The organism is Paraburkholderia phytofirmans OLGA172 (assembly GCF_001634365.1).
GTDB lineage: Bacteria > Pseudomonadota > Gammaproteobacteria > Burkholderiales > Burkholderiaceae > Paraburkholderia.
In genome coordinates this window covers 3,343,090-3,573,775 of the sequence record NZ_CP014578.1, presented here as the reverse complement: position 1 = coordinate 3,573,775, position 230,686 = coordinate 3,343,090, and the positions used below count along the sequence as shown (strand labels likewise).

The following is a 230,686-nucleotide window of genomic DNA, read 5'->3' as shown; positions in this document are numbered from 1 at the left end:
CCTTCACGATGGTGCGGCCGATTTCCTGTGTCCGCTTGGTCTGCGATGGCAGCACCACATTCTTGTTGAAGAGCGGAACAAGCCGGGTGTCCCTCGCCGATAAATCGTCGATAACCAAGCAAATGTCTTCTGGGAGCATCTGCCCGGCCACGCTGTAGCGGCCCTGGGCAATCTGGATGGTGTCCACGTCGAGAGGAAGGGGCACACCTTTGGCATCAAATATCTTGAAAGTGAAAAGGTTGTATGCACCTTCGCGCAGGGGCAAGTCTTCGAGCACACGCGTGCCCAGTGTCTTCAAGCCGCTATCGAACGAGCCATCGTCGGACACGATGCGATAGTGCATCCCTGCGATGTCGCCTTCGACCTTGGCGGTAAAGGGTTCTTCGGGCTCCTGCGACGTCTTGTTGTAGGCAACTCGAACCTTCACTGGGGAGTTCGATGACCGGTTCCGCTCTTCGTCCGCCTGGGCTACTTCCTTAGTGCCCGCGAAGTAGGCAGCTCCGACAGCAATGGCGTTGGTCGGGTCGATACTCGTGTTCACGTTAATGCCCAGCACCTCCTGGACTCGTTTGCGTACGTAGGGGATGTAAGTTGAGCCGCCCACCATTAGGATGAACTTCAAATCGCTCGGTTGCAGTGAATTGCGCGTGAGGATTCTCCTCACCATCTCGATGGTGCCCTCAACCATGTCCTTGACAACGGCTTCGAAGTCGCTCCGCGTGATGGTGATGATAGTATCGACTGTATTGCCCTCGTCATCTTCGACGTGGATGGTGCCGAGGTCGATTTCCGTGGACGTTTTCGCTGAGAGGTCCACTTTGGCTTCCTCCGCCTTGGTGAGCAGGACATACCAGAGTTGGTTGTAGCGTCCGCTATGGCTTTTCAGTTCCGCGACCAGGTTGTTGAACTTGCCCCGACGATTGAGCTCAGGGACCACCAGCTTTTCGACCAGAAGGGCATCGAAGTCCGACCCACCCAGGTAGTTATCACCCTCGTGGTCCAACACCGTCAGCTCGCCTTCGACGATGCGCACAAGCGCCGCGTCAAACGTGCCGCCCCCGAGGTCGTAGACGAGCCATTGGCTGTTCTTGAGGTCGATATTCCTTTCCTTGTTCGCGTAAGCGAGGCTCGCTGCGATAGGCTCCTGCAACAACACGACATGCCTGAAGCCGGCCTGCACGCCAGCTTCCTTGGTCGCGTTGCTTTGCAGCGTATCGAAAGAGGCTGGGATGGTGATGACAGCCGAGCCCAGTTCCTCCCCCGTCTGCACGAAGGTCTTCAGCTCCTTGAGGACGTGGGCCGAGAGCTCCACGGGGGTTTTTGAAGTGTCGAGCGACTTGATTTGAAAGCTCTCCGCCGTACCCATCTTGCGCTTGAAGCGGCTGACGACGCTTTTGGAATCGCGCTGCAGGTACGCCTTGGCTTGTTCACCAATGAGGATGCGGTCGTTGCGGAACCCGACGACAGAGGGCAGGGTTTCTTTGAATCCGCTCGGATTCTTGAACACCTCGACGTGCCCTTTCTCAAATTTGGCTATGAGAGAGTTTGACGTCCCGAGGTCGATGCCAAAGTTGATTGTGTTGCTCATTGCGCGTCCCCCTGTGTCTTGGTCTTGACGACGACGATGCCTTTTTGAGCGACGCGTGAAAAATTCCGGTCGCCGATGCGAATGATGGGCTTGATGACCTCGGTCACCACGAGGTTCTCCGTGCTCTCGCCCGAAATAGACGCTTCCAGGTCCGCACGGGTCTCGTTAAACGGCTGCCCCATCGGGTCTTCGTAGAAAACTTGGGCATCGGCGAACGTCTCCTTGATTCGCTCAACGTTGCGCTGGATGCTGGCCGGGTCGCCGTGCAGCGCGAGCTTGCGTTCTATCTCATAGAGATGGTTGAGTGTGTTCAAGACAAACTTCGGTACTTCGGCATTTATCGGATGAGCCATAGTCTAGTTGACTCTCTTTTCGGCGAGCAGGTGAAGGAGGAAGGCGTTATCGGTCGAATCAAGATTCAAGGTCGCGGTGGCCTTGCTGTTGGTGATATCGCGCAGCACGAGGTCACCGTTTGTGATTATGGAGGCCAGGTTGGTCCAGGCGCAGAGCACTTTTTTGCTCGAGAACCAACCGGTGGTTTCGAAGACGACGCCAGCATCCTGGATTTCGAGGGTGCCGACCCGAGTGGGTGTCGCGCTTTTCAGGCGTTTCTTGAAGTTGGCAACGATGGCGTCCATCAGGTAGTGCAATGTCGCATCCACCAGTTGCCCCCAAAACTTTTGCTGCGCTTCGACGTCTTTAGTCGACCACGTCACATCGATATCGGTGCCGGCTGCGTCCTTGAATGCGATGCGAAAGCGCACCGTTCGAGGCGAGTTGCTGGTCAGGACCATGCCCCAGCGGACGGCGGAAATGTCGGCTACAGCTATCTCCTTGTTGCCATAGATGACGCCGGTCTTCGTGATGTCCAGGTTGGCATTACCAAAAGTCAGGTGCGCCTCGTTTTCCTTCTCGCTGGCAATCCTTTCGTTGAGGGCTTTGTCGTCTTCCGCAAACTGGTGTGCCAGTGCCGGTGATTTAGCGGCCGAAACGCGGCTTAGGTCGAGGATGGCCTTGGCCACTTCGGCCCCACCTCCATTGTTGTAGATGTCGACCGAAAGGCTGCGGAGCAAGCCGCAGATGGTGGCGTGAGTCTCGTAAAACTCGCTGGGCAGATGCATCGCCATCCGGTCGAGGCTTCCTTTTTTGAAGGCGCTCTCGACTTCGGAAAGGGTGACTTTACGTTGCTCGGCGTCTTTGGTGAGCCTGCGCAGCGGTTCACAGAGGCGCTCAACGGCGCGGCGCGCACCTTCAAAGCAGCGCTCCTCGTCTTCCGGCAACACCCATCGACGACCATCGAACAGACATTCGACACCTTGCAGGTCGCCCTGCTCAATCGATTTGGTTAGCACCATGGCATACTGCTGAGCAAAGCGCTGGCTAATGGTTTCAAGCATCGGCCTCCCGGCCTCGTGCGGCATCCTCGCACTGTCGGCCGGGTCCTCCTCTACGAGAAAATGCATCAGGTGCCCCCGCATGAGGAAGTCGCATAAGGGCTTGTTCTCGAATATAGCCTGATGCACGTCCCACTGAACCGCATCGCTGAGCGGTTCAAGGAGCGTCATAGCCGTAGACTTGTCGATGCTGAGCCCAGGCATCCATTCGACTTTTCCGTTTTCCAGCTCAATTTCGCGAAAAACGGCTTGCTTGGCCTTTTGCAGGGCCTTGGGTTCATGGAGCTCAGATGCATCATTGACGTTCAGCAAGACGAAAGGATTGATGTAGTGCCTGTACCAGTCCTCTTGCTTGGGGCTAGGGGACGCCTTGCCAAGCACTTGCTTGCGCAGAGTTAGCAAACGTGGCAGCAACTTCTGGACATGGTCCTCCGCGCTCGTGTCGGCGCCATCCATCATGGCCGCTCGACGGTAGGCGTCAATGGCATCTGCGTCTCGGCCGAGATTTTCGTACACCAACCCAAGATTATAGTGTGCAGCCCCACCTCCAAACTCACGGGTGTAGTCTTCATAGACCCTGGCGGCTTCCAGAAACTCACGTTGCTCGGTGAGGAGGTAGGCTAAAGCGAAAAGCTCATTGCCGTCGAGGGGACTGAGGCGCTGCAGCGTGCGAAGCACTTCGAGCCGTCGCTTGGCATCAGTCTTTCCTTCCCGCTCTGCAAGTGCGGTATTGAGCAGGCTGAGGCTAGGAATATGCTCCGCATTAACGGTAAGAGCTTGCTCGTAGTAAGAGATAGCCTTATCGAGACGGGCGACTTTCTTGTGAGCGAGGCCAAGCTGACACCAGCCTTCGGCAAAATGCGGCGCGAGCTCCGTAACCTTTTCGAGAGCACTGATGGTCTGAGCGAGGGCGTTTTTTGCACTCTGCGCCAGTGCAAGTTGCCACCAAGAATTGGCATCGTCGGTGGCTAGCTCGGTGGCTTTTCGGGCCACGAGAACCGCTTCATCCAGACGCCCCTCAACTCGAAGTTCAATCGCCTTCTGGATATAATCCTTGGCGTCGGTCATCGTAGACATTGCGCACACTCGCTTGTTTGTTTGCAGGCCCAGCTCTTTGCTCGTGACGTTGCTTCTGACGGCAGATTTGTTTATTTAACCAGTTGTCTTAAACTATGCGGTATTGGCGGCAAATACCAAGGCGCGGTCCATGTCGAGATGAGTCGAGGCGTACGTTGCGCGCTTCACGGACATGGGAAGAGCCCAGTCCCATTTTTCGCGGTCTAGATTCTCTATCTCTGCGACCGTTTCCATGGCAGTTGCCGGGTCCAACTGTCCAATCTCACGTAACACTTCGCTCACGCGGTTAACACTTCCGTTCGACACACCGATAACCGGCCCATTGTTAAACGCGTCGAGTTTGTTGGCACGCAGCAGCAGGACCAGAGCGTCGTTGAGGTAATCACCTTTCCAGGTGGCGATGAAGGTAGCTGCGCCCTCCTGGAAGATAATGGCTTGGTCCAGCGACGCGTCTGAATAATATCGACGCGCCTCTCGCAGCATTCCTTGGCCCGCGGCGTCCAGAAACAATACGGGTTCCGCGCCCGCCAGAAGACGCCGCATTTCGCGCCGCACCTCGTCATGAACCATCGCGCCGTTGCCATCAAATTGCGGCGGAGCGCCACCTTTGTCGGGTGTTACGTAAATGGTCTTTCCTTCTTGGTCGACTTCTTCGACACGCCAACGCCGTCCGCCAAATATCAAGCCCTGACCCTTGGTCAGCGGGTGCGCCACTGGGACGCTTCCAAGCTGGCGTCCACCAGCAATCACCCGAAATTCTTCATCGCTGGCGAAAGCCGAATAGAACTCGTAGTGGTTGACCAGTTTTTCACCGACCCCGCCGTGAAGGAGCAGCCCGTTTGACGATTGGACAAGAAGGTCCAGCTTGCCCAGATTCTGTAAGACCTCCGTGAATGAGGACTTATCTATTGCCTCGAACGTACCACTGGCTATCAGGCTGGCCCAAAGCTCTGCGGCCGTACACCCACCACGCTCGGCGATGATGGACAGAATTTGCTGGATTAGAGTCGACGCATGCATTCCGCCAGCCCTAGGCGGCTCGAACCATCCTCGCATCAACAGACTTACCATCGCGACTGACTGGACCAGACTTTCCCGTATCCGGTCGGAAAAATCGGAATCCGCCTTCAGCTCCGATTCGACGCAGTACCCGCGCAAGATTGCTGGCTCGCCCTTGCGCCGGCCTGAGCGCCCGAGACGCTGACGGAGGCTCGCTACCGATGGCGGTGCGCCAATCTGCGCGATGCTCTTTACTGCACCGATGTCGATACCGAGTTCCAGCGTTGTAGTGCAGATGGCGCTCGCCGGCCTGGTACCGTCCTTGAGTGCTTGCTCCGTGTCCTCGCGGAGCTCCTTCGACAGGCTTCCATGGTGAGGCCAGAATTCGTTCGGATATCCGTCTCTTTCGCAAGCGCGGCGCAAAAGGTCGGCATAGGTTTCGACGAGCCGCCGGCTGTTGGGGAATATGAGATTGTTTGAGCCACGCAGCGACTTGTACAGCTGGTTCGCGACGTCGACGGTACTTCCGGGGACCGCATCCTCCAGCACCGGATTTTCTAAATCGGGTTCCAGTTCGATTCTGGGCGGTCGGAGGACAAAGCCCTTTATCAGGACCTTCAGTTCCTGACCGCCGCTCTTCGATTCGATGACCTCGACGGCGGCGTCGTGGCCAGGCCGAAGGAATTGCGCTGCAAGTTGCATGTCGCCGAGAGTGGCCGAAAGCCCTACGCGCGGCACTCGCCGCCCACACACGCGTTCGACGCGATGCATCAACGACTGGAGTTGCTTCCCGCGCTCAGAGCCAATAAACGCATGTAATTCGTCGACAACGATGTAGCGCAGCGCACCGAATGTTGCCTGCAAGGACGAACCACGATTGACAAACATCGCTTCGAGAGACTCCGGCGTTATCAGCAGAACGCCCTTTGGATTCTTAAAGAATCGCTGCTTGCGGCTAGCTGACACGTCTCCGTGCCAACCAATCACCGGAATCTCAAGTTCCTCGCAAAGGTCATTCAATCGCGACCATTGGTCGTTGATGAGGGCTTTCAACGGGCTGATATAGAGGACTGACCCAGTACACGGCTCGTCGCGCAGCAGATTCGACAGAATGGGAAGGAACGCTGCTTCCGTTTTCCCGGCCGCTGTCGCTGCTGCGATGATGATGTCACGGTCTGCATTGATGAGCGCGGGTACGGCGCGCTCCTGCGCGTCGCGTAGCTCGGTCCACCCCTCCCTCCAGACCCAACGTCGAATCTTTTCGTGGAGCAGGTCGAAGCTTCGGGAGTCAGCCGAGGCGGAAGCTGGCGAATTCATCGTCACCCTCGGTCGCAACGTCCGCCACGCCTCCCGTATCCTTCTCGACTTCGAGCTTCCCAATCAACTGCCGCCAGTCAGCCGACGGATTTTGTTCCAGAACCGCTAACAGGTTAATGAACGCCGTTATCGTCGTGCGCGGTGTTCTGAAATAGGTGTCACCGAGCCGCATGGCGCAATGCGCCATGAAGGCCGGAATCGCCTCCTGCGGCAAAATCGCCTTGGTCGCGTCGCCGAACGCGTGGACGATGCGAATCTTATCCAGGAGGACATAAAAGTCCTCAGGCGTAAGGCTGGCCAGCCGTATCACCGGACCGGTGTAGTCGACAAAACCATTCGTGGCAAACGTGTTTTCGGCAAGCCGCGACTGAAGGGCGGTGTAGCTATAGAGCCCCCGCTTCGTATCGAGCAGAAACTCGGGGGTACCCCCAAGAACGAACCCCAATCCTTCTGCAGACCCTTGGAGCGAATCGTTGAGAATCCGCAGAATCTGTTCGTAGTTCGAGTTTCGCGCCTGGACGTTCGCGAGTTTGTATAGGTTCACCAGCTCGTCGAGGCACACCATCATCCCGCCGTACCCGGCGAGTTTGACAAACCGAGCCATGAGCTTGAGTTGGTCGTACACCGATGCGTCATCGATGATGGTGCGAACCCCGAGTGCCGACCGGGCATCGGTCTTGGTGGAGAACTCGCCGCGCAACCAGCGAATCGCGTCGCCCTTGAGCTGCTCGTTTCCTTCGTCGAATCCGCGGCAGTATGCTGCGATAACGTCCGCGAAGTCGTATCCATTGACCATCTCGGTCAACTGATTGAGCTGCAGGCGAATCACCTCCTCGCTCGTTCGCCCCGAGGCCTTAGCCTCTGTTTTGGCCTGCCCAATGAACTTCTCTACAATACCCGCGAGCGCACCGCCGTCAGGCTTCGTTCGAGTCGACATGTTCTTCGCCAGTTCGGCGTACAGTGAACGCGCCTGACCACCGGAGGCATGCAATCTTCTATCAGGGTTCAGGTCAGCATGGACCGTGACCAACTTCTTTTCGAGTGCGATGGCTCTGACGAGATTCAGAAAGAAGGTCTTCCCAGCGCCATATTCGCCCACCACCACCCGGAAACTCGAGCCGCCGTCCGCGACACGACCGATATCCTGAATCAATGCTTCCAGCTCTTTTGCGCGGCCAACCTGGATTAGATGTTGCCCGATTCGGGGGACAACGCCAGCGCGAAGGGACTGAAGAACCGCATCGCGGTCCTTCGGGCGAATTGTTGTCATTAGGCTAACCTTTGTGCAAATTCCTGATTGATTTCGACTGGGTCGTCGCCGTCAGTCAGCGGTTCGTCCCAGTGGTCGAGCGCGGCTTCGTTTACCTGTTCCATCGCGCCGTCGACCATCAGTTCCAGGTCCGATGCCGCGTCAGAGAGCTCCGAGCGAGTCCATGATGGACGTGACAGCAAAAGGCGCAAGAACGTCGAGTGCGCCTCGTCCAGTCCTAGCAGGCTTGCGGAGCCCGGTTGCGACTCCACGGTTTCCTGGACCGGTTCCGCAACCGGGACCTCTTCCGCAAAAACATCAGCCAGTAAGGCGGAGACTTTCGCCGTCTCCTTCTGAAGCGCCTCGATTCTCGAGGTATCCAGCGCAAAAACCGGTTGCGCCAAGCTGTTCGGCGCCTTGTCAGTCGCGGTCAAAGTCCGCGGCGCGTTAGAAGAGCCGACAACAGTGTTGCCATGCAGGTCGCCATAGAGCCGCTGAGGGTCGAGACCTAGCATTTGATAGAGTTTTTCCAGCATTTTTACTTCGGCCGGTGACACAAAGCCATCTGCGTTTGCTGTCTGCACGAGCAGCGTCGCGATGGACACCTTCACCTCCTTCGAAAGCGGTTCAAGGCGCTTCTTCAGGCTCGCGGGGGTGGGCGGCTGGGTAATCTGCACCGCTACGCGAGCTTTGAGCCTGTCCTGCTGTCGCGGGGTTAATTGCGGCCACGACTCAATCTGGTGATGAATCAACGCAACTTCCTGCTCGGACGCGCTGCCGTCAGCCATCGCAATCGATGCCGCCATGTCCACCATTAGCGCGAACGTCAAGTAACTGTCGTCAACGAAATTAGTTGAGTTGCTTGGCGGCGTCGCATACAACCCGACATATTCGGCGTTCTTCGGCGTCCGCCCCGAAATTCGCGCATCTGGTTCAATAGCTACGCCGGCCTCTCCCAGAACGCGGGCGAGAACGGTCAGCTTGTCGCGCGTAATGTTCCCAGACGCCTTGAATTTTTCGAGCAAGCTTCCAAAAGTCATCACGACTGTCCCGCTGGCGACAGTTGAAGCAAGTGAGACAAGCTCCTGACGAGCACTCTCCGGCCACAACTCGACCGGCAACGTGAGCGCACTTTCCAGCGAGCCTTTCGCATCCGGATTCCGGCCCAGAAATCTGCTGTATGCATCGAGCGAGTCGGAGCACTCGTTGACCAGTTGCTGGAGCTTGTTCCTCGGTCCCGTCACGGCGGCAATATCAGGCAGCGACGTAATGTAATCGGGGTACTCGATGCCCTGCAGTGCAGGGAAAGCGGTTTGCGCGGACACCTTCAGCTTTGTCTTGTTCGCTGTCAGCTTCATGCCATCGCGGAATTGGTCCCGATATTTCCACTGGAACAGTTGGCGAAATTCGTCCTCGCAGCGAGTCACGGGGGTTCGCTTATATACGCCACCGTCGCCAAGCGCCCAGGCAAGCGCCCAATCTGAAGGCACCGGCTTCTTATCGACCGCAGCCTGACCAAACGCCACGCGTATGCTCAGTGGTACCTCGAACGCGCTGCTGATTGTCCCCGGCACCTGGTCGTACTGGCGTTGAGGGTGGGTTAGATGGACGAAAACGAACTCAAGCAGGCCATCGATGTGAACGGTCCGCAAAACGTTCGAATAAATCGCCTTCAGACGCTTCAGTTCACTTGCGATGGCTTCAAATTCGCCTTTTTGCACCTTTCCCTGAATTCCGTCGAAAAGGACACGCCTCTCAAGACCGTACAAGTAAAAAAGGGCAAAGCTTCGATGCAATCTCGGGTCAGAGCGGTCGGAAGCCAGCCACTGAAGGTATGCGCCACGTTGCTCGGCCGAAAAGGACTGATAGCTTAGCCAGTAGTCTTCCGACCCGGCAGAGAGGTCGCTGGCTGTCTTGGCGACATTTGCCTTCGGATTCAGGACGCACGCGTCCAAGCTGGCAGTGTCGACGCGCTTGGGTACACCGAGATAGAACATACCCCCTGTAATCGCTACGCCGCTAATCTCCACCTTTTCGCCAGGGCCGACCCATCGAACGCCGGCGGCGGTTTCAAGCGCGGGCCGCGCAATTCGATAGGACGAAGAGGGTGAATCTGCTGACAGGGTGACTGTCAGGAATTCGTCGTCGGACTGGGCGCGACGGCCGATATTGGTGGGCGGCATCGAGGAGCTTGAGGTAGGGCCGTGTGGTGCGGCAGAAGGCGGATGGTTGCTGCTGGTAGCAGGTCCTTGTTCCTTCTTCTTGCCGAAGATAGCGACAAGCACACAGCCGAGCACAAAGACGAGGAACACGGTCCACCCGCCCTTCGGGGCAAATATGATGGCCATGACGATGGCCACAACCAGCGTGCCCGCGCCGGAACCCGATTTTTTCGCCTTCCGGCCCATGGTCTCAATCTCTCGCGTCTTTTGATTATGCGGGTTGACTCATTCGGTCATTGCCGCCATTTTCGGGAAGTATATTACGACCGAAAGAACGTGACCTCGGAACGGAGCCTGTTCAGATTACCGCTTTCCTCGCTCTTCCGTGACTAAGCCGATGCCGCGCAGATACCCAAAATCGCTTCCGAACGCCCAAACTGCAGTTGCTCCCATGAACACAAGTCTGCGCGTAGGGGACGACGTCTGATTTGGTGAAGCGAGGGGCATTCGGCAGGCAGTTCGTTGGATTGGGAAACCGGACGCAGACTCGCCCATTGGTACTTCCCCACAAATGGCGTCGCGATAGTGTCAACAAAAACACCAACCGCCGCCAACAATGGATTCCGCTGCAAGTTTGCGCTCACTCACATCACACAACTACGCACCAACCTACCCAACTTCATCCTTGTCGACGTGGCAGAGTTATTCGGCCGTCTCGTCGCGCGGCCCATCCACCTCGTCCCAGCGACGAAGTATCGTCGGGTCTACCCAGTCCGCTGCACGACGAATCCATTCCGCGTCAATCACTCCGTCATTTGACGACAGCTTTTCGGTTTCGAACTTGTCAGCAAGAATTCTGAGGCGGTTAGCCCGCTCAAGTTTGATTGCCCACTCTTCAACTTGTTTGAGACGGTCGAGTGCCTTCATCCGTATTTCGGCCCGGCGCCGCCCCTCCGCTGCCTTGGCTTCTGCGATGACTTGGCGCTTGGCGTCAAATTCGGCTTTCACGCGCCGGCGTATCGAAAGCTCGCGAAGTCGGCCGATGAATGCCACGATTTTGGTTTCAACGGACGCGCTCCGACTGTCGCCAATTTTTGCCAGCTCATAGCTGCTATCGGGCTCGGTCACCGCGATATCAAACTCGCCCGTTGGATGATATTCGTACTGCTCGGTGTAGAAGTTGAATCCGACCTGTTCATTCTTCTGTCGCTGTTCGCGCGTCAGCGGGATAGGTTCACGCCGGTTTCTTTCGCGAATTTTGAACGACAATTTGAGGTCTAGCACGAAAACGAATGCTCGAGTGGCGCCTTTAGCATCGGAAGAAGTAGCGTAGCCTGCGGCCATCACCGATTCAAGCACAAGATTGAGGAGCAGCACCGCGCGCAGGCAGTTGGCGTTTGATGCGTCGACCCACATCAGACCCGCGCCGTCACACCGGCGCCAGTCCTGAGCATCGTGCCCCTTGCCATCAAGCTTCTTCGCGATTCGTTTCGTGAGCGGCAAACAGTCCTCCAGGGATGTCCGCAAGGGAAGGTTTGGTATTGCGGGGCGATGCGGTAAGTCCTCTTCAAGCCTTTCACGATATCTGGCATCGAACTCGTCGTCTAACGGCGCAACGTACCTAGAACGGCGATAAGTCTTCGGTCCCTTCGTCGTGCCAAGCGGCGGCCTTTTCACCGCCCGGCCCGCAGCCAATTTAGCCCAGTAGCCGACTGGTGGAAGCGGCACTTCGAGGTCCAGGCATATTTTCCGAAGCCCTACGTCGGAAATCGCATACCGCTTCGCGACCTTGGTAACCGGTTCGTTCCACACTTGCTCGTAAAGCTCCTCTCGCTGAAAGTCGGTGTATTCCCAACCCATCTTCATACCCCCGCAGAGAAAACAATGGTCTGCGCGAGCGATGAAATGCTGCGCAGACCCGACACACCTGTTACATCACCTATCTCGACGCGAGAGGATATCCCTCAAGTCTCTAAAGCGACGCGAAAGTCTAAAGATATACGAGCGTCCGCCGATATTACGATTGAGACAAAATGTAACGTTGGAATAGTCCTTGCGAGAATGATATGTTTTTGCTGCTTGAAGATAGAAAAGATAAGGAACGAGCGCAGCGCAAATTGGAGGCTGCTTTTAAAGGTATCTACCAGACCGAGAAGCAACTCAACCTTGGTTGGATGGGAAACAACCGCGCAAGCGATGTTCACACAAACGGCCAAATGTGGTACCGACACGAGCTTTTTCTGGATGGCAAGGTCGACCGGTGGCTAAACTGGTTTGGATATTTGAACTCGACAAACGGCGCGCACATCACTGTCGAAGTCAATGTTCCGACAGACAACAACTCTCAAACGGTGTCAGGATTCTTCGCGCGCGACCCCGCGAGCGGCCGGGTGCTGCTCATGCACGATGGCGGACTTCGGGGCGGCCGAAAAGGTGTTGGAAAAAGTGCGTATCTCGCATGGTCCACGCACGAACTGATGGAAGTGGCCGACTCAGGCGGGAATATCCGTGCCGGCATCATTGTGGCAAGTTTAGACAGTAGAAGTTTTCAAACTGAAATCGAGCGATTTGTTGGAAGCGTTCGGGCTTTCAAGGATGCAGTCCAAGACGGCCTCTTGAATACCGAAGCATTCAGAAAAAGAGAGAGGGAATTCCGCAAATACAAGCGTGAGTTCTCAGGTAGAAAGCGTGGCTCGCGAGCCGCGGAGATAGACTATATTTCGCGACACGGCGACATTGTTGACGCGCTTAAGGCGTGGCGTGAACTGACTCTCGAGCATGGAGAGGAGGTCACCAACACAGGATATATTGACCTTGTTGTGATTGGACCCCGGAGCGATGTTAGAGAGATATTTGAGGTAAAGACGGGGTGCACTCGCGGTCACATCTATACTGCGATTGGTCAATTGATGGTGCATAAGATTACCACTCCTTGCGCTCAATCAATCGTGATACCCGCCGGGGACGACCTTCCCGATGGCTTGGAAGGCGCGTTAAAGAGGCTAGGAATACGTACCGTTCGTTTTCAGCTTAAGAAGAAGTCTGTAGAGATTCTCGGCTATTCACATCAAAAGGCCTGACGTGAAGGTGGATTTCGGGCCGTGTGCGAGCCACCCTTACCTTGAGACCAATCCTATCGCTGCTCGATTTCATTCGAAGGACGATTGAACATCGAACATCGGTTATGTTTCGTCATGGCCATGCCGATATACAGTTTCGGCTACTCAGAACGTCACCATGCTCAAACGGTCGAAAGTCGGGCACTATCTCGCGGATGCTTGGCTGAATGTTATCAGGTCGGAATATTGTGCTGGCCACATAAACTCCGAGCGCAGCCTACAAGGCCACCTGTTTGCAGAGTTGCGGCAGCAGATGCGGGATGACGGTCGCCAAATCTTTATCGAGCCTCGAGTCGATTTGGTTGCTGAGGCGCGTATCGTGCGTCCTGACATCGTGATTTGTAACGCGAAGAAAGTCATCTGCGTTGTGGAATTGAAATATGCGCCACGAGGGCAAGCCGCGACTGAAAAGGATATGCGGAGTATCGGCGCGATTGCTGTGGACCAGACAATCGAGATTTCGGTCGAACGCTACCTCGGACCCCGCATCCCTTCCAAGCCGTACAGGATATCAAGCACGACTTTGTTCGCATGGGCCGGCGTGCACAAGGGTGGCGCCCAGCAATCAGAAGTCTGGACGGCAGACGACAGATTTGCGAACCACTACTTCCTCGAATTGCATGCGCTCACAAAATCGGATGCAGAACCGAGGCTGGTCTGCAATACCAATGCTTTCCGCCGCCCCAAAGGGTACGAAGCGCCGTAGCCAGGCGGAGCTGGCAAGCCAGCGCTTTCTACCGTCTAGGTCGCGCCACGGACAGCGAACGCGAGGCGTCTCACGATTGCAGTCGCTCGATGAGGCGGGACCAGTAATATTCAGCGGCCCCTTGTTCCGAAAGTTGGTCTTGCGCGGAGCCGCTCACCATGTTCATCATCGGTTTAAAGAACAATTTTTGGGTGTCTTCTTTGACCGTCAGCGCTTCGTTGAATCCGTTGGCATTGGAGCTGACCGAGTCAGCATACCGAATCTCGCTCGAGCCGCGGCCGTAACTACCTATGGAAACTGTGCATTGCGTGACGGCCTTGCCCGATTTATAGATGCTAGCAGTGAACGTACGCGAATCGATTCGTTCAAACCGCGTCTTGAAATCCTCATTTCGCTCTTCAAGAGCCTGAAGCGTCCCCTGGAAGAACCGAGCAATAAAATCAAATCCGTTAGTCAGAAACGCATCTCTGTCGAAGTCCGAAAACTCCTTCTTTAGCCGCAAATTGCTGGAGCGAGGAAGCGGTTCGTGTGCCGGTACTGCTGCCTGCGCGCTGCCCCCCGGCGTAACCATTGAAGGATTCGCGCCGGTCGCGGCGCGCGGAACGGCCGTGACCGCTTTGCGGATAGACTTCGCGACGTCTGTGAAGGCTTCGTCCTGATTCGGCCATGACGTCACAGGTTTGCCGTCTGCGGGCGTTGCGAGCAGCTTGCCAAACGGTGCACCATGCCAGTCGCACGCGCGCAAAATCACAGGAATAACTTGGGCGTCGCCGCTGGCGTGACGTTCAAGCGCGCGTTCCATTTCGGTCGAATAGCAATAATCTGAGGCGATGAAACTAGCGCTGACCAGCAGAAGGATGACGTCCGCGCGCTCAAGTTCGCCGCTGATAACATTGTCAATGTGCGAGCCCGCGACGATACGTCGGTCATGCCACGCTTCTATAAGACCTTGCCGCTTTAGAAGCGACAGGTGAATCTCCAGCTCGTTTCGAAGCGCCTCATCTGCGTGCGTATAAGAGAAAAATACTGTTGCCATCTTGATGTCCCCGCATTCCATGCATTACGACGACCGTTGAACGGCCTCAATATTTCGATGCAAACGCTCGCTTCATGGCCGGCGACAGAAGATGAGCGTTGTAGACTTGGGCATCAGCTAAGCCTGCCGCGCGACAGCACTCGCGAACGGGCGTCAGACTTCGCTTGATGCCGCGGTTGCCGCCATGGCGGCAGTTGTATGCTAGCCAAACTAAACGTAGATAATGCCATATCACAGCGGCCGCGGAGCCGCGGACATTCGGCGCTAGGGGTAATGATGATTGACGAGAACGATGAGGTCCGAGTTTTTATCAGCTACTCGCACAAGGACGAGTCCCATCGTGGGCAGTTGGAAGACCATCTGGCCATACTGCAGCGAACCGGAAAAATATCGAGCTGGACAGACCGCAAGATTGTCGCGGGCACAGACTGGGCGGCCAGCATCGATGCCAACGTTCAGTCCGCAGATATCATTTTGCTCCTCGTCAGTCCAAGTTTCGTCTCGTCGCCCTACTGCATGGACAAGGAGTTAGCGATTGCCCTCGACCGTCACCAAGCCGAGGCCGCCACGGTAATTCCCATCTTCGTCAGACCAGCAGACCTAGAAAGTGCGCCGTTCATGAGCATTCAAGGCCTACCTAGCGGCGGCGTACCCGTCACAAAGTGGGATGACTCAGACACAGCGTGGCTTGACGTGGCAAAGGGAATTCGTGCAGCCGCCGAGAGAATTGCGGAGCGAAAACGCAGGCGAACAAACGCAGCGGCACCGACAACGCTCGGCGATGCTCTGTCGGCGTATGTCGAGAGGCTAGATACCCGTCTGCAAAACGGGGCTTCCGTTTCAGGCTTCCTGACCGGACTGGCCGATTTTGACCGCGCGATTGACGGACTCCAACGCGGTGACCTCGTCACGGTTGCGTCGCGGCCCGGCATGGGCAAAACAAATTTCTGTCTCGGGATTGCGGCGGCAATCGCCGGCGCCGGTCTACCAACCGTGTATTTCAGCACGAAGACGTCAACTAACGATGTCGTGGAGCGACTCCTCGCAAATTCCGCTAGATTGCATTTTTCTCGGCTTCGGAGCGCACGTATGCCCGACGACGACTGGTCGGCGTTCGTGGCCGCAGTTCATAAGCTCGGCGACAGCAACTTGCTGTTAGACGACACCACGCACCTAACTTTTGAGGCAATCAGAGAAACGTGCAGCCGTTTCAGAGAGCAACAAGGCGCTATCGGTCTGCTGGTCCTCGATTCCGTTCACTATCTTGATGTTGGCGCCACGGGAACACACGACGTGCCGGCAATCGGTAGAGCATTGAAACGTCTCGCTCGAGAGTTCGATTGTCCAGTCGTTGTCACCGCCGGCGTCAATCGAGAGCCGGAAAAGCGCCCGAACAAGCGCCCCGTCATGAGGGACCTCGGCGCATGGCACGAACTGGGCGAAGAGTCCGACGTCGTTGCGTTTTTACACATAGAAAGCCACTACAACCCAGATACGCCCGACAGGGGAACTGCAGAGATATTAATCGCGCGGAACCAGCACGGCCCCGTCGGAGAGGTCCGAGTCTTGTACGACGAAAAAACCGGAACGTTCGAGCATTGGTCGGTCCCGTCATTTTCACAATAGCGTGCAGCCCGGCTACGCAAACGGGAACACCCTCCTAAGCCAATCGGTAAATAACGGGATAAGGTTCTGTTTGAACGTCGTCCGAACGCGTTGAGCTGTTCGCCCCGGCCCTGACCGAGGTTGACCGAGACGCCATCTAACGAGCAATTGCATCACACATGCAAACATACAGCACCGGTGTGCCCCAGCCGAAAACGCCTCAAGACTTTGAGGACACGTGCCATTTGATTTACAGCGTCGTCTTCGACGACCCAACAGCCGCCAAATACGGGCGTTCGGGTCAGCAACAGCACGGAGTAGACGTTTTCGCCATGCACAAGGGGCGGAGATACGGAATCCAATGCAAGCAAAAGACGTTTGGGAAGCTGACTGCGAAAATCATCGATGACGAGGTTAAGGCCGCAGACGAGGGACCTGTCAAAATCTACGAGCTCATCGTTGCCACCACCGCTCCTAACGATGCGAAGCTGGTTTCGTATGTGTCGGAGTTATCCGACAGTCGCGAGGCAGCCGGAAAGTTTCGCGTTAGCATTGCTTTCTGGGACACACTTGAGGGGCTGGTCCGTAGATACCCGGAGTTGCAGGCGAATCTGGCGCCACACATGCCCGGGGGACTTCTCTGGGAGCAAGGCCAACGGCACGCTCGACAAGAGGAACTCCTCGAACTGATTGCAGGCAAATTCTCAGCCCAAGTTTCTCCGACCGATTTCTCGGCCTCATCCATTCCAGACGCAAGAGTTGACTCGCTCAACAAGCTTGTCGACACGCAGCTAGATGCCGTCAAGAAGCTTCTGACTGAAGGTAGGTTCTCCGATGCCTTGACGTCCATCACAACCCTCGGTCAAAGCCTTGACGCACTTGATGTGCATCAGCGGAGCCGGTGGTACACGCAGCGTGCTCACTGTTATTGGCATCAGGCCGCCTTTGAAATGGCGGCATCTGACTTCGATGCCGCGTACGAGCTGACGCCTGACGATGATAAAACGGCCGGGAATGCCGTACGCGGATTTCTATTGAGAAGCCAGTTCGGGCAAGCCCTTGAGCTGGCCGATGCCGCGCGCAAACAGTTTCCATCATCGGCCGGTGTCTTCGCGGCTTGGCTGCAGGCATCCGACCGCATGGGCAAGCGCCTCAAATGGCGGCGTGACGTACCGCCCGAGTTCCGCGACACGCAAGACATACTCTATGTGTTTGGCTGGATTGAACTCCTTGCTGGCCGACACGCTGAAGCAGCGCAGTACGCCAAGAGGGCTTGCGAGAAGCAAGACGTTGGCTTTGACCATCGTGCGCTGCTCATTCTGGCGCTTGTGAACCGGGTCTCGGCCGACGGAGCGTTAGCCAGTGTTGGGATAGTGCCGACTGAACTGCGTACTGCCCTGTTGGACGCAATTCAGCTGTTCCAGCCGCTTGACATCAAGTTGTGGAATCGGCAAGACCCTTTGCAAGCTGGACAAACCGCAGCGTGCCTTGGATTTGCACACATGATGACCGGAAACGCCAATGTGGCGAAGGAGTTTCTGGTCGCAAGCCTGCTGCGCATCCCTGATGACCCGCAACTGCATCGTGCTTGCATGGAAAGCATCATGCGAGCAGAAGACCAGAACGCCGCCTTTGAATTCGGCATCGCGAATCTCGATAAACTCGATGACGAAGGAAAGCTCATAGTTGCAGAGATTGGCGCTCAGCGCGGAGACCTCTCATCGGTCGACCGTGCCCGGGACACTCTTACTGCCCCCAATGGCGAGTGTGCCTACGCAGACGAGTTCCGCTCTTTTCGCTGGCTGGCTCTCGCGAACAGCGATAAAGCCGACGACCTCCGTAGCGAACTGACATTCGAGCTGTTTAGCGCGGAGACGTCCATCCCGGCGCGCGTTATTGCGACAATCGTTGCCCACCGTCTCGGCCTGGAATGGGCAGTCCGAGCAGGTCAGACGCTTGCCGCGGAAATTACGAAAGAAAGTTCGACTCGCGACGTCTTTCTCGTCGCCCGAGCATGCTCTTGGCTTGACCAACACGCGACCGTCGTCCAACTTCTAGATTCGAGGTTGCCCTCAGGTTTCATCAGCGAGCCACACAAGCTGCTGTTCGAAGCACTTATTCGAACCGGCTCCCGTCGGAAAGCTCTGAGGATGCTACGCGAATTTCCGGACACGGCGATGACGGATGCAGATATCCGGTCGCTCGCCGTGGAACTCGCGCAAGATGCCAACGACTGGAATGAAATGTCGCGCCTCGCAGAGCTTCAGCTATCGGCCTATTCCAACAAGGCAGAGGCATGGGTATTCCGGGCGATAGTCCTGCTGCGGCAAAGACAAGTCGCGAAAGCACAGGAGCTTCTCAGGGCAGAAATCCCGCTCGAGCTCAACGGTGCGTTGCGAGTCAGAGGTCAACTTGCTCGCCTTGAAATCGACTTCGGCACCCGTGAGCGCGGGTTCAGACGCCTGTATCTGCTTTTCAGAACCGCTCTTGCTGATGCCGATGCCGCATCGGCCTATCTGCTGCACCTGCTCGTCCTGCCACCCGAGTCGCTGCCGCCGATTCCAGTCGAAGTAGGACCGGGTACGGCCGTCACATTGACAACGCCCGAGGGTGAGGTGAGAACTGTCATCTTTGACCCTGATGGCATTTCCAACTTGCCGAAAGCCGCACAATTCGAATCGCTTGCGAACGAACCGTTTAGCGATATGGCCGGCAAGCGGGCCGGAGATGTCGTACAAATTCCAGATTTTCTGGGGATTCGACACGACTTCCAAATTACGGACATCGATTCCGCGCTTCGCTATCTTGCCAGCAAAGCCCAAATGATGACCAGCCAGTCGGTGGTCCCAAATGGTCCTTTGATGTCCGTCGAGATACCCAAGCGGGAAGATGGACAGATGGACCTGACCAACCTCCTGAACATGCTAAAGGCCCGTAGCGACCGGGTTCGGCAATCGTTCGAGGCATACGCGAAGGGGCCAGTTACCCTAGGCATACTGGGGCAGTTGCTTGGCGCACCCGCTGTCGCTGTGGCTAGTGACTGGCCACAAGACGTCGACGTAAAGCTCTACGTTTGCGCAGGCTCTCCTCAGGAGCGAATCGACGCGGACGACCTGATGAAGACGTGGGCAAAGCCGCTAGTTGTTGACCTGACGGCAATAAATGAGCTCACGGCGAACAATCTCGAAAAGACGTTGGCCCTATTCAAGCCGGTCTATATTTCGACCTCCGCCGTCGACACTCTTGAGCAGCTCATCACAACGGCCACCTCGGAACGCGCGAAGGGGCATATGCGCGAGGTGAACGGCCAGATTAGCATGGTCGAATACGACGACAGCTATCACGATGCCCACAGAGCTTATCTTCACCGCGTCCGAGCTTGCATTGAGGAACACTGCGAAATCGTTCCAGCGTGGGGCATTGACAATCCGCCAGAGCACTTCGTCGAGATAGGCAAGCTACTTGAGGCCGAGTCATTTGATGCACTTCAGCTTTGCCTTGAAAAAGAAGCAATGCTGTTGACCGTAGATGGCCGTCTGCGAGAAATCGCCAAAGCCATTGCCAACATCCCGGGGGTCTGGCCGCAAGTTTATTGCGTTACGGCTGTCCCGAGACAGCTCTGCACTCTCGACGAGTATTGGAAATTTGTTCTCACGAGCGTTGCCAAGCGGCGAACGCATACTGCGGTCGCCATGGCAGAAATCGCTTGGACGCTGCTCCAGCCGGAGAAGTTGCAACGGGAAGCGGTTGCAACGCTGCAGCGATATTTTGGTGATGCCGGTATCGAAATATCAAGTGCAGTGGGCGTCATCACCGAAGGGCTGCAATATGTGATGGTCAACGGAGCTACCCTCCAGGCCGCTAGTCGCGTAATGGTTGCCATGTTGGCACCACTGTTTGCAAGGCCGGATGTTCACCCTGACGGGATGCAAGCGCTCGTGCAACTGCGACTATCAGAGTTTCTTCGAACAGTACATTCAGGAGTCACACATCCGTACGAGGCCGGTCCAGCAGAGGCCCGACACGACCTCTGGCTGCGGGTCGTGAAAGGTTCGATTTTGAAGGCAAGAGCGTTGGGCACAAGCGAATCCCTTGTGGACATCACAAAGCGAACGCTTGATGTCGCACCGGTGTACGCGATGAAGACGCCAATCTTCGTCGCGACGAAACCACGCGCTCCGACTGAGCAAAGGGGAAACTTGTTGGCGACAACAGAAGATGCTAGCCAGACATTGGACAATGAAGAGTCGATTGAAGCGGGGCCGGGGCGATGAGAGACTGCCAACTTGATGAGGCAAAAAATTGAGCACGGACATCTCAGACCTGCACCAAACCGCGCGACGGTCCGCGATTGAGCGAGCGGAGAAGGAATACAAAGTCCAATGCGACGTGTTTGACACGGCCGACCGAAAGGCTCAGGCGACAACGACAATCGCTGGCGCGCTATTGGCAGCGGACTTAGGCTTTGTTTCCAAGCTCAGTGAGACGCCTAGTCTCGTCGCTCAGGTCATCTTGGTTGTAATCACGCTCGCCCTAGGCTGCAGCGTTCTTATGGCGCTATGCGCCATGTATGCGCGCGATTCGGAACTGCCAGCCAGCGGTGCCGAAACAGAATCCAAGTACAAAAGCTTGATAGCGCAGACTACGTCCGATAACTTTAGCAAAGCAGAAATTGAATTGCTCGATTTCCTATTGGAGAAGCTGCAACAAGCGAACGCATCAGTTGGCGTAGTCAGCAGTAAAAAAGCGGACTGGGTTCATCGTGCTCAAAAAGCACTCATTGCCGCAGCTTTCGCGACCATTGTGCTCACCCTCGCGTTGACCTTTTACCCAAACCTCCTAGCCTTGAAGTCGGGTTCCGAACCGGCAGTCGCTTTGGCTCCTGCCGAGGCGAGCAACGTCGACCAGTTGAAACGCCCACGACTTGACCCTAGTTCTTCAGCTTCGATTGCGTACTCTGCGGAGACTCCTGCCGAGGTCAAGTCCGCTTCTAGTTCATTGGCGACGGCTCCACACTAGAAGCCGGAAGCCTCTAACCGGGTAGGCGGGCGCCATTATCCCGGGGCGCGGACCGAATCCCCTTTGCTGCCGCCATCTCCACTGCCCATCGAGAATGGACATCGGCAAGCAGTTCTGGTGACAGATGGGGACCATGGGCAGGAGTTGCGTTCCGCGATGCCTCGTACCACGCCTGGTAAACGGGGCTTTGACTCAAGCCGCATATGCCGGTGCTCGATGAACGGCGCCGAGCATCTGCTTCATTCAAGGCTTTCTCGATAACCGGGGGCCACCTCGCATAGGCAAAACCAGTCGAGGGATGGTGCACCCTTGCCAAGGGCACCTCGTCACACAGCGGTATCAGAATCCGACCGAGGCGCTTACTGAAAGCAATGACAACATCCGGCTGCAAGGCCTCGAGCACATCGAGGAAGGCTGCTTGACCCATATCCCATGATGTACTTGGAGGAGCGACGCGCGGAGCAGACATGAATTCCTGAAGGAAGTTGTAGTAGCAGACTCGCACGCGGAGCATCGCTCTTCTTCAATCAGGTCGCCGCCGGTCGTTTTCACCTTTACGGCCTTGTCCTGGACAAGTTTATCTAGGAGCGGAGAGGACGCTCCCTTCACCGTGAACAGCGCGGCGCCCCGGCGGGCGCGGGTCAGCGCGACATCGAACAGCCGCCGTTCTTCGCTCAGCGGATACGCTTCTTCAGTCGGCATCGCCATTTCCAGAGCGGGGTCGTCCCCTCTTGTGCTCGAGAATGCGCGGGGGGCAACGCCTACTGCTCGCCCCTCGATGAAGCGAACGTCGCGGCCGCATACCAGCACATCGTTTCCCGAACATCTTCGGTTTCCGACCATTTCCATGGTGTCTGAGAACAGACCGATGGCTTTTCGACTCGTAGCGAGAGATTGCACGTGGTATAGAACGGACACGGACACCCGGGTAGAGCGCTGGTCGGGAGAAAGCTGTGTTCACGGATGTGGATTTGCATGAAGTTGAACGCTGCATGCATTTTTCTCCACCCAAACTCAAGGCGCTCATCTCGCTCGTCACTTCTGACGAAGTCGAACATAAGGTCGCGGCAAACGTCGTCCGGGTCTCCCGACCGCTGTTGTATGACGCAGCATGCACCATACTCCCTGATTGAGTCATCCATCACTTGAAGATTGCGGCTGACCGCGTCCACGATGGCAAGTTCGAAGAACGGGTCCTGGAGCCGCCGCTTGAGGTTTCGACTCATGGTGTTCACCACGCTCTTTACCGCTTTCGCCATGGGCTCATCGACCGGAAATCGCGCCTCGATACGACGCAGAACCTCGGTAGCGAAAGGCTCATTTCCCGACAGGGTCTTCACAGCCCGAGCCCTCAACTCGTCGATGAGCGAAGCGCCTTTGCTGTGAAGGGACTCAATCAACTCGAAAATCATGAGCAGCGTCGCCGGAGGGTCGGAGTCTTGCAGCGAGCAGAGCATGCAGACAATAATTTCTTCGTCCGTGAGGAATGGGTACTTCAGTCGGAAGATGTTGCGCACGAGCTGATACGGCGACACGCGCGGCGCCGGCGAAATCTTGCCAAGCGCCGTGTTCAGTCTGTCCTCAAGCATCCATGCGACGCCCTCGATGATTTCATGGCTACCAATTAGAACGCTGGCGACTTCGTCGATTTGCTCGGAAGGAGCGACGTCGCAACGCAGCTTGGTCACATCATATTCACTGCCAAGAAGGCGCCGCAGCTCTCCTTCCACGGAAATCAATTTGAGTTCACTCAAAGCCCAGTTCGGAAATTTAGACTTCGATGACAGCCGCGATGCCCGCCAAAAAGCGAGCCTCTGCGCGATGTCTTGTGTCAGGTCTGATGACAGGTTGGCGAGCCCCGTCGAGTACGTTCCAACACTGCACGAATGGCGGAAATCGGACCAAATCGCTACAGCGTTTTCGAACGCCGTTATTCCGTGAAGGGTAGAGACATTGTGCAGGTAGTGGACCCACTCGTGGAAGAAGTACCCAATCGTCTGCGTTGTGAACCCTTCAATATCGTCGGGGTTCGCGAACGCAGTGAGGTTGTTGGTAAGACGAATAACCAGGTAGTCTGGCAGGAATGAGGCCGCTGTGATGTAGCTCATAGCACGTAAATAGTATCGGTCGAGGCCTAGGTGCGGGGGTTATAAGTGAGGCTCGCGTAACCACGGCCCATTCTGCGAGGGCCACTGCCGGGCCGTCACCTCAGTTAGCAAGCTGCCACGTATGAAAAAGACGATGGCTACCTGAAGAGCAGTCTGCTCCATGTGCCGTCGAGATATGGCAACTAGCCGCGCGAGGTAGCGTCCTGAACATTCTCAATCGTGGAAGGCCCCGCAGACGTTCCCAGGAGGACAAGACCCGCTGAAGTAAAAAGCGTTTCAGGGCCTTCCGCAACCGTAATCTTCACGCGCTCGGTATCACCGACTTCGACGAACTTCAACAGCCTCTCGAATCGAAGGACCCGAGCACACTCCGAAAGAAAAAGGCCTTCGAATCTATGGCGTGGCAGTCTCTTGAGCTTGCGGTTCAGCCAAGCGGGCGGAACAACGAGCGCATCTTCGCCATTCGAACTCGCTCTTAGTTTCAAGCGAACGGACCGGCGCAAACGCTCCGAGAATGTCTCGCGCTTGCTGGCGGGGCGCTCCCTTTCCAAAAACTCACGCGCGGCCAAGAACACTGCTACTGCACGGAGAAGTGACCCTTCTGCTCGCAGATACCGATTGGGAATTCCAATTTTCACATCCATCGAAACCGAAGTCGGGGCGACGGTCCAGCCTTCCTGTTCCGGCATTTGGACGCCCGCATCAGCTCTCAGCGCTTTGAATTGCTCGATGGCTTCGATGATTTGAAGAACACGAGCAGCGCTTTTAATGAGGACAAAGCCCTCGTCTCCTGCCTGAACGTCAGACGGAGGGTCGACGGCCATAAACGCCAACGGCTTGCCGGTGTCGACGCTGGTGTGCACGCAAACCGCCGTTTTGGCAGGCATTGTCGGGGAGCCGGCCCAACCGATAGCCGGAAGACCTTCCAGCTGTTTCAGACCTTCGCATATCCTCGCCCACCTTTCCGGCGCAACACCTCCTTTGCTCTCGAAGACGTGCCAGTCGCCCGAATCCGCCTCGACAAGGAAATCCGGAGACTTCTTTGAGGTAGATGCAAACGACACCAGACGCTCCGGCTTGAGGCTGACCTTCGCGTAGATGCCGACATGCAAAAACGACTTCATTGGGTCATCGCCCGCCTTGAGCCATTTGCGTGCGGCGAGGTATGCACCCATGCTGCCCAATATGAACGACAAGGCTACCTTTTCTGATTGTTCGACTCGTTTGTAAAACGGTCGAGGAAGTCGGCACTTTCCGTCCATGTGGAAACATGCAAGCACCAGAGCCAAACGCGCTTTCAAATAGGACCTCAAGTCGGCACGTTCGCGCGGATTAAGTGCAAGGTGCGTCTTCCAATCCGCTCGCCGGCCGTAGCCACATTCAAGAATGGCCGCCGCGAACTCGGTGTCGGTGATAGAAACTGTGCCGGGAAGCATGCCTTTGCTGCCAAAGGGCACTGCAGCGGCCGCCTTGAAATTGCTCCCAACGAAGGCCAAGGGCTTGACTCCGGCCGGCTTTGAGAATTTCTTTGCAGCAGGTTTGCAGGGAACATAGAAATCGAACTGATTACCGGGTGGGAGCTTCGTTGTTGCCATGAATCAAGTGGGTTGAGGGATGGAGGTGGGCTATAACCCGAAGCGTATCTGAGTCAGCCTTCGACGGGAACAGGTTCAATTGAGTTTGCTATAGCTGCAGGGGTTTGGAGGCCTTGGCAGTTCCGGCGTATGGGCCCAGCGGAAACACGGCGGATTGCGCCGAGCGATGGACCGAGTTGCTTGCGCGCAATCGGTTTTGGAAACAATGAGGGTGGAAAGCGTGGGGGCGAACGGCGGAGAGCCGGAGATGCGGGTGCGGATGCGTGTGCGGGAAGCCGTGGAGTTGCTGGCATGGGGGTGGCCGGAGGATTATCCGGCCGGGGCGGTGGAGTGGTTGATTGCTGGTGAGGCCCGGGGGCGGGGTGGGAACTAAATCGGGGTGCGCAGCGAACGCTAGCTCATGCGCGAGGTGAAGGTCAATGTCGCCTACCGCTGGTTCGCGTGGTTTCAGCTGACCGACAGGGGTGTCGGATGCCTCGACGTTCTCGCAGAATTGCCGACAGCGCCTGACCATCTCGAGTTCGTGCTGCATGGGGGGCGGCTTCTTGAGCACGACGTTCATTAAACGACAAAGCCTGACGCGTGGCCAGGCTTTGGAGGGTGCTTTGTCAGCAGTCTGGCGGGACCGAATGGCGGTGCCACAGTCATAGGTGAATGCGCCATGGCCGCATGCTGATGCCAACACGCCTCGAGCGACCTTGCAACAGAAAACCGGAGGCTCGAGTTGTTCGACTATTTCAGGTCGAGCCGTTTCTCAATCCAATACTTTGCAGTCGTGGCGCGTTGGAGTAATGGGCTGGTCGGATTTTTTTCCTGAAACCCATCCCGGATTTCGAGTGCCCACTTGATTTGTCTTGGTGAGCCTGACAGCGACGGTAGGCTCTTTGCCGAAGCTGCGGCTAGCAGTCGCCGCAGGGTCTCTTCCGCAGTTCGTGCTTGCGCAGTGTGTGCTTCACAGTACCTGCACGGGTCCGATGGTTTGGATAGTTCGGCGACGAAGTCGTCTATTGACCGGACTGTCCTTTCGGCGAAGTGTCCGCAGGCTTTTTGTCTGTTAACGCTAAGTCCGCTCAATTGCAGCTGGTCGTCGACGTGAATTGTCGTCACGCTTAGCCGTTCTCCGTCTGCAGCAAGTTCGTCGATTTCCGCCTGGACCTGCGGGAGCAGCTCTTTCCGGCGCGCGATTTTGCGCTGTGCATGTTCCGCCTTCGCAAAAGCATGAGGGCTCATTACCCGAAGTCGTTCGGACAATTGTTGGCGACTCAGCTCGCCAAGAGAATGACCTGCCAGCTCAAAGAATACTTCTGGACCCTCGCTGCGGTTCGAGTCCGCGTAACCGTATGCGCGATACACGCCATCGCCAGCGAGTTGGTAGCCTACCGAGCCGCTTCGCTTCGTTCCGCTACGGTTGTCATTCATTGGGAGCCGCTTTACCAACAAATCACCGCGCTCTGAGATGCCTTCGACCTTTTCTGAGATGCCTGGGCCGTGGGCACCGCCGCCGGCGACGGCGCCGTGAAAATGCTCTTCATCAACGCTGGATTTCCCGAAGGAGATTCTATTCATACGATTGCTCCCTTCAATCAATAATGTGATGTTGCGTTCGCCGACGAGGCGGCCGGACCTTCTGCGCGCGGTCGGTGAAGCCTGTGGTTCGACCTTGGTTGGATGTCCTGCGTCCTCGTCAATCTCCCGACATGGGTCCGACTTGGATGCGGCCGGCGACAGTCGGCTCGACTCCAAATACGGTGCATATCTGTGACATATAGATAGCGGCGGTTTATATCGGCCTGATAGAACTTTTCAGATTTTTTGGCTCGGAACGTATCACGGTGTTAGGCAGCGCCTGAACGCCGGCCGCGCGTATCGCATCGCGAGCGGTTGGTGGCGGGCGGCAACGAGAAAAGTAATCCTCGCATCGATGTGGGAGCGGCTAGAAGACCCAACAAGTAAGGCTGTGCTGCTGTCGTTGGTTGCGCGACTGTCATGGGCCCAGATAGCGTGTCCACGTGCTGATGCGCAGGGCACATCAAACGCTTGCCTGTTGTCTCCTCGGGAACTTCTTCTTATTTCTTTTTAGGAAAGAGGCTCTTTTAGAAACGAAGAAACTTTTTTTAGAGTTTTAGCGAGCCGCGTTTATATAGGTGTTCAGGCGCGGACTGCCGGATGGGCGAAGTGTCTGGCTGACTTGCGTCTGCTCGAAGCATCCCTGAGTCGTTGGCGCAGCGACGCTCTGTGCATTTGGGTGGACGAACGGGTAGGAAGCTAACCGTGGCACGCCCCGATGCAGCGTCCGGTAATCCGTCAGGCGCGATGGAATGGAGTCGCTTTGGCCGCGTTATGTGTGACGCTGTTTGTCTAGAGTTGGCATCTTGAGCCTCCGGCTGGGTGCCGATATCAATATCCCCGCAATCGCGACGAGGGTGAATCCACTGCCAGTCCGGATACTGCGGCACTCGGTCGCGTCGGTTGAATCAGATTTCCTGGTGATGCGGACGCTGCTGGGCACGCCCAAATTCAAGCCGAAGCCTGTCCCGGAAGGCATGACATTTTGCGCCAGCGTGGCTCAACAGGAAGGTGCATGAGTTGACGGATTGATTCGGAAGGTCCGCGAACATCTGAGCGAGATAACAGGGGAAATACGGGTTTCCGGGTCAGGGCATAACCGGATGCGACAGCACGTTACTTGCCTGCGCGCGCAAGCCACTGGCTGTATGGAACAGGCAGCACCACGTCGTCGAAGGTAATCTGTCCGACGTAGCCCAGAAGATGCTGCGGTTTGAAGCCCTCGCCATAGTCGATGGCGCTGCTTTGCTCCCGGAAGATTTGCTGGTCTGCCTTGCGGGGCAACTTGCGACCGGTGTAGAACTCGGCCAGTCCGGCAGGCCACACGCCGTTGTTTACCTGCGCGGCGCGGATGCGGTCTTCAACCTGATGCCGGAAGCTGTGGTTGCCAAATCCGTTGCCGAAGCCCAGACGGTCGCGCACGTGCCGCAGGAGCGCCTGTTCATATGGCCGGCCCCAGACGGGTGCGCGTCCGCCCGCCAGTGGGACTGCGGAGGCAAACAGGGGGGTGGTAGGCGCGTGAGCCTCCTGAAACGAATCGATGAATTCACGGAAGCCCAGCGCGCACAGCGTCGGATGAACGGGGACCGTGCGATAGGTCGAAGCATTCTTGAGCGAGCGCTCTGGCAACGCCTCCAGTTCGCTTTCGCCGTCATCCAGCAGCGACGTCTGAATCGTCATCAACAGCACGCCATGAACGACTTTGAAGTCGTGGCTGACCAGTTGCACGACCTCCCGTACGCGGGACCCGTGGCACGTCGCGATAAGCGGCCCCCAGTAACGGGCGGCGAGGTCGCCACGCATTTTTCCCGTCCACACCGTGGCGCCCGGGTCGTACCATTCAGACGCAAAGAGCTCGGTCAACTGCTGGGCGCTGAACGGGTAACGCGGGCGCTTGCGGGCTTCCTGCTCCTTCCTGGAAAGAGTCGGTGTTGTCTCCACGCCATTGACCGGATTTGGCGCGCTCATCCGGCCCTGCGTGCGGGCCAGCGCGAACATGTCGCGGAGCGCCCGTTTGGCGTGTCCGTCGACGTAGCCCTGCGACCACCCGTCATCCGGGTCCTTGAGGCGCGCGCTCAGAAAGTTGTAGATATCAGCGTGCGTGATGCTGTCGAGCGCGACGTCACCGCTGAACGCGACAAAACGCCGCCAAATCGACACGTTTTTTGAAATCGTCTTGGGGGTAACGGCGCCGGCGCGGTGCTCCTCGTAGGCGGCAACCATCTCGGAGAGCACACTGCCCCGTGGCTCGGTCACGGGAAAGGCCAGGTCATCGCCCCTGTTGCGCAGCGCAATGATTTCCTGCGCGGTCTTTTCGGCTTTGGCAAAGCTTCGTACCAGGTCAGGAAAAAGCGGGTCCGTGGGATGAACCAGGTAGCCCATGTCACCTGCGAATTCGGTTACGGTTTCGACCACGTCCGGCCACGATTTTCCCGCCTTGCCTTGCGCGAGGACACTGCGCATCGCAGCATCGGAATACCGGCAAAACTCCTCTACTGCGGCGAGTTCCTCGTCATCCAGGCCCCACTCGGTGCGTTCAAACCGGTCGGTAAATTCCCATGACGCCAGCCACGCGCCGCAGATTTGCTGGATGAGGGCAGGGCTCAGAATCGTGTCATGGGCGTCGGTGTTCGCGTAGCGTGCGTCATCGAGCAAAGGCTGCCACTGTGCGCGCAATTCCGCTTCGATGCGTGCGGCTTCCGCCCGCGCGCGCGTACGGTCTGCTGTCCCCGTGGTACGGCGGACTTCTTTCTTACCGATGAGGGATTGGATGGCGACGGGTACCGTGATACGCACGTACCAGTTCTTGCTCCGTCCGCTGGGGTGGGGAATGATTCTGACGGACACGTCGTTTTCCTGCACTGGTCTGGCACACATAACCGGCACACCAAGCCTTCCTAACCCGTTGAAAGGGCAGGATTATACGGAAAATCAACGCCTTAGGGACAGGTGGCGGAGGCGGTGAGATTCGAACTCACGGAAGGATCACTCCTTCGCCGGTTTTCAAGACCGGTGCCTTAAACCGCTCGGCCACACCTCCAAGCCCTAAATTGTAACCTGAAAAATCCTCGTTGCGGCGCTCGGCGGATCGGCAATTACTGCGGATCTTTCAGAAACAGCCCCTGCAGATCGTTCAGGAAGGCCTGGCCAAGCGGTGTCGGCGCGATCTTTTCGTGGTCGCGTGTAATCAGCTTGCGCCGTTCTGCCTCCTGCAAAGCGGGTTCGATCGAGGTCATCGACATCCCCGTGCGCTCGATGAAACGATGCACTGGAAACCCTTCCACCAGCCGCAGCACGTTCAGCATGAATTCGAATGGCAGATCGCGTGGCCCGACCTCATGCTCTTCCTGCACGGCCGTGCCGGCCTTTGCCTGCTCGATGAAGGTAGCCGGGTGCTTATAGCGCGCCTGACGCAGGACGCGATTCGGAAATGACAGCTTGGTATGCGCGCCCGCGCCGATGCCGAGATAGTCGCCGAAGCGCCAGTAGTTCAGATTGTGCTTGCTCTGCCGATGCGGCTGCGCATACGCGGACACCTCGTAGCGTTCATAACCGGCGGCCGTCGTGCGCTCGTGAATCCAGTCCTGCATGTCGGCGGATGCATCGTCGTCGGGCAGGGCTGGCGGGAATTTCGCAAACAGCGTGTTCGGTTCGAGCGTGAGGTGATACAGGGACAAATGCGGCGGCGCGAACGACAACGCCGTCTCCACGTCAGCCTGACATTCCGCGAGCGTCTGCTGCGGCAGCGCGAACATCAGATCGAGGTTGAAGTTGTCGAAGGTATTCGCGGCCACTTCGACCGCATGGCGTGCTTGCGCCGAGTCGTGAATCCGGCCGAGCGCCTTCAGATGCGCTTCATTGAAACTCTGGATGCCCACCGACAGACGATTCACGCCGCTCGCGCGAAACTGCGCGAACTTGGCGGCTTCGAACGTACCGGGGTTGGCTTCGAGCGTGATTTCCGCATCGGCGTCGAGCGGCAGCAGCGCGCGCACGTCGGACAGCATGCGGTCGAGCCCGGCCGCCGACAGCAAGCTGGGTGTGCCGCCGCCGATGAACACCGTATGCACCTGGCGCCCCCACACGAGCGGCAGCGCCATCTCGAGATCGGCGCGCAGCGCATCGAGATACTCGGTCTCAGGGAACGTGTCGCCTTTCCACTCATGCGAGTTGAAATCGCAGTACGGGCACTTGCGCACGCACCACGGAAAGTGCACATACAGCGCCAATGGCGGCAGCGAGGTCAGCCGAATGCTGCCCGGCGACGTGAATGCCTTGATGACGCCGTTGCCGATATCGGCAGGCGCCGGTTTGATCGGAATCACGCTTCCTCCGTCAAACGTGCGAGCAGTTGGCGCAATGCCATCGCGCGATGGCTGCTGGCGTTCTTCACCGCCGGCTCGAGTTCCGCAGCGCTCGCATTCAGCGACGGCAGGAAGAAGTACGGGTCGTAGCCGAACCCATGCCTGCCGCGCGGCGCATCCAGCATTTCGCCATGCCAGCGGCCTTCGGCGATCAGCGGTTCGGGATCGTCCGCATGACGCACGAGCGCCAGCACGCAGTAGTAATACGCGCGACGATCAGTCTCACCTTGCAAGGCTGAAACGAGCTGCGCATTGTTCGCCGCGTCGCTCTTTTCGCCGCCGGCGAGCTGCGCGTAGCGGGCCGAATAAACACCGGGCGCACCGCGCAGTGCACGCACGCACAAGCCGGAATCGTCGGCGAGCGCGGGCAGGCCGGTGAGCTTTGCCGCGTGACGTGCCTTGGTCAGCGCGTTTTCGACGAAAGTCGGATGCGGTTCTTCCGCTTCCGGCACGTTCAGCGCGCCTTGTGGAATCAGGTCGATGCCGGCCGCGCCGAGCAGCGCCGCGAACTCGCGCAGCTTGCCCGCGTTGTTCGACGCCAGCACGACTTTCTTTAACGGCGAGTCAGACGCAACAGCGCCGTTATCTTGATGAACCTCACTCACTCTTTTGCTCCAACGCTGCTTTCTGCTTCGCGATCAGCGTGTTGATGCCGTCGCTCGCCAGATCGAGCAGCGAATTCATTTCGTCGCGCGAGAAAGGCACGCCTTCGGCCGTGCCCTGAATTTCGACGAAGCCGCCCGCGCCCGTCATCACCACGTTCATGTCGGTGTCGCATTGCGAATCTTCGTCGTAGTCGAGATCCAGTACCGGCAAACCGTCGTACACGCCGACCGAAATCGCCGCGACGTAATTGGTGATCGGCGAGCTTTCGATGCGGCCCGTAGCCAGCAGCTTCGCCACGGCATCATGCGCCGCCACGAACGCGCCGGTGATGCTGGCCGTGCGCGTGCCGCCGTCGGCCTGGATCACGTCGCAATCGATATGCAGCGTGCGCGCGCCGAGCTTCTCGAGATCGAATACCGAGCGCAGTGCGCGGCCGATCAGCCGCTGGATTTCCTGCGTGCGGCCGGTTTGCTTGCCGCGCGCGGCTTCACGGTCGCTGCGGGTATGCGTGGCGCGCGGCAGCATGCCGTATTCGGCGGTCAGCCAACCCTGGCCACGGTCGCGCAGGAACGACGGCACGCTTTCGGCGATGCTCGCCGTGCAGATCACCTTGGTGTCGCCGAATTCGACCAGCACTGAGCCCTCCGCATGCTTCGTGTAGTGGCGCGTGATGCGCACGTCGCGCAGCTGATTGGCCTGGCGGCCGCTGGGGCGTTGGGTGTTGTTGGTCATGTTGGGTTCGGTCTGGAAGAAAAGCAGGAGGGAAAGCGCAATTTTACCGCCGATCGCGTTGGGCGCGGGGCGGCCTGTCCGTCGGACGGCTACCCGCATGTGCCGGGGCTCTGCGCGAGGTAGCGCCGCGTGCGCGGCGGCCCTCGTGTGAAGGGCCTCGCCGGTAAAAATGGGATAATGCGGATTCTCCGCCCTGCGTCTCGTACACGCCGGGCGATTCGACTCTCCGGCCATCGTCAAACACATGGCCACAATCGCGAGAAATACGATGATCTACAGCATGACTGGCTATGCGAGCGCCACGCGCGAACTCGTCCCGGCCTCGAGCACAGGCGGCGTGAGCGTATCGGTCGAACTGCGCACGGTGAACTCGCGCTTTCTCGATCTGAACTTTCGCATGCCGGAAGACGTGCGCGCCTGCGAACCGACGCTGCGCGAAATGCTGATGAACAAGCTCTCGCGCGGCAAGGTCGATATTCGTATCAACCTGCAACGCAGCGAACAGTCGGCCAATGCAGGTTCGGTCAATCGCGATGCGCTGACGCAACTGGCGCTGCTCGAGCGCACCGTGCTGTCGACGTTCCCGGAAGCAGGGCGCCTGCGCACCGGAGAAATCCTGCGCTGGCCGGGCGTGCTGGCCGAAACCGGCGTGGCGCCGGAAGTGTTGCGCGATGCGGTGCTCGCATGCGGCAAGCAGGCAATTATCGATCTGATCGACGTGCGTGCCCGCGAAGGCGCGCAACTGGCGACGATGCTGCTCGCCAACGTTACAGAGATGGAAGCGATCGTCACGAAGATCACGCCGCTCGTGCCGGAACTGATCGCCAAACATCAGCAGAAGATCGTCGAGCGTCTGCAGGAAGCGCTCGGCGTTGCCGCGCCCGATACGGCGACGACGACGGTCTCGCGTGAAGAAATCAACGAACGGATTCGCCAGGAAGTGACGATGTACGGCATCCGCATCGACATCGCCGAGGAACTGTCGCGCCTCACGGCTCACCTGAACGAAACGCGTCATGTGATCGAGAAGGGCGGCAAGGTCGGCAAGCGCCTCGACTTCATGATGCAGGAGCTGAATCGCGAAGCGAACACGCTCGGCTCGAAGGCGGCCGCGAAGGAACTGGCGGATTCGTCGATGACCCTGAAGCTGCTCATCGAACAGATGCGCGAGCAAGTACAGAATCTGGAGTAAGGCAGGAGCCCCGAGAACATGACCGACCACACACGCGAAACCAGCGCACCGCGCAACCCTTACGCCGGTGCTTATCCCGGCAACCTGTTCATGGTGGTCGCGCCTTCGGGCGCGGGCAAGTCGACGCTCGTGAACGCGCTGCTCGCCGGCGACGACGCGATTCGTCTATCGATTTCATACACGACGCGCCCTCCGCGTCCGAAAGAGCAGGACGGCGAGCACTATCACTTCACGACGGTCGACGACTTCCTGGCGCGTCACGCGACTGGCGAGTTTCTGGAAAGCGCGGAAGTGCACGGCAACTACTACGCGACCTCGCGCGTGTGGATCGAAGAGCAGATGAAAAGCGGGCACGACGTGCTGCTGGAAATCGACTGGCAAGGCGCGCAACAGGTGAAGAAACAGTTTCACAACGCCGTCGAAATCTTCATCTTGCCGCCGTCCCTGGATGCGCTCGAAGAGCGTTTGAAAAAGCGCGGCCAGGACGAACCGAACGTGATTACGCGCCGTCTGCTCGCAGCCGGCAGCGAGATGGCGCACGCGGCCGAAGCAGAGTATGTCGTGATCAACGACAGCTTCGATCGCGCGCTCGGTGAACTGCGGTGCCTCGTGGCCGCGACGCGTTCGCGCTTTGCCTCGCAATACGCGCGCCACACGCAGCTTTTCGTGCAGCTCGGTATCCACCTGCCACACGCGTGAGCGCGGCGGTGTGTCGAGCACATAAGGTAGAATAAGCAACATCAATTAACGCCCCCAGACCTGTCGCTTCGCGCCAGGCCCCCCGAGGGGGACAAGAAAACTTGGGGCGGCCCAGCGTTTTCTTGCAAGAAGGAACCCAACATGGCCCGCATTACCGTCGAAGACTGCCTTAAACAGATCCCGAACCGTTTCGAACTCGCGCTTGCCGCAACCTATCGTGCGCGTCAGCTCGCTCAAGGCCACACGCCGAAGATCGAAAGCCGCGACAAGCCCACCGTCGTCGCACTGCGCGAAATCGCAGCTGGCCAGGTTGGCGTCGAAATGCTGAAGAAGGTGCCGGTTTAAGGCGCACTGTTCCGTTTTCGATTGCGCGTTTGCCAAACCTGTTTGCCACACGCGTTTGCCACACCTGGTTGCCACACGTAATTGCATCAACGTACAGGCCGGCGTCCAACCCTAACCGCTGCGGAGGCGAAAATGAGTGCTACCCCGCCCACCGCTACGGAAGTGGAACACGACGCCGACTCGCCCTCGTCTGCACGGAAGTACATCGACGCGGTCCTCGAACAGTCGTTTCGCCATCTGTTCGGGCCGACCGCCACGCCGGAGCAACCGCGCCGGCATGACGTCGTTTCGATCGCCAAGCTGACAGCCGTTCTGTCCGGCTATTTGCAGCCGGAAGAGATCAAGGACGTCAAGGCGGCATTCCACTTCAGCGACGAAGCCCATCTCGGCCAGTATCGCCAGAGCGGCGAGCCCTACATCACCCATCCTGTCGCCGTCGCGGAAATCTGCGCCGGCTGGAATCTCGACGCCCAGTCGATCATGGCGGCACTGCTGCATGACGTGATGGAAGACCAGGGCGTGACCAAGGCCGAACTCGCCGAGCGATTCGGCGCAAAGGTCGCGGAACTGGTCGATGGGTTGTCGAAACTGGACAAGATGGAGTTTCGCAATCGCGAAGAGGCGCAGGCGGAAAACTTCCGCAAGATGCTGCTCGCGATGGCGCGCGACGTCCGCGTGATTCTGGTGAAGCTCGCCGACCGGCTGCACAACATGCGCACACTGGGTGCGGTGCCGCATGAAAAGCGCCGCCGCGTGGCGCGCGAGACGCTGGATATCTACGCGCCGATCGCGCACCGGCTTGGCCTGAACAATACCTATCGCGAGCTGCAGGACCTGAGCTTCGCGAACTTCAACCCGCATCGTTACGCCACGCTCGAAAAAGCCGTCAAGGCCGCGCGCGGCAACCGGCGCGAAGTGGTCGGCAAGATTCTGGAGTCGGTGCAGCGCGCGATTGCCGACGCGAAGCTCGACGCCGAAGTTACTGGCCGCGAGAAAACCATCTTCAGCATCTATAAGAAGATGCGCGACAAGCAGTTGTCGTTCTCGCAGGTGCTCGACGTGTATGGCTTCCGTGTGGTGGTCGAAAGTGCGCTTGAGTGCTACACCTGCATCGGCGCGCTGCATGCGCTCTACAAGCCGGTGCCGGGCAAGTTCAAGGATTACATCGCGATCCCGAAGGTGAACGGCTATCAGTCGCTGCACACCACGCTGGTTGGCCCGTTCGGCGCGCCGATCGAGTTTCAGGTGCGCACGCGCAAGATGCACGAGATCGCCGAAGCGGGCGTTGCTGCGCACTGGCTGTACAAGAACGGCGGCGCGGATCTGAACGACGTGCAGAAGCGCGCGCACCAGTGGCTCAAGTCGCTGCTCGACATTCAGAGCGAAGCGGGCGATTCGAGCGAATTCCTGGAGCACGTCAAGATCGATCTGTTCCCGGATGCGGTCTACGTGTTCACGCCGAAGTCGAAGATCATGGCGCTGCCGCGCGGCGCCACCGCGCTCGACTTCGCGTATTCGATCCACAGCGACCTGGGCAACCAGTGCGTCGCAGTCAAGATCAATAACGAACTGCTGCCGTTGCGCACCGAGCTGAAGAGCGGCGACATTGTCGAAGTGATCACGGCGCCGTATTCGAAGCCGAATCCGGCCTGGCTCGGTTTCGTGCGCACCGGCAAGGCGCGTTCGGCGATCCGCCATTATTTGAAGACGATGCGTTTGAACGAGTCTGTCCAGCTCGGCGAGCGTCTCGTCGACCAGGCGCTGAAGGGCTACGGGCTGGCACTCTCGGACGTGACGCCGGAAGCGTGGGAAAAGCTCGTGCAGTGGACGGGCAACAAGAACCGTCAGGAGATCTTCGCGGATATCGGTCTTGGCCGGCGTGTCGCCGCGGTCATGGCCAAGCGTATCGAAGTGTTGATGAGCGGCCGCGACGCCGACGACGATGGCTCGCGTTCCGACGGCACGGCGCCACACGCGCCGCCAGTCGTCATTACCGGCACCGAGGGTATGTCGGTGCAGTTGTCCGCCTGCTGCCGTCCGATCCCGGGCGACGACATCATGGGCTACATCGGCATTGGCCTCGGCATGGCCATCCACACTACGGACTGCCGCGTCGCACAGCGTATCCACCGGCGCGATCCGGGCCGCTGGATCGATGTTGCGTGGGCGCCGCAGCCGGGGCGTCTGTTCGACGTCGCGGTGAAGGTGTTGGTCAAGAACACCAAGGGCGTATTCGCCCGCGTGGCTGCCGACATCACGTCGGCGGATGCGAACATCGTCCACATCGCGATGGACGAAGACCTGTCGCAGGAATCCACGGTACTGCGCTTCGTGATCCAGGTGAGCGATCGCGTCCATCTCGCCAACGTCATGCGCCGCGTGCGTACGAATCCGGACGTGATGCGCATTGCGCGCGAGCGGCCGAGCGAAGAAGGGCATCACCGGCACGACGGCGGGATGCGGATCGACCGCGAGCGGGCGGATTACTGATCGGATGTCTGGCTGAGTCTGCTCGACGTAAGCGTGTGGCGACGTCGGCGCGCCTCGAGCGGCAGGCAGCCCTCGTTCGAAACTGAGCGCTCCCGCCGCCTGCGAGTCTCACCGGAACTTCAGGGAGAGCGCTTATGAACGTCACTGACCTCACCGGCATGGCGCTCGACTATTGGGTCGCCCGCAGCCTGCACGACTTCGTGCGCGAAATCCACTTTACCGATGGCGGTGAAACCGTCTCGATCCGCGGCATTGATCGTGGCCGTCCATGGGATGGGCGTTTCACGCCTTCCACGTCATGGGAAGCGGCAGCCGCGGTGCTGGAGCGCGCGCAGCGGCTGGAGGTGCGTGAGCGGGCCGATCATGGCGCGGCACATTGCATCGCGGAATTTGACGGCGGTCATCGAACCGTGGAAGGGCGGGGGGACTCGTTGCGGGTCGCGCTGCTGCGGGCGTTCGTCCAAAGTCGCTTCGGCGATAGCGTGGGCGATGTGTTGCGCGAGCCGCAGGCTGTCACTGGCGAGCTTGCGGAGCCGATCGGCGAGGAATCGGCGGACGTTCCGTTCGAGGGTATGCCGAGTCCAGACGGGGAGATCGGTGATATTCAGTCGGAGCCGCGATAGGTGTGATGGCGCAGCACCGGCATTCGAGCCTGGCGGGGGCGGACACGCTGAAGCACAGCAAAACGGCTGCGCAAAAACAAAGGGCCTTCCGATCGGAAGGCCCTTCATAGGTGGTGCGGCTGGCAGGATTCGAACCCACGACCCCTTGGTTCGTAGCCAAGTACTCTATCCAACTGAGCTACAGCCGCACGCTAAACAGGTGACGCTTGCAGTGATACTGCGATGAAACCGGGGTAAAACATAGGGCCTCCCCGGAGGGAGGCCCTCGAATAACTGGTGCGGCTGGCAGGATTCGAACCCACGACCCCTTGGTTCGTAGCCAAGTACTCTATCCAACTGAGCTACAGCCGCACGCAGAAACGAGATTATAGCAAAGGTTTTGAAAAAAGGAAGCGTGTAACTGCGATTTGTCTCATTGCCCTGATCGTGTACCCTTGATAGGAAGTCGCTTGCTGCAGTTAACGGACCATCATGAACAAGGCCTTTGTCAAAGAGTCGAGTGAAGAGAATGACGACGACCTCGACGTCGCCCAGCCCGAAATCCCGCCGGGTACGAAAAACTACATTACGCCCGCCGGTTACCGGCGAATGCGCGATGAACTGCTGCATCTGATCGATATCGAGCGGCCGGAGGTGGTCAGGCTGGTGTCGTGGGCGGCCTCGAACGGCGATCGCTCGGAAAACGGCGATTACATCTATGGCAAACGCCGTCTGCGAGAAATCGACCGGCGGATCCGCTTTCTGACCAAGCGCCTCGACATCGCCGAAGTGGTCGACAGCAGCAAACAGGAAAACGTCGATCAGGTTTTCTTCGGCGCGACCGTCGAATATGCAACGGAAGACGGCGAGGCGCATACCCTGACGATTGTCGGCGTCGATGAGGTCGATCTGGATGTCGGCCACGTGAGCTGGATCTCGCCGATCGCGCGGGCGCTGCTCAAGGCGAAAATCGGCGATACGGTGACTTTGTACACGCCGGCTGGCCCGCAGCCGATCGACATACTGGACGTCAAGTATCCGCCGCCCGATACCGACGGCTAGGCCAATGCGCCAGCGAGACGGACGAGACGGACGAGACGGACGAGACGGACGAGACGGACGAGACGAGACGAGACGAGACGGACGGACGGACGGACGGACGGACGGACGGACGGACGGACGGACGGACGGACGGACGGACGGACGGACGAAGTTGACCGGTCGGCCGGTGATCTTTTTGGCGCTTGTGTTCGGAAATAGGTGTTCGATTCGCTCCCATTCGGCGTCTGACAGTCGGTCCGTCTCGTTCCCCTCTGCAAGGTGTATTTACTGAGCGGAATAAAAAAGGCGCCGCGAACGGCGCCTTGGATGCTGCGGATGTTGCGAGCTGCTGCTTTAGAAGCGGTGACGCAGACCTGCGGTCACAGCGACCTGGCTGTTCGTCGACGACGCCGCGCCCAGGCCATTGATGTTCGCAACCAGGCCCGAACCTTCGTTTACGCGTTGATACACACCCTGCAGGTACACGTCCGTGCGCTTCGACAGCGAGTAGTCCGTTTGCAGGTTGAACTGGTTGTAGTTCGGACGCACGCCATCGAGGCTTGCGCGCGTGTAGGTGTACGAACCCGCCAGGCTCAGTGCCGGCGTGAAGGCATAGCGGCCGTTCACTTCGAAGTTCTGGAAGTGAGCGCTGTTGCTCGGCAGGGAGACGGCAGCCGGAGTACCCGCCGCAGCTGTGCTGATGCTGGTCAGGCCGGTCAGGTTGGTTTGCGTGTACAGGAGGCCAGCCGTTGCCGGGCCGAACGAGTAGTTTGCGCCCACCCCCCAGGTTTGCTGACGCTTTGCTCCGAACGTGAAGTCGTCCGACACTGCGCCGTTGATGTTCGCCGTGCCGCTGCCGTTCAGCTGCATAAACGCTGCTCCGACGTTCAGGCCGCCCCAGTTATACGATCCACCAACGCTGTATGCGCGGTTGTTCGCAAAGCTGCCAGCGTCGTTCGAGAAACCGTACATCGCGCCGCCCTTGAAGCCGCCGTAGTTCGCGCTGGTGTACTTGATCGAGTTGTTGACGCGGAACGAGTTGTTCAGGTTGTCGTTATCGAACGGGTGGGCGAACTGCGTGCCGCCATATTGCGTGCCCGTCAGGGACAACGGGCCAACGAAGTCCACCATGCTGTCATATTGACGGCCGAGGGTCACAGCGCCGAACTGGTCGCTTGCCAGACCCACGAATGCCTGACGGCCGAACTCACGGCCCTTTTGGCCCAGCGTGCCGTTGGCGATGCTGAAGCCATTTTCCAACGTGAAGATGGCCTTGAGACCGCCGCCCAGATCTTCAGCGCCGCGCAGGCCCCAACGGCTGCCGTTCACCGAGCCGCTCGTTTCTTGCCAGTTGCTGTGGCCGTGCTGGTTATTGGTATAGGTGATGCCGGCGTCGATCAAGCCATACAGCGTGACGCTGCTCTGGGCATGTGCTGCCGTTGCAAAAACGCCCGTGAGGGCCGCGACCATGAGAGTCTTTTTCATTTTGTAACTCCGAGAGCGAGAGTGGGTTTTCAACCCAGGCTTAAGGAGACCTTCACGCGGGCGCTGCGAGAGGCGAAATCCGCGTGAGAAGCGCGCTGTACGCCAAGCGCGCCGGTTTCCGGTTAGGCAGAGTGTAGATAGACGCTGCGCCAGGCAGACGTTCCGATTTTCGCAATAAAGTATTACTGAATTAGAAACGATGGGGAAATGCCGCTTAAGCCTTGCTGATAAAGGCTCACAGGGTTATTGAGGGCGAGTGGTACGCGAGTCAATCGAATCACGTTGCTCATTTGCTACAGTAACCTATGCAAAAAAACAACGCGATAAATCGTATAAAAAGATTGTTGTCACATCAGCAACGGATGGTTGTCGATTATGTGCACAATCGATATCGTCTAAGCCGCTATACTGAAATCTCTGCTTTCCGAAGCAGACTTTTTCGTTGACGAAAAAGATCTCCAAACCTTTGTCGGCGCGACTTCCCAGTCGCGCTTTTTTTTGCCTTCCGGTTGCGGATTCGCGGCCGTCAGTCAGTGCGCTGGCGCAGCGTTGTCAACTTCGCTCCAGTCGTTTGGCGCCGGGATGCTCCAGTCTTCCATGACATAGCGGCGCGCGTCCATCGGGGACGACAGCAGGTTTTGCCAGTGGTCCCCATGCCACACAGGATCAAATTCGAAGGCCGAAGGTGCCACGGCGGTCGGACCGGATCGAGCGGGAACCGTCTTTGTATGCGATTGGCTAAGCCAGTTGACGAGGCGGCGGAATTCATTGAACAGCATGGCGATCTCCTGACGCGCATTACTTCTCGCTACTGATTTCCATCATGCTGCCATGAGTGCGGCGCAACAACTCGGACAAACACTTACCAAAAACATGTCTTGTTACATATTCTCGCCCACGTGCTGAAGTTCTTCTCGATATCGGATGTATGTGGCATTGAGCGAGTAATGTTGATGTGAAGAATTGCCCGGTTTCGCTGAATGTGATGTTGTGATTTTCGATTCATCAGGCATTGAGTTATCGTGCTGTGTGCTAAACGCATATGAAATATTCGCTTGACGTTGATTATTCGTTCCCCGTATAACGGCAAAGCTGATTTTCAATCGCCAGCTTGATAGTGCTGGGACTTTGGTAAAGCCCGATCGCAGATGAATTGGCCATGAAGTGCTGCTTGAGGGTAATACCCCGGTCTTGATAAATCATCGAGAAAACTGGAATATGGAAATGGGTATCGTCAGATGGTTCGACGATGCCAAGGGCTTTGGCTTCATCACATCGGATTCGGGTGGAGAAGACCTGTTCGCGTACTTTTCGGAGATCCGCTCCGAGGGTTTCAAGTCGCTGAAGGAAAACCAGCGTGTTTCCTTCGAGATCAAGACTGGCCCGAAGGGCAAGCAAGCGGCGAACATCCAGCCGCTGTAAGTCGCACTGCGCTGCCCCGCATGTGCAGCCGGGCGACCTGATTGGCCAAAAGCCTTCGCTAGATGAAAAAGGCTTTTTTATGCTCGCTCATTATTCCCGGTGTGACGGAAATTATTGATTATCTGGTTTTGGTTAAATATGGGAGGGACGTGTAAATTAGAATGGCGCTTCTTAAATTTCAAGCCGGCGTCATGAGAATATACTGATTCCCAGCTTTATGGGCGGCAAGCAGATCGTGCAGAAATGCAGTGTTTGCACCGCACGGCGCCAACGGCAAAGCAATGCCGGCTGGGTGCGAGGCGGCTAACTAGTGCATACTTGCCGCAAAGCCACGCGTCCAAAGTATCCCCTTCCATGTCTGAACAGTTTCTACCAGAGCCGGCCCTGGATGTGCCGATTGTCTTCGTCGACCTTGAAACCACCGGTGGCTCGACTAGCGAGCATCGCATCACCGAAGTCGGGGTGGTTGAAATAGGACCGGCCGGCGTGTCGCGTTGGAGCAGCCTGGTCGACCCTCAGCAACCGATTCCTTCATTCATTCAACAGCTCACCGGCATTACAAACGCGATGGTGCGGGGCGCGCCGACGTTCGATGCTATCGCGCCAGAATTGTTCGAGCGCCTGAACGGCAAACTGTTCGTGGCGCACAACGCCAGTTTCGATCGCGGCTTTCTGCGCGGGGAGTTTCGCCGGGCCGGGCTTGCGTTCGATCCGGATGTGCTGTGCACCGTGCGCCTCTCACGCGCCTTGTTTCCGGCGGAAAAGCGCCATGGACTCGACGCGTTGGTGGAGCGTCATGGTCTCGTCCCGTCCGATCGTCACCGCGCGCTAGCCGATGCCGATCTGATCTGGCAGTTCTGGCAGCGCCTGCATAGCGGTCTTGTGCCGCTGGACGTTTTGCAGGCGCAGATCGAACGCACCACCCGACGCTACCGGCTTGCCGGCGACATCACTGAAGACCTGCTCGATACTGCGCCGGCCGGATGCGGTGTGTATGCGTTCTATGGAGAAGGTGATCTGCCGCTGTATGTCGGGCGAAGCGTACGTGTACGTCAGCGGCTGCGTTCGCATTTGACCGGTGAGCGGCGTTCGTCGAAGGATATGCGGCTCGCGCAGCAAGTACGGCGTGTCGAGTGGCGCGCGACTGGCGGCGAGCTGGGTGCCATGCTCGCGGAGGCGCAGTTGATCGCGACGCTGCGCCCTGGCCATAACCGGGTGCCGCGTGTCACGAAGAGCGATCCGGTGGATGCGCCCTGGCCGTTCGAAGGTCCGGTCGTATTCGAGGAGCGGGAAGAAACGTCGCACGCCCGCGCATTTCATGTTGTCGACCGGTGGCGTTACCTCGGACATGCGCCCTCGCTCGCGCAGGCGGCGGCGCTGCATGCGTCGAGCGCAGCCGGCCCGTTCGAGCTGTCGACCTATCGTCTTCTGCAGAGCCATCTTTCGCGCGGCCTGCGTGTGATGCCGTTGAGCATCTCGAGCGGCACGGCGGTCCCGAGTCTGGCTTAACCCGGGTTTCGCGCAGCACCTCGTTGCTCAGGGCGGGTTTAATCCACGCCTGACAGCGCCGGGCCAATGGCGATTCCAAGCCCCGGCTCGACCGCGTAGACCGCACGGACCGATTAGCCCGTCGCACCGACTCCACCCGCTTCGCACACGTGGCCGAGAGCGCGTGTCAACGCGCTTGAGCGCGTCGAGTCGTAGCGCGTTAGCGATTTCCAGTTAGCAAGCGATTGCGCCACGCGCGACGGACAGTCCTGCGCCGCGCGTAGCGGTTGCACGCGCGCGAGCCCGGCCACGAGTGACTGCGTCAGCCGGTCCAACTGCGGCCTCGTGCTGGTGGCCAGGTCGGGCGCGGGACCTTCAGGCGGGCGCGTGCTGCGCCAGTTGGCAAACAGCGCGTTTTGCACGTCCTTGCTGGCGTCTATCTGATCCCGGAAGAAGGTGCGCGCAAACGCCGGATCGACGTTCGCGGCGACGGCGCGCTTTTCGACATCGGCGAGCAACGCGTTCTCGCGAGGTGTATCCGTAATTGCCTGGTGGTTCGCCCACTTCCAGCGCGCAACGGGTTCCGCGAGCGCAAGGCGCTGCGAAACCAGCGCGATCAGATTGGTCAGCGCGGTGTCGTCCCCGTCCGCAAGGGCGGGAGCGGGTGCGAGCGCAAGCGCGGTGAGCAACGCGAGCGCGCATGACGCTCCAAAGCGATACGAGCGATTCATGGAGGGCGGGGGTGGCCGATCGGCCGCAGAAGAAAAACCAGAAGAATAGACGATGCGCGGATCAAGCGGACACGCCGATCGATCTAAAAACAAACGACCGGGGCATTTAAAGACGCCCATCAGGGGCGTGCGCTAGCTATCTGTGCGCCGGGCCGCAAGAGCCAGGCGCCGCAATCAGGCAGGCGTAACCCGCGCCGCGAGAGCGGCAAAAGACAATCGTAGGGGCGCGTGCAAATCTTCGCCGCGCGCCGGCCGCGCGGACGCTAATGCTGCATCGCACCACTGCCCAATTACTTCGAGTCGCACGACTTGCGTTGTTCGTCGAAAAATGCGCGAACGTGCTCAGGCAGTTCGGCACCCAGAAACTCGACGCCAGCGGGTTCCGGATCCGGGCTAAAAACTTTATCCGGGGTCGGAATCTTCGGTGGTTTGGCATCCATGATCTTTCTCCTTTACAAACCGATTATCTGCCTCGGTCCCCATTTTGCACCAGTGTCTGATGCGGATCACATGTTGTGTGTTGCTTTAACGGTACAGGTCAACATGGAAGCGGAATGTTTGAATAGAATTTATCGGTTCAGTGCGCATAGCTGAATTTGCCATTGCCAATCAAAACAGTCCGATATCTCCGTCGTTCCCTTCCCGCCTTGCCCCGCACGCCTGCCGCGCATTATCTCTGCTGCGTCACAGCACTGCCTGTTCAAATGTGTTGATATGAACAAATCACCGCGATTTTTGTGCACTGCCGCATTGGAAGGAGTTTCTCTGCGTTAAGCCGAACGTTCGTTAATTAACAATTGGTTCAGTGCGTTCATTCAGCCCCCCATTCGCTTGTAAACGAACGATTGCGCGACTTCGTTGACGAGCGGGAATACTTTTCAGGTTATTTTTCGCAAATAAAAAGGCGCCGCGTTCTGGGCGAAGCGCGGCGCGTGCGGCGGATGTTTTTTAGGCGTTCCGCGCCGGAATTTTCCCGGGTGCGGATTAGGCCGCGGATTTTTCGGCGACTTTGACCTGTCCGTGAATCCCCGCCAGATTCGCAACGGCCTCCAGTTCCGACGGCCGGTTGGCGCGCGTGCTGGACGCGTGGTGTCCGACTTTTCCGGGCTTTTATCTGTGCACGGCGAGCCGCGCGCAGATGCCGTTCAAGTTGCACGAGCTGATCGATTTCCGGAGGGAGAAGCGCGGGCTGCGGTAGAACTCGCGCGCTGTTTTTGCTTCGGCTATAGCGCGAGGCCGGGGGCCGTTGCTTCAGATCGGTTGCCGTGCGGTTCTGGCTCGTGCGCGCAATTTCAGCCGGCGTACCACTCGCCACGATAGTGCCGTCGCCTATCATTGAAGCAACTATCCGCGGCGCAGAGTGCGGTGGCTAACGGACGCACCAGGTCCGGCGCGGAAGATGGCTGTCTTCGCCCTTCGGAGAGTTCACCATGGAAAACGCTGTTTACTGGAAAGGACGCCAGGTCGGAATCGAGTGTGCCGGCCGGATCTTGTGGTTTCCGTCAGCGCCGCAGGAAGCGGTGTTGGCGTATGGCACGAAGCCGGCTGAGAACGTGATCGTTGAAGATGCGGTGGTCGCTCGCAATCTCGGTTTGACCGCGCGATGCGATCGATTGGATTTTGGCGGGTGAACTGGAGCCACCGTGGTCAATGCGGGCGGTCAATGTTGAAGCGACCGTTGCGTTGGCCGAGGTGAAGGCTAACCAGAACCGCCAAGGATTTCGGAAAGCAGGCGCAGGGGGGGGCGGAAGCTGGAGAAGAAAGCAGGCAGTGGAAAACAGGCAATAGAAAGCAAAAAGCCCAGTCGCAATGACTGGGCTAAGTGCTTGAATCTTGTGGTGCCGGAAAGAGGAATCGAACCCCCGACCTTCGCATTACGAATGCGCTGCTCTACCGTCTGAGCTATTCCGGCATCAGGAGAAACGAGATTATAGGGACTTCTTCAGGAGCTTGGCAAGCCCCTGCGGTCACTTTTTTGTTTCGAGATGGTAGCGGGTGACGCGGTCGACTTCATTCTTCGAGCCGAGGAACACCGCCACACGCTCGTGCAGGCTTTTCGGCTGGATGTCCAGGATACGCTTCTCGCCGTTGGTCGCGGCGCCGCCAGCCTGCTCGACGATGAACGCCATCGGGTTCGCTTCGTACATCAGGCGCAGCTTGCCCGGCTTGTCCGGCGTGCGCTTGTCGGCCGGATACATGAAGACGCCGCCGCGGTTGAGGATACGATGTACATCGGCCACCATCGACGCGATCCAGCGCATGTTGAAGTCGCTCTGGCGCGGCCCCTCCTTGCCTGCCTTCAACTCGCCGATGTATTTCTCGACGGGCTCATACCAGTGGCGCTCGTTCGAAGCGTTGATCGCGTATTCGCGCGTTTCAACCGGAACGCGCATGTCGCTTTGCGTGAGCACCCACGAACCCAGCTCGCGGTCGAGCGTGAAGCAGTTCACGCCGTTGCCGGTGGTCAGCACCAGCACGGTTTGCGGGCCGTACACCGCATAGCCGGCCGCGACCTGCTGCGTGCCGGGTTGCAGGAACGACTGTTCGGTGGGCTGCTGGCCGTCCGGGCAGCGCAGCACCGAGAAGATCGTGCCGATCGACACGTTGACGTCGATGTTCGACGAGCCGTCGAGCGGATCGAACACCAGCAGGTATTCGCCCTTTGGGTAGTTGGCCGGGATCGGGAAGAACTGCTCCATTTCCTCGGATGCCATGCCCGCCAGGTTGCCGCCCCATTCATTCGCTTCGAGCAGGATTTCGTTCGACAGAATGTCGAGCTTTTTCTGCACTTCGCCCTGAACATTCTCGCTGCCCGCCGTGCCGAGCGCATCGCCCAGCGCGCCCTTGCTGACGTGGTAGCTGATCGCCTTGCATGCGCGCGCGACGACTTCGATCAAAAGGCGCAGGTCGGCCGGGAGATTGTTGGTCTCGCGCTGCTGCTCGATCAGGTACTTCGTGAGAGTGGTACGACGTTGCAAAGCCATTGCTGTACTCCGGGAAGGCTTGGGGAATGTCTCGATTTTAACCGCTCGCTGTGTCGGTTCCGTGCTTTTGAGATGCAAGGACGTGTGTCTGTGCCACTGAGCGCTGTAAAGGCACGTGAAATTCAGGCTTTGCGGCGAGCTTTGATGGCCGTGACATGGCCGGTGAGGCGGGCGGCAAGCGCTGTGGCACGGGCGTGTTCGGCTGAGACTTTCGGCATTTTCGGCCGGTTCGCCTTGGGCATCGGCTCGATCTCGCGTTCGATCTGCTCGCCGGCTGCCGCGGTGGCGACGCGCAGGTCGTAGGCGATCTGCAGATTCAGCCAGAACTGCGCGCTCGCACCGAAGTAGCGCTCGAGCCGCAACGCGGTGTCAGCCGAGATGGCGCGCTTGCCACGCACGATGTCGTTGATGCGCGGCGCCGGTACGCGCAGCGCAAGTGCGAGCGCATTGACGGACATGCCAAGCGGTTCGAGGAACTCGCTGCGCAGAATCTCGCCGGGGTGGATTTCCGGGATGCTTTCGCCGGTGTCGATGCCGGCGAAATCGATGCTGCCCAGATCGGAGCGTTTGATGACCATGGCGGTCTCCCAATAATCAGTGATAGTCGACAATTTCGACATTCAGCGCCTCCCCGTCGACAAAATGAAAACAGATGCGCCACTGCGCGTTGATTCGAATACTCCACTGTCCGCTACGCTGACCTTGCAAGGCTTCGAGCCGGTTGCCCGGCGGCGCATGCAGGTTACGGCTGGATTCAGCGGCATCGATCATCAACAGCTTGCGGCGTGCGAGCGCCTGCATGTAGAGCGGCAATGAATGCACGAACTTGCCCTGAAAGATTGCCGCCGTAGCTTTGTCGCCGAATGTCGTGATCATGGGATGATATAACGCATCGCGTTAAACGTAAACCGTTAAATGGATGCGTTTACTTTCACCCTGTCGAGCCGATACGAACAGTCGTCCAGACGGCTAACGTCGAGGTCCGCACGCCGCCGCTTCATCACCAAATTCAGGACGAAAAAAAACCGGCACCACGTGCCGGTTTTAGGTGCGAAAAGCGCTTTCAGACGACCGTCACGCCAACGCTTTCTCGACGATCTCGCGCACGTCGCGCGATTTCACCTGCGATGCCACTTTCTCCAGTGCCGTGCGCATGCCCTCACGCAGCGCTGGCGTAAAGCGGCGCCACAGCTCCAGCGAGCGGGCGAGGCGCGCGGCCACTTGCGGATTGATGGCGTCGAGCGCGATCACCTGGTCGGCCCAGTACGCATAGCCCGAGCCATCTTCGGCGTGGAACTGGGCGGGGTTCGCCGCACAGAAGCTGAAAATCAGCGAGCGTGCGCGGTTCGGGTTCTTCAGGTTGAACGCCGGGTGAGCCATCAGCTTGCGCACGGTCTCGATCACCGGACGCTGCGCGTTGCCGCGTTGCGTGGCCTGCAAGGCGAACCACTTGTCGATCACGAGCGGTTCCTTTTCGAAGCGCCGGTAGAAGTCGTCCAGTGCCTGCTGCGCCTCAACGCTGCCGCCATTCGCCGCTGCTGCATTGAGCAATGCCGAGAGCGCCGCCGCGCGGTCGGTCATGTTGTTGGCGGTGTCGTATTGCGCGGAGGCGAGACGCACGGCTTCAGCCGGATCGTCCAGTTCCGCGAGATACGACAAGGCAAGATTCTTCAACGCACGATGACCGGATGCCTCCGGTGTGGCTTCATAGGCGCCCGGTGTACGGTGCTTGTCGTACACGGCGAGCCAGTCCTTCCCGAGCGCATTCGCGAGGCGCTTGCGTACGAATTGCCGCGCAGCGTGCACGGCAGCCGGATTCGATTCGGCCATCTGTTCAGCCAGATACGCTTCCGACGGCAGCATCAACGCCAGTTCGCGGAAAGAGGGCGAGAGCGTTTCGTCGGTCAGCACGCGGGCGAACGCGGCGACGACCGAGTCGTCGAGCTGCAGCGGCACGCCGGTGGCGGCGCGCCCGGCGAGCGTTAGCAACTCGCGTGTGGCGAGCCGTTGGCCGGCTTCCCAGCGGTTGAACGGATCGCTGTCATGCGCGAGAAGGAACGCGAGCTGGTCGGCTGAATAGTCGTATTCGACGATCACCGGCGCCGAGAAATTGCGCAGCAACGAGGGCAGCGGTTCCTGCGCGACGTTGACGAACGTGAAGGTCTGTTCGGTCTGCGCGAATTCCAGCACGCGCGTGGTGGAGTCCGAAGCCCTGGTTTCACCCTCCAGTTGCAACGGCAGGTCGCGGCCGTCGTTGCCGATCAAACCGATTGCGAACGGAATCAGCAACGGGCCCTTTTGCGTTTCGCGCGCGGCCGGTGCGGCCTCGCCGTAGCCTTGCGTGAGCCTCACGCTGTAGCGCTGTTGCGCTGCGTCGTACTTCGTGCGTACCGAGACGCGCGGCGTGCCGGCCTGGCTATACCACCGCTCGAATTGCGCGAGATCGCGGCCGTTCGCATCGGCGAGCGCGTGACGGAAATCGTCGCAAGTCACCGCCTGGCCGTCATGACGCTTGAAGTACAGGTCCATGCCCTTGCGGAAGCCGTCGCGGCCGAACAGCGTCTGATACATCCGCACGACTTCGGAGCCCTTTTCGTAGACCGTCATCGTGTAAAAGTTGTTGATCTCCACGTAGCTTTCCGGGCGCACCGGGTGCGCCATCGGGCCGGCGTCTTCGGCGAACTGCATCTGGCGCAGCACGCGCACGTCTTCAATGCGTTTGGTGGCGCGCGCGGCTTCGTCTGTCGCGCCCCCCGCCATGTCGGCGGAGAATTCCTGATCGCGGAACACCGTCAGGCCTTCTTTCAGGCTTAGCTGGAACCAGTCGCGGCAGGTCACGCGGTTGCCGGTCCAGTTGTGGAAGTACTCATGGCCGACCACCGCCTCGATGTTCGCGAAGTCGGTGTCCGTTGCCGTTTCGGGGTTCGCCAGCACGTACTTCGTGTTGAAGATGTTGAGCCCCTTGTTCTCCATCGCGCCCATGTTGAAGTCGCTCACCGCGACGATCATGAAGCGGTCCAGATCGAGTTCCAGCCCGAAACGCCCCTCGTCCCAGCGGATCGAATTGATCAGCGAATCCATTGCGTGACGGGTCTTGTCCAGATCGTGCGGTTCGACCCATACCTGCAGCAGCTTTTCCTTGCCCGAGCCGCTCTTCACGCGCTCTTCGAGCGCGACCAGCTTGCCCGCGACCAGAGCGAACAGATAGCTCGGCTTCCTGAACGGATCTTCCCAGCGGGCGAAATGGCGGCCGTCCGGCAGATCGCCTGCTTCGAGCAGATTGCCGTTCGACAGCAGCACCGGATAGTCGGTCTTGCTGGCGCGCAGTGTGACCGTGTAGGTCGCCATCACGTCGGGGCGGTCGAGGAAATAAGTGATGCGGCGAAAGCCCTCGGCCTCGCACTGCGTGAAGAAGTTGCCGCCCGACACATACAGGCCGGACAGCGTGGTGTTCTCCGCTGGATTGCAGTTGCTGGTGAGCGTGAGTTCGAAGTTATCCGGCACGTTGTCGAGCGTGAGGCCGTGTTCGTGCGCATGCGCGTTGGCGAACGGGGCGCCGTCGACTGTGGCGCCGACGAACTCGAGTTGTTCGCCCATCAGCTCAAGATTTGCGGCGTGGGACGCGTCCGGGTTGCGGCGCACGCGCATCGTGTTCCTGACGACGGTGCGATCGGGGACCAGATCGAACTCCAGAGCGACGGTGTCGATCAGGAAGGCGGGCTGCGCGTAGTCGGCGCGGCGGATCACATTGGGCGTTGCGGTATCGGCCATGGCGTTCTGTGGTGATGGGACTCGAGCCGTCACGCGTGCTTATGGCGCGCGAGCCGGGCTTGTCGAGCCATTGTACAAAGGCTCGGCGGTTCGTGCGGGCCGAACTTTTTACCGAATCGCCTGGTCAGCGTATTATCGGGGCCGCTTTGCGCGGCGAAGCGTGCGCACGAACCAACCCGCTCAAGAATGGCGACAACAGGCATCACGAGGTAGACCATGAAATTCGATCGTTGGGTACGCCGTGCCGCGCTCCTGTTGGGCGCGCTGACGGTGCTGCTGTCCGGTTGCACGAGCTACGTGACCACTCAGGTCACGGCGTTCTCCGACTGGAGCGGCAATGATGCCACCCGTACGTATGCCTTTACGCGGGCGGCGGATCAGCAAAACAATCTCGAACTCAGCACCTACGAGCGTGTCGTCGCCAACGAACTTGCCACGCACGCATTCCGTCAGGTCGACGCTTCAGCGGCGCGCTATCTGGTCGGGCTGTCGTACGGCGTGCGCTCGGATATGGTGACGGTCGCGCAGCCGGTGTATTACAACCCCTGGCCGTCGCCGTACTGGGGCCGGCCGTTCGATCCGTGGGGCCCGTGGGGTCCATATCCGACAGCGTATGTGAACCAGAGCTACCCGATCTTCACGCACCTGCTCGGCGTGCGGATCACCGAGCGCGCCAGTGGCAAAGAGGTCTATAACGTGACGGCGCGCAACTCGGACGAAGAATCGTCGCTGGTGAGGGCCATGCCTTATCTGGCGCGCAGCGCGCTGGCTGACTTCCCGCTCGGCAACGGCGTGGTCCATACCGTGAAGATTCCGCTCGACAAGAACGGCGGGATCTCGAACGAAGTCGCTACGACGGGTGCCGCGCCTTCGGCTGCGCCGGCCACAGCATCGGGCGCGAAGGTCGTGCAGTAAGCGGCACGGGCGACGGCGTGCCCGGTTTGGGTCGGAAGCCGGTGGTGTAAGTCGCGCGTGAGATTCAGGCGTGGCGCATGATCGGCTGATAGGGTCAGAAGCAGTAAAGTGTTCCGAAACGAAACACTCGTCTGGGAAGTTAATTGAAAGTATTTGTGTGTGTTGGTGGATGCCGTTAGCGTCCAGCCGGCCCGCGAAGCTCGCTGGCAGTGGCTTTGCGGGCCGGTCACAGGCTGTGCAAGGGCCGCCAGGTCTGCATTTTGACGCTTTCCAGTCAGCCGCCGCACCAGCGATACGGATACAGATAGATACGTCTTTTGTGGCTGATTTAATCCAGAATATTCAGTATTATTCCGGCGGCCACAGGGAGTCTGGGTCAATCCATCAGACTAATTGGCAAGGGCGCCTGAATAAACGGGGCCAGTGCCTGTAAATCGCTGAACCCTAATAAGAACATTGGATTGACCCCGGCTGGAGATTGTCGTTCCGCGCGGCGAGCATACGCTGTGACGGCTGCGTATTCCGTCAGGCGCCCTCAGCCTCTCCTCGCTTCTACGCGCGAACACCGATATGCCCGATCTGCACTGGACCATTCCGGTCGCTCGCTGGTCTAGCTGGCCTGCTGCCGCATCTGCCGCACCCGATATTGGCTTTATCGAGCCGATCGTGCGGCGTCGCCTGAGCACGCTGTCCAAAGTCGCCCTGAAGGTCGCGCACGATTGCGTGGCGCAAGACGAGGTTCGAGTCGTGTTCGCTTCACGCCACGGTGAGTTGCGGCGCACTACGGACATCCTGCGCACCATCAGCACGGGCGAACCGGTCTCGCCGACCGCCTTCAGCCTGTCGGTGTTGAACGCAATGACTGGCGTGTTCGGCATCGCGCGCGGCGATCGTTCTGCTGCCAGCGCGATCTCGGCCGGCGCTGAGACGCTTGGTTACGCGCTGCTGGAAGCGTACGCGCAATACGCAACTGAGCCGGGTTCGCCAGTGCTGCTGGTGTATGCAGACGAGCCGGCCGATCCGGCGTACGGCACGATTGAAGACGAAGTGCAGGGCGGCGCGATCGCGATCCTGCTGAACGGCGAAGCGGCAGCGGGGCAGTTGGTCTGCACCTTGTTCGGCGCGGGTGAGCGGGAGGCAGCGGAGGCCGCGCAACAGGCAAGCCACGCAGGTGAAGCAAGTGAGGCAAACGCGGCAAACGTGGCAAACGCGGCCAGCGAGTCAAGCGCGGACGAACCTTTCGCGACCCAGAGCCAGGCGCTGCTGCACTGTCTGGAAACGGGCAGGCCTGCTGTCTGGCAAGGCGCCGGCGCCGCCTGGCATTGGAGGTGGCATGAGCGCGCGGCTTGATTACCTTTGGCGGTTCTGCGCGACGGGCATGGCCTTCGTGGTGTTCGGCATCTGCGGTGTGCTGTTTTCGGTACTGGTGTTCCCACTCGCGTGGCTATGGCCGCATCGGGCGTCGCGCCAGCGCGTGGTGACGACCGTGATCCACTGGTTCTTCCGGGTGCTGGTCGCGATATTGCGGCGCATCGGCGTGATGGAGCTCGAGGTGTCGGGCGCACAGGCATTGCGCACCGGCGGCCCGGCGATCGTGGTCGCCAATCACCCCACGTACCTGGACGTGATGGTACTGTTGTCGCTCACGCCGCGTGCCTGTTGCGTGGTGAAGAACGCGCACTGGGGCAATCCTTGTTTCTGGGGAATCGTGCGCTCGGCGGAATATGTGAGCAATGCCGATCCCGCCGAACTCGTCGAAGCCGGTGCGCGGCGGCTCGCGGCGGGCTACACGATGATTATTTTTCCCGAAGGCACGCGCAGCCCCGCCCCGAACCGCCTGCACGCGTTTTCACGCGGTTTCGCGCACATGGCATTGAAGGCCGGTGCGCCGATCGTGCCGGTGCTGATGGATTGCGACCCGCCGGCTTTCACCAGGCAGATGCGCTGGTACGACGTGCCGGCGCGCGCTTTCCGGATGCGCGTGAACGTGCTCGAGCCGCTTGGCGTCGAGCAACTCGCGGACCACGACACTTCACCGTCCCTCGCGGCGCGCAGCGTGACCAGCGCCGTCGAAGCACACATTACTCGGCACCTGTTCGATTATGGATTCTTTAAAACTGGAAATTAAACAGCTTCTGATCGAGGCCCTCGACCTGGAAGACCTGAGCCCGGCCGATATCGACGACGACGCACCGTTGTTCGATACCGACGGCATCGGTCTCGACTCGATCGACGCGCTCGAGATCGGCATCGTGCTGCGCAAACAATACCAACTGACCATCGCAGCGAACGACGAACGCACCCGCGAACACTTCCGCTCGATCAGCACGTTGGCCGCGCTGGTCGCGAGTCAACGTGAAACGGCGCGTGCTGCGACCGAAACCACAGAAAAAGGGGACTAATCGTGTCCGAGGCAGAGATTCTTGAACGCATCCGCGCCATCTTCAAAGAGAACTTCGCGATCGAGCCGGAGCGCGTGACACCCGGCGCGCACCTCTTCGAAGACCTCGATCTCGACAGCATCGACGCCGTCGACCTTGCGATCAAACTGCAGGAAATGACCGGCAGCCGCATCAAGCCGGCCGAATTCAAGTCGGTGCGCACGGTCGGCGATGTGATCGGTGCGGTCGAATCCCTGCTGGCGGCACAAGGCTGATGCCAGCTGTGCGCTCGCGAATGCAAGCGGTGGCGAGCCAGCCCGCTGAGGCATCGCTCGGCACTCAGCGCCACTGGGGCAAAACGGTGGTGCAGGTCCTGCTGAAACTCGCGTATCCCGCGTTGATTCTGTGTGCCTGGCGTTGGGACACGCCGCGCTATGTCGGCTGCATGCTGTTTGCGATTTTGTGGCTGCAACGCTGGGCCGGTAGCGGTCCGGTCGCGACCTCGCTGCGCCGGCTCTCCGCGATCGACCGGACCGTGGTCGGCTTGCTGAGCTGCGCCTCGGCGGCGATCGTGTTCACCAACAGCGAACTGCTGTTGCGCCTCTATCCGTCGCTCGTGAATCTGGGGCTGTTGATTGCGTTCGGCGCGACGCTCGTGCGCGGGCCGTCGATGATCGAAAAATTCGCGCGGCTGGGCAATCCGAATCTGCCGCCGGGCGCGGTGCGCCATACGCGGCGCGTGACCCAGGTGTGGTGCGGTTTCTTCGCGCTGAACGGCGCGTTCTCCGCTTATACGGCGCTGTACTGGAGCCGCGCAAGCTGGTCGCTCTATAACGGCGCGATCGCTTATGGGCTGATCGGCGTGCTGCTGGTGGCCGAGGTCATCTGGCGTTATCTGGTAGTGCTGCCGCGAGCCGCGCGTTCGGAGGCCGCATGATTGCGTTGCATGATCTGTTGTCGGCAGGCCATGGGGCCGCGGTCGCGAATGCACCGGTATGCCGCGACGGCGCGACGGTGCTCGACCGCGCTGCGTTTCGCGCGCGCGTCTCGGCGCTGGTCGCACTGATGCAAACGCAAGACGCGCAACGTTTCGCGTTGTGCATCGACGATCCGTTCGATTTCGCCTGCGCATTGTTTGCGTTGTTCGCGTGCGGCAAGGAGCCGGTGATTCCGGCCAACGCGACGCCGGGCTATCTCGCCGATCTCGCAGACGCGTACGACGCCGTGCTGACCGACGCCGACCTGACGCAGGGTGCGCGAAACGCCGATGCCGCCGCCACACACGCGCCAGGCGCCGCGCATACGATCGATCCGCAAGCCCGGTTGACGCTCTACACCTCCGGCAGCAGCGGCACCCCCAAGCCGATCCGCAAGACGCTCGCGCAATTCAATGCCGAAGTGCACACGCTCGAACAGCAGTGGGGCGCTCTGGTCGGCGATGCGACGATGCTCGCGAGCGTGCCGCATCATCACATCTACGGTTTGCTGTTTCGCGTGTTGTGGCCGCTTGCCGCGGGCCGCGCGTTCAACCGCGCGATCAGTATCGAGCCTGTGCATTTGCAAACGCAGATCGAGCAATGCGGCGCGACGGTGGTCGTCTCGACGCCCGCGCAATTGTCGCGTTGGCCCGCCTTGCCTGGCTTCGCCGCGTTGACGCCGGCGCCGCGTGCATTCTTTTCTTCAGGCGGCCCGCTCGCCCTGGAAGCCGCGCAGGAATACGCGGCGGCCCACGGCGCGGCGCCGTTCGAAGTTTACGGCAGCACGGAAACTGGCGGCATCGCCTGGCGTCGTCAGGACCAGACCGATGCCTGGCAACCGATGACCGGCGTCGAAGTGCGCCGCGACGAAGACGGTGCGCTAAACGTTCGCTCGTCGCATCTCGATCACGCCGGCTGGCATCGCACGGACGACAAAATCGCGTTCGACGCCGATGGCCGCTTCCGTCTGCAAGGCCGGCTCGATCGCGTGCTCAAGCTGGACGGCAAGCGCGTGTCGCTGCCGGAACTCGAAGCGCGTCTCGCGCTGCATCCGTATGTTGCGCAAGCGGCGATCGTGCCGCTGGAAGGCGCCTCGCGCGAGCGTGTCGGCGCCGTGGTGGCGCTGACCGAGGCCGGCAGCGAGGCATTGCGCGCCGAAGGCCGCGTGCTGCTTGCGCAAACCCTGCGCCGGCATCTCGCTGCCTATTTCGATGTGGTGGTGCTGCCGCGTCATTGGCGTTTTCGCCTCACGTTGCCGTTCGACGCGCGCGGCAAACTGCCGGTGGCCGCGGTCGCGGCGGCTTTCGAGCCGCGCGCGGACGGTGTGGAAGTGCTTGCCGAAGCCCGCAGTGCCGACACCTTGCACTACGAACTGCGCGTGCCGCCGACGCTCGTGCATTTCGCCGGCCACTTCCCCGGTCTGCCGATTCTGCCGGGCGTCGTCCAGGTGCACTGGGCCATGCATCTGGCCGCCGAGCACGTGCCCGCTGTGCGCACGCTGGCATCGATCGACCGGCTCAAGTTCATGGCGCCGGTGTCACCGGGCGCGGTGCTGAATCTTACGCTCGCACACGACGCAGCGCGTGGACGCGTGCGGTTCACGTACCGGCTGAGCGGGCGCGAATGCGCATCCGGCGTGATCGTGTATCGGGAGCCTGCCTGATGAAATTCGCTCCGTGCATTGTGATTCCGATTTACAACCACAAGGACGCGATCGGCGCGACCGTTGCCCGCCTCGCGGTGCACGGCTTGCCGATCTGTGTTGTCGACGACGGCAGCGATGAGGCCACCCAGCAGGTCCTCACCGCGCTCGCGCAACAGTATGCGGGGCAGCTCACGCTGCTACGCTTGCCGGTCAATGGCGGCAAGGGCGCAGCCGTGATGACGGGGCTGCGCGCCGCGCGCGCTGCGGGTTACACGCACGCTTTGCAGATCGACGCCGACGGCCAGCACGACGCGGCCGATGTGCCGCGTTTCATCGAAGCGGCGCGAGCCGAACCGGGCGCGGTGATCCTGGGCCGCCCGGTCTACGACGAGAGCGTGCCGAAATCGCGCCTGTACGGCCGTTATCTGACGCACGTATGGGTGTGGATCGAAACGCTCTCGCTGACGATTCGCGATTCGATGTGCGGCTTTCGCCTCTATCCGCTAGCGCTGGCCTGCGAGCTGATCGACAGCGTGCAACTGCCGACGCGCATGGACTTCGACATTGAAATTCTGGTGCGCCTCTACTGGCGGCGCGCGGCGTTCCACTCGATTCCGACGCGCGTCACGTACGCAACCGATGGCGTCTCGCATTTCGACGTGCTGTGGGACAACGTGCGCATCAGCCGCAGCCACACGCGGCTCGTGTTCGGCATGTTGTGGCGTCTGCCGATGCTGCTCGCGCACAAAGTGATGCCACGCCGCCCGGCCATTGCAAACGAACCGGGCAAGCAGGACGAACCGGGCAAGCAAGCCGAACCGGGCAAGCAAGCCGAACAGGGCGAACAAGCCGAACCCGGCAAGCAGGACGAGCCGGGCGAACAGAGCCCGCAGGACTGGTGGCGGATCGCCGAACGCGGCAGCCATTTGGGCATGTCGTTGCTCGCGCTCAGTTGCAAGCTGTTCGGCCGGCGGTTTACCGCGCTCTGGCTGCATCCGATCGTCGCGTATTTTCTGCTGACGGGCCGCGCCGCCCGCGAGGCGTCGAGCAACTACTTCACGCGTCTCGGGCAAGCCGCGCCGCATGGCGATACGCCGCGTCCGGGTTGGCTGTCCGCGTATCGACACATGCTGGCGTTTGCGCAATCGGGCTTCGACAAGCTCGCGGCATGGTCCGGCCGGGTCAACAACACTGAGGTCAAATTCGAAGATCCAGCCGCATTCGAAGCCTTGGTGGCGAGCGGCAAGGGTGCGCTCGTGATCGGCGCGCATCTGGGCAATCTGGAAATGACCCGTGCGCTCGCCACGCAAGGCGCCTACGCGAAAGTCACCGCCGTGGTCTACACCGAACACGCGCGGCGCTTCAATAGCGTGCTGGCGTCGGCGAATAGCCAGTTCGCGCGGCATCTGCTCGAAGTCAGCGACTTCGGTCCCGAGACCGCCATGTTGATGCAGGAGCGCGTCGACGCGGGCGAACTGCTGGTGATCGTCGGCGACCGCGTGCCGGCGCGCGAAGCGGGCCGCACGACCGAAGCGCAATTTCTCGGCTCGGCCGCCCCGTTTGCGCAAGGCCCCTACGTGCTCGCGCATGCGTTGGGCTGCCCCGTCTATCTGTTCTTCTGCCTGAAAGAGCACGACGGCTACCGTCTGTATTTCGAACCGTTCGCCGAACGCATCGAGTTGCCGCGCCGCGAACGCGCGCAGCATCTTGCCGCGTGGGCGCAGCGTTACGCGGCGCGCCTCGAACACTATTGCCGCAAGGCACCTTATCAATGGTTCAATTTCTTCGATTTCTGGGCCAGCCCCAAGCGAGGCACACATGGCCGAACATGATCTGATCGAGACGCTGAACGTCAGCGCAAGTGAGAACACCCGCGCGAACGCCGCGGCGGTGACGATCGGCGGGCGCAAGCTGACGATCGAAGAGGTCGTTGGGATCGCCCACCATCGCGCGCCGGTTGCGTTGAGCGCCGATCCGGCGTGGCGCGCGCGCATCCAGCGCGGCGCGGATTTTCTGCGCCGGCATCTGGCGGCGGGCGCGACCGTGTACGGCGTCAACACCGGTTATGGCGATGCGTGCGTGGTCGACGTGCCGATGGAGCTCGTCGAAGCCTTGCCGTTGCAACTGACGCGCTACCACGGCTGCGGGATGGGCCAGTATCTCGACGACGCGCAAACGCTCGCGGTGATCGCCGCGCGGCTGAACTCGCTGGCCTACGGTTTTTCCGGCGTGCGCCCCGTGTTGCTCGAGCGTCTCGCCGATCTGATCAATCATCGCGTGTTGCCGCGCATTCCGTCGGAAGGTTCGGTCGGTGCAAGCGGCGATCTGACGCCGCTTTCGTATGTGGCCGCCGCGCTTGCCGGCGAACGCGATGTGATGTTCGAAGGCACCCTGCGCAATGTGCGCGAGGTATGGACCGAACTCGGTCACACGCCATTGACGCTCGCGCCGAAAGAAGGCCTCGCGTTGATGAACGGCACCGCGGTGATGACGGGCCTCGCCTGTCTCGCGTTTGCGCGTGCCGATCATCTGACGCGCCTCACCGCACGTCTCACGGCGCTCTCCACCATCGCACTCGACGGCCGCGCCGCGCATTTTGACGCAACCCTGTTCGAAGTGAAGCCGCACGCAGGGCAGGCCGAAGCCGCGGCATGGATTCGCGACGATCTGACCGGGCGCGACGATACGCCGGGGCATCGTCTGCAAGACCGCTATTCGATTCGCTGTGCGCCACATGTGATCGGCGTCGCGCGCGATGCCTTGTCGTGGGTGCGCCGCGATGTCGAGAACGAACTGAACAGCGCGAACGACAACCCGTTGATCGATCCCGACAACGAGCGCGTACTGCACGGCGGCAACTTCTACGGCGGCCATATCGCGTTCGCGATGGACTCGCTGAAGGTCGCGGTCGCCAATCTCGCCGATCTGATGGACCGGCAGCTTGCACTCCTGGTCGACGTGAATTTCAACAACGGCTTGCCGCGCAATCTGTCCGGTGCGGCCCCCGCGCGTGCCGCGATCAATCATGGGTTCAAGGCGGTGCAGATTTCGTCGTCCGCATGGACGGCCGAAGCGTTGAAAAACACGATGCCCGCAAGCGTCTTCTCACGTTCGACCGAGGCGCACAATCAGGACAAGGTCAGCATGGGCACGATCGCCGCGCGCGACTGTTTGCGTGTGCTGGAATTGACGGAGCAGGTCGCCGCCGCGCATACGCTCGCGACGGTGCAAGCCGCCCGGTTGCGTTTGAAGATCGACAGCGCCACGCCGGTTCCCGCGCCGCTGCAAGCCTTCATCGACAGCGTGACGGCGCAGTCGCCCTTCGTCGACGAAGACCGCGCGCTGGAAAGCGACCTGCGCGCACTGACCGCGCGCATCGCCGCGTGCGATTTGCTGAAGGACTATCGCGGAGGCTCGCACGCATGACCGCCTCCCCTAAAGTGCTGACAGCCAGCGCGATGGTCGAAGTGCCGTTTCACGACGTCGACGCGATGAACGTGTGTTGGCACGGCCACTATCTGAAGTACTTCGAGATCGGCCGCGCGGCGCTCTTACGCACCTTCGACTACGACTACCGCGAGATGCAGGCCTCGGGCTACCTGTGGCCGATCGTCGAGGCGCATCTGAAGTATGTGCGCCCGGCCACCTATGGCCAGGCGATCGAAGTGCGCACGCAACTGCTCGAACACGAGAACCGCCTGAAAATAGGCTATGAAATTGTCGATTGCGCGTCCGGTACGCGGCTGACGAAGGGCTACACGATCCAGGTCGCGGTGGATGCCGCGACGCAGGAATTGCAGTTCGTGTCGCCGCCGGTCGTATTCGAAAAGCTGGAGCGCGTATGGGGACGATGAGCCTGCGCGCTGTGGCCGCGGGCGCGTGGCTCGCGCTAGGCACCCTGAGCGCATTGGGCTTGGCAGCATGGCCGACGCTGGCGTCCGCGGCAGAAGAAGCGCAGGCCGCGGGCAACCCGGCCCTGGTCTCGCAAATCGCCTCCCATCTCGCACAAGCCAAGGGAGTGCGCGCGCAATTCACGCAGACGCAGACGCTCGCCGCGATGAAGCAGCCGCTCGTCAGCACCGGTTCGCTGCTGTTCTTCCGCGATCGTGGCGTGATCTGGCAGATCGACACGCCGTACAAAGCCACCTACGTGATCACCGACGCGGGCGTCGCCGAAGTCGACGCCAACGGCCAGCGCATCGCGGCGCACAGTGCCCAAGGTACGCGCGGCGTCGCACAGGTCTCGAAGATGATGCGTGCGATGCTCGGCGGCGATCTGTCGGCGCTGTATTCGCAATTCGACGTGCAGGCCGAAGGCAGCGCCGCGCAGTGGCGCATGCAACTTACGCCGAACCAGCCGCAGATCGCGCAGTCGATCAAAGGCTTGCAGATGAATGGCGGCGACTATCTGCGAAGCCTGCGCATCACGCTCGCGAACGGCGACGTCACGACGCTCGACTTTGCAAAAAGCGTGGCGGTGACCGAACCGACGCCCGCTGAGCGCAGCTTGCTCGGAGCGCCGTGATGCGGGTGCTGCAACAGCCGTCCGCGAAACAGCCATGGGGCATGCGCGCCGCGTGGCTGCTGCTCGCGCTCGCCGCGGCGCTGTATTGCGGCTGGCGTTTCGCGGGACCTTCGCCGTTGCAGACCAATCTGCTGGCGTTGCTGCCTGCCACCGAAGCGGATCCGGTTGCTGAAAAGGCGGTCGATACGCTGGCGGGCGCGCTGGGCGACCGCACCGTTTTTCTGGTCACCAGCAACGATGACGCGCACGCGAAAGCGGCCGCGAAACAGCTCGGCGCGGCATTGCAGAAGAGCGGGGCGTTTGGCTCGGTGACGGCGGAATTGCCGCCGTTCGATCTGTCGCAGATCGCAGCGTTGTACATGCCCTATCGCTTCGGTTTGCTGGCGCCTGCTGACCGCATGGCTCTCGCGCAGAACAGCGCTTCAAGCGCGACATTGCACGACACCCCGCAGGAAGTCCCCCGCCCCGAAGGAAGTCCCCTTGGGGGACTGGGGGACGCGCTCGCGCAGCGCATCTACAGCCCATTACGCGGCGGTTTGACCACGCCGCTCGCCGACGATCCGTTCGGCTGGCTCGAACACTGGCTCGGCGGTTTGCCGCTCGCCACGTCGAATCTCGAACTCGAAGACAACATGCTGGTGTCGCATCGCGGCGCCACAACCAGCGTACTGATCGTCGCCACGCTGCCGGGCTCGGCCTACGAATCGAAGACGCAGCACACCGTGCTCGCCGCGCTCGCACAAGGCGAAAGCGCCTTGAAGCAGGCGTTTCCCGACGTGTCGGTGGCGAGAACCGGCGCGGTGTTTTACGCGGAATCGGCACGCAGCGCCTCGGAACACGAAGTGCACCTGATCGGCGTTGCGTCCCTGTGCGGGATTGCGCTGTTGATGATGTGGGTGTTCCGCTCGCCGAGGTTGTTGCTACTCGGCTTCGTTTCGACGGCGCTCGGCATCGTTTGCGCGCTCGCGGTGACGATGCTGATGTTCGGCCAATTGCATCTGTTGACGCTGGTGTTCGGCGCGAGCCTGATCGGCGAAGCGGTCGATTATTCGATCCAGTATTTTGTGGTCTATCTTGGCGCGGGGCGCGATTGGGATTCGCGCCGCGGTGCGCATGCGGTACGTCCGGCCTTGACGGTTGCGCTTGCCACCAGCCTGCTCGGCTACGCGATCCTCACGTGGGTGCCGTTTCCCGCGCTCAAACAGATCGCATGCTTTGCGATGGCGGGCATCGTCACGGCGTTTGCGTCCGTACTGTGGTTGTTGCCCGCGCTGCTCACGCGCCCGCCGAGGCGCAGTCCGCAGCGGGTGTTCGCCGGGGCGGCGCGTGTCCTGACGGTCTGGCATCGCACGATTGGCGGCAAGCGCGCGTGGTTCGTCGCGGCGCTGTTGCTGATCGTGGCGATTCCCGGCTGGCTGCGTCTGACCAGCGACGACGATATCCATCTGCTGATCCAGCGTGATCCTTCGCTGGTCGCACAGGAAGACAAGGTGCGCGCGGCGGTCGGCGTCGATAACAGTGCGCAGTTTTTTGTGGTGCGCGGGGAGACGCCGGAGATCGTGCTGGAACGCGCCGAAGCGCTGGGCGCGAAGCTCGACGGCTTGAACGGCACGGCGAACAAGGTTGGCGACTATCAGTCAGTGGCGCAGTTCGTGCCGTCCGCGAAACAGCAAGACGAAGACCGCGCATTGCTCGCGCAGCATGTTTTCAACGACCCCGCAGCATTGCGCGCCACGCTGCTGCAAGCAGGTTTTAAAGACGAAGTTGCCGATGCCTGGCTCGCCGCGTATGCGAAACCGCAGCCGCCGCTCACGGTCGACACGTGGCTCGCCACGCCGTGGTCGCAGCCCTACAAACATCTGTGGCTGGGTGCTGTCGATTCGACCGCCAAAGCGTACGCAGCGGTCGTGATTCCACAAGGCGTGACGCCGCAGAACGAACCCGCGCTGATCGCTACTGCGCAAGCGCTGCCGGGCGTCGTCTTCGTCGATAAAGCGGCGAGCGTATCGAAGTTATTCGGTGCGTACCGCGTGGATAGCGGCTGGTGGCTCGGCGGTGCGCTTGCACTCGTGCTCGTCCTGCTGATGCTGCGCTACGCCCCGAAGGAAGTCCTGCGCCTCGAAGGAAGTCCCCTTGGGGAATTGGGGGATGCCTCGCAGAAAGTCTCCGGCCCCGAAGGAAGTCCCCTGCCCCGAAGGAAGTCCCCGCGGGGGATTGGGGGATCGGGAGACGCCCGGCAGAAAGATTCCTTGGCGGACCACGTGCACGGCGGCATCGCCGTCACGCTGCCAGTGTTGCTCGCGGTCGGCGTCACGCTCGCGGTGTTCGGCTACGCCCACGTGCCACTCAATCTTTTCAACTGGCTTGCGCTGATGCTCGTGCTTGGCGTTGGCGCAAACTATGCGGTGTTTCTGCGCGAAGGCTGCTTGCGCGCAGACGCTGATCTAGGCGCGGTGTGGACCGGCGTGCTGCTCTCCGCGGCCACCACGCTGCTGTCGTTCGGCATGCTCGGCATGAGTGCGATGCCCGCGCTGAAGAGCTTCGGCGCCACGCTCGCGCTCGGCATTGCGGTATCGGTGCTGCTCGCGCCGATCGGCATGCCATCGGAATCAAGGAGGGCCGCATGAAGGCGCCATCAGTTTATTTGCACGCGCTCGGCATGATCAATGCGCTCGGCGGCGACCTCGATGCAATCGTCCCGGCGCTTGCCGCCGCGCGCGCACCCGGTATGGCGAATGCCCATACAGGCATTGGCGAAGCGTTTGTCGGCAGCGTGCTCGCGCCTCTCGATCTGGCGCCGCCGGCCGCACTCACGCGTTACGACTGCCGTAATAACCGCTTGTTGCTGGCCGCGCTGGCGCAAATCGCACCCGCGATCGAGGCGGCACGCGAGCGTTACGGCGCGCATCGGCTTGGCGTGGTGCTTGGCACCAGCACGTCGGGTGTCGAAGCGGCCGAAGCCGCATTCGTCTATCAGGCGCAAGCGGGCAACCTGCCAATCAACTTTAATTACCGGCAGATGGAGATTGGCACCGCCGCGCCGTTTGCCGCTGCCGCGCTCGGCGTGCAGGGCCCGGCGTTTACGATCTCGACCGCTTGCACCTCGAGCGCGAAGGCTTTTGCGTCGGCGCGCCGGCTGCTGCAATTACGGCTTTGCGATGCGGTCGTGGTGGGGGGCGTCGATTCGCTATGCGAGCTGACGGTGCAGGGTTTCGCCTCGCTCGAATCGACCAGCGGCGTACGCGCCAATCCGATGAGCCGCAATCGTTGCGGGATCAACGTCGGCGAAGGCGCCGCCGTGTTCCTGATGAGCCGCGACGAAGCGGAAGTGCGGCTCGCGGGCGTCGGCGAATCGAGCGACGCGCATCACATTTCCTCGCCCGACCCGCTAGGTGTGGGCGGTGAACTCGCATTGCACGCAGCGCTGGCCGATGCGGGCGTTGCCTCGTCGGCGATCGGCTATGTGAATCTGCATGCCACCGCCACGCGCAAGAACGACGAGATGGAAGCGAAGCTGATGGCGCGTGTCTTTCCCGACGGTGTGGCGACGAGCGGCACCAAACCGCTAACGGGTCACCAGCTCGGCGCAGCGGGCGCAACCGAACTCGCCTTCGCGTGGCTGACGCTGGCACGCGACAAGGTGCCGCTGCCGCGTCATCTGTGGGACGGCGCTGCCGATCCCGCTTTGCCGGCGCTGGATCTGGTCGAAACCGAACGCTTTCTGCCGCGCGGCGCTGGGCCGCACTATGTGATGAGCAATTCGTTTGCGTTCGGCGGCAGCAATGTCAGCCTGATCCTTGGACGGTGACACGCGCGATGACCCAGACGCCCTCCACTCAGGATCTCGTCCTGCAACCTATCGAAGCGATCATCCCGCATCGCGGCACGATGCTGCTGATCGATGCCGTGAACACCTTCAGCGAAGACGCACTCAGCGCGCGCGCAACCGTACACGCCGACGCGTGGTATGCCGACGCCGACGGCGCGATGCCTGCCTGGGTCGGCGTCGAGTTGATGGCGCAGACCATCGCGGCGCACATCGCGTTGCTCGCCATGCGCGGTGGCGGCAGAGCGCGTCCCGGTGTGCTGCTTGGCTCGCGCAGCTATAAAGCTTTGCAACCGTCGTTCGCTGGCGGCGCCAGGTTGCTGATCCATGCAACCGCATTGCTGCGTAGCGAAGAAGGCCACGCCGCCTACGAATGCACGATCCACCATGGCGACGTGTGTTGCGCCACGGCGGTCATCAAGGTCTTTCAGCCGCCCGATTTTCAGTCATTCATCGAAGGGAGTTTCAGTTCATGAGCCGGCGTGTTCTCGTTACCGGCGCAAGCCGCGGCATCGGCCGTGCGATTGCGTATCAGTTGGCCGCCGACGGCTTCGCGGTGTCCGTGAATTGCCGCACGGGCCGCACCGAAGCCGAAGCAGTCGCAACGGGCATCGCCGCGCAAGGCGGCACGGCGCGCGTGCTGCAATTCGACGTGCGCGCGCGCGCCGTGTGCCGCGAAGTGCTCGAAGCGGATGTCGCGGCGCATGGCCCGTACTACGGCATCGTGTGCAGCGCGGGCGTGACCCGCGACGCCGCGTTCCCCGCGCTCACCGAGGAAGACTGGGACATCGTGATCGAAACCGGTCTCGACTCGTTCTACAACGTTGTCCACCCGTTGACCATGCCGATGGTGCGGGCGAAGAAGGGCGGGCGCATTGTCACGATCGCGTCGGTCTCCGGCGTGATGGGCAATCGCGGCCAGGTGAACTACAGCGCGGCGAAGGCCGGTCTGATCGGCGCGACCAAGGCGCTCGCCGTCGAACTGGCGACGCGCAACATCACAGTCAATTGCGTGGCGCCGGGTTTGATCGAAACCGGCATGCTCGACCAGATGCCGCTCGAGCACGCGTTGAAGACGGTACCGATGAACCGCGTCGGCCGGCCTGCCGAAGTGGCGTCCGTGGTCGGCTTCCTGATGTCGGATGCGGCCTCATACGTCACGCGTCAGGTGATCGGCGTCAATGGTGGGATGGTGTGATGAAGCGCGTCGTCATTACCGGCATGGGGGGCGTCACGGCGTTCGGCGATAGCTGGGATGTCATCGAAGCCCGCCTGAAGAGCGGCGTGAACGCGGTGCGCCGCATGCCCGAGTGGGATTACTTCGAGTCGCTGCATACGCGGCTCGCGTGTCCGTTGCCAGGCTTCACGGCGCCGGCGCATTATCCGCGCAAGAAAATCCGCTCGATGGGGCCGGTGTCGATGTATTCGGTGCGCGCGAGCGAACTGGCGCTCGCCGACGCGGGCCTGTCCGAAGACGTCAGCATCAAGGACGGCCGCATGGGCGTCGCCTACGGCTCGTCGTCCGGCTCGGTGCAGCCGATTCGCGCGTTCGGCACGATGCTCGAAACCGGTTCGATGAGCGACGTCACGTCGAACAGCTACGTGCAGATGATGCCGCACACCACGGCGGTCAACGTCAGCCTGTTCTGGGATCTGAAAGGGCGGATCATTCCGACTTCGTGCGCATGCGCGTCGGGCAGTCAGGCGATCGGCTACGCGTATGAAGCCATCCAGACCGGCAAGCAGACGCTGATGCTGGCGGGCGGTGCGGAAGAGCTGTCGGGCCCGGCGGTCGCCGTGTTCGATACGCTGTACGCGACCAGCACGCGCAACGAGGAGCCGCATCTCACGCCGCGTCCATTCGATGCCGCGCGCGACGGCCTCGTGGTCGGCGAAGGCGCGGCGACGCTGGTGCTCGAAGAATACGAACACGCGGTGGCGCGCGGCGCGCGGATTCACGCGGAGATCGTCGGCTTCGGCTGCAATTCGGATGGCGCGCACATGACGCAGCCGACCGCCGAAACCATGGCGCTCGCCATGCAGCTCGCGTTGAAAGATGCTCAACTGCCGCCCGAAGCGATCGCCTATGTGAACGCGCACGGCACGTCGACGGACCGTGGCGACATCGCCGAAAGCCATGCGACCGCGCAGACCTTCGGCGCACGCATGCCGATCAGTTCGCTCAAGAGCTATGTCGGCCATACGCTCGGCGCGTGCGGCGCGCTGGAAGCGTGGTGGAGCATCGAGATGATGAAGCGCAACTGGTATGCGCCCACCTTGAATCTGGAGAACGTCGATCCGGCCTGCGCGACGCTCGATTACATCGTCGGTACGGGCCGTAAGATCGACGCTGAACATGTGATGAGCAACAACTTTGCATTCGGCGGCATCAACACGTCGCTGATTTTCAGGCGCGTTCGATGAGCACGGCGCTGCAACGCGTGGTCGTCACCGGCATGGGGATCGTGTCGTGCCTCGGCAATACGCTCGACGAAGTGTCCGCCGCGTTGCGCGCGGGCCGCTCGCGCATCGAGCGGCTCGACGCCTGGCGCGAGCGCGGTTTCGGATCGCAGGTGGCGGGCGTTGCATCGGTCGCGCAGGAACCGCCGTTCGGGCGCAAGCTCGAGCGCTTCATGGGCGACACCGCGCGCTTTGCGTGTCACGCCGCGAAGAAAGCGATCGACGATGCCGGGCTCGACCCCGCCGTGCTGCGTTCGCCGCGCGCCGGTGTAGTGATCGGCTCGGGCGTCGGCACGCTGTCGAGTTACGACGCGGCGGTGTCGATTGCGAATGCCCGCGGCGTCGACAAAGTGCCGCCGTACACGGTTCCGCAGGCGATGAGCAGCACCGCGTCAGCCAATGTGGCGCAGGTGTTCGGACTCGAGGGCGTGAGCTATTCGCCGTCGTCGGCGTGCACGACGTCGGCGCTCGCGATCGGCCAGGCGATGCAGCTGATCCAGACTGGCCGCCAGGAGATTGTGCTGGCCGGCGGCAGCGAAGCGCTGCACGACAACACGACGCTGTTGTTCGACTCGATGGGGGCGTTGTCGCGCGGCTTTAACGATGCGCCCGAGCACGCCTCACGTCCCTACGATACGGCGCGCGACGGCTTCGTGATCGCTTCGGGCGGCGGCGTGCTGGTGCTCGAATCGCTCGATCACGCGTTGGCGCGCGGCGCCCGTATTTACGCCGAGTTGACTGGCTTCGGCGATTGCACGGACGCCGCCGGCATGGTCACGCCGCATGCGGCCGGCATTGCGCGAGCGATGCGCGGCGCGCTGGGCGAAGCGGGCAAGCGTCCGGATTACATCAACACGCATGCACCTTCGACGCCGCTTGGCGATGTCGAGGAGTTGCGTGCATTGAGCGACGTATTCGGCGGCGAAGTCCCCGCGTTCTCGTCGACCAAGGGGATGACCGGGCATCCGCTCGGCGCATGCGGCGCGCACGAAGCGATCTACACCTTGCTGATGATGCGCGACGGTTTCATCGCGGGGACGGCGGCCATCGAGACGCCGGCGCCGGGCGTCGACGGCATGCCGCTCGTGCGCACGACGCGTGACGCGCGCATCGGCACGGCAATGTCGATTTCATTCGGGTTCGGCGGCAGTTGCGCAAGCCTGATGTTTGACCTGTGGCGTGGGCTGCATGGGCGGCAAGCGTCAGCGACGGTTCGTGAAAAGTAAGGGTGCAGCGTAATGCAGTTCCGAGCAAGCAAACGATTGAGGCAACTATGAATTCGTCAAAGCGCATGACTGTCGACGTAGCGGTCATCGGCGCAGGTCCGGCAGGCGCCGTCGCGGCGGCGCTATTGCGCCGGGCGGGCCGCTCGGTGCTGGTGCTGGAGCGCCAGCATTTCCCGCGCTTCTCGATCGGCGAAAGTCTGCTGCCGCAAAGCATGGCCTACCTCGAAGAGGCGGGCATGCTGCAGGCGGTCGTCGAAGCCGGTTTCCAGTACAAGAACGGCGCGCATTTCATTTATCGCGGCCAGTCTTCGGCGTTCGACTTTCGCGACAAGCATTCGCCGGGGTGGGGCACCACGTACCAGGTCGAGCGCGCGGTGTTCGACGATATTCTGATTCGCTGCGCGGCGGAGCAGGGGGCCGACGTGCGCTTCGGCCATACGGTTCGCGCGATGCCGCCGGGCGAGAGGGGCAGCAAGCCGGTGCTCGACGTGATCGACGAAGCGGACAACGCGTATGAAGTCGAAGCGCATTTCGTGTTCGACGCGAGCGGCTTTGGCCGCGTGCTGCCGCGCTTGCTGAATCTCGAAGCGCCCACGCGCATGCCGACGCGCGCTGCGATCTTCACGCACGTGCGGGACGGCATTCCGGCTGGCGCGACCGACCGCAACAAGATCTGCGTGGCGACGCACCCGGAGCGCCGCGACGTGTGGTTCTGGATGATTCCGCTGGCGGGCGGTCGCTCCTCGGTGGGTTGCGTGGCCGAGGCCAGTTTCCTCGATGTGCCGGAAGCCGACCGTGACGCGAAGCTACGCGCGCTGATCCAGCAGGAGCCGACACTTGGACCGTTGATCGGTCATGCGCCGTTCCTGATGCCGGTGCGTCACATCGGCGGTTACGCGGCGAACGTCGAGCGCTTGCATGGGCCGGGTTATGCGTTGCTCGGCAACGCGGGCGAATTTCTCGATCCGGTGTTCTCGTCCGGCGTGACGATCGCACTGCGGTCCGCGCATCTCGCGGTGCAGACGTTGAACCGGCAACTGGATGGCGAGCAGGTCGATTGGTCGGCCGCTTACGACGTGCCGCTGCGCAAGGGGATCGACACGTTCCGCGCCTTCGTCGAGCGCTGGTATACGGGCGAATTGCAGGACATCATTTTCTATCCGAAGCAGACGCCCTCGATCCGTCGCATGATCAGCGCAGTGCTGGCCGGTTACGCGTGGGATGAATCGAATCCGTATGTCGCCGATCCGGTGCGCCGGCTGAATGCGTTGCACGATGTGTGCACGCCCCATTGATTGGGCTACACGGCACGAACAAACAAAAACGGCGCTTCCCTCAAGAAGCGCCGTTTTTTATACAACCGCCCGAATCGGTTCAGGCGTCAGCCCGCAAATCCAATCAAGCCGCGATCTTTGCCACGCGCGGTGCATGCTGACGCACGTCGTCGCGACGATGCACGCGTTTGCCCGCGGCATACGTTTCGTAGATCGCGCGGTCGTCGCCGAGCAGCGCGAACGCGAACAGCAGTTCTTCGAGCGATTCGGTGCGTGCGGTACGGCGCGCGAGCAGCGGTGTGGCTTGCGGATCGAGCACGACGAAGTCGGCTTCCGACTTCGGCTTCAACGTGCCGACCTTGTCGGCCAGATCGAGTGCTTCCGCCGCACCCGCAGTGGCCAGATAGAACATCCGCGTGGCCGTCAGATGATGCCCGCTCAGTCGCGCGACCTTGTGCGCTTCGTTCATGGTTTGCAGCATCGAGAAGGAGGTGCCGCCGCCGACGTCCGTCGCCAGTGCGATCGGCATGCCGGCTGCGTCGGCCTTGTCGAAGTCGAACAGGCCGCTGCCGAGGAACAGATTCGAGGTCGGACAATGCGAGGCGACCGTGCCGGTTTGCGCCATGCGCTTGCGGTCTTCCTCATCGAGGTAGATGCAATGGCCGTACACGGCGCGGCGGCGCAGCAGGCCGTAGTGATCGTAGATGTCCAGGTAGCTGCGGTGGCCCGGGAACAGATCGGCGACCCACTTCACCTCGTCGGTATTCTCGGCGACGTGGCTCTGGATGAAGATGTCCCGATGCTTGCCCGCCAGCACGCCGCAGGCTTCGAGTTGCGCTTCGGTCGAGGTCGGCGCGAAACGCGGCGTGAGCGCGTACATCTGGCGGCCACGGTTGTGCCAGCGGCCGATCAATTCGGCGCTGTCGTCATAGCCCGATTGCGCGGTGTCGCGCAGGAACTCGGGGCAGTTGCGGTCCATCAGCACCTTGCCGGCCACCATGCGCAGATTGCGCGCTTCGCTTTCGGTGAAGAGGGCGTCGGCCGATTCCTTGTGGACAGTGCAATACACGAGCGCGGTGGTCGTGCCGCAAGCCAGCAGTTCTTCGACGAAGAAACTCGCCGTATCGCGTGCATAGGCCGGGTCGGTGAAGCGGCGCTCGGTCGGGAACGTGTACGTGTCGAGCCAGGGCAGGAGCCCCGGCGCCGGCGACGCGATCATGTCGGTCTGCGGATAGTGGATGTGCGTATCGATGAAACCCGGCACGATCAGCTTGTCGCGCATCTCCTGCACCACGGTGCCCGGCGCGAGTTGCGGCGCGAGAGCTGCATACGCGCCTGCGGCGACGACATGCCCGTTTTCGACAATCAGCAAGCCGTCCTCGTTGAAGACCGCCGCGCTGGGCGATTGCGCGGGATCGCCGTTGAAGGTCAACAGTTGCGCGCGGAATGCTGATTGGGTGGGTTTGGCTGATTGTGCCGATTGAGTCATGAAAAACCGTCTCCGTATTTGTGAGGAGCTAAGCCGCGCGGACGACGGTTTGATTCGGGCGCTGAAACGAACCCGTGCCGCCGCCGGCTGCTATTCATTGGCCCGTCAGTGCGGGCCGCCTGGGTGCCAGTGCGCGTCGAGCTTCGCGATCAGTTCGCCGCGTTGCTCGGGCGTGACGAACGACGCTTCGAAGCTGTTGCGGATGATCGTGTAGACCTCGGCATCGTTGAGCTTCAACGCGTCGATGGTGGCGAAATAGTTGGCGTTCACGTAGCCGCCGAAATAAGCCGGATCGTCGGAATTCACCGTGACGGCGACGCCGCGATCGAGCAGGTCCTTCAGCGTGTGCCTGGTCATGTCGTCGAACACGCAGAGCTTGAGGTTCGACAGCGGACACACGGTCAGCGCGACGCGCGTATCGGCGAGGCGCGTGACGAGTGCTGGATCTTCGATGCTGCGCACGCCGTGGTCGACGCGGTCCACTTTCAGCAGATCGAGCGCTTCGTAGATGTACGACGGCGGGCCTTCTTCGCCCGCATGCGCGACCAGCTTCAGACCGAGCGCGCGTGCCTTGGCGAATACGCGTTCGAACTTCGACGGCGGATGACCACGTTCGGACGAATCGAGACCTACGCCGATCAGGCGATGCTTGTATTGCTCGAACAACGGTAGTGCTTCTTCGAAGGTGGCGAGCGCGTCTTCTTCGGATAGATGGCGCAGGAAACACAGAATCAACTTGCTCGACATGCCGCGCTTTTCCGCATCGGCGAGCGCGCGTTCAATGCCGGCCACGACAGTGGCGATCGGCACGCCACGCTCCGTATGCGTCTGCGGATCGAAGAAGATTTCGCTATGAATCACGTTGTCGGCGAGACAGCGTTCGACATACGCCGTCGTCATGTCGTAGAAGTCCTGCTCGTGCAGCAGCACGCTCGCGCCGGCGTAATAGATGTCGAGGAACGATTGCAGATCGGTGAACGCGTACGCGGCGCGCAAGGCTTCGATCGAGTCGTACGCAAGCTTCACGCCGTTGCGTTCGGCAAGCGCGAAGATCAGCTCGGGTTCGAGCGAGCCTTCGATATGGATGTGCAGCTCGGCCTTCGGTGCGCGAGCGGTTTTCTCGATGAGTGGCGTAGGGGCAGCGGTTGTTGTATTCATGGTCGGTCAGGAGTTCGTTGGAGTCGGTTCACGCCGGATGCGGGATGCAGGGCTGGATGCAATCGCGTTGGGGCGGCGGGTCGATTGTGCGGCAAATCAGACCGTCTGCGCCGCATGCGCGCCCGCATTCGCCTCTACGGCCTGCAACACCTGTGCGGCCGCCGAGATCGCGATGATCTCCGGCGACTTGTCGACGATGCCGTCGACGCCGAGCGGGCACTTCATCCGCGCAATCCGCGACGGATCGATGCCGCGCGCGGCCAGCCGATGTTCGAACTGCTTGCGCTTGGTGTGCGAGCCGATCATGCCGAAGAACGCGAAATCGCCGCGCCGCAGAATGCGCTCGGCCAACTCGAGATCGCGCGCATGGTTGTGCGTCATCACGATGAAGTACGTGTGCGGCGCGGCCTGGTCGATGGCTTCGTCGGGCGCGTCGTTCGGATCGATCTTCACGTTCGGCGCATGCAGCGTTTCCACGGGCGGAAACTGCGCGTCGCGCTCGTCGACCCAGCGCACGGTGCAAGGCAGCGTGGCCAGCACGCGAACCAGCGCCGCGCCCACGTGACCGGCGCCGAACAGCACGACCTGGAAGTCGCCTGGCGCGATGGTTTCGGTGAGCAGCGCGCCGCTGTCGTCGAAACCGGCGCCGTCCCACAGCAGACAGTCGGCGGCATCGACACCCGGCTCGGGGTCGGACAGCATCACCGCATCCGGTGCGGGGCCGAATGATACGCTACGCACCGTCGATTGGCCCGCGGCCACGCGTTTCGCGAGCGACGTGATCCAGCCGAGGTCGCCGATGTCGAGGCGCTCAAAGGCGAGAATCACCGCGCCGCCGCAGCATTGGCCGAGACTGGGTCCGAGCGCGAAGCGTTCGAGGCGGCGCATGTGCGGCGAGCGCATGCCGTCGCGCAGCACCTGGCGCGCGGTCTCGATGGCCTTCCATTCGAGGTGTCCGCCGCCGATCGTGTGCTTCGCCGATTCGCGCGTGACGATCATCTTGGTGCCGGCTTCGCGGGGCGCCGAACCTTCGACGCGTGCGACCGTCACCAGCACGGCGGCGTCGCCGTGCGCGAGCAGGTGTTGCAGGTCAGGTAGCCAGGCTTGCATCCGGCGGTTCTCCATACGTGGCCGCGTGGGGTGTCCGTGCGGCCGGTTGAGCGTGGCGGGACGCGTTCGTGTCGCGTCGGGCCTTGGCTTTGAGTTGCTTAACGTCGTTCAACGTTTCGTCAAGTTGCTAATCCGGCGTGATTACGATCGTAGCCGTGGCTGCCGCTTCCGTTGCTTGTTCCGCCGGTTGTCCTGTCGCGGGTTCCGTCGTCGTCACGGGCGATTGCAACGCGTCCAGCGCATCGAGAATCGCTTCGGGTGTCGCCGGCGCGCGAAGCTGCGGCGCGTTTTCCGCACCCGGCACCGCGGCCGCAACCGCGTCACGAATCGCGAGGAATACCGAGAACGGCAACAGCAGCGGCGGCTCGCCGACTGCCTTCGAATGGAACACGGTCGGCTCGACGTTCTGATTCTGATAAAGCCGCACATTGAACGCCGTGGGCGTATCGCTGACGGCAGGAATCTTGTACGTCGACGGCGCGTGCGTCATCAGGCGGCCATCCCGGTTCCACCACAATTCTTCCGTAGTGAGCCAGCCCATGCCTTGAATGAAGCCGCCTTCCACCTGGCCGATATCGATTGCCGGATTGATCGATTGTCCGGCGTCGTGCAACACGTCCGCACGCACCAGTTTCCATTCGCCGGTTAGCGTGTCGATCACCACTTCCGACACCGCCGCGCCGTACGCAAAGTAATAAAACGGGTGACCGGTCAGCGTTTGGGCGTCCCAATGCACTTTCGGCGTCGTATAGAAACCGTCCGACCACAACTGCACGCGCGCCAGATACGCTGCGCCGACCAGTTGCTCGAACGGCATCGCGCCGCCGTTCACCGACACTTCACCGTTGGCGAATTCCACCGTTTCGGCGGCGCCGCCGAGTTGCTTCGCCGCGAGTTTGGCGAGCCGGTCGCGAATGGTGCGCGCCGCGGCTTCGGCGGCTTTGCCGTTCAGGTCGCTGCCGGTGGAGGCGGCGGTCGCCGAGGTATTGGCGATCTTCGACGTATCGGTTGCCGTCACGCGCACGCGCGAAAGCGGCAAACCGAGTTGATTCGCGACGACCTGCGCGACCTTCGTGTTGAGCCCCTGGCCCATTTCGGTACCGCCGTGATTGACGAGCACCGAACCGTCTTTGTACACGTGGACCAGTGCGCCGGCCTGATTCAGAAACGGCACATTGAACGAGATGCCGAACTTCACCGGCGAGAACGCGAGGCCGCGTTTGAGCACCGGACTTTTTGCATTGAACGCGGCGATCGCTTCGCGGCGCGCGAGGTAGTCGCTGGTCTCCAGCAACTTATCGGTCAGCGGCGCGATGATGTTGTCTTCGACGCGTTGCCCGTATGGCGTCGTGTCGCGTTCGCCGATGCCGTAGTAGTTGGCGAGCCGCACGTCGAGCGGGTCGCAGTGCAATTGACGCGCGATGCTGTCGAGCATCACTTCCATCACCAGTGCCCCTTGCGGGCCGCCGAAGCCGCGGAACGCGGTGTTCGATTGCGTATTCGTCTTGCAGCACAGCGCGACGATGTCGACGTCGGACAGGTAGTACGCGTTGTCGACGTGGCAGACGGCACGGGTTGCGACCGCACCCGACAGGTCGGCGGAATAGCCGGCTCTCAAGGCTATTTCCACGCGCGCGCCGAGTATGCGGCCGCTATCGTCGAAGCCCGCTTCGTACTCGTAGACCGCGTCGTGGCGCTTGCCGGTGATCATGAAATCGTCGTCACGATCGGCGCGCAGTTTGACCGGGCGGCGCAGCAGTTTCGCCGCCAGCGATGCCACGCACGCGAACAGCGCCGATTGCGATTCCTTGCCGCCGAAGCCGCCACCCATCCGCCGGCATTCGCACACGACGTTATGTGCCGGCCAGCCGAGCATATGCGCGACGACCTGCTGCATTTCGCTCGGATGCTGCGTCGAACTGTAGACGAGCATGCCGTCCATTTCCTTCGGCACGGCGTAGGCGATCTGGCCTTCGAGATAAAACTGTTCCTGGCCGCCGACTTCGAACGTGCCGCGGATCTTATGCGGCGCGGCGGCGATTTTCGCCTCGGGTTCGCCGCGCTTCAGATGCATCGGCGGCAGGACGAACTGCTTTTTGGCTTTCGCCTCGGCGGGCGTGAGGACGACTTCGAGCGGTTCATATCGCACGACGTCATCGCTTTTGGCCAGCGCTGCGGCGCGCCGCGCGAGCTCATGAGTCTCGGCGATCACCGCGAACACCGGTTGGCCGAGATACAGCACTTCGTCGACGGCGAGAATCGGATCGTCGTGCAGTACCGGGCCGCAATTGTTCTCGCCGGGGATGTCTTCGGCGGTCAGCACCGCGATCACGCCAGGCGCTTTTCTGACGGGATCCAGATCGAGCGACACGATCCGCGCGTGCGCGTGCCGCGAGAGTCCAAGCGCTGCGTGCAGCGTGCCTTGCAATTCGGGGACGTCGTCGGTGTAGGTGGCTTCACCGCTCACATGCAGCGTGGCGGATTCGTGCGGCAGCGACACGCCGATCGCCGTCTCGCTTTCCTGAGCGATGGCGTGCCTCGCAGCGTGTTCGACGAAAGCATCGGTCCGGTTCATCACGACGACTCCTTCGCAACAACCGCGTCCGGCACGCCGGCTTCGTACGCGAACGCATTCACGTCGAAGAGGGCGAGTGGCGCGTCATCGCGCGTTTCGAGGTGGAAGCGCCACAACAGGTTGCGCGCCACCTTCAGTCGATAGGCGCTCGAGGCGCGCATGTCGGTGAGCGGCTGGTAATCGGCGACGAGTGCGTTCATCGCTTGCCGCGCAGTGCTTTCGTTCCATGTTGCGCCGTTCAGCGCGGCTTCGGTTTGCGCGGCGCGTTTAGGCGTCGCAGCCATGCCGCCGAATGCAATACGTGCCTCCGTGATCACGCCGCTTTCGCCGATGTGCAGCGCGAACGCGGCGCATACCGCGGAGATGTCCTGATCGTAGCGCTTCGATACCTTGTAGGTGCGGAAGCGCAGGTCGCGCGCCGGACGCGGCACACGCAGCGCCGCGACGAATTCGCCGGCCGCGAGCGCGGTTTTCTGATAGCCGAGGTAGAACGCGTCGAGCGTCAGCGTGCGGGTTTTGGCGCCGTGACGCAGCACGACTTCGGCGCCGAGCGCGAGCAGCGCGGGCATCGAATCGCCGATTGGCGAGCCATTCGCGACATTGCCGCCGAGCGTGCCGGCATTGCGGATCGGCAGCGACGCGAAGCGCGTCCACATCTCGGCCAGCTCGGGGTAATCGACAGCGAGCGCGGCGTAGGCGTCTTCGAGTGTGACGGCGGCGCCGATTGTCAGCGTTTGCGCGTCGTGTTCGATCGTCTTCAATTCGGCGACGTTGCCGATATACAGAATGTCGCCGAGATCGCGGAACTGCTTGGTGACCCACAGGCCGACGTCGGTGCTGCCGGCGAGGAGGCGCGCATGGGAATGCTCCGCGCGTAGTTTGGCGAACGCGTCGAGCTTGACCGGTGCGTAGAAGGTGGGCGAGCCGAACGCGGCGCCGCGCGTGTCGGGCGCGCTGTACTCGAACGTGTCACGGCGTTGGATCTCGCGCAGCTGGTCCGCGATCGCCTTGCGGTCCAGCGTCACGCGCGGGTATTGCGGGTAATCGAACATCTTCTGCGATGCGTCGACAATCGGCCGGTAGCCGGTGCAGCGGCACAGATTGCCGGACAGCGCAGCGTTGATCTCATCGCGAGTGGGCAGGCCGGCGGTGGCCGGCTGGTTTTCGTACAGCGCCCACATCGACATCACAAAGCCGGGGGTGCAAAAGCCGCATTGCGAGCCGTGGCAATCGACCATGGCCTGTTGCACGGGATGCAGGGCGCCGTCGGCGGCGCGCAGGTCTTCGACGGTGAAGAGGGCTTTGCCGTCCAGCGTCGGCAGGAACTGAATACAGGCATTGACCGCTTTCAGCGCGAGCCCGCCGCGCGCATCCAGTTCGCCGATCACAACCGTGCAGGCGCCGCAGTCGCCTTCCGCGCAGCCTTCCTTGGTGCCCGTGCAATGCAAATCCTCGCGCAGATGCTGAAGCACGGTGCGCGACGCCGGGACGCCCGCGACCTCACGGACGGACCCCTGGTGATAAAAGCGGATGGTTTGCGTTGTCATGGCGAATCCGAAAGACAGTGCGGACCGGGCGCGCGTTACGCGTGGGGTCGCGCCAAAGCCGGCCTCGCGCACGTAGATCGCCATCCAGGTTCGAAGATAGCACTACCCCGTCCCGAAAATATTTCCCAACTCGCATGAAGCTTATTCGGAAGCGGTCATGTGATAAGTACGATTCGCGCTGAGGCGGGAAGTTGCGTGGCCAGGGGCGGATTGGGGAAAACCAAGCGGGGCGGGGGAGTGCGCAGCGCTTGCTGGCGGGCCATCTCCGGCTTTGGCATGGCCGAATTTATGGGCGCGAGCCTATGTGAAAACGCCGGCCTTCGAGCCGCCTCTCAACAGGCGATGCAAAGGCCGGCGCGAAGCCAGTTACTTCAATCGGAACAGCCGGCTCAGGCGATCCGGCGGCGATTCTTAATCAGGCTCAGCGCCAGCGGCACGAAGGCCACGACGAAAGCAACCAGCGACCAGGTGGGCAGTGACAGGCCCAGAATCGGCGGATAGGGCGTTTCGCAGAGCCCGGCGACCTTGAAGACGCCCGGCAGCCAGTGCGCGGGTGGGAAGCTGTCGACTACCGGCTGCAGCGCGTCGAAACCGCAGCTGAAGCCCGGATTCGCCTGAACATACACGTGCCGCGCGGCGGTCGCGATGCCGCCGAGGGCCGACAGGGCCGCCAGCACTTCCAGCAGCCGCACGCCGCGCCAACTGTTGAAGCGCGCGCCGAGGAACGCAAAAATCGCGATCAGCAGGAAGAAATAGCGCTGGATGATGCACAGCGGGCAGGGGTCTTCATGCAACCCGTATTGCAGATACAGCGCGCCGGCGACGAGGCCGACGCAGATCAGGCCAAGCAGAACCAGCAGGGAGCGCTCGCGGCGCAGCATTGCATTGTCGTTATTCATGGATCGTGTGGCTGTCTGGAAACGGAAAGGGCGGGTGCCCGCGATTCTAGCGCGAACCCCCGCCCTGGCGCTTATCGCGCTTTCAAGTCGCAATCCTGCTCGGTGTCCGCGCAGTGTCCGCTCGGGTTCCGATCAGCGAATTGGGGCGAGCACCCGTTCGGCGCCGCGGCCGATGGCCAGCAAGGCGTCGTCGGCGTGCGGCGCGCCTGCCAGCATCAGGCCGACTGGCGCGTCGCCACGCAGATGGCATGGGAGTGACAGCGCGCAGGCGTCGAGGAAGTTGAACGCGCTCGGATTGCGCAGGATCAGCGCGTTGGTGCGGCCAAAGGCGTCGTCGTCGTGGATCAGATCGGCCACGCGCGGCGGCACCACCGGCACGGTGGGCGCGACGACCGCGTCGAAACGCTGCCACAGCGTGCGCGCGGCTTCGTCGAGCATGGCCTGGCGTTCGGCGAGCAGGTCCAGATAGTCGACGGCGCTGGCCGGCTGGCCCTTCAGGATGCGCACGAGCACGCGCGGATCGTACTGCTCGCGGTGCTTCTCCAGCAGCGGACGGTGCCATGCATACGCTTCGATCGGCGAAAAACCGAAGCGGTTGATCTCGGGCAGCCGGTCGAGCGGCGCGAAACGCACTTCCGTGACGATCGCGCCGGCCGCTTCCAGATGCTTGAGCGCCGTGTCGATCGCGGCGGCGACCGCCGGTTCGACGCCGTCGGTCACGAAATTGGTCAATACGCCAAGACGCACCCCTTCTAGCGGCCGGGCCGCCGGGATGCGCGGCTCGAGCCCGGCCAGCATCCGGTCCACCAGCGCGCAGCACGCGACCGAGACGCCGATCGGCCCGAACGAGTCGAGCGTTGGAGAGAGCGGCACGCCCCCTTGTTTCGGGATGCGGTCGGCGGTTGGCTTGAAGCCCGTCAGGCCGCACAGCGCCGCCGGGATGCGGATCGAGCCACCGGTGTCGGTGCCGAGCGCGATGGCCGCCATGCCGTCCGCGACCGACGCCGCCGCACCCGACGACGAACCGCCCGAAATCCGCTCGTCGCCCTTCACGCCGCGCTGATACGGTGACAGCGGATGTCCGTAGTGCGGGTTCAAGCCGAGTCCGGAAAACGCAAACTCGCTCATATTGGTGCGCCCGACGATCACCGCGCCCGCTCGCTTCAGGCGCGCGACGGCGACTGCGTCTGCCTTGGCGGCCGGCGCGTCGGCCAGCGCCACGGAACCGGCGCGAGTCGGCTGGCCTTCGATATCGAACAGGTCTTTGACCGACACCGGAATTCCGGCGAGCGGCGAGAGGACGGTGCCGGCGGCGCGCAGGCGGTCGTGCGCATCGGCGGCGGCGCGAGCGTTGTCGGCGTCGACGTGCATGAAGGCGACCGCGCCCTGGCCGGCCGGATCGGCGATCCGTTCGAGTGCGGTTTCAACGAGCGCGCGGCTGGTGGTGACGCCGGCGGCGAGGTCGGCGGCAAGCTGGGCTAGCGGCGGGAAGGGCGTGAATTCAGTGGCCATGGTGTCGGGAGAATCCGGTTAGATGCGCGGTTAGCTTGAGATCGCTTTGTGGCGGGTCCCCACTGACTTCGCAGTCGGGTCCGCGATCGGGGTCAGTCAAATCCGGTTGAATAAGGTCGCGCGGAACGCTTCGATATGCTTTTGCACCGATTGCCGGGCGCCTTCGGCATCGCGTTCGCGCAGCAGGCGAAACAGTTCCAGATGTTCTTCGTGGACGTCTTCGAGATGATGCGGCTCGGACAGCGAAATGAACCAGAAACGCAGCGAGCGTTCATGCAGCCCACGCAGGATGTCGGCCAACACAGGGTTGCGCGACGCCGCAGAGATCGCCAGATGGAACTCGCGGTCGATATCCATCATGCCTTCAATATCGTGCGCGGCGACGCAAATCTTCGAGCGGTCGAGCAAGGCCTGCATTGCATCGAAATCGTGTTGCTGCGCGTGGCGCGCGGCCAGTTCGACGCAATAGCTTTCGTTGACGAGCCGCACGTCGATGATCGCTAGCACGTCGTCGAGCGAAACCGGGCGGACCATGATGCCCTTTCTCGGCATGATGGTGAGCATGCCTTCATGCACCAGCCGGTGTAGCGCCTGATGAACCGGCGTTCGGCCGATGCCGGTCAGCGCCATCAATTCCGCTTCGTTGAGCACCTCGCTTGGCCGCAGGCGCATCGTGATGATTTCGCGCTTGACGAAGGCATAGGCCTGTTCGGCGAGACTCGCCGTGGCGGTCTCGCGGGGGGCACTGGAACGGCGGGCAGTCTGCAAAAGCGTCATGTAAAGAGGGAGCGGGCGGTGTCGCCCGCATTGTAGAGCAAGGTTTTGCGCGGACGGCGCCAGGCGGGAGCTTACTCGCCGGTGCTGTCAGAGCGTGACGTCGTGGGCCTCACGTCATGGAAATCACAGCAATCACAGCAATCACAGCAATACCGTGCGTCAGGCGCTCCTCGGCGTGACCGCCGCGGCGTGCTGGACCTTGACGCGCGGCATCATCAACGTGACCAACCCGCCGACGATCAGCGCCCCCGCGATCAGCACCAGCCCGAAGGTCACGCTATGCGTCGCGTCCTTGACGATGCCGAGCACATAGGGGCTTACGTAGCCGGCCAGATTCGCAATCGAGTTGATCACGGCGATGCCTGCAACGGCTGCGGTGCCTTGCAGGAACGTGGTGGACATCGACCAGAAAATGCCGAAGCCCGCCAGAATGCCGATATACGCGATCGACAAACCGGTGACGGCGAGTGGAATCGAATTGGTCACCGAGGCGCTGCCGAGCAGCCCCGCCGCGCCGATGAAGCAGCACACGGCGTAGTGCCAGCGCCTCTCGCCCGTGATATCCGACGAGCGGCCGATCAGGATCATGCCGATGCCCGCCGCAAGGTAGGGAATCGCGGTGACGAAGCCGTTCGTGACGAGGTTGGTGACGCCGAGATCCTTGACGATCTGCGGCAGCCAGAACGAAAAGCCCGCATTGCCGGTGACGAGGCAAAAGTAAATCAGCGTCAGCAGCCAGAAGCGGCCCGAGCGCAATGCAACCGCCAAACTCTGCTCCGCGCCGGCCGCGGCAGCCGCCGTGTTTTCGCGCGAGAGGCGGCTGAGAATCACGCGCTTTTCGTCGTCGGTGAGCCACGCGGCTTCGGCGGGCGTGTTGCGCAATACGGCGAGCGCCCAGAAGCCGGCGAGGATCGACGGAATGCCTTCGATCAGGAACATCCATTGCCAGCCGCGCAAGCCGTGCGCTTCATGCAGCGCCGACATCAGAAAGCCCGACAAGGGCGCGCCGATAATGCCCGCGACCGGAATCGCCGCCATGAACACGGCGACCATCCGCGCGCGCCGGTCGGACGGAAACCAGAAAGTCAGATACAGCACCACGCCCGGCACCAGACCGGCCTCGGCGACGCCGAGGAAAAAGCGCAGCACGTAGAACATCGTTTCCGAGCGCACGAACATCATCAGACACGACAGCAGGCCCCACAGCATCGTGATGCGGGCGATGGTCGCGCGGGCGCCGAACTTCTTCAGCAGCAGATTGCTCGGCACTTCGAACACAAAATAGCCGAAGAAAAAGATCCCCGCGCCGAGTCCGTACGCCGCGTTCGAAAGGCCGAGGTCGCCGGTGAACTGCAGCTTCGCGTAACCGATGTTGACGCGGTCCAGATACGACAACACGTAGACGAGAAACAGGAACGGCATGATGCGCCAGGTGATCTTGCGCAGGGCGGCGGCCTCGAGCCACGCGTCGGAAGACGCGTCGGTGCTGGCGGATAGCGAAGGGGAACTCATGAATGCCTCATTCAACGATAGGTAGCGCGTGCACGCGGTAGGCGTGGCGCAGCGTGCGGTTCAGGATGGGGTCGTGCAGTTCGAGTTCGAGTGCCTCGCCGTCGGCCATGCCGACGATGCCGCCTTGTACGGCCAGCGTGCCGCAGAACATTGCGGCACCCTCTGCGACGGGCGCGCGTTCCAGCAGATCGGCGGCCGGCAGCAGCGACGCGACGCTGCCTTGCTGATAGACGCGCCGCTCGCCAGCGTTTGTCACAGCGAAAGCGCGCAGTTCAAGCTGGTCCCAGTGGCCGGCCACATCGTCGAAACGCCAGGCGTCGCGTGCGACCGGTTTCGGGCAGACCTGTTTGGAGACGGTGACGCCGTAGGCCTCGACTTCGCGGTCGGTATGGTCGGAGCCGACGGTGACGAGCAGTCCTGTCTTCGAGCGGACCAGCACGCACTCCGCTTCGCCGCTGGACTTCACGCCGACCACGTCGATCTGCCCGGCCTGCGTCAGCAACTCTGCGCCGAGGCGGTAGAAGCAGGGCGTGGTTGACGGCCGCTTCACGCCGAGCTCGGCCAGTTCGGCGATGTGATGCTCGATCGCCGCCTGATCGCGCCCGGCCCAGCCGGCGATCGTCAGACGATTCACTTCGACGATATCGGCGCGACTGCCGCCTGAACGATCTACGACGTTGAAGGACACCTGCTGCATCACTCGACTCCCAAGAAGATATGCGGCAAATATTATTGTGATATTTCACAGATGTCCACCGTGTCAAAAAAGTTTCGGGCCGGCGGTCCCGTCGAGCGCTTCGTGCTCCAGCCAATCCCATGTCCTTTCGGCGTTTGCACGATTCGGCGCGCCACATGGGTGCGTTACACTGCGTTTTTGAGACATTACTTTTTGTAAGGAATGCATTCATGCATCATGGCATCGGCTTTATTCAGGATCTGGCGGTCGTGATGGCGCTCGCCGGCGTCGTCACCGTGCTGTTCCATCGCCTGAAACAGCCGGTGGTGCTGGGCTATATCGCCGCGGGCGTGATCATCGGGCCGTACACGCCGCCGTTCCAGCTGATTCACGACGAGCAGACCATCCAGACGCTCGGCGAACTCGGCGTGGTGTTCCTGATGTTTTCGCTCGGGCTCGAATTCAGCCTGCGCAAGCTGTTCAAGGTCGGCGCGACGGCGATCGTCGCGGCGCTTTCAGAAATCGTGCTGATGCTGTGGATCGGCTACGAGATCGGCAGCGCGTTTGGCTGGAGTTCGATGGACTCGCTGTTTCTCGGCGCGATTCTGGCGATCTCGTCGACGACCATCATCGTCAAGGCGCTCTCCGAGTTGGGTCTCAAGCGCGAGAGCTTTGCGCAACTGGTGTTCGGGATTCTGATCGTCGAGGACATTCTCGCCATCGCGATGCTGGTGCTGCTCTCCGGCATTGCGCAGACAGGGCAGTTGAGCGCGGGTGTCGCCGTGGTGACGCTTGGCAAGCTGCTGCTCTTCATGACGGTATCGTTAGTGGTGGGCATTCTGGTCGTGCCGCGCGCGTTGAACTACGTCGCACGCGCCAAAAGCGACGAAATGCTGCTGGTGTCAGTGCTCGGGTTTTGTTTCGGCTTCTGTCTGCTGGTGGTGAAGCTCAATTACAGCATTGCGCTTGGCGCGTTCCTGATCGGCGCGATCATGGCCGAGTCGCGCCATCTGCATCGGATCGAGCATCTGATCGCGCCGCTGCGCGACGCCTTCTCCGCGATCTTCTTCGTGACGATCGGCTTGATGCTGAACCCGGCCGTGCTGGTCGACTACGCATGGCCGATTGCGGTGATTACGGTGGCGGTGATCGTCGGCAAGATCGTTTCGTGCGGACTCGGCACTTTTCTCGCCGGCAAGGACGGGCGCACGGCGATGCGGGTCGGTATGACCGTCTCCCAGATCGGCGAGTTTTCATTCATCATCGCGTCGCTCGGCTTGACCTTGAAGGTGACGAGTGCGTTTCTGTATCCGATCGCGGTGGCTGTCTCCGCCCTGACCACGCTTTTCACGCCGTACCTGATTCGCGCCGCCGATCCATTGACGCAACGCCTCGGGCAGGCGATGCCGCGCACGTTCGCCAACGTGTTCGGCATGTACGGTCAGTGGCTGCGCAGTTTGAGCACCGGAACCGGCGAGCCGACGCTGTTCGGCATGACGCGGCGGATCATTTTGCAGGTTGCCGTCAATCTCGCGCTGGTCGCGGCGATCTTCCTGGCCGTGTCGTATAGCGCGCCTTACACCAGTACCTTGCTCGCGCACTGGCTGGCTTCGGAGCCGATGCAGCGTGTGGTGCTGTGGAGCATTGCGCTGGTGCTGTCGATGCCGTTCCTCGTGGCGGTCTATCGCAAGACCAAGTCGCTCGCGCTGTTGCTCGCCGAGGTGAGCGTGCAGCCGGCGACAGCGGGGCGCTTCACCAGTGCGATTCGTTACGCGATCTCCGACCTGGTGCCGGTGGTCTCGATGGTCGGCGTGTTTTTGCTGGTTGCGGCGCTCTCCAGCAGCATTTTGCCGCCGACGGGCCTCCTGATCGCGGTACTGGTTTGCGCCGCGCTGTTGCTGGGGCTGGTCTGGCGCTGGTGTGTGAAAATCCACGCGGCGATGCAGATCGCCCTGCGCGAAACGTTCGAAGAACAGCCGGATCCCTAAGTTAGGCATCCCTGCGGCTAGATCCGCAACAATGTGAGTAATTGTGTGCGCGTTTGCCGGGCTTGCCGCGCTAGCGGATAATCAGGGCATATTCATTCGTTCGCGTGGAAGGCGCCTGTCTGACTGTCATGAGCGAAAACAAACCTGAAAACGCCGGCGAGCCCGGCAGCCAATCGTCGCCTTCGGGCACGCCATCGCACTCAACGCCGCCAACGCCGCCAACGCCGTCCGGCGCAACGTCTGGCGCAACGTCTGGCGTGTCGAAACCGGCTATCTTGCCGCCTGAGCCGGCGGCCTCGCTGCCGCTCTCCCATGAAGATTCCATCCAGTCTCCGATCAAGGACGTGGTGACGCCGGCCGCCGAGGAGGCCGCGGTGAGGTCGTCGACCGACGACCCCGACAGCGCCTCCACTGTCACCCCCGCCGTTCCGCAAACGGCGCAGCAACGCGACGCGGCCGAAGCGCGCAGTTCGGCGGCTGCGTCGACCGCACGGCAGGAAGCCGCGGTTCATGAGCGCGAGGCAGCCAGGACCGGATATGCCGCCAAGGTTCAAACCTCGCGTCCGACTACGCCTGAAGGCCGCGAGCCGCTCGCCGGCGAATTGAGCGTGCCGGCTGACGAGGCTGCGCTCACCGAAAAGGCGGAAAAAGCGGATCAAGCAGCCGCTGCGGCTCGCCCCCCCGGCTCGCCGCCGCCAGGTTTCGGCGCCGCGCCAGACTTCACTGCAACAAACCCGCCACCGCCGAACGCGTTGCCGCCGTCGCCGCCGCGCTATCTGAAGCAAAGCGATTCGGCGTGGACCGTGTTCGGCCGCATCATCGCCGCGCGCGCGCGTCAGCTGTTCGATCGCGCCGGCCAACGGATCACGCAGCGCACGCTGCGCATCGGCGTGTCGGCACGCATCTTCCACCCGGAGCCGGGCGCGAAGGGGCTGCGGGGCAAGACGCTGCAATACCTCGAGGAATCGATTGCGCACTGGGTGATGTCGCGCGACGTGCTGGTGTTCATGATTCCGACAGTCGGTCATCAGGGCATGCTGCACCCGAGCAATATCCGTTTGCGCGACTACGCGAAGCATCTCGACGGTCTGCTGCTGCAAGGCGGCGCGGACGTCTCGCCGCAGTCATACGCGGAACAGGCGACCAGCCACGAGTGGCCGGGTGACCGCGTACGCGACATGTACGAGCTTGAACTGCTGCATGAGTTCGTCGAGTCGGGCAAGCCGGTACTCGGCGTCTGCCGCGGTTGCCAACTGATTAACGTGGCGTTCGGCGGCACCCTGTACCAGGACATCGCCACCGACGTGCCGACCGCCGGCGCGCACGTCAACGAGAACTACGATCAGCATCGGCACGGCATTCATTTTCCGGACGGCTCGACGCTGGCCAATATGTTTCCGGGCCGGCGCGATGCGATCGTCAACTCGATTCACCATCAGGCGGTCAAGACGCTCGGCCGCGATCTGAATATCGAGGCGGTGTCGGCGTCGGACGGCATCATCGAGGCGGTGCGCTATCGGCGTGCGCCGTTCGTGATGGGCGTGCAGTGGCATCCGGAGTTTCATCGCGCGGGCGGCCCGGAGCTGCTCGATTGCACGCCGTTGCTCGATACCTTCCTGCGGGTGGCGCGCGAAACGCGGTTTTAAGGACGCGTGTCTAGAAACGTGGTATCGGAGACGTGGTCTTGGGGCCACGTCTTTGAGCCGCAACTTCAAGTCCGGTCTGTCAAGACCGATTCTTGCGGGACGCAGCCGCCGTGCTTGGCGGCAAGCGATCTAGCTATCTAGCTATCTAGCTACTTATCTCCATATTGTCGCTCTGTTTGATGTTGGATTCGCGCTAACGCCATGCAGATTGGGAAATGTCCGCATGAGTCAGATTGTTGCGTTTTTGTCTTATCTGAAATCTTTTATTTCGCGACTGGTGTGTCCATCCGGCCGAATCATTCGTTACCGATTTATCTCGATTTAAAGTCGGTCAGTGCGACACCTGAATGCTTCGCTTAACGGCTAATCCGCGCGATAATCCAAGGCTGTTTTGGATTTGCATGGAGCATGCACGTATGAAGTACCCCTTAATTGTACGGCGCGCCATGCTGCTCGCGACCTCGTGTGCGCTGTTGCAGCAGGGTGGTTTCGTGCTGGCCGCGCAAACCGACGAGGCCGCGCCTCTGGTCGGCACACGGCCGGCCATGAACACGCTAACGCCGCAACCGGTCGCCGCTGCGCTGCGCAGCGCGGCATCAAGCGCGCCGGCTACCGCCAGCGATGCGCAAGGCAATGTTGCCGAACTGATGCAGATGATTCACGACGCGAAGCTGAGCGAATTGCGCACCACGTATAACGGCAGTTACGGCGCGAGTCTGTTTTTCTATCCGCAGGAAATGACGTATTACGTCGCGCTCTTTCAGGACAAGCATTTCTGGCGCGTGATCAAGTCGGAAGACGTAGGCCGTGCTGAAGCGGTCTACGCCGGTTTCGTCCAGCAGACGGTGCAACTCGCTGACGTCGAGATTCGCCGCACGCAGTTGCAGGCGCAGAAGGCGTATATCGAAGACATCATCGCGTTGTCGGAAAATCGCGCCAAGCGGTTGCAGGCCGATCTTGACGTCGCGCGCACGCAGCAGGCCAAGGTCAACGACTATCAACGGCAAACGCAAGGCGAGGCGGCTGCGCTGCGCGCGGCAAAGGAAAAGGCGCAGGCGCAGTTGCGTCAGGTGCAGGGCGAAGTGATGCAGTTGCAGCGGCAGGCTGAGTTCGGATTGCCAACACAGAAGTAAGCGCGTGAGCGCAAAAAAAGGCCCGGCAAAATGAACTGCACCCCAAAGGTTGGATCGGTGTCCAACTTTGCGGGGTCAGTTCAAAAAGCCGGGCTTTTTTTGTGCCGCGATTTTGCAATAACGGCACGCTTACTTTGCGAACTGATCGGGAACCTCGGTCACGCGACGTTGCGACATATGATTGATCCATTCCGTCCCACCGGTTTCAGACGGATTGATCGACGAAGCGGGGCGCGATGCCGGCGCGATACTGCGCAGGTGTGTGCCGGCTGACAGGGTCGTCGACGCGTATTCGTCGGTGCCGAGTTGCGATGGCGCGAGTGGCGAGTAAGGACCCGCCGACGAGGGTTTCGGTGACGTTCGTTGTGCATTTTCCGACACCGCAATCTGTGGCACTTCGGAGTTCATCTGCGAGATGAGTGGCAACTGCGGTGACAACTGCGGTGGTAACTGCGGTGGTAACTGCGATGACAAGCGCGATGACAACTGTGTCGCGATGGTGGCCTGCGAACCGCGGCCGCTTCTTTCGTGCTGGTTCGCGGCGCCTTTGCGTTGCTTCTCCTGGCGGCGCGATACGTTTTTGCCGGCTATCGCGCGCGCCGCCGTCGCCGTGACTGGCGCGGTGATTTCCGTTGTGGCGCTTGCGGTGAAATCGCGTAACGGAGCCGCGGTAAATGCGGTCTGCAAGTTTTCAGGCGATGCGGGTACAGATCCCGATGCGTCCGGCACGTGCAGCGGCGACGACACGGTGCCCGGCGCATGTGCCGCTGGACGACTATTAGCCGCTGAGTAGGGCGTGACGGCGGCATCAGGCGAGTGACGATTCGCCGGGCGACGATTCGCCGGGCGACGATTCGCCGACTGGGCTTCCTCGCGGACTGGGGCCTTTACCGCTGGTTTGACGTCGCCAATCGTGTGACGCTGCGCCAGATGACCGAACGCAATCCAGGCAAGCATCGCGGCGCCGCCGAGTGCACAGGCGCCGCCCGCCAGCGCACCCCAATGCATCGACCCGCCGCGCGGCGAGACCGGAACCGCCGGAGCGCTAACCGGCGAGACAGGTGTGGCTTCGGCGGACGTTAGCAATGATTCGTCGACCGGTGCATCGAACACGGTTGTCGAGGCAGCAGGCGAGGTCAAACTCGAGGATGCAACTGGCGGCAAGCGCCGCGATTCCCACTGGCAGAGCGCGCGGATGGCTTCCGCATTCAGACAAAAGGTACGTAACACGGCCGCATAGAGCGCCTTGAGTTCCGCGCGCAAACTGTGCGCTGGCGGCAGCAGCGCCCAATCGCGGCCGAATGGCGGGGGCAGCACGCGGCACAGCGGAGACAGGCTCGGCAGCGCCATGGAGCCTTCGATCAGGGTGAGGGGGATTGTGGTCGACATCGGTTTCTTCGCAGCGCCTCGTAAAAGGTCCGCGGGCAGGCGGCTCAGGGGGCTTTGGCTTCGGAGCGATGCGTATGAAAACGCTGTACACAACGCCATATGGAAACGCCGTACTCAGGTCGAGTACGCCGCCGCACGAGCGGTCACAGTGAAGCCATCGGGGTGTGGAAGATGATGCCTGGAAGTGGCTGAACTAACGATCGGATTGTTCCGAAAAAAATGCGCCGGTTCGTCCCGAGTCGGACCGGTTTTGGGAGACGATCAAGCGAGGCGCGCCTGTTTCATCGATCGAGCCAGTACACATAGCGCAATGCAGTAATATCCACGCCGCCCATATGATCCGGTTCGGCGCCGGCGAACTGCCAGCCTTGTCGCTCATAAAAGCCGATCGCCGCTGTGTTGCCTTCGAGCACGTACAGGTACAGCTGCGTCTCGCCTTGCGCGCGAGCCCAGTCTTCGGCTGCACGCATCAACAGCTTGCCTGCGCCGATGCCCTGGTGCGCGGGCAACGCATGCAGGTTGTCGAGCAGGACACCCCACGCGGACTCCGGTTGCCGTTCGACGCAGACGAAACCGATCGGCTCGCCCGCGAGTTCGGCGATCAGGACGATACGGCGCTCGCCGCCCGGTGCGCGCAGGCGCGCTTCCCAATAGGCGGCGCGTTCCGGCGTCACTTCGCCGTCGAGGAATGCGTCCGGCAGGAGGCCGCGATAGGTAGCCTGCCAGCTGGCGCTATGAATCGAGGCGATCAGCGCTGCATCCGCGAGAGTCGCAGGGCGCAGCGAAAGTACGCTGGAGGTTTGCATCGGGATGGTGGTCAACGGGAATGGCCTGTCTGCAAAAAGTTTAGCGCAAGGGCGAGCCGGCGTTGTCCGTAATGAAACCGTATGAAATGCACGACATTGCCATGAACGGTAACATTACGTGTTGCGGGCTCCGGGTATTTCACAACGTTTACCCTGATACCGCGCGAAAGTATTCGGCATGAGAATGCAGCGCCCCCGGCGCGTTCTAATAAGTTGCCCGTGGCATCCGCTTGCCAAACGCAGTGGATCGTTTCAACTGCCCGAGCGCCGCCAGTCTGTGTGGCGACGGGCTAATCAGAGAATGTCATGTCTACTGCGTCACACGCCGCTTCCTCATCCAAAGAATCCAAGGTCAAGACAGTTTTCCGCGTGGTCAGCGGCAACTTTCTTGAGATGTACGACTTTATGGTCTACGGCTACTACGCTTCCGCGATTGCCAAGACCTATTTCCCCAGCGGCAACGAATTCGCCTCGCTGATGCTGTCGCTGTCGGTGTTCGGCGCGGGCTTCCTGATGCGCCCGCTTGGCGCAATCGTGCTGGGCGCCTACATCGACCATCACGGCCGTCGCAAAGGCCTGATCCTCACCCTCGGCCTGATGGCGCTCGGCACCCTGACGGTCGCCGCGATTCCAGGTTATGCGACCATCGGCGTGCTTGCCCCGGTGCTCGTGCTGCTCGGCCGGTTGCTGCAGGGGTTCTCCGCCGGGGTCGAACTGGGTGGTGTGTCGGTCTATCTGTCCGAGATCGCCACCAAGGGCAACAAGGGCTTCTATTGCGCATGGCAGTCGGGCAGCCAGCAGGTCGCCGTGGTGTTCGCCGCGCTGATTGGCGTGTTCCTGAACAAGTGGTTGCCGGCTGACCAGATGACGGCCTGGGGCTGGCGCGTGCCGTTCCTGATCGGCTGCCTGATCGTGCCGTTCCTGTTCCTGATCCGCCGTTCGTTGCAGGAAACCGAGGAATTCAAGGCGCGCAAACATCATCCGAGCATGGGCGAGATCATGAAGACGATGGCCGCGAACTGGGGCATCGTGCTGGGCGGTATGGGCATGGTCATCATGACCACCGTGTCGTTCTACATGATCACGGCCTACACGCCGACTTTCGGTAAAGAAGTGCTGAAGCTGTCGTCGATCGATACGCTCGTCGTTACCGTCTGTATCGGTTTGTCGAACCTGGTCTGGCTGCCGCTCGCGGGCGCGTTGTCGGACCGTATCGGCCGCCGGCCGGTGCTGCTGGCCTTCACGGTCCTGACGATCGTCACCGCGTACCCGGCGCTGCAATGGCTGGTTGCCGAGCCGTCGTTCGCTCGCCTTCTGGCGGTCGAGCTGTGGTTGTCGTTCCTGTACGGCAGCTACAACGGAGCAATGGTGGTGGCGCTGACCGAAGTGATGCCGGTCGAAGTGCGGACCGCCGGTTTTTCGCTGGCCTACAGCCTTGCTACGACGATCGGCGGCTTTACCCCGGCCATCTCCACTTTGCTGATTCACACCACGGGCAACAAGGCAGCGCCGGGCCTGTTCCTGGGCGTGGCGGCGATCTGCGGACTGATCGCGACGCTGGCGCTGTATCGCACGCCGGAGTCGCGCGATCAGTATCGGACGGCTTAACGGTAAGCTCAAGGCTCACCTCCGTTCACCGTTTATCGTTCATCCGGACAAACAAAAACCCCGCGTTCTCACGAGCATGAGCGCGGGGTTTTTTCTTGAGTGTCGCATCCGCAACGGGTTGCGATGAGCCCGGGTGTCGCTAACCGCGGCGCAATTCTTCTGCCACCGCCTTGACCACCTCGCCCCACGCGCCGGGTTGCGGCTGGCGCAGCAGCGTTGCACCCGGATACCACGGACTGCGCGTCTCGCCGACGAACCAGCGCCAATCCGCGGCAAACGGCAGCATCAGCCACAGCGGTTTTTTCAGCGCGCCGGCGAGGTGAGCAATCGACGTATCGATCGACACGACCGCGTCGAGCCGTTCGATGATCGCCGCCGTATCCGCAAAATCGCCGATCCGTTTGTCCAGGCGATGAATCGACGCCGCGCGCGGATGCGTGTCGAGCGCCGCGCGTTCTTCGGCGCTCAGGCCAGGTTGCAGCACGATCCAGTCGATCCCTTCGAGCGCGAACAGCGGCGCGAGCGCGGCGAGCGGCATCGAACGGGTTTCGTTCTGCTGGATGCGTCCTGACCACGCAATGCCGATCTTGCGCTTCGCGTGACCACCGAGCGAACCGCGCCATTTGCGGGCATAAGCCGGCGGTGCGCTGAGATAGGGCGTGCGGGCGGGAATCGTGTCGTAGGTTGTGCCGAGCGCGAGCGGCAGGCTCAGCAGGGGACAGTGCAGATCCGCCGCGGGACGCGGTGTGCCCTGGGCGATCAGCGTGACGCGCCAGGCTTGCGCGGCCGGTGCAAGCAGCGACAGCAGCTGGGGCTGTACTTCGAGTACAACGCGCGCAGCACGCTGCGCGGCCAGCGGCACGAAGCGGACGAATTGCAACGTATCGCCGAAACCCTGCTCGGCATGGACGAGGAGCGTGCGTTGTTCGATCGGCTCGCCGTGCCAGCGCGGCAAGGTCTGGATGACCGGCTGCGCGGTGGTTTGCAGCCGCCATTCGTATTCCGGCAGCCCGCGCGCGAAGTCGCGCAACGCGAGCCAGGCAAGCGCGCGGTTCATATGCGCGGACGCGAGATCGGGGCGAAAGCGCAGCGTCTGATCGAAGGCGCGCACTGCTGCGGCGTGCGCGCCGAGCGCTTGATGCGCGGTGCCAAGACTCAGCCATGCGAGCGCGAATTGCGGATCGAGACCGACTGCGCGCTCGAGATACGGCAGCGCCTGCGCAGGGCGTCCCAGCGCCGCGAGCGCGTTGCCGAGCCCGAAGATGGTGGGCGGCAGGTTCGGCTGCAAGGCGAGCGCCGCCTGGAAAGAGGCGACCGCTTCTTCGTGGCGGCCGGTGGCGTCGAGCGTATTGGCGAGATTGAAGTGCGCCGCGACGAAACGCGGTTCGGCTGCCAGCGCCGCCTGAAAGCACGGGATCGCTTCGTCAGCGCGGTCGAGCGCGTTCAGCGACATGCCCTTATTGTTGAGCGCGCCGGCATGCCCCGGGCGCAGTTCGAGCGCGCGCTGGAACGATGCGATTGCTTCCGTATGCCGGCCGAGCGCATGCAATGCGTTGCCGAGATTGTTATGCGACGAGGCGTCGTTCGGTTGCAGGCGCAGCGACTTCTCGAAGGCGTCGGCGGCGTCTTCGTGGCGGCCCACCGACGCGTACGCATTGCCCAGGTTGTAGTGCGCCATCGGGAAAGACGGCGCCAGCGTGAGCGCATTGCGGAACTGTTCGATGGCGTCCTCGATCTGGCCCAGTGCCTTCAGCGCGTTGCCGAGATTTAGTTGCAGCGCGGCGTCTTCCGGACGCAGGTTCACCGCGCGCCGCACGAGTTCGGCGGCTTCGGCGTGCTGGCCCTGCTGATGGCGCAGGACGCCCAGCAGGTGCAACGCATCGACGTGCACCGGGTTGCTGTCGAGCGTCGCGCGGTAGCCGCGTTCGGCGTCGTCGAGACGGCCGTCACGATGCGCCGCGAAAGCGCGGTCAAATACTTGTTGCATGACGGAGGGATGACACTCGGGTGAGGCAGAGGCCGCATTTTCCCACACTCGCCGGACCGCCCTCCAATTTGACCTGTTGTCTTGATATCTATAACATATGAATACATGTTCATATGTGTGTCGATGATGACGCTTGCCATGGCTTCCGCTATATCGCCTGTCAGTGTTGAAGACCGCCCGGTGGAGACGATCGTGCCGCTGGCCGACCTGTTTCGCCTGCTCGGCGACCCGACGCGCTTGCGCATCGTGCTCGCGTGCGTCGACGAGCGGCGCGCGGTCGGCGCGATTGCAGAGGGGTTGGGCTTGTCGCCGTCGCTGGTGAGCCACCATCTGCGGCTGTTGCGCGCGGCGCGGATCGTACGCGCTGAACGGCAGGGCAAGCAGGTGTTCTATCTTGCCGCCGACCGTCATATCAGCACGATGCTGGCCGGCATGCTCGAGCATGTGGCCGAGCCGGCCGGCGAATTTCCTCTGGACCCGTCATGAAGAAAACCACCACCCCGAAGCGGGCCGCCGAAGAACGCGAGGACGACCACGCGCCGGTGTGGTTCGATGGAGAATTCGACGGGGTCGACGGCGACGATGCGCAGGCCGAGGGAAAAGAGCACGGTGCTTACGATCACGCCGGCCACGCCCACAGCCACGCCGGCCATCACCACGTCCACGCACCTGTCGCCGGCCACGGCCGCGCCTTCGCACTGGCCGTCGCACTGAACGTAGCGATCGTGGTGATTCAAGCCGTCTACGGCGTGATCGCGCATTCCACCGCGCTGCTCGCCGATGCCGGTCACAATCTCTCCGACGTGCTCGGCCTGTTGCTCGCCTGGGGCGCAGCCTGGCTCGCCATGCGCCGTCCGTCGGCACGCTATACATTCGGCTACGGCAGTTCGTCGATCCTGGCGTCGCTTGCCAACGCGGGACTCTTGCTGTTCGCGTGCGGCGTGATCGTCGCCGAGGCGATCGGGCGCCTGATGAACCCCGCCCCGGTCGCAGGGCGGGTGGTCTTCGTCGTCGCGACGGTCGGCGTGATCGTGAACGGCTTCTCGGCGTGGCTCTTCATGCGCGGCCAGAAAAAAGACCTGAACATTCGCGGCGCTTTCCTGCATATGGCCGCGGATGCCGGCATCTCCGCCGCGGTCGCGATCAGCGGCCTTGTGATTCTCTATACCCGCTGGACGTGGCTCGACCCGGTGATGAGCCTGCTCGTGGTCGCGGTGGTGGTGGTTGGTACGTGGGGTCTGCTGCGCGATTCGGTGCGCATGGCGCTCGACGCCGTGCCCCCCGGCGTCGACCTGCAGCCGATCCGCGACTATCTCGCCGAGCAGCCTGGCGTCACCGACGTGCACGACCTGCACGTATGGGCGTTGTCGACCACCGGCAATGCGCTCAGTGCACATCTGGTGATGCCGGCAGGCCATCCCGGCGACGAGTCGCTCGACGGCATCGTCATCACACTGCGCGAACGTTTTTCGATGCAGCACGCCACGCTGCAAGTCGACCTCGGCACCACCGAACATCAATGCGCGATGGGTCATCCCCGCGATTGATGCAGCGCACCGTTGAGCGGATTATCGGCGGCGTACACTAGAACGTCCTGTTGTCTCCGGAGTTCCGCATGGACGCTGCCGCACACGATGCGTCGCCGGTGCTGATCGTCGGGGCGGGTCCGACCGGGCTCGCCGCGGCGATGAGTCTGGCGCGTGCCCACATCCCCGTGCGTCTGGTCGACAAGGCGCTGCAACCGAACCCGTACTCGCGGGCCATCGGCATTCAGGCGCGCACACTCGAACTGTTTGAACAGCACCGGCTGATCGAGCCGTTTCTCGAACTCGGCCACCGTGCGCGCATCGCCAATCTTTTTTCCAATGGCATGCGTCTCGCGCGCCTCGATTTCGATCCGCTGCACACCCGCTATCCGTATCTGCTGTTTCTCGACCAATCCGTGACCGAACGTTTGCTGACAGAGCATCTTGCGACGCTCGGCGTGACGGTCGAGCGCGGCGTCGAGCTGACGATGTTCTCGCAGGGTTCCGCCAGCATTCAGGCGACGCTGCGTCGCGCGGACGGTCATACGGAGACGATGCACCCGTCGTACATCATCGCCGCTGACGGTGCGCACAGCATGATCCGTCACCGGCTCGGGTTGAGCTTCGAGGGTAATACCTTCGAGCAGACGTTCCTGCTTGCCGATGTGCATGCCGAAACCGATTGGCCCGAGGACGAATTCCATATCTTTGCTTCAGGCGAGGGTCTCGTCGCGCTGTTTCCGATGGGCCATGGCCGCCATCGTCTGATTGCGGATCATCCGGTCGCACCGGCCACGGTCCCGGCGTCGGCGACGCCCGCTGTGCTCGGCGAGCCGCCGCTCAACCAGGTTTTGCCGCCGTCGCTGGCCGAATGCAAGGCGCTGATTGCCCGGCGCGTGCGGGAACGCGTCGACGTGTCGGAGCTGGCATGGTCGTCGCATTTTCATCTGAACAGCAGGATGGTGGAGAGGCTGCGCGTCGGGCGCATTTTCCTCGCGGGGGATGCGGCTCACGTACACAGCCCGGCCGGCGCGCAAGGGATGAACACGGGTATTCAGGAAGCGTTCAATCTCGGCTGGAAGCTCGCGCGCGTTTTGAAAGGCGCGGCGTCCGACCGCCTGCTCGATACGTACCACCGCGAACGGCATCCGATCGAGCGCGACGTGCTGCGGCAAACCGGTTTCATCACGCATATGGCCGAGGCCGATCACGGACCGCTCAAACTGCTGCGCGAACGCGTGATGCCGGTGCTGGCCGCGCTCGGTCCGCTGCGCGATGCGGCGCGGATGACCATCAGCGAGTTGTCGATCCAGTATCGGCGCAGTCCGCTGACGCTCGAGCGCGTGCTCGACGGCGGTCCGCGTGCCGGCGAGCGTGCGCCGGATGCGCTGGTGCATGTGGTGGATGGGCCGCTTGGCCGCGCGCCGGGTGTCGGTTGCATTTTCGATCTGCACGATCCGGCGTTCTTCTCGTTGTTCCTGCTGGTCCCGCCGTTGCCCGTCGACGGCACGCCGCTCGATCCCGCCGCGAAGCACGCGCCAACGCCGGATGCGGAACTCGAACGGCTGGCTGCCGAAATCGAAAAATTATTGCCGGGCGCAGTACGCATCTGGCGCGTGACCGATACGAGCGGCGAGGGCGCCCCGGCGCTCTCCGAATCGTATGGACGCACGCGGCCGTCGTTCTATCTGGTGCGGCCGGACGGCTACATCAGCGCGCGCGGGCGCACGGGCTCCGATCTGCACGGCTTGCTGCGGCACTGTGAAGCGTGGTTCGCAGTGGGTGGGGTGATACCGGAGCAGGCGGCGTCAGCCCGTCGCGATGCTTGACGAGCGCTTCCCTGACGATGCCCGACATCTCGATGCCGCTCGGATCCGGCTCATCGAGCGCCGCCAGCAAAGCGCGCCGCATGCGCGGCTCCCAGAAGCGGCGGATGTGATCGGCGATGCCGGCGAGCGCTTCTTCGCGATCCGGCATCGAATCGAAAAAATCGCCGATCCGGTTCGCCATGTCGATCAGATTCTGATTGTCCATGGCTTGCCTCACTTGCCCGACGTTGCGTTGGCCAGCTCGCGCTGCTTCAGCAGATCGAGCTGCTCCGTGTTGAAGCGCGAATAGTCCTGCTGCCATTGCGACGGCTGTTCGACCGGCATTACCTGCACCGCGGTCACCTTGTACTCGGGACAGTTGGTGGCCCAGTCCGAGCTATCGGTGGTGATCACGTTCGCGCCCGATTCGGGGAAATGGAACGTCGTGTAGACGACGCCCGGCTGCATCCGCTCGGTCACTTTCGCGCGCAACACGGTTTGACCCGCGCGCGATTCGATACCAACCCAATCGTCGGTCTTGATGCCGCGTTCTTCCGCATCGTGCGGATGCAACTCCAGCCGGTCTTCATCATGCCAGCGCGAATTCTCTGTGCGGCGCGTTTGCGCGCCGACGTTGTACTGCGACAGGATGCGGCCGGTAGTGAGCAGCAGCGGGAACTTGCGCGTGACCTTTTCCGGCGTTGCGATGAACTTCGTAATCACGAACTTGCCTTTGCCGCGCACGAAGGTGTCGATGTGCATGGTCGGCGTACCGTCGGGCGCGTTCTCGTTGCATGGCCACTGGATGCTGCCGAGCTCGTCGAGCTTCCTGTACGACACGCCGTGGAAAGTCGGCGTGAGACGCGCGATCTCGTCCATGATCTGAGACGGGTGCGAGTAGTCCATTTCATATCCGAGCGCGCGAGAGAGCATCACCGTGACTTCCCAGTCGGCGTAACCCGGCACTGGCGGCATCACCTTGCGTACGCGCGAGATGCGGCGCTCCGCGTTGGTGAAGGTGCCGTCCTTTTCGAGGAACGACGAACCGGGCAGCAGCACGTGTGCGTACTTCGCGGTCTCATTGAGGAAAATGTCCTGCACGACGATGCATTCCATCGACGACAGTGCCGCCGACACGTGATGCGTGTTCGGATCGGACTGCACGATATCTTCGCCCTGGCAATACAGGCCCTTGAAGGTGCCGTGCACGGCGGCGTCGAACATGTTCGGGATGCGCAGGCCCGGTTCCGGCTGCAGCGTGACGTTCCATGCTTCTTCGAACAGCGCGCGCGTAATCGAATCGCCGATATGACGATAGCCCGGCAGCTCGTGCGGGAACGAACCCATGTCGCACGAACCCTGCACGTTGTTCTGACCGCGCAACGGGTTCACGCCGACCCCTTCGCGGCCGATGTTGCCGGTCGCCATCGCCAGATTCGCGATGCCCATCACCATCGTCGAGCCTTGCGCGTGTTCGGTGACGCCGAGGCCGTAATAGATCGCGGCGTTGCCGCCGGTGGCATAAATACGGGCGGCTTCGCGGATGGATGCGGCGGGCACGCCGGTGAGTTCCTCGGTCGCTTCGGGCGCGTTCTCGGGCAGGGCGACGAACGCACGCCATTGCTCGAACGCGCGCGTTTCGCAGCGCTCGGCGATGAACGCTTCGTTCAGCAGCCCTTCGGTCACGATCACATGCGCGAGGGCATTGACCACCGCGACGTTGGTGCCCGGACGCAATTGCAAATGATGCAACGCCTTCACGTGCGGCGTATCGACGATATCGATGCGGCGCGGATCGACGACGATCAGCTTCGCGCCCTCGCGGATGCGGCGCTTCATCCGCGAGCCGAACACCGGGTGGCCGTCGGTCGGATTCGCGCCGATCACCATGATGACGTCGGCCTTGTCGACCGAGGCGAACGTCTGCGTGCCGGCGGATTCGCCGAGCGTGGCCTTCAGGCCGTAGCCGGTCGGCGAGTGGCACACGCGCGCGCAGGTGTCGACGTTATTGTTGCCGAACGCGGCGCGTACGAGCTTCTGCACCAGATACGTTTCTTCGTTCGTGCAACGCGACGACGTAATGCCGCCGATCGAATCGCGGCCGTGCTTCTCCTGAATACGGCGGAATTCCGACGCCGCGTAACCGAGCGCTTCTTCCCAGCTGACTTCGCGCCACGGATCGGTGATCTTCGCGCGGATCATCGGCTTGGTAATGCGGTCCTTGTGCGTCGCATAGCCCCATGCGAAGCGGCCCTTTACGCACGCGTGGCCTTCGTTGGCGTGGCCGTTCTTGTGCGGCACCATCCGCACGACCTCGTTGCCCTTCATCTCGGCCTTGAACGAGCAGCCCACGCCGCAGTACGCGCATGTGGTGACGACCGAATGCCCGGCCTGGCCGAGCATGATGACGGTCTTTTCCTGCAAGGTCGCGGTCGGGCACGCGGCGACGCACGCGCCGCACGACACGCATTCCGATTCCATGAACGGCTGGTCTTCACTCGCCGCCACGCGCGATTCGAACCCGCGTCCGGCGATGGTCAGCGCAAACGTGCCTTGCGTTTCTTCGCACGCGCGCACGCAGCGATTGCAGACGATGCACTTCGACGGGTCATACGTGAAGTACGGATTCGATTCGTCTTTCTTATCCTTCAGGTGGTTTGCACCGTCGAATCCGTAGCGCACTTCGCGCAAGCCGGTAACGCCTGCCATGTCCTGCAATTCGCAGTCGCCGTTGGCGGGGCAGGTCAGGCAGTCGAGCGGGTGATCGGAAATGTACAGCTCCATCACGTTACGGCGCAGCGACTGCAGACGATCGGTTTGCGTGCGGACCTTCATGCCGGCTTCGACGGGCGTCGTGCAGGAAGCGGGGTAGCCGCGCTTGCCTTCGATCTCGACGAGGCACAAACGGCATGAGCCGAACGGTTCGAGCGAATCGGTCGCGCAGAGCTTCGGCACATTGACGCCGGCTTCGACGGCGGCGCGCATCACTGACGTGCCGGCCGGAACCGTCACCGCCTGGCCGTCGATTTCCAACGTGACGTCGACGTCGGCATGGCGTAGCGGCGTGCCGTAGTCGGTGTCGTCAAAGGGTGAGCGCGTTGCGCGTTGTTGCGCTTGCGATTTGCACGCGCAGCTACCGGAGCCGCAGCCGCCCCCCAATCCCCCAAGGGGACTTCCTTCGGGGCGGGGGGCTTCCCGCGGGGCGCCAGCAGGGGAGTTGAGCACGTCGGACATGTGAGGCTCCTGAATCAGGCCGCAGCCGCTTTGGGCGCGTGGTCGTGCACGTTGTCGAGACCGAAGTCTTCGGGGAAATGGTCGAGCGCGGACAACACCGGGAACGGTGTCATGCCGCCCATCGCGCAGAGCGAACCGGACACCATCGTGTCGCACAGATCGCGCAACAACTGCACTTGCCGCGTGGACGTATCGCCGTTGCGGATCCGTCCGATCACTTCGACGCCGCGCGTCGAGCCGATCCGGCACGGCGTGCATTTGCCGCACGATTCGAGCGCGCAGAAGTGCATCGCGTACTGCGCGAGTTCGGCGAGATTCGACGTGTCGTCGTGTACGACGATGCCGCCGTGGCCGACGACCGCGCCGACTGCCGCGTACGTTTCGTAGTCGATGGGGATGTCCCACTGGCTTTCCGGCAGATACGTGCCGAGCGGGCCGCCGACCTGCACTGCGCGCGCCGGGCGCCCGCTTGCGGTGCCGCCGCCGTAGTCGTACAGCAGTTCACGCAGCGTGATGCCGAACGCCAGCTCGACCAAACCGCCTTGCTTCACATTGCCGGCAAGCTGGAACGGCAGCGTGCCGCGCGAGCGGCCCATGCCGAAGTCTTTATAGAACGCGGCACCGCGCGCGAAGATGATCGGCACCGTCGCGAGCGTGATGACGTTGTTGATCACGGTCGGCTGGCCGTAAAGGCCGACGAGCGCCGGCACGGGCGGCTTCGCGCGCACGATGCCGCGTTTGCCTTCGAGCGATTCGAGCAGCGCGGTTTCCTCGCCGCAGACATAAGCGCCCGCGCCTTTCGCCACGAAAAGTTCGAAGCGATGCGCCGCCGAGCCGAGCACGCTGTCGCCGAGCCAGCCGGCGGCGCGCGCTTTGGCGAGCGCGGTTTCGAGCATCGCGATCGAGTGCGGATATTCGCTGCGCACGTAGATATAGCCGACCGTCGCGCCCGTCACGACGCCCGCGATGATCATCCCTTCGATCAGCATGTACGGGTCGCTCTCCATCACGAGGCGATCGGAGAAGGTGCCGGAGTCGCCTTCGTCCGCATTGCAGACGATGTATTTCTGCGCCGCTTTGGCGCCGCGCACCGTGCGCCATTTGATGCCGGCGGGGAAGGCTGCGCCGCCGCGGCCGCGCAGGCCGGATTCGATCAGCGCTTCACAGGCGGCGTCGCCGTCGGTTTTCAGGGCTTGCTTGAGACCCTCGAGGCCGCCGTGGGCAACGTAATCGTCGACGGAAAGCGGATCGGTAAGGCCGATCCGTGCAAAGGTCAGGCGCTGCTGCTTCTTCAGATACGGTATGTCATCGACCACACCGACACGGCGGGCGTGCTCGCCGCCTTCGATAAAGCCGGCGTCGAATAGCGCTGGAACGTCGCTCTCTTCGACGTTCGCATAGCCGACGCGGCCTTCAGCGGTCGCAACTTCTACGAGCGGTTCGAGCCACAGCAAACCGCGCGAACCGTTGCGAACCAGTTCGATTTCAACGCCGCGGCGTGCGGCTTCGGATTCGATCGCTTGCGCGAGAGCATCGGCGCCGAGCGCGAGCGCCGACGAATCGCAGGGAACGTAAATGCGCGTCATGCCGTTACCCCCACACATTTGTTGGCGGCGGCGAAGAGCGCATCGAACTTTTGCGGCGTGACTTTCGCGTGCAGCGTGCCGTTGAGCATTAGCGCCGGTGACAGCGCGCATTGGCCGAGGCAGTAGACCGATTCCAGTTCGACCGCCGCACCATGCCGATGCTCCGCATCAAAACGGCAGCCGGTGTGCGCCTCGATATGCTGCGCGAGCGCCTCGGTGCCCATGCTGCGGCACGCTTCGGCGCGGCACAGTTGCACCGTGACGGGCGTCGCGGGCTGCGTGCGGAAGTGGTGGTAGTAGGTGATGACACCGTGGACTTCCGCACGCGACAGGTTCATGGCGCGCGCGAGCGGCGCAACCGTGTCGGGCGGCACGTAGCCGAGTTCGTCCTGAATCGCGTGCAGTACCGCTAGCAGCGACATGCCCGGCTGCGCGTGACGCTGCACGAGATGCTCCGGCGCGATGGCGATGGAATCGTCCAAGTGGGGGCTCCTCCAAAGTCATATATGCACTTGTCATTCATAATGCGTGCACCTATGCTTCGTATATTCGATATGGGATAGCGGAACAATAGGCGGCTGATACGCGTCGTGCAATAGGAAATAGTCAAGCATATATGATCAGGATCGAGTGCCAGGCACAACTGGTTGTGAAGGGCCCGGATGGCCGCGAGGCAAGCCTGTCGGATGTGGTGCCGCTGCTCGCGCTGGTGGACGAATCCGGCAGCATCGCGCAGGCAGCGACGCTTAAGGGTTTGTCCTACCGTCACGCGTGGGGGGTGTTGCGCAGCATTGAGGAGCGCTTGGGTGGTCCGCTGATCGCGAAGGAGCGTGGGCGCGGATCAGTGCTGTCCGAGCTCGGGCAGGCCGTGTTGCGCGCGCAGCGTCTATGCGCCGAGCGGCTCGATGGCAACATGCAGGCACTCGCGAGCGAAGTCGCCAGCGATCTGAACCGCTGGCTCGCGCCAGCCGCCGACGACGTGCGGATCTACGCGTCTCACGGTTATGCCGTCGCGGCGCTGGTGACGGCGCTGGTCGCGAATGATGTGCCGGTCGATATCAAATACCGCGACAGCGCGGACTCGGTTAGCGCGCTCGCCCGTGGCGAATGTGATCTGGCTGGGTTTCACTTGCCGCTAGGCGAATTTCGCGCGGCATGTGCCGATACCTATCGACGCTGGCTCGATCCGCAGCGTCACGTGCTCGTGCATCTGACCAGGCGCAAGCAGGGCCTCTTTCTCGGCAAGGGCAATCCAAAGGGAATCGGCGGCCTGAGCGACCTCGCGCGCGACGACATTCGCTTCGTCAATCGTCAGCCCGGTTCCGGCACACGCATGCTGCTCGACCTCGCGCTACGAAAAGTCGGGGTCGATCCGGACCGGGTCAACGGTTACGCGTCGGCAGAACTCTCGCATTCGGCGATTGCGGCATTCGTGGCAAGCGGCATGGCGGATGTGGGTTTTGGCGTCGAGCCGGCGGCGCATCACTTCGGGCTCGATTTCATTCCGATCGTCGACGAAGACTATTACTTCGCCTGCGATCGCGCCCGGCTGGAGCGCACGCCGCTTGCAACGGTGATCGGCTTGCTGCGCGGCGCCGCGTTTCGGCATAGCGTCGAACAGCTCGAAGGTTACGATCCGCACGACTGCGGCAACCTGCTCGATCTCGATGTTGGGCTTGGCCCAACTGAGCTGTAAGCGACTGTAAACAAAATGGTGCTGGCGCCGCTGCGCGGGGCGTTTGTTTGGGATAATCTCTAACCTTCCGCTTACGCCTTAACCGCGCGCTATGCCGCGCTGAATCGATATGAAAGCTCTTCTTCACGCATGTGCTGCAGCAGCGACGGCCGGGGTGCTCCTCGCCTCCGTTTCGATTGCCTTCGCACAGAATTCGCCGGGTGTGCCGGGCGGTATCCTGCAAGATCAGTTCCGTCTTGCTGAACATCCGCAGATGCCGTTTGCGGCGTCGGCGCCCTCGGACAAATACCAGTCCGGTAAAAAGTCAGCCATGCGCAAACGCGGCGACAACGGCGATCCGAACGGGTGTAATTTGCAGTGTCCTAAAGACGAATAAGCGAGCGAGTCAGCGCTTTCGAGTTCTGCTTTTGTGTTTCATCGAGACGCCGGCATGCTGCCGGCGTTGTCGTTTAAGGCGTTTTATCAAGGCTCGCGGCTCTAGTCCGTCGTTCAGCGACTATCGGCTATCGGCTATGGCTTCGCTGTGTGCCACATGTCCTTAAAACCGTCCCCCTTCATTTCTCCCGCCTGCTTGTCTGCCGCGTAGCGGTACAGGGGATGGCCTTTGTATGCCCATTGCTGCTTGCCGTCCGCGGAAGGGATCAGCGTCCAGTCGCCTGACGGCTTGTCCGACGGGCTCGCCATGGCCGCGGGCCAGTTGCTCGTGCAGCCGCCGGTGCAGGCGCTCACGCCGGGTGTGGTGTCTTTGTCGAAGGTATAGAGCGTCATGCCGTCCGCGGTGACGAAGCGGCCGTCGACGATCTTCGGGGCTTCGGCAAGCGCGGTCTGTTGCAGTGCGAGGAGAGTCAGCGTGGAGAGGCAGAAGAGAGTCTTGCGCATGGTGTCGGCTCCTGATTTTAATGTTGGTCTTGCGCGGAACGCGGCGTGCGGGCGCGCGTGGCGAATAAACGATTGAACGGATTCGCTTATTCCCTTGGCTTTGCGCGGCTTCGTGACGCAGAGCCTGGTAATCGCATGGCTGTTGTGCAATAACAACAAAATATTTTTTAAAATCGGATTTAGAGGCACTTAAATCATAAGCCCCTGATATCACCCTGAGGTTGATACCCTCCGAGGTGATCGGTGGCGATCATAGATCGGAAAGAGTCGGCGGCGGTGATAGTGGCGCCCGCAACATTGATCTGGCTGGATGAGACACCGAAATGCGCCGGCAAGGAACAGATGGACTTCTACCTTCGGCACGCCTTAAAGGCCCAAAGTCAGTGCGTCTCGACCATACGCGCCATTGGTGAATTGAAGAACCCGCGCCAGGTGGCCTTCGTAAAACAAACCGATGTCGCGAACGGTTGGAGTTTGGAACGACGGCAAAAGCAGGCAGAGGCAGTCCGGCGCTGGAAGCCGTGGGAGCGGTCCACCGGACCGACAACACGTACTAGCCGGCGAGGAGATGGGCGAGACAGATGGTATAGATCTCGACGACCGCTGGAGACCGGAAGTCCAGGCGCAGGCCGTCGAAGAACATGCCTGCTACGGCTTTCGTGTCAAACGTTGTTTCCGAGAACTGTTCCGCATGTGTTGCCAGATCTTGCGCCCGGCGACACAGCGCCATGCGCTTTAGCGAATTGACCTCGCCATCGTTGAATCGCAGCCAGATCTGTGCACATTCGACCAAATCCTCGACCTTGAGCCATTCACCGGTCCCATGACGTGCGGTCAATTGAGACACAACGAGATAGGTTAGCATCTCTGCCGGTGCTAGTAGGCTGAAGTCAATTGGCTGAGTCATCTGACGGAGTTCTATCGTCGTGTGCACAGGGCATTGTGTTGCCCGGTATAGCACGTCGAGAAAGGCGGCCACCCTGGTCGCAAAGGCGGCACGTAACGCATTACCACCAACACCTGACTTAAGAGCGTGAACTCTCAGGATAAGAGGGTTCCACGTCTGGCGTGATTGAACCCGCCAAAACATTGACGAATTCCGTCGAGCCGAGGTGGTGACGCGCGACACCCGATTGGGCAATCTCAATCATGAAGGGTCATCGGGTCGCATCGAGAATCCCCATCGTGGCGCTTGAATCGCGAGTGCTCGACGTCTTCCCCGTTACTGACGGGACTTCCTTCGTTCTGAACGTTTGATCCTCCCCGTCGCCTCAGGGTTAGAGATCTGCGCTCGCAGACCTCTGTGTCACACGCGTAGTCGTAAAAGGCCGCTGACGACCCGCCGACGATCGGTCAGCATCTCTCACGAAGGCCTGTCTGGTCGCTGCAAGAATCCCCACTGCAGCTGCTCGCCGAGCATCGATGTAAGCAGCCAGATCGGCAACGTGCACGCCCTTGGCACCCTTCTGCGACGTCTCCATGCGAACGAGCGGAAGCGCAATCTCACCAGCGGATATCTTTCTAACCAGCGTCGGCACCGTGAGTGGTGCGAAATAGTCCCGGCACACGACATCGATGGGAACGATCGCCTTGGCGCCGTATTGGGCCAACAGGATGAATGCAGTGTTCATGCCGCGGCCTCGCCCGAACTGCCCGTGGTTACTTTAATCAGTTGCACACTTCTTACCGCGGCTAGGGTTGGGCGGCGGGAGTAGATCGGAGACTGGACTGGGAATCTGATTCGCAACCTTTAGGGGCGGTCAACACGGCCCTTGTGCGCGGCGAACAGCACATCGCCGCTCCTACCGTTTAGTCAAAGTGTTGGCGTGTTCGGCCATATTCACGAGCAATGCTTCCCTTAGGCCTACTATTTTTGCTGGCCCTTCGAGGGGGGATGAATCGGCTTCTAGGGGGGCGATTCGGTCCTTGTACCCCTCGGAGTTTTAGCCTGCCGCACACCCGCTGGCAGGCTATTTTTTTGGGTGCGCCTTCGGCGGACGTAACACTAGCATCTCGGGCCGGTTCTATCGTTGCTTAAGCTGGAGGTAATCACGACGGCACCGGTGCGCAGCAAAGCCGCCGGCCTGCCGGGCAATTGACGGTCGGATAGGAGCACTGCCGGGCAGCGCCGATTCGATACAGGAAACCGGCAACCCTATCTTCTTCCCTGGATCGTTTCCGGGCAGCACGAATAGCGACTCCCGACACAAGTGAAACCTCGGGATAAGTGCCGAGCGCCAGACTCTTTTCCTTGCTCTCAAATCGGTACTTGAGTGAGCACCCAGCGCTTGCCGCCGGCCGGCGTGATGAGTACGAACAGGCCGCCGCCATCGAATCGCTTCTGCTGCTTCTCAACTGGCTTGGCGTTGCGGATCGCACAATATCGGTCAGGGCCATGTGCGCTCTCGTGCTGGGGTTCCTGCCGTGGGGGTTCTTGGTTTTGGGGTTTGCAAAGAACCCCCGGAAAAACCCCCGACGACATGTTGCTGTCACTGGAGGTTGTTTGCGGTGGTTTACAACAAAATACCCCGCTGAGCGGGGTTTTGTTGTGAAACGTTGTGAACGTTTGGACGGTAATTGGTGGAGGCGGCGGGAATCGAACCCGCGTCCAGAAGCACTCTACGACTAGTTCTACATACTTAGTTCTGTCATTTGATTTAACCACCACGACGCGGACGAACACGCTGCGTGACGGCGATTCACTAGATTTTCGACCCGGGCGTCGTGACGCCGCCAAGGCTTAACTGACGTATATGACCTCTGTCGGTATTGCTACCGGTCTTGCGACTCTAGCCCGTCAGTGAACTAGGCAGAGGACGGCGGCCCTTAGGCTGCCAGTGCGAACGTTTCGTCGTTTGCAGTTACGTTTTTCCCATTGATTAACGAGGTGACGGGTCCTCGGTATGCCCTAGCCGCTTCGCAACCCCTGTCGAAACCAGGTCGCCCCCGCGGTTCGTTGCCCCAAACGTCTGGGCCAGCGTAGATTTTACAATAGTTTGACGGCCACGTCCTGGCTGATTGCCTCGTTGTCTTACCGGCGCGGCGCACTGCCGCACTGCCGCACTGCCGTACTGCCGTACTGCCGTACTGCCGCAGTGTCGTAGCGTCGTAGTGTCGTAGTGTCGCGGCGAAGCGGCAATGCAGTGGTGCAGCATTGTGTTGCGTGCGCCATGTCTGCCGTGTTCGCTTATGCGCTTAGCCGATGTCGCGAAGCAGCTTCTGCAATTCAGCAGGCGATTGCACGACATGTTGCGCGTGCCATTGCGTCGGCGGAATGTCGTTGCCGCAGTAGCCGTAGGCGGCCGCGATGGTTTTCATGCCGGCCGCGAAACCCGCCTGCACATCGCGCAGGTCGTCGCCGACATAGACGATGTGTTCCGGCACCACATCCAGTTCGCGCGCGGCGTGCAACAGGGGCGCGGGGTGCGGCTTCGAATGCGGCGTCGTGTCGCCGCTCACCACGCAGCCCGCGCGCTCTTCGAGGCCGAGTAGCGCGATCAGCGGCTCGGTGAGCCGTGCCGCCTTGTTCGTCACGATACCCCAGCGCACGCCCCGTGCGTCGAGATCGTCGAGCAATTCGGGGATGCCGGGAAACAGCGTGGTCTCGATGCACAAGTCTGCTTCGTAGTTGGCGAGAAACTCCTCACGCATCGACGTGAACTCGCGATGCTCGGGGCCGATGCCGAAGGCCCCGCCGATCAGCCCGCGCGCGCCCGCCGACGCGAGCGGTCGCAGGTCTTCGAGCGGCACCATCTCGAGCCTGCGATCATGGCGCATTTTGTTGACGGCGGCCGCGAGATCGGGCGCGGTGTCGGCCAGCGTGCCGTCGAGGTCGAACAGGACAGCATGGCAAAGACCGAGCGCGTCGTCGTTGTCTTCGCGTTGGGGCAGGGGCGTGGGATCGCTCATTGATTAGATTGAGTCCGGCAGGTCGGGGCGGATCAGACGTCGCGGCGGCAGGCGAGCATGTAGTTCACGCTCGAGTCGGCGGACAGCGTGAAATGCTTGCTGAGCGGGTTATAAACGATGCCTTTGATATCGACTGTGCGCAGGCTGGCGGCGCGCACAAAGCTCGCCAATTCCGACGGACGGATGAAGCGCGCATAGTCGTGCGTGCCCTTGGGCAGCATCCGCGCGATATATTCGGCGCCGATCACCGCGAACAGATACGACTTCACATTGCGGTTCAGCGTGGAGAAGAACACCCAGCCGCCCGGTTTTACCAGCGTCTTGCAGGCCTCGACAATGGCGGCTGGTTCGGGCACGTGCTCAAGCATTTCCATGCAGGTGACGGCGTCGTAAGTGCCCGGTTCACGGGCAGCCAGTGCCTCAGCGGCGATTTCTTCGTAACTAACGGTTACGCCGCTTTCAAGGCTGTGAAGATCCGCCACGCCGAGCGCCTGGCTCGACAGGTCGATTCCCTTCACGTGTGCCCCCAATCCCGCCATCGACTCCGACAGAATGCCTCCGCCGCAACCGATGTCCAACACGGTTTTACCGGCGAGATGCGCGTGCGCGTCGATCCAGCCTAGGCGAATCGGATTGAGTTCATGCAGCGGTTTGAATTCGGCATTCGGGTCCCACCAACGATGCGCGAGGTCGCTAAATTTCTGCAGTTCGTGGGGATCGGCGTTGGTCATAGCGGAAGCTGCCTCGATGAGAGCGTTGAGCGGGCGCTCGAGGATAAACCCTGAGTATATAGGCCGAGCGACAGGGCGGCAAAATGCCGCGCGGTGGCTGGCGCGTCCTGTTCCGGCAGTTCGGGCGCGGACTCGGAGGAGAAAGCGAGTGGCGCCCGCAGCCGTGGCATAAAAAAAGCCCCGCCGAAGCGGGGCTTTGATACTGCGGTAATCTGGAGCTTACTGCTTCGAAGTGCCGACAACTTCGACTTCCACGCGACGATCCGGTGCGAGGCAAGCGACGAGTTGCTTGTGGTTCTTCTGGTTGCAGCCGGTCGTGACCGGGTTGCGCTTGCCCTTGCCTTCCGTATAGATACGGTTGGATTCGATGCCCTTGCTGACAAGGTACGACTTCACAGCTTGAGCGCGGCGCAGCGACAGACGGTCGTTGTACTTGTCCGAACCGATACGGTCCGTGTAACCCGTTGCGACGATGACTTCCAGGTTCAGCGCGCCGACCTTCGATGCCAGGTCGTCCAGCTTTTCCTTGCCAGCCGGCTTCAGGATAGCCTTGTCGAAGTCAAACAGAGCGTCAGCTTGATACGTAATCTTTTGGCTCGTAATAGCCGGTGCAGGTGCGACCGGAGCCGGCGGGGTCGGAGCCTGGGCAACCAGGGCGCCATCGCACTTTGCGTTGGCCGTTGCCGGCGTCCAGAATGCATCGCGCCAGCAAAGCTCGTTCGTGCCGTTCATCCACACGTATTCGCCGGTACCATTCACCCAGTTGTCGTTCGTGGCTTGTCGCGACGCCGGCACCGATTGTGCCATGGCGGATGCAGCCATAACTGCGGTAGCTGCAATGAACGCGAGCTTTGAAAGTTTATTCATATTTCTCCTCTCGAAATTGAGATTACCGCAGGTTTACTGCGAGCCTGTTGACGAAGACAAGTCATACATTGCTCGAAGTATAACATCGGTGTAGAACAAAAAACGCGCTGTGTAGACTTCGAGCAGTGTCTGACTCTTTGTGCGTTGGCATTTTGCCATATCGTTCCCTTCCAACGATAAAAAAATCTGCCCCCGATCAAATCGCCCTCCAAATGTGGTGCATGCGCAACAAAAGCAATCCGCTGCAGGCACCGCCAGTCATGGCTGAGCGGCGAATTGCCCCATGCACGAATCGAGCCTGCCCTGGGTCGATAGCGGGGGTCCAGGGCGCCGTTCCCGCTCGCCTGCTAATAGGTATACGTACCCCCGCCGGGGGCGGATGCGCGACATGTTAGAATCGCGTGATGCGTTGCGCCTGCAATGCTTACGCAAAGGCGCGGTTAAATTAACGCCGTCGCCTTGGCACGTAAAAGATACGGATAATGGATCAATTCGCCAAAGAGACTCTGCCAATCTCCCTAGAGGAGGAAATGCGCCGTTCGTATCTCGATTACGCGATGAGCGTGATCGTGGGGCGTGCGCTTCCCGATGTTCGCGATGGCCTGAAGCCGGTGCACCGGCGTGTGCTGTACGCGATGCACGAACTGAACAACGACTGGAACCGGGCTTACAAGAAGTCGGCGCGTATTGTCGGCGACGTCATCGGTAAATATCACCCCCACGGCGACACGGCTGTCTACGACACGATTGTCCGCATGGCGCAGGATTTCTCGTTGCGCTACATGCTGGTGGACGGTCAGGGCAACTTCGGTTCGGTCGACGGCGACAACGCCGCGGCGATGCGGTACACCGAAATCCGCATGGCAAAGATCGGCCACGAACTGTTGGCCGACATCGACAAGGAAACGGTCGACTTCACGCCGAACTACGACGGCAGCGAAAACGAACCGGCCATCTTGCCGGCGCGTATTCCCAATCTGCTGATCAATGGCTCGTCCGGTATTGCGGTCGGCATGGCGACCAATATCCCGCCGCACAACCTCAACGAGGTTGTTGATGCATGTCAGCATCTGCTGAAAAATCCGGAAGCCACGATCGACGAACTGATCGAGATCATTCCGGCGCCGGACTTCCCGACCGCCGGCATCATCTACGGCGTGGCTGGCGTGCGCGATGGTTACCGCACCGGCCGCGGCCGGGTGGTGATGCGCGCGCTAACGCACTTCGAAGAAATCGACCGCGGTCAGCGCATGTCGATCATCGTCGACGAGTTGCCGTACCAGGTGAACAAGCGCTCACTTCTGGAGCGCATCGCCGAGCTGGTCAACGAGAAGAAGCTCGAAGGCATCTCGGACATCCGTGACGAATCCGACAAGAGCGGCATGCGCGTCGTGATCGAACTGAAGCGCGGCGAAGTGCCGGAAGTCGTTCTCAATAATCTATATAAGGCGACCCAGCTTCAGGACACCTTCGGCATGAACATGGTCGCGCTGGTCGACGGCCAGCCGAAGCTGCTGAACCTGAAGGAAATGCTGTCGTGCTTCCTGTCGCATCGCCGGGAAGTGCTGACGCGGCGCACTGTATACGAACTGCGCAAGGCGCGCGAACGCGGTCACGTGCTCGAAGGTCTGGCAGTCGCCCTCGCGAACATCGACGAGTTCATCGCGATCATCAAGGCCGCGCCTACGCCGCCGATCGCCAAGCAGGAATTGATGGCGCGTCCGTGGGATTCGTCGCTGGTGCGCGAAATGTTGGCGCGCGCCGAGACGGAAAACGCGTCGGCTGGCGGCCGTGAGGCCTATCGTCCGGAGGGGTTGAACCCGTCCTTCGGCATGCAGTCCGACGGCCTCTACCGCTTGTCCGACACCCAGGCTCAGGAAATCTTGCAGATGCGTCTGCAACGCCTGACGGGTCTGGAGCAGGACAAGATCATCGGCGAGTACCGCGAAGTGATGGCGCAAATCGCCGACCTGCTGGACATTCTGGCTCGCCCGGAACGCATTACGGCGATCATCGTCGACGAACTCACGTCGATCAAAGCCGAATTCGGCGACGCGCGCCGCTCGAAGATCGAGCTGAACGCAACCGAACTGAACACCGAAGACCTGATCACGCCGCAAGAGATGGTCGTGACCATGTCGCACGCCGGTTATGTGAAATCGCAGCCGTTGTCCGAATATCGCGCCCAGAAGCGCGGCGGTCGCGGCAAACAGGCGACTTCCATGAAGGAAGACGACTGGATCGACACGCTCTTCATCGCCAACACGCACGATCACATCCTGTGCTTCTCGAATCGCGGCCGCGTCTACTGGGTCAAGGTTTATGAAGTGCCGCAGGGGTCGCGGAACTCGCGCGGCCGTCCGATCGTCAATATGTTCCCGTTGCAGGACGGCGAAAAGATCACGGTCGTGCTGCCGGTCAAGGAATTCACGGCAGACAAATTCGTGTTCATGGCCACCGCGTTAGGAACGGTAAAGAAGACGCCGCTGGAAGCCTTCAGCCGGCCGTTGCGCAAGGGTATTATTGCGGTCGGTCTGGATGACGGGGACTACCTGATTGGCGCTGCCATTACGGACGGCCAGCATGACGTGATGCTGTTCTCGGATTCCGGCAAGGCAGTGCGTTTCGACGAGAACGACGTTCGTCCGATGGGCCGTGAGGCACGTGGTGTGCGCGGCATGCAACTCGAAGACGGCCAAAGCGTGATCGCGTTGCTGGTGGCCGGCGACGAGCAACAGTCGGTGCTCACCGCAACCGAAAACGGCTATGGCAAACGCACGCCGATCACCGAGTACACGCGGCACGGGCGCGGTACGAAGGGGATGATTGCGATCCAGACGTCGGAGCGTAACGGCAAGGTCGTCGCCGCCACGCTGGTGGATCAGGAAGCGCAGATCATGCTGATCACGGATACGGGCGTGCTGATTCGTACACGCGTATCGGAAATCCGCGAAATGGGGCGCGCAACCCAAGGTGTTACACTCATCAGCCTTGACGAAGGGACCAAGCTTTCAGGTCTGCAACAGGTTGCGGAAGCGGAAGCGGATGTGGATGTGGATGTGGAAGGCGACACCGAAGGTCCTGCCGAAGGCGACAACGGCGGTGAGGATGGTGGTGCGGCCTGATCCGCGTCGGCGGCTTTCAGTCCCAGCTATTGGTTGAAAGCTGCGCAGGGAACAATGGCGTGTCGGGCCGATACGCGTCCCGCGCAGCTTGCAGTTCAAGTTAATTTCTCTTAGGGAGTAATGATGCAAAAACGATTCAAACAACTGATGTTGCTGGCTGCTCTCGTGCCGACCTTCGCTATGGCTCAAGCTCTGCAGAGCTCGGCACCGGCGGCTCCGGCTGCTGCCGCGGCACCGGTTGATCCGGCCAAGCAGGCTGCAATCAAGGATCTGCTGGACGCAATCGACGCGCAAAAGCTCGTCGGCGCAATCGGCAACAGCGCCCAGATGCAAGCCAAGCAGCTGGTTCCGGCTATCCTGTCGGACGCCCTGAGCGAAAACAAGACGATGACGGACAAGCAGAAGCAGGCTTCCGTCCCGACGCTGCAAAAGAATGCAGTGCCGAAGCTGGTTGATGGCGCAGGCCAGGTGTTCGCAACTGACTCCTTCCGTCAAGACGCAATGCAAGCTCAGTACGACGCTTACGCGAAGTACTACAGCACGTCGGAAATTAAGGATCTGACCGCGTTCTACAAGAGCCCGACCGGCCGCAAGTTCATCCAGGTGCAAGACCAGGTTGGCCGCGACGTCGTGAATGGCTTGATGCAAAAGTACATGCCGCAATCGATCAAGGCAACGCGCGACCAGGCTGACAAGGAAGTCGCTTCGGTCAAGCCGGCTAAGTAAGCCAGCTAGTTAGCCAAAAGTCAAAAGGCTGCGCTGACATCGCGCTAGCCGCCGCTTGGCAAGCTATACGGCGTGCTGGGCGGCAGGCCGGGTTTGGCGGGTTGGCAGTGACAATGCGATAATGGCCGTTTGCGCACACGCGCAGACGGCCATTTTCTTTTTGGGCGTGAAAGTGTTGCTAAATACGTGCTGTCAAACGCGCGTCGTCAAACTCGCATTGCCGAGTTCGCGGCGCTAACTTTGCAGAGGCTGCCTTTGCAGCGGCTGCCGTTGCAGCGGCAGCCTTTACGGCTGCCAACTTCGCCGATTTTTGCGCGATCTGTTCGTTTTTCGCGCCAGCTTCCAGGATCTCACGATGCGCGTTTTTAATTTCTCTGCTGGCCCGGCTGCCATGCCCGAAGAAGTGCTGCGTCAGGCAGCCGACGAGATGCTCAATTGGCAGGGCAGTGGCATGAGCGTGATGGAAATGAGCCATCGCGGCAAAGAATTCATGTCGATCCATGAGAAAGCACTCGTCGATCTGCGTGACTTGCTCGACGTGCCCGCTAGCCATCGCATCCTGTTTCTGCAGGGCGGTGGCTTGGGCGAAAACGCGATCGTGCCGATGAATCTGATGGGTGCCAAGGCGCGTGCGGATTTCGTCGTGACGGGTTCGTGGTCGCAGAAGTCGTTCAAGGAGGCGCAAAAGTACGGCACGGTGCATCTAGCGGCGAGCGGTCAGACGGCCGAAGGCTTCACGCGCGCGCCGGCACGCTCGGAATGGCAACTGTCGGACGATCCCGCGTACGTGCATCTGTGCACGAACGAGACTATTCACGGCGTCGAGACGTTCGAGATTCCGGACCTCGGCGATATTCCGCTGGTGGCGGACGCCTCGTCGCACATCCTGTCGCGTCCGATGGACATCGCCAAATACGGCGTGCTGTTCGGTGGCGCGCAGAAGAACATCGGCATGGCGGGTGTGACGGTCGTGATCGTGCGCGAAGACATGCTGGGCCGCGCGCAAGCGATCTGCCCGTCGGCGTTCGAATGGAAAACCGTCGCCGAGAACAATTCGATGTACAACACGCCGCCCACGTACGCGATTTACATCGCAGGGCTGGTGTTCAAGTGGTTGAAGAAGCAGGGTGGCCTTGCCATGATGGAAGCGCGTAATCTCGAAAAAGCGAAGCTGTTGTACGACGCGATCGATTCGAGCAGCTTCTATCTGAACAAGGTCGAGCGTGGCTCGCGCTCGCGGATGAACGTACCGTTTTTCCTCGCCGACGAGTCGCGCAACGAAGATTTCCTGGCCGGCGCGAAAGCGCGGGGAATGGTGCAGCTAAAGGGCCACAAGTCCGTCGGCGGCATGCGGGCGTCGATTTATAACGCCGTCCCGCTCGAAGGCGTCAAAGCGCTTGTCGAATACATGAAGGAATTCGAACAGCGCAGTGCCTGATCGTCTTCGATATTCAGGCACGCGCATCCTTTCCAGCACGCATTTGTGCAGCAGCTACCGGCAGGGCCGTTTTCACGCATGGACGACGAACTCAATACCCGACTCAAACCCCTTCGCGAACGCATCGACGCGCTCGACGCGCAGCTGATCGCGCTCCTCAATCAGCGCGCCGCAGTGGCGCTCGAAGTGGGCGAGGTGAAGAAGCATTTCAATGCGCCGGTGTTCCGCCCCGAGCGCGAGCAGCAGGTGATCGCGCGCTTGCAGGATATGAGCGACGGCCCGCTGGCCAGCGAGCATATCAGCGCGATCTGGCGCGAGATCATGGCCGCGAGCCGCGCGCTCGAAAAGACCATCAAGGCCGCGTATCTCGGCCCGGTCGGCACGTATAGCGAACAGGCGATGCACGAGTACTTCGGTCAGTCGATCGAGGGTCTGCCGTGCCCTTCGATCGACGAAGTATTTCGCTCGGTCGAAGCCGGCGCCGCCGAATTCGGCGTTGTGCCGGTCGAGAATTCGACTGAAGGCGCGGTGTCGCGCACGCTCGATCTGCTGCTGCAAACCCAGCTCACGATCGGCGGCGAACTGGCCTTGCCGATTCACCACAACCTCCTGACGCTGAATGGTGCCCTCGCCGGCGTGAAGCGGGTGTGTGCGCACGCGCAGGCGCTCGCGCAGTGCCAGCGCTGGCTCGCGACCAACGCGCCGCATCTCGAGCGCCAGGCGGTGTCGAGCAATGCCGAAGCCGCGCGCATGGCGGCGGAAGATCCGACCGTCGCCGCCATCGCCGGCGATCGCGCCGCGACGCATTACGGTCTGCAGGTCGCTTACGCCCTGATCCAGGACGATCCGCACAACCGCACGCGTTTCGTGATGATCGGCAAGGAACGCACCGGCGTCAGCGGACACGACCAGACCTCGTTGATCGTTTCGGTCGCGAACGAGCCGGGCGCGGTGTTCAAGTTGCTGGAGCCTTTGGCGCGTCATAGCGTATCCATGACCCGTTTCGAGTCGCGTCCGGCGCGCGTCGGCACGTGGGAGTATTACTTCTATATCGACGTCGAAGGCCATCGCGATGAGCCGGCGGTCGCTGCCGCGTTAGCCGAACTCGGCCAGAAGGCCGCGTTCCTGAAGATACTCGGCTCGTATCCGCGCGCCCGCTAATGGCTGTCGAGGCGCGCTCACGCCGCTCTGGCGCGCCTGCCGCATATTTATCTACTACTAATTAGTCGTTCGGAGATTTTCATGACAACGTCCTTCGGTCCTTCCTATGTGCGCGCGATTGCGCCTTACATCGCCGGCAAGCCGATTTCGGAAGTGGCCCGCGAGTTTGGCCTCGACGAAGCGACCATCGTGAAGCTCGCGTCGAACGAAAATCCGCTCGGCATGCCGGAATCGGCGCAACGCGCCATGGCGCAAGCGGCCAGCGAACTCGGCCGCTATCCGGACGCGAATGCATTCGAGCTGAAGGCGGCGCTGAGCGAGCGCTACGGCGTGCTGGCCGACTGGGTCACGCTCGGCAACGGCAGCAACGACATTCTCGAAATCGCCGCGCATGCGTTCGTCGAGAAGGGCCAATCGATCGTCTACGCCCAATACTCGTTCGCGGTCTACGCGCTCGCCACGCAAGGTGTGGGTGCGCGGGCGATCGTCGTGCCGGCCGTCAAGTACGGCCACGATCTTGACGCGATGCTCGCTGCGATCACGGACGACACCCGCCTGATCTTCGTTGCAAACCCGAACAACCCGACCGGCACGTTCATCGAAGGCGCGAAGCTCGAAGCGTTTCTCGACAAGGTGCCGCCTCACGTGGTCGTCGTGCTCGACGAGGCGTACACGGAATATCTGCCGGAAGAAAAGCGCTACGATTCGATCGCGTGGGTGCGCCGTTACCCGAATCTGCTGGTGTCGCGCACGTTCTCGAAGGCGTTCGGCCTCGCGGGCTTGCGTGTCGGCTTCGCCATCGCGCAGCCCGGGTTGACCGACCTGCTGAACCGTCTGCGTCAGCCGTTCAACGTGAACACGCTGGCGCAAGCCGCGGCGGTCGCGGCGCTGAGCGACAAGGCGTTTCTGGAAAAGAGCGCGGCCCTGAATGCGCAAGGCTATCGTCTTTTGACCGAAGCGTTCGACAAACTCGGCCTCGAATATGTGCCGTCGGACGGTAACTTCGTGCTGGTGCGTGTCGGCAACGACGATGCAGCGGGCAACCGCGTCAATGTGGAGTTGCTGAAGCAGGGCGTGATCGTTCGCCCGGTCGGCAACTACGGTTTGCCGCAATGGCTGCGCATCACGATCGGCCTGCCGGCAGAAAACGAAGCGTTCCTCGTGGCGCTCGAAAAGACGCTCGCTACCGCATAAGCGATTGACCTTGACCCGCGCGCCTCACTTTACGGAAGGCGCGCTTTTTCTGTGACCGACGTGGCCGCGTTCTCTTTTAACAAGCTGGTGATTTTCGGTGTCGGCCTGATCGGCGGATCGCTCGCGCGTGCATTGCGCGAGCGAGGTGAGGCGGCAGGCGCGCGCGCAGTGATCGGTGTCGGGCGTTCGTTCGCGTCGACGGCGCGCGCGCTGGAATTGGGCGTGATCGACGGATCCGCGGCACTGAACGACGCCGCCGCGCTGCGTGCTGCGCTATCCGGCGCGGATATCGTGGTGCTTGCCGCGCCGGTTGCGCAGACACAGCCGCTGCTGGAGCGCATTGCGCCGTTTCTCGACGCAGGCACGATCGTCACCGATGCCGGCAGCACCAAGTCCGATGTGGTCGCATCCGCGCGTGCGGCGCTCGGCGCGCGCATCGGCCAGTTCGTGCCGGGGCATCCGATTGCCGGCCGTGAGGCGAGCGGCCCGGATGCGGCCTTGCCCGATCTGTACGTGAATCGCAACGTCGTGTTGTGCCCGCTGCCGGAGAACGCGCCGGAAGCGGTCGAGCGTGTTGCCGCGATGTGGCGCGCTACCGGCGCTTGTGTGCGGGAGATGACGCCCGAGCAGCATGACCGCGTACTCGCATCGGTCAGCCATTTGCCGCACGTTTTGTCGTTCGCGCTGGTCGAGCAGATTCTCAACTCGCCCGACGCTGCGCTGAAATTCTCATTCGCCGCCGGCGGCTTCCGCGACTTCACGCGCATCGCTGCGTCGAGCCCGGAAATGTGGCGTGACGTGTGTGTGGCGAATCGCGCCGCGTTGCTCGACGAACTCGATGCGTATACGGCGGTGCTCGCACGCCTGCGAGCGGCGATCGACACTGGCGACGGCGCCGCGCTCGAAGCCGTGTTCGCGCGCTCGCGCGTCGCGCGCAGCGAATGGCAGGAACAGCGCGCTGCCGGATCCGCACTCGGCGACGCCTCGACATAACCGGAACTGGACTCAATCATGGAATTCCTCGATCTCGGACCATTTTCTCGTGCGTCCGGCACGGTTCGTTTGCCCGGTTCGAAAAGCATTTCGAACCGCGTACTGCTGCTCGCGGCGCTCGCCGAAGGCGAAACGACGATCACGAATCTGCTCGACTCCGACGACACCCGCGTAATGCTCGACGCGCTCGAAAAGCTTGGTGTGCGCTTGACGCGCGAGGGCGACAGCTGTGTCGTGACCGGCACGCGTGGTGCCTTCACGGCGCGCACGGCCGATCTGTTCCTCGGCAATGCCGGCACGGCGGTGCGCCCGCTAACCGCGGCGCTCGCGGTGAATGGCGGCGACTATCGCATTCACGGCGTGCCGCGCATGCACGAGCGGCCGATCGGGGACCTGGTCGACGGCTTGCGGCAGATCGGCGCGAAGATCGACTACGAAGAGAATGAAGGCTATCCGCCGCTGCGGATTCGCCCGGCGCAAATCGCGGCCGACGCACCAATCCGCGTGCGTGGCGACGTGTCGAGCCAATTCCTGACTTCGCTGCTGATGACGTTGCCGCTGTTGCGCACGGAAAGCGGCGTGACCACCGTGCAGGTGGACGGCGAGCTGATCTCGAAGCCGTACATCGAGATCACGATCAAGCTGATGGAGCGCTTCGGCATCAAGGTCGAGCGCAACGGCTGGCATCAGTTCGTCGTGCCGGCGGGGCAGCGCTATCAATCGCCGGGCACCATCATGGTGGAGGGCGATGCGTCGTCGGCGTCGTATTTCCTCGCTGCGGGCGCACTCGGCGGCGGCCCGTTGCGGGTGGAGGGTGTGGGCCGCGCCAGCATTCAGGGCGACGTCGGCTTTGCCGATGCGCTCATCAAGATGGGTGCGAACCTGCAGATGGGCGACGACTGGATCGAAGTGCGCGGCGTCGGCAACGACAGCGGCAAGCTCGATCCGATCGACATGGACTTCAACCTGATTCCCGATGCTGCGATGACGATTGCCGTCGCCGCGCTGTTCGCGGACGGCACGACCACACTGCGCAACATCGCCAGCTGGCGTGTGAAGGAAACCGACCGGATCGCCGCCATGGCCACCGAACTGCGCAAGGTCGGTGCAAAGGTGCAGGAAGGCGAGGATTTCCTCGTCGTCGCGCCGCCTGAAAAACTGATTCCGAACGCCTCGATCGACACCTACGACGATCACCGTATGGCGATGTGCTTCTCGCTCGTGAGCCTGGGCGGCGTGCCGATCCGGATCAACGACCCGAAGTGCGTCGGCAAGACGTTCCCCGATTATTTCGAGCGCTTCACCGCGCTCGCTCAACCCTGATTCGCTTCTGAATCGACTGACGCGCGACTTTTTCGATGAAACCGATCCGTCCCTTTCACCAAACGCCCGTCATTGCGATCGACGGCCCCAGCGCCTCGGGCAAAGGCACCGTGGCCGCGCTGGTTGCCGCGAATCTCGGCTTCCATTTGCTGGATAGCGGCGCGCTGTACCGGCTCGCCGCGCTCGCCAGCATGCGCTACAGCATCGCGGCGGATGACGTCGACGCGCTAGTCAAACTGATCGACGATCTGCACATCACCTTTCGCGAGGGGCTGGCGCAGCTGGACGGCGCCGACGTATCCGCCGACATTCGCGCCGAGGAAGTCGGCAGCCGCGCCTCGGCGATTGCCGTGCACGCGCCCGTGCGAACCGCGCTGGTGGCCCGTCAGCGGGCTTTCCGTAAGGAACCGGGGCTGGTTGCCGACGGCCGCGATATGGGCACGGTGATCTTCCAGGACGCCGTGTTGAAGGTGTTCATGACCGCCAGCGTCGAGGCTCGTGCGGCGCGCCGGCATAAGCAATTGATCCAAAAAGGATTTTCTGCTAATATAGATGACTTGCTCCGGGATTTGCGTGAGCGCGACGAGCGTGACAGTCAGCGCGCGGCCGCGCCGCTCAAGCCCGCAGCGGATGCAAAGCTGCTTGATACCTCCGCATTGTCCATCGACCAGGCGGTCGAGCAGGTGGTGCAGTGGTATGAAGCATGGGTTCCGCATGCTTGAAATTTAAGTGGCGGGCGCAGTAGAAGTAGTGTTGTCAGTAGGTGCTCCGCGTGTGTCGTGGAGCGTGTATTAACCCCTTAACCCCGCGTGGCATTCGCTTTCTTGGCCGTTGTTGCTGACCATCCGGCCAGCCGGGCACCGCGAGAACCATGCAAATTTTGATTTTTATGTCCGACCTGCAAACTTCCAACCCGAATACCGAATCTTTTGCGGCTCTGTTCGAAGAGTCGCTGACCAAGCAAGACATGCGCGCTGGCGAGGTGATTTCCGCCGAAGTCGTGCGTGTTGACCACAACTTCGTGGTCGTCAACGCTGGTCTCAAGTCCGAAGCCTACATCCCGCTCGAAGAGTTCCTGAACGACGCGGGCGAGGTAGAAGTGCAGGCGGGCGACTTCGTTTCCGTCGCGATCGACGCGCTGGAAAACGGCTATGGCGACACGATCCTGTCGCGCGACAAGGCGAAGCGCCTCGCTTCGTGGCTGTCGCTGGAAAAGGCTCTCGACAACAACGAACTCGTGACCGGCACGATCACGGGCAAGGTCAAGGGCGGCATGACCGTCATGGTCAACGGCATCCGCGCGTTCCTGCCGGGTTCGCTGGTTGACACGCGTCCGGTCAAGGACACGACCCCGTACGAAGGCAAGACGCTGGAATTCCGCGTCATCAAGCTCGACCGCAAGCGTAACAACGTCGTGCTGTCGCGCCGTGCCGTGATCGAAGCGACCCAGGGCGAAGAGCGCGCAAAGCTGCTCGAAACGCTGAAGGAAGGCGCGATCGTGGAAGGCGTGGTGAAGAACATCACCGATTACGGCGCGTTCGTGGACCTCGGCGGTATCGACGGCCTGCTGCACATCACCGACATCGCATGGCGTCGTGTGCGTCACCCGAGCGAAGTTCTGTCGGTTGGCCAGGAAGTCACCGCGAAGATCCTCAAGTTCGATCAAGAGAAGAACCGCGTTTCGCTGGGCATCAAGCAACTGGGCGACGATCCGTGGGAAGGCATTTCCCGCCGTTACCCGTCGGGCACGCGCCTGTTCGGTAAGGTCACCAACATCACCGACTACGGCGCATTCGTCGAAGTGGAATCGGGCATCGAAGGCCTGGTTCACGTGTCGGAAATGGACTGGACGAACAAGAACGTTGCACCGTCGAAGGTTGTTCAGCTGGGCGACGAAGTCGAAGTCATGGTTCTCGAAATCGACGAAGACCGCCGCCGTATCAGCCTCGGCATGAAGCAATGCAAGCCGAACCCGTGGGACGACTTCAGCCGCAACTTCAAGAAGGGCGACAAGCTGCAAGGCGCAATCAAGTCGATCACCGACTTCGGCGTCTTCATCGGTCTGCCGGGCGGCATCGACGGTCTGGTTCATCTGTCGGACCTGTCGTGGAGCGAAACGGGCGAAGAAGCGGTTCGCAAGTACAAGAAGGGCGACGAAGTGGAAGCGATCGTTCTCGGCATCGACGTCGAGAAGGAACGCATTTCGCTGGGCATCAAGCAGCTCGAAGGCGACCCGTTCAGCAACTTCGTTGCAATGAACGACAAGGGTTCGATCGTCGACGGCGTGGTCAAGACGGTAGATGCGAAGGGTGCTGTGGTTACGCTGTCGGCGGAAGTCGAAGGCTACCTGCGTGCTTCGGAAATCGCACAAGACCGCGTGGAAGATGCTCGCAACGTGCTGAAGGAAGGCGACAAGGTCAACGCGATGATCATCAACATCGATCGCAAGTCGCGTGGCATCAACCTGTCGGTCAAGGCCAAGGATTCGGCTGAGCAACAGGAAGCGATCCGCGGCCTGGCTTCGTCGGATTCGAGTTCGGCTGCTACCGGCACGACGAACCTCGGTGCGCTGCTGAAGGCCAAGCTCGACGGCCAGAACCAGTAAGCCTTGAGTTTTCTTGAGAGGTCTGCTGCAGTATGACCAAATCGGAATTGGTCGCCCAGCTGGCTACGCGATTTCCGCAGCTTGTACTTAAAGATGCGGATTTCGCGGTGAAGACGATGCTTGATGCGATGTCCGAGGCGCTTGCCAATGGTCATCGCATTGAAATTCGCGGCTTCGGCAGCTTCGGCCTTAATCGTCGTCCCTCCCGCGTCGGGCGTAATCCGAAGTCGGGCGAGAAGGTGCTGGTACCTGAGAAGTACGTACCGCATTTCAAGCCGGGCAAGGAATTGCGCGAGCGGGTAGATCGACGTTCGGGCGAGCCGCTGAAGGCCGATGAGCCGGATGACGAAGACCTGTAAATGCTTCGCTGTGCGGTTCGCAGCATGGCATGGTTAGCGTCAGCGGCCAAAGCCAGACGGCAAAAGACCAGAAAAAGCGCCTTCGGGCGCTTTTTTTTCGTCGGTTTTTCGTCCGTACTTTTCGTTCATTGTCGTTGTAAGTTCCGCTATCAGCCAGTTCCTGCCCAGCCGCGAGGGCATCCATTACAATACGGGTCACTTCGGCGCGGGCAACACCGTGGCGCGACGCGTCATCAGGCCGGCGTCACCCCGCAACTGCCGTCAAGAGACCTATTCATGAAATTTATCGTCTGGCTGATCCGTGTGTTGGTGTTCGTGCTCCTGCTGGTGCTCGCGCTCTCCAATACACAACCCGCTACGCTGAATTTCCTCGCTGGCTACGCGTGGCCGGCGCCTTTGATCCTGATCGGCCTCGCGTTCTTCGTGGTGGGGCTGCTAGCCGGGCTGGTGTCGTCAATGCCAGCCATGGTGCGGCTGCGCATGGAGAATGGCCGGCTCAAGCGCGAGTTGCGTGTGGCGCGCGAAACCCCGGTAGTGGTTGAACAACCGCCCATGCCGCCGCTGATCTAAATTGTCTTCTGCCGTGTTTCTGAAGCGCGGCTTTCCGTTCCCGCCGTCTCGCATATTTGCATTAATCGCATGGATCTAGACTTCTGGTGGCTGCTTGTCATACCCGTCGCTTTTGCGTTCGGCTGGATGGCCGCGCGCTACGACCTCAAGACGCTGCTGTCCGAAAGCGCCAACCTGCCGCGGTCGTACTTCCGCGGCCTGAATTTTCTGCTCAATGAGCAGCCTGACCAGGCGATCGACGCGTTTATCGAAGTCGTCAAGCTGGACCCGGAAACGATCGAGCTGCACTTTGCGCTGGGGAATCTGTTCCGCCGCCGCGGTGAGACGGACCGCGCGATCCGCGTGCATCAGAACCTGCTGAGCCGCACCGATCTGCCCGTTACCGAGCGCGATCACGCGCTCTACGAACTAGGCCAGGACTTCCTGAAAGCCGGTTTGCTCGATCGCGCGGAGGAGACTTTCCGCTTGCTCGAAACCGGCAATTACGCGCTGGGTGCGCAGCGGGCGCTGCTGACCATCTACCAGATCGAGAAAGACTGGGTTAAGTCGATCGACATCGCGCGCCACCTGGAAACAATGGGCGCCGAGTCGCTCGACAAGGACATCGCGCAGTTCTATTGCGAGCTCGCCCAGGAAGCGCTGCAGCAGAAAAACGCAGATGAGGCGCGCCGTCAGCTAGGTTTTGCGTTGAAGGCGAACCCGACCAATGTCCGCGCCACGATCCTGTTCGGCGACGTCGACGCGACGGCCGGTTCGCAAGAGGCAGCGATCGCCCAATGGCGGCGCGTCGAGGAACAGAATCCCGCCTATCTGCCGCTCGTCGCGGAAAAGCTGATGAAGGCCTATGAGGCGCTCGGCCGTCCGCAGGATGGCGCCGATCTGCTCATCACGTGGGTAGACCGCTATCCGTCGAACGATCTGCTCGACGTGACCTATCAGCACATTGCGGCGGTACGCGGGCCCGACGCCGCGCATGCGCTGGCGCGCTCGCAGATGCAGAAGTCGCCGAATCTGGCGGGCATGACGCGTCTTCTGGAAGCCCAGGAGGCTGTCGCGGAAGAGCCGCGGCGTAGCGAGCTTGAACTGATGCGTACGCTAATCCGTCAGCGCACCAAAAATCTGCCACGGTATACGTGCCAGAATTGTGGTTTCAGGGCGCGGCTGTTCTACTGGCAGTGTCCGGGTTGCAGCGGTTGGGAAACCTATGCGCCGCGTCGCGTCGAACCGATCACGGCGTCGAATTGATCGCGAATGCAATCGTATAGCTGCGCCGCAACGACGGTGGCCCGTCGGGCGGATTAGGCCGGGCGGGATCATGGCGGCCTTGTTCACTACGAGAAACCCTCACCGGAACCCTCTACCGGAAAGCGTATGAAAATCACCATTATCGGCACGGGCTATGTTGGACTCGTCACCGGCGCGTGCCTCGCCGAAATCGGCCATGACGTCTTCTGTCTCGACGTCGATCCGCGCAAGATCGAAATCCTCAACAACGGGGGCGTGCCGATCCACGAGCCGGGTTTGCTCGAGATGATCGCCCGCACGCGCAAGGCGCGCCGCATCACGTTTTCGACGGATATCGAAGCCAGCGTGGCGCACGGCGAGGTGCAGTTCATCGCCGTCGGCACGCCGCCCGACGAAGACGGCTCGGCCGATCTGCAATATGTGCTCGAAGCGGCGCGCAACATCGGCCGCACGATGAACGGCTTCAAGGTGATCGTCGACAAATCGACGGTGCCGGTCGGCACCGCCCAACGCGTGCGCGCGGTGGTCGAAGAGGAACTGGCCAAACGCGGGCTCGCCGATAGCGAGCAGCACCGCTTCTCGGTGGTGTCGAACCCTGAGTTTCTGAAGGAAGGCGCGGCCGTCGACGACTTCATGCGCCCCGATCGCATCGTGCTCGGCAGCGACGAAGACGAAGCCGGCATGCGCGCGCGCGAACTGATGAAGCGTCTGTACGCGCCGTTCAACCGCAACCACGAACGCACGCTGTACATGGATGTGCGCTCGGCTGAATTCACGAAATACGCAGCCAATGCGATGCTTGCCACGCGCATCTCGTTCATGAACGAGATGTCGAATCTGGCGGACCGGGTCGGCGCGGATATCGAAGCGGTGCGTCGCGGCATCGGCTCGGACCCACGTATCGGTTATCACTTCCTGTATGCCGGTTGCGGTTACGGCGGCTCGTGCTTCCCGAAGGACGTGCAGGCGCTGATCCGCGCCGCTAGCGAAAGCGGCCACAATCTGCGCATCCTCGAAGCGGTCGAGGAAGTGAACTACAAGCAGAAAGACGTGCTGGTGCAGAAGATCACGGGCAAGCTCGGTGAAGACCTGAGCGGCCGCACGTTCGCCGTGTGGGGCCTCGCGTTCAAGCCGAATACCGACGACATGCGCGAGGCGCCGAGCCGTCGCGTGATCGCCGAATTGCTGGCGCGTGGCGCCCACGTGCGCGCCTACGATCCGGTCGCGGTGGCCGAAGCGCGCCGCGTGTTCGCCATCGATCTGCACGATGCGCCGGAACAGCAAGCGCGGCTCACGTTCACGAGCACTCAGGACGAAACGCTCACCGGCGCCGACGCGCTGGTGGTCGTCACCGAATGGAAAGAATTCAAGAGCCCGGATTTCGTGCATCTGAAATCGGTGCTGAAGTCACCGCTGATTTTCGACGGCCGCAATCTGTACGAGCCGGACGCCATGACCGAGTTCGGCATCGACTATCACTCGATCGGACGGCCTTATGCCCAACCCTCTGAATTTCCGGCCGATGTCTCCAGCAATGCCTGAGGCTGCTCAGTCCGTACCCACGGCGGCACTTACCGTGGTGCCGCGCGAACGCCTCGGCGCGGCGCGCGTGCTGGTGGTCGGCGACGTCATGCTCGATCGCTACTGGTTCGGCGACGTGAACCGTATTTCGCCGGAAGCGCCGGTGCCGGTCGTGCATGTGCAGCGTCAGGAAGACCGTCTCGGCGGCGCGGCGAACGTGGCGCGCAATGCGGTTGCACTCGGCGCGCAGGCGGGTTTGCTGTGCGTGGTCGGCCACGACGAGCCCGGCGAGCGCATCGTGCAACTGCTCGGCGAAAGCGGGGTGGCGCTGCATCTGGAGCGCGATCCGGATTTGCTCACCACAATCAAGCTGCGCGTGCTGTCGCGCCAGCAGCAGTTGCTGCGCGTCGACTTCGAAAACTCGCCGGCTCACGAAGTGTTGCTCGCGGGTCTCGCGCGTTTCGACGACCTGCTGTCCTCGCACGACGTGATCCTGATGTCCGATTACGCGAAGGGCGGTCTCACGCACGTCACGCAGATGATCGCGAAAGCGCGTGCGGCGGGCAAGCCGGTGCTGGTCGATCCGAAGGGCGACGACTGGGAGCGCTATCGCGGCGCCACGCTGATCACGCCGAATCGCGCCGAGTTGCGCGAGGTGGTCGGACAGTGGAAATCCGAAGAAGATCTGATCGCGCGTGTGACCAAACTGCGCGCCGATCTCGAGTTCAAGGCGTTGCTGCTGACGCGTTCGGAAGAGGGCATGACGCTCTTCTCCGACGACGGCTTGCTGCACGCGTCGGCTGTCGCACGTGAAGTGTATGATGTCTCGGGCGCGGGCGACACTGTGATCGCCACGCTTGCCGCCATGCTCGGCGCGGGCCTGACGCTGGTCGAGGCGGTAGGACTCGCGAATCGCGCGGCCGGCATCGTGGTCGGCAAGCTCGGCACTGCCACCGTCAACTACGACGAACTTTTTCATTGATGCAGCCCGCCGGGTTCCCTGCTTTGCGCGCGTCCGGTTCAGCAGCGCAAAACCGGAACCCGCGAGGCGCCACCTGAATTTGTCGACTGGAGTTAGCGCTTTAGCGCTTACTCCAGTCCCATGCAAAGCTGTCGACCGGAGTTAGCGCTTTAGCGCTTACTCCGGTCCCATGCAAAGCTGTCGACTGGAGTTAGCGCTTTAGCACTTACTCCGGTCCCATGCAAAGCTCATTACCGCAGGATCATCATGACCCTCATCGTCACCGGCGCAGCCGGCTTTGTCGGCAGCAATCTCGTGAAGGCGCTCAACGAGCGCGGTGAACAACGCATCATCGCGGTTGATAACCTCACGCGCGCGGACAAGTTCAAGAATCTCGTCGACTGCGAGATCGACGATTATCTCGACAAGACCGAATTCGTCGAACGCTTCAAGCGGGGCGACTTCGGCAAAGTGCGGGCGATTTTCCACGAAGGGGCCTGCTCGGACACGATGGAAACCGATGGCCGCTACATGATGGACAACAACTTCCGCTATAGCCGTGAAGTGCTCGACGTCTGTCTCGCGCAGAACATCCAGTTTCTGTATGCGTCCTCGGCGGCAACGTATGGCGGTTCGAGCCGCTTTGTTGAAGAGCGCGAAGTCGAGCAGCCGCTGAACGTGTACGGCTATTCGAAATTCCTGTTCGACCAGGTGATTCGCCGTGTCCTGCCCACCGCGAAGAGCCAGATTGCCGGCTTCCGCTATTTCAACGTGTACGGGCCGCGCGAGACGCACAAGGCGCGCATGGCGTCGGTGGCGTTTCACAACTTCAACCAGTTTCGCGCGGAAGGTAAGGTCAAGCTGTTCGGCGAATACAACGGCTATGCCGCCGGCGAGCAGACGCGCGACTTCGTCTCCGTCGAAGACGTGGTCAACGTGAACCTGTTCTTCTTCGACAATCCGGACAAGTCGGGCATCTTCAACCTGGGCAGTGGCCGCGCCCAGCCGTTCAACGACATCGCGAGCACGGTGGTCAACACGCTGCGTGCGTTGAACAACGAGCCGCCGTTGTCGCTCGCGGATCAGGTGCAGCGCGGGTTGATCGAATACATTCCGTTCCCCGATGCATTGCGCGGCAAGTACCAGTGCTTCACTCAAGCCGACCTCACGAAGCTACGTGCTGCCAGCTACGACGCGCCGTTCCTGAGCGTGCAGGAAGGTGTCGATCGCTACGTACGTTGGCTATTCGGCCAGGTGTAAATCTTTCGGATACCTCTTTAAACTGGAATCTCCCGGTTGGTGATGGTCGCCAACCGGTTGTACGAGGGAGATTCCATATGTTTCGAAAAATGCTGGTTACCGCGGCCATGCTGGCCGCTTTCGGCCACGCCTATGCGGCGGTCGACGTCAACACGGCTAATGAGGACGCGCTGCGCGGCATCAAGGGCATCGGCCCTGCCAAAGCGAAAGCCATTCTCGAAGAGCGTGCAGCGCATGGTCCATTCAAGGACCCGGCCGATCTCGGCAAGCGCGTCAAAGGCATGGGCGGGCATACCGTCGAGCGCCTGCAGGCGGAGGGTCTCGCTGTCGGTCCGGCTGGCGCGGCTGCTAACCCGCAGGCTGCGGCGTCTGCACAGACCAAAGGCGCGGCCGCTGCGGGCAATGGCGCCAATCCGGCCAACTCGAGCAACGCGGCCACTACCCCAAAGAGCAACGCCACTGTGGCGGTGAAGAAATAGCCTGACGCGGGCCGTGCGCGCGAGGCGGGTCACGTCTCGCGCGCCTGGTCCGTTACCGTCGTTCCCCTTCATGGTCGGAGTGGGTAAGAACACTCCTTCAGCTGTCATGCAGATGACTGGCTCCCGCGGTTCTCAGCCGCGGGCTTTTTGCGTGGTTATTTGCGCTGTATTTGCGGGCCCGATGAGCGCTATGCACTTAGCCACCTGGCATCGCTGCATCCATGCGGACAGAAGGGCCGCACGGCAACCGCGCGCACGGTGGTTTAGAATCGATAGATTAAAGACTCCGCGCACCGACAGCACCAGAACCGACATGGCTTACAAAACGATTGAAGATACGATCGGCAATACGCCGCTCGTGCAACTCGTCCGGCTCCCTGACGACGAGATCCGCAGCCGCAATAACGTGATCCTTGCGAAGCTCGAGGGCAACAATCCCGCGGGTTCGGTGAAGGACCGCCCGGCGCTGGCGATGATCAAGAAAGCGGAAGCACGCGGGCGTATCAAGCCGGGCGACACGCTGATCGAATCGACCAGCGGCAACACGGGTATCGCGTTGGCGATGGCGGCGGCGATCCGCGGCTACAAGATGGTGCTGATCATGCCAGAGGACCTGTCGGTGGAGCGCCGTCAGAGCATGGCGGCCTATGGCGCGCAGATCGTGCTGACGCCGGTGACGGGCGGCATGGAATACGCGCGCGATCTGGCCGAACAGATGCAGCGCGAAGGCAAGGGCATCATCCTCGACCAGTTCGCGAATCCGGACAATCCGGCCGCCCACGTCGAAGGCACCGGTCCGGAAATCTGGCGCGACACCGAAGGGCGCATCACGCACTTCGTCTCGTCGATGGGTACAACCGGCACGATCATGGGCGTGTCCACCTATCTGAAGGAACAGAATCAGGCGATCGAGATCATCGGCGCGCAGCCGGAAGAGGGTTCGCGCATTCCGGGCATCCGCAAATGGCCGGAAGCCTATTTGCCGAAGATTTTCGATCGTAGCCGCGTGGACCGCGTCGAGAACGTGAGCCAGGCCGCGGCCGAAGCAATGGCGCGGCGCATGGCCTCGGTCGAAGGGATCTTCGCCGGCATCTCGTCGGGCGGGGCCTGTGAGGTGGCGCTGCGCGTCGCGCGTCAGGTCGAGAACGCGACGATCGTATTTATCGTCTGCGATCGGGGCGACCGGTATCTGTCGACGGGTGTATTCCCGGCTTGATTGCGCTTCGGCGAGTTGAGCGGCCCTCAATCTTGGGTGGCCAATAAAAAAGCGCCGGTCGACCCGGCGCTTTTTTGTGTCGCATGCTACCCGTTCGTGACGCGGTGAGTGTCTGGCAACGGAGTGTCTGACGCCCGCCGCTCAGCTTATTGCGAAGCCGCGCCTGGCGCCGCCGCATTGCTGCTGGCGTTCGCCGCGTCGCTCGCCACCATCTGCGCTTTGACCCGCTGGCCCAATTGATAAACCGCCAGTGCGTAGAAGAAACTGCGGTTATAGCGCGTCAGCACATAGAAGTTCTTCAAGCCCAGCATGTACTCCGTACCACGGCCCGGCGACGGCAGATCCACCACCGTCACCGACGTGGCGGCCTCCGACGCGATATCGACGCCCGGCTCGTCCAGCAGCAGCCCGGCCCGGAGCAATTGGTCCAGCGGCCAATGCGGCTCCGGCTTACCGTCGGCGGCCGCTTGCGCCACGCCCAGGCTGCCGGCGTCCATGCCGATCTTCCACACCACGGGCCGGCCGTTTTCCCAGCCATTCTGGCGCAGATAATTCGCCACGCTGCCGATCGCATCCGCCTCGCTCGTGCGCAGATCGATCTGCTTGTTACCGTCGTAGCTCACCGCGTATTGCACGATGCTGCTCGGCAGGAACTGGGGAATCCCGATCGCGCCGGTGTAGGAGCCGAGCACGGTGGTCGGGTCGATTTGCGAATCGCGTGTCCACACCAGGTAGTCTTCAAGATTCTTGCGGAAGGTCGCCTGGCGATCCGCGCGATTGGCGGTATTCGGGTAGTCGAAGCTGAGCGTGGTCAGCGCGTCGAGCACACGGAAGTTGCCCATGAAGCGTCCGTAGATCGTCTCCACGCCAATGATGCCGACGATCACTTCCGGCGGCACGCCGAACTCTTCATAGGCGCGTTGCAGCGTGGCCTGGTTGGCGCGCCAGAAACTCACGCCGGCGTTGATGCGCACCTGGTCGAGAAAGCGCGACTGATACACGCGCCAGTTCTTGATCGTCGGCGAAGGTGACGGCGTGACGAGCTTGACTGCGGTAGCCGAATAGCTCACGCGCGCGAAGAGGGCATGCAATGCGGCTTCGTCGAAGTCATAGCGCGCCGACATGTCGCTGATGAACGCGTCCACGTTCGGATTGTTCGCATAGCGCTGCGGAATGATCTCTTCTTCGAAGGTTTGCCCTTGCGGCACCGCCGGTTGCGGTTGGCTTTGCGCGAGCAGCAGCGGTTTTTTCGCGGCGCTTTGCGCGATCGCCGGACTGGTTGCCATGAACATGCACGATGCGACGGACAGTGCGGCGGCCACGGTCTTCATGCGTAGCCGGTTTCGTGCAGACAGAGCAAGCTTGACGGTCATAGTGAGCTAGGGGCGCAGTGCGAAAGAGACAGGGGAAAACGGATCGGGGCAGTATACCCGACGCCTTCCGCAAAACTGTGCCCGGCGCGTCGCAGTCGCATGGTGTGGTAACTTGGCAAATGTTGGTGCGCCCAGTGTGCGCGCCCCTGGACGGAGACACGCCGCGCGCGCTTTGAAAGCGCCGCGCCGCGGACGAGAATCATGGCAACTGGCTTTTATTCCCACGCCGATTGTTTGCTGCACGATATGGGGCAATGGCATCCCGAATGCCCGGCGCGCCTGCAGGCAATCGAAGATCAATTGATCGCGAGCCGCATCGACTCGCTGATCGAGCGCGAATCGCCGCCGCTCGCCGATGAAGCCGCGCTGTTGCGCGTGCATACGCAAGCCCACGTCGATTACATCCGCAGCCGGTCACCCACGGAGGGGCTCGCCGAAATCGATCCCGACACGTCGATGAACCCGCACACTTTGCAGGCCGCGTTGCGCGCAGCCGGCGCCGCGGTGGCCGCGACCGACGCCGTGATCGAAGGCCGCTATGAGAACGCGTTCTGCAGCGTGCGCCCGCCTGGCCACCATGCGGAGCCGGCGCGCGCGATGGGCTTCTGCTTCTTCAACAACGTCGCGATCGCCGCGCGTCATGCACTCGAGGTACACGGCATGCAGCGCGTCGCGATCGTCGATTTCGACGTTCATCACGGCAACGGCACCGAAGCGGCCTTTTCGGGCGATTCGCGGGTGCTGATGTGCAGCATCTTCCAGCATCCGTTCTATCCGTTCACCGGCGCCGACAATCAGGCGCCCAACATGTGCAACGTGCCGATGCCGGCGCGCTCGAAAGGCACGGCGGTACGCGAGGCGGTCGACATGATGTGGCTGCCGCGCCTGCATGATTTCAAGCCGGAGATGATCTTCATCTCGGCCGGCTTCGATGCGCATCGCGAAGACGATCTCGGCAACATGGGTCTCGTCGAAGACGACTACGCCTGGATCACCGACCAGATGCGCGAGATCGCGAAGCGCTATGCGCGTGGGCGGATCGTCAGCTGTCTCGAAGGCGGGTACAACCTGTCGGCGCTCGGGCGCAGCGTGGTCGCGCACGTGCGCTCGCTGGCCGGGATCTAAGCGGCCACGCCGCAGGCGTTGCGCGAGCGTCGCGAACCGCATGAATTCAACGAGGAGCGAGCTATGAATGCCGAGGTGCGCAGTGCTCCGCTGGTCGAAATCGAACACGACGCGTACGGCGTGCCGGGCGTCGTCCGATTGACGATGAACCGGCCCGACGCCTTTAACGCGCTCTCCGAAGCCCTGCTCGACGCGTTGCAGTCGACGCTAACGGCGCTGGCAGCGTCCAACGCGCGGGTGGTGGTGATCGCCGGCGCCGGCCGCGCGTTCTGCGCGGGGCACGATCTGAAGGAAATGCGAGCGGCGCCGTCGCTGGCTTATTACCAGGCCTTGTTCGCGCGCTGCACGAAGCTGATGCTGACGATCCAGCGCTTGCCGCAACCGGTGATTGCGCGCGTGCACGGCATCGCCACTGCAGCCGGCTGCCAGTTGGTCGCAATGTGCGATCTGGCAGTCGCTGCCGATACTGCGCGCTTTGCCGTCTCGGGTGTCAATCTGGGGCTTTTCTGCGCTACACCTTCGGTGCCGCTGTCGCGCAATCTGTCGCGTAAGGCGGCGCTTGAAATGCTGCTCACCGGCGATTTCATCGACGCCGCGCAGGCGAAGCAGCAAGGCCTCGTGAATCGTGTGGTTCCGGCAGATGCGCTCGATTCAGAGGTCGCGCGGCTCGCGAAAAGCATCTGCGCGAAACCCGTCGAAGCGGTGAGCGCCGGCAAAGGCCTTTTCTATCGCCAGCTCGAAATGGGCATCGAAGCGGCGTATCAGCTAGCCGGCCAGGCCATGGCCTGCAACATGATGGATGACTCGGCGCTCGAAGGCGTGCAGGCGTTTATCGACAAGCGACCACCCGACTGGAAGCGCTAGCCGGGTTGGGCCGTTCCTGGCGGGGCCGGGTCCGGCACTCAGGTCGGCGGAGGTCCGAGGCTCCGCCATGCCGTCAAGTGCTCACGCTTGGGGCAGCCGCTTCTCGATCCAGTCGATCAGCGCGCCAATCACCCGATCCCGGTCGAGATCGTTCATCGTCTCGTGATAGCTGTCTTCGTGCATCGTGAGCGTTTTGTCCGGCGAGCCCGCGTGCGCGCCGAAATCGCGGCTGCCTTCGGGTTCGGTCAGCTTGTCGGCGGTGCCGTGATACACCAGCAGCGGCACGCGTAGTTCCGCACGGCCGCGTTCGATGCGCGCCATCGCCAGCAACAACTCCGCGCCCGTACGCGCCGGAATCGCGCCGTGATGAACCAGCGGATCGTTACGATTGGCGTTCACCACGGGCTGAAGCCGCGACAGCAAAGCCGCGTCGATTTTCATCGCCGGGAAGGTCGGCCAGAAGCGGCTGATCACCTGGCTCACCTTTAGCATCCAGCGCGGCACATCACGGCCCGGCGCGAGCGCGGGGCTCGACAGGATCAGGCCGCTGAGCCGGCGCTCGCTTGCCGCGAGCCGTTCGATCGCGTACAGCGCCGCGACCGCGCCGCCCATGCTATGGCCCATCAGGAACAGTGGTGCGCAACTGGTCGCCGCTTCATCGAGCAAGGCCTGAGCATCGAGCAGATACTCGTCGAAGCGCTTCACCCACACGCGTTTGCCCGGCGCATGCCCATGTCCGCGCAAGTCGATGGCGACGAGTTCAATGCCGGCCGGATTCAGCCGATCCGCCAGCGCCGCGTAACGCCCCGCGTGCTCCGCTAGCCCGTGCACCAGCGCGACGGTGCCGCGCAATGGTGTCGTGGCGGGCCAGCGGTACAACGGCAGGTCGATGCCGTCGCTCGTCATGACCGTCGAGCGCCGCGCCGCGCCGCCTTTCCGGGCGGCTGCTGCGGGACGCACATTGCCTGGTCGAGTTGTTTCCTTAGCCACCGTTTGTCCTGAACTGGTCCCGATTCTGATTTGCCCGATCATAGTCGCAGCGGGTGCGCACGCGCGAGCATCTCGCGCCGGGCCGGCCTCTAATGCCCTGTGGTTATGAAAAGATCGTAATTGATTATTAAAGAGAATGACGGTGCTGCGGTAGAATTGCGCGCTCAAATCCTAATAAAAGCAACGGCGGCCGCTTGTCAGGAGCGCACAACGCTCGTTGGCGAACTCCGCCGTTTCGTTTTTCCATGATCGAAATACGCAATATTTCTCAGCGGTTCGCCGGGCCCCGGGGCTGGGTCGAGGCGTTGCACAACGTCAATCTGTCGATTCCGGCGGGTGAGGTGTTCGGCATCATTGGCCGCAGCGGCGCGGGCAAGAGTACGCTCGTGCGCACCCTTAACCTGCTGACGCGCCCGAGCGAAGGCAACATCGTCGTCAACGGCCGCGATCTGACGACGCTGCCCGCCGCGCAATTGCGCGAGGCGCGTCGCGAAATCGGCATGATTTTCCAGCACTTCAACCTGCTGTCGTCGCGCACGGTGTACGAGAACGTGGCCTTGCCGCTCGAACTCGCCGGCATGAAGCGCGACGAGATCGAGGCGAACGTGCTGCCGCTACTCGAACTGGTCGGCCTGTCGGCGCAGAAGGATCGTTATCCGGCGCAGATCAGCGGCGGGCAGAAGCAGCGCGTCGGCATCGCGCGTGCGTTGGCGAGCAAGCCGAAGGTGCTGCTCTCCGACGAAGCGACTTCGGCGCTCGATCCCGAAACCACGCGCGCGATCCTCGAACTGCTCAAGCGTATCAATCGCGAACTTAACCTGACGATCGTACTGATTACGCACCAGATGGACGTGATCAAGCAGGTCTGCGACCGCGTCGCGGTGCTGGACGCGGGCCGTGTGGTCGAACAGGGCAAGGTCATCGACGTGTTCCTGCAACCGCATCACGAAGTCACGCGCGCGCTGATCGGCGACGTGATCGCGCAGGAACTGCCGCCCGCGATGAAGGCGCGCGTGGCCGAACGCCTGAAGACCGGCAGCGGACATTTGCTGCGCCTCGCGTTCACCGGGTCGGGTGTCGATCAGCCGATCCTGTCGGAAACGATTCGCCGCTACGAACTCGACTTCAACATCCTGCACGGCCAGATCGACGAGATCCAGGGGCAGGCGTTCGGCTCGCTCGCGGTGTTGGCGGGCGGCGAACCGGCAAAGGTGGCAGAGGCGCTGACGTATCTGCGCGAACAGGGTGTGGTGGTCGAGGAGCTGTCGTATGTTGAGTGAAATGTTCGATATGTTCGTCCAGTCGTTCTGGGAAACGCTCGTGATGGTGGGCATCTCCGGACTGGTCGGCGCAGCGGTCGGCCTGCCGCTCGGCGTGCTGCTGTATCTGACCGACCGTCAGGGCGTGCTGCAGAATATCGCGGTGAATCGCGTGATAGGGGGAATCGTCAACGCGGTGCGCTCGACGCCGTTCATCATTTTGCTGGTCGCAGTGATTCCGTTCACACGCCTCGTAGTGGGTTCGTCGATCGGCACGGCTGCGGCCGTGGTGCCGCTGACGATCGCCGCAGCGCCGTTTATCGCGCGTCTGGTTGAGACAGCTTTGCGCGAAGTCGATCGCGGTCTGATCGAAGCGGCGCAGGCCATGGGCGCGACCACTAGTCAGATCGTCTTCAAGGTGCTGTTGCCGGAATCGCTGCCGGGCGTGGTCGCCGGGTTGACGATTACCTTCGTGTCGCTGGTCGGGTATTCAGCGATGGCCGGTGCGATCGGCGGTGGCGGGCTCGGCGATCTGGGCATTCGTTACGGGTATCAGCGTTTCCTGCCGGAAGTGATGGTGACGGTCGTGGTGATCCTGATCGTCTTCGTGCAACTGGTGCAGTCATTCGGGGATTGGCTCGTGCGTCGTTTGAGCCATAAATAAACAGAGGCTATCGGAGCCTTTCGAGAAAACGCCGCGCGCCGCAAGTTTTCCGCTCCGCAGGGAGGCCCCCGCTCCGAAGGAAGTCCCCCGCCCCTTGGGGGGATTGGGGGATCGCCTCCTCGGGGAGGCGGGCGCGAAGCGACAGGTTTTGGGGCACGCTCAACAGAATTGCCAGATTCGGAAAAGGTCCATCATGCAACGTCGTTTCATTCTCAAGCTGGCCGCCACGCTTGGCGCCGCGTCGCTGTTCGCTGCCGCCACGGCGGCTCGTGCCGAAGACGCGATCAAGGTCGGCGTCACCGGCGGCCCGCACGCGCAGATCATGGAAGTCGTGAAGACGGTCGCGGCAAGGAACGGCCTGAACATCAAGATCGTTGAGTTTTCCGACTACGTCCAGCCGAACGCGGCGCTCGCCGGCGGCGACCTGGACGCGAACAGCTACCAGCACGACCCGTACTTGCAGGCCCAGGTGAAGGACCGCGGCTACCAGCTGATCCGCGTTGCCGATACGGTCACGTACCCGATGGGCCTCTACTCGAAGAAAGTGAAGACGCTGGCTGAATTGCAGCCGGGCGCGAAGATCGCGGTGCCGAACGATCCGACCAATGGCGGCCGGGCACTCCTGTTGCTGCAAAAGCAGGGTCTGCTGAAGCTGCGCGCGGACGCAGGTCTCAGGGCGACGCCGCTCGACATCGTCGACAACCCGAAGAAGCTGAAGATAGTCGAACTCGACGCCGCGCAAATTCCGCGTTCGCTGAACGACGTGGACGCCGCCGCGATCAATACGAACTTTGCGATGGAAGCGGGTCTGAAGCCCAGGCAGGACGCCATCGCGATCGAAGACCCGAAGGGCCCCTACGTGAACATCATCGCAATCCGCGAAGCTGACAAAAACAAGCCGTGGGTGGCGAAACTGGTCGCGGCGTATCATTCGCCGGAAGTGAAGCAGTTCGTCGAGAGCAAATTCGGTGGGGCGGTGATCGCGGCCTGGTGATGTGACGGCCGGCTTTTCGACCGTTTTCCCCGGCTGTGGGCATAGCAAGACACGACGGCAATGTAAAATTAGAGTCGTAAGTCTTAACCCGGGGTTGTCGCCCGGGTTTTTTCGAGATTAAAATAGAACGATCGTTCGATATTGTCGTCACGCCGCTGAGGAGCGATATCCTTCTGCTAGAGCGCCCGCGACGCGGTTGCCCTAAGGGCAGTCGTTATAATGATCGTTGGGCTGACGTATTCGTAACTTTGGAGCGTGTGCATGAAAATCCTGGTGCCAGTCAAGAGAGTGGTCGATTACAACGTGAAAGTCCGGGTCAAATCGGACGGCACGGGCGTCGACATCGCGAACGTGAAGATGTCGATGAATCCGTTCGACGAAATCGCGGTTGAAGAAGCGGTTCGTCTGAGGGAAGCGGGCGTGGCGACCGAAGTGATCGCCGTGTCGGCGGGTGTGACGCAAGCGCAGGAAACGCTGCGCACGGCGCTGGCGATCGGCGCGGACCGCGCGATCCTGATCGAGTCGAACGAAGACCTGCAGCCGCTGGCCGTCGCCAAGCTGCTCAAGGCGCTGGTCGACAAGGAACAGCCTGGGCTGGTGATTCTCGGCAAGCAGGCCATCGACGACGATTCGAACCAGACCGGCCAAATGCTCGCTGCGCTGGCGAATCTTCCGCAAGCGACGTTCGCCTCGAAGGTTGTCGTTGCCGATGGTAAAGCTACGGTTTCGCGCGAAGTCGACGGCGGCGCGGAAACGCTGTCGCTGACCTTGCCCGCTGTGGTCACGACCGACCTGCGCCTGAACGAGCCGCGCTATGTGACGCTGCCGAACATCATGAAGGCGAAGAAGAAGCCGCTGGAAGTCATCAAGCCGGAAGATCTCGGCGTTGACGTGACGCCGCGCCTGAAGACGCTGAAGGTCGTCGAGCCGCCGAAGCGCTCTGCCGGTGTGATGGTGCCGGATGTGAAGACGCTGGTCGAGAAGCTGAAGACCGAAGCCAAGGTGCTGTAAGGAGACGGACGAAATGACGAATCTGGTAATTGCAGAACACGATAACGCATCGATCAAGGCCGCGACGCTGAACACGATCGCAGCCGCGCAGAAGATTGGCGGTGATATCCACGTGCTGGTGGCAGGCCACAACGCACAAGCCGCAGCGGATGCGGCAGCGAAGATCGCTGGCGTGAGCAAGGTGCTGCTGGCCGACGCGCCGCAACTGGCAGCGGGCTTGGCAGAAAACGTCGAAGCGACGGTGATGAACATCGCGAAGGACTACACGCACATCCTCGCGCCGGCGACTGCTTACGGTAAAAACATCGCACCGCGTATTGCCGCGAAGCTGGATGTCGCACAGATCAGCGACATCACCGCAGTGGACAGCGCAGACACGTTCGAGCGCCCGATCTACGCCGGCAACGCCATCGCCACCGTGCAATCGGCTGACCCGATCAAGGTCATCACGGTCCGCACGACCGGTTTTGATGCCGTGGCGGCCGAAGGCGGCAGCGCAGCGGTCGAGAAGATCGAAGCCGCAGCCGACACCGGCCTGTCGCAGTTCGTGAGCCGTGAAGTGACGAAGCTGGACCGTCCGGAACTGACTTCGGCGAAGATCATCGTCTCGGGCGGCCGTGGTCTGGGCAACGGCGAGAACTACACCAAGGTTCTGGAACCGCTGGCGGACAAGCTGAACGCAGCGCTGGGCGCATCACGCGCAGCCGTCGATGCGGGCTTCGTGCCGAACGACTATCAGGTCGGCCAGACCGGCAAGATCGTCGCGCCGCAACTGTACGTGGCCGTCGGCATCTCGGGTGCGATCCAGCATCTGGCCGGGATGAAAGACTCGAAGGTGATCGTCGCGATCAACAAGGACCCGGAAGCGCCGATTTTCAGCGTCGCCGATTACGGTTTGGTGGGCGATCTGTTCACGCTCGTGCCGGAACTTGTTAGCGAACTCGGCTAAGCGCCGCAGCGCCGGTTAACAGGCGTCTGGCAGCACACGAAAGGGCGTGGGACCTAACAAGTCCGGCGCCCTTTTTATATCGAAAGACCGGAGGAGAACTGGCATGAGCTATACGGCACCCATCAAGGACATGCTGTTCGTGATGAAAGAATTGGCCGCGCTCGAAGACATCGCGACCTTGCCTGGCTTCGAAGACGCGAACCTCGACACGGCTCAGGCCGTGCTCGAAGAGTCGGCGAAACTGTGCGGCGAAGTGCTGGCGCCGCTGAACGTCGAAGGCGATCGCAATCCGAGCAGCTGGAAGGATGGCGTGGTTACCGCGACGCCCGGCTTCAAGGAGGCGTTCCGCCAGTTCGTGGAAGGCGGCTGGCAAGGCGTGCAGCATCCGCTCGACTACGACGGCCAGGGCCTGCCGAAGCTGATCGCGACACCGTGCATCGAAATGCTCAATGCGTCGAACCTCTCGTTCGCGCTGTGTCCGCTGCTGACCGACGGCGCGATCGAAGCGCTGCTCACCGCCGGCACCGAAGCGCAAAAACAGACCTACGTGCCCAGGCTGATTTCCGGCGAGTGGACTGGCACGATGAACCTGACCGAGCCGCAGGCCGGTTCCGATCTCGCGCTGGTGCGCACGCGCGCCGAACCGCAAGGCGATGGTTCGTTCAAGCTGTTCGGCACCAAGATCTTCATTACGTGGGGCGAGCATGACATGGCGCAGAACATCGCCCATCTCGTGCTGGCGCGCACCCCGAACGCACCGGAAGGCGTGAAGGGCATTTCGCTCTTCATCGTGCCGAAGTTTCTCGTCAATGAAGACGGTTCGCTCGGCGAGCGTAACGATGTGCACTGCGTGTCGATCGAGCACAAGCTCGGCATCAAGGCGAGCCCCACCGCGGTGCTGCAGTTCGGCGACCACGGCGGCGCGATCGGTCATCTGATCGGCGAAGAAAATCGCGGCCTCGAGTACATGTTCATCATGATGAACGCGGCGCGTTTCGCGGTGGGCATGCAGGGCGTGGGCGTCTCGGACCGGGCGTATCAGAAGGCCGTGGCGTACGCGAAGGATCGCGTGCAAAGCCGCCCGGTGGACGGCTCGGCGAAGCAATCGGTGGCAATCATCCAGCATCCGGACGTGCGCCGCATGCTCGCGACGATGCGTGGCCTCACCGAAGCATCGCGCGCATTGGCGTATGTCGCCGCGGCTCACTGCGATATCGCGCATCGTCATCCTGACGAAGCAAAACGCGCCGGACATCAGGCGATCTACGAATACCTCGTGCCGATCGTGAAGGGCTGGAGCACGGAGCTGTCGATCGACGTGACGAGCCTCGGCGTGCAGGTGCACGGCGGCATGGGTTTCATCGAAGAAACGGGCGCCGCGCAGTACTACCGCGACGCGCGCATTCTGCCGATTTACGAAGGGACGACCGCGATCCAGGCCAACGACCTGATCGGCCGCAAGACTGTGCGCGACGGCGGCAAGGTGGCGAAGTCGCTGCTGGCCGGCGTAGCAGAAACGATCGAGGCGCTCGGCACGCAGCAGGGTGCGGCGTTCGAATCGATGAAGAAGTATCTGGCGCAAGGTCATCGCTCGCTCACCGCGGCGGTCGATTTCGTTGTTGCCAACACGAAGGACGATCCGAACGCGGTGTTCGCCGGCAGCGTGCCATATCTGAAGCTCGCGGGCATCGTGCTGGGCGGCTGGCAGATGGCGCGTGCGCTGCTCGTGGCGGCTGAAAAGCGCGCCGAAGATCCGTCGTTCTACGGTGCGAAGATCGCGACCGCGCAGTTCTATGCCGAGCATGTGCTGCCGCAGGCGTCGGCGCTCGAAGCGTCGATCGTTACCGCGAAGAGCGGGGAGAGTGTGCTGGCGTTGTCGGAAGATCAGTTCTGATGCTGCACTTCTTCTCTCGAGCTATGTAGCGAAAGCTCGTGCGAAAAGACAAACGGCGCCCTGTGAGGCGCCGTTTGTCTTTGTCAGGCCGGTTTGTCTGCGATGACGAACCGGCGCAACCGCTCGCGAAGCGTTAATCGTTAATCCCTAAACCTCAAGCATAAGCCGGGCGATGCGCACCGCCGGTCTCGCCGAGATAGCGATGCACCGACAGATCGTCCGCCTTGATCGCGGGTTGCTTGCCCGACATCACGTCGGCCAGCAGTTGCCCCGAGCCGCACGACATCGTCCAGCCCAGCGTACCGTGACCCGTATTCAGGAACAGGTTCGGCACCGGCGTGCGGCCGACGATCGGCGTGCCGTCCGGTGTCATCGGACGCAGGCCAGTCCAGAAGGTGGCCTTCGACGTATCGCCGCCGCCCGGGAACAGATCGTTCACGCATAGTTCCAGCGTTTCGCGGCGCGCCTGGCGCAACGATTTGTCGAAGCCGACGATCTCCGCCATGCCGCCGACGCGAATCCGGTCGTCGAAGCGCGTGATCGCGATCTTGTAGGTCTCGTCGAGTACGGTCGAAATCGGCGCGGACGCTTCGTTGACGATCGGCGCGGTGATCGAATACCCCTTGAGCGGGTAGACCGGAATCTTCACGAGGCCGGACAGGAATTTCGTTGAGTACGAACCGAGCGCCACGACAAACGAATCCGCGCGCACCAGTTCATTACCGCATTGCACGCCGGCGATGCGCTCGCCCGCCATGGCGAATGAGTCGATCGGCGTGTTGTAGCGGAACTTGACGCCCAGTTGCTCGGCCAGCGCGGCGAGGCGCGTGGTGAACATCTGGCAGTCGCCGGTTTCGTCGCCCGGCAGGCGCAGGCCGCCCGTCAGCTTGTGCGAGACCGCGGCGAGCGCCGGTTCGGCTTTTGCGAGCTCGGCCGGCGACAGCAGTTCATACGGCACGTTGGCATCCCGCAGCACGGCGATGTCTTTCGCGGCGCCGTCGAACTGCTGTTGCGTGCGGAATACCTGCAGCGTGCCGCCGGTGCGGCCTTCGTACTGGATGCTGGTTTCGGCGCGCAGCGCTTGCAAACAGTCGCGGCTGTATTCGGCGAGGCGGACCATGCGGCCCTTGTTCACCGCATAACGCGACGACGTGCAGTTCTGCAGCATCTGCCACATCCATTGCAACTGGAATTGCGTGCCGTCGAGGCGGATCGCCAGCGGCGCATGCTTCTGGAACATCCATTTGACGGCCTTCAGCGGCACGCCCGGCGCCGCCCACGGCGACGCGTAGCCCGGCGAAATCTGGCCGGCATTGGCAAAGCTGGTTTCGAGCGCCGGGCCGGCCTCGCGATCGATCACCGTGACTTCATGACCGGCACGCGCCAGATAATAAGCACTCGTCACCCCGACGACGCCACTGCCCAAAACGACGACTCGCATAGCTGCTCCAGAGAAAGGTCTGAGGGCGGTGCGCTCGTCGATTCGTTGGAATTCATTCGATTAACGAGGTGTAACGCTGATCGCCCAGTGTTAACCGCTATACTATTAACAGTCAGGTAGGTTTTGTTATCGTATTTTCAAGATTTTCAGCAAAAACACTATGCGTACACAACGCCAACCGGTCCGGGCCCTCGACAAACTCGATCACAAGATCCTGCGGCTCCTGCAACAGGACGGCCGGATGGCAATGAAAGACCTTGCCGAACAGGTCGGGCTGTCCGTTACGCCTTGCATCGAGCGGGTCAAGCGGATGGAGCGCGACGGCGTGATCACCGGCTATCACGCAAGGGTGAACCCGGCTGAGCTGGGCGCGGCGCTGCTGGTATTCGTCGAGATTACGCTCGATCACAAAAGCGGCAACATGTTCGACCAGTTCCGCCGCGAGGTGCAGAAGATCCCCGAGGTGCTGGAGTGCCACCTCGTCTCCGGCGACTTCGACTACCTGATCAAGGCGCGCATCGGTGAAATGGCCGACTACCGCAAACTGCTGGGTGACATCCTGCTGCAACTGCCCGGCGCGGTGCAGTCGAAGAGCTACGTGGTGATGGAAGAAATCAAGGAAACGCTGACGATTGCAGTTGGTGATTAGTTCGCGAGAAAGGTGCCTGGCTGGGCTCGACAAACGGCGTAAACACTGTATATTTATACAGGTGTTTTGCGCCGTTTTTGTTTTTGCGTGCTCCAGCCGTGACCGATTCCGACATCCACTCCGCTAGCGAATTTCCGATCGCTCCGCCCGCGCCTCGCAAGGGGCGCGGCGCGGTGACGAACCTGCAAGGCCGTTATGAAGTCGACCAGCGCGAAGTGGTGGACGACGGCTGGCTTGCGTCGCCGGAGGAAGGCGGCGAGCCCAAGGTCTTACGCACGCAGGTTTTCGAAGAGCGGGCCAAAACCATTCTCACGCGCAATGCATCGCCGGATATTCCGTTCAGCGTGTCGCTGAACCCGTATCGGGGCTGTGAGCATGGCTGTATCTACTGCTTTGCGCGGCCTACCCATAGTTATCTGGGGTTGTCGCCGGGGCTCGACTTCGAAAGCCGCATCTATGCAAAGATCAATGCGCCGGAATTGCTCGAGCGCGAGTTGTCGAAGAAGTCCTATGTGCCCGAGCCGATCGCGCTGGGCGTCAATACGGACGCCTGGCAACCCGCCGAGCGCGATTTGCGGCTTACTCGGCGGGTGATAGAAGTGCTCAGCGAGCGGAGCCATCCCTTCGCGGCGATCACCAAATCGTCGCTGATCGAGCGCGATCTCGATCTGCTCGCGCCTATGGCGGCGCGCGGGCAGTTCATGGCGGCCATCACGATCACCACGCTGGATGCGGATATCGCGCGCACGCTGGAGCCGCGTGCGGCCACGCCGTCGCGTCGATTGCGCACGATCCGTACGTTGAGCGAAGCGGGTATTCCCGTTGGCGTGAGCATCGCGCCGGTGATTCCATTCGTCACCGAGCCGGACATGGAGCGCGTGGTGGAGGCTTGTGCGCAAGCCGGTGCATGCAATGCGAGTTACATCGTGCTGCGCTTGCCGTGGGAAGTCGCGCCGCTTTTCAAGGATTGGCTCGCGGCGCATTTTCCCGATCGTGCTGACCGGGTGATGAGTCGCGTGCGCGATATGCGGGGCGGGAAAGACTACGACTCGAGCTTCTCCACTCGAATGAAGGGAGAAGGGTTGTGGGCGGACCTGTTGAAGCAACGCTTCCACAAGGCCGTGCGCCGGCTCGGGTTAAACCGGCGCGATCGCGGCATTCTGGACATGTCGCACTTTCGCCGGGTCGAACCGGTGCGTGCTGAACCGCCACCACGCCACGATTCGCAGTTGAACCTCTTTTAGCGCGGCGCGCGGGAGGTCATTGCGACAGCGCTTTGGCGGCCTCTACCTGACCTTCGAAGTAAGTCTGGAACGAGATCGCAAGGCCCGTCATCAGCAGGAACGCGCCGATCAGCAGCGAAAAGATCACGATGAAAATGACGGTCCAGCCAGAGTGGCTTTTGCGCTGGGTTTGCGCGTTGAACTGCGCATCCCATTTTTCATCCGGACGCAGGCCGTAGACGATCGCAGCCAGAAACGCGGAGAGCAGGGAAACGGCACCGAAAAACGCGAGCACCCAACCGGGCATCGAGGCCCGCTCGCTGGTCACCACCAGCATGGCGCCCGGAATCCCGATCAGCGTGCCAAGCAGATGAGCCCAGCCGTAAATGTCGCGCATGCCGTACAGATAGAAGCGGTGGGCGCCGAGACTGCCGAAGAAGAATGCCAGCGCGGCGGTAATCGTCTTGGATCTGAAATGCGAGGAAGTCGAAGCAAGCGTGGACATGTAGGCGAGAGCAGAGTGACAGGCGGTCGAAAGGAGCGGGGCGCCGGTGGGCACGGACCGACGCGCATTCTACGCCACGCTGTGTGGTGGCGGTCACGTGGTGTACGACCGTATGGACGCCGCGGCTGCTTGTGTCCGTCGTGGGTTGGGTGCGTGCGGGCCGCGTCGGCGGCCTCGGCGCGCAGTTGCGCAGCGGTTAAGGCTAAGGCGCGGAGTAGGTCACGCGGTAGACCGCGCCGGCGTAGTCGTCGCTGATCAGGAGCGAACCGTCGGGCATCGGTTGCACGTCGGCTGGGCGGCCCCATACCGCTTCGCCCGGTTGGAGCCAGCCAACGGCGAAGACTTCCTGATGCGCGTTGCTGCCGTCAGGGTTGGTGATCACCCGTACGACGCGGTAACCGACCTTCTTGCTGCGATTCCACGAACCGTGTTCGGCGATAAAAATATTGTCTCGATAGGCGGCCGGAAACATCGAGCCGCTGTAAAAGCGCATGCCGAGCGAGGCGACGTGTGCACCGAGTTTGACAACTGGCGGCGTGAAGGCGCTGCACGGGTGGTCTTTGCCGAACTCGGGGTCGGGCGTGTCGCCGCCATGGCAATACGGGAAACCGAAATCCATGCCGACGCGCGGTGCGCGGTTGAGTTTGTCGTCCGGTACGTCGTCGCCCATCATGTCGCGGCCGTTGTCGGTGAACCACAGCTCATGCGTCACCGGGTGCCACGCGAAGCCGACCGTATTGCGAACGCCGCGCGCTACGACTTCATAATGGCTGCCGTCCGGGTCCATGCGGCCGATCAGCCCAAAGCGGTCGCGGTCTTTCAGGCAGACGTTGCAGGGCGCGCCTTGCGGCACGTACAGCTTGCCGTCCGGCCCGAACGCAATGAATTTCCAGCCATGATGCGTTTCTGTCGGCAGTGTGTCGGTGACGACGGCTGGCTTGGGCGGGTCATTCAGATGGGCGTCGATCGCGTCGAAGCGTAGAATTTCAGACACTGCGGACACATACAGCGCGCCATCCCGCCACGCCACACCGGCCGGCGCTTCCAATCCGGAGCCAATCACGTGGCGAGCCGTCACGCGCCCATTCTGCAATTCGAGCGCGTAGACGTGGCCGTCAAGGCTGCCTATATAAAGAATGCCTTTCGGCGAGAGCGCCATGCCCCGCGCGCTGGGTACCGCGTCCGACAGGACCTCGATATGGAAGCCCGGTGGCAGTTTGATGCGCTCGACCGGCAGCGCGGCCAGCGCCGGCAGGGCAGTGGCGGCGAGCAACACCGTTGCGCCGGCTCGCAGGGCTTGAACGCGGACGGCGCTCGAAAAGCCGGCAAGCAGCGCAAAGCCGGCGATTCGCCGAAAGGCGGCGAATGAAGCGAAAAAAAACGCAGGCGGCAGCAGGAGTTTCACGGGCGCTCCGTCAGGTAATTCGGGCGTTTTGGCGTGGTCCGGGCTCCTCGCCTGGATGGCCGGCGCAACCCGGCCACTCAGTTTATCCCGGTAAGTGTTTGTTATGGCGTCGGTTTCCCGCTATAATCGCGTGTTTCAGTCGTTCCGAACCCCGGTTTTCAAGGATTCTAGTATGGTCATCATCCGCTTGGCTCGTGGCGGCTCCAAGAAGCGCCCGTTCTACAACATCGTCGCAACCGATTCGCGTAACCGTCGTGACGGCCGCTTCATCGAACGCGTTGGCTTCTACAACCCGGTCGCTACGAAGGGTGAGTCGCTGCGTATCGCTCAAGACCGCCTGACGTACTGGCAAGGCGTTGGCGCACAACTGTCGCCGACCGTCGAGCGTCTCGTGAAAGAAGCGCAAAAGGCGCAGCCGGCTGCTTAATGGCAGCTAGCATGCGTATCGTCGTCGGTTCGGCCGGCGGCTCGCGCAGCTTGCGTGAGCAGTCCGATGCGCGAGTTTTGCTGAAGCAGACGTCGAAGTTGGCAGCGAGGTTCTCTTCGAGGTTCCCTTATGTCTGAGCGTGATTCCGGCGGTTCAGGCCGCGCGAAGGCAAAAGTAGCAGCCCCGCGCGCGAAGACGTCTGATCAGGCGCCGTTCGGAGCATTCGTCCGCAAGCCGGTCGAACGGGCCGAAGGCAAGGCGAAAGCCGAAGTTGCAAGCGCCGGTTCCAACGCAGCAGGCATGCGCGCGGAAACGGCGGAGAGCTGGCCGGCCGATGCGGTCGAGGTCGGTGCAATTGTCGACGCTTACGGCCTCAAAGGCTGGGTCAAGGTAGCCGCGCACGCGGATGCCGGACACGGCGGCGACGCGTTGCTAAGCGCGAAGCGCTGGTGGTTGCTGAAAGGCCACGAGCGCAAATCGGCGCCGTCGTTACAGGCAAAAACGCATAGCGACAGTATCGTTGCCCATCTGGGCGGCGTAACTGACCGCGATGTGGCACTGGCACTGCGCGGCACGCGCGTTTATATCAGCCGCAGCGAATTTCCGGCCCTCGGGGCCGATGAATTCTACTGGGTCGACCTGCTCGGCCTGGATGTGGTGAACGTTGCCGGGGTCAACCTCGGCAAGGTTGCAGACATGATCGACAACGGTGCGCACTCGGTGTTGCGTATCGAATACCCGGATACCGACAAAAGCGGTAAGCCGGTCACCGGCGAGCGCTTGATCCCGTTCGTCGGCGTCTTTGTCAAAACGGTGGATCAGGCGGCGAAGCAGATCATCGTCGACTGGGAAGCCGATTACTAAATAACTCGCTGACTGGAGAGAGCGATGCAGTTCGATGTCGTGACGCTCTTTCCTGACATGTTTCGTGCGCTGACCGACTGGGGTATCACCAGCCGTGCGGCGAAGCAGGAGCGCTACGGGTTGCGTACGTGGAATCCACGCGATTTCACCACGGACAACTACCGCACAATCGACGATCGTCCTTACGGCGGCGGCCCCGGCATGGTCATGCTGGCCAAGCCCCTCGAAGACGCGATCGGCGCGGCGAAAGCGGCGCAGGCGGAGCAGGGCATCGGCGCGTCGCGCGTCGTGATGATGTCGCCGCAAGGCGCCACGCTGAATCACGATCGTGTCATGCAGTTCGCGGCCGAGCCCGGTCTGATCCTGTTGTGCGGGCGCTATGAAGCGATCGATCAGCGTTTGCTCGACCGTGTTGTCGACGAAGAAGTCAGTCTCGGCGACTTCGTGCTGTCCGGCGGGGAATTGCCGGCCATGGCGTTGATGGATGCCGTGGTGCGCCAGTTGCCCGGCGTGCTGAACGATTCACAATCGGCGGTGCAGGACAGTTTCGTCGACGTGCTGCTGGATTGTCCGCATTACACGCGTCCGGAGGAATACAACGGCGTGCGTGTGCCCGATGTGCTGCTCGGCGGCCATCATGCGGAAATCGAGGCATGGCGTCGGCGTGAGGCCTTGCGCAATACGCTGAACAAGCGGCCCGATCTGATCGTGAAGGCCAGAAAGTACAAGATGTTGAGCCGTGCCGACGAGGCATGGCTTACGAGTCTCGCGAAGGAAGTGTCGAAGGCGTAAAGCCTCGGTCTTTCGAGCGGACATAGGCGGTGCCGCACATGCGTGTACGGCGCCAGATGTGAACCCATCCTCTATCGGGGCCGTAGCCAGGCGCACCAGGTAAAACCAGCGCGAGGCAGGTACGAACGTCGACAAGATGGACTTAGGAGTCAGTGATGAATCTGATTGCAAAACTCGAGCAGGAAGAAATCGCGCGCGCCCTCGGCGAGAAGACCATCCCCGAATTCGCCCCCGGCGACACGGTGATCGTCAGCGTGAACGTGGTTGAAGGTACGCGTAAGCGTGTTCAGGCTTACGAAGGCGTCGTGATCGCCAAGCGTAACCGTGGTCTGAATTCGTCGTTCATCGTCCGCAAGATTTCGTCGGGCGAAGGCGTCGAGCGTACGTTCCAGACGTACTCGCCGCTGCTGGCAAGCATCGTCGTGAAGCGTCGTGGCGATGTGCGTCGTGCGAAGCTGTACTACCTGCGCGACCGTTCGGGCAAGTCGGCTCGGATCAAGGAAAAGCTGGTCGCGAAGAAAGACCGCGCTGCTCCGGAAGCGTAAAAGCTGTAAGAAAAAGCACCCCTCGCGGGTGCTTTTTTGTTTGCCAGGTCAAAATAGCGGCATGTCCCCTATCCGCTCATTCCGAGAGACCCGTTGATCCGCCCCGCCTTTGAGCCTGAAACTCTGCCTGTCGAAGCGACAGGTGCCGATCTGCCACCGGTCGTTGCCGGGCGCCTGACGCCCGACGGTCTGCGTGGGCGTTTCGCGCAGCGTCTTAGCTGGACGCCTGAACCCATTATCGAAGTGCCCTGGCGTGACGTGCGCGCCGATCCGCGCGTTGCCGCCGTGCTGGTGCCACTGGTCGTGCGCGACAACGGTCTCACCGTGCTGCTGACCCAACGTGCCGACCATCTGAACGACCACGCCGGCCAGGTAAGCTTTCCCGGCGGCCGTCATGAACCCTTCGACGCAGATTCGACCGCCACGGCATTGCGCGAGGCGCAGGAAGAAGTCGGACTCGAGCCGTCGAGGGTTGAAATTCTCGGTGCGTTGCCCGACTATTTGACGGGCACCGGGTTTCGCGTGTCGCCCGTGATCGGTCTCGTGCACCCGCCTTTCACGTTGAAAGTGGATGCACTCGAAGTGGCCGAAGTCTTCGAAGTGCCGCTCGCTTTTCTGATGGATCCTGCGAATCACGAAGAACGTGTGTTTCGTTATGAGGGCGGCGAGCGGCGCTTCTTCGCCATGCCCTATCCGCGAACCGCGTCGGCGTCCGAAGATCGCGAGGATCAGGTGGGTGGCCATCATTTCATCTGGGGCGCAACGGCGGCGATGCTGCGCAACTTCTATCGCTTTCTAGCGGCATAAGCTGCGTCGGTCTGTGCAGTTGTTGGGTGTTTGTCAACGTCCGCGCTCAGTCGCATCCGACCCTGTGCTATCGTTATAAAACAATCGTAAAAACTCGAAAAGCACGGCGCACCGCATGACTTTTTTCTCCGTATTGCTGGCTCTGATCATTGAACAGGTACGCGCGCTGTCGCCGAACAATCCGGTGTCCGCGTTGCTTCAATACCATGCGGAGTCGGCGGCGCACGGATTCGATGCCGGCAAGCCCAAGCATGGCCTGCTCGCATGGCTGGTGGTGGTGGTGCCCTGGACGCTGGCCGTCGCGCTCGTCTACTACGTGCTTTATCACATTCACTTTGCGCTGGCCTTCCTGTGGAACGTCGCGGTGCTGTACTTCACGCTCGGCTTCCGGCAGTTCAGCCATTACTTCACCGACATCCACCTCGCGTTGAACAACGACGATGTGCCGCGTGCGCGTGAAATCCTGAATGAATGGACCGGGCTCGACACCGTCGACATGCCCGTCAGCGAGATTGTGCGTCATACGCTGATTCACGCGGTGGTCGCATCGCATCGGCATGTGTTTGGCGTGTTCTTCTGGTTTCTGATTCCGGTTGGGCCGGCGGGCGCGGTGCTGTATCGGATTGCCGAGTATCTGGCGCGTGCATGGGCGCGGCCGGTCGACGATCGCACGGTGGCGTTTTCGAGTTTCGCGCAGCGCGCCTTTTTCGTGATCGACTGGGTGCCGGCGCGGCTCACGTCGCTGGGCTTTGCGATCGTCGGTAATTTTGAAGACGCGATTTATGCGTGGCGCAACCACGCGCGTCAGTGGCCGGATGCGAATGACGGCGTGTTGCTGGCCGCGGGCAGTGGGGCGCTGGGTGCGCGTCTGAGCGGGCCGCTCGCCGAGCCGTCGAGCCTCGACGCGTTGGCCACCGGCGACGGCGGCCCGATGCAGGTCGGCGACGACTGCACGCCGCGTACGCTGCAATCGGCGGTGGGTCTCGTGTGGCGCGCGGTGGTGCTGTGGATGATTCTGTTGCTGATGTTGACGATCGCGGTGTGGCTGGCCTGAGGCCGCTCGTTTGAGTCAGCGCGTGACTCACGCACCGCAGAAAAAAGCCGGGTAGTGAACTGCACCCCAAAGGTTGGATCGATGTCCAACTTTGCGGGGTCAGTTCATAGAACCCGGCTGTTTCATTGCTCACGCCACGATTACATGACCGATTAGTACCGGAGGCCTGGTCGCTTCACCCTCCATGAGCCGCGTCTAACCGCTTCAACCGTCCAGCGGATCGCGCGCCGTCCCACACTGCCAGCACACCGTGAACTGCGCCTCGAGCGTCTCCCCGCACTGACGGCATTGCCACGAAGGCGAGCCCGCCGCCGGCCCATGCGAAGCCGCATCGATCAGGCGCAGCGCCATCGCCTCGTCGCGTTCATCGACGAGCCATAGCTCCGGCGCGCACTGATCCGCCGGAATATCGCCGAGCGCGCCATTCAGATAACGGTTATGCAACTCGCAAGCGATGCCCGCCGTCTCCAGCACGTTGACCCAATGCTGTCCGATGATCAGATTAGGCGCGCGCATCAATTTCATCGTGAGTCCATGGGTTGATAGCGACGCGCGTTAGCGCACGATCTGGCTAGCTTCGTGCACCAGTTGCGCATACAGGGCATGCCGTTCACGCCGGATCCCGCCGTCGGCGACCGCTTCGAGAATCGCGCAGCCCGGTTCCTGCAAGTGATGGCAGTTATAGAAGCGGCAGTTCGGCAGCATTGGCCGGAACTCGGGAAACGCGCGTTCGAGCCGGCCCTCGGTCAGGTGATGCAGACCGAATTCCTGGAACCCCGGTGAATCGATCAACGCACCGCCGTCGCCACCCGGCAAAGGGTAGAGCCGCGTGAAGGTCGTGGTATGCCGCCCGCTGTTCAGCGCGGTCGAGATCTCACGTGTGGCTACCTCGGCATCCGGAATCAGCAGATTCACCAACGTTGATTTGCCCATGCCCGACTGGCCGAGCAGCAGCGTCGAGTGACCTTGCAGGTGTTCGAGCAAAGCGGGGCGCGCGGCGTCAGGCTGCGTCTTGATCGACACTTCGACCACGGTATAGCCGAGCGCGCGATACGGTTCGAGCCGCTTGCGCGCGCCTTCGAGCGCGCCGGTCACGTCGATCTTGTTCAGCACGATCAACGGCTTCAGCTCGTTCGCCTCGGCGGCGACTAGCGCGCGGCCGAGCAGATCCTCGCTGAAATGCGGCTCGGTCGCGAGCACGATCAGCAACTGATCGAGATTCGCGGCAAACAGCTTCGACTTGTACTGATCCGAGCGATACAGCAGATTGCGCCGTTCGCCGATCTCGACGATCACGCCCTGATCCGCCGAGGTCGGCTCGTAAATCACACGATCGCCGACCGCGACTTCGCTGCGCTTGCCGCGCGGGAAGCACTGGAGCATCGGGCTGCCGTCTTCCGGTGCAACCAGGTAGTGGCGCCCATGAGCGGCAATGACGAGCCCGCCCACGCGCGTGCTGGACGGCGCGCGCGGCGCTTTCGGGGAGCGCGCGCTCATGCGTGCCGCAACAGGCGGTCGATCCGCTGCGACGCCGGCGGATGCGAGTAATAGAACGCGGTGTAGAGCGGATCTGGCGTCAGGGTCGACGCGTTGTCCTCATACAGCTTGACGAGCGCGTTGACGAGGTCTTGCGCATCGGTTTGCGTGGCGGCGAACGCGTCGGCTTCGAACTCGTGCTTGCGCGAGCTGAGGCTGCCGAGCGGCGTGACGAAGAACAGGAACACCGGCAGCGCGAGGAAGAACAGCACCAGCGCGAGGCCGCTATTGCCGCCGATCAGCGACGGCCGCACGCCCAGTCCTTCATAGAACCACACGCATTGCGTGAGCCAGCCGAGCAGCGCGAGCATCACGAGGCTGATCGCGAACGTGACGATCATCCGCTTGATCACGTGACGGCGCTTGAAGTGGCCGAGTTCGTGCGCGAGCACCGCTTCGATCTCGTTGCCCGACAGGCGCGCGAGCAACGTGTCGAAGAACACGATCCGCTTGGCCGCGCCAAAGCCGGTGAAATAGGCGTTGCCGTGTGCCGAACGGCGGCTGCCGTCCATCACGAACAGGCCCTTGGCGGCGAAACCGCAGCGCTGCATCAGCGCTTCGATGCGGCTTTTCAGTGCTTCGTCCTTGAGCGGCTCGAACTTGTTGAAGAGCGGTGCGATAAACGACGGATACAGCACCAGCACAAGCATCTGGAACGCGACCCAGACGATCCACGTCCACAGCCACCACAGGGTGCCGGCCTGGCTCATTAGCCACAGCACGACGAACAGCAGCGGCAGGCCGAACGCGGCGCCGAGCAGAACGCCCTTGAGACGGTCGAGGAAGAAAATACCCTTGCTCATCCGGTTGAAGCCGAAACGTTGCTCGACCACGAATTGCCGGTAGTACTCGAACGGCAGATCGATCGCGCTGGTGATCGCGATCACCGCCGCGACCAGTGCGATCTGGCCGGCGTAGCCGCGGCCGAGCCAATCGGAGATCGCCAGGTCGAGCGCCTGCACGCCGCCCAGCAGCGTCAGCCCGATCAGCACAGCCGCGCCGACGACGATCTCGATCATCGTCAGCCGCGTGCGTTCGACGGTGTAGTCGGCGGCGCGCTGGTGCGCGGTGAGCGCGATGGTGCCGGCAAACTGGCTCGGCACCTGCTCGCGATGGCCGGCGACGAAGCGGATCTGCCGCGACGCGAGCCACAGTTTGGTGCCGACCATCGCCACGACGGCGACGACGAACAGAACGGTGAAGTACAGGGTAGGCATCCGGGGATTCCGTGGTATCTATGCGAGAATTATATGTTTCTTCCCGCCTGGCGGCGGGGCGATAAGCTTAAACCCGGCTTAAACCCGGCTTAAACCCGGCTTAAACCCGGCCCAGGCAGGCCCAGGCAGGTCCAAGCCGGCTCAAACCAATCTATTACGAACAATCGCCGCGGCAAGCGTGCTTCCAGCGAAGCCGTTTACCCGGCCATCAGGGTTGCCTTCATGACTGACATCCTCGCATCCACCGAACCGCCGTCGCTCGTGCGCAGCGACATGAATCTCGTCTGGCTGGACATGGAAATGACCGGGCTCGAACCGGACACTGACCGCATCATCGAAATCGCGGTGGTGGTGACGAATTCGACGCTCGACCGGTTGGTCGAAGGCCCGGTGCTGGCGATTCATCAGAGCGACGAGACGCTCGCCAAAATGGATCAGTGGAACCAGAACACGCATGGCCGCTCGGGCCTGATCGATCGCGTGAAGGCGTCGACGGTGAGTGAAGCCGACGCCACAGAACAGATTCGCGACTTTCTCGCGCAATACGTGCCGCCGGGCAAATCGCCGATGTGCGGCAATTCGATCTGCCAGGACCGCCGCTTCATGGCGCGCTGGATGCCGGATCTGGAACGTTTCTTCCATTACCGCAATCTCGACGTCAGCACGCTGAAGGAACTGTGCCGCCGCTGGCAGCCGGCGATCTACAAGGGTTTCCAGAAACGCGCGATGCACACGGCGCTGGCCGATATCCACGAATCGATCGACGAACTGAAGTACTACCGCGAACACTTCCTGATTCCGGCGGCCTCGCAGGTCCCGGAAACGCCCGCCGCGGAATAACCAGTAAGCGGCCGTTTCAGTTTCAACCCTGCCGGGGCGCGCGCTGCGCGTTCTTCGGCCGGAACGCCTTCACCACGTCGGCGTTCGTTTCCACATACGGGCCGCCGATCAGGTCGATGCAATAGGGCACCGCGGCGAAAATGCCCGGCACCTTCACCGCGCCGCCCGCTTCGGCGTCACGCAAGCCTTCCAGCGTTTCCTTGATCGACTTCGGCTGGCCGGGCAGATTGATGATCAGCGCTGCGTGTGTTGCAGTTTCGCGGATGACCGCCACCTGGCGCGACAGAATCGCCGTCGGCACGAAATTCAGGCTGATCTGCCGCATCTGCTCGCCGAAACCCGGCATTTCCTTCGTCGCGACCGCCAGGGTCGCTTCTGGCGTGACGTCGCGGCGCGACGGGCCGGTGCCGCCGGTGGTCAGCACCAGATCGCAGTCCACTTCGTCGACCAGTTCGATCAGCGTGGCGGAGATCGTGGGCGCGTCATCCTGAATCAGGCGCGTGACCACTTGAAACGGCGAGGTCAGGGCGGCGCCGAGCCATTCCTGCAGCGCCGGAATGCCCTTGTCCTCGTAGACACCGGTGGACGCGCGGTCGCTGACCGACACGAGGCCGATCACGATTTCATCCGGATGTCCGCGCGTTGGCTTACGCGTCGCGGTCGTCATCGTCGTCTTCCAGGGCGTCTTCCGTTTCGGAATCGGTGCCGGCCGACGGGCCGTCGGCGTTCTTGATCCACTGGAACAGCTCGCGGAAGTAGCGCGGCGGCTTGCTTTGCTGCGCTTCCTTACGGGCGTTGCGGATCAGCGTGCGGCCCTGCTGCGGATCGGCGTTCGGGTGCTGGCGGATGAATTCGGTCAGCGCGGCGTCGTCGGCGAGCAGTTTCTCGCGGGTGCGCTCGATCCAGTGCAGCTTGGCAGTTTCCGCTTTGTTGACGCCGTTGTAGGTGTCGAGCGCGGTGCGCAGCGCGGCGGTTTCCTCGTCCAGCAGCGAGCGCATGACGCGCCCGACGTACTGCACCTGACGGCGCTTGCCTTCGTGGTCGGTGATGCGGCGCGCTTCGCGCACGGCGTCGTCGAGCTTTTCGGGCATCGGCATGCGCTTGAGCGCGTCTTTCGGCAGGGCGATCAGCGCCGAGCCCAGTTCCTGCAGCTCGTGCATTTCGCGCTTGAGCTGGGACTTGCTGGGACGGTCGTAGCCGTTCTCGTCGACTTCCGGCTCGGCGGATTCGATAGGTTGAATGCGGGTTTTGCGTGTCATACCGATATTGTAACGTGCCGCGCGCGCGGAACCCGCCGTGCTGCTAGCGCACAAGGCTTCGCGAGTGGGTTTTTGAGGATCGCGGCAAACGCGGCGGGCCGGTAGAAAGTCGGGACAACGGCACGACCGCACCGCGACCGCAGCGGGACCGCAGCGGGACAACACCGGGACAACACCGGGACAACACCGGGACAACACCGGGAGAGCGCCGGGACAGCGCCGGGACAGCGCCGAGGCAAAGTCAGGCTCAGCGAATGCCAGGTACAGCTTCGCGTACCTTGCTATGATCGCGGGATGCGTGCCAACGCAAAAGAGCATGCAAGTGAGCACGCAAATGGCGCGCGTAAAGCGCGTACGCAAGTGCGTGGCATGGGCGAACACACAGGGCCGCTCGGCCCCGAACAGGACGGCAACGACAATGGCAGCAGACATGGACGTCAAGCAGCGCTTTTTTCCGCATACCCAGGATGAACTGAAGGAAATCGCCTCGGACATCCTTCGTCACGCGAAGTCGCTCGGCGGTACCGACGCGGCGACCGAGATCTCCGAAGGCGACGGCCTGTCCGTCTCCGTGCGGCGCGGCGAAGTCGAGACGATCGAACACAACCGCGACAAGATGGTCGGCGTGACGGTGTTCATCGGCAACAAGCGCGGCAACGCAAGCACCTCGGACTTTTCGTCGCAAGCTTTGAAAGACACGGTGGCGGCCGCGTACAACATCGCCCGCTTCACGGCTGAAGACGACTGCGCGGGTCTCGCCGAAGCAGAATTGCTCGAAACCGCCCCGCGCGATCTCGATCTGTATCACCCGTGGAATCTTTCCGCGGACGAAGCGGTGGAAATCGCCCGCCGCTCGGAAGACGCCGCTTTCGCAACCGATCCGCAGATCAAGAACTCGGAAGGCGCGAGCGTCTCGGCGCAGCACTCGCAGTTCGTGCTGGCCACCTCGCGCGGCTTCCTCGCCGGCTATCCGTACTCGCGCCACTACATCGCGTGCGCGCCGATCGCCGGCAGCGGCCGCAACATGCAGCGCGACGACTGGTACACGTCGACCCGCAGCGCCGCAGACCTCGCCGATCCGGAAGCGGTGGGCCGTTACGCGGCGCAACGTGCGCTGTCGCGCATCGGCGCGCGCGGGCTCGACACGCGCAAGGTGCCGGTGCTGTTCGAAGCGCCGCTCGCCGCCGGCATTCTCGGCGCGTTCGTGCAGGCGACGAGCGGCGGCGCGCTGTACCGCAAGACCTCGTTCCTGGTCGACAGCCTCGGCAAGCCGGTGTTCGCGCCGCACATCCAGGTGGTCGAAGATCCGCACGTCGCGCGCGCGATGGGCAGCGCACCGTTCGACGAAGAAGGCGTGCGCACCAAACAGCGTTCGGTGGTGAAGGACGGTGTGGTGGAAGGCTACTTCCTGTCCACCTACTCGGCGCGCAAGCTCGGCATGCAGACCACCGGCAACGCCGGCGGCTCGCACAATCTGTCGCTGCGCAGCTCGAAGACACGTCCGGAAGACGACTTCGAGGAAATGCTGAAGAAGCTCGGCACAGGCCTGTTGCTGACGGAACTGATGGGGCAGGGCGTGAACTACGTGACGGGCGACTATTCGCGCGGCGCGTCGGGGTTCTGGGTCGAGAATGGCAAGATCCAGTACCCGGTCGAGGAAATCACGGTGGCGAGCACATTGCAGGAAATGTTCCGCCATATCGTCGCGATCGGCGCGGATACGATCACGCGCGGCACCAAGGAAACGGGCTCGGTGCTGATCGAGCGGATGACGATCGCCGGGCAATAAGCGGTTCTGCTTAACCGGCGGCGGCTTGCCTTAGTCCGGCCGTGCAGGAAGGCTGCAAACAAAAAACGCCACGCAGGCGATTGCGTGGCGTTTTTTTATGCCCGCGTTGCGGCGCGCGGCAAATGCTCGAGGCGCGAAGCTGGCCGTCTGAAGCCCGGGCGCAAACCGTAAAGTGTGAAGCGTCAGGCGCGGCGCAAAACCTCAAGCACCCTTACGCTTATAAGTCACAAACGCGTAATCGAAGTCATTCGGCGCGTCCGCGCGATGCGTTTCGTGCGCGACTTCTTCCCATTCGCTTTCATCAAGTTCGGGGAAGGTGGCGTCGCCTTCGAAGTCGGCGGAAATCTCGGTGATGATCAGCTTGTCCGCCTGACGCAAACCTTCCGCATACAGCTGCGCGCCGCCGATCAGAAACGCCTCCGGCGCCTGGTCCTGGGCGGCGAGCTTCAGCGCGTCCTCGAGGGTGGTGGCCGCGTCGCAGCCCTGAAAGCGCCGCGTGGCATCCCGTGTCACGACAATGTTGCGGCGCCCCGGCAACGGCCGGCCGATCGATTCATGCGTCTTGCGGCCCATGATGATGGGCGCGCCCATCGTGGTGCGCTTGAAGAACGCGAGGTCTTCGGGAAGTCGCCAGGGCAACTGGTTGTCGCGGCCGATCACGCCGTTATTGGCGCGAGCGACGATCAGGGTGAGCGTCGTCATCGAATGGAAAGGGGAACGTAACCAGGATGATTCTACCTGAGGCGCAGGAAGGCGCCGCTATGTCAGCCGACGCTCCCCGCCAGGCAACCCTGGGCAGGCAACCGTGGCTAAGCGCCCCGGCCAGGCGCCCCCGGCTAGGCGCCCCCGTCACTTGTGCGAAGGCTCTCCGGCGGCGAACGCTTCAAGCGACGCTTTCTCGTCGGCCGCGCTCAGATCCCGCAACCCGTGCTGACCCATCAGCCGGTATAGCGTGACGCGCGAAATATTCAGATCGGTCGCCGCCTCGTTCAGCCGGTGGCGATGCCGCAGCAGCGCCGCTTCGATTGCGCGCTTCTCGGCGGCTTCGCGCGCTTGCGCGAGGCTCATGGTCTGTTGCTCGGTGAACTGCGCGAGGTCGAGGTCGTCGGCGGAAATCAGCTTGTTCTCCGCCATCACGATCGCGCGGCGCACCCGGTTGATCAGCTCGCGCACATTGCCGGGCCAGTTGTAGTTGTACATCGCCTCGATCGCCGACGGCGCAAAGCCGCGGATCTTGCGCGCACTGTCGGTCTTGAACTTGTGCATGATGTGATGCGCAAGAATCTCAATGTCCTTGCCGCGGGCGCGCAGCGGCGGCTCGTCGACACGCAGCACGCACAACCGGTGGAACAGGTCGGCGCGGAACCGTCCGTCGCGCATCGCGAACTCGAGATCCACGTGGGTCGCCGAGATGATTCGCACATCCACCGGGATCGATTCGCGGCCGCCGAGCCGCTCGATCTTGCCTTCCTGCAAAAAGCGCAGCAGGCTTGCCTGGCTTTCCATCGGCAGGTCGCCGATTTCGTCGAGCAGCAAGGTGCCCCCGTCCGCGGCCTCGACCCGGCCGATCTTGCGCTGGTTCGCGCCGGTAAACGCGCCGCGTTCGTAACCGAATAGTTCGGACTGCAATAGATGGTGCGGAATGGCGCCGCAGTTGATGGCGACGAACGGCGCCTTGCGGCGCGGCGAGCGTTCGTGGATCGCCAGTGCGGTGAGTTCCTTGCCGGTGCCGGATTCACCCGAGATGAACACGCTGGCGTCGGTATTGGCGACTTTGCGGATGGTGCGGAAGAGTTGCTGCATCGCTTCGCAGGTACCGACCATTTCGTCGTCGGTGGCGGGCGCGGCAGGCGGGTTCTCATCGGCATCGCACAGGGTCACCATGCCGAATGCATGATTGGCGAGGTAGTCGATCGTGGCGTTGGCTACCGGCGTCTTGACGTAGTCGAAGCAGTAGTGGCGGATCAGGCGCCGCACGCCGGGGTCGGCGAGGCGGTCCGAAGTGGCGAGTGCAATCCAGCCGATCTGCTGTTGACGCAGGCTCGCTTCGAGGCCGCCAAGGTCGCGCAACGCAAAGCTGGCCAGGTCGACGATGCCGGCGCATATCACGTCAGGTTTGAGCAGGCGCGCGAGTTCATGCGCCGAGCGGGCGATCATCACGTGCCAGCCGCGGCTCTTCAGATGGGCGCTCAGCGTCTCATCCGGCGTGCGCGCGACGTACAGCAGTGCCCGTTCGGTCCGCTCGTGCAGCAGGCCGCTCTCTTTCGCGGCGGTGGAGGGCGCGTGCAAGCGCTCTGCAGCGGCCTCCTGAGGATGCGCCAACGAGACTTCCGACGGGCGCCCCGCGAGGCCTTCCGTTGCTCGCGTCACAGGAACGTCCTGCGTTCGGGCAATCGACAGATGAGCGCCGGATGGCGGTGTAACGCTGCTCAGATGGGGCGATTCGCGCACGATCAACCTCGTATCGTTGACACGTCAAAAAGTGTAGGGAAAGCGCACGCCGATCACGAAGTTCGGCGTGTCGGGCGTGAGGCCGACAGACACCGAACCGTTGATCGTCAAGTGCTTGTTCACTACGTGATTCAAGCCGAAGGTCAGGGCGGCAGCGGTGGTCTCGCTGCCCGGCACCTTCGAATAGCTTCCGCCTGGCGCTTTGGTCTCGGACTCGGGTTCCAGCGCCATCGTGTACGAGATGCTGGCTGAGTCCTTGTCCGAGAACGCCAGTGCTGCGCCGCCGCCGAACTGCACGACGTCGCCGATCTTGACCGTCGCCGGTTCGGTCTGGCCGACGACCGACGAGATGTCCGAAAACGAGCGGGCAATGTTGTAGGTGTACGAGACGCTGCCGAACAGCACGACCGGATCGTAGGTCTTCAACACCGACAGGCCCGCCGTGATGTTCCAGAAGCCGGTGCCGGTGGGCAGCTTGGAGGGGGCGACGAGGTTGGTGTTGTCGGCGTCGACCTGCTGCAGCTTGATGCCGAACGGCGACGAACCGGTCGGCGCCTTGATGCGCAGACTGCCGACCATGTCCGGCAGATTGTTGGTTTCCTTCAGGAACTGGTAGTAGATCCCGAAGTTGACGTCGCCAATGTTGCTCGAATTTGCCGAGGCGTCCGAGACCGTATTCGCGGCCCCGCCGGCCCCGCCGACGATGAAGTTGCTGTGCCGGTAGATATAGGGCACGTCGACGTCGACGCTTATGCGGTCGGTCAGACCGTAACGCGTGTCGAGGTCGGCCATCACCTGGTGCGACTTGGTTTCGCCGAGGTTGATGTTGCCGAGGAAAATCGCATCGAGCGCGAGGAAGCCGGACAGTTGCAACTGGCGACGGTCGTAGTAGGTATCGTTGATACCCCAGTCGAGGGTCAGCTTGTGCTCGAACAGCGGCGTGTGCTGCTGGTTCTGCACCACCGCATCTTCCGATTGCGTGCGCACCGGTTGCGCGGCCTTCTGCGTCTGGCCGACCGCGCCGCTGCCGTCGGTTGCTGCCGGCAGGCCGCCCCCGCTGCTGTTTTCAGGTACCGGCGGATTGACCGGCACCCCAGTCGCTGTGCCCGTGCCGCTGCCCGGCGCGGGTGTGCCCGGATTCACCTGGGCCAGCGGCGGCAGCGGCACAGGCAGGCCGTCGGCGCCGGGCTGTTCGGCGATCGCGGCGCTGCCAGCCGGCTCGCCGTAACCCGGTGCGCCACGGCCGCGCTGCGACATTTCGAGGTTCGTGACCTGCCGCTCGAGCGAGACGATCTGCTTTTGCTGCTCGCTGACGACGCGCATGAGCGTGTTCAGCCGTTCTTCAACCGATTGATCGGAGAGCGCCTGCGCGCTGGCCCCTTGCGATAGCGCAAACAGCATGGCTGCGGCCGGAATGGCCGCGAGCGCCATGCGCGGCACACCGGTCCTTGCGAATCTGATCATTTTGTTCCGCCGGTATTCTGACTGCGCGTCGCATGTGTCCCTGGCAGCGCGCGGTCGCTTTTAGTGCTTGGTCTCCTTCCTGATCGGGTGGCGGCCCGTGTTATCTCCTTACGCTGTTTTGCAGGGCTTGTAGGACGCCAATCTGGCGCAGCATCGAGGCCGACATCGGCTGCATCTGCAAATGCAGTTGCAACTGATTGGCGACTTGCTGGTTATTGCCTGCAATCTGCAAGAGTTGGGCAATCGCGCCGGCCTGTTGCGTACTGGCCGGCGCGATGGTTTGGGTGGCGATACCGGCCGGCGTTTGCAACGCGATTGCAATGCCGCCGTGGGCGAGACTGACGGAGGCTTTCACGGAGCCGTTCGCATTGCTTGCGGCAGCCGCCGTTGCGTTGTTATAGGACCCTCCCGTCAGGCTGCCTGGCGAGGCATCGAAATCGATCAGCGCCTGATTGGTGCCGAGGTTGCCGTTGCCGGCCAGTTGGGCGATCTGCGAGACGCCGTTGACGCTGACGTTCTGCCCACCGCTCGCGCTGGCATTGCGGTTGGCGCCGCTGCCCCATGATCCGTTTGGCCCGGTCACGGAGGCCGATGAATTGAATTGGACGCTCGGCTGGTTGGGCGTGTTTGTACCGATGGCGAGCGCGCCCGAGGCGACAGCGGTGGCGCCGTTCGGCAACTGCCATTGCGACAGCAGGGTGACGACGACGCCCGAAATGATGTCCCCGGCAATACCTTTGCCGGTCTGTTTGGCGAGGACGGCATCGTCGACGGGTTGCAGCTTGAGGGCGCTGACGTCTTCAAACACAGTCGGCGTCTGCTCGGCAGCATGCGCGACTAAAGCAAGGCCGCACGTTGTGAAACACAACGCACAGCCAATAATGAGGAAGTTTCGGTCCATGATGAGTCAGAACAACTCTGCCTTGATCAAACCGTATTCAACAAAGGGAGTCGCTGCCGTACCGTTTTCCAGCGCACGTTCGCGCAGCTTTAGCGCGAGCGACTCGTTGCCTTGCAAGAGCGGAGAATCCTCCATAAATGGCTTGCCAACGACCGCGAATACGAGGCCGTTCCATTTCTTGACGAAGTCGTCTTCCATGACGATGCGGTTGCCGAGCGCTGGGTCGGCAATGAATATGCGGCCGTCCTCCGCGTGCTTGACGATCACGAAGTGCTCGTAGCCGTCGCTGTTCATCAGCACGAGTACAGGAATCTGCAGGTGATAGAGCGCTTCGGAGGTGACGCGGAAACCACGGCCGCGCAGGCCGATCGTTTCGACGAACTTCTTCATGTCGAGCATCGAGAAGCCGTTCTTCACCACCACCTCTGGTGTCGAAAACACCATCATGCGTTGGATCATTTCGGTTTCGGGAATGTCGATGCCGTAGCCGTACTTCAGCAACGTGGCCAGAGCGGCCGAGCCGCAGCTGTAGTCGTAACGCTGCGAAACGATGTGGTTGTAGCGTAGCTCGCGGATCGAACGCACGTTCACGTCGAACGGCACGCCCGCTGCAGCGTTCATCGAAAGGGCACTCTGCGCGTGACCCGTCTGCGATAGCACGAGTCCAGCGAAGAGTGCCAGAAAAAAGCCACGCGTTCCCCTGCTCACCCCGAACATGGTCTATTCCCCCCGGGCAGACAGCCGGTCAGCACGAAGGCTGACCGGTGTCTTCCTGCGATACCGCTTTAATTACTGATGCGACACGCTGGCGACTGCAAGGCCGTTGTGTTGCAGGTTGCCTGCCCCCGACGCGATATTCACCCCGATGTTGCCGTTAGCATTGGCGAGCGCACCCATGCCGAGCATGGACGAGCCGGTGAACTGGCCACTGACGCCTGCGTCTGCGGTCTGGACGTTCTGGTCGCTGGCAATGACTTCGCCACCTTGCGTGCTGCCGCCCCTGTCATGCCCCCAGCCCATACCGCTGCTGCTACTGCTGCTGTCAGTCGTAGCCGATGCTGCCAGGCTGTTGTTTTGCACGTTGCCCACACCCGAGGCCACGTTCACGCCGATATTGCCCGTCGCATGTGCCAGGGCGCCTGCGCCGACGGAGGCAACGAAGTTGAAGTCTCCCACTTTCGCCGAGCCGCCCGACGATTGAGTCGAGTAGATCTGCGCGCTACCGAACACGGGGCCGACGTCCATGTTCGACAGGGCGGCATCATTGGACTGGGCGTTGTCTACGCCGCTGGCGATGTTGACGCCAATGTTGCCGTTCGCGGTATCCAGCGCTGTGTCGCCGATGCCGGCGGACATCGTCGTCGGTTTTTCGGTGTTGATGTGCTGGGTAATGGTGCCGGAGACATTCACCGAGCCTGCGCTGATGTTGTCATGCGCGCTCCAGCCCCATGCGTTGGCGTTCGCGGAGACCTGGCTGCTCGTGTAGTGGCCGGAAGCGCTTTGTTCCGCAGCTTGTGCGAAGTAGCCGGACGAATGTTCTTGTCCCCATGCGGCCTGGTGGCCCGAAGACTGCTCGGCGAAGTAGCCGCCGTAGTTATTCGAGGAGTGCGTGTTCAGCGCAGCGGCGAAGCCTGCCGCTACCCCGCCGACGATCACGCCACGACCGCCGCCGATGCCGGCGATGAAGCCGGCTGCCAGCGTGCCGTTTGCGCTGTTGTGGGTGTTGACGTGGTTGCCGCCGGTATACGACCCTTCAAAGCCTTGCTTGAAGCCGCTGCTTTCGCCGAAGCTCTGGCCTTGTGCATAAGCTGCGGCCGACTGCTCTTGCGAGCCTTCGGCAAACGAGCCCGCGCTGTACGACGAGTGAACCGAGTAGTTCGAGCCGCTGCCGCTGCCGTTGAACCAGACTTTGGTCGCATCGGTGGTCGTGGTCACCTTGCCGCTGGTGTAACTCTGCGGCGGCGTTTTCATGTCGACGCCGCTGATGTTCACGGTTTGCGTGTTGTTGACCGTGGCGCCGGAATTGCTCGACACGTCCACCTTGCCGCGCAGCGTAATGAAGCCGAATTCGCCGATGTCGGTATAGATGTTCGTTGCCGTAAAGAGCTCAGCCGGGCCGCAGCCGGCCGTGCATCCGGCGTAAGCCGAACCTGCTGCCATCGTCGACAGGACAGCCGCTGCAATGAGAGTGCGCTTCATGATGACGCTCCGATAAAGAGTGTGGCTCGTTAGAAAAAGGTGCCCGCCGGGGGACGGAGCACAAAACTGTTTGAACTGACGTTACCTGAGCCGGCTGCCTGGTTGATCTGGACGATCCCACTGACGTTTTTGAGCGCGTCCGCACCGATGGACACCTCGCGTACGTCGTGGTTGTCGCCAGACCTTCCCAGACCCCCGCCTTTGGCGGTCGTAGCAGATAGCACCCCATCCGCTACGAGCTCCGCTCCAATCGGTCCAGAACCAATTACGGCGCTGTTCCGCTGAAGATTCCCTACACCCGCCGACTGATTCAGTTCGATAAGGCCAGAGGTGTTTGAAAATGCATCACTGCTGATCGTGCTTTTTGCGGCCATCGCCTTGGCGTTCGTGTCCGCGCTCTGCGAGCTTCCGATCAGATTGAGAGGGACTTGTCCGTTGGTGATCACGCCCTGGTTCGCTTGCGCGTTGTCGAGACCCGCTGCCTCGTTGATGGCAACGACACCCGTCGCGCCGGCGGCTACCCCGTTGCCGATCACCGACAGCGCGTCGACCAGCGCGGGTGGCGTTTGAGCGTGCGCCGTAAGGCTTGCACAGCCGAGCAATGCCCAGGCGAGCAGGGACCAGCGCGATGGCTTGCGTGACGGAAGGCGCCCGGCCGGTGCGCGTGAGGTAGTCATTTCATGGCTCCTAGAGCGGCACCCAAGGGGGCGAGGGCGCCATTGACCGACTGGGCGATCGAACTGCCGATTCCGCCGGCGCCACCGAAGCTGGCGCCGGCGCCGACCGGAACGGTATTGCCGTTGCCCGCAAGCATGTGCTGGATGCCGTTTGTGCCGCCCGGCGCCGGCATAAAGCCGTTGCCGGCGATGCCGGTGGTGCCGTGCGTGCTGTTCAGGTCGAGATCGCTCGCCATCGTGCCGAGCGCGCCATCGAAGGTCGCCTTCGGGAAGGTTTGGATCTGCACGGCAATCGGGTCCTGGCTCTGCGGCACCGGGACGAACGCATCGCGCGGCGTGATGTCGCGCTCGATGACGAGGTTGCCCGGCACGGTCAACTGCTGCGCGGCGGCACTTGCCGCGGAGCCGGCAGCGAGCACGCCGAACAGCACGGACAGCAGGGCTGCGCGGGGGCTGCGGGTATGCGGCATCTGGGTTGAGGCGTTCATGTCGGTTCCTTGCAGACAGACGATCGGCCGGTGCGGCTTATGGCGTCGAGCGGGCGTCTTTCCGCTAATTTCTCTGGTAGCTCGTAACGTTGCCCTGTGCGGAGCGGGCGACGTCGACGGGAACCGGCAATTGCGACGGCGGGGCGATTTCGTCCCACAGCGTCACGCCGTTGCCACCGTTGTTAAAGCCGCGCATCAGTTGCGGCGTTGCAGCGACCATCAACATGCCGCTGAAGCCGCCGCGCTGGCGGGACAACGCCTGATCGTCCAGTACGAAATCGTTCACGGAGGCGGGGTCGGCGGGAATGCTCAGCGCGTTGTCGGTCAGCTCGCTGCGGGACGCGGCGCTGGTGTCCGTGCTGGTCGCTGGGTTGTTCACCGCCGCGGCGTTCGTCGTATCGGTGGCCGGCGTGGCCGGCGTGTTCGGCGAGGCCACCGCTGCGACCGTCGTGTTCGAGAGGGTGGCGGAACCGGCATCGGCGGTTTCGGTCATCGTGGCGGATTGAGGCAGTGCGAATTCCTGCGCATTGGCGCCAACCGGCAGCACGAGCAAGGCCACCGAGGCGGCGCACAGTGCGGCGCAAGGTGCAATGCAGCTCAGGTCGATGCGGAAAACGAGTCGCATGATGTGTCTCCTTGATGCACGGCTTTTAGCGAAACGTGTGCCATGAGTCGCAATCCAGTGATGCGCCTGGATGTGACCTGCATACCTCGGAGTAACCACTGAAAAATCGGGTAAAAACGTTTCAGCGCTGAAACGGCAGGCAGAAAATACCTGTAATTCGTTAAATCTGATGTTATGAACCAGCTTGCGGTGAGCGCCAGTAAAGCGCTTCCACAATGCTTTTATTCGTAAGCTGAATAAATAGTGATCGCCCGCCTGGCCTTTCTGGGCAAGGAGCATTCGATTAAATTCGCATAATTGTTTTCCAAGTGGCGCGCGTATAGTAAGCTCTCGAAAACAGCTTCAGATTTAAAAAAGCCCGCTAACGGGCCGTCTCAAACACACACGCCGCTTTCTTGGGGATCAGCTGTCCGCACGGAATGGAATGGCCGTTCGGTTTTTGCTATTTCGCGAATCCCGAACGAGTCAGCGTGTCTGAACTTCGGTTTAGGTGCGTGCGTCATCCTTAACGTTCGTTGACGAGAGGATCTGAATAATGGAACCCGCAACGCGGCAACTGATTTACGTTTCACGCGATCCAAGCGCGGAACTGAATACACGCTTTCATCAGCGCGGCTGGCATGTCGAAGTCGTGGGGTCGGCGCGCGACGTGCGCCGTGCTGTTCGCGCCGGAATGGCGGCGGGCGGCTTGCTCGATCTGTCTAGCGAATTTCAGCCACACGAAATCGCCGCCTTCGAGTCCTGTCTGACCATCCCGAACGTCGGCTGGGTTGCGGCCACCACGCACGGACAATTGCAGGACGCGGCCTTGCGCCGGCTCGTGCGGGACTATTGTTTCGACTACGTAACGGTGCCTTACTCGGGCGACAGGATCGTCGATTCGGTCGGTCACGCATACGGGATGATCTCGCTCGGCGAGCCGGCGTCGAACGATGGGTCGCAAGGTGCTGAAGGCGAAATGGTCGGTTCGTGCGACGCAATGCTTGCGCTGTTCCGTTCGATCCGTAAAGTGGCGATGACCGACGCGCCGGTGTTTATTTCGGGCGAATCGGGCACCGGCAAGGAGTTGACCGCGGTCGCGATCCACGAACGCTCGGCGCGCCGCAATGCGCCTTTTGTGCCGATCAACTGCGGCGCGATTCCGCCGCATCTATTGCAATCCGAACTATTTGGCTATGAGCGCGGCGCGTTCACCGGCGCCAATCAACGCAAGATCGGCCGCGTGGAAGCGGCCAACGGCGGCACGCTGTTTCTCGACGAAATCGGCGATCTGCCGCTCGAAAGCCAGGCGAGCCTCTTGCGCTTCCTGCAGGAACGTAAAGTGGAGCGGCTGGGCGGCCACGGTTCGATCGACGTCGACGTGCGCATCATCTCGGCGACGCACGTGGATATGACAGCCGCGATGATCGAAGGACGGTTCCGCTCCGACCTGTATCACCGCCTGTGTGTGCTGCAAATCGACGAGCCGCCGTTGCGTGCGCGTGGTAAGGATATCGAACTGCTTGCGCGGCACATGCTGGAACGTTTCAAGAAAGATGCTAGCCGCCGTTTGCGCGGCTTCGCGCCCGACGCCATCGCGGCGCTGCATAACTACGGCTGGCCGGGCAACGTGCGCGAGTTGATCAATCGCGTGCGGCGCGCCATCGTGATGTCGGAAGGGCGCGCGATCTCGGCGCGCGATCTCGAGTTGGCCGAATACGTGGAGATCGTGCCGGTGTCGCTCGCGCAGGCGCGCGAAGCGGCCGAACGTCAGGCAATCGAACTCGCGCTTCTGCGTCATCGCGGCCGTCTCGGCGATGCCGCGCAGGAACTCGGCATTTCGCGCGTGACGCTGTACCGGCTGCTGTGCTCGCATGGCATGCGCCATATGGAAGGCGAACCGCTTGCCACGCCGCACGGCGAGTTGCCGGTCTCGGTGCCGCACCTCTGACGGGCTTTCCCGCCGATATTTTCTCCGCCGCGCGTCCCGACCGGGCGCCGTCCGGCTGGGCTTGTTAAAATCGGGTTTTCTTCCGCTCAATCTCCGTGGCGCATATCCTGACCCAAGGGCGCGCTTCGTCGAAGGGACCCGCATGAAACAATACCTTGACCTCGTCCGCACGATCCTCGACACCGGCACGTGGCAGGAGAACCGCACCGGCATCCGCACCATCAGCATGCCGGGCGCCATGTTGCGCTTCGACCTCCAGCAGGGCTTTCCCGCCGTCACCACGAAAAAGCTGGCGTTCAAGTCGGCGGTGGGCGAACTGGTCGGGTTTCTGCGCGCCTCGCGCAGCGCCGCGGATTTTCGCGATCTGGGCTGTAAGGTGTGGGACGCGAACGCCAACCAGAATCCGCAATGGCTTGCCAATCCGTATCGTCAAGGTCCGGACGACCTCGGCGACGTTTACGGCGTGCAATGGCGCCAGTGGCCGGCCTACAAAGTGCTGGACGCAGGCGCCAGCGCGCAATTGGCCGACGCCACGCTTCGTGGCTTTCAGGTGGTGACGGAATTCGAGGAAGACGGCAACCGCAAAGTGTTGCTGTACAAAGCGATCGATCAGCTGCGGCAGTGTCTCGACACGATCATGCAGAACCCCGCCGACCGGCGAATCCTGTTTCATGCCTGGAATCCCGCCGTGCTGGACCAGATCGCGCTGCCGGCTTGCCACCTGCTTTATCAGTTCCTGCCGAATGTCGCGCGTCGTGAAATTTCGCTGTGTCTGTACATTCGCAGCAACGATGTCGGCCTCGGCACGCCGTTCAATCTGACCGAAGGCGCGGCTTTGCTGCATCTGGTCGGCCGCCTGACGGGTTATACGCCGCGCTGGTTCACCTACTTTATCGGCGACGCGCACATCTACGAGAACCAGCTCGACATGCTGCAGCAACAACTCACGCGCGAGCCGTACGAAAGCCCCGCCTTCGCGATCTCGGACCGTGTGCCGGACTACGCGAAAACGGGCGTGTATGAGCCGGAATGGCTTGAGAAAATCGAGCCATCGGACTTCTCGCTGGTCGGCTACCGGCATCACGAGCCGCTCACGGCGCCAATGGCGGTCTGAGCACGGTCTGGGAGTCCGTTCGCAGCCTGCTCAAAGAATAAACCCCCGCGATGCGAATCGCGGGGGTTTATTCTTCCAGCCTTCCAGCCTTCCAGCCTTCCAGCCTTCCAGCCTTCCAGCCTTCCAGCCTTCCAGCCTTCCAGCCTTCCAGCCTTCCAGCCTTCCAGCCTTCCAGCCTTCCAGCCTTCCAGCCTTCCAGCCTTCCAGCCTTCCAGCCGTCAAGTAGCAAGCGCACCAAGCTGCGCGCCTAATCCTTAGCCTTTGTGGCGCTCGTCACGGTTGCCGCCGGACGAATGCTGTTCGACGTGCTGCGGTTGCGGTTGGGGACGCGGCTGCTGGGCCTGCTGCGGACGGGGCTCGGGGCGTGGCTGCTGCACCTGCTGCGGACGGGGCTCGGGGCGTGGCTGCTGCACCTGCTGCGGACGGGGCTCGGGGCGTGGCTGCTGCACCTGCTGCGGACGGGGCTCAGGACGCGGCTGCTGCACCTGTTGCGGAATCGGCTCAGGACGCGGCTGCTGCCCCTGTTGCGGAAGCGGCTCAGGACGCGGCTGCTGTGCCTGTTGCGGCTGCGGACGATATTCTTCACGCGGTTGCTGCTGAGCTTGCTGCGTCGGTTGCGGCCGGGGCTCCTGCGGCTGGGCGTGTACTTCAGGCGCGCGCTGCGGCTGCGCTTCCGGCTGACGCTGAGCCTGCTGCTGCGGCTCAGGACGGGCCTCCGGCTGGCGTGCCTGTTCCTGCGGGGCGCCATGTTGCTGCGCCTGTTGGGCCATCGGCGTGTGCGGCTGCGTCCATGCAGGCTCGTGCCGTCCTTCCACGCCCGGTTGCGGCCCCGCTTGCACCGGCGCGCCGTGCTGCTGCGCGTAAGCATTCGGGTTGGCGCCATTCGCTTGCGGCGGACGGGGCACGCCATTGGACGGACGACCTGCCTCACCGGGTTGCTGGTGCAGATTGGCCATTTGCGGTGGCATGCCCGGCCGGGCTTGCGGTTCGCCGCCACGCTGCGGTTGAGCGTTGCCCGGCGCTTCTCCCGGCCGCTGACCGGCCTGCTGCATGCCGTTAGGCGCACCCGGTGCACCCGGCGCGGCGCCCGGTGTGCGCCCGGCCATATGCGACTGTACGACCCGCACGTTCTGCACCGGCATGGCCCCCGGTCCGCCCGCCATATGAGCCGGCACCGAGGTTCGCACGATCGGCTCGCCCGCGCCCGGTACCCGTCCGCCGCTGTGCGCAAAGTTTTGCGCGAGCGTGTCGTGGTAGGCGGCCGGCACAGCCGGACTGCGCGTGGCGACGACCGGACGCGCCATCACGCCGGCCGGCGGACGGTAGTTCGCGTTACGCAAGCCCGGTCCGAAGCTTTCCTTCACCGGCGCGATTCCCGGACCGCCCGGATTGATCTGCGCGTTGCGCCACTGTTGCGGATCGACCTTCTGCGCGAAGCGGCCGACCGATTGACCATGCACGAAGGCCGTCGCCGGCACCGCGGTCACTCCACCGGGCGCGCGATAGTTGATGTACGTGTTGTGAATGTTGGTCACATTCACATTCGTCACGTTGCGGTTGTAATTGTTGACGACCGTCGTGTTGTTGACGCGATTGTAGTAACCCGGGCTCCAGTGATCGTGATCGCCCCAGCGCGGGTGCCACGGTTCGCCTGGGCCTAGCGGGAACCATGCGACGCCGGCTGCGACCGCGCCGCCAATCGCCAGGCTCACCCCCCAGTTGGCTCCGCCGCCACCTCCGCCCACGAAGGCGACCAGCGCCGGTGCGTAGACGGGCGGTTCGCTGACCACGACCGGTCCCGGCACCCATGCCCACGAGTCGTCGACGTAGGCCCAGCGGCCATAGTGGTAGGGCGCGAAGCCCCACGGCGCATCGTCGACCCAGGTCCAGCCCCAAGGCGCTTGCCATACCCAATGGCCGTCGTGATAAGGCGCCCAGCCGGCGGGTGTCTCACGCGGCACCCACACTTCACCGTACTGCGGGCTGCTGCGCCACGTGCCGTTGGCGTCGAGATCCTGATAGCCGGGAATGTCGCGCGACACGTAGCGCGCCGACACCGAGCGGTCTTCCGCAGCGTCGCGGCTAGTCGCCCATTGATCGAAGCCGTCGAGGCCCGGTGCGCCGTTGTCGGCGACCTGTTGCAAGTTGCTGCCGGCAAAGCGGATCTGCTGGCCGGCCGCGACCGGCACCTGGCCGCTGTCGCCGTACACGGTCGCGCTGCCGCTGCGCACGGTGACGGTGGTGCTGCTGCCGTCCGGCGCGACGTCGACGCGGTAGTCGCCGGGGCCGTTCAGGCCGAGCGCCAGATTCGGCGTGTCGATTTCATAGGAGGAGCCCGGTGCCAGTTCGCGCACTCGCGCCGACAACGTACCCTGCGCGACCTTCAGCTGAGCGGTGTTGTCGTCGAGATTGAGGATGTCGAGGCTGGTGGACTGGCCGAGGCGTACCGCGGTCGAGCCGATATGCAGTTCGGAGCGCGCATTCTGATCGTTCCACAACTGATCGCCGGTGGTGAGCGGGCGATTGATCTGCGCGTACGACCAGTCGGTTGCGCCGGCTGGCTCGGTGGTCACGGCGCCGGCGGTGTAGTTCAGACGCGCAACGCGCCCCGGCGGGTCGGTATTCTGAGAGGCTTGATAGGCAGCGTCCGGCGGCGCCTGGGCGGCCTCCTGCGCAAAGGTGGCTTGCGCCGCGAACAGGAATGCCGCAGCGGCGATCAGCGTGTAGCCGGTCATCCGGCGTTTCGAGTGTTGGGGTGTGGCCATTGTTCTCATGATTTATCTCCGACGCGGCATTTTGCAGCATCCATGGAACCACTTTACCCGTACGGTTTGTTTCAAGGCCGCCACTTTTGTAAGGCCCTCTCGCGAGCGTGTAACAAAAGGTCTCGATAAGGGTCTCGATTAGGTGATTCGTAAGCTGATTGCGAAAATTCTGTAATCGCATCAATCGGTTAAGGATGACTCAAGCGGCCAGGAACGCGTCGAAATGACGATGGCCTGCCGGCGTGATGCGCAAGATCCGCGGGCGCTCAGTGCGCTCGACCCAGCCATGAGCCGACCATGAATCGAGCAGCGCGGCGCCGAGCGCTCCACCCAGGTGCGGACGCCGTTCGCTCCAGTCGGGACAGGTGCAGGCAAAGCGGCGCCGGCGGGCCTTCTGGGCGGACAGGTCGATGCCCCAATCGGCGAAGCGGGCGGCGCCTTCGGCAGTGGCTTCGAGCGACGAGCCGTGCAGTGTCAGCAGGCCGCGCTCGACCAGCCGCTCGAACACCCGCACCGACAGTTCGCCCGCCATGTGGTCGTAGCAGGTGCGGGCGTAGCGCATGTCGAGCGGCACGGTGCGCACCGGACGCGGCACGGCCCGTTGCGGCGCGCTGACCTGCGCGACGTTGGCGAGCGCTTCGATGGACGCGGCGATGTCCGGCGAGGCGATCCGGAAATAGCGGTGCCGGCCGCGCACTTCGAGCGCGAGCAAGCCGCCGTCGGTCAGACGCGCCAGATGAGCGCTGGCCGCCGACGGCGAGAGTCCGGCGATCATCGTCAGTTCGCCGGCCGGGCGGGCGCTGCCGTCCATCAGCGCCCACAGCATCGCGGCGCGGCCGGGGTCGGCGAGCAGCGCGCCGATACGGCTCAAGCCTGGGAAATGGTTGTGCTCGTCTGCGAGGTTCGCGGGCATCGTGCGTCTCCGGTTGGTGGCGCGGGCAGGGCGCCATGCAGTCCACTGTATCTGGCTGTCGTATTCGATGTTTCAGCTTAGCGTGAATTGTCGAATACAGCGGTTACGAAAATCCGGCGGTTAGGGCAGGGTAGGGCGTGTTTGGGTGTTTGGGTGTTTGGGTGCTTCGGTGCTCCGGTATTTCGGTATTTCGGTATTTCGGTATTTCGGTATTTCGATGCTCCGGTGCTTCGGTGCTTCGGTGCTCCGGTGCTCCGGTGCTTCGAAAATGCTTCGGAGATGCTTCGGAGCCGTGCCGGGCCGCCAGGCTAGAATCGAACCCTGTCTTTGCAGGAACACGCAGTCATGAAATGTCTTCTTGCCGCCGCTGTCGCGGTTCTGCTGTTCAGCGCATGCGCGCAGGGCGGTTCCGGTTCGAGCTCGGGTGCGGGCACGGGCAGCATCACGATGTACGGCACGATCGACGAGGGCGTTACGGTCCGCAAGTAAGCCCGAGGCGACGATGGCCGCTTTTTCAAGCGGGTGGGGGGCGGCTGGCTGGAATTGATGCATCATTGTCATTCCTGCCACTTCCGGCCATGTGACGATCCGGGTATCGCCACTTTCGCCGCCCGAGGCCTACCGATGCCGCCGTCCGCTGCTTCTTCCACCGCTTCTTCCACCGCTTCTTCCATCGCTCCTCCCACCGCTCCTCCCCCCGCCTCCGCCGCCGTTTCTTCTCTGGCCGCCGGTCAAACCGGCGCCGGCCATTCCGATCCCGACGGCCGGCGCGCCGCGCGCGTGCTGGCGGTCTGCCAGGCGCTCTACACCTCATCTGTTTCGATCGATCTGACCTTGACCGGTCTGGTCGGCTACACGCTTGCCGACGACAAGGCGCTCGCGACGCTGCCGTTCTCGCTGATTACCGTCGCCGCCGCGCTGACCACGATCTTTGCGTCGTTCCTGATGGCGCGCATCGGCCGGCGCGCGGGCTTCGTGCTCGGCGCGGGTGTCGGCGCGCTGGGCGGGGTGGTGTCCGTCTGGGCGATTTTTCATCACAGTTTCTGGGCGTTCTGCGCCGGCACGGCGACGGTCGGTGTGTTTCAGGCGTTCGCGCAGTATTACCGGCTGGCGGCCGCGGACGCCGTCGGAATCGAAGGCAAAAGCCGCGCGATTTCGACGGTGCTCACCGGCGGCGTGGTGGCGGCCGTCTGCGGGCCGCTTCTCGCCGCGTGGAGCAAGGAGTGGCTCGCGCCGGTCGCGTTCGCGGGCTCCTATGCGCTTGTCACCGGCTTCGGGCTCGTATCGATTGCCATGCTGGCGTTCCTGTATCGCGACGCAGCACCGCCCGCGAGCGTAGCGGTGACTCACGAACCGGCCCGGCCGCTCGGCGAAATCGTCCAGCAGCCGATCTTTGCCGCGGCGCTCGCCAACAATGCGCTCGGCTATGCCGTGATGATGTTCGTGATGACCGCGACGCCGATTGCGGCGGTCGCATGCGGCCACACGATCGGCGACGGCGCGGCGATCATTCAATGGCACCTGGTCGGCATGTTCGCACCGTCGCTGTTTTCCGCGCGGCTGATCCGGCGCTTCGGCGTGCTGCCGGTGATCGGGGCGGGGATCGCGCTGTCGGCGCTGTGCGGTGTGTTGGCGTTGCGCTCGACCGATCTGCCGCACTTCTACGCGGCGCTCGCATGTCTCGGCGTGGGGTGGAATTTCATGTTCGTCGGCGGCTCGACGCTGCTTGCACAATCGTATCGGCCGTCCGAGCGGGCCAAGACGCAGGCAACCAGCGAATTCACGACCTTTGCGTTTTCCGCGCTGGGCTCGCTGTTCGCCGGGCAATTGCTGGCGCGCTTCGGCTGGGCGACGATCAACGCCGCGATCTTTCCGCTGCTCGGGATGGCGGCGTTGGCCACGCTGGGGTATGCATGGTCGAGTAAGCGGCAACTCGCGAAGGGGGGTTCCTGATGGCTACGCGTCATATCGTTTTCGCGGTGGCGCCGGAGCTTGTGTTGCTCGATGCGTGCGGACCGCTCGAAGCGTTCTGGCGCGCTGAGTTGACGATGGCGGCTGGGGCTGGCTCAAACAGCGAGCCAACCGGGCCGGTCGCCTATCGCGCGACCGTCGCGTCGATCGACGGCGGCGTGTTGCAAACCTTCCCGGGTCTGCCGGTCGTCACGCAACGGCTTGATTCGCTCGACGACCAGCCGATCGACACGCTGATCGTCCCGGGCGTCCCGATCGACCCACACTGCAGGTTGCAGCCGGAACTCGTCGCGTGGATCAGGCGCCGTGCGCCGCAGGCGCGGCGCGTGTGCTCGGTCTGCACGGGCGCCTTCTATCTGGCGGCGGCGGGCCTGCTCGACGGCCGCCGCGCGACCACCCATTGGCGCGACGCGCCGCATCTCGCGCGCCGTTTTCCCAACGTGCAGGTCGACGCCGATCCGATCTTCATCCGCGACGTGGGCCACGGGGAAGGCGCGGGCGTCGTCTGGACATCGGCGGGGGTGACGGCGGGCATCGATCTGGCGTTGGCGCTGATCGAAGAAGATCTCGGCCATGCGGTCGCGATGCAGGCGGCGCGGCGGCTGGTGGTGTTCATGAAGCGGCCCGGCGGCCAGTCGCAATTCAGCGCGGCACTGGCAGCACAGGCGTCGGCGGGCGGACCGTTCGAGGCGCTGCATAGCTGGATGGCGGCCCATTTGCGCGACGACCTGTCGGTCGAGCGGCTGGCCGAGCGCGCGCAGATGAGTCCGCGGACTTTCGCGCGGCGCTACGTGGACGAGGTCGGCCGCACGCCGGCTAAAACCGTGTCGGCCTTGCGTCTGGAGGCGGCCGCGCGGGTGCTGGCGGAGTCGCGCCGGCCGCTCAAGCGGATTGCGCTCGATTGCGGCTTCGGCAGCGAGCAGAACTTGCGGCGCGCGTTTGTGCGGCGCTTCGGCGTAATGCCGCTCGAGTATCGGGAGCGTTTCGAGTCCGCAGCCGCGCCGCGGCGCGAGTCGGCCGCGGTTGCTGCCGAGGCGAACTGAAGGGGGCGGCAGGCCCAAATTCGACGAAAGTATGATGGCCGTCCACGCCGAAATTCGGCAAGATAACCCCATCCGGCCCGCGACGAAGTCAATTTCGGGCTCGTATAATCGCCTCCTTTAAATGCATCCGATTGACCGGAGTCAAGATGAGCACGCCTGCCTTAGCGCCGCTGGACCGTTCCGAAACCACCTTCCGTTTTCTCGCCGAGCCCAGCTCGGTCAACTTCGGCGGCAAGGTGCATGGCGGCGCGTTGATGAAGTGGATCGACGAGACCGCGTACGCGTGCTCGGCGGTGTGGTCGGGGCGCTACTGCGTGACGGTCAGCGTCGGCAATATCCGCTTTCGCCGGCCGATCCTGGTCGGCAACCTGGTCGAACTGCGCGCGCGGGTCGTGGCGACGGGCCGCACCAGCATGCACATCCACGTGTCGGTGCAGGCCGGCGATCCGAAGGGCGGCGAGCTGCTGCAAACCACGGACTGCCTGGTGGTAATGGTGGCCGTCAACGAGAACGGCCACCCGGTGCCGGTGCCGGCGTTCGTGCCGGAAACGGATGAACAGAAGCGCCTCGCCAAGTACGCGATGGACGTGAAAGAAGCGCTCGACGCGATCGTCGAATTGAAGCCGGAAGAGGTCGCGCAGGGGAAGATTTAAGCCGAGCCCGCAGGCCGCGCGATCGTTGCATTCGCGGCCTGCTGTTCAACGCGCGCCGGGAAATCGGCCAACCGGGCAAAAGTGCCGCCCGATCGTGTAGCGGCTCACCCGGCCGAATGCCCGACCATATCCTTCGGCCGTACCCATTCGTCGAACTGCTGCTCGGTGACATAGCCGAGCGCGAGCGCCGCCGCCTTCAGCGTAGTGCCTTCCTTGTGCGCCTTCTTCGCAATCTGCGCGGCCTTGTCGTAGCCGATGTGCGGATTGAGCGCCGTCACCAGCATCAGCGATTCGTTGAGCAGCGTATCGATGCGCTCGCGATTCGGCTCGATGCCCACTGCACAGTTGTCGTTGAAACTGTGCGCGCCGTCGGCGAGCAAACGGACCGATTGCAGCACGTTGTGCGCGATCATCGGTCGGAACACGTTCAACTCGAAGTTGCCGCTCGCGCCGCCGATATTCACCGCGACGTCGTTGCCGAACACTTGCGCGCACAGCATCGTCAAGGCTTCGGACTGGGTCGGATTGACCTTGCCCGGCATGATCGAGCTGCCCGGTTCGTTTTCCGGAATCGACAGTTCGCCGAGCCCGCAACGCGGGCCGCTTGCGAGCCAGCGGATGTCGTTGGCGATCTTGTTCAGGCTCGCCGCCACTGTCTTCAATGCGCCGTGCGCGAACACCAGCGCGTCGGCCCCGGCCATGACTTCGAATTTGTTCGGCGCGGAGACGAACGGCAAGCCGGTCAGCTTGCCGATCGCGGCCGCCACCTTGTCCGCGAATTGCGGATGCGCGTTCAACCCCGTGCCGACCGCCGTGCCGCCCTGCGCGAGTTCGTACAGATGCGGCAGCGCCGATTCCACATGACGAATGCCGTGATCGAGTTGCGCGACGTAGCCTGAGAACTCCTGGCCGAGCGTCAGCGGCGTGGCGTCCTGCAGGTGCGTGCGGCCGATCTTGACGATGTCGGCAAAGGCTTTCGCCTTGCCGTCGAGCGTATCGCGCAGCGTCTTCAGCGCGGGCAGCAGATGCTTGACGGCCGCATAGGCGGCGGCCACGTGCATTGCCGTCGGAAACACGTCGTTCGACGACTGGCCGCGATTCACGTCATCGTTCGGATGCACCTTGCGCGCTTCGCCGCGCTCGCCGCCGAGCAGCTCGCTCGCGCGATTCGCGATCACCTCGTTGAGGTTCATGTTGGTTTGCGTTCCAGAGCCGGTTTGCCAGACCGCGAGCGGAAATTCCTCGGGGTGCTTGCCGTCGATGATCTCATCGGCCGCTTGCATGATCGCCTTCGCCTTGCTCTCGTCGAGCACGCCCAGACCCAGGTTGACTTCGGCAGCGGCGCGCTTGATGACGGCCAGCGCGGTGATCAGTTCGGGCGATTGCTTCTCGGACGAAATACGGAAGTTCTGCAGCGAGCGCTGGGTTTGCGCGCCCCATAGACGAGTGTTCGGTACGGCGATTTCACCGAACGTATCGCGCTCCATTCGTACGTCTTCAGTCATGGTTCAACTCCGCTTTTCAAAGTTCTGCGTTGACGGGCAATAGGGAGAATAGACCCGTTAGCGCATTCCGGTAAAAGCCCGCTTGGGGATCGAAGATATAGGTGCGGCGCGCGCCGTCCTCGACGTCGGTCCAGACGAGCGGCGACAGGGGCGCGCCGATCGAGCGCAGATAGGCGAGTTGCGCCGGATCCGCGAGTGTGACGTGGTAGCTCGCTTCGGGCGCGATGGCGCGTTCGAAGATCCGCGCGACCTGTTCGGCGAGCACCGGGCTATGGATGACCAGCGTCTGCTCGGTATTCAGATTGGCCGAGCGCGGATCGAGATTCATCGAGCCGATCACCAGAATCTTGCGGTCGATGACATAGGTTTTTGCGTGCAGGCTGGTTCGCGAGCCAGATCCGGCGAAACCGGTGCTCGGCACGCTCTGCTGCGGTTTGAATTCGTACAACTCCACGCCTTGCTGTAACAGCGGCACGCGGAAGGGGCTATAGCCGGCTTGCACGGCCACCGCGTCGGTTGCCGCGAGCGAGTTGGTCAGCACGGCGATCCGTACGCCACGATGCGTCAGTTCGCCGGCCGCTTTGACACCGGCCTCGTGCAGCACAAAGTAGGGCGAAATGACCAGAAAATCTTTCTGCGCGTCGCGCATCAGTTCGGCGAGTCGCTGCATCGGCGGGCTGACGTAGTCCGGCGACGGATGTTCGATTTTCTCCGGCAGGTCCGCCTTGAATTCGGCCGGCGCCCATGTCAAGCCGAGTTGATCCTGGGCAATCTGCGAGGCGAGCGGGGTAGCGTTCAGCGGCTTCGCGTTGTACGGATCGGCGTTGGTGCGCCAGTGCTGGCGTAAATCGTCGCGCGTCTGGTCGAGCTCCTTCGCATCGAATTTCTGTTTGTTCAGCACCCGCAGCGGATAGGCGATGCTGCTGTTCCAGTAGTCGTCGAAACTGGCGGAGACGTCGGCGGCAATTGGGCCGGCGGCTAGCACGTCAAGGTCGCGGAACTGCAGCGTTTCGCTGGCGCTGAAATATTCGTCGCCGAGGTTGCGGCCGCCGACGATGGCCAACTGGTTGTCGGCGATCATCGACTTGTTGTGCATGCGGCGGGTGAAATGGCCGATCTGCGTGAACACGTTGGTGGTGCGTTCGAACATGCCTTCCTGCGCGCTGCCGAACGGATTGAAGACGCGGATATCGATATTGTCGTGCGAGTTCAGACCTGCCATCGTACGGTCGATGTCCTTGAAGTTCAGATCGTCGACCAGCATGCGCACTTTCACACCATGGTCGGCCGCATAGAGCGCGGCGCCGAGCAGCAATTTGCCGGTGGTGTCCTCATTGGCAATGTAGTACTGCATGTCGAGGGTTTTTGTTGCCGCGCGCGCGAGCGCGATGCGCATCTGCAAGGCGTCGGTGCCGCTCGATAGGAGCCGGAAACCGGACTCGTCCGGATGCGCGGCTTCGAGCGGCGCGAGGGCCGTGTGAAGCGGCGTTGTTTCAGTGACGGGCAGTGCGTGGGTGACCGGACGGTCGAATGCGGTGGCGGGAGGTTTGGTGGCGCAAGCGGTTAAAAATGCCGTTGCGCAGCACAGCAGGAAGAAATGTCTCGCCGTCCCCCAGTCCCGCAAGGGGACTTCCATCGGGGCGAGGGACTGCGTCCGGTGCGTGCTGAACGCGTGCTTGCTATGCGGTGCAGCCTGATTTTGATTTTGATTTTGACGCCACGACACGCTGTTTCTCCCGTTTGCAGGCCTCTCATGGCGGCAGCGGGTGTGGCTTGCTTACGCCGCCGAGAAATCCATTCTAAGCGGAATCAGGTGCCGCGCCGGGTGTGACTGGCACGCGTCGCAAGCTCAGTTTGTGAAAGCGCAGCGTCATCAGCAGCGCAACGCTCGCGAGACCGGCCGCGAGTCCCCACCACAAACCGCGTGCGCCCAGCCCGAAGTGGAATGCCAGCACGTAACCGGTCGGAAAGCCGATGACCCAGTACCCGAAGGTCGCGGCGATCATCGGCACGCGCGTGTCCTTCAGCCCGCGCAGGCAGCCTGAGCCGACCGTCTGCATGCCGTCGACGATCTGGAAGATCGCGGCCACGCCGAGCAGCGAGCTCGCCAGGGCGACCGTGGCTGCGTTAGCGGGGTCGTCGAGGTGCAGATAGAGGCCTACGATCCAGTGCGGCGCGGCGATCAGCACAATGCCCGACAGCGTCATGAAGCCGATGCCGAGCGCGAGCGCGACGAAACCTGCGTGGCGCGCGGCGAGCGGCTGGCCGGCGCCGGACCAGTAACCGACCCGCACATTGGCCGCCTGGCCGATCGCGAGCGGCACCATGAAGGCTACCGAAGCGACATTCAATGCGATCTGATGCGCGGCCAGTTGCGATTCGCCGAGCAGGCCGACCATCAGGCCGGTGGCGAGGAACAGGGTCGACTCGACGCCGTAGGTGATCGCGACCGGCCAGCCGATGCCGAACAACTCGCCCATCAACGGCACGTTCGGCCGTGTCGCGACAACGAAGTGTTTATAGCGTGGCCGCAGATGCAACAAGGCCATCAGCACGAGCGCGCTCAGCCACACAGTGATCGAGGTGGCCGCCGCCGAACCGAGAAAGCCGAGGCGGGGCAGTCCGTAGACGCCGTGAATCAGCCCGTAGTTGAGAAAACCGTTGACGAACACGCTGACGAGCGACACCCACAGGAGCCGCTTGGCGGCGCCGATGGCCGGCAGGAACGAGCGCATCAGGCCGACGCCGATCAGGCTGCCGAGCGAGCCCCAGCGCAGCACCGCCGCGTATTCGCCGACATTGTGCGCAAGCAGCGTGGGTTCGCCGAACGCCAGCAGGATCGGTGTAGCGAACGACAGCAGGAAGAACGCGGGCACCGACAGCAGTACCGACAGCACCAGGCCGGTCCAATAGATATGCGGCACACGGCCCTCGTCCTGCGCGCCGCGCGCATGCGAGACGCTCACGCTGACGGAGGTGAGCACGCCCTGCAATAGCGTGACCACGACGAAGAACAGGTTGGCGCCGAGGCCGCCGGCGGCGAGCGCGTCGGGGCCGAGCGAGCCGAGCAGGATCGTGTCGGTGACGCCCATCGCCATTTGCGAAAGTTGCGCAATGGCGAGCGGGGCCGCGAGCCGAGCGGTGTCGGCCGCGTGGCGGGACAGGGTCGGCGGTCGGGCGGCCACCCGGGTGAAGCCGGATTGAGTCATGGAGCGCTTGGAAGCAGAAGGGGCAACAGCGTGGCGGCGGGCGCAAGCCGGGTGGCTCGCGGGGCTTGCGCGCGGCCGGTGAGGCGGCGACATGCGCAGGTTCACCCGAAGCGTAGGGCGGCTGTCAGCCGATTGTTTGTCTGTCGAAACCGACAGCTTATTGCTTGGGCGCGGGGATGTCGATGGAGGAAGCACGATTTTGGTGCGCGCGGCCTTCCGGGTTTTCGGACTCAACGCCCCGGATGACGGGCCGTTGGTCACCAGTCTTCGATTTCGAGTTCGCGGCCGCCAGTCGCCGGTTCAGCGTTTTTGGCTGCGGGTGTGCCCCGGGACCGGCGAGGCAGCGCGTCAAGCCTCGTGCACTGCGATTCGCGTATCGCCGAACAGCACGACCTGACCCGCGCGAATTTTGCAGGTCTTACGCGTCTCGACCCGGCCGTCGACGGTCACCGCGCCGTCCGCGACCATCATTTTTGCCGACCCGCCGCTGTCCGCGAGCCCCGTTATCTTCAGGAGATTGTGCAGTTCGACGTAGTCGCCGGTCAGTGTGAAATCGAGGTTGGGCATGGCGTTTGCACCTTGAAGCAAAGGGTTCGCATGATAAGCCAGAAGCTTGCCCTGAATGACAGTCCCCGTGGGACGGGACCGTACTCCGGCAATTGAAAGCAGATGTTATGCGTATGTTATGAAGTTGTCGGAAAGTGAAACGTTCCGTAACACGGGTCGTATGTTTGGAAATTCACTCGTAAAGTTCGTCCTTGCAGCAAAGCCTGCTGCATTCTTCCAGCAATGACTAGACCGGGCGTGCCGCGCCGGATACGGCGCCCGCGTCACAACAACTTTAGAGAGGATTTAGCCATGACCCAGATTCGTACGCTCCTGATCGGTACCGCCCTGACTGCTTTTGCCGCTACCGCCGCGCTCGCGCAGACCGCGCGACCGGCCGCCGGTATCAACGGCCAGGCACAGATTCAGACCCAAGGCGCCGATGTCGCGCCCGCAGCGCCGGCCGCGCAGGGTGTGCAGCCGGCGGCGCCGGCGCCGACGCGTCTGACGGCATCGGGTTCGCCCGATCCGCTGGTCCAGAAGCGCGACGCCAACGCACAGGCGAACGCCGAATACAAGGCGTCGAAGAAGGCGTCCAAGGCGGAGTTGAAGCAACAGCAAAAGGCTGCCAAGTCGCAGTACAAGGAGCAGGTGCGTGATGCCAGGATCAATCAGAAGGCCGACAAGCAGACTGCCGACAATGAAATGAAGATGAACATGCAAGGCGGGGCTGCCGATCAGGATAACGGCGCTGACGTGAAGCACTAAGCCTGAGTCTGAAGCACATGGCGTGGCGGCAATCCTGGCCGCCGCGTCGCAAGTCGCGGGCGCCAGCGTCAGGTGCGCCGACAGCGACCGGGCTGGCCGCGGCCGCGCAGGCGAAGATCGAGATTGGGGCCAGGCTCAGGACGATGTGGGATTGAACCTGCTTTTGCCGCTACTGCCGCTACTGCCGTTGCTGCTGTTGTGGAGCCGGACGCGGCGGCACGAAGAAATTGCGCAGCCATGCGGCGAGACGTGAGAACACGTCATACGGTTCTTCGACGAAAATCTCCGGCTTCAGCAAGCGCAGGTACTCCATGATCTGCTGCGCTTCCTGCTTCTGGAACGAGCCGTGCGAAATCCCCAGGCGCAACAGGCCGCGCAGTTCGCCGAGCTTTTCGCGCGCGGAGCTGCCCACACCGGTTTCACATGCCACTTTGGCTTCGTAGACGCGTTGACGCAGTGATTCCACCAGACGCCAGGCCGGCGTCTGCATGACTTCCTCGAGCGCCTGGATGTCCTGCGCCGCGCCCTTGATCTGCGCCGCAAGCGGATCGATCAGCGCAGCGTCGCCTTCCGCTTCCTTGACGATGGCCGCCGCCCAGTCGCGGCACTGCTTGGCGAGCTCTTCCGGCGTCCATTCCGAGCGGGCCGCAAAGCCGAAACCGAATTCTTCCGCCTGCCGCATCAGAATCGCCACGACGTCCGGGAATTCCTTGTCTAGCGTGCGTTTCGCCCACGCGTACTGACCACCTTGCAACATTCGCTGAACCGCATGTTCTGTCAGCGGCACGATATTGTCGAGCAGCTTGGCGCGCAAAAAGTCCTCAAACGACGGCGTCGCGAACTGCGGATCGAGCTTCAGCGAAACCCGCAAAAAAGCGTCGAAGTCCTTGCGCAGCGTCGCAATGGTCTCGTCTTTGAGCTTGAGGGTGATTTGACCCATGTGTTATCCCGTTTGGTCCTGCCGCGCGGCCTCGTCAAGTCGCCCGACCGTAGCCGGGCCCTGTGAGACGCGACGCCAAATGCCGTCGCGGTTGATTCCTGCCTGTTGCCGCGTAACCAGCGGGATGGTTCCCGATGAGCGGACCTCGACATCATATCGGCGGAATTAAGGGAAACTTAAGGGTGGGCGAGGTTTTGGCGGCGGCCTTGGAGGGATGCGTCGCCTGTGGGGGGCCCGTGGGCGGTGGGCGCCTGCACCATGCCGGGACAGCCGCGCCGCGCGCCCATGACAACGTGGGCGCGAGAGGCATGATGTGGCCCTCGAACAGCGCCTATTTGAGCACGACGCCTTGCCAGACAAAAAAGACCGTCAGGCCGACCGCAATGGTCAGGAGTGGCCGCCGCGTCAGCGCGCTGACCGCGACGGCCGCCAGCGCCCCGACCAGTTGCGGATTGCGCCAGGTCAATTCGGCACTGGTGCCGTGCGGCGAGACCGCCATCGGGACGATAATCGCGGTTAGCACAGTAACGGGTACGAAACCAAGCGCGGTGCGCACGAGCGGCGGGAACACCAGCCGGTCGCCGAGCACGAAGACGGCGGCGCGGATCACCCACGTAATGATGGCCATGCCGAGGATCAGAACGACGTAGTTCATCGCGATGCCTCCATGGTTTCCTGCGAAGTTTCCTGCGAGGTTTTCCGCGGGGCTTCCCGCAGGGCATCCTGCGAGGTGTCGCGCGAAGCTTCTCGCGAGGATTCGCGATTCTCCCGCGCGCCTCGCCCAAGCCACGGCACTGACAGCAACACTCCGATTACCACGCCCGCGAACACCGCGCCGAGCAGGCCGAGCTTGTACGGCCATGCTTGCCAGAAGAAGGCCAGCGTGCCGGCGGTCACGGCCGCCGCGATGTAGCGCAGCGCGACGAGTTGCGGCACGACGATCGCGATAAAGGTGGCAACCATCGCGAAATCGAGCCCGAGCGACTGCAGGCCCGGAAAGGCGGCACCGAACAGCAGGCCGGCAACGGTCCAGAGCTGCCAGTTCAGGTACATGGCGAGCCCCGCGCCAAAGAAGTAGTGCGGGCCGATCGTGCCGGGTTCCCGATGCCGGTAATGTTCCCACGCGACCGCGAAAACTTCGTCGGTGAGCAGTGCGCCGAGCGCCCAGCGCCAGCGCGCGGACAGATGCGCGACATGCGGCGCGAGCGTTGCGCTGTACAGCACGTGACGCAGGTTGACGACGAGCGTGGTCGCCCAGATCACCGCAAAACTCGCGTGACCAGCGATCAGGCCCAGCGCGATGAATTGCGCGGAGCCGGCGAATACGACGAGCGACATCAGCTGCCCGTGCCATAGATGCAGCGGGCCGGATGCGACCAGGGTGCCGAAGATCACGCCGAAGGGCGCCGCACCGACCATCATCGGGATGATGTCGCGCGCGCCGGCGGTGAATTCTTTTAAGTGGCTAGAGCCTGAAGGCTGGCCGGGGTTGGAATGGGTCAATCTTGCCTCCTTGATTTGGGAAGCATAGCGATTGGCGGTGGACGGGGCTTGTACGTTCTTGCGGTGGCGAGTCCAGGATGTCTTGTCAGGTTGCGGGGCGGCCGGCTGGAGCGCATGGACGACGGCTCTGCGAGAGGCGGGGACGGATGCTTATATAGAGTGGCTGGAAGGACCCGCTCGCAGGCTGAGTCGTGCGGCGTATGGCTGGCCAGGTCCAGGGCGCGCGGCGAATAGGTGGCGGCCGTGCAGCCGTCCGTGCGAGTCGAATGCGTCGCAAGCCCGCTGTGCCAGGTGCCTCGCCGTGCCGGACGGTGTTGTCTCAGGCGCCTTGCCAGCGCCCCGGCGGCACCCCGAACATGCGCCGGAAATGGCGTGTGAAATGACTTTGGTCCGTGAAACCACTCGCTGCGGCGACATCCGTCACTGAGACACCCGCGCGCAACGGTGCGAGTGAGCGTTGCAGGCGCACCTGGTTGCGCCACGCGTGCGGTGGCAGGCCGGTAGCCTGATTGAACAGGCGTGCGGCGTGAAACGGCGACAGTCCCGCTGCCCGCGCCACTTCCGCCAGCGTGACAGGTTCGGCGAGGTCGCCGGTCAGGCGCTCCTGCATTGTGGCGACGCGGGCGTCGTCGGCGGCGAGGCGCGACGGTTCCGGCTGCGTTTGCGAGTAGCGGACCAGCAAGGTGGACAGCGCGTCGAGCATGGCGGCCTCGGCGGCAAGCGGATCGTCGCCGGCCTCCAGCAGACAATGCGCGTGCGCCAGCCGCTGCGCCAGATCGTGATCGCGGATCACCCCCGGCGCGAACCACGGCAACGCCTTTGGCTTGCCGGCGACCTCGTTGGCGAGCTCGTGAATGAAATCCACGGGTGCATATATCACGCGATATCGCCAGCCTGCCTCGACAGCCTTGGAACCCGTGTGCAATTCGCCAGGATTGATGATCGGCACACTGCCCGCTTCGGCGACATAGTCCGAGCCGCGATATCGATACCCCTCGGCTCCCGCGACGATCACCGGAATCGTGTACGCATCGTGCCAATGCGGCGTGAACTCGTGATTGTGATATTCGGCCGTGAGCAGATCCGCGCCGGGCAGAAGCGGCGTGCGCCAGTAGCGGGCGGAATCCTGAAAGCGATGGGCGGTCATGATGAAAGTCCGGTGGTCCGGTGGTCCGGTGGTCCGGTGGTCCGGTGGTCCGGTGGTCCGGCAACCCGGCGGTCCGGCGGTCCGGCAATCCGGCAACCCGGCAACCCGGCAACCCGGCAACCCGGCAACCCGGCAACCCGGCAATCCGGCAATCCGGCAATCCGGCGGTCCGGCAACCCGCCTGGACCAGTCAGTGTAGCGCGCCGTGGCCGCTACCGGTGCCGTCACTCACGAGTGCATGCCTTTGCGTAGTGAGTTTTGCCGTTGGACGGTGATTACTTGACTGGGATCGTCGTACCAGCCGGCATCGGCACGGCGCTTACGCTGTTTTTCGCGCTGCCGCTGACGATGCGGTCGCTGTAGGTCATGTACACCAGCGTGTTGCGCTTCGCGTCGACCACCCGCACCACATGCAGCGATTTGAAGATCAGCGACATGCTTACGGAGAACACGTCTGCCTGCTGTTTCACTGGCCCCGTGAAGTGAATCGCGCCGACCTGACGGCAGGCGATTGACGCTTCGGTCGGATCTTCGGCGATGCCGAGCGTGCCCTTGATGCCGCCAGTGCGCGCCCGCGAAACGTAGCAGGTCACACCCTGGACCAGCGGATCGTCATAGGCTTCGACGACCACGCGGTCCGAACCTGTGATGTGGAAGTTGGTATTGACGCTGCCGACTTCTTCGCTGTGTGCCGGGGAAAGCAGCAGGGCGGCAGTGACTGCAAGCGCGATGCGCAACAAGGTCGGTTTCATGAGATGGCCGGGAATGAGCTTTTGGGTTGGGCGCGAGAAGGTGTTACGCCGATAAAACACCATCGTATAACGGTGTGCCCGTCAGAGGGTCGGTGCAAATGCCCGCAGCAGGCCATGCGTTATCTTCCGGCCGGAACAAACCAGCCCTCCCCGGACTGGGCCGCCTGATCTGGCATTGAAACAGGCTGGACCAAAACGGCAGACCAAAACGCCGGGCCAAAATAAAAAGGCCCGCACGAATGCGGGCCTTCCAAATTTTGGCTCCTCGACCTGGGCTCGAACCAGGGACCTACGGATTAACAGTCCGGCGCTCTACCGACTGAGCTATCGAGGAACAGCAGTACCACTTGATCTACATAAAAAAGCCCGTATTGGTTAACGGGCTTTTGCAATTCTTGGCTCCTCGACCTGGGCTCGAACCAGGGACCTACGGATTAACAGTCCGGCGCTCTACCGACTGAGCTATCGAGGAACAGAACAACAAACAGCAGAGAAGCGAAATTGTAGGGGCAGCTTAAGCACCTGTCAATACCTTGCGTTCATCTCGATTTGGGTCGGATTCGGCAGGGCGGCAGACAGGCCGCGCCGCTCAACGTGCGAGCAGGGCCAGCTTTTCCTTCACGTCCTTGAATTCGTCGGCTTCCGGCAACGGCGCTTTGGTTTTGGTAATGCTCGGCCAGTTCTTCGCCAGATCGGCATTCAGCTCGATGAAGTTCTGCTGGTCGCCCGGCACGTCTTCTTCGGCATAAATAGCGTTTACCGGGCATTCGGCGACGCACACGGCGCAGTCGATGCATTCATCGGGGTCGATCGCGAGGAAGTTGGGACCTTCGCGAAAGCAGTCCACCGGGCACACATCGACGCAGTCGGTATAGCGGCACTTGATGCAGCTTTCGGTCACAACGTGAGTCATTCAGGCAGCTCCTGCATGCGGAATCAGGGGAGGCGAAACGCCAAAAGCGCTATTGTAACGTAACGTCAAGAGCCGCATACGGCATCGGGGAATGCCTTTTATACGTTTTCGTGATTAGTTTATGGCGTCCGGCGAGAGCCGCCCGCCCGCGCGATCAATCCGGGCGCATTCGGGTAACATGCGTCAAGCCGACGCGCAAGGGGCGCGCCGCCCGCGCATGGGTTGACGCCTTTGGTCGAGTCAAGCCTTCCGTTTTTCCAGCAGTCCCGTTCGCACCATCATGATTATTACTTCGCTGCTCGACACCGATCTGTACAAGTTCACGATGATGCAGGTGGTTTTGCATCACTTTCCCGCGGCGAATGTCGAGTACCGGTTTCGCTGCCGCACGCCGAATGTCGACCTCGTGCCGTATATCGACGAGATTCGCGGTGAAGTGCGCAAGCTGTGCGATCTGCGCTTTACCGACGACGAGCTCGATTACCTGCGGCGCATGCGCTTCATCAAGGGCGACTTCATCGAGTTTCTCGCGCTGTTCCATCTGAACGAGAAGTACATTTCGATCGAACCGTCGCCGAAGGGCAATGGCGAAATCGACATCGAGATCAAGGGGCCGTGGCTGCACACGATCCTGTTCGAGATACCGATGCTCGCGATCGTCAACGAGGTCTACTTCCGCAACACCCAGCAAAAGCCTGATTACAGCGAAGGGCGCGGCCGTCTCGTCGAAAAGATCAAGCTGCTGGGCGCGCGCCCGGAATTCGCCGACTGCAAGATCGCCGACTACGGCACGCGCCGCCGCTTCTCGAAGCAATGGCACGAAGAAGTGACGCTCACGCTGAAAGACGGTCTCGGCGAGCAATTCGCCGGCACCAGCAACGTCTTCTACGCGATGAAGCACAACCTCACGCCGCTCGGCACGATGGCGCATGAATACTTGCAGGCGTGCCAGGCGCTGGGTCCGCGGCTGCGCGATTCGCAGATCTTCGGGTTCGAGATGTGGGCAAAGGAGTATCGCGGCGACCTCGGTATCGCGCTGTCCGACGTGTACGGCATGCAGGCTTTTCTGCGCGACTTCGACATGTACTTCTGCAAGCTGTTCGACGGCGCGCGCCACGATTCCGGCGATCCGTTCGACTGGGGCGAGCGCCTGCTCAAGCACTACGAGGCGAACCGCTGCGACCCGCGCACCAAGATCCTCGTGTTCTCCGATGCACTCGACATTCCGAAGGTGCTGCAACTGTACGAGCGTTTCCGCGGCCGCTGCAAGCTGGCATTCGGCGTGGGCACCAATCTGACCAACGACCTGGGCTACAACCCGTTGCAGATCGTCATCAAAATGGTTCGTTGCAATGGTCAGCCGGTGGCGAAGCTGTCGGATTCGCCGGGCAAGAACATGTGCGAAGACAAGGCCTATCTCGCGTATCTGCGTCAGGTGTTCGGCATTGCGCAGCCCGAGGAAGACGTTGTGAAGTAATGCGGCGCCGGCGCGGCCCATGTGCGGCTCGCGTGCCGATACGTCGCGGAGGCCGCGCTCGCCGCGTGGCCGATGCGTGGTCGATATGCGGCCATAGGCCGTTCGGCCAGGGTGTTTGCGCGCAGGGTGGCCGGTATAATCCTCGCCATATCGCACGGCTGTCGACACGAGGATTTCGCATATGGACACATCGATTGCCCGCCGCAACATCCTGGCGCGCATCCGCGCAGCACAGGGGCGCGAGCCTGAGCCGTCTGTTTCCGAGCGCGAGGCGGCTGCGGATTATCTGGCACGCCATCCCCAAGGCCCGCGTCCGGAGATGCCGTCCGATCTGACCACGCGCTTCATTGAAGAAGCGCAGAAAATGGCAACCACGGTCGATACGGTCGAAACGCTGGACGAGGTGCCTTCCGCCGCGCATCGGTACCTTACTGAACACGCCTTGCCGCTGCAGGCGATCGCCTGGCAAACCCTGCAAGATCTGCAATGGGCCGAGGCCGGCCTCAACGTCGAATTCCGCAAGCCTGAAGATGGCGACGTGGTCGGGCTCACCGGCTGCTTCTGTGCGACTGCGGAGACGGGCACCGTCGTTCTGTTGTCCGGACCGGAAACCTATGCATCGGCAAGCCTGCTGCCGGAAACGCACATAGCAATCGTGCCGGCTTCGCGCATCGTCTCAGGACATGAAGAGGCGTTCGGGCTGATCCGCAGCGAACGCGGCGAGCTTCCGCGCGCGGTCAATTTCGTCTCGGGGCCATCGCGCACCGGCGATATCGAACAGACTATCGTGCTTGGCGCACATGGACCTTATCGGGTGCATGTGATCGTCGTACGTGGCGCCTGAGCGCGACGAGCGTCGGTGTCTCCGCGCGGCGCGCACGGCCGGCCGCAGTAACAAGGACTTCAAGAATATGAAACGACATGCCGTAGCGTCGAGCATGGTGCTCGCCGCTGCACTGACGTTGGCGGCGTGGCCTCAGCTGGCCTCGGCGGCTACGCTCGACGGCGCGACTTTGTCGGCGCTATGGGGCTTGCCGTTTGCGGGCGTGTTGTTGTCGATCGCGGTGTTTCCGTTGATCGCGCCGGCATTCTGGCATCACCATTTCGGCAAGATCGCGGCAGCGTGGGCGCTAGTGTTCCTGGTGCCGTTTGCGCTTACCTTCGGCATGGGCATTGCGTTCGGTACGCTGGTCCATGCGGTGCTCGAAGAATACATTCCGTTCATCGTGCTGCTGACGGCGCTTTATACGGTCGCGGGCGGCATCTGCGTGCGCGGCAATCTGCATGGCACACCGCGGCTGAATACCGCAATTCTCGCTTTGGGCACTTTGTTGGCCAGCATCATGGGTACGACCGGCGCGGCGATGCTGCTGATCCGCCCATTGCTGCGCGCCAACGGCAACCGCAAGCACGTCGTTCATGTCGTGGTGTTCTTCATCTTTCTGGTAGCAAACGCGGGCGGTTCGTTGTCGCCGCTCGGCGACCCGCCGCTCTTTCTCGGCTTCCTGCAGGGTGTGGGTTTTTTCTGGACCACCACGCATCTGGCGTTGCCGATGCTGTTCGTCTGTGTCGTGCTGCTGGCCGCGTTCTATGCATTGGACTCGTACTATTTTCATCGGCGGGAAGAAGAGCGCTCGCGCTTTCTCGATCCCACACCGGATTCGCCGCCGCCAGGCGTCGAGGGCATGATCAACTTCGTGCTGCTCGCTGCCGTGATTGCGCTGGTTTTGATGAGCGGACTCTGGAAGTCGGACGTCGCGTTCGACGTCTTCGGGACGCACGTCGCGTTGCAAAATGCCGTGCGCGATATCGCGCTGATCGGTGTCACCTTGCTCTCGCTGGCGCTGACGCCGCGCGCTGCACGCGCGGGCAATGACTTCAACTGGGCGCCGATTGAAGAGGTCGCCAAACTGTTTGCCGGCATCTTCGTGACGATCGCGCCGGTGATCACGATCCTGCGTGCCGGCGAGGCGGGTGCGTTCGCCGGCATTGTCCATCTGGTCAATCCGTCCGGCCAGCCGCACGACCTGATGTACTTCTGGGCGACCGGCCTGCTATCGTCGTTTCTCGACAATGCCCCGACCTACCTGGTGTTTTTCAACCTGGCCGGCGGCGACGCGCAGATGCTGATGACCACCGGCGCCACCACGCTCGCGGCGATCTCGGCCGGCGCGGTGTTCATGGGTGCCAACACGTATATCGGCAATGCGCCGAACTTCATGGTGAAAGCGATCGCGGAGGCGCGCGGCATTCGCATGCCGAGCTTTTTCGCGTATCTCGGCTGGTCGGTTGCGGTGCTGATGCCGCTGTTTCTCGTCACAGGCTGGCTGTTTTTCTGACGGCTGGTTTCACCCTTATTCTGATGCCGAGGCAATTGAACTCGACGCGCTATTCGGAGAATTGCAATGCAGAAGATCCTCGTCACCCGTCCGATCTTTCCCGATGTGATCGAACGGCTCAAACAGTATTTCGACGTCGACTGGCACCAGGGCGACGTGTTGTCCGCCGAGGAGCTGACGCACCGTCTCGCGGAAAAAGATGGCGCGCTGACCGCGGGCGATCCGGTCGGCGCGGCCGTGCTCGCCGCGGCGCCGCGTCTGCGCGTGGTGTCGAACATGGCGGTGGGCTACAACAACTTCGACATGGCCGCGTTCAACGCGGCGAACGTACTCGGTACCAATACGCCGGACGTGCTGAACGAATCGACCGCCGATTTCGGCTGGGCACTGATGATGGCAGCGGCGCGCCGCATTGCCGAATCGGAGCACTGGTTGCGCGCGGGCAAATGGCAGAAGTGGACCTATGATGGCTTTCTCGGCACCGACCTGTACGGCTCGACGCTCGGCGTGATCGGCATGGGCCGGATCGGGCAGGCGCTGGCGCGTCGCGCGAAGGGCTTTAACATGCGCGTGATCTATCACAACCGTTCGCGCGTCGCGCGGGAGATCGAGGCGGAGCTGAACGCGGAATACGCGTCCAAGCAGGATCTGCTGCTGCGCGCCGATCACGTGGTGCTCGTCTTGCCGTACACGAAGGAGAACCATCACACGATCGGCAGGGCCGAGCTTGCGCAGATGAAGCCGACCGCAACGCTCACCAACATCGCACGCGGGGGCATTGTCGACGATGCGGCGCTAGTCGAAGCGCTGCGCGCGAAGCAGATTGCCGCAGCCGGTCTGGATGTTTACGAAGGCGAGCCGAATCTGAATCCGGATCTGCTGAGCGTGCCGAATGTCGTACTGACGCCGCACATCGCCAGCGCGACCGAAGCAACGCGCCGCGCTATGGCGAGTCTCGCGGCGGACAATCTGATTGCGGCGCTGGGTGAAGGTCCGCGCGCCGGCCGGCCGCCGAATCCGATCAACCCCGAGGTCATCGGCAAGGCGCGTTCATGACAATGATTCTGGTGGCGGCCGTTGCAGGGCTGGCGGTCGCATTGGTCATCGCGTTGGCATTGTTGATGCGCGGCAATAGTCGCGCTGAAGGGAGCGAGCAATTCGAGATTCTCAGCGAACGTATCGACGCAGCGGCAGATGCGCAAGCGCATGCCTATGAGCGGCTCGAGCGGCAGCTGCGCAATGACATTGCCGAAACGGCGCGCGTCTCGCGTACCGAGCAGAGCAGTGGGTTCGCGCACTTTCAGCAAACGCTGGCATCGCAATTCAGCAGTATGACGACGGTGCAGGGCGGCAAGATCGACGGCTTCGCGCAGCAACTCGATGCGGTGCGCCACAGCCTGCAGCAACAGGCGCAGCAGGCACGCGATGAGCAAGGGCGCACACTCAAGCAGTTTGGCGAGACGCTGACCTTGCAGCTGGGCCAACTTACCGAGGCGAACGATCGCCGCTTCGCCGAGGTGCGCGCGACCATCGAGCAGCGGCTGAAAGACATCGAGGCGAACAACTCGACCAAGCTCGAAGAGATGCGCCGCACTGTCGACGAAAAACTGCACGCCACGCTAGAACAGCGTTTGGGCGAATCGTTCAAGCTGGTGTCGGACCGGCTGGAGCAGGTGCATCGCGGTCTCGGTGAAATGCAGACGCTGGCTGCGGGCGTCGGCGACCTGAAGAAGGTGCTCACCAACGTCAAGACGCGCGGCACGTGGGGTGAAGTGCAGCTCGAGGCATTGCTCGAACAACTGCTGACGGCGGATCAATACGCGAAGAACGTCGCGACGGTGCCGAAAAGCGCCGATCGCGTGGAATTCGCGATCAAACTGCCGGGCCGCGCGGAGACGGGGGGGGCTGCCACACCGGTCTGGCTGCCGATCGATGCCAAGTTCCCGCGCGAAGACTATGAGCGGCTGATCGAGGCGCAGGAACGCGCCGATCCCGTTGCGGTGGAGGAGGCGTCGCGTGCGCTCGAAGCGCGGATACGCGCCGAGGCGCGCACGATCGCGGAAAAGTATGTGTCGCCGCCGCATACCACCGATTTCGCGCTGCTGTTCCTGCCGACCGAAGGCCTGTACGCGGAAGTCCTGCGTCGGCCCGGCCTGACCGATCTGCTGCAACGCGACTACCGCGTGACGATCGCCGGCCCGACTACGCTCACCGCGTTGCTCAATAGTTTGCAGATGGGTTTCCGCACGCTGGCGATCGAGAAACGGTCGAGCGAGGTGTGGCAAGTGCTCGGCGCGGTGAAAACGGAGTTCGGTAAATTCGGCGACGTGCTGGCAAAGACCAAGGCGCAGCTTGAAACCGTGACGCGTTCGATCGAAGCCGCGGAGACACGCACTCGCGTCATGAATCGCAAGCTGCGTGACGTCGAGGCGTTGCCGGGTGAAGCGGCGAGCGGGTTGCTCGGAGATGCGCTATCGGGCGTGGATTCCGACGAGTAGTAGAGCCGGGCGAGGTTCTCCGGACTGATTTCTCGCGACGCTGCTGATCGGTTTCAGCGGCGCCCGGCTTGGTGGACGCAGTACTCGGGAAGCGGTGCCTGCGGCCAGTCGTTCCAGCGCGTCGCCCGTCAGGCGCACGACACGCCTATCCGGCATCGCCGTTGCGCAAACCGTCTTCGGTCGCGACAAATACGTGCGTGAGGCTTTCGAATTCGGCCAGCTCGTACGTCAGCGCGAAGATGGCGCCAGTATCCGGAGGCGTCGCGGCGCGGATCGTCGCGGTCATTACGCCTCTTCCGGCGCGTCGGTCAGCTGGATTTCGATGCCGCCAAAGCGCGACGCCACCCAGTTGTACGCGTGGCAGGCAATCCACAGCAGAACGAAGCCGAGAATCGCGTTCAGCAGCAGCGCGCTGAACACCGTGCTCAGTTCGACCGAGCCGTAGCGGATGAATGCCACCAGCACGCCGAGCAGCACGATCGGCACCGAGAATGTCAGGTACACGAGGATAAGCGCTTTGGCTGTCTGTCCCGGTGCAATGAACGAGATCTGTTTTTTCATGTAAGTCAAACCCGTGTGTCGTAGTGGTAATGGGTAAAGCTGCAAATGAGGCCGCGAAAGAGGTTGCAGGTAAGGCTGTAAAAAAGCCGCAACGGCAGGGTTCCCTCAGGCGTCAGATGAGCCCGTCGAACAGCATGATATCGACGTGCTCGCCCTCTGCAATATCGGCTTCATCGTGCCCGAGAACGATGAAACAATTTGCTTCGCTCATCGAACTCAGCACGCCGGAGCTTTGCGAGCCGGTTGGGATGACATGCCATTGACCGTGCGCATCCTGCTCGGCGACGCCGCGCTGGTACTCGGTGCGCCCGGCGCGCTTGCGGATGATCTGGCGGCTGGCGGCGCGCAACAGCGGCTGTGCCTGCGGCGTTGCGCCGGACATCAGCAGCAGCGCTTCGCGCACGATCTGGTAGAACGTCACCATGACGGCCACGGGATTGCCCGGCAAACCGAAGAATAGCGCCGGCAGCCCGAGCCCAGGGTGGTCGCCGGACCAGACGCGGCCAAAAGCGAGCGGCCGGCCCGGACGCATTGCGAGGCTCCAGAACGCGACGTCGCCGAACGCCTGCAGCAATTGTTTGGTGAAATCCGCCTCGCCGACCGAGACGCCGCCCGAGGTCAAAACTACGTCCGCACTGGCTGCGGCGCTGCGCAATGCGGCTTCGAGCGCGGCGGGTTCGTCGCGCACCACGCCGAGATCGAGCGTATCCAGGTTCAGGCGCCGGAGCATCGCAAACAGCGTGTAGCGATTGCTGTCATACACCGAACCCGGGTCGAGCGGCTCGCCGAGCGAGCGCAATTCGTCACCGGTGGAGAAAAATGCGACGCGCAAGCGCCGCCGCACGTTGACTTCGCCAATGCCGAGCGAAGCCAGCAAACCGAGGTCCGACGCGCGCATGATGCGGCCGGCGCGTAGCGCGGCATGGCCGCGGGCGAGGTCTTCGCCGGCGAGGCGCCGGTTGGCGCCGGCCCGCACGGCGTTGGTCGCAAAACGGATCGAGGTGGAATCGGCGCTGCGCTCGACAAGCTCCTGTGGCACGACCGTGTCGCAGTCGGCCGGCATGCAGGCGCCCGTCATGACACGCACGCATTGCGTCGTGTCGACGTGGCCCGCGAACGGATGGCCAGCCAGCGCTTTGCCGACGATCGTCAAATCGACTGCAGCCTCATTGGTTGCCAATGCCGCGCGCTTGAACGCGTAGCCGTCCATCGCCGAGTTGTCGTGCGCAGGGACGTCGATCGGCGAGACGATGTCGGCCGCCAGCACGCGGCCGAGTGTATCGCGCAAGGCCACGCGTTCGACGGCCGTGACGGGCGTTGCCCATCGACGGACGATCGCCTGGGCGGCCGAAACAGGGAGCGAGTGAGGATCGTACTGCGCGACGCAGCGGGAAAATTCGTTAAGCGTGGTCATGAAGAGGGCTGGACGTCGCGACCGGAGGCGGGCGCGGCTGTTGCCGTGCGGCCGGAGCAGGATTTCAACCGGGGCCTCAGCAACGCTCGAGGTCGGCGAGTTCTTGTAGCGAATTGATATTGTAAAACGCGCGCTCGTCGGTAAAAGCGACTTCGACCGTCTTGTGGCGCGCGTACCACGCGCGAACCTTACGCTCGCCGGCTTCCAGAAAGGCTGCCAGGTCGTCCGCGAGACTCGTGCGCAGCAACGCGAACACGGGATGGAGCGAGACGTGGCCATCGGCGTCGGTGGTCGTGACGGTGGCGATATCGGCCTGATTCGAGTCGAGTGCCTGCGCGAGGCGCTCGGCGAGTTCGGCGGGCAGTCCGGGCGTGTCGCAGGGCGCGCTCAGCAGGTACGCGGTGCCGGCCGCGCGCAGCCCGGCGAGCAGGCCAGCCAGCGGTCCGGGAAAGCCGGGCACGGTATCGGCTAGCACCCTGGCGCCGAACGGTGCGCCGAGTGCGCTGTAGACATCAGGGTGACGATTGGCGCTGATCAGCAGGGCGCCGGTTTGCGGCGCGAGCCGCTTCAGCACCTGGGAGACAAGCGGCTCGCCGTGCAGCGTTTGCAGTCCCTTATCGAGGCCGCCCATACGCATGCCGCGTCCGCCCGCGAGGACCAGACCGGTGATGTGTTCGCGTGTTGGGGTCATGGACTCGGCCGTTCTAGCCGCCGATGTACGACATTTCCACGCGGCGGCCGTCCTGCTCGCGCGGCACGGCTGCGCTGCTGCCACGTAATTGCGAATAACGGTCGCTGCGGCCTTGCCAGATTTCGGCGACAGCGGTGGCGATATCGGCGTCGCTCGCGCCGCTGCGCAGCAACGCGCGCAGATCGTGACCGGACGACGCGAACAGGCACAGGTACAGCTTGCCTTCCGTCGACAGACGCGCGCGCGTACATGTGCCGCAAAACGCGCGTGTCACGCTCGAAATCACGCCGATCTCGCCGCTGCCGTCCACGTAACCCCAGCGCTGGGCGGTCTCGGCAGCGCTGTGCGCTTCGAGTGGCACGAGCGGGAAATGCTCGGCGATGCGTGTCACGACATCAGCGGAAGGCAGCACTTCGGTCATGTTCCAGCCGTTCGACGTGCCCACATCCATGTACTCGATAAAGCGCAACACCGTGCCCGAGCCTTTGAAGTGACGCGCCATCGGCACGATTTCGCTGTCGTTGGTGCCACGCTTGACGACCATGTTGACCTTCACCGGCGCGAGCCCCGCCGCCTCGGCTGCGGCAATTCCGTCCAGCACGTCGGCGACCGCGAAGTCGGCGTCGTTCATGCGGCGAAACAGGGTGTCGTCGAGCGCGTCGAGACTTACGGTCACGCGGGATAGGCCGGCGTCTTTCAGGCTGCGCGCCTTGCGCTCCAGCAGCGAGCCGTTGGTGGTCAGCGTCAGATCGAGCGGGCGGCCTTCCGGCGTGGTGAGTTGCGCGAGCCGTTCGATCAGGAATTCCAGATTTTTGCGCAGCAGCGGCTCGCCACCCGTAAGACGGATTTTCTCGACGCCGTGTGCGACGAAGAGCTGCGCCAGCCGTTCGATTTCTTCGAAGCTGAGTAGAGCGCTATGCGGCAGGAACGCGTAATCCTTATCGAACACCGCGCGCGGCATGCAGTAGACGCAGCGGAAATTGCAGCGATCCGTCACCGAGATGCGCAGATCGCGTAGCGGGCGCGCCAGCGTGTCGTGCAGCGTGCCGCTGGGCGCCTGCACAGGGCCGGAAATGACCGGCACCGCGCTGAGATCGGCAACAGGGATGATGCGTTGGGACATGAATTGCTTCGCTCGATGCTTCGTTTTGGGCTGGTTAGGTGCTGCTTAGGTGCCGTGATTGGCGCTGCGATTGGAACCGCCTAGATCTTCATTCTAGCGGAAATGCATCTGGCGGCCGCCGACCCCCGGACGCTGTCCGGGTATACGGGGAGTGGCGTACAGCGCGCGATCGGGCGGGTGCGCGATGCCCATAAAACAAAAAACCCGCCGGTGAGGGCGGGCTTTTTGCGTGGGAGCGGTTCGCTTACTGCGGGTGCTTACCGGTTTCCACCATTTGCATCGGCGCGGTTTCGACCGGCGGCAACGCCTTGCGCTCGCGACCCACACGAGCCGGCTTGGCTGCTTGCGCAGCCGCTTCCTGCGCGGCTCGCAGCTTGTCGGCGTCGGTGTTCACCCAGACGAGACCGGCTTGTTCCAGCACCGGCTTCAGCGCTTCCGCCGACACAGTGGCGCTACGCGGTGCTTGCGGCGCAACTGCGACGGGCGCTGGCTCGGCCGCGGCCGGTTCAACGACCGGTTGCGCTGCCGGAGCAGTCGCTGCAACGACCGGTTGCGCTTCAACGATCCCGGCTTGCGGCGCCGGCTGGGCGGCAGGTGCTTCGACCGCTGCCGCTGGGGCCGCGGTCGCTACCGGAGCCGGTGCAGCTTGCGCTTCAACGACCGGAGCAACTGCCGGCGTTTCGATCCGCGCTTCGGCAGGGGCTTCAACCCGAGCTTCAACCGGGGCTTCAACCGCAGCTTCAACATGAGCGGCCGGTTCGACGAGCGAAACCGTCTCGCTGGCGGCCGGCGCAGCTTCGACCGGCGCGGCAGGAGCTTGCGCCACCGGCGCTGCCACGGCTTGCTCCACTGCAGCCGGTGCCACCGGCGCTTCTGCGACCAGTACAGCCGTTTCCGTCTTCGCGGCCTGTTCGACGGCCGGAGCCGGCGTTTCGGTTGCTGCATGCAGTTCGCTGACGACAGCGGTTTCTGTCGCGACGGCCGCGACAACCACTTCCACCGGCTTAACAGCAGTCGCTTCGTTCACTTCAGCCTTGTGCTCAACCGGTTGATGCGCGGTGCGCACCGGTGCTTCGTCGGTCACATTGGCGGTGTCGCCTTCAGCTTCCGCGACGTCCGCAGCCAGGTTGCCGTTCACGTCTTCTTCACGCTCACGACGGCCACCGCGACGGCCGCGACGACGGCGACGACGCTCTTCACCTTCACGCGCCACCGCTTCCTGATCGACCGGCGCGCCATTTTCGCCCAAGGCGGTCTGGTTTTGCGCCAGATCTTCCGCCGCTTGCGCGTCGTTTTGCGTCAGCGCATCTGCCGCTTCCGGCTGCTGCTTGCGGCGTTCGCCGCGTTCAACGCGCTCGCCACGCTCACGGCGTTCGCCGCGTTCCTGGCGCTCGCCACGTTCGGCGCGCGGTGCGCCGTCGACGGTTTCCGCACGCTCGTTGCCGCGATTGTCGCGGTCACGGTTTTCGCGGCCCTCGCGACCTTCGCGCGGCTCACGAGCCTCGCGGGGTTCACGGCCTTCACGGGCCTCACGCGGCTCACGGTTGCCACGCGGCTCGCGCGATTCACGTGCTTCGCGCGGTTCGCGACCTTCGCGTGCCTCACGTCCTTCACGCGGTTCGCGTTCCTCGCGACGCGCCGACGGTTGTTGACCTTGAGCCTGGCGGCCGCCGGTCGTGCCTTCGCCACGGCCCGCTGCATCGCGGCCGCCTGCGCCGCCACGGCGATTGCGGCTGCGATCACCGCCGCGTTCGCCGGTGCGCTCACCGCGCTCCGTGCGTTCGCCGCGTTGCGGACGCGCCTGTTTTTCGGTCGTAGCCGGTGCGACAGGCGCCGGCGCGGCCGGCTGCATGCCGAACAGATTCTTCAGCCAGCCGATAAAGCCGCCGCTGGCCGGCGTGACGGCCACCGGAGCCGGGGTTGCCGGACGGACCGGCGCGCTCGGTGCCGGCTTTTCAGGCGTGATGCCCTTGACCGCGGCTTCCTGCTTCGGCTTCACTTCCTCGGCGCGCTTGCTGTAACCGGTTTCCGATTCCAGTTCGCGGGCTGCTTCTTCGGCCATCTTCCACGAGGCGCGCGGCTCGTCGAGGCGCGCATCGTCGTGACGCAGGCGCTCGAGCTTGTAATGCGGCGTATCGAGGTGCTTGTTCGGGATCAGAACGACGTTGACCTTGAAGCGCGATTCGATCTTGTTGATTTCCGCGCGCTTTTCGTTCAACAGGAAGGCGGTCACTTCGACCGGCACCTGGCAATGGATCGCCGCGGTGTTTTCCTTCATCGCTTCTTCCTGAATGATCCGCAGCACTTGCAGCGCGGACGATTCGGTATCGCGGATGTGGCCCGTGCCGTTACAGCGCGGGCACGTCACATGGCTGCCTTCCGACAAAGCCGGGCGCAGGCGTTGACGTGACAGTTCCATCAGCCCGAAGCGCGAGATCTTGCCCATCTGGACGCGCGCACGGTCGTGTTTCAACGCGTCTTTCAGGCGTTGCTCGACTTCGCGCTGGCTCTTGGCCGATTCCATGTCGATGAAGTCGATCACGATCAGGCCGCCCAGATCGCGCAGGCGCAACTGGCGGGCCACTTCGTCGGCAGCTTCGAGGTTGGTGCGTGCAGCCGTTTCCTCGATGTCCGCGCCCTTGGTGGCGCGCGCCGAGTTCACGTCGATCGCGACCAGTGCTTCCGTGTGGTCGATCACGATGGCGCCGCCGGAGGGCAGCGGTACCGTGCGCGAGTACGCGGTTTCGATCTGGTGTTCGATCTGGAAACGCGAGAACAGCGGCACGTCGTCGTGATACCGCTTCACCTTGCTGACATTGTCCGGCATCACAATATCCATGAAGGCGCGGGCCTGGTCATGGATTTCGGTGGTGTCGATCAGGATTTCGCCGATATCCGGCTGGAAATAGTCGCGAATCGCGCGGATCACCAGGCTCGATTCGAGATAAATCAGCATCGGCTGGCCGCTCGAACCGCTTTGCGATGCGGCCTCGATGGCGCGCCACAGTTGCATCAGGTAGTTCAGGTCCCACTGCAGCTCCTCGGCGCTGCGGCCAATGCCGGCCGTGCGCGCGATGATGCTCATGCCTTCCGGCAATTGCAGCTGCGCCATGGTTTCGCGCAATTCCTGACGGTCGTCGCCTTCGATCCGGCGCGATACACCGCCGCCGCGCGGGTTGTTCGGCATCAATACCAGATACCGGCCGGCGAGCGAGATGAAGGTGGTGAGGGCTGCGCCCTTGTTGCCGCGCTCTTCCTTTTCGACCTGAACGATCAGTTCCTGACCTTCTTTCAGGGCGTCCTGGATGCGCGCGGCGCGCATGTCGACGCCGTCACGGAAATACTGGCGAGCGACTTCCTTGAACGGCAAAAAGCCGTGGCGGTCTTCGCCGTAGTTGACGAAGCAGGCTTCGAGCGAAGGCTCGATGCGGGTAATGATGCCCTTGTAAATGTTGCCTTTGCGCTGTTCGCGCCCGGCGGTTTCGATGTCGATATCGATGAGTTTTTGCCCATCGACGATGGCGACGCGCAGTTCTTCCTGCTGCGTCGCGTTGAACAACATTCGTTTCATTGAACGGCTCCAGGCGGCTTAGCTAGCCCTCGGCTGCGCGGTTGTCAGTCGCGAGAGCCATGAGGGCAGCGGCATGCCGCGCCTTGTTGTGTTTTCACAAGCACGCTGGAGCGGGAAAAATGGCGGGAGAATTGCCTGAGAGGGCCCGACCCATTGAAAAATGGACACGGTGCCGCAGGGCACATGCGAACACGGCTTCAAATAACGACCCGACACGCCGCGGGTTCTGCCAGCCGACCTTCATAAGCCTTGCGTCCACTCGCGCCGGTGCGCCAACTGGGCGCGTGACCGGAGGGTCGAAGGCTGCGGTCATGCCGCAGCGGGAAGTTCGCGCAGTCGGCGCGTCTTTTCTCGCTGGGGGTGTCTCGCCTCATTTTGACGTCGCCATGTCTTGTACTTTCTACAAGACGCCTCGGGCGCACGCCGTATTTTCGCAACTCGCAGCTCCTTACAGCAGGGCGTCAGACCGCCCGATACCGAAGCTGAAAGTTAAATTCTTTTTTACCAAAATTCCGTTACCGTCGAAGCTGACCTTGACCGAACGCGCCTGTGGGCGCCGTCCCTGCCGGGCACTGACCTCGTGCGTGCAACATGTTGCATCTCATTTTCAGGGTGAGCAACCAGACCCCGGCGCAAGTAAAATAACGGTTTATCGCTTGCGCCCGCGCAATCCGCCCGATTTCCGGACACTGCGCCGGCCGCCGCAGACTGCTGGGCAAATTATATTCATAATGAAAGAGTTAGGCAAAATATCCCAGAAATCGGTCGCAAGCGACCAGGTCTCGATGATCGAGATCGACGACAGTGCGGCCGGACAGCGCATTGACAACTTCCTGTTGCGCGTCTGTAAAGGCGTGCCGAAAAGCCATATTTACCGCATCCTGCGTAGCGGGGAAGTGCGGGTGAATAAGGGCCGGATCGACGCGCAGTACCGCCTCGAACTGGGCGATCTGGTGCGCGTGCCGCCCATTCGCGTCGCTCAACCGAACGAAGCCATCGCCCAGGCGCCGGTGCCGAGCGCCGATTTCAAAATTATTTTTGAAGACGAGCACATGCTCGTGATCGACAAACCGGCCGGCGTGGCGGTCCACGGGGGCAGCGGTGTCGCGTTCGGCGTGATCGAACAGATGCGCGAAGCGCGGTCGCAGGCGAAATTCCTCGAATTGGTGCATCGGCTGGATCGCGAGACGTCCGGCATTCTGATGCTCGCCAAGAAACGCTCCGCGCTGGTCAACCTGCACGAGCAGATTCGCGAGAACAAGATGGATAAGCGCTACTATGCGTGCGTCCACGGCGAATGGGCGAGCGACTGGGGCCGTCGCCGCGCGGTCAAGGAGCCGCTGCATAAGTATTTGACCGCGGACGGCGAACGGCGCGTGCGCGTTCAGGCCGACGGCCTCGCGTCGCACACGGTCTTCAATCTGATCGACCGCTGGCCGGAGTACGCGCTGCTCGAGGCGGAACTGAAGACGGGTCGCACGCATCAGATTCGCGTCCATTTGCAGCATCTGGAGTTGCCGATCGTCGGCGATGCCAAGTACGGCGACTTCGCGCTGAACAAAGCGCTGGCGCGCGCCAACGCCAAGCCTGGCCTGAAGCGCATGTTCCTGCACGCGTACCGTCTTAAGCTGACGCACCCGGCAACCGGCGCGCCCGTGCAGTTCGAGGCGCCGCTGCCGGCCGAATGCCGCAGTTTTGTAGCGCAGCTCAATGAATTACGAAATGGGTCAAACCCGGAGACGACACCGCATGGCTAGAGAGCAATTTGATCTGATCGTCTTTGACTGGGACGGGACGCTGATGGATTCGACCGCGCACATCACGCGCAGCATCCAGTTAGCATGCCGCGATCTCGGCCTGCCTGTTCCCGCCGATGAGGCCGCCAGCTACGTGATCGGCCTTGGCCTGCGCGACGCGCTGCAAATCGCCGCGCCCACGCTCGATCCGGCCGATTACCCGCGTCTGGCGGAGCGCTATCGCTTTCACTATCTGGTGAAGGACCAGACTACCGAGCTGTTCGTCGGCGTGCGCGAGATGCTGCAGGAATTGCGCGATCAGGGTTATCTGCTCGCGGTGGCGACCGGCAAGAGCCGCGTTGGGCTGAACCGCGCGCTCGACCAATCGCGTCTGACGAGCCTGTTCGACGGCACCCGCTGTGCGGACGAAACTTTCTCGAAACCGCATCCGGCCATGCTGCACGAGCTTACGCGTGAACTGGGGCAGGATCCGGTGCGCACGGTGATGGTGGGTGACACCACGCACGATCTGCAGATGGCGATCAATGCGGGCGTTGCGGGCATTGCAGTCACATACGGCGCGCATCCCGCCGGTTCGCTGATGGCTTTGTCGCCGAAATTCGTCGCCTCCAGCGTGAGCGCGCTGTCCGGCTGGCTGCGAGAGAACGCATGAATACGGGCACGACGGAAGCGGTGGCGCAGGCCGTTCGCATTTGCGCGTCCGAAGAACTGGTCGACGGCGGCGCCGGCGTGCGGCGCGCGGCGAGGTTTGGCGGCGGCGACGTCGTGGTATTTTTTGTTCGCTATGATGGCCATGCGTACGGCTATCTGAACCGCTGCGCCCACGTGCCGATGGAACTCGACTGGGCTGAAGGGCAGTTCTTTGAATCGTCCGGTTTATACTTGATGTGCGCTACACATGGTGCGATTTACGCGCCTGATACAGGCAAATGCGTCGGCGGCCCGTGCCGCGGCGGCCGGTTGCGCCCTGTCCACGTGGACGAGCGCGACACACCCGAAGGCCGCGCCGTGTTCTGGCTGCCGGACGGCGAACTTCGCCCGGCCACGCCCTGATTCTTCTCCTCCTCGACCTTTCCACTGCACCGCATGTCTGACAATTTGACTCCTGAACCGAAGGAACCGTCCCTGACAGGCCGCCCCCGCACGCCTGCCGATGAGCCGGGCTGGGAGCGCGCCGCGCTCGAGCGCATCGCGCTTGCGGCAATCACCGAGCAGCGCGCGGCACGCCGCTGGAAGATTTTCTTCCGGTTTGTGTTCCTGATCGTCTTGCTGCTGGCGGTATGGGGCGCGTTAGATCTCTCCGGCGACAAGGTTGCGACCACTGGCCGGCATACCGCAATGGTGACGCTTGACGGCGAAATCTCTGCTGATACGAACGCAAACGCGGAAGATGTCAACACTGCACTGGAAAGTGCGTTCGACGATGCGGGTACGGCAGGCGTGATCCTGCGCTGTAACAGCCCGGGCGGCAGCCCGGTGCAGGCAGGCATTATCTACAACGAGATTCGCCGGCTGCGCGCCAAGTATCCGTCGATCCCCTTGTATGTCGTGGTCGGCGATATGTGCGCGTCGGGTGGCTATTACGCGGCGGCGGCGGCGGACAAGATCTATGTGGACAAGGCGAGTATCGTCGGTTCGATTGGTGTGCTGATGGACAGCTTCGGCTTCACGGGGCTGATGGATAAGCTGGGGATCCAGCGTCGGCTGCATACTTCGGGTGAGAACAAGGGCTTTTTCGACCCGTTCTCGCCGGAAACGCCGAAGATGGACGAACATGCGCAGGACATGCTCGATCAGATCCATGCGCAGTTCATCGACGCCGTGCGTGAGGGGCGCGGCAAGCGCCTGCACGAAACGCCGGATATGTTCTCGGGCCTGTTCTGGACGGGTCAGAAGAGTGTCGAGCTGGGGCTTGCCGACGGTTTCGGCGACGCGGATTACGTCGCGCGCGACCTCTTCAAGGCACCGGATATCGTCGACTACACGGTCAAGGAGAGCATTACGGATCGTGTGGCGCGCAAGTTCGGTGCTGCGGTCGGCAGCGGCGCGGTGCATGCGATGGCGCTTGGCGGGAAGTTGAGTCTGCGTTGATCGATTATGCTGACTGATGGCCGTGCGTTAGCCGTCGGTTGTCAAGAAAAGCCTCGCGCGATCACCAGTTGATCGCACGGGGCTTTTTCGTTTCCTCTCTCGCTGAGGCTGCGGTCAGACGGCCAGCATCAGGAAAATTGCCGGCCGTTTGTGCAGATCGATCGCCGGTTTCTTTTTCCAGTCGGCCACGGTGCGGCTCGCGATGGTCTCAGTCTCCAGCGTCAGGTCGACCGCAACGCAAACGAGGGTGGAGGGCGCGCACGTTGCCAGCAATGTATCGAGCAGCGGTTTATTCCGATACGGCGTTTCGATAAAAATCTGCGTTTGTTTGGCTTTGCGCGATTGCTGCTCCAGGTCGCGCAGGCGCTTGGCCCGTTCGGTGGCGTCGACCGGCAGATAGCCGTGGAACGCAAAACTCTGGCCATTCAGGCCGGACGCCATCAACGCGAGCAGAATCGAACTCGGTCCGACAAACGGCACGACTTTCACGCCGCGCTCATGCGCCCGGCGCACCAGCAGAGCGCCCGGATCGGCGACCGCAGGACAGCCGGCTTCGGAAACCAGGCCGGCATCCGTGCCTGCCAGCAAAGGCGCCAGCAGTTTGTCGATCTCACCGGCCGGCGTGTTCACGTTCAGTTCGCGAATCTCAATTTCCTGGATAGGCCGCTCGGTGCCGACCTTCTTCAGGAACGCGCGCGTGGTTTTTGCGTTTTCGCCGATGTAATACTGCAGCGCGGCCGCACGGGCACGCACCGGTGCGGGCAGGACGGCGTCGAGGGCGTCGGCATCGCCTTCGCCAAGGGTGTTCGGGATCAGATATAAGGTGCCGCTCATGGTGCCCCCAGAAGTGGATAACCCACTGCGAGCAGCATGCGCGACAGTGCGATCAATGGCAGCCCGACCAGCGCGGTCGGGTCGTCCGAGTGAATGGCTTCGAGCAACGCGATGCCGAGGCCTTCGGATTTGGCGCTGCCCGCCACGTCGTATGGCGTTTCGGCGCGGAGATAAGCGTCCAGCGCGGCGTCCGGCAGGTCGCGGAATTGCACGCGGGTGATGACGTCGACGGCTTGCGCCGCCCCCGATCGGCTGTCGAACAGGCAGAGTGCGCTATGAAATAGCACTTCACGACCGCGCATTGCCCGCAGTTGGGCAAATGCCTTGTCATGCGTGCCGGGCTTGCCGATCTGCAGGCCGTCGTAGGTGGCAACCTGATCCGAGCCGATCACGAGCGCGGCTTCATCGGCGCCGAGCTTGGCTGCCGCCGCGCGGGCTTTTGCCTCAGCGAGGCGCAGGGCCGTCACTTCGGGCGTTTCGCCGGCGAGCGGCGTTTCGTCGATCGCCGGCACGACGACATCGAACGGAACGCGCAGGCGCTCGAGCAGCTCGCGACGATAAGGTGAACTCGACGCCAGAATCAGGCGTGGCGGGCGATTGAGGGAATCTGGCATGTGCTACCGACGGCTAGAGAGGCAGGTCGTACGGGGTTGCGCGGGTGGCGCACGTGTACGGGCTTAAGTGTTTGACTCGAAAAGACAAAACGGATATGATTTCGGGCTTTTCATCGGTATGCTATTGCACAGGCGGTGTCGTGTGGCAGGCCCGTGTGGGCAACACCGGGCAGTGCGCGAGTTCCGCGGGCTGCATTGCAAACCGATTTATCCCCGGCGAAATCCTTGCCGATGCAGGAGCGCACATGACTCAACATCCTGGCAACCCTGCTGGTCTGTCCGACCCGCACGATATCGATCTGTTCGAATTTGCGCGGAGTGGGCGCCAGGCCGCGGGTGTCGTGCGCGTCTCGCAACTGCCGCGCATGTTAAACGAAGTGCCGGCAGAAGCGCCAGACCGCGATACCGCGTTCACCTGGCAAGCCGAAGGGGCGACGCAGCCGGAATTGCAGGACGACGGCACCGAGGGTCCGCAGCCTTATTTGAGGTTGGCGATTCACGGTGCTGCATGGCTCGAATGTCAGCGGTGCATGACGCCGTATCTGCAGGCGTTCAATGTCGATGCAACTTACCGGATCGTCAACACTGAGGCGGAAGCCGAAGAGTTTCCGCTCGACGAGGATGAAGTCGAAGTGATCGTGGGCTCGCGCCAGTTCGATCTCGTCGACTTGATCGAAGAAGAGTTGCTGCTTTCCTTGCCGCTCGTGCCCAAGCACGAGGTGTGTCCCGAAGTGCACGAGAGTCTCGTCTCTGGTGTGGCCGGTACAGAAGGCGAGGGCGACGAGGGCGCACCGGATGAAGCAGGTGAGGGCGGTGAGCCCGAGCGGCCCAATCCGTTTGCGGCGCTCGAAAGTCTCAAGCGCGGTGAGCCGGGCGACAAGAAGCACTGAACAGTTGCATGGGAGCGCGAAGCGGGCGCATTGGCCATTCGGTCAATGGCGGACACCGGCTCGGGCTGTGTTAGAATTCGGAAAATTTTTAGGAGTTAGTCATGGCAGTTCAGCAAAATAAGAAGTCGCCGTCGAAGCGCGGCATGCACCGTTCGCACGATTTCCTGACGGCAGCGCCGCTGGCCGTGGAGCCGAGCACGGGCGAAGTGCATCTGCGTCACCACGTTAGCCCGAACGGCTACTATCGCGGCAAGAAAGTCGTCAAGACGAAGAACGACTAATCGTTTCACTGCGTTGCGCCCCTTGGCGTTTCGCGTGGCGATCGGCTCGCTTGACATTTTCCCGGCTCGGCAAAAACGCGGCATTCAACTGCCGCTTTTTTGTGTCGATCGTAGTTGGCGCTTTAGCGCTTGCTGCGATCCCATGCGGGGCGTCTGAAACTCGTCGCACTCCATGACAGTAAAGCTCACGATAGATTGCATGGGAGGCGACCACGGCCCGTCCGTGACCGTTCCCGCTGCCGTCAACTTCGTTCGTTCGCATCCTGATGCTGAGTTGCTGCTCGTCGGCATTGAAAGTGCGATTCGTGCGCAGCTGAAGAAGTTGAAGGCTCAGGACCTGCCGGCGCTGACCGTCGTACCTGCTTCCGAGATCGTCGCCATGGACGATCCGGTCGAAGTCGCGCTGCGCAAGAAAAAAGACTCATCCATGCGCGTGGCGCTGAATCGCGTCAAGGAATGCGAGGCGCAAGCCTGCATTTCCGCCGGCAATACCGGCGCGCTGATGGCGGTCTCGCGCTATGTGCTGAAAACGCTGTCGGGCATCGAACGCCCGGCCATTGCGTTCGCAATGCCCAATCCCACTGGCTACACGACGATGCTCGACCTGGGCGCCAACGTCGATTGCGAGCCGCAGCATCTGCTGCAGTTCGCGGAGATGGGGCACGCGCTCGTGTCCGCGCTCGAGGGTCGCGAGCGGCCCACCATCGGCCTGCTCAACATCGGCGAAGAAGTCATCAAGGGTAACGACACCATCAAACGCGCCGGCGAACTGCTGCGCGCGAGTACACTTAACTTTCACGGCAACGTTGAAGGCAACGACATCTTCAAGGGCACGGTCGACGTAATCGTCTGCGACGGTTTTGTCGGCAATGTCGCGCTGAAAACGTCGGAAGGCCTCGCGCAGATGCTGTCCAACATCATCAAGGAAGAGTTCGGCCGCTCATGGCTCACCAAGGTGATGGCGGTGCTCGCATTGCCGGTATTGATGCGTTTCAAGAAACGGGTCGATCATCGGCAGTACAACGGCGCTGCGCTGCTCGGCCTGCGCGGCCTGGTGATCAAAAGCCACGGCTCGGCGGATGCCTACGCGTTTGAGTGGGCTATCAAACGCGGGTATGATGCCGTCAAAAACGGCGTGCTGGAGCGCCTTGCGCGAGCAATGGAAGAGAATGCAGGTTCTCTCGAACAGGCGGCGCGCGACGCAAGCGGTGCGGGTCACGCAAGCCCGATCGCAGGCCAGCCGGCCGAGCCCTACGCTGCGCAATCCTCGAAGGCATAATGGCTCAATCGACAATTTATTCCCGCGTGCTGGGCACCGGCAGCTACCTGCCGCCCGGACGCGTCACCAATCAGGATCTGGCCGAACGTCTCGCCAAGCAAGGTGTCGAGACGAGCGACGAATGGATCGTTGCCCGCACGGGCATCCATGCGCGCCACTTCGCCGAACCCGATGTCACTACCAGCGATCTGGCGCTTTTCGCCTCGCAGCGTGCGATCGAAGCGGCGGATATCGATCCGCAATCCATCGATCTGATCATCGTTGCGACCTCCACACCCGACTTTGTGTTTCCGAGTACGGCGTGCCTGTTGCAGAACAAGCTCGGCATCAAGAACCACGGTGCGGCATTCGACGTGCAGGCCGTCTGTTCGGGCTTTGCTTACGCGGTGGCGATGGCGGATAGCCTGATTCGCGGCGGTCAGCATCGCACGGCGCTCGTGATCGGCGCGGAAACTTTCTCGCGTATCCTCGATTTCAAGGACCGCACCACCTGCGTGCTATTCGGCGACGGCGCGGGCGCGGTGATCCTGCAGGCGTCCGAAGAGCCGGGCGTGCTGGCGAGCGCTTTGCACGCCGACGGCAGCCATTCGAACATTCTCTGCACGCCGGGCAATGTGAACGGCGGTGTGATCGAGGGCAGCGCGTTCCTGCATATGGACGGGCAGGCCGTGTTCAAGCTCGCCGTCAATGTGCTCGAAAAGGTTGCGGTCGAAGCACTCGCAAAAGCGAATCTGTCGGCCGAGCAGATCGACTGGCTGATTCCGCATCAGGCCAATATCCGCATCATGCAAAGCACCTGCCGTAAGCTCGGCTTGCCGCAGGAACGCATGGTCGTCACGGTGGGCGAGCACGGCAATACGTCGGCTGCGTCCATTCCGCTCGCATTCGACGCCGCGGTGCGCGACGGCCGCATCAAGCGCGGCCAGAACGTGCTGATCGAAGGCGTCGGCGGCGGCTTCACGTGGGGCGCGTCGGTTATCCGCTACTGATAGCGGCGACGTTATGGCGAGCGCTCTTCGCGGCGCTCGGCTACGCTTGAGCGCGCTCGCCATCCACCGGGCGCGCCACCCACATCTGACAACATCGATTTTGGGGACGATATGAAATTTGCGTTCGTTTTTCCTGGGCAAGGTTCGCAGTCGGTCGGCATGCTCAACGCATTCGCCGATCACGCGGTCGTGCGTGAGACGGTTCAGGAAGCGTCCGATGCGCTCAATCAGGACCTCGGCAAGCTGATCGCCGAAGGCCCTGCCGAAGACCTGAACCTCACCACCAATACCCAGCCGGTCATGCTGACCGCCGCGTATGCGATTTATCGCGCGTGGCAGCAGGCGGGCGGCCCGAAGCCGGCCATCGTCGCCGGCCATAGCCTCGGCGAATACACCGCGCTGGTCGCGGCGGGCGCGATCGCGTTTCGCGATGCTGTGCCGCTCGTGCGTTTTCGTGCGCAAGCCATGCAAACGGCCGTGCCGGTCGGCGTTGGTGGCATGGCCGCAATTCTCGGCCTCGATGACGACACGGTGCGCGCGGTTTGCGCCGAAGCGTCGGTCGCGGGTGTCGTCGAAGCGGTGAATTTCAACGCGCCGGCGCAAGTCGTGATCGCCGGTCACAAGGCCGCGGTCGAAAAGGCCTGCGAAGTCGCGAAGGCGAAGGGCGCCAAGCGTGCGTTGCCGCTGCCGGTATCGGCACCGTTCCACTCGTCGCTGTTGAAGCCCGCGTCGGATCAATTGCGCGAGTATCTCGCCAGCGTTGACGTGCAGGTGCCGTCGATTCCGGTGATCAACAACGTCGACGTCGCCGTGGTCAACGAGCCGGCAAAGATCAAGGACGCGCTGGTGCGTCAGGCAGCCGGTCCGGTGCGCTGGGTCGAAAGCGTGCAGGCAATGGCGGCGCAAGGCGTGACGCATGTGATCGAATGCGGTCCTGGCAAGGTCCTCGCGGGCTTGACGAAGCGTATCGACGGCAATCTCGTCGGCACCTCGGTGTTCGATCCGGCTTCGCTCGAAGAAACACTCAAGCTGGTGACGGCGGGCTGAGCACCGCTTCATAGGGCGCGCTGGGCGCCAAGCTCGGCATCAAGAATCAATCAGCCCTCCGAAAGGGCATCCGGACTGACAGATGGAAAAGACTCTCGACAAGCAAATCGCCATCGTGACGGGCGCGTCGCGCGGCATCGGCCGTGCAATCGCGATGGAACTGGCGCGCCAGGGCGCGACGGTGATCGGCACGGCAACCAGCGAAAGCGGCGCGGCAGCGATCAGCGAAGCTTTTAGCGCGGCAGGTGTGAACGGCCGCGGCGCCGTGCTCAACGTCAACGACGCCGCCGCAGCCGAAGCGCTGATCGACGGCACCGTGAAGGAGTTCGGGGCGCTGCACGTGCTGGTGAACAACGCCGGCATCACGCAAGACCAGCTTGCGATGCGCATGAAGGACGACGACTGGGACGCGGTGATCGACACCAACCTCAAGTCGGTCTTCCGTCTGTCGCGCGCGGTGCTGCGTCCGATGATGAAGGCGAAGGGCGGCCGTATCATCAACATCACGTCGGTGGTCGGCTCGGCCGGCAACCCGGGGCAGGTCAATTACGCAGCCGCGAAAGCGGGCGTTGCTGGCATGACGCGCGCACTGGCGCGCGAGATCGGCAGCCGCGGCATCACCGTCAATTGCGTCGCACCGGGCTTCATCGATACCGACATGACCAAGACCCTGCCGGAAGAGCAGCAAACCGCACTTAAGACGCAGATTCCGCTCGGCCGCCTTGGCAGCCCGGACGATATCGCGCACGCCGTGGCGTTCCTCGCGTCGCCGCAAGCGGGTTATATCACTGGCACGACACTGCATGTGAACGGCGGAATGTACATGTCGTAACCAAATTCGGTTACTATCCGCGCCTTGATGCGTTTGCAAAAGCGTAAGGCGCATGCCTTGACAGGAACCCGATGTGCCGCTTTTTTGCCGGGTCAAACCTGATAAAATGCGCGCACCTGTATTTTTGAACTTCTTTTCCCTTGGAGGGGTAATGGACAATATCGAACAGCGCGTCAAGAAGATCGTCGCAGAACAACTGGGCGTTGCAGAAGCTGAGATCAAGAACGAAGCTTCGTTCGTGAACGACCTCGGCGCCGACTCGCTCGACACCGTTGAACTCGTGATGGCCCTCGAAGACGAATTCGGCATGGAAATTCCGGATGAAGAAGCCGAGAAGATCACTACCGTTCAGCAAGCGATCGACTACGCTCGCGCGAACGTCAAGGCCTAAAGTCATTCGCGCCTGCGTTTCTGCGTTGGCGGCGTATGACGCCCTGCCGTGTCGGTTTCCGACGCCAGCAGGGCTGGCGCTTTTTGCCGTGCAGGAGCCAGCGATGTTGACAGCGCAAGTTTCCGCGCGATTGCCGACTTTCAAGAAAACGCCGGGCCGCCCCAAGTTTTCTTGCCCCCCTCGGGGGAGGCTGGCGCGAAGCGCCAGGGGTGGGGGGCGGCTAACAGCCACAGGGCACACAGGGCACGTTCCTGTGGCTTTTGTGCTTTTGTCATCTATGAAAAAGGGGTTACCGTGAGCCGCCGTCGTGTTGTTGTTACAGGCCTGGGGCTGATTTCGCCTGTTGGCAATAATGTTGCCGACGGCTGGGCCAATCTGGTCGCCGGCAAGTCGGGTATTGCCAATATCACGAAGTTCGATGCGTCGAACTTCTCGACTCGTTTCGCCGGCGAGGTGAAGGGCTTCAATATCGAGGACTACATCCCCGGTAAGGAAGCGCGCCACATGGATACGTTCATCCATTACGGCGTCGCGGCCGGCATCCAGGCGATGCAGGACAGCGGCCTCGAAGTCACCGACGAGAATTCGGAGCGCATCGGCGTGGTGGTCGGTTCGGGCATCGGCGGCCTGCCGATGATCGAAGTGACGCAAACCGAACTGCTGAACCGCGGCCCGCGCCGCATTTCGCCGTTCTTCGTGCCGGCGTCGATCATCAACATGATCTCGGGCCATCTGTCGATCAAGTTCGGCATCAAGGGTCCGAATCTGGCGATCGTGACTGCATGTACCACGGGTCTGCACTGTATCGGTGAGGCTTCGCGCCTGATCGAATACGGCGACGCCGACGTGATGATCGCCGGCGGCGCGGAATCCACCGTGTCGCCGCTCGGTGTCGGCGGCTTTGCGGCGGCGCGCGCGCTATCGCAACGCAACGACGATCCGGCAACGGCGAGCCGTCCGTGGGACAAAGACCGCGACGGTTTCGTGCTGGGCGAGGGCGCCGGTGTGATGGTGCTCGAAGAGTACGAACACGCGAAGGCGCGCGGCGCGAAGATTTACGCCGAAGTCGGCGGCTATGGGATGAGCGGCGACGCCTATCACATGACCGCACCGCTGGAAGACGGCGACGGCGCACGCCGCTGCATGCTGGCCGCGATGAAGAACGCGGGCGTCAACGCCGATCAGGTGAATTACCTGAACGCGCACGGCACGTCCACGCCGCTCGGCGACCTGGCTGAAACCACCGGCATCAAGCGCGCTTTCGGCGACCACGCCAAAGACATGGTCGTGAATTCGACCAAGTCGATGACAGGTCACCTGTTGGGCGGCGCTGGCGGTCTCGAATCCGTGTTCACCGTGCTCGCCGTGCATCATCAGGTGTCGCCGCCGACGATCAACATCTTCAATCAGGATCCGGCCTGCGATCTCGATTACTGCGCCAACACCGCGCGGGAAATGAAGATCGACGTCGCGCTGAAGAACTCGTTCGGGTTCGGCGGCACGAATGGCACGCTGGTCTTCAAGCGCGCCTGATCGCCTGATCGTTTGGTGATACGCCCGTCGAAAACGCCGGCTTGTCCGGCGGATTCCCTCGAATCGGCAACGCCCGGCAGAGCGTCGCAACGAATTACGTTGCGACGCTCTGTTGCCATGCGCGCCGCTTTGGGGATGTTCATCCTGATTGCGACGCTGGCCGCCTATACCTGTTTCGCGTCGCATCTGGGCGCCTGGCAGGCGGCTCCGTTGACGCTTGCCGTGTGGGCGCTGCTGACGCTCTGTGCGGTAAAACATGAGCATGCGCAGCCCGTCGCGCTGAAAATCGGCCCGGACGGACTGTCTGCCTGGAGCCGGGCGGGCGGTTTGCTGACGCAGGGTCGCATTACCGGCTGTTCGCAATGGAGCGGTCGTTTGCTCGTTCTGGCGCTGGTGCCGGACCACGGACGTTCCCGCACGCTACTTCTTGCCGCTGACGCGCTTCCAGCTTCCGTCTTCCGGGAGCTCGCCGTGCTGGGCCGGCGTGGCGCCGGTGCGTGACTGTAACGACTGTAACCGCTGTTACCGGCGTAACGTGCCGCGCTGATGGGGACGCTACAATGGTCCCCCGCCATGCGCCCAATAGTTAACGGATTTATCAGGTGAGCGAAAAAGAAATTGATCAGGTGCTGGTCGAGCGCGTCCAAAAGGGCGACAAGGCCGCGTTCGAGCTTCTGGTCTCCAAATACCACCGTAAGATTCTGCGGCTGATCTCCCGCCTCGTGCGCGACCCGGCCGAAGTGGAGGACGTCGCCCAGGACGCCTTCATCAAGGCGTACCGGGCGTTGCCGCAGTTTCGCGGGGAGTCGGCCTTTTATACGTGGTTGTACCGGATTGCGGTCAATACGGCCAAGAACTACCTTGCGACCCAAGGGCGGCGGGCACCGACTTCGACCGAAGCAGATGCTGAAGAAGCTGAAACTTTCTCGGACGCCGACCAACTAAGGGATATCAACACGCCTGAGTCGATGTTGATGAGCAAGCAGATCGCTGAGACGGTCAATGCTGCGATGGCGGCTTTACCGGAAGAGTTACGCACCGCCATTACTCTTCGTGAAATTGAAGGTTTGAGTTACGAGGAAATCGCTGAGATGATGGGTTGCCCAATTGGCACAGTCAGATCACGAATTTTCCGCGCTCGCGAAGCCATTGCGGCAAAATTGCGTCCGTTGCTTGACACACCCGAAGGCAAGCGCTGGTAAACACCGGCCCGCCGGGCGGGGCGCGGGTGCAATATCTGGATTAGTGGTGTCACTACGGGGTATTTGTAAGATGGGGAGCATCATGGGGTCGGTCTCGATGCAATCGCAAGCCAGTTCGCGCGGCGAGCGTCTGTCCGCTTTTGTCGACGGCGAGTTGTTCGGCGAAGAGCATCTGAACACGTTTGTTTCCGAACTGGACGGCGAAGATCGTATCGCCTGGTCGTGCTATCACCTGATCGGCGACGCCCTGCGTTCTGACGATCTGGCGGTCAGCCCGGCGGCGAGCAGCGCGTTCCTGAGCGGTTTTGCCGCACGTTTCGACAACGAGCCGCATGTGCTCGCGCCTGCCGCAATGCCGGTTGCACGCCGTTTGCTGGCGCTGCGTCGCCGCGTTGTGCCAGCCTTTGCTGTCGCCGCTGCCGCTGCCACGCTGACCTGGATCGTCGTGCCGCAACTGCAAGGCGTGCCGGGCGGCCCGGGCGTGGCACAAGTCGCGTCGATCCAATCGCATGGCGACTCGCTGCAACGTGTGGCCATGGCATCGGTGCCGGCGGCTACGCTCCAGCCGGTTGCGCAAGACGCCAACATCATTCGTGACGCCAGTCTCGATCAGTATCTGGAAGCTCACCAGCAATTCGCGCAACAACCGGTCATGCCGGGCTCGATGCCGCTGATTCGCGCTGCCGCCGTTTCTACGCAAGGCCAATAGTTTGATGCAGACTCCGCGGTTGAATAAAACGACTATCTGGGGGCGGCTGCCGGCATTTCTGTTCTGCGCGGCCGTATTGTTGTCCGCTACACCGCGGGTCTTTGCACAAACCGACGATCCGCTCGTCGCCCGTCGCACGGCCGCAGAGCTGCTCGATCGAATCCATCTGGCCGCCCAGCAGCAGAACTACGAAGGCGCGTTCGTCTACCAGCGCGGCAATTTCGTTCAGACGTCGCGGATCACGCACTACGCGACCCGCACGGACGGCGAATTCGAGCAACTCGAAAGCCTCGACGGCAAGCCGCGCAAAATGCTTCGCCACAACGAAGATCTCTATACGTTCGTGCCTGAGCGGCATCTGTGCGTGGTCGAGAAGCGCCAGAACAAAGATTCGTTTCCTGCGCTGCTGGCTGTAAGCGGCGAGCAGGTGCTGTCTGTGTATGAGCCGAAGCTGCTCGGCGACGACCGCGTAGCGGGTATCGACAGCCAGGTGATCGAGCTCGATCCGAAAGACGCGTACCGCTTCGCTTACAAGCTGTGGGCCGACAAGAAGACTGGCCTGCTACTGCGTGCGCAGACGCTTGACCCGAACGGACAGGTGCTCGAGCAGTTGTCGTTTTCGCAGATTCGTATCGGTGTGCCGGTCGACAAGACCGCCATCGTCAACGGCATTCGTAATACGACAGGTTGGACAGTAGTGCGTCCGCCGGTCGAGCCGGTCGATATGGCTGCGCAAGGCTGGCAGATCACGCCGACGGTGCCGGGCTTCCGCAAGATTCGCGAACTGCGTCGCCCAATGGCTGCGCGTGACGCGGGCCAGCCGACCATTCCGGTCGATCAGGCCGTATTCTCCGACGGCCTCGCGGCCATTTCGGTGTTTGTCGAACCGGTCGAGAACAACACCCGCAAGGAAGGGGCAGGCAGCAGCGGCGCCACACACGTGTTGGTCAAGCGGCGCGGCGACTTCTGGATTACTCTGCTTGGTGAAGTGCCCCAGACCACGTTGCAGCAATTTGCGTCTGCCATAGAATATAAAGCTCCGAAGTAATCCTCCGAATCACTCGAATCCCTCGGCTTGCTACGTATATGACGACTTTCTCGGTGCGCAAACTCCTCGCGGCCGCGGTGGTAGTGGCGTGTTTGCCGCTCGTGCCGCACACGGCGTCGGCGGCTCCAGCAGCCAATCTGCCTGACTTCACTGACCTCGTCGACAAGGTTGGCCCAGCAGTCGTCAACATTCGCACGACCACACGCGTGTCGAATAGCAGTGCCCGTGGCGGATTGCCGCCGGGCATGGACGACGGCGACATGTCGGAGTTTTTCCGCCGTTTCTTCGGCATTCCGTTGCCGCAGTCGCCGCAGTCACCTGGTTCGCCTAGTTCGCCGCGCGGTGGCGATAACGGTGGGAGCGGTAGTGGCGGTAGCCAGGACTCGCCGGATAACAGCGATTCCGAACAGAACAGCGGCGTCGGCTCGGGCTTCATTCTGTCGGCGGACGGCTACGTGATGACCAACGCGCACGTCATAGACGACGCGGACACCATTTACGTCACCCTCACCGACAAGCGCGAGTTCAAAGCGAAGCTGATCGGCGTGGACGATCGGACCGATGTTGCCGTCGTGAAGATCAGCGCGGCCAATTTGCCGACCATCACGATTGGCGACTCGAACAAGGTTCGGGTGGGCGAGTGGGTGGTCGCGATCGGTTCGCCGTTCGGTCTCGAGAACACGGTGACGGCCGGTATCGTCAGCGCCAAGGGGCGCGACACGGGCGATTATCTGCCGTTCATTCAGACCGATGTGGCCGTCAATCCGGGGAATTCAGGCGGTCCGCTGATCAATATGCAGGGCGAAGTGATCGGCATCAATTCGCAGATTTACAGCCGCACTGGCGGCTTCATGGGCATCTCGTTCGCGATTCCGATCGACGAGGCTATGCGCGTGGCCGACCAGCTTAAGACCTCGGGTAAGGTCGTGCGCGGCCGGATCGCGGTGGCAATCGGTGAAGTGACGAAAGACGTGGCCGATTCGCTGGGTCTGCCGAAGGCGCAGGGCGCGCTGGTCAGCAGCGTCGAACCGGGCGGTCCGGCGGACAAGGCTGGCGTGCAGCCTGGCGACATCATCCTGAAGTTCAACGGCCATTCGGTCGACACGGCAACGGATTTGCCGCGCATGGTCGGCGATACGAAGCCGGGCACCAAGTCGACCATCACGATCTGGCGCAAGGGTCAGACGCGCGATCTGCCGGTCACGATTGCCGAGATGCAGCCGGACAAGACCGCCAAGGCGGACGATAAAAAACCGCCGGCGCCGAAGCAGCGCGCCACGAACGTGTTGGGTCTTGCCGTTAGCGATATCCCTGCTGACCAGATGAAGGCGCTGAAGCTGCACAACGGTGTGCAGATCGACGCGGTAGACGGTCCGGCCGTGCGCGTCGGGCTGCAAAAGGGCGACATTGTCCTGCGTGTGGGCGATACGGACATCACGAGCGCAAAGCAGTTCGACGACCTGACCGCACATCTTGACCCGCAGAAGATGGTCGCGCTGCTGGTCCGCCGTGGCGAGAACACGCAGTTTGTGCCGATTCGTCCGCGCAGCGCGCAGAAATGAAGAGGGTGGCGCCGCTCACGCTCTACGGGCGCGCGTGGTGCCACTTATGCGACGACATGCGCGCCGCGCTAGCGCCTTTGCTGGCTGAGTTCGGTGCGCAAGTCGTCGTGATCGACGTCGACACCGATCCCTTGCTGGAAGCGCGTTATAACGAACTGGTGCCGGTTCTGGTCTGCGACGGCGTCGAACTGTGTCACTATCACCTTGATGTGGTGCGGGTTCGTGCCGCACTCGCCGCACGCCTTGTGGCGGCGCATTTGGGATCGTCGCATTTGGGATCCGAATAAGGGTCCAACCCAGGCGCGAACGTGCGCCGCTCACACCCCGTTTCACGCTTCTCCTGTCGATCAGAGTTGGCGCTTCAGCGCTTACTCTGATCCCATGCACGATAGTTGCTGAGCCGTCTTTTCCGCCCGAGCCTCGCAAGATGCGCCGGGCGATAGCCTTTTCGGCTAAAATAGATAGGTTTTTCACCTACTTACAAGGCGTGCTCCGCTATTGTCCGAGCGCGCCTTTTTCGCTTGATCGGTACTGAATGGATCATATTCGTAACTTCTCGATCATTGCGCACATCGACCATGGCAAGTCGACGCTCGCCGATCGCATCATCCAGATTTGCGGTGGCTTGTCCGACCGCGAGATGGAATCTCAAGTGCTCGACTCGATGGATCTCGAACGCGAGCGCGGCATTACCATCAAGGCACAAACCGCCGCACTAACGTATAAGGCCCGTGACGGGCAGATCTACAACCTGAACATGATCGACACGCCGGGCCACGTCGACTTCTCGTACGAAGTCAGCCGCTCGCTGTCCGCGTGTGAAGGCGCGTTGCTGGTCGTCGACGCAAGCCAGGGCGTGGAAGCGCAAACCGTGGCCAACTGCTACACGGCGATCGAGCTGGGCGTCGACGTGATTCCGGTGCTCAACAAGATCGACTTGCCCGCCGCGAACCCCGAGAACGCAATCGAAGAAATCGAAGACGTGATCGGTATCGACGCGACCGACGCGACACGTTGCAGCGCGAAGACCGGCCTCGGCGTGGAAGATGTGCTCGAAGCGCTGGTCGCTAAAGTGCCGCCGCCCAAGGGCGATCCGGAAGCACCGCTGCAGGCACTGATCATCGACTCGTGGTTCGACAACTACGTGGGCGTCGTGATGCTGGTGCGTATCGTCAACGGCACGCTGCGTCCGAAAGACAAGATCCGCATGATGGCGACGGGCGCGCAGTATCCGGTCGAGCATATCGGCGTGTTCACGCCGAAGTCGAAGAACCTCGAATCGCTGTCCGCTGGGCAGGTGGGCTTCATCATCGCCGGCATCAAGGAATTGGCCGCCGCGAAGGTGGGCGACACCGTCACGCTGGTGAACCGTCCCGCAGCCGAGCCGCTGCCCGGCTTCAAGGAAGTGAAGCCGCAAGTGTTCGCCGGTCTCTATCCGGTCGAAGCGAACCAGTACGACGCGCTGCGCGACTCGCTTGAAAAGCTGAAGCTGAACGACGCCTCGCTGCAATACGAGCCGGAAGTGTCGCAGGCGCTCGGCTTCGGTTTCCGTTGCGGCTTCCTCGGTTTGCTGCATATGGAGATCGTGCAGGAACGTCTCGAGCGTGAGTTCGACATGGACCTGATCACCACGGCGCCGACTGTGGTGTACGAAGTCCTGCAGCGCGACGGCACGACCATCATGGTCGAGAATCCGGCCAAGATGCCGGAGCCCTCGAAGATCGAAGAAGTGCGCGAGCCGATCGTCACCGTGAATCTGTACATGCCGCAAGACTACGTCGGCTCGGTGATCACGCTGTGCACGCAAAAACGCGGCACGCAGATCAACATGCAATATCACGGCCGTCAGGTGCAGTTGACCTACGAAATTCCGATGGGCGAAGTCGTGCTCGATTTCTTCGATCGTCTGAAGTCGATCTCGCGCGGCTACGCGTCGATGGACTACGAGTTCAAGGAATACCGCGCAGCGGACGTCGTGAAGGTCGACATGCTGATCAACGGCGACAAGGTGGATGCCTTGTCCGTGATCGTGCACCGTTCGCAGAGCCAGTATCGCGGCCGTGAAGTGGCGGCGAAAATGCGCGAGCTGATTCCGCGTCAAATGTACGACGTCGCGATTCAGGCCACCATCGGCTCGAACATTATTGCGCGCGAGAACATTAAAGCGTTGCGTAAGAACGTGCTGGCAAAATGCTACGGCGGCGATATTAGCCGTAAGAAGAAGCTGCTGGAAAAGCAAAAGGCAGGCAAGAAGCGAATGAAGCAGGTCGGGTCCGTCGAGATTCCGCAAGAGGCTTTCCTCGCGATTCTGCGTGTCGAAGACAAATAAGACGAACAACGGAACCCTATGAATTTTGCGCTGATTCTTTTTGTGCTCGTCATTTTGACGGGCGTCGCATGGGTCGCAGACAAACTGGTTTTCATGCCGCAACGGCGGCGCGCGGCAGAAGCCGTGGTCGCTGAGTTCGACCGCCAGCAGGCACGTGTCGGCGAGCGTTTCGCCGACGAAAATGCGGCGCAAACACGTGCCCGTCTGCGTGATGACAAGCTGCGTCAGCCGTGGTGGCTCGAGTATTCGGCGAGCTTTTTTCCGGTGATTCTGGTGGTGTTCGTGGTGCGCTCGTTTGTGGTCGAGCCGTTCAAGATTCCTTCGGGCTCGATGGTGCCGACGCTGCTGGTGGGCGACTTCATCCTCGTCAATAAATTCGACTACGGCATCCGTCTGCCGATCACCAACACGAAGATCACCGAAGGCCGTCCGCTCGAGCGTGGCGACGTCGTGGTGTTCCGCTACCCGAAAGACGAATCCGTCGACTACATCAAGCGCGTGATCGGCCTGCCGGGCGACACCGTTGCTTATCAGGACAAGCAACTGACGATCAACGGCAAGCCGGTGCCGGAAACGTCGTTGCCCGACTATCTCGACGAAGAGCGCCTCGGCTACGCAAAGCAATTCGAAGAAGATCTCGGCGGCCGCAAGAACGCGATTCTGAACAACCCGGCCGTGCCGCCGTTCATCGTCGGCGCGGAAGATTATCCATATCGCGATAACTGCACGTACAACGCGCGCGGCGTGATCTGCAAAGTGCCGCCGGGTAATTACTTCATGATGGGCGACAACCGCGATAACAGCGCGGATAGCCGCTACTGGGGTTTTGCGCCGGATAAGAATATCGTCGGCCGCGCGTTTTTTATCTGGATGAACTTCAGCGATCTGAAACGCATCGGCTCATTCCATTGAGCACGCATGCCTTGATCGCATGACACGCCGCGCCGGTGGCTCACACTTAGCTCACCTCAGTCGCGGCGTGTTCTCACGCTACTTTAAGAATCCGCGGTAACGTCGCTTCACCACGCTTTTTCCGCTGGCCGTCCCGCGTTTTCGCCGGGGCAAGCGCCCGCGTTATACTCTGCCCATGCCCCTATCTCCGTTGGAAAGCCGTCTGCGCTACGAATTTCGCAATGCGGAATTGTTGCGCCAGGCTTTAACGCACCGCAGTCATAGTTCCACGCACAACGAACGGCTCGAGTTCCTCGGCGACTCCGTTCTAAATTGCGCGGTGGCTGCGCTTTTGTTCCAACGTTTCGGCAAACTGGACGAAGGCGACCTGTCGCGCGTCCGTGCCAATCTGGTCAAACAGCAGTCGCTTTACGAAATCGCTCAGGCCCTCAATATCTCCGAGGGCCTGCGTCTCGGTGAGGGTGAACTGCGCAGCGGTGGCTTCCGCCGCCCGTCGATCCTTGCTGACACGCTGGAAGCCGTGCTGGGCGCGGTGTTCCTCGACGGCGGGTTCGATGCCGCCCAAACGGTCATCAAGCGCCTCTACGTGCCGATTCTCGATCACATCGACCCGCGCACGCTCGGCAAAGACGCCAAGACGCTGTTGCAGGAATATCTGCAGGGTCACAAGATCGCGTTGCCTACGTACACGGTCGTCGCGACTCATGGTGCGGCGCACAATCAACAATTCGAAGTCGAATGCACGGTGCCGAAGCTGGATGTCAAAGTGTCCGGTTCCGGCGCGAGCCGTCGGGCGGCCGAGCAGGCTGCGGCCAAGAAGGCGCTTGATGAGGTGATGGCCGCCGCGCCCGCCGTGGTCGCCAAGCCCAAGCGTTCGAAAGGCGCCCGTGCGGCGAAGAATACCGAGCAGGAGATCGTGCCCGGCGTGACCGGCGTACAGGCCGCGCTCGATTTGCGCAGCCCGGATCGCAAGAGCGAGCGCGGTGCCGGGCGCGGTGAGGCCCGCCCCGCGCCGACGGCGGAGTTCGCAGCCGAACGCCCGACTCTGACTGCGGCGCCCGCGCCGCTGGCTGTGATTCGTGCCGCGCACGTGGAATACAGCGGGCAGGACAAGCCGGAGCGCGCGGATAGGGCGGAACGAGCCGATAGGGCAGCCGCCCACGCGAACGACAGGTCTGCTGACAAAGCAGCGGCGGACAAGCCAGCCGAAAAGCTGGACGTCAAATCCACTGAAGTCAGATCCGAAGGCGCCAAGCCCTCGGACCCAAAGCCCGTCGACGTGAAGCCCACGGACGCCAAGCCCTTAGAAGCGAGGCCCGCAGAAGCCAAACCCGTAGACGTGAAGCCCACGGACGCCAAGCCCGCAGACGCCAAGCCCGAAGAAACAAAGCCCGTCGACGCCAAACCGGAAGCCGCCGCCGTCCGCATCGCCGACAAACACCGCAGCCGGGACACCACTCCTGGCGCAGCCGTGCCCACGCCTGGCGTGCCGGCACCGATCGAACACGAACCCGGCGTAGCCGATGCGGTGCAAACCCGCATCGCCGATGCGGGCCATTGATTGCCGTCGGCGCGCCATTCCCCGCGTGTCGATCTGAACTTGCCGTAGCCCGAATATGAACGCTCCCACTCCCACTGGTTTTCGCTGCGGCATGGTCGCGATCGTCGGCCGCCCGAACGTCGGCAAGTCCACGCTGATGAACGCTCTGGTCGGCCAGAAAGTCAGTATCACGTCGCGCAAGGCGCAGACTACGCGCCACCGCATCACCGGTATTCATACGCTTGAAGACGCGCAGTACATCTTCGTCGACACGCCGGGTTTTCAGACCAAACACAGCGGCGCGCTGAACCGTTCGCTCAACCGGGCGGTCACGTCCACGCTGAGTTCGGTTGACGCGATCCTGTTCGTGATCGAAGCCGGCCGCTTCGGCCCGGACGACCAGAAGGTGCTCGATCTGATCCCGCCGTCGGTGCCCACACTGCTGATCGCCAACAAGCTCGACCGCGTGTCGGATAAGGACTCGCTGTATCCGTTCATGCTGCAGGTGAGCGCGCTGCGCCAGTTCAACGAGATCGTGCCGCTGTCGGCGAAGAATCCGGAAGACATCAAGCGGTTGATGGAGACCATCAAACCGTTCCTGCCGGAAGGCGCGCCGATCTACGGCGAAGACGACCTGACCGATCGCAGCGAGCGTTTTCTCGCCGCTGAAATCCTGCGCGAAAAGGTATTCCGTTGGACTGGCGACGAACTGCCGTACACGAGTACCGTACTGATCGACAAATTCGAGACAGAAGGGCGTCTGCGCCGTATTTTCGCGACCATCCTGGTGGAGCGCGATACGCAAAAAGCGATGGTCATCGGTCAGAAGGGCGCCAAGCTGAAGCAGATCAGCACCGAAGCGCGCCTTGACATGGAAAAGTTGTTCGACGGCCCGGTGTATCTGGAAACCTTCGTCAAGGTGAAGAGCGGCTGGGCTGACAACGAAGCCGGACTCCGTGCGTATGGGTACGAATGACGCGTGGATGACGCTGAATTCCGACGCTGACCCGGACGATTCGGCACCGGCAGCGCCGGCGCGCGAGCCGTCCAAACCCGCTCGCACGACCAAAAAATCCCCGTCGAGTGCGAGAAGCGCTGATGGTGCTCAAAGCGGTACGCAAAGCGCTGACGGCGAGCCGCGCAAAGCACCCACACGCCGCGCGCCGCGCACCTCTGCTTCCGATTACCGGATCGCGGAGCAACCCGCTTTCGTCCTGCATAGCTATCCGTACCGTGAGACTAGTCTGATCATCGACGTGCTGTCGCGCGATCACGGCCGGCTTGCGCTCGTCGCGAAGGGAGCGAAACGTCCGCACTCCGCCTTGCGCGGCGTACTGCAAACCTTCCAGCCGCTCGCGTTGTCATGGTCGGGCAAATCCGAGGTGCGCACGCTGACCGGCGCCGAATGGGTCGGCGGTATGTTGCCTTTAGCGGGCGACGCGCTGCTCTGCGGTTTCTACGTCAACGAATTGCTGGTCAAATTCTGCGCGCGCGAAGACCCGCATCCGCAACTGTTCCATCACTACGTCGTCACGATGACGCGCCTCGCGCATGACGAACCACCCGTGCAGGTGCTACGTTCGTTCGAACGTGTGCTGCTGCGGGAAACCGGTTATGCGATGGCGCTCGATCGCACGGTCGCACGCAAAGCGGTGCAGGCCGATGGCCGCTACGTGTTCGACCCGGAGCGCGGCGTGCGCGAAGCCTCCGACGATCTGCCCGCACAATGGCCGGTGATCGCCGGACAGACCTTGCTCGATATGGAAAAGGACGATTACCATCGAGCGCAGACGGTGGCACAAAGCAAAACGCTAATGCGCTTTCTGCTCAACACTTACCTTGGCGGCACGCCACTCGCGACGCGCCAGATACTGATCGACTTGCAGAACTTATGAGCTTCTTTCTTACGTCGCCGAATGTGATTGACCTGGGCGTGAACATCGATCACGTCGCCACGCTGCGCAACGCGCGCGGCACCGCTTACCCCGATCCGATCCGCGCCGCGTTGATGGCCGAAGAGGCCGGCGCGGACGTGATCACGCTGCATCTGCGTGAAGACCGCCGCCATATTGTCGACGCCGACGTGCGCAAGCTGCGGCCGCTGTTGAAAACGCGCATGAATCTGGAATGCGCGGTCACGCAGGAGATGCTCGACATTGCGTGCGAAGTGCAGCCGCATGACGTTTGCCTCGTGCCGGAAAAGCGCCAGGAATTGACGACTGAAGGCGGCCTCGACGTCGCCGGCCAGTTCGAAGCCGTGCGCGCCGCATGCAAGCAACTCGCCGAAGCGAACTCGCGCGTGTCGCTCTTCATCGATCCGGACGAAACACAAATCCGCGCCGCGCACGAAGCGGGCGCACCGGTGATCGAACTGCACACAGGCCGCTATGCCGAGGCGCACGATCCCGCCGAGCAGCAGCGCGAATATGAGCGCGTGGTGCGTGCCGTCGAGTTCGGCGCAACGCTTGGCATCAAGGTCAATGCAGGCCACGGCCTGCACTACACCAACGTCCAGCAGATCGCCGCGATCGAAGGCATCGTCGAGTTGAATATTGGCCACGCGATTGTCGCGCATGCGATCTTCGCCGGCTGGGACAACGCCGTGCGCGAGATGAAGGCGATCATGGTCGCCGCCCGTCTCGGCGCAAGCGTGTAACGCCGCGGCGGCGAACATGACGATCTACGGCATTGGCACGGACATCGTTCAGGTCAGCCGCGTGGCCGCGGTGATGACGCGCACCAACGGCCGCTTCGCTGAGAAGGTGCTCGGCCCGGACGAGTTGCGCGTTTATCACGCGCGCCACGCGCGTTCGGCGGCCCGCGGTCTCGCATTTCTCGCCACGCGGTTCTCGGCCAAAGAAGCCTTTTCGAAAGCGATCGGCCTTGGCATGCGCTGGCCGATGACCTGGCGCGCGCTGCAAACGCTCAACAAGCCGAGCGGCGAGCCGATGGTGGTTGCATCGGGCGAGCTGGCCGAGTGGCTCGGTGCGCGCGGCATCACGGCGCGTGTGACGATCAGCGACGAACACGACTACGCCGTGTCGTTCGTGATTGCCGAAACTGGGGAGGTGGCGCGAGGGGCGGATGCCCCTCATGCACCCGCCAGCGACGAATAAACAATATCTTGAACGCGGCGCACGTCGGCCGTGTCTCTCTTTGCCTCAAGCTTTTTTCTAGCGGAATTCGATGAAACTCACTCCCGGACCGGTCATGCTCGACGTGGTCGGCGCAACGCTGAACGACGACGATAAACGCCGCCTTGCCCATCCGATGACGGGCGGCGTGATCCTGTTCGCGCGCCATTACGAGAGCCGCGCGCAACTGATCGCGCTGACCAATTCGATTCGCGCGATTCGGGACGATCTGCTGATTGCCGTCGACCACGAAGGCGGCCGAGTGCAGCGTTTTCGCACCGACGGTTTCACGGTGCTGCCGGCGATGGGCAAGCTCGGCACGCTGTGGGACAGCGACGTGTTGCACGCCACCAAGGTGACGACCGCGGTCGGCTATATCCTCGCGGCCGAATTGCGCGCGTGCGGCATCGATATGAGCTTTACGCCGGTGCTGGATCTGAATTACGGCCAGTCGCAGGTGATCGGCGACCGCTCGTTCCATCGCGATCCGCGCGTCGTGGCCCTGCTGGCGAAGAGCCTCAATCACGGCCTCGCCTTGGCCGGCATGAGCAATTGCGGCAAGCATTTTCCCGGGCACGGTTTTGCGCACGCGGACTCGCACGTTGCGATGCCGGTCGACGACCGTTCGCTCGACGAAATCCTGCGCGAGGACGTGGCGCCGTACGACTGGCTCGGCGTGTCGCTCGGCGCCGTGCTGCCCGCCCATGTGGTTTATCCCCAGGTCGACTCGAAGCCGGCGGGCTTTTCGCGTGTCTGGCTGCAGGACATCCTGCGCAAAAAATTGCGCTTCGAGGGGGCGGTCTTCAGCGACGATCTTTCGATGGAAGCCGCGCGCCAGGGCGGCACGCTGACCGAAGGCGCGAGCGCCGCGCTGGAAGCCGGTTGCGACATGGTGCTGATCTGCAATCAGCCGGACGACGCGGAAAAGGTGCTGGACGCGCTGCGCTTCACGCCGTCGAAGGAATCGCAGCAGCGGCTCAAACGCATGCGGCCACGCGGCAAGGCGCTGAAGTGGAGCAAGCTGGTCGCCGAGCCGCAGTATCTGCAAGCGCAGACCTTGCTGCGCAGCGCGTTTGCATGAGCGTCAGTTCAACCGCATCCGTTGCAGCTTGTTGTACAGCGTCTTCGGACTGATCCCCAGCAGTGATGCCGCGCGATGGCGCGTGCCGCCGACTGCATCGAGCGTTGCGCGGATCAGCATTTCCTCCACGTCCGCGAGTGGCGTGCCGACGGTGACCTGCACGCGGCTGCCGTTCAGATCGCGCCCGTTCACCGAGCCCGCCTCGTCGGCACGCAGCGATTCCACCACGTCTCCCGACGCGTGATACGCCCGGCGCACGCGATCCTGTAACTCGCGCACATTGCCTGGCCACTCATACGAAAGACACTCGCGCAGGAAGTTCGGCGCGACCTGCTTGACCACTTCCGACGTACCGCGCGCGGCCGCTTCGTGATTCAACTCGTCGACGACGGCTTGCGCGATCAGCGCCGGATCGTCGCCGCGCTCGCGCAACGGCGGCAGTGATATCGCGGCCGCTTCGAGACGCAGCGCGAGATCTTCGTGCAAGCTGCCGTCGGCGACCGCCGCGCGCGGGTTTTTGCGCGTCGAGGCGATCAGCCGGAAGTCTGTCCCGACCTGATTCGTGCCGCCGACCCGCATGAAGGTCTGCGAATCGAGTGCGCGCAACAGCGCTTCCTGCTGGGCGCGCGGTAGTTCGGCGATTTCGTCGATGAACAGCGTGCCGCCGCTGGCCTGCTCGAACAGGCCCGGTTCGCGCTGCTCGGCACCACTGAACGCGCCGCGCTCGTGGCCGAACAACAGGCTGTCGAGCGGGCGATGCGGCGCGACGCTGCCCGCGCTCCGGCAATCGAACGTGACAAACGGTCCTTTGCGGCGCCGGCTCATGTCGTGCAGCGTGCGCGCGGCGATCCGCTTGCCCGTGCCCGCTTCGCCGGAAATCAGCACGGCGGCTTCGGTAGGCGCGATATGTTCGATCGCGTCGTACACATGCTGGACCGCGCCGCTGCGGCCCAGTAACGAGCCGAAACGACCGAGTTGACGCAGCGAGGCGCGCAGTGTCTGGACCTCCTCGGTTAGCTCGTACGGACGCGGAATCCGGGCGAGCAGACTACGCAGGCGCGGGATATTGACCGGTTTGAGCAGGTAGTCCCAGATGCCGTGCCGCAGACCTTCGATCGCGCTCTCGACCGTCGCATTGCCGGTCATCACGATCACGGGCAAGGCGCCGCCGGGCGGGTGCGCGGGGAGGTGCTGCAACACATCGAGCCCGCTGCCATCCGGCAGATTCAGGTCGACCAGCACGACATCAGGAATGAAGCGGGTCAGCGCCGCCCGGGCCTCGGCGATGGTGGTCGCGGTGTCGACGGAGAAGCCGTCGGCGGCGAGGATGGCGGACAGACCCGACAGGCTATTGGGATCGTCTTCAACAATCAGAGCATGTGGCATGGCGAGCGCTTTTTTTAGATGGACGGAATACCCGGTACGCCGCGCCGGTACTCTGGCGCGTGGCACGGGCGCGATGGCTGGCCGGTACTGTCGGTCGAACGCCGTACCGCGCGGGCAGCGCCTGCCAAGGCGGCGGAACTGCCGCGGGCCAATTGGCATGGCAGCGGCGCAAGTCGCGGAACACGGCGTGCAGGCGGAGTTGGGGTGGTTCGACTCATGTAGTTCCAGGTCCTTTGCTTTCAGTGGATATCCGCGCCGACGCGAGGTGACGCACGGGCGGGCATCTGTATTTCCTTCACTCGACCGGTCAGAAATCCCGGTTGCTGTCGAAGAAGCGCCTTACTTCAAGTTCGGCTTGCTTACGGGTCTTACCGTAACGCTCCTGGATCAGCCCGGCCAGTTTGTCGGCGCGGCCTTCTGCCTTGGCCAGTTCGTCGTCCGTCAATTCACCCCATGCTGTCCTGGCCTCGCCGACCAGTTGCTTCCACTTGCCTTCAGCGATGTCGTGATTCATGCCGCCTCTCCGGAGTTGAGGAAAAAAAGCCTTACTGGCCTGTATCGGAGAAAAGCATGGACTGTGCCAAAGCCAATTACTTAAGCTTATCAATGGTTTGTTTGATACAAAACAGGAAGACAAAAGCAGTGCACAGGCATTTTTGAGAAGGCTGCCGGTAAAGTTTTCCTTAACCATACACGGCGGCACAAAAAAGAAAAAGCGCCCAACGTGGGCGCTTTTTTTTTTGCCATTTTTTTCGCCGCGCCGGACTTGGCTCCAGCGCAGGATTCAGGCGGCAGGCGCTTAGGCGCGGCTGCGGTACTCGTGCGTACGCGTGTCGATTTCGATCTTGTCGCCGATGTTGCAGAAGAGCGGCACTTGCAGTTCGAAACCCGTGGTCAGCTTGGCGTTCTTCAACACCTTGCCCGACGACGTATCGCCCTTGACTGCCGGCTCCGTGTAGATGATTTCACGGACCAGCGTGGTCGGCAGTTCGACCGAGATGGCTTTCTCGTTGTAGAACACGACTTCGCAAGCCATGCCGTCTTCGAGGTAATGGAGGGCGTCGCCCATCATTTCGCCTTCGACTTCGAACTGGTTGTAGTCGGCGTCCATGAACACGTACATCGGGTCAGCGAAGTACGAGTACGTGACTTCCTTGCGCTCCAGCACGACGACGTCGAACTTGTCATCTGCCTTGTACACGCTTTCCATGCCTGCGCCGGTCAGCAGGTTCTTGAACTTCATCTTCACGACGGCGGAGTTACGGCCCGACTTGTTGTATTCGGCCTTTTGCACGACCATCGCGTCGCTGCCGATCATCACGACGTTGCCGGTGCGGAGTTCCTGTGCGGTCTTCATAAAACTGTCCTGTACGAAATAAGTAGCTTCAACTTTTGCTCAACGGCATACGGCGCAAGCGGATTGGCCTGCTGGGTTTGCCTTGCGAATCGCTCTGACCCCGTGGGTCTGGCCCCGTGAGTCTGGCCCTGTGAGTCTGGTCCGTTATCCTGGGCGAATTTGCCAGACGAATTTGCAAGACGAGTCTGCCAAATGAATTTGCCAAACGAATATGCCAAACCACTCGCCACGATCGGGCCGCGCTTGCGTCGTCGGCCGTTGGATAACCGCTTATTTTAACTGAGTTTTTGCGAACAAGGCCAGATTTCCGGCGAGG

At 62.2% G+C, this 230,686-nt stretch carries 202 protein-coding genes, 6 tRNA genes, 1 other RNA gene and 6 pseudogenes (2 of these 215 running past the window's edge); 115 read left to right on the top strand and 100 right to left on the bottom strand.

Annotation, left to right across the window (positions count from 1 at the left end; translation table 11 throughout):
• From AYM40_RS15645 to AYM40_RS15615, 7 genes are all read right to left on the bottom strand, one after another.
• Positions 1-1,588, bottom strand: the 5' portion of a protein-coding gene (locus AYM40_RS15645) for an Hsp70 family protein (RefSeq protein ID WP_063497006.1). Its footprint begins 911 nt before the window's first position; 1,588 of the gene's 2,499 nt are visible here — the first part of the coding sequence; the start codon lies at positions 1,586-1,588; its stop codon lies beyond the left edge, outside the window.
• Entirely contained in the window at positions 1,585-1,902 is a 318-nt protein-coding gene (locus AYM40_RS15640; protein WP_148662177.1) for a hypothetical protein, read from the bottom strand. Before AYM40_RS15640 ends, AYM40_RS15645 begins: the two co-directional genes overlap by 4 nt.
• A 42-nt stretch (positions 1,903-1,944) precedes the next feature.
• Positions 1,945-4,059, bottom strand: coding sequence for a tetratricopeptide repeat protein (locus AYM40_RS15635; RefSeq protein WP_063497004.1), 2,115 nt, complete (start codon positions 4,057-4,059; stop codon positions 1,945-1,947).
• A 93-nt stretch (positions 4,060-4,152) separates the two neighbouring features.
• Complete coding sequence (locus AYM40_RS15630; protein WP_063497003.1) at positions 4,153-6,375, bottom strand: DEAD/DEAH box helicase; 2,223 nt, start codon at positions 6,373-6,375, stop codon at positions 4,153-4,155.
• Positions 6,347-7,645, bottom strand: a complete 1,299-nt coding sequence (locus AYM40_RS15625) for an ATP-binding protein (protein WP_063497002.1) — start codon at positions 7,643-7,645, stop codon at positions 6,347-6,349. The genes AYM40_RS15630 and AYM40_RS15625 overlap by 29 nt, the downstream gene beginning before the upstream one ends.
• Positions 7,645-10,032, bottom strand: a complete 2,388-nt coding sequence (locus tag AYM40_RS15620; RefSeq protein ID WP_063497001.1) for a TerB N-terminal domain-containing protein — start codon at positions 10,030-10,032, stop codon at positions 7,645-7,647. The genes AYM40_RS15625 and AYM40_RS15620 overlap by 1 nt, the downstream gene beginning before the upstream one ends.
• A gap of 456 nt (positions 10,033-10,488) precedes the next feature.
• A complete protein-coding gene (locus AYM40_RS15615; protein ID WP_148662176.1) occupies positions 10,489-11,652 on the bottom strand; it encodes a hypothetical protein in 1,164 nt (387 codons plus the stop codon).
• A gap of 200 nt (positions 11,653-11,852) precedes the next feature.
• Here AYM40_RS15615 and AYM40_RS15610 point away from each other — a divergent pair, with 200 nt between their 5' ends.
• Together AYM40_RS15610 and AYM40_RS15605 are read left to right on the top strand one after the other, a co-directional pair.
• Complete coding sequence (locus tag AYM40_RS15610; protein ID WP_063496999.1) at positions 11,853-12,866, top strand: hypothetical protein; 1,014 nt, start codon at positions 11,853-11,855, stop codon at positions 12,864-12,866.
• Positions 12,867-13,023: 157 nt separating this feature from the next.
• Positions 13,024-13,611 carry a hypothetical protein gene (locus AYM40_RS15605; protein ID WP_063496998.1) on the top strand — a complete coding sequence of 196 codons (588 nt, stop codon included), beginning with the start codon at positions 13,024-13,026 and terminating at the stop codon, positions 13,609-13,611.
• A gap of 70 nt (positions 13,612-13,681) precedes the next feature.
• Here AYM40_RS15605 and AYM40_RS15600 read toward each other — a convergent pair whose 3' ends face one another.
• Positions 13,682-14,647 (bottom strand): toll/interleukin-1 receptor domain-containing protein, encoded by a 966-nt coding sequence (locus tag AYM40_RS15600; RefSeq protein WP_063498046.1) that lies wholly within the window; start codon positions 14,645-14,647, stop codon positions 13,682-13,684.
• A gap of 273 nt (positions 14,648-14,920) precedes the next feature.
• Between AYM40_RS15600 and AYM40_RS15595 the strand changes: the two genes are divergently transcribed.
• The 3 genes from AYM40_RS15595 to AYM40_RS15585 all read left to right on the top strand — a co-directional run bounded on the left by AYM40_RS15595 (position 14,921) and on the right by AYM40_RS15585 (position 21,271).
• Entirely contained in the window at positions 14,921-16,273 is a 1,353-nt protein-coding gene (locus AYM40_RS15595) for a DnaB-like helicase C-terminal domain-containing protein (protein WP_063496997.1), read from the top strand.
• A 1,571-nt stretch (positions 16,274-17,844) separates the two neighbouring features.
• Positions 17,845-20,526, top strand: a complete 2,682-nt coding sequence (locus AYM40_RS15590; RefSeq protein ID WP_420488481.1) for a tetratricopeptide repeat protein — start codon at positions 17,845-17,847, stop codon at positions 20,524-20,526.
• Positions 20,527-20,554: 28 nt separating this feature from the next.
• Positions 20,555-21,271 (top strand): hypothetical protein, encoded by a 717-nt coding sequence (locus AYM40_RS15585; RefSeq protein ID WP_063496995.1) that lies wholly within the window; start codon positions 20,555-20,557, stop codon positions 21,269-21,271.
• A gap of 339 nt (positions 21,272-21,610) precedes the next feature.
• On the opposite strand, the gene AYM40_RS15580 is transcribed toward AYM40_RS15585, so the two are convergent.
• From AYM40_RS15580 to AYM40_RS15570, 3 genes are all read right to left on the bottom strand, one after another.
• On the bottom strand, positions 21,611-21,973 hold the full coding sequence (locus AYM40_RS15580; RefSeq protein ID WP_063496994.1) for a hypothetical protein: 363 nt from the start codon (positions 21,971-21,973) through the stop codon (positions 21,611-21,613).
• A gap of 59 nt (positions 21,974-22,032) precedes the next feature.
• On the bottom strand, positions 22,033-23,379 hold the full coding sequence (locus AYM40_RS15575; RefSeq protein ID WP_063496993.1) for a hypothetical protein: 1,347 nt from the start codon (positions 23,377-23,379) through the stop codon (positions 22,033-22,035).
• A 182-nt stretch (positions 23,380-23,561) separates the two neighbouring features.
• A complete protein-coding gene (locus AYM40_RS15570; protein WP_148662175.1) occupies positions 23,562-24,974 on the bottom strand; it encodes a hypothetical protein in 1,413 nt (470 codons plus the stop codon).
• Positions 24,975-25,350: 376 nt separating this feature from the next.
• Between AYM40_RS15570 and AYM40_RS43715 the strand changes: the two are divergent.
• Positions 25,351-25,486, top strand: a pseudogene (locus AYM40_RS43715) (transposase); the annotation flags it as partial.
• Between the two features lie 220 nt (positions 25,487-25,706).
• On the opposite strand, the gene AYM40_RS15560 reads toward AYM40_RS43715, so the two are convergent.
• From AYM40_RS15560 to rph, 6 genes are all read right to left on the bottom strand, one after another.
• Positions 25,707-26,540, bottom strand: coding sequence for a hypothetical protein (locus AYM40_RS15560; RefSeq protein ID WP_063496990.1), 834 nt, complete (start codon positions 26,538-26,540; stop codon positions 25,707-25,709).
• Positions 26,541-27,656: 1,116 nt separating this feature from the next.
• On the bottom strand, positions 27,657-29,387 hold the full coding sequence (locus tag AYM40_RS15550; RefSeq protein WP_148662174.1) for a DUF6538 domain-containing protein: 1,731 nt from the start codon (positions 29,385-29,387) through the stop codon (positions 27,657-27,659).
• Between the two features lie 103 nt (positions 29,388-29,490).
• Positions 29,491-29,580, bottom strand: a tRNA-Ser gene (locus tag AYM40_RS15545).
• A gap of 55 nt (positions 29,581-29,635) precedes the next feature.
• Positions 29,636-30,865 (bottom strand): radical SAM family heme chaperone HemW, encoded by a 1,230-nt coding sequence (gene hemW, locus AYM40_RS15540; RefSeq protein ID WP_063496987.1) that lies wholly within the window; start codon positions 30,863-30,865, stop codon positions 29,636-29,638.
• Positions 30,862-31,509: an RdgB/HAM1 family non-canonical purine NTP pyrophosphatase gene (rdgB, locus tag AYM40_RS15535; RefSeq protein ID WP_063496986.1), complete on the bottom strand. Its 648-nt coding sequence runs from the start codon at positions 31,507-31,509 to the stop codon at positions 30,862-30,864. The genes hemW and rdgB overlap by 4 nt, the downstream gene beginning before the upstream one ends.
• A complete protein-coding gene (rph, locus tag AYM40_RS15530) occupies positions 31,502-32,242 on the bottom strand; it encodes a ribonuclease PH (protein ID WP_063496985.1) in 741 nt (246 codons plus the stop codon). The genes rdgB and rph overlap by 8 nt, the downstream gene beginning before the upstream one ends.
• A gap of 268 nt (positions 32,243-32,510) precedes the next feature.
• On the opposite strand from rph, the gene AYM40_RS15525 reads away from it, so the two are divergent.
• From AYM40_RS15525 to AYM40_RS15505, 5 genes are all read left to right on the top strand, one after another.
• Positions 32,511-33,434 carry a YicC/YloC family endoribonuclease gene (locus AYM40_RS15525; protein ID WP_063496984.1) on the top strand — a complete coding sequence of 308 codons (924 nt, stop codon included), beginning with the start codon at positions 32,511-32,513 and terminating at the stop codon, positions 33,432-33,434.
• 18 nt (positions 33,435-33,452) lie between these two features.
• Positions 33,453-34,133 carry a guanylate kinase gene (gene gmk, locus AYM40_RS15520; RefSeq protein WP_063496983.1) on the top strand — a complete coding sequence of 227 codons (681 nt, stop codon included), beginning with the start codon at positions 33,453-33,455 and terminating at the stop codon, positions 34,131-34,133.
• A gap of 141 nt (positions 34,134-34,274) precedes the next feature.
• Positions 34,275-34,478, top strand: coding sequence for a DNA-directed RNA polymerase subunit omega (rpoZ, locus tag AYM40_RS15515; protein ID WP_006025620.1), 204 nt, complete (start codon positions 34,275-34,277; stop codon positions 34,476-34,478).
• Positions 34,479-34,610: 132 nt separating this feature from the next.
• Positions 34,611-36,968, top strand: coding sequence for a RelA/SpoT family protein (locus tag AYM40_RS15510; RefSeq protein WP_063496982.1), 2,358 nt, complete (start codon positions 34,611-34,613; stop codon positions 36,966-36,968).
• Between the two features lie 134 nt (positions 36,969-37,102).
• Positions 37,103-37,591 carry a phage protein NinX family protein gene (locus AYM40_RS15505; RefSeq protein WP_063496981.1) on the top strand — a complete coding sequence of 163 codons (489 nt, stop codon included), beginning with the start codon at positions 37,103-37,105 and terminating at the stop codon, positions 37,589-37,591.
• Between the two features lie 111 nt (positions 37,592-37,702).
• Here the strand turns inward: AYM40_RS15505 and AYM40_RS15500 are convergent.
• Both AYM40_RS15500 and AYM40_RS15495 read right to left on the bottom strand, forming a co-directional pair.
• Positions 37,703-37,779: transfer RNA gene (locus AYM40_RS15500), tRNA-Arg, on the bottom strand.
• Positions 37,780-37,865: 86 nt separating this feature from the next.
• A tRNA-Arg gene (locus AYM40_RS15495) sits at positions 37,866-37,942 on the bottom strand.
• A gap of 120 nt (positions 37,943-38,062) precedes the next feature.
• Between AYM40_RS15495 and greB the strand changes: the two genes are divergently transcribed.
• Positions 38,063-38,632: a transcription elongation factor GreB gene (gene greB / locus AYM40_RS15490; protein WP_063496980.1), complete on the top strand. Its 570-nt coding sequence runs from the start codon at positions 38,063-38,065 to the stop codon at positions 38,630-38,632.
• 333 nt (positions 38,633-38,965) lie between these two features.
• Here greB and AYM40_RS15485 read toward each other — a convergent pair whose 3' ends face one another.
• Entirely contained in the window at positions 38,966-40,096 is a 1,131-nt protein-coding gene (locus AYM40_RS15485; protein WP_063496979.1) for a porin, read from the bottom strand.
• Between the two features lie 530 nt (positions 40,097-40,626).
• Positions 40,627-40,875, bottom strand: coding sequence for a hypothetical protein (locus AYM40_RS15480; protein WP_063496978.1), 249 nt, complete (start codon positions 40,873-40,875; stop codon positions 40,627-40,629).
• Positions 40,876-41,314: 439 nt separating this feature from the next.
• Between AYM40_RS15480 and AYM40_RS15475 the strand changes: the two genes are divergently transcribed.
• Positions 41,315-41,518 carry a cold-shock protein gene (locus tag AYM40_RS15475; protein WP_063496977.1) on the top strand — a complete coding sequence of 68 codons (204 nt, stop codon included), beginning with the start codon at positions 41,315-41,317 and terminating at the stop codon, positions 41,516-41,518.
• A 354-nt stretch (positions 41,519-41,872) separates the two neighbouring features.
• The gene (locus tag AYM40_RS15470) at positions 41,873-43,027 is read left to right on the top strand and encodes an exonuclease domain-containing protein (RefSeq protein WP_063496976.1); all 1,155 of its coding nucleotides are present in this window, start codon (positions 41,873-41,875) and stop codon (positions 43,025-43,027) included.
• A 113-nt stretch (positions 43,028-43,140) separates the two neighbouring features.
• Here the strand turns inward: AYM40_RS15470 and AYM40_RS15465 are convergent, their stop codons facing one another.
• Both AYM40_RS15465 and AYM40_RS41925 read right to left on the bottom strand, forming a co-directional pair.
• Complete coding sequence (locus AYM40_RS15465) at positions 43,141-43,737, bottom strand: chorismate mutase (RefSeq protein ID WP_063496975.1); 597 nt, start codon at positions 43,735-43,737, stop codon at positions 43,141-43,143.
• A gap of 290 nt (positions 43,738-44,027) precedes the next feature.
• Positions 44,028-44,177, bottom strand: coding sequence for a hypothetical protein (locus AYM40_RS41925; protein ID WP_028200145.1), 150 nt, complete (start codon positions 44,175-44,177; stop codon positions 44,028-44,030).
• Positions 44,178-45,167: 990 nt separating this feature from the next.
• Here AYM40_RS41925 and AYM40_RS15460 point away from each other — a divergent pair.
• On the top strand, positions 45,168-45,368 hold the full coding sequence (locus AYM40_RS15460) for a hypothetical protein (RefSeq protein ID WP_063496974.1): 201 nt from the start codon (positions 45,168-45,170) through the stop codon (positions 45,366-45,368).
• Positions 45,369-45,573: 205 nt separating this feature from the next.
• Here AYM40_RS15460 and AYM40_RS15455 read toward each other — a convergent pair.
• The 5 genes from AYM40_RS15455 to pepN all read right to left on the bottom strand — a co-directional run bounded on the left by AYM40_RS15455 (position 45,574) and on the right by pepN (position 50,492).
• Positions 45,574-45,649, bottom strand: a tRNA-Thr gene (locus tag AYM40_RS15455).
• 55 nt (positions 45,650-45,704) lie between these two features.
• Positions 45,705-46,721: a class 1 fructose-bisphosphatase gene (locus tag AYM40_RS15450; protein WP_063496973.1), complete on the bottom strand. Its 1,017-nt coding sequence runs from the start codon at positions 46,719-46,721 to the stop codon at positions 45,705-45,707.
• 122 nt (positions 46,722-46,843) lie between these two features.
• Positions 46,844-47,299, bottom strand: coding sequence for a HigA family addiction module antitoxin (locus AYM40_RS15445; RefSeq protein WP_063496972.1), 456 nt, complete (start codon positions 47,297-47,299; stop codon positions 46,844-46,846).
• 16 nt (positions 47,300-47,315) lie between these two features.
• Entirely contained in the window at positions 47,316-47,597 is a 282-nt protein-coding gene (locus AYM40_RS15440) for a type II toxin-antitoxin system RelE/ParE family toxin (protein ID WP_063496971.1), read from the bottom strand.
• A 198-nt stretch (positions 47,598-47,795) separates the two neighbouring features.
• Complete coding sequence (pepN, locus tag AYM40_RS15435; RefSeq protein WP_063496970.1) at positions 47,796-50,492, bottom strand: aminopeptidase N; 2,697 nt, start codon at positions 50,490-50,492, stop codon at positions 47,796-47,798.
• Between the two features lie 216 nt (positions 50,493-50,708).
• Here pepN and AYM40_RS15430 point away from each other — a divergent pair, with 216 nt between their 5' ends.
• The 18 genes from AYM40_RS15430 (at position 50,709) to AYM40_RS15345 (ending at position 69,742) form a co-directional block, all read left to right on the top strand.
• A complete protein-coding gene (locus AYM40_RS15430; RefSeq protein WP_063496969.1) occupies positions 50,709-51,407 on the top strand; it encodes a DUF4136 domain-containing protein in 699 nt (232 codons plus the stop codon).
• A gap of 570 nt (positions 51,408-51,977) precedes the next feature.
• On the top strand, positions 51,978-52,757 hold the full coding sequence (locus AYM40_RS15425; protein ID WP_063496968.1) for a beta-ketoacyl synthase chain length factor: 780 nt from the start codon (positions 51,978-51,980) through the stop codon (positions 52,755-52,757).
• Positions 52,741-53,535: a lysophospholipid acyltransferase family protein gene (locus tag AYM40_RS15420; protein ID WP_063496967.1), complete on the top strand. Its 795-nt coding sequence runs from the start codon at positions 52,741-52,743 to the stop codon at positions 53,533-53,535. The genes AYM40_RS15425 and AYM40_RS15420 overlap by 17 nt, the downstream gene beginning before the upstream one ends.
• The gene (locus AYM40_RS15415) at positions 53,510-53,809 is read left to right on the top strand and encodes a phosphopantetheine-binding protein (protein WP_063496966.1); all 300 of its coding nucleotides are present in this window, start codon (positions 53,510-53,512) and stop codon (positions 53,807-53,809) included. The genes AYM40_RS15420 and AYM40_RS15415 overlap by 26 nt, the downstream gene beginning before the upstream one ends.
• Positions 53,810-53,811: 2 nt before the next feature.
• Positions 53,812-54,063 (top strand): acyl carrier protein, encoded by a 252-nt coding sequence (locus tag AYM40_RS15410; protein ID WP_063496965.1) that lies wholly within the window; start codon positions 53,812-53,814, stop codon positions 54,061-54,063.
• Complete coding sequence (locus AYM40_RS15405; RefSeq protein ID WP_063496964.1) at positions 54,063-54,725, top strand: hypothetical protein; 663 nt, start codon at positions 54,063-54,065, stop codon at positions 54,723-54,725. Before AYM40_RS15410 ends, AYM40_RS15405 begins: the two co-directional genes overlap by 1 nt.
• Positions 54,722-56,428, top strand: a complete 1,707-nt coding sequence (locus AYM40_RS15400) for an AMP-binding protein (RefSeq protein ID WP_063496963.1) — start codon at positions 54,722-54,724, stop codon at positions 56,426-56,428. Before AYM40_RS15405 ends, AYM40_RS15400 begins: the two co-directional genes overlap by 4 nt.
• Positions 56,428-58,242 (top strand): glycosyltransferase family 2 protein, encoded by a 1,815-nt coding sequence (locus AYM40_RS15395; RefSeq protein WP_063496962.1) that lies wholly within the window; start codon positions 56,428-56,430, stop codon positions 58,240-58,242. Before AYM40_RS15400 ends, AYM40_RS15395 begins: the two co-directional genes overlap by 1 nt.
• Positions 58,229-59,836, top strand: a complete 1,608-nt coding sequence (locus tag AYM40_RS15390) for an HAL/PAL/TAL family ammonia-lyase (RefSeq protein WP_063496961.1) — start codon at positions 58,229-58,231, stop codon at positions 59,834-59,836. The genes AYM40_RS15395 and AYM40_RS15390 overlap by 14 nt, the downstream gene beginning before the upstream one ends.
• Positions 59,833-60,264 carry an acyl-CoA thioesterase gene (locus tag AYM40_RS15385; protein ID WP_063496960.1) on the top strand — a complete coding sequence of 144 codons (432 nt, stop codon included), beginning with the start codon at positions 59,833-59,835 and terminating at the stop codon, positions 60,262-60,264. The genes AYM40_RS15390 and AYM40_RS15385 overlap by 4 nt, the downstream gene beginning before the upstream one ends.
• On the top strand, positions 60,252-60,935 hold the full coding sequence (locus AYM40_RS15380; protein ID WP_063496959.1) for a LolA family protein: 684 nt from the start codon (positions 60,252-60,254) through the stop codon (positions 60,933-60,935). Before AYM40_RS15385 ends, AYM40_RS15380 begins: the two co-directional genes overlap by 13 nt.
• On the top strand, positions 60,935-63,562 hold the full coding sequence (locus AYM40_RS15375) for an MMPL family transporter (protein WP_063496958.1): 2,628 nt from the start codon (positions 60,935-60,937) through the stop codon (positions 63,560-63,562). The genes AYM40_RS15380 and AYM40_RS15375 overlap by 1 nt, the downstream gene beginning before the upstream one ends.
• Positions 63,559-64,743: a beta-ketoacyl-[acyl-carrier-protein] synthase family protein gene (locus AYM40_RS15370; RefSeq protein ID WP_063496957.1), complete on the top strand. Its 1,185-nt coding sequence runs from the start codon at positions 63,559-63,561 to the stop codon at positions 64,741-64,743. Before AYM40_RS15375 ends, AYM40_RS15370 begins: the two co-directional genes overlap by 4 nt.
• Before the next feature lie 8 nt (positions 64,744-64,751).
• On the top strand, positions 64,752-65,237 hold the full coding sequence (locus AYM40_RS15365) for a hotdog family protein (RefSeq protein WP_063496956.1): 486 nt from the start codon (positions 64,752-64,754) through the stop codon (positions 65,235-65,237).
• Positions 65,234-65,959 (top strand): 3-ketoacyl-ACP reductase FabG2, encoded by a 726-nt coding sequence (locus AYM40_RS15360; RefSeq protein ID WP_063496955.1) that lies wholly within the window; start codon positions 65,234-65,236, stop codon positions 65,957-65,959. The genes AYM40_RS15365 and AYM40_RS15360 overlap by 4 nt, the downstream gene beginning before the upstream one ends.
• Positions 65,959-67,185, top strand: a complete 1,227-nt coding sequence (locus AYM40_RS15355; RefSeq protein ID WP_063496954.1) for a beta-ketoacyl-ACP synthase — start codon at positions 65,959-65,961, stop codon at positions 67,183-67,185. Before AYM40_RS15360 ends, AYM40_RS15355 begins: the two co-directional genes overlap by 1 nt.
• Positions 67,182-68,447, top strand: coding sequence for a beta-ketoacyl-[acyl-carrier-protein] synthase family protein (locus AYM40_RS15350; RefSeq protein ID WP_063496953.1), 1,266 nt, complete (start codon positions 67,182-67,184; stop codon positions 68,445-68,447). Before AYM40_RS15355 ends, AYM40_RS15350 begins: the two co-directional genes overlap by 4 nt.
• A 47-nt stretch (positions 68,448-68,494) precedes the next feature.
• Positions 68,495-69,742, top strand: a complete 1,248-nt coding sequence (locus tag AYM40_RS15345; RefSeq protein ID WP_063496952.1) for an NAD(P)/FAD-dependent oxidoreductase — start codon at positions 68,495-68,497, stop codon at positions 69,740-69,742.
• Positions 69,743-69,845: 103 nt separating this feature from the next.
• Here the strand turns inward: AYM40_RS15345 and guaD are convergent, their stop codons facing one another.
• The 10 genes from guaD to AYM40_RS15295 all read right to left on the bottom strand — a co-directional run bounded on the left by guaD (position 69,846) and on the right by AYM40_RS15295 (position 82,997).
• Positions 69,846-71,210, bottom strand: coding sequence for a guanine deaminase (guaD, locus tag AYM40_RS15340; RefSeq protein WP_063496951.1), 1,365 nt, complete (start codon positions 71,208-71,210; stop codon positions 69,846-69,848).
• A gap of 105 nt (positions 71,211-71,315) precedes the next feature.
• Complete coding sequence (locus tag AYM40_RS15335; RefSeq protein ID WP_063496950.1) at positions 71,316-72,368, bottom strand: adenosine deaminase; 1,053 nt, start codon at positions 72,366-72,368, stop codon at positions 71,316-71,318.
• A gap of 96 nt (positions 72,369-72,464) precedes the next feature.
• Positions 72,465-73,478, bottom strand: coding sequence for a xanthine dehydrogenase accessory protein XdhC (xdhC, locus tag AYM40_RS15330; RefSeq protein WP_063496949.1), 1,014 nt, complete (start codon positions 73,476-73,478; stop codon positions 72,465-72,467).
• 127 nt (positions 73,479-73,605) lie between these two features.
• Positions 73,606-76,053 carry a xanthine dehydrogenase molybdopterin binding subunit gene (gene xdhB / locus AYM40_RS15325; protein ID WP_063496948.1) on the bottom strand — a complete coding sequence of 816 codons (2,448 nt, stop codon included), beginning with the start codon at positions 76,051-76,053 and terminating at the stop codon, positions 73,606-73,608.
• A complete protein-coding gene (gene xdhA, locus AYM40_RS15320) occupies positions 76,053-77,600 on the bottom strand; it encodes a xanthine dehydrogenase small subunit (RefSeq protein ID WP_082855177.1) in 1,548 nt (515 codons plus the stop codon). Before xdhA ends, xdhB begins: the two co-directional genes overlap by 1 nt.
• 389 nt (positions 77,601-77,989) lie before the next feature.
• Entirely contained in the window at positions 77,990-78,499 is a 510-nt protein-coding gene (locus AYM40_RS15315; RefSeq protein ID WP_063496946.1) for a disulfide bond formation protein B, read from the bottom strand.
• A gap of 132 nt (positions 78,500-78,631) precedes the next feature.
• A complete protein-coding gene (locus AYM40_RS15310; protein ID WP_063496945.1) occupies positions 78,632-80,011 on the bottom strand; it encodes an amidase in 1,380 nt (459 codons plus the stop codon).
• Between the two features lie 96 nt (positions 80,012-80,107).
• Positions 80,108-80,788: a GntR family transcriptional regulator gene (locus AYM40_RS15305; RefSeq protein WP_063496944.1), complete on the bottom strand. Its 681-nt coding sequence runs from the start codon at positions 80,786-80,788 to the stop codon at positions 80,108-80,110.
• Positions 80,789-80,947: 159 nt separating this feature from the next.
• The gene (locus tag AYM40_RS15300; RefSeq protein ID WP_063496943.1) at positions 80,948-82,300 is read right to left on the bottom strand and encodes an MFS transporter; all 1,353 of its coding nucleotides are present in this window, start codon (positions 82,298-82,300) and stop codon (positions 80,948-80,950) included.
• A 7-nt stretch (positions 82,301-82,307) separates the two neighbouring features.
• Positions 82,308-82,997, bottom strand: a complete 690-nt coding sequence (locus AYM40_RS15295; RefSeq protein ID WP_063496942.1) for a DUF2848 domain-containing protein — start codon at positions 82,995-82,997, stop codon at positions 82,308-82,310.
• A gap of 209 nt (positions 82,998-83,206) precedes the next feature.
• On the opposite strand from AYM40_RS15295, the gene AYM40_RS15290 reads away from it, so the two are divergent.
• The 3 genes from AYM40_RS15290 to AYM40_RS15280 all read left to right on the top strand — a co-directional run bounded on the left by AYM40_RS15290 (position 83,207) and on the right by AYM40_RS15280 (position 87,743).
• Entirely contained in the window at positions 83,207-84,964 is a 1,758-nt protein-coding gene (locus tag AYM40_RS15290; RefSeq protein WP_063496941.1) for a cation:proton antiporter, read from the top strand.
• A gap of 128 nt (positions 84,965-85,092) precedes the next feature.
• Positions 85,093-86,610: a gamma-glutamyl-gamma-aminobutyrate hydrolase family protein gene (locus AYM40_RS15285; RefSeq protein ID WP_063496940.1), complete on the top strand. Its 1,518-nt coding sequence runs from the start codon at positions 85,093-85,095 to the stop codon at positions 86,608-86,610.
• Between the two features lie 416 nt (positions 86,611-87,026).
• Positions 87,027-87,743, top strand: a complete 717-nt coding sequence (locus tag AYM40_RS15280; protein WP_063496939.1) for a DUF2968 domain-containing protein — start codon at positions 87,027-87,029, stop codon at positions 87,741-87,743.
• Between the two features lie 129 nt (positions 87,744-87,872).
• Here the strand turns inward: AYM40_RS15280 and AYM40_RS15275 are convergent, their stop codons facing one another.
• Together AYM40_RS15275 and AYM40_RS15270 are read right to left on the bottom strand one after the other, a co-directional pair.
• On the bottom strand, positions 87,873-89,132 hold the full coding sequence (locus AYM40_RS15275; protein WP_063496938.1) for a hypothetical protein: 1,260 nt from the start codon (positions 89,130-89,132) through the stop codon (positions 87,873-87,875).
• A gap of 281 nt (positions 89,133-89,413) precedes the next feature.
• On the bottom strand, positions 89,414-89,938 hold the full coding sequence (locus AYM40_RS15270; RefSeq protein ID WP_063496937.1) for a GNAT family N-acetyltransferase: 525 nt from the start codon (positions 89,936-89,938) through the stop codon (positions 89,414-89,416).
• Positions 89,939-90,244: 306 nt separating this feature from the next.
• Between AYM40_RS15270 and AYM40_RS15265 the strand changes: the two genes are divergently transcribed.
• On the top strand, positions 90,245-91,546 hold the full coding sequence (locus AYM40_RS15265; RefSeq protein WP_063496936.1) for an MFS transporter: 1,302 nt from the start codon (positions 90,245-90,247) through the stop codon (positions 91,544-91,546).
• Between the two features lie 139 nt (positions 91,547-91,685).
• Here AYM40_RS15265 and AYM40_RS15260 read toward each other — a convergent pair whose 3' ends face one another.
• Positions 91,686-93,533, bottom strand: a complete 1,848-nt coding sequence (locus AYM40_RS15260) for a tetratricopeptide repeat protein (protein ID WP_063496935.1) — start codon at positions 93,531-93,533, stop codon at positions 91,686-91,688.
• Positions 93,534-93,671: 138 nt separating this feature from the next.
• On the opposite strand from AYM40_RS15260, the gene AYM40_RS15255 reads away from it, so the two are divergent.
• From AYM40_RS15255 to AYM40_RS15245, 3 genes are all read left to right on the top strand, one after another.
• Positions 93,672-94,019 (top strand): ArsR/SmtB family transcription factor, encoded by a 348-nt coding sequence (locus AYM40_RS15255; RefSeq protein WP_148662173.1) that lies wholly within the window; start codon positions 93,672-93,674, stop codon positions 94,017-94,019.
• Positions 94,016-95,080 carry a cation diffusion facilitator family transporter gene (locus tag AYM40_RS15250; protein WP_082855093.1) on the top strand — a complete coding sequence of 355 codons (1,065 nt, stop codon included), beginning with the start codon at positions 94,016-94,018 and terminating at the stop codon, positions 95,078-95,080. The genes AYM40_RS15255 and AYM40_RS15250 overlap by 4 nt, the downstream gene beginning before the upstream one ends.
• Before the next feature lie 68 nt (positions 95,081-95,148).
• Positions 95,149-96,888, top strand: a complete 1,740-nt coding sequence (locus tag AYM40_RS15245; RefSeq protein ID WP_063496934.1) for an FAD-dependent monooxygenase — start codon at positions 95,149-95,151, stop codon at positions 96,886-96,888.
• Here the strand turns inward: AYM40_RS15245 and AYM40_RS38590 are convergent.
• The 4 genes and pseudogenes from AYM40_RS38590 to AYM40_RS15230 form a co-directional block, all read right to left on the bottom strand.
• Positions 96,842-97,093, bottom strand: a pseudogene (locus tag AYM40_RS38590) (formate dehydrogenase subunit delta); the annotation flags it as partial. The gene AYM40_RS15245 and the pseudogene AYM40_RS38590 sit on opposite strands and share 47 nt — an antisense overlap.
• Positions 97,094-97,101: 8 nt before the next feature.
• Positions 97,102-100,101, bottom strand: a complete 3,000-nt coding sequence (fdhF, locus tag AYM40_RS15240) for a formate dehydrogenase subunit alpha (protein ID WP_236720850.1) — start codon at positions 100,099-100,101, stop codon at positions 97,102-97,104.
• Positions 100,102-100,115: 14 nt separating this feature from the next.
• The gene (locus AYM40_RS15235) at positions 100,116-101,687 is read right to left on the bottom strand and encodes a formate dehydrogenase beta subunit (protein WP_063496932.1); all 1,572 of its coding nucleotides are present in this window, start codon (positions 101,685-101,687) and stop codon (positions 100,116-100,118) included.
• On the bottom strand, positions 101,684-102,169 hold the full coding sequence (locus AYM40_RS15230) for an NAD(P)H-dependent oxidoreductase subunit E (RefSeq protein ID WP_063496931.1): 486 nt from the start codon (positions 102,167-102,169) through the stop codon (positions 101,684-101,686). Before AYM40_RS15230 ends, AYM40_RS15235 begins: the two co-directional genes overlap by 4 nt.
• Positions 102,170-102,303: 134 nt before the next feature.
• Between AYM40_RS15230 and AYM40_RS15225 the strand changes: the two genes are divergently transcribed.
• Both AYM40_RS15225 and AYM40_RS15220 read left to right on the top strand, forming a co-directional pair.
• A complete protein-coding gene (locus tag AYM40_RS15225) occupies positions 102,304-103,383 on the top strand; it encodes a substrate-binding domain-containing protein (protein ID WP_063496930.1) in 1,080 nt (359 codons plus the stop codon).
• Between the two features lie 109 nt (positions 103,384-103,492).
• Positions 103,493-103,759, top strand: coding sequence for a hypothetical protein (locus AYM40_RS15220; protein WP_063496929.1), 267 nt, complete (start codon positions 103,493-103,495; stop codon positions 103,757-103,759).
• Positions 103,760-103,893: 134 nt separating this feature from the next.
• On the opposite strand, the gene AYM40_RS15215 is transcribed toward AYM40_RS15220, so the two are convergent.
• From AYM40_RS15215 to ompA, 8 genes and pseudogenes are all read right to left on the bottom strand, one after another.
• Positions 103,894-104,262, bottom strand: a complete 369-nt coding sequence (locus AYM40_RS15215; RefSeq protein ID WP_063496928.1) for a hypothetical protein — start codon at positions 104,260-104,262, stop codon at positions 103,894-103,896.
• 553 nt (positions 104,263-104,815) lie between these two features.
• A complete protein-coding gene (locus AYM40_RS41395; protein ID WP_063498043.1) occupies positions 104,816-105,169 on the bottom strand; it encodes a hypothetical protein in 354 nt (117 codons plus the stop codon).
• A 490-nt stretch (positions 105,170-105,659) separates the two neighbouring features.
• A pseudogene (locus AYM40_RS15205) lies at positions 105,660-105,893 on the bottom strand (pyocin activator PrtN family protein); the annotation flags it as partial.
• Between the two features lie 529 nt (positions 105,894-106,422).
• A pseudogene (locus AYM40_RS42505) lies at positions 106,423-106,659 on the bottom strand (Arm DNA-binding domain-containing protein); the annotation flags it as partial.
• 181 nt (positions 106,660-106,840) lie between these two features.
• Positions 106,841-107,210: a transfer-messenger RNA gene (gene ssrA, locus AYM40_RS15200) on the bottom strand.
• 247 nt (positions 107,211-107,457) lie between these two features.
• Complete coding sequence (gene gph, locus AYM40_RS15195; RefSeq protein ID WP_063496927.1) at positions 107,458-108,171, bottom strand: phosphoglycolate phosphatase; 714 nt, start codon at positions 108,169-108,171, stop codon at positions 107,458-107,460.
• 32 nt (positions 108,172-108,203) lie between these two features.
• Entirely contained in the window at positions 108,204-108,902 is a 699-nt protein-coding gene (ubiG, locus tag AYM40_RS15190) for a bifunctional 2-polyprenyl-6-hydroxyphenol methylase/3-demethylubiquinol 3-O-methyltransferase UbiG (protein WP_063496926.1), read from the bottom strand.
• Positions 108,903-109,121: 219 nt separating this feature from the next.
• Complete coding sequence (ompA, locus tag AYM40_RS15185; protein ID WP_063496925.1) at positions 109,122-109,769, bottom strand: outer membrane protein OmpA; 648 nt, start codon at positions 109,767-109,769, stop codon at positions 109,122-109,124.
• 530 nt (positions 109,770-110,299) lie between these two features.
• Here ompA and gyrA point away from each other — a divergent pair.
• Together gyrA and AYM40_RS15175 are read left to right on the top strand one after the other, a co-directional pair.
• Entirely contained in the window at positions 110,300-112,894 is a 2,595-nt protein-coding gene (gene gyrA, locus AYM40_RS15180) for a DNA gyrase subunit A (protein ID WP_063496924.1), read from the top strand.
• Between the two features lie 123 nt (positions 112,895-113,017).
• A complete protein-coding gene (locus tag AYM40_RS15175) occupies positions 113,018-113,620 on the top strand; it encodes a DUF2059 domain-containing protein (protein WP_063496923.1) in 603 nt (200 codons plus the stop codon).
• 178 nt (positions 113,621-113,798) lie between these two features.
• On the opposite strand, the gene AYM40_RS42500 is transcribed toward AYM40_RS15175, so the two are convergent.
• Positions 113,799-114,122 carry a hypothetical protein gene (locus AYM40_RS42500; RefSeq protein ID WP_236720970.1) on the bottom strand — a complete coding sequence of 108 codons (324 nt, stop codon included), beginning with the start codon at positions 114,120-114,122 and terminating at the stop codon, positions 113,799-113,801.
• Between AYM40_RS42500 and serC the strand changes: the two genes are divergently transcribed.
• From serC to cysM, 15 genes are all read left to right on the top strand, one after another.
• On the top strand, positions 114,012-115,058 hold the full coding sequence (gene serC, locus AYM40_RS15170; RefSeq protein ID WP_236720959.1) for a 3-phosphoserine/phosphohydroxythreonine transaminase: 1,047 nt from the start codon (positions 114,012-114,014) through the stop codon (positions 115,056-115,058). The two genes, AYM40_RS42500 and serC, sit on opposite strands and share 111 nt — an antisense overlap.
• 78 nt (positions 115,059-115,136) lie before the next feature.
• Positions 115,137-116,219 carry a prephenate dehydratase gene (gene pheA, locus AYM40_RS15165; protein WP_063496922.1) on the top strand — a complete coding sequence of 361 codons (1,083 nt, stop codon included), beginning with the start codon at positions 115,137-115,139 and terminating at the stop codon, positions 116,217-116,219.
• 81 nt (positions 116,220-116,300) lie between these two features.
• Positions 116,301-117,413 carry a histidinol-phosphate transaminase gene (gene hisC / locus AYM40_RS15160; protein WP_063496921.1) on the top strand — a complete coding sequence of 371 codons (1,113 nt, stop codon included), beginning with the start codon at positions 116,301-116,303 and terminating at the stop codon, positions 117,411-117,413.
• Positions 117,414-117,464: 51 nt separating this feature from the next.
• Complete coding sequence (locus AYM40_RS42495) at positions 117,465-118,406, top strand: prephenate dehydrogenase (RefSeq protein WP_063496920.1); 942 nt, start codon at positions 117,465-117,467, stop codon at positions 118,404-118,406.
• An 18-nt stretch (positions 118,407-118,424) separates the two neighbouring features.
• Entirely contained in the window at positions 118,425-119,729 is a 1,305-nt protein-coding gene (gene aroA / locus AYM40_RS42490) for a 3-phosphoshikimate 1-carboxyvinyltransferase (protein WP_063496919.1), read from the top strand.
• A 35-nt stretch (positions 119,730-119,764) separates the two neighbouring features.
• A complete protein-coding gene (gene cmk / locus AYM40_RS15145; RefSeq protein ID WP_063496918.1) occupies positions 119,765-120,451 on the top strand; it encodes a (d)CMP kinase in 687 nt (228 codons plus the stop codon).
• Positions 120,452-120,600: 149 nt separating this feature from the next.
• Positions 120,601-122,334, top strand: a complete 1,734-nt coding sequence (gene rpsA / locus AYM40_RS15140) for a 30S ribosomal protein S1 (RefSeq protein WP_063496917.1) — start codon at positions 120,601-120,603, stop codon at positions 122,332-122,334.
• Positions 122,335-122,366: 32 nt separating this feature from the next.
• Positions 122,367-122,693: an integration host factor subunit beta gene (locus AYM40_RS15135; RefSeq protein WP_063496916.1), complete on the top strand. Its 327-nt coding sequence runs from the start codon at positions 122,367-122,369 to the stop codon at positions 122,691-122,693.
• 276 nt (positions 122,694-122,969) lie between these two features.
• Positions 122,970-123,263 carry a LapA family protein gene (locus AYM40_RS15130; RefSeq protein WP_063496915.1) on the top strand — a complete coding sequence of 98 codons (294 nt, stop codon included), beginning with the start codon at positions 122,970-122,972 and terminating at the stop codon, positions 123,261-123,263.
• A 69-nt stretch (positions 123,264-123,332) separates the two neighbouring features.
• A complete protein-coding gene (gene lapB / locus AYM40_RS15125) occupies positions 123,333-124,508 on the top strand; it encodes a lipopolysaccharide assembly protein LapB (protein WP_063496914.1) in 1,176 nt (391 codons plus the stop codon).
• A 126-nt stretch (positions 124,509-124,634) separates the two neighbouring features.
• Positions 124,635-126,050, top strand: coding sequence for a UDP-glucose dehydrogenase family protein (locus AYM40_RS15120; protein WP_063496913.1), 1,416 nt, complete (start codon positions 124,635-124,637; stop codon positions 126,048-126,050).
• Complete coding sequence (rfaE1, locus tag AYM40_RS15115) at positions 126,004-127,011, top strand: D-glycero-beta-D-manno-heptose-7-phosphate kinase (RefSeq protein ID WP_082855089.1); 1,008 nt, start codon at positions 126,004-126,006, stop codon at positions 127,009-127,011. Before AYM40_RS15120 ends, rfaE1 begins: the two co-directional genes overlap by 47 nt.
• A gap of 246 nt (positions 127,012-127,257) precedes the next feature.
• On the top strand, positions 127,258-128,250 hold the full coding sequence (gene rfaD, locus AYM40_RS15110) for an ADP-glyceromanno-heptose 6-epimerase (RefSeq protein ID WP_063496911.1): 993 nt from the start codon (positions 127,258-127,260) through the stop codon (positions 128,248-128,250).
• 77 nt (positions 128,251-128,327) lie between these two features.
• Positions 128,328-128,729: a ComEA family DNA-binding protein gene (locus tag AYM40_RS15105; protein ID WP_063496910.1), complete on the top strand. Its 402-nt coding sequence runs from the start codon at positions 128,328-128,330 to the stop codon at positions 128,727-128,729.
• 313 nt (positions 128,730-129,042) lie between these two features.
• The gene (gene cysM / locus AYM40_RS15100; RefSeq protein WP_063496909.1) at positions 129,043-129,945 is read left to right on the top strand and encodes a cysteine synthase CysM; all 903 of its coding nucleotides are present in this window, start codon (positions 129,043-129,045) and stop codon (positions 129,943-129,945) included.
• A gap of 146 nt (positions 129,946-130,091) precedes the next feature.
• On the opposite strand, the gene mltB is transcribed toward cysM, so the two are convergent.
• Positions 130,092-131,276, bottom strand: a complete 1,185-nt coding sequence (gene mltB / locus AYM40_RS15095) for a lytic murein transglycosylase B (protein ID WP_236720849.1) — start codon at positions 131,274-131,276, stop codon at positions 130,092-130,094.
• A gap of 243 nt (positions 131,277-131,519) precedes the next feature.
• On the opposite strand from mltB, the gene AYM40_RS15090 reads away from it, so the two are divergent.
• Positions 131,520-132,443, top strand: coding sequence for a histone deacetylase family protein (locus tag AYM40_RS15090; protein ID WP_063496908.1), 924 nt, complete (start codon positions 131,520-131,522; stop codon positions 132,441-132,443).
• Positions 132,444-132,506: 63 nt separating this feature from the next.
• Complete coding sequence (locus AYM40_RS15085) at positions 132,507-133,307, top strand: enoyl-CoA hydratase (protein ID WP_063496907.1); 801 nt, start codon at positions 132,507-132,509, stop codon at positions 133,305-133,307.
• Between the two features lie 81 nt (positions 133,308-133,388).
• Here AYM40_RS15085 and AYM40_RS15080 read toward each other — a convergent pair whose 3' ends face one another.
• The gene (locus AYM40_RS15080) at positions 133,389-134,213 is read right to left on the bottom strand and encodes an alpha/beta hydrolase (RefSeq protein ID WP_236720958.1); all 825 of its coding nucleotides are present in this window, start codon (positions 134,211-134,213) and stop codon (positions 133,389-133,391) included.
• Positions 134,214-134,542: 329 nt separating this feature from the next.
• Here AYM40_RS15080 and AYM40_RS15075 point away from each other — a divergent pair, with 329 nt between their 5' ends.
• The 6 genes from AYM40_RS15075 to AYM40_RS15050 all read left to right on the top strand — a co-directional run bounded on the left by AYM40_RS15075 (position 134,543) and on the right by AYM40_RS15050 (position 141,068).
• Positions 134,543-135,577: a methionine ABC transporter ATP-binding protein gene (locus tag AYM40_RS15075; RefSeq protein WP_063496905.1), complete on the top strand. Its 1,035-nt coding sequence runs from the start codon at positions 134,543-134,545 to the stop codon at positions 135,575-135,577.
• Positions 135,567-136,220 (top strand): methionine ABC transporter permease, encoded by a 654-nt coding sequence (locus AYM40_RS15070; protein WP_063496904.1) that lies wholly within the window; start codon positions 135,567-135,569, stop codon positions 136,218-136,220. The genes AYM40_RS15075 and AYM40_RS15070 overlap by 11 nt, the downstream gene beginning before the upstream one ends.
• Positions 136,221-136,413: 193 nt before the next feature.
• Positions 136,414-137,214: a MetQ/NlpA family ABC transporter substrate-binding protein gene (locus AYM40_RS15065; RefSeq protein WP_063496903.1), complete on the top strand. Its 801-nt coding sequence runs from the start codon at positions 136,414-136,416 to the stop codon at positions 137,212-137,214.
• A gap of 261 nt (positions 137,215-137,475) precedes the next feature.
• A complete protein-coding gene (locus AYM40_RS15060) occupies positions 137,476-138,225 on the top strand; it encodes an electron transfer flavoprotein subunit beta/FixA family protein (RefSeq protein ID WP_063496902.1) in 750 nt (249 codons plus the stop codon).
• 13 nt (positions 138,226-138,238) lie between these two features.
• A complete protein-coding gene (locus AYM40_RS15055) occupies positions 138,239-139,174 on the top strand; it encodes an electron transfer flavoprotein subunit alpha/FixB family protein (RefSeq protein ID WP_063496901.1) in 936 nt (311 codons plus the stop codon).
• A 103-nt stretch (positions 139,175-139,277) separates the two neighbouring features.
• Positions 139,278-141,068, top strand: coding sequence for an acyl-CoA dehydrogenase (locus tag AYM40_RS15050; protein WP_063496900.1), 1,791 nt, complete (start codon positions 139,278-139,280; stop codon positions 141,066-141,068).
• Between the two features lie 154 nt (positions 141,069-141,222).
• Here AYM40_RS15050 and AYM40_RS15045 read toward each other — a convergent pair whose 3' ends face one another.
• Positions 141,223-142,509, bottom strand: coding sequence for a D-amino acid dehydrogenase (locus AYM40_RS15045; RefSeq protein ID WP_063496899.1), 1,287 nt, complete (start codon positions 142,507-142,509; stop codon positions 141,223-141,225).
• A gap of 160 nt (positions 142,510-142,669) precedes the next feature.
• Here AYM40_RS15045 and AYM40_RS15040 point away from each other — a divergent pair, with 160 nt between their 5' ends.
• Both AYM40_RS15040 and AYM40_RS15035 read left to right on the top strand, forming a co-directional pair.
• On the top strand, positions 142,670-143,158 hold the full coding sequence (locus AYM40_RS15040) for an Lrp/AsnC ligand binding domain-containing protein (protein WP_007180908.1): 489 nt from the start codon (positions 142,670-142,672) through the stop codon (positions 143,156-143,158).
• Positions 143,159-143,256: 98 nt separating this feature from the next.
• A complete protein-coding gene (locus AYM40_RS15035) occupies positions 143,257-144,402 on the top strand; it encodes a PA0069 family radical SAM protein (RefSeq protein ID WP_063498040.1) in 1,146 nt (381 codons plus the stop codon).
• A gap of 16 nt (positions 144,403-144,418) precedes the next feature.
• On the opposite strand, the gene AYM40_RS15030 is transcribed toward AYM40_RS15035, so the two are convergent.
• Positions 144,419-144,886, bottom strand: coding sequence for an NINE protein (locus AYM40_RS15030; RefSeq protein WP_063496898.1), 468 nt, complete (start codon positions 144,884-144,886; stop codon positions 144,419-144,421).
• 202 nt (positions 144,887-145,088) lie between these two features.
• Positions 145,089-146,219 carry a PQQ-dependent sugar dehydrogenase gene (locus AYM40_RS15025; protein WP_420488480.1) on the bottom strand — a complete coding sequence of 377 codons (1,131 nt, stop codon included), beginning with the start codon at positions 146,217-146,219 and terminating at the stop codon, positions 145,089-145,091.
• A gap of 244 nt (positions 146,220-146,463) precedes the next feature.
• Here AYM40_RS15025 and rpsP point away from each other — a divergent pair, with 244 nt between their 5' ends.
• The 6 genes from rpsP to AYM40_RS14995 all read left to right on the top strand — a co-directional run bounded on the left by rpsP (position 146,464) and on the right by AYM40_RS14995 (position 150,780).
• Positions 146,464-146,718 carry a 30S ribosomal protein S16 gene (gene rpsP / locus AYM40_RS15020; protein WP_006050280.1) on the top strand — a complete coding sequence of 85 codons (255 nt, stop codon included), beginning with the start codon at positions 146,464-146,466 and terminating at the stop codon, positions 146,716-146,718.
• Between the two features lie 129 nt (positions 146,719-146,847).
• Positions 146,848-147,582: a ribosome maturation factor RimM gene (gene rimM, locus AYM40_RS15015; protein WP_063496897.1), complete on the top strand. Its 735-nt coding sequence runs from the start codon at positions 146,848-146,850 to the stop codon at positions 147,580-147,582.
• A gap of 24 nt (positions 147,583-147,606) precedes the next feature.
• Complete coding sequence (gene trmD, locus AYM40_RS15010) at positions 147,607-148,374, top strand: tRNA (guanosine(37)-N1)-methyltransferase TrmD (RefSeq protein WP_063496896.1); 768 nt, start codon at positions 147,607-147,609, stop codon at positions 148,372-148,374.
• A 155-nt stretch (positions 148,375-148,529) separates the two neighbouring features.
• Entirely contained in the window at positions 148,530-148,919 is a 390-nt protein-coding gene (gene rplS, locus AYM40_RS15005) for a 50S ribosomal protein L19 (RefSeq protein WP_007180916.1), read from the top strand.
• A 93-nt stretch (positions 148,920-149,012) separates the two neighbouring features.
• Entirely contained in the window at positions 149,013-149,726 is a 714-nt protein-coding gene (locus tag AYM40_RS15000) for a CoA pyrophosphatase (RefSeq protein ID WP_063496895.1), read from the top strand.
• Between the two features lie 115 nt (positions 149,727-149,841).
• Positions 149,842-150,780 (top strand): CobD/CbiB family protein, encoded by a 939-nt coding sequence (locus AYM40_RS14995; RefSeq protein WP_063496894.1) that lies wholly within the window; start codon positions 149,842-149,844, stop codon positions 150,778-150,780.
• Positions 150,781-150,984: 204 nt separating this feature from the next.
• Here the strand turns inward: AYM40_RS14995 and AYM40_RS14990 are convergent, their stop codons facing one another.
• Genes AYM40_RS14990 through AYM40_RS14980 form a run of 3 tightly spaced genes read right to left on the bottom strand, consistent with a single transcriptional unit; the run spans position 150,985 to position 153,533 of the window.
• Positions 150,985-151,305: a putative signal transducing protein gene (locus AYM40_RS14990; RefSeq protein ID WP_063496893.1), complete on the bottom strand. Its 321-nt coding sequence runs from the start codon at positions 151,303-151,305 to the stop codon at positions 150,985-150,987.
• A 30-nt stretch (positions 151,306-151,335) separates the two neighbouring features.
• Positions 151,336-152,277 (bottom strand): ribosome small subunit-dependent GTPase A, encoded by a 942-nt coding sequence (gene rsgA / locus AYM40_RS14985; RefSeq protein ID WP_063496892.1) that lies wholly within the window; start codon positions 152,275-152,277, stop codon positions 151,336-151,338.
• Positions 152,274-153,533 carry a M48 family metallopeptidase gene (locus AYM40_RS14980; protein ID WP_063496891.1) on the bottom strand — a complete coding sequence of 420 codons (1,260 nt, stop codon included), beginning with the start codon at positions 153,531-153,533 and terminating at the stop codon, positions 152,274-152,276. The genes rsgA and AYM40_RS14980 overlap by 4 nt, the downstream gene beginning before the upstream one ends.
• A gap of 222 nt (positions 153,534-153,755) precedes the next feature.
• Here AYM40_RS14980 and orn point away from each other — a divergent pair, with 222 nt between their 5' ends.
• Positions 153,756-154,373 (top strand): oligoribonuclease, encoded by a 618-nt coding sequence (gene orn, locus AYM40_RS14975; protein ID WP_063496890.1) that lies wholly within the window; start codon positions 153,756-153,758, stop codon positions 154,371-154,373.
• A gap of 22 nt (positions 154,374-154,395) precedes the next feature.
• Here orn and mog read toward each other — a convergent pair whose 3' ends face one another.
• Both mog and yjgA read right to left on the bottom strand, forming a co-directional pair.
• Complete coding sequence (gene mog, locus AYM40_RS14970) at positions 154,396-155,040, bottom strand: molybdopterin adenylyltransferase (protein WP_063496889.1); 645 nt, start codon at positions 155,038-155,040, stop codon at positions 154,396-154,398.
• Positions 155,021-155,632 (bottom strand): ribosome biogenesis factor YjgA, encoded by a 612-nt coding sequence (gene yjgA, locus AYM40_RS14965; protein WP_063498038.1) that lies wholly within the window; start codon positions 155,630-155,632, stop codon positions 155,021-155,023. Before yjgA ends, mog begins: the two co-directional genes overlap by 20 nt.
• A gap of 418 nt (positions 155,633-156,050) precedes the next feature.
• On the opposite strand from yjgA, the gene pmbA reads away from it, so the two are divergent.
• Positions 156,051-157,421 (top strand): metalloprotease PmbA, encoded by a 1,371-nt coding sequence (gene pmbA, locus AYM40_RS14960; protein ID WP_063498037.1) that lies wholly within the window; start codon positions 156,051-156,053, stop codon positions 157,419-157,421.
• 201 nt (positions 157,422-157,622) lie between these two features.
• On the opposite strand, the gene AYM40_RS14955 is transcribed toward pmbA, so the two are convergent.
• The 9 genes from AYM40_RS14955 to AYM40_RS14915 form a co-directional block, all read right to left on the bottom strand.
• The gene (locus tag AYM40_RS14955) at positions 157,623-158,123 is read right to left on the bottom strand and encodes a dihydrofolate reductase (protein WP_063496888.1); all 501 of its coding nucleotides are present in this window, start codon (positions 158,121-158,123) and stop codon (positions 157,623-157,625) included.
• Positions 158,124-158,270: 147 nt separating this feature from the next.
• Entirely contained in the window at positions 158,271-159,872 is a 1,602-nt protein-coding gene (locus tag AYM40_RS14950) for a sigma-54 dependent transcriptional regulator (RefSeq protein WP_063498036.1), read from the bottom strand.
• A 24-nt stretch (positions 159,873-159,896) separates the two neighbouring features.
• On the bottom strand, positions 159,897-161,303 hold the full coding sequence (locus AYM40_RS14945; RefSeq protein ID WP_148662243.1) for a hypothetical protein: 1,407 nt from the start codon (positions 161,301-161,303) through the stop codon (positions 159,897-159,899).
• Positions 161,304-161,436: 133 nt separating this feature from the next.
• Positions 161,437-162,237: a hypothetical protein gene (locus AYM40_RS14940; protein WP_063496886.1), complete on the bottom strand. Its 801-nt coding sequence runs from the start codon at positions 162,235-162,237 to the stop codon at positions 161,437-161,439.
• Between the two features lie 6 nt (positions 162,238-162,243).
• Positions 162,244-162,858 (bottom strand): C39 family peptidase, encoded by a 615-nt coding sequence (locus AYM40_RS14935; RefSeq protein WP_236720847.1) that lies wholly within the window; start codon positions 162,856-162,858, stop codon positions 162,244-162,246.
• Positions 162,859-163,026: 168 nt separating this feature from the next.
• Positions 163,027-164,436 carry a hypothetical protein gene (locus AYM40_RS14930; RefSeq protein WP_063496884.1) on the bottom strand — a complete coding sequence of 470 codons (1,410 nt, stop codon included), beginning with the start codon at positions 164,434-164,436 and terminating at the stop codon, positions 163,027-163,029.
• A 29-nt stretch (positions 164,437-164,465) separates the two neighbouring features.
• Entirely contained in the window at positions 164,466-165,113 is a 648-nt protein-coding gene (locus tag AYM40_RS14925; RefSeq protein WP_063496883.1) for a hypothetical protein, read from the bottom strand.
• Positions 165,110-165,601 (bottom strand): hypothetical protein, encoded by a 492-nt coding sequence (locus tag AYM40_RS14920; RefSeq protein WP_063496882.1) that lies wholly within the window; start codon positions 165,599-165,601, stop codon positions 165,110-165,112. Before AYM40_RS14920 ends, AYM40_RS14925 begins: the two co-directional genes overlap by 4 nt.
• Positions 165,602-165,665: 64 nt before the next feature.
• A complete protein-coding gene (locus AYM40_RS14915) occupies positions 165,666-166,226 on the bottom strand; it encodes a hypothetical protein (protein WP_063496881.1) in 561 nt (186 codons plus the stop codon).
• A 535-nt stretch (positions 166,227-166,761) separates the two neighbouring features.
• Here AYM40_RS14915 and AYM40_RS14910 point away from each other — a divergent pair.
• Together AYM40_RS14910 and AYM40_RS14905 are read left to right on the top strand one after the other, a co-directional pair.
• Positions 166,762-168,156: a sigma-54 dependent transcriptional regulator gene (locus tag AYM40_RS14910; RefSeq protein ID WP_063496880.1), complete on the top strand. Its 1,395-nt coding sequence runs from the start codon at positions 166,762-166,764 to the stop codon at positions 168,154-168,156.
• A 142-nt stretch (positions 168,157-168,298) separates the two neighbouring features.
• Complete coding sequence (locus tag AYM40_RS14905) at positions 168,299-169,270, top strand: thymidylate synthase (protein ID WP_063496879.1); 972 nt, start codon at positions 168,299-168,301, stop codon at positions 169,268-169,270.
• Between the two features lie 67 nt (positions 169,271-169,337).
• Here the strand turns inward: AYM40_RS14905 and AYM40_RS38570 are convergent, their stop codons facing one another.
• The 3 genes from AYM40_RS38570 to AYM40_RS14895 all read right to left on the bottom strand — a co-directional run bounded on the left by AYM40_RS38570 (position 169,338) and on the right by AYM40_RS14895 (position 172,948).
• Positions 169,338-169,505, bottom strand: coding sequence for a hypothetical protein (locus AYM40_RS38570; protein ID WP_158515281.1), 168 nt, complete (start codon positions 169,503-169,505; stop codon positions 169,338-169,340).
• A 19-nt stretch (positions 169,506-169,524) separates the two neighbouring features.
• Complete coding sequence (locus tag AYM40_RS14900; protein ID WP_063496878.1) at positions 169,525-172,044, bottom strand: DUF6600 domain-containing protein; 2,520 nt, start codon at positions 172,042-172,044, stop codon at positions 169,525-169,527.
• Positions 172,045-172,234: 190 nt separating this feature from the next.
• Positions 172,235-172,948 (bottom strand): ArsR/SmtB family transcription factor, encoded by a 714-nt coding sequence (locus AYM40_RS14895; RefSeq protein ID WP_063496877.1) that lies wholly within the window; start codon positions 172,946-172,948, stop codon positions 172,235-172,237.
• 345 nt (positions 172,949-173,293) lie between these two features.
• Between AYM40_RS14895 and AYM40_RS41920 the strand changes: the two genes are divergently transcribed.
• The 4 genes from AYM40_RS41920 to AYM40_RS14880 all read left to right on the top strand — a co-directional run bounded on the left by AYM40_RS41920 (position 173,294) and on the right by AYM40_RS14880 (position 176,615).
• Positions 173,294-173,437 (top strand): hypothetical protein, encoded by a 144-nt coding sequence (locus AYM40_RS41920; RefSeq protein WP_181448378.1) that lies wholly within the window; start codon positions 173,294-173,296, stop codon positions 173,435-173,437.
• A gap of 135 nt (positions 173,438-173,572) precedes the next feature.
• On the top strand, positions 173,573-174,901 hold the full coding sequence (locus AYM40_RS14890; RefSeq protein ID WP_063496876.1) for an MFS transporter: 1,329 nt from the start codon (positions 173,573-173,575) through the stop codon (positions 174,899-174,901).
• Positions 174,901-175,962, top strand: a complete 1,062-nt coding sequence (locus AYM40_RS14885) for a GlxA family transcriptional regulator (protein WP_063496875.1) — start codon at positions 174,901-174,903, stop codon at positions 175,960-175,962. Before AYM40_RS14890 ends, AYM40_RS14885 begins: the two co-directional genes overlap by 1 nt.
• Positions 175,963-176,108: 146 nt before the next feature.
• Entirely contained in the window at positions 176,109-176,615 is a 507-nt protein-coding gene (locus AYM40_RS14880; protein ID WP_063496874.1) for an acyl-CoA thioesterase, read from the top strand.
• Positions 176,616-176,719: 104 nt separating this feature from the next.
• Here AYM40_RS14880 and fumC read toward each other — a convergent pair whose 3' ends face one another.
• The 4 genes from fumC to AYM40_RS14860 form a co-directional block, all read right to left on the bottom strand.
• Positions 176,720-178,120, bottom strand: coding sequence for a class II fumarate hydratase (fumC, locus tag AYM40_RS14875; RefSeq protein ID WP_063496873.1), 1,401 nt, complete (start codon positions 178,118-178,120; stop codon positions 176,720-176,722).
• 16 nt (positions 178,121-178,136) lie between these two features.
• Complete coding sequence (locus AYM40_RS14870; RefSeq protein WP_063498035.1) at positions 178,137-179,756, bottom strand: phospholipase D family protein; 1,620 nt, start codon at positions 179,754-179,756, stop codon at positions 178,137-178,139.
• Positions 179,757-179,919: 163 nt separating this feature from the next.
• On the bottom strand, positions 179,920-181,329 hold the full coding sequence (locus AYM40_RS14865) for an MATE family efflux transporter (RefSeq protein WP_063496872.1): 1,410 nt from the start codon (positions 181,327-181,329) through the stop codon (positions 179,920-179,922).
• Positions 181,330-181,677: 348 nt separating this feature from the next.
• Positions 181,678-181,896: an RNA-binding S4 domain-containing protein gene (locus AYM40_RS14860; protein WP_063498034.1), complete on the bottom strand. Its 219-nt coding sequence runs from the start codon at positions 181,894-181,896 to the stop codon at positions 181,678-181,680.
• Between the two features lie 291 nt (positions 181,897-182,187).
• On the opposite strand from AYM40_RS14860, the gene AYM40_RS14855 reads away from it, so the two are divergent.
• Positions 182,188-182,643: a hypothetical protein gene (locus AYM40_RS14855; protein ID WP_063496871.1), complete on the top strand. Its 456-nt coding sequence runs from the start codon at positions 182,188-182,190 to the stop codon at positions 182,641-182,643.
• Positions 182,644-182,821: 178 nt separating this feature from the next.
• On the opposite strand, the gene AYM40_RS14850 is transcribed toward AYM40_RS14855, so the two are convergent.
• The 8 genes and pseudogenes from AYM40_RS14850 to fdxA form a co-directional block, all read right to left on the bottom strand.
• Positions 182,822-183,583, bottom strand: coding sequence for a DUF4088 family protein (locus AYM40_RS14850; RefSeq protein WP_063496870.1), 762 nt, complete (start codon positions 183,581-183,583; stop codon positions 182,822-182,824).
• Between the two features lie 331 nt (positions 183,584-183,914).
• Positions 183,915-184,238 carry an AzlD domain-containing protein gene (locus AYM40_RS14845; RefSeq protein WP_063496869.1) on the bottom strand — a complete coding sequence of 108 codons (324 nt, stop codon included), beginning with the start codon at positions 184,236-184,238 and terminating at the stop codon, positions 183,915-183,917.
• Positions 184,239-184,330: 92 nt separating this feature from the next.
• Positions 184,331-185,086, bottom strand: a pseudogene (locus AYM40_RS14840) (AzlC family ABC transporter permease); the annotation flags it as partial.
• 319 nt (positions 185,087-185,405) lie between these two features.
• Positions 185,406-186,233: an AraC family transcriptional regulator gene (locus AYM40_RS14835; protein ID WP_063496868.1), complete on the bottom strand. Its 828-nt coding sequence runs from the start codon at positions 186,231-186,233 to the stop codon at positions 185,406-185,408.
• A gap of 275 nt (positions 186,234-186,508) precedes the next feature.
• Positions 186,509-186,985 carry a CreA family protein gene (locus tag AYM40_RS14830; protein WP_063498033.1) on the bottom strand — a complete coding sequence of 159 codons (477 nt, stop codon included), beginning with the start codon at positions 186,983-186,985 and terminating at the stop codon, positions 186,509-186,511.
• 258 nt (positions 186,986-187,243) lie between these two features.
• Positions 187,244-187,319 (bottom strand) — tRNA-Asn (locus AYM40_RS14825).
• A gap of 62 nt (positions 187,320-187,381) precedes the next feature.
• Positions 187,382-187,457: transfer RNA gene (locus AYM40_RS14820), tRNA-Asn, on the bottom strand.
• Between the two features lie 117 nt (positions 187,458-187,574).
• Positions 187,575-187,898, bottom strand: coding sequence for a ferredoxin FdxA (gene fdxA / locus AYM40_RS14815; RefSeq protein WP_020069367.1), 324 nt, complete (start codon positions 187,896-187,898; stop codon positions 187,575-187,577).
• A 280-nt stretch (positions 187,899-188,178) separates the two neighbouring features.
• Here fdxA and pncB point away from each other — a divergent pair, with 280 nt between their 5' ends.
• From pncB to AYM40_RS14790, 5 genes are all read left to right on the top strand, one after another.
• On the top strand, positions 188,179-189,375 hold the full coding sequence (pncB, locus tag AYM40_RS14810; RefSeq protein WP_063496867.1) for a nicotinate phosphoribosyltransferase: 1,197 nt from the start codon (positions 188,179-188,181) through the stop codon (positions 189,373-189,375).
• A gap of 181 nt (positions 189,376-189,556) precedes the next feature.
• Entirely contained in the window at positions 189,557-190,219 is a 663-nt protein-coding gene (locus AYM40_RS14805; protein ID WP_063496866.1) for a LutC/YkgG family protein, read from the top strand.
• A gap of 67 nt (positions 190,220-190,286) precedes the next feature.
• Positions 190,287-191,714, top strand: coding sequence for a sodium:proton antiporter (locus AYM40_RS14800; protein ID WP_063498032.1), 1,428 nt, complete (start codon positions 190,287-190,289; stop codon positions 191,712-191,714).
• Between the two features lie 66 nt (positions 191,715-191,780).
• The gene (locus AYM40_RS14795; protein WP_063496865.1) at positions 191,781-192,770 is read left to right on the top strand and encodes a 2-hydroxyacid dehydrogenase; all 990 of its coding nucleotides are present in this window, start codon (positions 191,781-191,783) and stop codon (positions 192,768-192,770) included.
• A complete protein-coding gene (locus tag AYM40_RS14790) occupies positions 192,767-194,212 on the top strand; it encodes a DNA recombination protein RmuC (RefSeq protein WP_063496864.1) in 1,446 nt (481 codons plus the stop codon). The genes AYM40_RS14795 and AYM40_RS14790 overlap by 4 nt, the downstream gene beginning before the upstream one ends.
• Before the next feature lie 160 nt (positions 194,213-194,372).
• On the opposite strand, the pseudogene AYM40_RS43460 reads toward AYM40_RS14790, so the two are convergent.
• The 6 genes and pseudogenes from AYM40_RS43460 to AYM40_RS14765 all read right to left on the bottom strand — a co-directional run.
• Positions 194,373-194,498 (bottom strand): annotated as a pseudogene (locus AYM40_RS43460) (GNAT family N-acetyltransferase); the annotation flags it as partial.
• Positions 194,498-194,773, bottom strand: a complete 276-nt coding sequence (locus AYM40_RS14785; protein ID WP_028199219.1) for a hypothetical protein — start codon at positions 194,771-194,773, stop codon at positions 194,498-194,500. The pseudogene AYM40_RS43460 and the gene AYM40_RS14785, both read right to left, overlap by 1 nt.
• Positions 194,774-194,885: 112 nt before the next feature.
• Positions 194,886-196,187 (bottom strand): gephyrin-like molybdotransferase Glp, encoded by a 1,302-nt coding sequence (gene glp / locus AYM40_RS14780; protein WP_063496863.1) that lies wholly within the window; start codon positions 196,185-196,187, stop codon positions 194,886-194,888.
• 76 nt (positions 196,188-196,263) lie between these two features.
• On the bottom strand, positions 196,264-196,878 hold the full coding sequence (mobA, locus tag AYM40_RS14775) for a molybdenum cofactor guanylyltransferase MobA (RefSeq protein ID WP_063496862.1): 615 nt from the start codon (positions 196,876-196,878) through the stop codon (positions 196,264-196,266).
• Between the two features lie 13 nt (positions 196,879-196,891).
• On the bottom strand, positions 196,892-198,001 hold the full coding sequence (gene moaA / locus AYM40_RS14770; RefSeq protein WP_063496861.1) for a GTP 3',8-cyclase MoaA: 1,110 nt from the start codon (positions 197,999-198,001) through the stop codon (positions 196,892-196,894).
• Positions 198,002-198,245: 244 nt separating this feature from the next.
• A complete protein-coding gene (locus AYM40_RS14765; RefSeq protein ID WP_063496860.1) occupies positions 198,246-201,572 on the bottom strand; it encodes an Rne/Rng family ribonuclease in 3,327 nt (1,108 codons plus the stop codon).
• A gap of 731 nt (positions 201,573-202,303) precedes the next feature.
• Here AYM40_RS14765 and AYM40_RS14760 point away from each other — a divergent pair.
• From AYM40_RS14760 to AYM40_RS14745, 4 genes are read left to right on the top strand one after another with little or no spacing between them, the layout of a single operon-like run.
• Positions 202,304-203,329, top strand: coding sequence for an RluA family pseudouridine synthase (locus AYM40_RS14760; RefSeq protein ID WP_063496859.1), 1,026 nt, complete (start codon positions 202,304-202,306; stop codon positions 203,327-203,329).
• Positions 203,322-203,981, top strand: coding sequence for an HAD-IIIA family hydrolase (locus AYM40_RS14755; RefSeq protein WP_063496858.1), 660 nt, complete (start codon positions 203,322-203,324; stop codon positions 203,979-203,981). Before AYM40_RS14760 ends, AYM40_RS14755 begins: the two co-directional genes overlap by 8 nt.
• On the top strand, positions 203,978-204,382 hold the full coding sequence (locus tag AYM40_RS14750; RefSeq protein ID WP_063496857.1) for a Rieske (2Fe-2S) protein: 405 nt from the start codon (positions 203,978-203,980) through the stop codon (positions 204,380-204,382). The genes AYM40_RS14755 and AYM40_RS14750 overlap by 4 nt, the downstream gene beginning before the upstream one ends.
• 33 nt (positions 204,383-204,415) lie before the next feature.
• Positions 204,416-205,420 (top strand): S49 family peptidase, encoded by a 1,005-nt coding sequence (locus AYM40_RS14745; protein WP_063496856.1) that lies wholly within the window; start codon positions 204,416-204,418, stop codon positions 205,418-205,420.
• A gap of 114 nt (positions 205,421-205,534) precedes the next feature.
• Here the strand turns inward: AYM40_RS14745 and AYM40_RS14740 are convergent, their stop codons facing one another.
• Both AYM40_RS14740 and AYM40_RS14735 read right to left on the bottom strand, forming a co-directional pair.
• Complete coding sequence (locus AYM40_RS14740) at positions 205,535-206,254, bottom strand: SAM-dependent methyltransferase (RefSeq protein WP_063496855.1); 720 nt, start codon at positions 206,252-206,254, stop codon at positions 205,535-205,537.
• Entirely contained in the window at positions 206,251-206,868 is a 618-nt protein-coding gene (locus AYM40_RS14735) for a Maf-like protein (RefSeq protein ID WP_063496854.1), read from the bottom strand. Before AYM40_RS14735 ends, AYM40_RS14740 begins: the two co-directional genes overlap by 4 nt.
• Before the next feature lie 245 nt (positions 206,869-207,113).
• On the opposite strand from AYM40_RS14735, the gene AYM40_RS14730 reads away from it, so the two are divergent.
• From AYM40_RS14730 to nagZ, 22 genes are all read left to right on the top strand, one after another.
• Positions 207,114-207,758, top strand: a complete 645-nt coding sequence (locus tag AYM40_RS14730) for a DUF177 domain-containing protein (RefSeq protein ID WP_063498031.1) — start codon at positions 207,114-207,116, stop codon at positions 207,756-207,758.
• A 101-nt stretch (positions 207,759-207,859) separates the two neighbouring features.
• Entirely contained in the window at positions 207,860-208,039 is a 180-nt protein-coding gene (gene rpmF / locus AYM40_RS14725) for a 50S ribosomal protein L32 (protein WP_006051932.1), read from the top strand.
• Between the two features lie 172 nt (positions 208,040-208,211).
• Positions 208,212-209,318, top strand: coding sequence for a phosphate acyltransferase PlsX (gene plsX, locus AYM40_RS14720; protein ID WP_063496853.1), 1,107 nt, complete (start codon positions 208,212-208,214; stop codon positions 209,316-209,318).
• Positions 209,318-210,307: a beta-ketoacyl-ACP synthase III gene (locus AYM40_RS14715; RefSeq protein WP_063496852.1), complete on the top strand. Its 990-nt coding sequence runs from the start codon at positions 209,318-209,320 to the stop codon at positions 210,305-210,307. The genes plsX and AYM40_RS14715 overlap by 1 nt, the downstream gene beginning before the upstream one ends.
• A 111-nt stretch (positions 210,308-210,418) precedes the next feature.
• Complete coding sequence (gene fabD, locus AYM40_RS14710) at positions 210,419-211,354, top strand: ACP S-malonyltransferase (protein ID WP_063496851.1); 936 nt, start codon at positions 210,419-210,421, stop codon at positions 211,352-211,354.
• An 82-nt stretch (positions 211,355-211,436) separates the two neighbouring features.
• Entirely contained in the window at positions 211,437-212,186 is a 750-nt protein-coding gene (gene fabG / locus AYM40_RS14705) for a 3-oxoacyl-ACP reductase FabG (protein WP_063496850.1), read from the top strand.
• Positions 212,187-212,337: 151 nt separating this feature from the next.
• Positions 212,338-212,577 (top strand): acyl carrier protein, encoded by a 240-nt coding sequence (acpP, locus tag AYM40_RS14700; protein ID WP_004197638.1) that lies wholly within the window; start codon positions 212,338-212,340, stop codon positions 212,575-212,577.
• Between the two features lie 294 nt (positions 212,578-212,871).
• Positions 212,872-214,110, top strand: a complete 1,239-nt coding sequence (gene fabF / locus AYM40_RS14695; protein ID WP_063496849.1) for a beta-ketoacyl-ACP synthase II — start codon at positions 212,872-212,874, stop codon at positions 214,108-214,110.
• 117 nt (positions 214,111-214,227) lie between these two features.
• The gene (locus AYM40_RS14690) at positions 214,228-214,611 is read left to right on the top strand and encodes a protein YgfX (protein ID WP_063496848.1); all 384 of its coding nucleotides are present in this window, start codon (positions 214,228-214,230) and stop codon (positions 214,609-214,611) included.
• A gap of 101 nt (positions 214,612-214,712) precedes the next feature.
• Positions 214,713-215,312, top strand: a complete 600-nt coding sequence (gene rpoE / locus AYM40_RS14685) for an RNA polymerase sigma factor RpoE (protein WP_063496847.1) — start codon at positions 214,713-214,715, stop codon at positions 215,310-215,312.
• An 82-nt stretch (positions 215,313-215,394) separates the two neighbouring features.
• Positions 215,395-216,021, top strand: a complete 627-nt coding sequence (locus AYM40_RS14680) for a sigma-E factor negative regulatory protein (protein WP_063498030.1) — start codon at positions 215,395-215,397, stop codon at positions 216,019-216,021.
• Between the two features lie 4 nt (positions 216,022-216,025).
• A complete protein-coding gene (locus AYM40_RS14675) occupies positions 216,026-217,069 on the top strand; it encodes a MucB/RseB C-terminal domain-containing protein (RefSeq protein ID WP_063498029.1) in 1,044 nt (347 codons plus the stop codon).
• Positions 217,070-217,107: 38 nt separating this feature from the next.
• Positions 217,108-218,631: a DegQ family serine endoprotease gene (locus tag AYM40_RS14670; protein ID WP_063496846.1), complete on the top strand. Its 1,524-nt coding sequence runs from the start codon at positions 217,108-217,110 to the stop codon at positions 218,629-218,631.
• On the top strand, positions 218,628-218,918 hold the full coding sequence (locus AYM40_RS14665) for a glutaredoxin family protein (protein ID WP_063496845.1): 291 nt from the start codon (positions 218,628-218,630) through the stop codon (positions 218,916-218,918). The genes AYM40_RS14670 and AYM40_RS14665 overlap by 4 nt, the downstream gene beginning before the upstream one ends.
• A 248-nt stretch (positions 218,919-219,166) precedes the next feature.
• Positions 219,167-220,960: a translation elongation factor 4 gene (gene lepA / locus AYM40_RS14660; protein ID WP_063496844.1), complete on the top strand. Its 1,794-nt coding sequence runs from the start codon at positions 219,167-219,169 to the stop codon at positions 220,958-220,960.
• A gap of 18 nt (positions 220,961-220,978) precedes the next feature.
• The gene (gene lepB / locus AYM40_RS14655) at positions 220,979-221,872 is read left to right on the top strand and encodes a signal peptidase I (RefSeq protein ID WP_063496843.1); all 894 of its coding nucleotides are present in this window, start codon (positions 220,979-220,981) and stop codon (positions 221,870-221,872) included.
• A gap of 175 nt (positions 221,873-222,047) precedes the next feature.
• Positions 222,048-223,433, top strand: coding sequence for a ribonuclease III (gene rnc / locus AYM40_RS14650; protein ID WP_063496842.1), 1,386 nt, complete (start codon positions 222,048-222,050; stop codon positions 223,431-223,433).
• 55 nt (positions 223,434-223,488) lie between these two features.
• A complete protein-coding gene (gene era, locus AYM40_RS14645; protein WP_063496841.1) occupies positions 223,489-224,388 on the top strand; it encodes a GTPase Era in 900 nt (299 codons plus the stop codon).
• On the top strand, positions 224,375-225,307 hold the full coding sequence (gene recO / locus AYM40_RS14640) for a DNA repair protein RecO (protein WP_063496840.1): 933 nt from the start codon (positions 224,375-224,377) through the stop codon (positions 225,305-225,307). The genes era and recO overlap by 14 nt, the downstream gene beginning before the upstream one ends.
• Positions 225,304-226,068 (top strand): pyridoxine 5'-phosphate synthase, encoded by a 765-nt coding sequence (pdxJ, locus tag AYM40_RS14635; RefSeq protein WP_063496839.1) that lies wholly within the window; start codon positions 225,304-225,306, stop codon positions 226,066-226,068. Before recO ends, pdxJ begins: the two co-directional genes overlap by 4 nt.
• Before the next feature lie 16 nt (positions 226,069-226,084).
• Positions 226,085-226,528 carry a holo-ACP synthase gene (gene acpS / locus AYM40_RS14630; protein ID WP_063496838.1) on the top strand — a complete coding sequence of 148 codons (444 nt, stop codon included), beginning with the start codon at positions 226,085-226,087 and terminating at the stop codon, positions 226,526-226,528.
• Positions 226,529-226,598: 70 nt separating this feature from the next.
• Entirely contained in the window at positions 226,599-227,627 is a 1,029-nt protein-coding gene (gene nagZ, locus AYM40_RS14625; RefSeq protein ID WP_063496837.1) for a beta-N-acetylhexosaminidase, read from the top strand.
• A 3-nt stretch (positions 227,628-227,630) separates the two neighbouring features.
• Here the strand turns inward: nagZ and AYM40_RS14620 are convergent, their stop codons facing one another.
• The 4 genes from AYM40_RS14620 to earP all read right to left on the bottom strand — a co-directional run.
• Complete coding sequence (locus AYM40_RS14620) at positions 227,631-229,013, bottom strand: sigma-54-dependent transcriptional regulator (protein ID WP_063496836.1); 1,383 nt, start codon at positions 229,011-229,013, stop codon at positions 227,631-227,633.
• Positions 229,014-229,320: 307 nt separating this feature from the next.
• Positions 229,321-229,527, bottom strand: a complete 207-nt coding sequence (locus tag AYM40_RS14615; RefSeq protein ID WP_063496835.1) for a CsbD family protein — start codon at positions 229,525-229,527, stop codon at positions 229,321-229,323.
• A 285-nt stretch (positions 229,528-229,812) separates the two neighbouring features.
• Positions 229,813-230,370 carry an elongation factor P gene (gene efp, locus AYM40_RS14610; protein WP_054036233.1) on the bottom strand — a complete coding sequence of 186 codons (558 nt, stop codon included), beginning with the start codon at positions 230,368-230,370 and terminating at the stop codon, positions 229,813-229,815.
• Positions 230,371-230,640: 270 nt separating this feature from the next.
• On the bottom strand, positions 230,641-230,686 hold the 3' portion of the coding sequence (gene earP, locus AYM40_RS14605) for an elongation factor P maturation arginine rhamnosyltransferase EarP (protein ID WP_063496834.1). 1,148 nt of this gene lie beyond the right edge of the window; only the last 46 of its 1,194 coding nucleotides appear in the window; its start codon lies beyond the right edge, outside the window; the stop codon is at positions 230,641-230,643.

Coding starts and splice junctions, on each gene's coding strand:
- gph (WP_063496927.1), bottom strand. CDS start 108,171: ATGAGCGATCCCACGCCCCTGCCCCAACGCGAAGACAACGACGACGCG.
- AYM40_RS15050 (WP_063496900.1), top strand. CDS start 139,278: ATGAGCTATACGGCACCCATCAAGGACATGCTGTTCGTGATGAAAGAA.
- rpsP (WP_006050280.1), top strand. CDS start 146,464: ATGGTCATCATCCGCTTGGCTCGTGGCGGCTCCAAGAAGCGCCCGTTC.
- AYM40_RS15630 (WP_063497003.1), bottom strand. CDS start 6,375: ATGAATTCGCCAGCTTCCGCCTCGGCTGACTCCCGAAGCTTCGACCTG.
- AYM40_RS15135 (WP_063496916.1), top strand. CDS start 122,367: ATGACCAAATCGGAATTGGTCGCCCAGCTGGCTACGCGATTTCCGCAG.
- AYM40_RS14765 (WP_063496860.1), bottom strand. CDS start 201,572: ATGAAACGAATGTTGTTCAACGCGACGCAGCAGGAAGAACTGCGCGTC.
- AYM40_RS14945 (WP_148662243.1), bottom strand. CDS start 161,303: ATGGCGCTCGCGGCCATTCCGGCCGCAGCCATGCTGTTTGCGCTATCG.
- AYM40_RS15030 (WP_063496898.1), bottom strand. CDS start 144,886: ATGTCCACGCTTGCTTCGACTTCCTCGCATTTCAGATCCAAGACGATT.
- hisC (WP_063496921.1), top strand. CDS start 116,301: ATGACAACGTCCTTCGGTCCTTCCTATGTGCGCGCGATTGCGCCTTAC.
- fumC (WP_063496873.1), bottom strand. CDS start 178,120: ATGACTGAAGACGTACGAATGGAGCGCGATACGTTCGGTGAAATCGCC.
- AYM40_RS15445 (WP_063496972.1), bottom strand. CDS start 47,299: ATGGTCATCAAACGCTCCGATCTGGGCAGCATCGATTTCGCCGGCATC.
- AYM40_RS15600 (WP_063498046.1), bottom strand. CDS start 14,647: ATGGCAACAGTATTTTTCTCTTATACGCACGCAGATGAGGCGCTTCGA.
- AYM40_RS14980 (WP_063496891.1), bottom strand. CDS start 153,533: ATGCCTACCCTGTACTTCACCGTTCTGTTCGTCGTCGCCGTCGTGGCG.
- AYM40_RS14905 (WP_063496879.1), top strand. CDS start 168,299: ATGAAACAATACCTTGACCTCGTCCGCACGATCCTCGACACCGGCACG.
- AYM40_RS15420 (WP_063496967.1), top strand. CDS start 52,741: ATGAGCGCGCGGCTTGATTACCTTTGGCGGTTCTGCGCGACGGGCATG.
- AYM40_RS14715 (WP_063496852.1), top strand. CDS start 209,318: ATGGCTCAATCGACAATTTATTCCCGCGTGCTGGGCACCGGCAGCTAC.
- AYM40_RS14800 (WP_063498032.1), top strand. CDS start 190,287: ATGAAACGACATGCCGTAGCGTCGAGCATGGTGCTCGCCGCTGCACTG.
- AYM40_RS15075 (WP_063496905.1), top strand. CDS start 134,543: ATGATCGAAATACGCAATATTTCTCAGCGGTTCGCCGGGCCCCGGGGC.
- AYM40_RS15385 (WP_063496960.1), top strand. CDS start 59,833: ATGACCGCCTCCCCTAAAGTGCTGACAGCCAGCGCGATGGTCGAAGTG.
- AYM40_RS15220 (WP_063496929.1), top strand. CDS start 103,493: ATGAAAGCTCTTCTTCACGCATGTGCTGCAGCAGCGACGGCCGGGGTG.
- AYM40_RS14730 (WP_063498031.1), top strand. CDS start 207,114: ATGACTCAACATCCTGGCAACCCTGCTGGTCTGTCCGACCCGCACGAT.
- AYM40_RS15475 (WP_063496977.1), top strand. CDS start 41,315: ATGGAAATGGGTATCGTCAGATGGTTCGACGATGCCAAGGGCTTTGGC.
- AYM40_RS14990 (WP_063496893.1), bottom strand. CDS start 151,305: ATGAAATTGATGCGCGCGCCTAATCTGATCATCGGACAGCATTGGGTC.
- AYM40_RS15575 (WP_063496993.1), bottom strand. CDS start 23,379: ATGAGCTACATCACAGCGGCCTCATTCCTGCCAGACTACCTGGTTATT.
- pepN (WP_063496970.1), bottom strand. CDS start 50,492: ATGGCCGATACCGCAACGCCCAATGTGATCCGCCGCGCCGACTACGCG.
- AYM40_RS15310 (WP_063496945.1), bottom strand. CDS start 80,011: ATGGCCACTGAATTCACGCCCTTCCCGCCGCTAGCCCAGCTTGCCGCC.
- AYM40_RS15105 (WP_063496910.1), top strand. CDS start 128,328: ATGTTTCGAAAAATGCTGGTTACCGCGGCCATGCTGGCCGCTTTCGGC.
- mltB (WP_236720849.1), bottom strand. CDS start 131,276: ATGAAGACCGTGGCCGCCGCACTGTCCGTCGCATCGTGCATGTTCATG.
- plsX (WP_063496853.1), top strand. CDS start 208,212: ATGACAGTAAAGCTCACGATAGATTGCATGGGAGGCGACCACGGCCCG.
- AYM40_RS14790 (WP_063496864.1), top strand. CDS start 192,767: ATGACAATGATTCTGGTGGCGGCCGTTGCAGGGCTGGCGGTCGCATTG.
- AYM40_RS15120 (WP_063496913.1), top strand. CDS start 124,635: ATGAAAATCACCATTATCGGCACGGGCTATGTTGGACTCGTCACCGGC.
- AYM40_RS14750 (WP_063496857.1), top strand. CDS start 203,978: ATGAATACGGGCACGACGGAAGCGGTGGCGCAGGCCGTTCGCATTTGC.
- AYM40_RS15460 (WP_063496974.1), top strand. CDS start 45,168: ATGGAAAACGCTGTTTACTGGAAAGGACGCCAGGTCGGAATCGAGTGT.
- AYM40_RS14690 (WP_063496848.1), top strand. CDS start 214,228: ATGCGCGCCGCTTTGGGGATGTTCATCCTGATTGCGACGCTGGCCGCC.
- AYM40_RS14855 (WP_063496871.1), top strand. CDS start 182,188: ATGACCCAGATTCGTACGCTCCTGATCGGTACCGCCCTGACTGCTTTT.
- AYM40_RS15045 (WP_063496899.1), bottom strand. CDS start 142,509: ATGCGAGTCGTCGTTTTGGGCAGTGGCGTCGTCGGGGTGACGAGTGCT.
- AYM40_RS15510 (WP_063496982.1), top strand. CDS start 34,611: ATGAGTGCTACCCCGCCCACCGCTACGGAAGTGGAACACGACGCCGAC.
- AYM40_RS15080 (WP_236720958.1), bottom strand. CDS start 134,213: ATGACGAGCGACGGCATCGACCTGCCGTTGTACCGCTGGCCCGCCACG.
- xdhA (WP_082855177.1), bottom strand. CDS start 77,600: ATGACAACGCAAACCATCCGCTTTTATCACCAGGGGTCCGTCCGTGAG.
- AYM40_RS15415 (WP_063496966.1), top strand. CDS start 53,510: ATGGATTCTTTAAAACTGGAAATTAAACAGCTTCTGATCGAGGCCCTC.
- AYM40_RS15365 (WP_063496956.1), top strand. CDS start 64,752: ATGACCCAGACGCCCTCCACTCAGGATCTCGTCCTGCAACCTATCGAA.
- AYM40_RS15430 (WP_063496969.1), top strand. CDS start 50,709: ATGAAATTCGATCGTTGGGTACGCCGTGCCGCGCTCCTGTTGGGCGCG.
- rnc (WP_063496842.1), top strand. CDS start 222,048: ATGCCCCTATCTCCGTTGGAAAGCCGTCTGCGCTACGAATTTCGCAAT.
- AYM40_RS15350 (WP_063496953.1), top strand. CDS start 67,182: ATGAGCACGGCGCTGCAACGCGTGGTCGTCACCGGCATGGGGATCGTG.
- fdxA (WP_020069367.1), bottom strand. CDS start 187,898: ATGACTCACGTTGTGACCGAAAGCTGCATCAAGTGCCGCTATACCGAC.
- AYM40_RS14880 (WP_063496874.1), top strand. CDS start 176,109: ATGAGCACGCCTGCCTTAGCGCCGCTGGACCGTTCCGAAACCACCTTC.
- gmk (WP_063496983.1), top strand. CDS start 33,453: ATGACCGACCACACACGCGAAACCAGCGCACCGCGCAACCCTTACGCC.
- AYM40_RS15085 (WP_063496907.1), top strand. CDS start 132,507: ATGAATGCCGAGGTGCGCAGTGCTCCGCTGGTCGAAATCGAACACGAC.
- lapB (WP_063496914.1), top strand. CDS start 123,333: ATGGATCTAGACTTCTGGTGGCTGCTTGTCATACCCGTCGCTTTTGCG.
- AYM40_RS14885 (WP_063496875.1), top strand. CDS start 174,901: ATGGCTACGCGTCATATCGTTTTCGCGGTGGCGCCGGAGCTTGTGTTG.
- cysM (WP_063496909.1), top strand. CDS start 129,043: ATGGCTTACAAAACGATTGAAGATACGATCGGCAATACGCCGCTCGTG.
- AYM40_RS15060 (WP_063496902.1), top strand. CDS start 137,476: ATGAAAATCCTGGTGCCAGTCAAGAGAGTGGTCGATTACAACGTGAAA.
- AYM40_RS15525 (WP_063496984.1), top strand. CDS start 32,511: ATGATCTACAGCATGACTGGCTATGCGAGCGCCACGCGCGAACTCGTC.
- AYM40_RS15395 (WP_063496962.1), top strand. CDS start 56,428: ATGAAATTCGCTCCGTGCATTGTGATTCCGATTTACAACCACAAGGAC.
- AYM40_RS15425 (WP_063496968.1), top strand. CDS start 51,978: ATGCCCGATCTGCACTGGACCATTCCGGTCGCTCGCTGGTCTAGCTGG.
- AYM40_RS14830 (WP_063498033.1), bottom strand. CDS start 186,985: ATGAAACCGACCTTGTTGCGCATCGCGCTTGCAGTCACTGCCGCCCTG.
- AYM40_RS14665 (WP_063496845.1), top strand. CDS start 218,628: ATGAAGAGGGTGGCGCCGCTCACGCTCTACGGGCGCGCGTGGTGCCAC.
- ubiG (WP_063496926.1), bottom strand. CDS start 108,902: ATGACCAACGCCGATCCCCACGAACTGCAGAAATTTAGCGACCTCGCG.
- AYM40_RS14805 (WP_063496866.1), top strand. CDS start 189,557: ATGGACACATCGATTGCCCGCCGCAACATCCTGGCGCGCATCCGCGCA.
- acpP (WP_004197638.1), top strand. CDS start 212,338: ATGGACAATATCGAACAGCGCGTCAAGAAGATCGTCGCAGAACAACTG.
- AYM40_RS14955 (WP_063496888.1), bottom strand. CDS start 158,123: ATGACGACGCTCACCCTGATCGTCGCTCGCGCCAATAACGGCGTGATC.
- AYM40_RS15570 (WP_148662175.1), bottom strand. CDS start 24,974: ATGGCAACAACGAAGCTCCCACCCGGTAATCAGTTCGATTTCTATGTT.
- AYM40_RS14915 (WP_063496881.1), bottom strand. CDS start 166,226: ATGCGACTCGTTTTCCGCATCGACCTGAGCTGCATTGCACCTTGCGCC.
- AYM40_RS15250 (WP_082855093.1), top strand. CDS start 94,016: ATGAAGAAAACCACCACCCCGAAGCGGGCCGCCGAAGAACGCGAGGAC.
- AYM40_RS15580 (WP_063496994.1), bottom strand. CDS start 21,973: ATGCCGACTGAAGAAGCGTATCCGCTGAGCGAAGAACGGCGGCTGTTC.
- rpsA (WP_063496917.1), top strand. CDS start 120,601: ATGCAAATTTTGATTTTTATGTCCGACCTGCAAACTTCCAACCCGAAT.
- AYM40_RS15285 (WP_063496940.1), top strand. CDS start 85,093: ATGAGCGAAAACAAACCTGAAAACGCCGGCGAGCCCGGCAGCCAATCG.
- AYM40_RS15130 (WP_063496915.1), top strand. CDS start 122,970: ATGAAATTTATCGTCTGGCTGATCCGTGTGTTGGTGTTCGTGCTCCTG.
- AYM40_RS15225 (WP_063496930.1), top strand. CDS start 102,304: ATGATCAGGATCGAGTGCCAGGCACAACTGGTTGTGAAGGGCCCGGAT.
- AYM40_RS14835 (WP_063496868.1), bottom strand. CDS start 186,233: ATGACCGCCCATCGCTTTCAGGATTCCGCCCGCTACTGGCGCACGCCG.
- fabD (WP_063496851.1), top strand. CDS start 210,419: ATGAAATTTGCGTTCGTTTTTCCTGGGCAAGGTTCGCAGTCGGTCGGC.
- AYM40_RS15305 (WP_063496944.1), bottom strand. CDS start 80,788: ATGACGCTTTTGCAGACTGCCCGCCGTTCCAGTGCCCCCCGCGAGACC.
- AYM40_RS15070 (WP_063496904.1), top strand. CDS start 135,567: ATGTTGAGTGAAATGTTCGATATGTTCGTCCAGTCGTTCTGGGAAACG.
- nagZ (WP_063496837.1), top strand. CDS start 226,599: ATGAAACTCACTCCCGGACCGGTCATGCTCGACGTGGTCGGCGCAACG.
- AYM40_RS14930 (WP_063496884.1), bottom strand. CDS start 164,436: ATGAAGCGCACTCTCATTGCAGCGGCTGTCCTGTCGACGATGGCAGCA.
- rph (WP_063496985.1), bottom strand. CDS start 32,242: ATGACCAACAACACCCAACGCCCCAGCGGCCGCCAGGCCAATCAGCTG.
- AYM40_RS15335 (WP_063496950.1), bottom strand. CDS start 72,368: ATGAATACAACAACCGCTGCCCCTACGCCACTCATCGAGAAAACCGCT.
- rfaE1 (WP_082855089.1), top strand. CDS start 126,004: ATGCCCAACCCTCTGAATTTCCGGCCGATGTCTCCAGCAATGCCTGAG.
- AYM40_RS15255 (WP_148662173.1), top strand. CDS start 93,672: ATGGCTTCCGCTATATCGCCTGTCAGTGTTGAAGACCGCCCGGTGGAG.
- AYM40_RS15405 (WP_063496964.1), top strand. CDS start 54,063: ATGCCAGCTGTGCGCTCGCGAATGCAAGCGGTGGCGAGCCAGCCCGCT.
- AYM40_RS14865 (WP_063496872.1), bottom strand. CDS start 181,329: ATGACTCAATCCGGCTTCACCCGGGTGGCCGCCCGACCGCCGACCCTG.
- orn (WP_063496890.1), top strand. CDS start 153,756: ATGACTGACATCCTCGCATCCACCGAACCGCCGTCGCTCGTGCGCAGC.
- AYM40_RS15370 (WP_063496957.1), top strand. CDS start 63,559: ATGAAGGCGCCATCAGTTTATTTGCACGCGCTCGGCATGATCAATGCG.
- gyrA (WP_063496924.1), top strand. CDS start 110,300: ATGCGCCGTTCGTATCTCGATTACGCGATGAGCGTGATCGTGGGGCGT.
- AYM40_RS15610 (WP_063496999.1), top strand. CDS start 11,853: ATGTTTTTGCTGCTTGAAGATAGAAAAGATAAGGAACGAGCGCAGCGC.
- moaA (WP_063496861.1), bottom strand. CDS start 198,001: ATGTCCCAACGCATCATCCCTGTTGCCGATCTCAGCGCGGTGCCGGTC.
- trmD (WP_063496896.1), top strand. CDS start 147,607: ATGCAGTTCGATGTCGTGACGCTCTTTCCTGACATGTTTCGTGCGCTG.
- AYM40_RS14785 (WP_028199219.1), bottom strand. CDS start 194,773: ATGAAAAAACAGATCTCGTTCATTGCACCGGGACAGACAGCCAAAGCG.
- AYM40_RS15175 (WP_063496923.1), top strand. CDS start 113,018: ATGCAAAAACGATTCAAACAACTGATGTTGCTGGCTGCTCTCGTGCCG.
- xdhC (WP_063496949.1), bottom strand. CDS start 73,478: ATGCAAGCCTGGCTACCTGACCTGCAACACCTGCTCGCGCACGGCGAC.
- AYM40_RS14845 (WP_063496869.1), bottom strand. CDS start 184,238: ATGAACTACGTCGTTCTGATCCTCGGCATGGCCATCATTACGTGGGTG.
- AYM40_RS15355 (WP_063496954.1), top strand. CDS start 65,959: ATGAAGCGCGTCGTCATTACCGGCATGGGGGGCGTCACGGCGTTCGGC.
- AYM40_RS14860 (WP_063498034.1), bottom strand. CDS start 181,896: ATGCCCAACCTCGATTTCACACTGACCGGCGACTACGTCGAACTGCAC.
- guaD (WP_063496951.1), bottom strand. CDS start 71,210: ATGACTCAATCGGCACAATCAGCCAAACCCACCCAATCAGCATTCCGC.
- AYM40_RS15450 (WP_063496973.1), bottom strand. CDS start 46,721: ATGGCTTTGCAACGTCGTACCACTCTCACGAAGTACCTGATCGAGCAG.
- cmk (WP_063496918.1), top strand. CDS start 119,765: ATGAAACCGATCCGTCCCTTTCACCAAACGCCCGTCATTGCGATCGAC.
- AYM40_RS14995 (WP_063496894.1), top strand. CDS start 149,842: ATGACTTTTTTCTCCGTATTGCTGGCTCTGATCATTGAACAGGTACGC.
- AYM40_RS15345 (WP_063496952.1), top strand. CDS start 68,495: ATGAATTCGTCAAAGCGCATGACTGTCGACGTAGCGGTCATCGGCGCA.
- efp (WP_054036233.1), bottom strand. CDS start 230,370: ATGAAGACCGCACAGGAACTCCGCACCGGCAACGTCGTGATGATCGGC.
- AYM40_RS14620 (WP_063496836.1), bottom strand. CDS start 229,013: ATGCCACATGCTCTGATTGTTGAAGACGATCCCAATAGCCTGTCGGGT.
- AYM40_RS15480 (WP_063496978.1), bottom strand. CDS start 40,875: ATGCTGTTCAATGAATTCCGCCGCCTCGTCAACTGGCTTAGCCAATCG.
- rpoZ (WP_006025620.1), top strand. CDS start 34,275: ATGGCCCGCATTACCGTCGAAGACTGCCTTAAACAGATCCCGAACCGT.
- AYM40_RS15400 (WP_063496963.1), top strand. CDS start 54,722: ATGATTGCGTTGCATGATCTGTTGTCGGCAGGCCATGGGGCCGCGGTC.
- lepA (WP_063496844.1), top strand. CDS start 219,167: ATGGATCATATTCGTAACTTCTCGATCATTGCGCACATCGACCATGGC.
- AYM40_RS15265 (WP_063496936.1), top strand. CDS start 90,245: ATGTCTACTGCGTCACACGCCGCTTCCTCATCCAAAGAATCCAAGGTC.
- AYM40_RS14900 (WP_063496878.1), bottom strand. CDS start 172,044: ATGAGAACAATGGCCACACCCCAACACTCGAAACGCCGGATGACCGGC.
- mog (WP_063496889.1), bottom strand. CDS start 155,040: ATGACGACCGCGACGCGTAAGCCAACGCGCGGACATCCGGATGAAATC.
- AYM40_RS15465 (WP_063496975.1), bottom strand. CDS start 43,737: ATGAATCGCTCGTATCGCTTTGGAGCGTCATGCGCGCTCGCGTTGCTC.
- acpS (WP_063496838.1), top strand. CDS start 226,085: ATGACGATCTACGGCATTGGCACGGACATCGTTCAGGTCAGCCGCGTG.
- AYM40_RS15090 (WP_063496908.1), top strand. CDS start 131,520: ATGGCAACTGGCTTTTATTCCCACGCCGATTGTTTGCTGCACGATATG.
- AYM40_RS15590 (WP_420488481.1), top strand. CDS start 17,845: ATGGAAAGCATCATGCGAGCAGAAGACCAGAACGCCGCCTTTGAATTC.
- pdxJ (WP_063496839.1), top strand. CDS start 225,304: ATGAGCTTCTTTCTTACGTCGCCGAATGTGATTGACCTGGGCGTGAAC.
- AYM40_RS14920 (WP_063496882.1), bottom strand. CDS start 165,601: ATGAACGCCTCAACCCAGATGCCGCATACCCGCAGCCCCCGCGCAGCC.
- AYM40_RS15505 (WP_063496981.1), top strand. CDS start 37,103: ATGAACGTCACTGACCTCACCGGCATGGCGCTCGACTATTGGGTCGCC.
- AYM40_RS14890 (WP_063496876.1), top strand. CDS start 173,573: ATGCCGCCGTCCGCTGCTTCTTCCACCGCTTCTTCCACCGCTTCTTCC.
- AYM40_RS15260 (WP_063496935.1), bottom strand. CDS start 93,533: ATGCAACAAGTATTTGACCGCGCTTTCGCGGCGCATCGTGACGGCCGT.
- AYM40_RS14850 (WP_063496870.1), bottom strand. CDS start 183,583: ATGGGTCAAATCACCCTCAAGCTCAAAGACGAGACCATTGCGACGCTG.
- AYM40_RS14670 (WP_063496846.1), top strand. CDS start 217,108: ATGACGACTTTCTCGGTGCGCAAACTCCTCGCGGCCGCGGTGGTAGTG.
- AYM40_RS15470 (WP_063496976.1), top strand. CDS start 41,873: ATGTCTGAACAGTTTCTACCAGAGCCGGCCCTGGATGTGCCGATTGTC.
- pncB (WP_063496867.1), top strand. CDS start 188,179: ATGATTATTACTTCGCTGCTCGACACCGATCTGTACAAGTTCACGATG.
- AYM40_RS15560 (WP_063496990.1), bottom strand. CDS start 26,540: ATGAATAGAATCTCCTTCGGGAAATCCAGCGTTGATGAAGAGCATTTT.
- rplS (WP_007180916.1), top strand. CDS start 148,530: ATGAATCTGATTGCAAAACTCGAGCAGGAAGAAATCGCGCGCGCCCTC.
- era (WP_063496841.1), top strand. CDS start 223,489: ATGAACGCTCCCACTCCCACTGGTTTTCGCTGCGGCATGGTCGCGATC.
- AYM40_RS14680 (WP_063498030.1), top strand. CDS start 215,395: ATGGGGTCGGTCTCGATGCAATCGCAAGCCAGTTCGCGCGGCGAGCGT.
- AYM40_RS14755 (WP_063496858.1), top strand. CDS start 203,322: ATGGCTAGAGAGCAATTTGATCTGATCGTCTTTGACTGGGACGGGACG.
- rimM (WP_063496897.1), top strand. CDS start 146,848: ATGTCTGAGCGTGATTCCGGCGGTTCAGGCCGCGCGAAGGCAAAAGTA.
- glp (WP_063496863.1), bottom strand. CDS start 196,187: ATGACCACGCTTAACGAATTTTCCCGCTGCGTCGCGCAGTACGATCCT.
- AYM40_RS15290 (WP_063496941.1), top strand. CDS start 83,207: ATGCATCATGGCATCGGCTTTATTCAGGATCTGGCGGTCGTGATGGCG.
- AYM40_RS41920 (WP_181448378.1), top strand. CDS start 173,294: ATGAAATGTCTTCTTGCCGCCGCTGTCGCGGTTCTGCTGTTCAGCGCA.
- AYM40_RS15215 (WP_063496928.1), bottom strand. CDS start 104,262: ATGCGCAAGACTCTCTTCTGCCTCTCCACGCTGACTCTCCTCGCACTG.
- xdhB (WP_063496948.1), bottom strand. CDS start 76,053: ATGAACCGGACCGATGCTTTCGTCGAACACGCTGCGAGGCACGCCATC.
- AYM40_RS15300 (WP_063496943.1), bottom strand. CDS start 82,300: ATGAGTTCCCCTTCGCTATCCGCCAGCACCGACGCGTCTTCCGACGCG.
- rsgA (WP_063496892.1), bottom strand. CDS start 152,277: ATGAGCGCGCGCTCCCCGAAAGCGCCGCGCGCGCCGTCCAGCACGCGC.
- AYM40_RS15295 (WP_063496942.1), bottom strand. CDS start 82,997: ATGCAGCAGGTGTCCTTCAACGTCGTAGATCGTTCAGGCGGCAGTCGC.
- AYM40_RS15605 (WP_063496998.1), top strand. CDS start 13,024: ATGCTCAAACGGTCGAAAGTCGGGCACTATCTCGCGGATGCTTGGCTG.
- fdhF (WP_236720850.1), bottom strand. CDS start 100,101: ATGTCCGACGTGCTCAACTCCCCTGCTGGCGCCCCGCGGGAAGCCCCC.
- AYM40_RS15245 (WP_063496934.1), top strand. CDS start 95,149: ATGGACGCTGCCGCACACGATGCGTCGCCGGTGCTGATCGTCGGGGCG.
- AYM40_RS14735 (WP_063496854.1), bottom strand. CDS start 206,868: ATGCCAGATTCCCTCAATCGCCCGCCACGCCTGATTCTGGCGTCGAGT.
- AYM40_RS15595 (WP_063496997.1), top strand. CDS start 14,921: ATGATGATTGACGAGAACGATGAGGTCCGAGTTTTTATCAGCTACTCG.
- lepB (WP_063496843.1), top strand. CDS start 220,979: ATGAATTTTGCGCTGATTCTTTTTGTGCTCGTCATTTTGACGGGCGTC.
- fabG (WP_063496850.1), top strand. CDS start 211,437: ATGGAAAAGACTCTCGACAAGCAAATCGCCATCGTGACGGGCGCGTCG.
- AYM40_RS15390 (WP_063496961.1), top strand. CDS start 58,229: ATGGCCGAACATGATCTGATCGAGACGCTGAACGTCAGCGCAAGTGAG.
- AYM40_RS15360 (WP_063496955.1), top strand. CDS start 65,234: ATGAGCCGGCGTGTTCTCGTTACCGGCGCAAGCCGCGGCATCGGCCGT.
- AYM40_RS14745 (WP_063496856.1), top strand. CDS start 204,416: ATGTCTGACAATTTGACTCCTGAACCGAAGGAACCGTCCCTGACAGGC.
- AYM40_RS15635 (WP_063497004.1), bottom strand. CDS start 4,059: ATGTCTACGATGACCGACGCCAAGGATTATATCCAGAAGGCGATTGAA.
- aroA (WP_063496919.1), top strand. CDS start 118,425: ATGGAATTCCTCGATCTCGGACCATTTTCTCGTGCGTCCGGCACGGTT.
- AYM40_RS42500 (WP_236720970.1), bottom strand. CDS start 114,122: ATGGATCGACATGAATTCTTTGCCGCGATGGCTCATTTCCATCACGCT.
- yjgA (WP_063498038.1), bottom strand. CDS start 155,632: ATGACACGCAAAACCCGCATTCAACCTATCGAATCCGCCGAGCCGGAA.
- AYM40_RS14740 (WP_063496855.1), bottom strand. CDS start 206,254: ATGAGCGGCACCTTATATCTGATCCCGAACACCCTTGGCGAAGGCGAT.
- pmbA (WP_063498037.1), top strand. CDS start 156,051: ATGGCAGCAGACATGGACGTCAAGCAGCGCTTTTTTCCGCATACCCAG.
- ompA (WP_063496925.1), bottom strand. CDS start 109,769: ATGAATAAACTTTCAAAGCTCGCGTTCATTGCAGCTACCGCAGTTATG.
- AYM40_RS14615 (WP_063496835.1), bottom strand. CDS start 229,527: ATGAATCACGACATCGCTGAAGGCAAGTGGAAGCAACTGGTCGGCGAG.
- AYM40_RS15065 (WP_063496903.1), top strand. CDS start 136,414: ATGCAACGTCGTTTCATTCTCAAGCTGGCCGCCACGCTTGGCGCCGCG.
- AYM40_RS15615 (WP_148662176.1), bottom strand. CDS start 11,652: ATGAAGATGGGTTGGGAATACACCGACTTTCAGCGAGAGGAGCTTTAC.
- AYM40_RS14925 (WP_063496883.1), bottom strand. CDS start 165,113: ATGACTACCTCACGCGCACCGGCCGGGCGCCTTCCGTCACGCAAGCCA.
- mobA (WP_063496862.1), bottom strand. CDS start 196,878: ATGACCCCAACACGCGAACACATCACCGGTCTGGTCCTCGCGGGCGGA.
- AYM40_RS14795 (WP_063496865.1), top strand. CDS start 191,781: ATGCAGAAGATCCTCGTCACCCGTCCGATCTTTCCCGATGTGATCGAA.
- AYM40_RS15485 (WP_063496979.1), bottom strand. CDS start 40,096: ATGAAAAAGACTCTCATGGTCGCGGCCCTCACGGGCGTTTTTGCAACG.
- AYM40_RS15375 (WP_063496958.1), top strand. CDS start 60,935: ATGCGGGTGCTGCAACAGCCGTCCGCGAAACAGCCATGGGGCATGCGC.
- pheA (WP_063496922.1), top strand. CDS start 115,137: ATGGACGACGAACTCAATACCCGACTCAAACCCCTTCGCGAACGCATC.
- AYM40_RS41395 (WP_063498043.1), bottom strand. CDS start 105,169: ATGACTCAGCCAATTGACTTCAGCCTACTAGCACCGGCAGAGATGCTA.
- AYM40_RS15620 (WP_063497001.1), bottom strand. CDS start 10,032: ATGGGCCGGAAGGCGAAAAAATCGGGTTCCGGCGCGGGCACGCTGGTT.
- AYM40_RS15280 (WP_063496939.1), top strand. CDS start 87,027: ATGAAGTACCCCTTAATTGTACGGCGCGCCATGCTGCTCGCGACCTCG.
- recO (WP_063496840.1), top strand. CDS start 224,375: ATGGGTACGAATGACGCGTGGATGACGCTGAATTCCGACGCTGACCCG.
- AYM40_RS14870 (WP_063498035.1), bottom strand. CDS start 179,756: ATGGAAGTCCCCTTGCGGGACTGGGGGACGGCGAGACATTTCTTCCTG.
- AYM40_RS41925 (WP_028200145.1), bottom strand. CDS start 44,177: ATGGATGCCAAACCACCGAAGATTCCGACCCCGGATAAAGTTTTTAGC.
- AYM40_RS15440 (WP_063496971.1), bottom strand. CDS start 47,597: ATGATCACGACATTCGGCGACAAAGCTACGGCGGCAATCTTTCAGGGC.
- AYM40_RS15040 (WP_007180908.1), top strand. CDS start 142,670: ATGCGTACACAACGCCAACCGGTCCGGGCCCTCGACAAACTCGATCAC.
- AYM40_RS15270 (WP_063496937.1), bottom strand. CDS start 89,938: ATGCAAACCTCCAGCGTACTTTCGCTGCGCCCTGCGACTCTCGCGGAT.
- AYM40_RS15315 (WP_063496946.1), bottom strand. CDS start 78,499: ATGAATAACGACAATGCAATGCTGCGCCGCGAGCGCTCCCTGCTGGTT.
- AYM40_RS14935 (WP_236720847.1), bottom strand. CDS start 162,858: ATGAACGCTGCAGCGGGCGTGCCGTTCGACGTGAACGTGCGTTCGATC.
- AYM40_RS15275 (WP_063496938.1), bottom strand. CDS start 89,132: ATGTCGACCACAATCCCCCTCACCCTGATCGAAGGCTCCATGGCGCTG.
- AYM40_RS14675 (WP_063498029.1), top strand. CDS start 216,026: ATGCAGACTCCGCGGTTGAATAAAACGACTATCTGGGGGCGGCTGCCG.
- AYM40_RS15055 (WP_063496901.1), top strand. CDS start 138,239: ATGACGAATCTGGTAATTGCAGAACACGATAACGCATCGATCAAGGCC.
- AYM40_RS15380 (WP_063496959.1), top strand. CDS start 60,252: ATGGGGACGATGAGCCTGCGCGCTGTGGCCGCGGGCGCGTGGCTCGCG.
- AYM40_RS15235 (WP_063496932.1), bottom strand. CDS start 101,687: ATGACGCGCATTTACGTTCCCTGCGATTCGTCGGCGCTCGCGCTCGGC.
- AYM40_RS14910 (WP_063496880.1), top strand. CDS start 166,762: ATGGAACCCGCAACGCGGCAACTGATTTACGTTTCACGCGATCCAAGC.
- AYM40_RS14760 (WP_063496859.1), top strand. CDS start 202,304: ATGAAAGAGTTAGGCAAAATATCCCAGAAATCGGTCGCAAGCGACCAG.
- rfaD (WP_063496911.1), top strand. CDS start 127,258: ATGACCCTCATCGTCACCGGCGCAGCCGGCTTTGTCGGCAGCAATCTC.
- rpmF (WP_006051932.1), top strand. CDS start 207,860: ATGGCAGTTCAGCAAAATAAGAAGTCGCCGTCGAAGCGCGGCATGCAC.
- AYM40_RS14940 (WP_063496886.1), bottom strand. CDS start 162,237: ATGGACCGAAACTTCCTCATTATTGGCTGTGCGTTGTGTTTCACAACG.
- greB (WP_063496980.1), top strand. CDS start 38,063: ATGAACAAGGCCTTTGTCAAAGAGTCGAGTGAAGAGAATGACGACGAC.
- AYM40_RS15625 (WP_063497002.1), bottom strand. CDS start 7,645: ATGACAACAATTCGCCCGAAGGACCGCGATGCGGTTCTTCAGTCCCTT.
- serC (WP_236720959.1), top strand. CDS start 114,012: ATGCCCGAAGAAGTGCTGCGTCAGGCAGCCGACGAGATGCTCAATTGG.
- AYM40_RS14895 (WP_063496877.1), bottom strand. CDS start 172,948: ATGCCCGCGAACCTCGCAGACGAGCACAACCATTTCCCAGGCTTGAGC.